The 230,686-nt window shown below is 60.2% G+C and carries 137 protein-coding genes, 78 pseudogenes and 1 other annotated feature; of the genes and pseudogenes, 103 read left to right on the forward strand and 112 right to left on the reverse strand.

The genetic code is table 11. From position 1 onward, the window contains the following. Positions 1-1,274: 1,274 nt before the first annotated feature. The 3 genes and pseudogenes from HAP47_RS34085 (at position 1,275) to HAP47_RS34095 (ending at position 3,609) form a co-directional block, all read left to right on the forward strand. Complete coding sequence (locus HAP47_RS34085) at positions 1,275-2,030, forward strand: hypothetical protein (protein ID WP_173640836.1); 756 nt, start codon at positions 1,275-1,277, stop codon at positions 2,028-2,030. Positions 2,031-2,559: 529 nt separating this feature from the next. After that, a complete protein-coding gene (locus HAP47_RS34090; RefSeq protein ID WP_166103990.1) occupies positions 2,560-2,916 on the forward strand; it encodes an oleate hydratase in 357 nt (118 codons plus the stop codon). Between the two features lie 7 nt (positions 2,917-2,923). Continuing rightward, a pseudogene (locus HAP47_RS34095) lies at positions 2,924-3,609 on the forward strand (oleate hydratase). On the opposite strand, the pseudogene HAP47_RS34100 reads toward HAP47_RS34095, so the two are convergent. The 6 genes and pseudogenes from HAP47_RS34100 to HAP47_RS34125 form a co-directional block, all read right to left on the reverse strand. Next, a pseudogene (locus HAP47_RS34100) lies at positions 3,588-4,580 on the reverse strand (IS110 family transposase); the annotation flags it as partial. The pseudogenes HAP47_RS34095 and HAP47_RS34100 overlap by 22 nt on opposite strands. Before the next feature lie 602 nt (positions 4,581-5,182). After that, positions 5,183-6,313, reverse strand: a pseudogene (locus HAP47_RS34105) (IS3 family transposase). Positions 6,314-6,367: 54 nt separating this feature from the next. Then, positions 6,368-6,586, reverse strand: coding sequence for an IS66 family insertion sequence element accessory protein TnpB (gene tnpB, locus HAP47_RS34110; RefSeq protein ID WP_173640834.1), 219 nt, complete (start codon positions 6,584-6,586; stop codon positions 6,368-6,370). Then, positions 6,583-7,005 (reverse strand): transposase, encoded by a 423-nt coding sequence (locus HAP47_RS34115; RefSeq protein WP_173640833.1) that lies wholly within the window; start codon positions 7,003-7,005, stop codon positions 6,583-6,585. The genes tnpB (HAP47_RS34110) and HAP47_RS34115 overlap by 4 nt, the downstream gene beginning before the upstream one ends. Before the next feature lie 38 nt (positions 7,006-7,043). Then, entirely contained in the window at positions 7,044-7,292 is a 249-nt protein-coding gene (locus tag HAP47_RS34120; RefSeq protein WP_173640762.1) for a hypothetical protein, read from the reverse strand. Positions 7,293-7,388: 96 nt separating this feature from the next. Then, positions 7,389-7,580 (reverse strand): hypothetical protein, encoded by a 192-nt coding sequence (locus HAP47_RS34125; RefSeq protein WP_166104006.1) that lies wholly within the window; start codon positions 7,578-7,580, stop codon positions 7,389-7,391. 854 nt (positions 7,581-8,434) lie between these two features. Between HAP47_RS34125 and HAP47_RS34130 the strand changes: the two are divergent. Both HAP47_RS34130 and tnpC (HAP47_RS34135) read left to right on the forward strand, forming a co-directional pair. Then, positions 8,435-8,988, forward strand: a pseudogene (locus HAP47_RS34130) (transposase); the annotation flags it as partial. An 809-nt stretch (positions 8,989-9,797) separates the two neighbouring features. Further along, a pseudogene (tnpC, locus tag HAP47_RS34135) lies at positions 9,798-10,622 on the forward strand (IS66 family transposase); the annotation flags it as partial. Here tnpC (HAP47_RS34135) and HAP47_RS34140 read toward each other — a convergent pair. Next, positions 10,604-11,196 (reverse strand): annotated as a pseudogene (locus HAP47_RS34140) (IS5/IS1182 family transposase); the annotation flags it as partial. The pseudogenes tnpC (HAP47_RS34135) and HAP47_RS34140 overlap by 19 nt on opposite strands. Before the next feature lie 173 nt (positions 11,197-11,369). Continuing rightward, positions 11,370-11,510 (reverse strand): annotated as a pseudogene (locus tag HAP47_RS34145) (IS5/IS1182 family transposase); the annotation flags it as partial. A 792-nt stretch (positions 11,511-12,302) separates the two neighbouring features. Here HAP47_RS34145 and nopM point away from each other — a divergent pair. After that, positions 12,303-14,030, forward strand: a complete 1,728-nt coding sequence (nopM, locus tag HAP47_RS34150; protein WP_173640832.1) for a T3SS effector NEL-type E3 ubiquitin ligase NopM — start codon at positions 12,303-12,305, stop codon at positions 14,028-14,030. Positions 14,031-14,854: 824 nt separating this feature from the next. After that, complete coding sequence (locus HAP47_RS34155) at positions 14,855-14,989, forward strand: DUF2628 domain-containing protein (RefSeq protein ID WP_371821700.1); 135 nt, start codon at positions 14,855-14,857, stop codon at positions 14,987-14,989. A gap of 328 nt (positions 14,990-15,317) precedes the next feature. Here HAP47_RS34155 and HAP47_RS34160 read toward each other — a convergent pair. The 6 genes and pseudogenes from HAP47_RS34160 to solA form a co-directional block, all read right to left on the reverse strand. After that, a pseudogene (locus tag HAP47_RS34160) lies at positions 15,318-15,620 on the reverse strand (class I SAM-dependent methyltransferase); the annotation flags it as partial. Positions 15,621-15,651: 31 nt separating this feature from the next. After that, positions 15,652-17,007, reverse strand: a complete 1,356-nt coding sequence (locus HAP47_RS34165) for a DEAD/DEAH box helicase (RefSeq protein WP_231168560.1) — start codon at positions 17,005-17,007, stop codon at positions 15,652-15,654. 153 nt (positions 17,008-17,160) lie between these two features. Next, the gene (locus tag HAP47_RS34170; protein ID WP_231168562.1) at positions 17,161-17,412 is read right to left on the reverse strand and encodes a zincin-like metallopeptidase domain-containing protein; all 252 of its coding nucleotides are present in this window, start codon (positions 17,410-17,412) and stop codon (positions 17,161-17,163) included. 517 nt (positions 17,413-17,929) lie between these two features. Further along, positions 17,930-18,118 carry a WGR domain-containing protein gene (locus HAP47_RS34175; protein ID WP_371821701.1) on the reverse strand — a complete coding sequence of 63 codons (189 nt, stop codon included), beginning with the start codon at positions 18,116-18,118 and terminating at the stop codon, positions 17,930-17,932. A 227-nt stretch (positions 18,119-18,345) separates the two neighbouring features. Continuing rightward, complete coding sequence (locus tag HAP47_RS34180; RefSeq protein WP_166104020.1) at positions 18,346-18,891, reverse strand: nucleotidyl transferase AbiEii/AbiGii toxin family protein; 546 nt, start codon at positions 18,889-18,891, stop codon at positions 18,346-18,348. Between the two features lie 545 nt (positions 18,892-19,436). Further along, the gene (gene solA / locus HAP47_RS34185) at positions 19,437-20,585 is read right to left on the reverse strand and encodes an N-methyl-L-tryptophan oxidase (protein WP_173640831.1); all 1,149 of its coding nucleotides are present in this window, start codon (positions 20,583-20,585) and stop codon (positions 19,437-19,439) included. Positions 20,586-21,479: 894 nt separating this feature from the next. Here solA and HAP47_RS34190 point away from each other — a divergent pair. Together HAP47_RS34190 and HAP47_RS34195 are read left to right on the forward strand one after the other, a co-directional pair. After that, positions 21,480-21,722, forward strand: coding sequence for a hypothetical protein (locus HAP47_RS34190; protein ID WP_173640830.1), 243 nt, complete (start codon positions 21,480-21,482; stop codon positions 21,720-21,722). A 20-nt stretch (positions 21,723-21,742) separates the two neighbouring features. Further along, positions 21,743-22,026 (forward strand): annotated as a pseudogene (locus HAP47_RS34195) (transposase); the annotation flags it as partial. Here the strand turns inward: HAP47_RS34195 and HAP47_RS34200 are convergent. Next, positions 22,018-22,573: pseudogene (locus tag HAP47_RS34200) on the reverse strand (helix-turn-helix domain-containing protein); the annotation flags it as partial. The pseudogenes HAP47_RS34195 and HAP47_RS34200 overlap by 9 nt on opposite strands. Positions 22,574-22,728: 155 nt before the next feature. Next, positions 22,729-23,502 (reverse strand): annotated as a pseudogene (locus HAP47_RS34205) (outer membrane protein). Between the two features lie 107 nt (positions 23,503-23,609). On the opposite strand from HAP47_RS34205, the gene HAP47_RS34210 reads away from it, so the two are divergent. Beyond that, positions 23,610-24,326 (forward strand): ParA family protein, encoded by a 717-nt coding sequence (locus HAP47_RS34210; protein WP_231168563.1) that lies wholly within the window; start codon positions 23,610-23,612, stop codon positions 24,324-24,326. Beyond that, complete coding sequence (locus HAP47_RS34215; protein ID WP_210285313.1) at positions 24,295-25,257, forward strand: hypothetical protein; 963 nt, start codon at positions 24,295-24,297, stop codon at positions 25,255-25,257. Before HAP47_RS34210 ends, HAP47_RS34215 begins: the two co-directional genes overlap by 32 nt. 419 nt (positions 25,258-25,676) lie before the next feature. Here HAP47_RS34215 and HAP47_RS41695 read toward each other — a convergent pair. Next, positions 25,677-26,749, reverse strand: a pseudogene (locus tag HAP47_RS41695) (IS110 family transposase). Positions 26,750-26,818: 69 nt separating this feature from the next. Here HAP47_RS41695 and HAP47_RS34225 point away from each other — a divergent pair. Further along, positions 26,819-27,131, forward strand: a pseudogene (locus HAP47_RS34225) (integrase core domain-containing protein); the annotation flags it as partial. Positions 27,132-28,181: 1,050 nt separating this feature from the next. Here the strand turns inward: HAP47_RS34225 and HAP47_RS34230 are convergent. Beyond that, a pseudogene (locus HAP47_RS34230) lies at positions 28,182-29,062 on the reverse strand (transposase). A gap of 1,643 nt (positions 29,063-30,705) precedes the next feature. On the opposite strand from HAP47_RS34230, the pseudogene HAP47_RS34235 reads away from it, so the two are divergent. Together HAP47_RS34235 and HAP47_RS34240 are read left to right on the forward strand one after the other, a co-directional pair. Continuing rightward, a pseudogene (locus HAP47_RS34235) lies at positions 30,706-31,972 on the forward strand (IS256 family transposase). A 95-nt stretch (positions 31,973-32,067) separates the two neighbouring features. After that, positions 32,068-32,313, forward strand: a pseudogene (locus tag HAP47_RS34240) (transposase domain-containing protein); the annotation flags it as partial. Between the two features lie 114 nt (positions 32,314-32,427). Here HAP47_RS34240 and HAP47_RS34245 read toward each other — a convergent pair. Both HAP47_RS34245 and HAP47_RS34250 read right to left on the reverse strand, forming a co-directional pair. Then, entirely contained in the window at positions 32,428-36,327 is a 3,900-nt protein-coding gene (locus tag HAP47_RS34245) for a Ulp1 family isopeptidase (RefSeq protein ID WP_231168565.1), read from the reverse strand. Positions 36,328-36,591: 264 nt separating this feature from the next. Beyond that, positions 36,592-38,796, reverse strand: a complete 2,205-nt coding sequence (locus HAP47_RS34250; RefSeq protein ID WP_173640829.1) for a hypothetical protein — start codon at positions 38,794-38,796, stop codon at positions 36,592-36,594. Positions 38,797-39,014: 218 nt separating this feature from the next. On the opposite strand from HAP47_RS34250, the pseudogene HAP47_RS41700 reads away from it, so the two are divergent. Next, positions 39,015-39,089 (forward strand): annotated as a pseudogene (locus HAP47_RS41700) (transposase domain-containing protein); the annotation flags it as partial. Positions 39,090-39,124: 35 nt separating this feature from the next. Here HAP47_RS41700 and HAP47_RS34255 read toward each other — a convergent pair. Continuing rightward, positions 39,125-39,814 (reverse strand): annotated as a pseudogene (locus tag HAP47_RS34255) (IS256 family transposase); the annotation flags it as partial. Positions 39,815-39,897: 83 nt separating this feature from the next. On the opposite strand from HAP47_RS34255, the gene tnpA (HAP47_RS34260) reads away from it, so the two are divergent. Genes tnpA (HAP47_RS34260) through tnpC (HAP47_RS34270) form a run of 3 tightly spaced genes read left to right on the forward strand, consistent with a single transcriptional unit; the run spans position 39,898 to position 42,326 of the window. Continuing rightward, on the forward strand, positions 39,898-40,356 hold the full coding sequence (gene tnpA / locus HAP47_RS34260) for an IS66-like element accessory protein TnpA (RefSeq protein ID WP_166073826.1): 459 nt from the start codon (positions 39,898-39,900) through the stop codon (positions 40,354-40,356). Beyond that, positions 40,349-40,702: an IS66 family insertion sequence element accessory protein TnpB gene (gene tnpB, locus HAP47_RS34265; protein WP_166073804.1), complete on the forward strand. Its 354-nt coding sequence runs from the start codon at positions 40,349-40,351 to the stop codon at positions 40,700-40,702. Before tnpA (HAP47_RS34260) ends, tnpB (HAP47_RS34265) begins: the two co-directional genes overlap by 8 nt. 52 nt (positions 40,703-40,754) lie before the next feature. Continuing rightward, positions 40,755-42,326 carry an IS66 family transposase gene (gene tnpC / locus HAP47_RS34270; RefSeq protein WP_166213725.1) on the forward strand — a complete coding sequence of 524 codons (1,572 nt, stop codon included), beginning with the start codon at positions 40,755-40,757 and terminating at the stop codon, positions 42,324-42,326. Between the two features lie 71 nt (positions 42,327-42,397). On the opposite strand, the pseudogene HAP47_RS34275 reads toward tnpC (HAP47_RS34270), so the two are convergent. From HAP47_RS34275 to HAP47_RS34290, 4 genes and pseudogenes are all read right to left on the reverse strand, one after another. Then, a pseudogene (locus HAP47_RS34275) lies at positions 42,398-42,996 on the reverse strand (transposase); the annotation flags it as partial. A gap of 111 nt (positions 42,997-43,107) precedes the next feature. Next, positions 43,108-43,404, reverse strand: coding sequence for a transposase DNA-binding-containing protein (locus HAP47_RS34280; protein WP_231168567.1), 297 nt, complete (start codon positions 43,402-43,404; stop codon positions 43,108-43,110). A 280-nt stretch (positions 43,405-43,684) separates the two neighbouring features. Next, complete coding sequence (locus tag HAP47_RS34285; protein ID WP_231168569.1) at positions 43,685-48,250, reverse strand: Ulp1 family isopeptidase; 4,566 nt, start codon at positions 48,248-48,250, stop codon at positions 43,685-43,687. A gap of 250 nt (positions 48,251-48,500) precedes the next feature. Continuing rightward, positions 48,501-48,725: pseudogene (locus HAP47_RS34290) on the reverse strand (transposase); the annotation flags it as partial. A gap of 269 nt (positions 48,726-48,994) precedes the next feature. Here HAP47_RS34290 and HAP47_RS41705 point away from each other — a divergent pair. After that, the gene (locus HAP47_RS41705) at positions 48,995-49,132 is read left to right on the forward strand and encodes a DUF2628 domain-containing protein (protein WP_371821702.1); all 138 of its coding nucleotides are present in this window, start codon (positions 48,995-48,997) and stop codon (positions 49,130-49,132) included. A 328-nt stretch (positions 49,133-49,460) separates the two neighbouring features. Here HAP47_RS41705 and HAP47_RS34300 read toward each other — a convergent pair whose 3' ends face one another. Further along, the gene (locus HAP47_RS34300; protein ID WP_173642977.1) at positions 49,461-50,393 is read right to left on the reverse strand and encodes a class I SAM-dependent methyltransferase; all 933 of its coding nucleotides are present in this window, start codon (positions 50,391-50,393) and stop codon (positions 49,461-49,463) included. Positions 50,394-50,410: 17 nt separating this feature from the next. Beyond that, positions 50,411-50,782 carry a hypothetical protein gene (locus HAP47_RS34305; RefSeq protein WP_173640828.1) on the reverse strand — a complete coding sequence of 124 codons (372 nt, stop codon included), beginning with the start codon at positions 50,780-50,782 and terminating at the stop codon, positions 50,411-50,413. 192 nt (positions 50,783-50,974) lie between these two features. Between HAP47_RS34305 and tnpC (HAP47_RS34310) the strand changes: the two are divergent. The 3 genes and pseudogenes from tnpC (HAP47_RS34310) to HAP47_RS34320 form a co-directional block, all read left to right on the forward strand. Then, a pseudogene (tnpC, locus tag HAP47_RS34310) lies at positions 50,975-51,819 on the forward strand (IS66 family transposase); the annotation flags it as partial. A gap of 190 nt (positions 51,820-52,009) precedes the next feature. Then, positions 52,010-53,368 carry an IS701 family transposase gene (locus tag HAP47_RS34315; protein ID WP_173637460.1) on the forward strand — a complete coding sequence of 453 codons (1,359 nt, stop codon included), beginning with the start codon at positions 52,010-52,012 and terminating at the stop codon, positions 53,366-53,368. 1,081 nt (positions 53,369-54,449) lie between these two features. After that, positions 54,450-55,504, forward strand: a pseudogene (locus HAP47_RS34320) (IS1380 family transposase); the annotation flags it as partial. 466 nt (positions 55,505-55,970) lie between these two features. Here the strand turns inward: HAP47_RS34320 and HAP47_RS34325 are convergent. The 3 genes and pseudogenes from HAP47_RS34325 to HAP47_RS34335 all read right to left on the reverse strand — a co-directional run bounded on the left by HAP47_RS34325 (position 55,971) and on the right by HAP47_RS34335 (position 59,693). Next, positions 55,971-57,401 carry a hypothetical protein gene (locus HAP47_RS34325; protein WP_231168570.1) on the reverse strand — a complete coding sequence of 477 codons (1,431 nt, stop codon included), beginning with the start codon at positions 57,399-57,401 and terminating at the stop codon, positions 55,971-55,973. Between the two features lie 632 nt (positions 57,402-58,033). Further along, a pseudogene (locus HAP47_RS34330) lies at positions 58,034-58,192 on the reverse strand (IS256 family transposase); the annotation flags it as partial. A gap of 157 nt (positions 58,193-58,349) precedes the next feature. Beyond that, entirely contained in the window at positions 58,350-59,693 is a 1,344-nt protein-coding gene (locus tag HAP47_RS34335; protein WP_173640827.1) for an IS1380 family transposase, read from the reverse strand. A gap of 289 nt (positions 59,694-59,982) precedes the next feature. Here HAP47_RS34335 and HAP47_RS34340 point away from each other — a divergent pair, with 289 nt between their 5' ends. Together HAP47_RS34340 and HAP47_RS34345 are read left to right on the forward strand one after the other, a co-directional pair. Beyond that, positions 59,983-60,228 carry a hypothetical protein gene (locus tag HAP47_RS34340; protein ID WP_173640826.1) on the forward strand — a complete coding sequence of 82 codons (246 nt, stop codon included), beginning with the start codon at positions 59,983-59,985 and terminating at the stop codon, positions 60,226-60,228. Positions 60,229-61,076: 848 nt separating this feature from the next. Next, the gene (locus HAP47_RS34345; protein WP_173640825.1) at positions 61,077-61,343 is read left to right on the forward strand and encodes a DUF3892 domain-containing protein; all 267 of its coding nucleotides are present in this window, start codon (positions 61,077-61,079) and stop codon (positions 61,341-61,343) included. A gap of 116 nt (positions 61,344-61,459) precedes the next feature. Here HAP47_RS34345 and HAP47_RS34350 read toward each other — a convergent pair whose 3' ends face one another. Then, complete coding sequence (locus tag HAP47_RS34350) at positions 61,460-61,753, reverse strand: hypothetical protein (protein ID WP_173640824.1); 294 nt, start codon at positions 61,751-61,753, stop codon at positions 61,460-61,462. A 229-nt stretch (positions 61,754-61,982) separates the two neighbouring features. On the opposite strand from HAP47_RS34350, the pseudogene HAP47_RS34355 reads away from it, so the two are divergent. The 3 genes and pseudogenes from HAP47_RS34355 to HAP47_RS34360 form a co-directional block, all read left to right on the forward strand. Beyond that, positions 61,983-62,571: pseudogene (locus tag HAP47_RS34355) on the forward strand (transposase); the annotation flags it as partial. A gap of 418 nt (positions 62,572-62,989) precedes the next feature. Beyond that, complete coding sequence (locus HAP47_RS41710; protein WP_173640823.1) at positions 62,990-63,292, forward strand: Arm DNA-binding domain-containing protein; 303 nt, start codon at positions 62,990-62,992, stop codon at positions 63,290-63,292. 53 nt (positions 63,293-63,345) lie between these two features. Then, positions 63,346-63,606, forward strand: a pseudogene (locus HAP47_RS34360) (transposase); the annotation flags it as partial. 36 nt (positions 63,607-63,642) lie between these two features. On the opposite strand, the pseudogene HAP47_RS34365 reads toward HAP47_RS34360, so the two are convergent. Beyond that, positions 63,643-64,491: pseudogene (locus tag HAP47_RS34365) on the reverse strand (transposase); the annotation flags it as partial. Between the two features lie 281 nt (positions 64,492-64,772). Between HAP47_RS34365 and HAP47_RS34370 the strand changes: the two are divergent. The 3 genes and pseudogenes from HAP47_RS34370 to HAP47_RS41715 all read left to right on the forward strand — a co-directional run. Further along, positions 64,773-65,630, forward strand: a pseudogene (locus HAP47_RS34370) (IS3 family transposase); the annotation flags it as partial. A 736-nt stretch (positions 65,631-66,366) separates the two neighbouring features. Continuing rightward, positions 66,367-67,623, forward strand: a pseudogene (locus HAP47_RS34375) (IS256 family transposase). Between the two features lie 571 nt (positions 67,624-68,194). Beyond that, positions 68,195-68,479, forward strand: a complete 285-nt coding sequence (locus HAP47_RS41715) for a PAN domain-containing protein (protein WP_173640822.1) — start codon at positions 68,195-68,197, stop codon at positions 68,477-68,479. A gap of 232 nt (positions 68,480-68,711) precedes the next feature. On the opposite strand, the gene HAP47_RS34380 is transcribed toward HAP47_RS41715, so the two are convergent. Both HAP47_RS34380 and HAP47_RS34385 read right to left on the reverse strand, forming a co-directional pair. Next, the gene (locus HAP47_RS34380) at positions 68,712-68,960 is read right to left on the reverse strand and encodes a hypothetical protein (protein WP_173640821.1); all 249 of its coding nucleotides are present in this window, start codon (positions 68,958-68,960) and stop codon (positions 68,712-68,714) included. Positions 68,961-69,161: 201 nt separating this feature from the next. Continuing rightward, positions 69,162-70,292, reverse strand: a pseudogene (locus HAP47_RS34385) (IS3 family transposase). A 1,039-nt stretch (positions 70,293-71,331) separates the two neighbouring features. Here HAP47_RS34385 and HAP47_RS34390 point away from each other — a divergent pair. The 4 genes and pseudogenes from HAP47_RS34390 (at position 71,332) to HAP47_RS34405 (ending at position 75,676) form a co-directional block, all read left to right on the forward strand. Continuing rightward, entirely contained in the window at positions 71,332-72,045 is a 714-nt protein-coding gene (locus HAP47_RS34390) for a thermonuclease family protein (protein WP_231168571.1), read from the forward strand. Between the two features lie 34 nt (positions 72,046-72,079). Continuing rightward, positions 72,080-72,793, forward strand: coding sequence for a carbonic anhydrase (locus HAP47_RS34395; protein ID WP_231168572.1), 714 nt, complete (start codon positions 72,080-72,082; stop codon positions 72,791-72,793). 1,100 nt (positions 72,794-73,893) lie between these two features. Then, positions 73,894-74,948, forward strand: a pseudogene (locus HAP47_RS34400) (IS701 family transposase); the annotation flags it as partial. Positions 74,949-75,493: 545 nt separating this feature from the next. Continuing rightward, positions 75,494-75,676, forward strand: coding sequence for a hypothetical protein (locus HAP47_RS34405; protein WP_166072233.1), 183 nt, complete (start codon positions 75,494-75,496; stop codon positions 75,674-75,676). Positions 75,677-75,868: 192 nt separating this feature from the next. Here HAP47_RS34405 and HAP47_RS34410 read toward each other — a convergent pair whose 3' ends face one another. Next, positions 75,869-76,516 carry an FkbM family methyltransferase gene (locus HAP47_RS34410; protein ID WP_173642976.1) on the reverse strand — a complete coding sequence of 216 codons (648 nt, stop codon included), beginning with the start codon at positions 76,514-76,516 and terminating at the stop codon, positions 75,869-75,871. 430 nt (positions 76,517-76,946) lie between these two features. Next, positions 76,947-77,441, reverse strand: a complete 495-nt coding sequence (locus HAP47_RS34415) for an Lrp/AsnC ligand binding domain-containing protein (RefSeq protein WP_231168573.1) — start codon at positions 77,439-77,441, stop codon at positions 76,947-76,949. Between HAP47_RS34415 and HAP47_RS34420 the strand changes: the two are divergent. Beyond that, a pseudogene (locus HAP47_RS34420) lies at positions 77,388-78,677 on the forward strand (IS256 family transposase). The gene HAP47_RS34415 and the pseudogene HAP47_RS34420 sit on opposite strands and share 54 nt — an antisense overlap. Here the strand turns inward: HAP47_RS34420 and HAP47_RS34425 are convergent. Continuing rightward, a complete protein-coding gene (locus HAP47_RS34425) occupies positions 78,631-78,924 on the reverse strand; it encodes an AsnC family transcriptional regulator (protein ID WP_173640817.1) in 294 nt (97 codons plus the stop codon). The pseudogene HAP47_RS34420 and the gene HAP47_RS34425 sit on opposite strands and share 47 nt — an antisense overlap. A 315-nt stretch (positions 78,925-79,239) precedes the next feature. On the opposite strand from HAP47_RS34425, the pseudogene HAP47_RS34430 reads away from it, so the two are divergent. The 4 genes and pseudogenes from HAP47_RS34430 to HAP47_RS34445 all read left to right on the forward strand — a co-directional run. Continuing rightward, positions 79,240-80,291 (forward strand): annotated as a pseudogene (locus tag HAP47_RS34430) (IS3 family transposase); the annotation flags it as partial. A gap of 595 nt (positions 80,292-80,886) precedes the next feature. Then, positions 80,887-81,201 carry a co-chaperone GroES gene (locus HAP47_RS34435; RefSeq protein ID WP_166072319.1) on the forward strand — a complete coding sequence of 105 codons (315 nt, stop codon included), beginning with the start codon at positions 80,887-80,889 and terminating at the stop codon, positions 81,199-81,201. Positions 81,202-81,279: 78 nt separating this feature from the next. Next, entirely contained in the window at positions 81,280-82,920 is a 1,641-nt protein-coding gene (gene groL / locus HAP47_RS34440; RefSeq protein ID WP_166072356.1) for a chaperonin GroEL, read from the forward strand. Between the two features lie 162 nt (positions 82,921-83,082). Continuing rightward, positions 83,083-84,218, forward strand: a pseudogene (locus HAP47_RS34445) (IS1380 family transposase); the annotation flags it as partial. Positions 84,219-84,402: 184 nt separating this feature from the next. On the opposite strand, the pseudogene HAP47_RS34450 reads toward HAP47_RS34445, so the two are convergent. Both HAP47_RS34450 and HAP47_RS34455 read right to left on the reverse strand, forming a co-directional pair. Then, a pseudogene (locus HAP47_RS34450) lies at positions 84,403-85,097 on the reverse strand (IS5 family transposase). Between the two features lie 502 nt (positions 85,098-85,599). Then, the gene (locus HAP47_RS34455; protein WP_176396268.1) at positions 85,600-86,271 is read right to left on the reverse strand and encodes a 2OG-Fe(II) oxygenase; all 672 of its coding nucleotides are present in this window, start codon (positions 86,269-86,271) and stop codon (positions 85,600-85,602) included. Positions 86,272-86,670: 399 nt separating this feature from the next. Between HAP47_RS34455 and HAP47_RS34460 the strand changes: the two genes are divergently transcribed. After that, entirely contained in the window at positions 86,671-86,931 is a 261-nt protein-coding gene (locus tag HAP47_RS34460) for a hypothetical protein (protein ID WP_173640816.1), read from the forward strand. A 792-nt stretch (positions 86,932-87,723) separates the two neighbouring features. Here HAP47_RS34460 and HAP47_RS34465 read toward each other — a convergent pair. The 4 genes and pseudogenes from HAP47_RS34465 to HAP47_RS34480 all read right to left on the reverse strand — a co-directional run bounded on the left by HAP47_RS34465 (position 87,724) and on the right by HAP47_RS34480 (position 92,790). After that, positions 87,724-88,566: an electron transfer flavoprotein subunit beta/FixA family protein gene (locus tag HAP47_RS34465; RefSeq protein WP_173640815.1), complete on the reverse strand. Its 843-nt coding sequence runs from the start codon at positions 88,564-88,566 to the stop codon at positions 87,724-87,726. A gap of 581 nt (positions 88,567-89,147) precedes the next feature. Then, positions 89,148-90,896, reverse strand: a complete 1,749-nt coding sequence (gene nifA / locus HAP47_RS34470; RefSeq protein WP_173640814.1) for a nif-specific transcriptional activator NifA — start codon at positions 90,894-90,896, stop codon at positions 89,148-89,150. A 252-nt stretch (positions 90,897-91,148) separates the two neighbouring features. Further along, positions 91,149-91,984 (reverse strand): annotated as a pseudogene (locus HAP47_RS34475) (SDR family NAD(P)-dependent oxidoreductase). A 383-nt stretch (positions 91,985-92,367) separates the two neighbouring features. Further along, positions 92,368-92,790 (reverse strand): annotated as a pseudogene (locus HAP47_RS34480) (transposase). A gap of 502 nt (positions 92,791-93,292) precedes the next feature. On the opposite strand from HAP47_RS34480, the gene HAP47_RS34485 reads away from it, so the two are divergent. Then, on the forward strand, positions 93,293-93,748 hold the full coding sequence (locus HAP47_RS34485; RefSeq protein WP_231168574.1) for a hypothetical protein: 456 nt from the start codon (positions 93,293-93,295) through the stop codon (positions 93,746-93,748). Between the two features lie 22 nt (positions 93,749-93,770). Here the strand turns inward: HAP47_RS34485 and HAP47_RS41720 are convergent. From HAP47_RS41720 to HAP47_RS34545, 12 genes and pseudogenes are all read right to left on the reverse strand, one after another. Continuing rightward, a pseudogene (locus HAP47_RS41720) lies at positions 93,771-93,827 on the reverse strand (hypothetical protein); the annotation flags it as partial. Between the two features lie 102 nt (positions 93,828-93,929). After that, positions 93,930-94,367: pseudogene (locus HAP47_RS34495) on the reverse strand (IS630 family transposase); the annotation flags it as partial. Between the two features lie 125 nt (positions 94,368-94,492). After that, positions 94,493-95,510, reverse strand: a pseudogene (gene fni / locus HAP47_RS34500) (type 2 isopentenyl-diphosphate Delta-isomerase). Positions 95,511-95,596: 86 nt separating this feature from the next. Beyond that, positions 95,597-96,499 carry a terpene synthase family protein gene (locus HAP47_RS34505; protein WP_173640813.1) on the reverse strand — a complete coding sequence of 301 codons (903 nt, stop codon included), beginning with the start codon at positions 96,497-96,499 and terminating at the stop codon, positions 95,597-95,599. Then, positions 96,496-98,043 (reverse strand): hypothetical protein, encoded by a 1,548-nt coding sequence (locus tag HAP47_RS34510; RefSeq protein WP_173640812.1) that lies wholly within the window; start codon positions 98,041-98,043, stop codon positions 96,496-96,498. Before HAP47_RS34510 ends, HAP47_RS34505 begins: the two co-directional genes overlap by 4 nt. Next, positions 98,040-98,291 (reverse strand): hypothetical protein, encoded by a 252-nt coding sequence (locus HAP47_RS34515; RefSeq protein ID WP_173640811.1) that lies wholly within the window; start codon positions 98,289-98,291, stop codon positions 98,040-98,042. Before HAP47_RS34515 ends, HAP47_RS34510 begins: the two co-directional genes overlap by 4 nt. Positions 98,292-98,319: 28 nt before the next feature. Then, entirely contained in the window at positions 98,320-99,309 is a 990-nt protein-coding gene (locus tag HAP47_RS34520) for a polyprenyl synthetase family protein (protein ID WP_166104103.1), read from the reverse strand. A 137-nt stretch (positions 99,310-99,446) separates the two neighbouring features. Next, positions 99,447-100,790 carry a cytochrome P450 gene (locus HAP47_RS34525; RefSeq protein WP_166104107.1) on the reverse strand — a complete coding sequence of 448 codons (1,344 nt, stop codon included), beginning with the start codon at positions 100,788-100,790 and terminating at the stop codon, positions 99,447-99,449. Positions 100,791-100,853: 63 nt separating this feature from the next. Continuing rightward, positions 100,854-101,162 (reverse strand): ferredoxin, encoded by a 309-nt coding sequence (locus HAP47_RS34530; protein WP_173640810.1) that lies wholly within the window; start codon positions 101,160-101,162, stop codon positions 100,854-100,856. A gap of 1 nt (position 101,163) precedes the next feature. Continuing rightward, entirely contained in the window at positions 101,164-102,453 is a 1,290-nt protein-coding gene (locus HAP47_RS34535) for a cytochrome P450 (protein ID WP_173640809.1), read from the reverse strand. Between the two features lie 92 nt (positions 102,454-102,545). Beyond that, a complete protein-coding gene (locus HAP47_RS34540) occupies positions 102,546-103,748 on the reverse strand; it encodes a cytochrome P450 (RefSeq protein ID WP_173640808.1) in 1,203 nt (400 codons plus the stop codon). A 16-nt stretch (positions 103,749-103,764) separates the two neighbouring features. Next, positions 103,765-103,920, reverse strand: coding sequence for a cytochrome P450 (locus HAP47_RS34545; protein ID WP_224924231.1), 156 nt, complete (start codon positions 103,918-103,920; stop codon positions 103,765-103,767). Positions 103,921-104,437: 517 nt separating this feature from the next. Here HAP47_RS34545 and HAP47_RS34550 point away from each other — a divergent pair. Then, positions 104,438-104,728, forward strand: coding sequence for a phospholipase effector Tle1 domain-containing protein (locus HAP47_RS34550; protein WP_231168575.1), 291 nt, complete (start codon positions 104,438-104,440; stop codon positions 104,726-104,728). Positions 104,729-105,209: 481 nt separating this feature from the next. After that, positions 105,210-105,956: a hypothetical protein gene (locus tag HAP47_RS41725; protein WP_371821703.1), complete on the forward strand. Its 747-nt coding sequence runs from the start codon at positions 105,210-105,212 to the stop codon at positions 105,954-105,956. Here HAP47_RS41725 and HAP47_RS34560 read toward each other — a convergent pair. Beyond that, positions 105,934-106,752 (reverse strand): YopT-type cysteine protease domain-containing protein, encoded by an 819-nt coding sequence (locus HAP47_RS34560; protein ID WP_166104119.1) that lies wholly within the window; start codon positions 106,750-106,752, stop codon positions 105,934-105,936. The two genes, HAP47_RS41725 and HAP47_RS34560, sit on opposite strands and share 23 nt — an antisense overlap. A gap of 806 nt (positions 106,753-107,558) precedes the next feature. Between HAP47_RS34560 and HAP47_RS34565 the strand changes: the two genes are divergently transcribed. Further along, on the forward strand, positions 107,559-107,960 hold the full coding sequence (locus HAP47_RS34565; protein ID WP_173640807.1) for a hypothetical protein: 402 nt from the start codon (positions 107,559-107,561) through the stop codon (positions 107,958-107,960). 385 nt (positions 107,961-108,345) lie between these two features. Here the strand turns inward: HAP47_RS34565 and HAP47_RS41730 are convergent, their stop codons facing one another. Further along, positions 108,346-108,591 carry a hypothetical protein gene (locus HAP47_RS41730; protein ID WP_321576392.1) on the reverse strand — a complete coding sequence of 82 codons (246 nt, stop codon included), beginning with the start codon at positions 108,589-108,591 and terminating at the stop codon, positions 108,346-108,348. 243 nt (positions 108,592-108,834) lie between these two features. Between HAP47_RS41730 and HAP47_RS34575 the strand changes: the two genes are divergently transcribed. Together HAP47_RS34575 and HAP47_RS34580 are read left to right on the forward strand one after the other, a co-directional pair. Continuing rightward, positions 108,835-108,978, forward strand: a complete 144-nt coding sequence (locus HAP47_RS34575) for a hypothetical protein (RefSeq protein ID WP_231168576.1) — start codon at positions 108,835-108,837, stop codon at positions 108,976-108,978. Between the two features lie 363 nt (positions 108,979-109,341). Beyond that, positions 109,342-110,500, forward strand: a pseudogene (locus tag HAP47_RS34580) (IS3 family transposase). A 904-nt stretch (positions 110,501-111,404) separates the two neighbouring features. On the opposite strand, the pseudogene HAP47_RS41735 reads toward HAP47_RS34580, so the two are convergent. The 6 genes and pseudogenes from HAP47_RS41735 to HAP47_RS34605 all read right to left on the reverse strand — a co-directional run bounded on the left by HAP47_RS41735 (position 111,405) and on the right by HAP47_RS34605 (position 114,486). Further along, positions 111,405-112,110 (reverse strand): annotated as a pseudogene (locus HAP47_RS41735) (plasmid pRiA4b ORF-3 family protein). Further along, positions 112,107-112,352 (reverse strand): transposase domain-containing protein, encoded by a 246-nt coding sequence (locus tag HAP47_RS41740; protein ID WP_371821832.1) that lies wholly within the window; start codon positions 112,350-112,352, stop codon positions 112,107-112,109. The pseudogene HAP47_RS41735 and the gene HAP47_RS41740 overlap by 4 nt, the downstream one beginning before the upstream one ends. Beyond that, a pseudogene (gene tnpC / locus HAP47_RS34595) lies at positions 112,350-113,384 on the reverse strand (IS66 family transposase); the annotation flags it as partial. The gene HAP47_RS41740 and the pseudogene tnpC (HAP47_RS34595), both read right to left, overlap by 3 nt. Then, positions 113,360-113,671: a transposase gene (locus HAP47_RS41745; RefSeq protein ID WP_371821704.1), complete on the reverse strand. Its 312-nt coding sequence runs from the start codon at positions 113,669-113,671 to the stop codon at positions 113,360-113,362. The gene HAP47_RS41745 and the pseudogene tnpC (HAP47_RS34595), both read right to left, overlap by 25 nt. Positions 113,672-113,775: 104 nt before the next feature. Beyond that, positions 113,776-114,072: an IS66 family insertion sequence element accessory protein TnpB gene (gene tnpB, locus HAP47_RS34600; RefSeq protein ID WP_173640806.1), complete on the reverse strand. Its 297-nt coding sequence runs from the start codon at positions 114,070-114,072 to the stop codon at positions 113,776-113,778. Positions 114,073-114,297: 225 nt separating this feature from the next. Beyond that, positions 114,298-114,486: a transposase gene (locus tag HAP47_RS34605; protein ID WP_231168581.1), complete on the reverse strand. Its 189-nt coding sequence runs from the start codon at positions 114,484-114,486 to the stop codon at positions 114,298-114,300. 20 nt (positions 114,487-114,506) lie between these two features. Between HAP47_RS34605 and HAP47_RS34610 the strand changes: the two are divergent. From HAP47_RS34610 to HAP47_RS34620, 3 pseudogenes are all read left to right on the forward strand, one after another. Then, positions 114,507-114,993, forward strand: a pseudogene (locus tag HAP47_RS34610) (IS66 family transposase); the annotation flags it as partial. Between the two features lie 104 nt (positions 114,994-115,097). Then, positions 115,098-116,380 (forward strand): annotated as a pseudogene (locus HAP47_RS34615) (IS256 family transposase). 38 nt (positions 116,381-116,418) lie between these two features. Next, a pseudogene (locus HAP47_RS34620) lies at positions 116,419-116,535 on the forward strand (IS66 family transposase); the annotation flags it as partial. A 56-nt stretch (positions 116,536-116,591) separates the two neighbouring features. Here the strand turns inward: HAP47_RS34620 and HAP47_RS34625 are convergent. The 17 genes and pseudogenes from HAP47_RS34625 to HAP47_RS34700 form a co-directional block, all read right to left on the reverse strand. Next, entirely contained in the window at positions 116,592-117,443 is an 852-nt protein-coding gene (locus tag HAP47_RS34625; protein WP_173640805.1) for a nodulate formation efficiency C protein, read from the reverse strand. 602 nt (positions 117,444-118,045) lie between these two features. Beyond that, positions 118,046-119,346, reverse strand: a pseudogene (locus HAP47_RS34630) (IS1380 family transposase). Positions 119,347-119,485: 139 nt separating this feature from the next. Beyond that, positions 119,486-120,179 (reverse strand): annotated as a pseudogene (locus tag HAP47_RS34635) (IS5 family transposase). A gap of 185 nt (positions 120,180-120,364) precedes the next feature. Beyond that, positions 120,365-120,859, reverse strand: a pseudogene (locus tag HAP47_RS34640) (IS630 family transposase); the annotation flags it as partial. Positions 120,860-120,938: 79 nt separating this feature from the next. After that, on the reverse strand, positions 120,939-121,388 hold the full coding sequence (locus HAP47_RS34645) for a group II intron maturase-specific domain-containing protein (protein WP_371821833.1): 450 nt from the start codon (positions 121,386-121,388) through the stop codon (positions 120,939-120,941). After that, positions 121,386-122,198: pseudogene (locus tag HAP47_RS34650) on the reverse strand (reverse transcriptase domain-containing protein); the annotation flags it as partial. The pseudogene HAP47_RS34650 and the gene HAP47_RS34645, both read right to left, overlap by 3 nt. 527 nt (positions 122,199-122,725) lie before the next feature. After that, positions 122,726-123,190 (reverse strand): annotated as a pseudogene (locus HAP47_RS34655) (IS630 family transposase); the annotation flags it as partial. Between the two features lie 542 nt (positions 123,191-123,732). Beyond that, the gene (locus HAP47_RS34660) at positions 123,733-124,845 is read right to left on the reverse strand and encodes a nodulation protein NodZ (protein ID WP_173640804.1); all 1,113 of its coding nucleotides are present in this window, start codon (positions 124,843-124,845) and stop codon (positions 123,733-123,735) included. A gap of 106 nt (positions 124,846-124,951) precedes the next feature. Beyond that, on the reverse strand, positions 124,952-127,030 hold the full coding sequence (locus HAP47_RS34665) for a carbamoyltransferase family protein (protein ID WP_173642975.1): 2,079 nt from the start codon (positions 127,028-127,030) through the stop codon (positions 124,952-124,954). A gap of 314 nt (positions 127,031-127,344) precedes the next feature. Beyond that, a complete protein-coding gene (locus tag HAP47_RS34670; protein ID WP_166104829.1) occupies positions 127,345-128,133 on the reverse strand; it encodes an ABC transporter permease in 789 nt (262 codons plus the stop codon). Positions 128,134-128,136: 3 nt separating this feature from the next. After that, positions 128,137-129,057 carry a nodulation factor ABC transporter ATP-binding protein NodI gene (nodI, locus tag HAP47_RS34675; RefSeq protein ID WP_224580964.1) on the reverse strand — a complete coding sequence of 307 codons (921 nt, stop codon included), beginning with the start codon at positions 129,055-129,057 and terminating at the stop codon, positions 128,137-128,139. Between the two features lies 1 nt (position 129,058). Next, the gene (nodU, locus tag HAP47_RS34680; RefSeq protein ID WP_173642974.1) at positions 129,059-130,768 is read right to left on the reverse strand and encodes a nodulation protein NodU; all 1,710 of its coding nucleotides are present in this window, start codon (positions 130,766-130,768) and stop codon (positions 129,059-129,061) included. Next, positions 130,744-131,004 (reverse strand): SAM-dependent methyltransferase, encoded by a 261-nt coding sequence (locus tag HAP47_RS41750; protein ID WP_321576393.1) that lies wholly within the window; start codon positions 131,002-131,004, stop codon positions 130,744-130,746. The genes nodU and HAP47_RS41750 overlap by 25 nt, the downstream gene beginning before the upstream one ends. A gap of 30 nt (positions 131,005-131,034) precedes the next feature. Next, the gene (locus HAP47_RS41755; protein WP_321576394.1) at positions 131,035-131,271 is read right to left on the reverse strand and encodes an SAM-dependent methyltransferase; all 237 of its coding nucleotides are present in this window, start codon (positions 131,269-131,271) and stop codon (positions 131,035-131,037) included. A 30-nt stretch (positions 131,272-131,301) separates the two neighbouring features. Next, positions 131,302-132,657: a chitooligosaccharide synthase NodC gene (gene nodC / locus HAP47_RS34690; protein ID WP_173640803.1), complete on the reverse strand. Its 1,356-nt coding sequence runs from the start codon at positions 132,655-132,657 to the stop codon at positions 131,302-131,304. Between the two features lie 17 nt (positions 132,658-132,674). Next, positions 132,675-133,334, reverse strand: coding sequence for a chitooligosaccharide deacetylase NodB (gene nodB, locus HAP47_RS34695; RefSeq protein WP_166104841.1), 660 nt, complete (start codon positions 133,332-133,334; stop codon positions 132,675-132,677). Continuing rightward, positions 133,331-133,963 (reverse strand): NodA family N-acyltransferase, encoded by a 633-nt coding sequence (locus HAP47_RS34700; protein ID WP_173640802.1) that lies wholly within the window; start codon positions 133,961-133,963, stop codon positions 133,331-133,333. Before HAP47_RS34700 ends, nodB begins: the two co-directional genes overlap by 4 nt. Before the next feature lie 837 nt (positions 133,964-134,800). Here HAP47_RS34700 and nodD1 point away from each other — a divergent pair. The 9 genes and pseudogenes from nodD1 (at position 134,801) to HAP47_RS34745 (ending at position 144,736) form a co-directional block, all read left to right on the forward strand. Then, on the forward strand, positions 134,801-135,745 hold the full coding sequence (nodD1, locus tag HAP47_RS34705; protein ID WP_029084501.1) for a transcriptional regulator NodD1: 945 nt from the start codon (positions 134,801-134,803) through the stop codon (positions 135,743-135,745). Between the two features lie 680 nt (positions 135,746-136,425). After that, a protein-coding gene (locus HAP47_RS34710) for an IS3 family transposase (RefSeq protein ID WP_173642973.1) occupies positions 136,426-137,579 on the forward strand; the annotation gives its coding sequence in 2 pieces (ribosomal slippage) (positions 136,426-136,675 and positions 136,675-137,579; 1,155 coding nt in all). A 32-nt stretch (positions 137,580-137,611) separates the two neighbouring features. Then, positions 137,612-138,607, forward strand: a pseudogene (locus tag HAP47_RS34715) (LysR family transcriptional regulator). Between the two features lie 611 nt (positions 138,608-139,218). Next, complete coding sequence (locus HAP47_RS34720; RefSeq protein ID WP_176533550.1) at positions 139,219-139,428, forward strand: hypothetical protein; 210 nt, start codon at positions 139,219-139,221, stop codon at positions 139,426-139,428. A 122-nt stretch (positions 139,429-139,550) separates the two neighbouring features. Next, positions 139,551-140,264: a MerR family transcriptional regulator gene (locus HAP47_RS34725; RefSeq protein WP_173640800.1), complete on the forward strand. Its 714-nt coding sequence runs from the start codon at positions 139,551-139,553 to the stop codon at positions 140,262-140,264. 494 nt (positions 140,265-140,758) lie between these two features. Beyond that, a complete protein-coding gene (locus tag HAP47_RS34730; protein WP_224924228.1) occupies positions 140,759-141,052 on the forward strand; it encodes an ABC transporter substrate-binding protein in 294 nt (97 codons plus the stop codon). Positions 141,053-142,072: 1,020 nt separating this feature from the next. Further along, positions 142,073-142,330: pseudogene (locus HAP47_RS34735) on the forward strand (transposase); the annotation flags it as partial. 84 nt (positions 142,331-142,414) lie between these two features. Then, positions 142,415-142,944 (forward strand): annotated as a pseudogene (locus tag HAP47_RS34740) (LLM class flavin-dependent oxidoreductase); the annotation flags it as partial. Positions 142,945-144,361: 1,417 nt separating this feature from the next. Continuing rightward, positions 144,362-144,736: a NolY gene (locus HAP47_RS34745; RefSeq protein WP_173640799.1), complete on the forward strand. Its 375-nt coding sequence runs from the start codon at positions 144,362-144,364 to the stop codon at positions 144,734-144,736. A 666-nt stretch (positions 144,737-145,402) separates the two neighbouring features. Here HAP47_RS34745 and HAP47_RS34750 read toward each other — a convergent pair. Then, positions 145,403-145,837, reverse strand: coding sequence for a hypothetical protein (locus HAP47_RS34750; RefSeq protein ID WP_231168583.1), 435 nt, complete (start codon positions 145,835-145,837; stop codon positions 145,403-145,405). 110 nt (positions 145,838-145,947) lie between these two features. Next, positions 145,948-146,187: a reverse transcriptase domain-containing protein gene (locus tag HAP47_RS34755; protein WP_224924226.1), complete on the reverse strand. Its 240-nt coding sequence runs from the start codon at positions 146,185-146,187 to the stop codon at positions 145,948-145,950. Between the two features lie 376 nt (positions 146,188-146,563). On the opposite strand from HAP47_RS34755, the gene HAP47_RS34760 reads away from it, so the two are divergent. Further along, a complete protein-coding gene (locus HAP47_RS34760) occupies positions 146,564-148,798 on the forward strand; it encodes a hypothetical protein (protein WP_173640798.1) in 2,235 nt (744 codons plus the stop codon). 425 nt (positions 148,799-149,223) lie between these two features. Then, positions 149,224-149,631: pseudogene (locus tag HAP47_RS34765) on the forward strand (IS5/IS1182 family transposase); the annotation flags it as partial. A gap of 94 nt (positions 149,632-149,725) precedes the next feature. Here the strand turns inward: HAP47_RS34765 and HAP47_RS34770 are convergent. The 3 genes and pseudogenes from HAP47_RS34770 to HAP47_RS34780 all read right to left on the reverse strand — a co-directional run. Next, positions 149,726-150,538, reverse strand: coding sequence for a TIM barrel protein (locus tag HAP47_RS34770; protein ID WP_173642972.1), 813 nt, complete (start codon positions 150,536-150,538; stop codon positions 149,726-149,728). Positions 150,539-150,600: 62 nt separating this feature from the next. Continuing rightward, complete coding sequence (gene iolG / locus HAP47_RS34775; RefSeq protein ID WP_173640797.1) at positions 150,601-151,596, reverse strand: inositol 2-dehydrogenase; 996 nt, start codon at positions 151,594-151,596, stop codon at positions 150,601-150,603. A gap of 50 nt (positions 151,597-151,646) precedes the next feature. Beyond that, positions 151,647-152,425 (reverse strand): annotated as a pseudogene (locus HAP47_RS34780) (ABC transporter permease); the annotation flags it as partial. Positions 152,426-152,639: 214 nt separating this feature from the next. Here HAP47_RS34780 and HAP47_RS41760 point away from each other — a divergent pair. The 5 genes and pseudogenes from HAP47_RS41760 to HAP47_RS41765 form a co-directional block, all read left to right on the forward strand. Beyond that, positions 152,640-152,813, forward strand: coding sequence for a hypothetical protein (locus tag HAP47_RS41760; protein ID WP_338025826.1), 174 nt, complete (start codon positions 152,640-152,642; stop codon positions 152,811-152,813). Between the two features lie 637 nt (positions 152,814-153,450). Next, positions 153,451-155,357: pseudogene (locus tag HAP47_RS34790) on the forward strand (bifunctional 5-dehydro-2-deoxygluconokinase/5-dehydro-2-deoxyphosphogluconate aldolase). Positions 155,358-155,377: 20 nt separating this feature from the next. Beyond that, on the forward strand, positions 155,378-157,228 hold the full coding sequence (iolD, locus tag HAP47_RS34795; protein WP_173640796.1) for a 3D-(3,5/4)-trihydroxycyclohexane-1,2-dione acylhydrolase (decyclizing): 1,851 nt from the start codon (positions 155,378-155,380) through the stop codon (positions 157,226-157,228). A gap of 181 nt (positions 157,229-157,409) precedes the next feature. Further along, on the forward strand, positions 157,410-158,327 hold the full coding sequence (gene iolE, locus HAP47_RS34800) for a myo-inosose-2 dehydratase (RefSeq protein WP_173640795.1): 918 nt from the start codon (positions 157,410-157,412) through the stop codon (positions 158,325-158,327). Positions 158,328-158,434: 107 nt separating this feature from the next. Continuing rightward, positions 158,435-158,790, forward strand: a pseudogene (locus HAP47_RS41765) (transposase); the annotation flags it as partial. 36 nt (positions 158,791-158,826) lie between these two features. Here the strand turns inward: HAP47_RS41765 and HAP47_RS34810 are convergent. Next, positions 158,827-159,087, reverse strand: a pseudogene (locus HAP47_RS34810) (transposase); the annotation flags it as partial. A gap of 914 nt (positions 159,088-160,001) precedes the next feature. Here HAP47_RS34810 and HAP47_RS34815 point away from each other — a divergent pair. Next, positions 160,002-160,886, forward strand: coding sequence for a type III secretion protein (locus HAP47_RS34815; RefSeq protein ID WP_173640794.1), 885 nt, complete (start codon positions 160,002-160,004; stop codon positions 160,884-160,886). A 101-nt stretch (positions 160,887-160,987) separates the two neighbouring features. On the opposite strand, the pseudogene HAP47_RS34820 reads toward HAP47_RS34815, so the two are convergent. Together HAP47_RS34820 and HAP47_RS34825 are read right to left on the reverse strand one after the other, a co-directional pair. Beyond that, a pseudogene (locus HAP47_RS34820) lies at positions 160,988-161,867 on the reverse strand (IS630 family transposase); the annotation flags it as partial. Next, positions 161,853-162,600: pseudogene (locus HAP47_RS34825) on the reverse strand (transposase); the annotation flags it as partial. The pseudogenes HAP47_RS34820 and HAP47_RS34825, both read right to left, overlap by 15 nt. A gap of 144 nt (positions 162,601-162,744) precedes the next feature. Here HAP47_RS34825 and HAP47_RS34830 point away from each other — a divergent pair. From HAP47_RS34830 to HAP47_RS34845, 4 genes and pseudogenes are all read left to right on the forward strand, one after another. Beyond that, positions 162,745-164,334, forward strand: a complete 1,590-nt coding sequence (locus tag HAP47_RS34830) for an acyl-CoA dehydrogenase family protein (protein WP_176396267.1) — start codon at positions 162,745-162,747, stop codon at positions 164,332-164,334. A gap of 395 nt (positions 164,335-164,729) precedes the next feature. Continuing rightward, positions 164,730-165,236 (forward strand): hypothetical protein, encoded by a 507-nt coding sequence (locus HAP47_RS34835; protein ID WP_210285310.1) that lies wholly within the window; start codon positions 164,730-164,732, stop codon positions 165,234-165,236. Between the two features lies 1 nt (position 165,237). Further along, entirely contained in the window at positions 165,238-166,122 is an 885-nt protein-coding gene (locus HAP47_RS34840) for a hypothetical protein (protein ID WP_173640790.1), read from the forward strand. A gap of 125 nt (positions 166,123-166,247) precedes the next feature. Further along, a pseudogene (locus HAP47_RS34845) lies at positions 166,248-166,663 on the forward strand (IS110 family transposase); the annotation flags it as partial. Here HAP47_RS34845 and HAP47_RS34850 read toward each other — a convergent pair. Further along, positions 166,646-167,549, reverse strand: a pseudogene (locus HAP47_RS34850) (IS3 family transposase); the annotation flags it as partial. The pseudogenes HAP47_RS34845 and HAP47_RS34850 overlap by 18 nt on opposite strands. Beyond that, positions 167,149-167,266 (reverse strand) — a sequence feature (AL1L pseudoknot). It overlaps the preceding pseudogene by 118 nt. Before the next feature lie 332 nt (positions 167,550-167,881). Between HAP47_RS34850 and HAP47_RS34855 the strand changes: the two are divergent. Then, on the forward strand, positions 167,882-172,111 hold the full coding sequence (locus HAP47_RS34855; RefSeq protein ID WP_176396265.1) for a Ulp1 family isopeptidase: 4,230 nt from the start codon (positions 167,882-167,884) through the stop codon (positions 172,109-172,111). A 59-nt stretch (positions 172,112-172,170) separates the two neighbouring features. Here HAP47_RS34855 and HAP47_RS34860 read toward each other — a convergent pair whose 3' ends face one another. From HAP47_RS34860 to HAP47_RS34875, 4 genes and pseudogenes are all read right to left on the reverse strand, one after another. Beyond that, entirely contained in the window at positions 172,171-172,473 is a 303-nt protein-coding gene (locus HAP47_RS34860) for a hypothetical protein (RefSeq protein WP_173640789.1), read from the reverse strand. A gap of 380 nt (positions 172,474-172,853) precedes the next feature. Then, positions 172,854-173,618, reverse strand: a pseudogene (locus tag HAP47_RS34865) (IS5 family transposase). A gap of 184 nt (positions 173,619-173,802) precedes the next feature. Further along, a complete protein-coding gene (locus HAP47_RS34870) occupies positions 173,803-174,066 on the reverse strand; it encodes a glycosyl hydrolase family 28 protein (RefSeq protein ID WP_231168586.1) in 264 nt (87 codons plus the stop codon). 1,118 nt (positions 174,067-175,184) lie between these two features. Then, positions 175,185-175,412, reverse strand: coding sequence for an aspartate/glutamate racemase family protein (locus tag HAP47_RS34875; RefSeq protein ID WP_173640788.1), 228 nt, complete (start codon positions 175,410-175,412; stop codon positions 175,185-175,187). A 988-nt stretch (positions 175,413-176,400) separates the two neighbouring features. Between HAP47_RS34875 and HAP47_RS34880 the strand changes: the two genes are divergently transcribed. From HAP47_RS34880 to tnpB (HAP47_RS34890), 3 genes are read left to right on the forward strand one after another with little or no spacing between them, the layout of a single operon-like run. Continuing rightward, positions 176,401-177,234 carry a radical SAM protein gene (locus HAP47_RS34880; protein WP_173640786.1) on the forward strand — a complete coding sequence of 278 codons (834 nt, stop codon included), beginning with the start codon at positions 176,401-176,403 and terminating at the stop codon, positions 177,232-177,234. 56 nt (positions 177,235-177,290) lie between these two features. Continuing rightward, complete coding sequence (tnpA, locus tag HAP47_RS34885; RefSeq protein WP_173637247.1) at positions 177,291-177,686, forward strand: IS66-like element accessory protein TnpA; 396 nt, start codon at positions 177,291-177,293, stop codon at positions 177,684-177,686. Between the two features lie 50 nt (positions 177,687-177,736). After that, entirely contained in the window at positions 177,737-177,982 is a 246-nt protein-coding gene (gene tnpB, locus HAP47_RS34890) for a transposase (RefSeq protein ID WP_231168979.1), read from the forward strand. Positions 177,983-178,050: 68 nt separating this feature from the next. Here tnpB (HAP47_RS34890) and HAP47_RS34895 read toward each other — a convergent pair whose 3' ends face one another. Beyond that, positions 178,051-178,341 (reverse strand): hypothetical protein, encoded by a 291-nt coding sequence (locus HAP47_RS34895; RefSeq protein WP_173637249.1) that lies wholly within the window; start codon positions 178,339-178,341, stop codon positions 178,051-178,053. Here HAP47_RS34895 and HAP47_RS34900 point away from each other — a divergent pair. The 3 genes from HAP47_RS34900 (at position 178,325) to tnpC (HAP47_RS34910) (ending at position 182,271) form a co-directional block, all read left to right on the forward strand. Further along, positions 178,325-180,415, forward strand: coding sequence for a recombinase family protein (locus tag HAP47_RS34900; RefSeq protein WP_173637250.1), 2,091 nt, complete (start codon positions 178,325-178,327; stop codon positions 180,413-180,415). The genes HAP47_RS34895 and HAP47_RS34900 overlap by 17 nt on opposite strands. A gap of 88 nt (positions 180,416-180,503) precedes the next feature. Further along, positions 180,504-180,641 carry a transposase gene (tnpB, locus tag HAP47_RS34905; RefSeq protein WP_231168978.1) on the forward strand — a complete coding sequence of 46 codons (138 nt, stop codon included), beginning with the start codon at positions 180,504-180,506 and terminating at the stop codon, positions 180,639-180,641. A gap of 94 nt (positions 180,642-180,735) precedes the next feature. Beyond that, positions 180,736-182,271, forward strand: coding sequence for an IS66 family transposase (tnpC, locus tag HAP47_RS34910; RefSeq protein ID WP_173640457.1), 1,536 nt, complete (start codon positions 180,736-180,738; stop codon positions 182,269-182,271). A gap of 469 nt (positions 182,272-182,740) precedes the next feature. Here the strand turns inward: tnpC (HAP47_RS34910) and tnpC (HAP47_RS34915) are convergent. Next, positions 182,741-183,505, reverse strand: a pseudogene (gene tnpC / locus HAP47_RS34915) (IS66 family transposase); the annotation flags it as partial. 60 nt (positions 183,506-183,565) lie between these two features. Here tnpC (HAP47_RS34915) and HAP47_RS34920 point away from each other — a divergent pair. Next, positions 183,566-184,570 (forward strand): IS110 family transposase, encoded by a 1,005-nt coding sequence (locus HAP47_RS34920; RefSeq protein WP_173640785.1) that lies wholly within the window; start codon positions 183,566-183,568, stop codon positions 184,568-184,570. A 365-nt stretch (positions 184,571-184,935) separates the two neighbouring features. Here HAP47_RS34920 and ltrA (HAP47_RS34925) read toward each other — a convergent pair whose 3' ends face one another. The 4 genes and pseudogenes from ltrA (HAP47_RS34925) to HAP47_RS34940 all read right to left on the reverse strand — a co-directional run bounded on the left by ltrA (HAP47_RS34925) (position 184,936) and on the right by HAP47_RS34940 (position 189,874). Further along, positions 184,936-186,186, reverse strand: coding sequence for a group II intron reverse transcriptase/maturase (ltrA, locus tag HAP47_RS34925; protein WP_173640784.1), 1,251 nt, complete (start codon positions 186,184-186,186; stop codon positions 184,936-184,938). A gap of 551 nt (positions 186,187-186,737) precedes the next feature. Then, positions 186,738-187,514 (reverse strand): annotated as a pseudogene (locus tag HAP47_RS34930) (IS66 family transposase); the annotation flags it as partial. Between the two features lie 43 nt (positions 187,515-187,557). Beyond that, positions 187,558-187,749, reverse strand: a complete 192-nt coding sequence (gene tnpB, locus HAP47_RS34935; protein ID WP_173640456.1) for an IS66 family insertion sequence element accessory protein TnpB — start codon at positions 187,747-187,749, stop codon at positions 187,558-187,560. A 34-nt stretch (positions 187,750-187,783) separates the two neighbouring features. Then, a complete protein-coding gene (locus tag HAP47_RS34940) occupies positions 187,784-189,874 on the reverse strand; it encodes a recombinase family protein (RefSeq protein WP_173637250.1) in 2,091 nt (696 codons plus the stop codon). On the opposite strand from HAP47_RS34940, the gene HAP47_RS34945 reads away from it, so the two are divergent. Continuing rightward, positions 189,858-190,148 (forward strand): hypothetical protein, encoded by a 291-nt coding sequence (locus HAP47_RS34945; protein ID WP_173637249.1) that lies wholly within the window; start codon positions 189,858-189,860, stop codon positions 190,146-190,148. The genes HAP47_RS34940 and HAP47_RS34945 overlap by 17 nt on opposite strands. A 68-nt stretch (positions 190,149-190,216) precedes the next feature. Here the strand turns inward: HAP47_RS34945 and tnpB (HAP47_RS41770) are convergent, their stop codons facing one another. Together tnpB (HAP47_RS41770) and HAP47_RS34950 are read right to left on the reverse strand one after the other, a co-directional pair. Then, positions 190,217-190,516, reverse strand: coding sequence for an IS66 family insertion sequence element accessory protein TnpB (gene tnpB / locus HAP47_RS41770; protein WP_173640783.1), 300 nt, complete (start codon positions 190,514-190,516; stop codon positions 190,217-190,219). Between the two features lie 75 nt (positions 190,517-190,591). Further along, a complete protein-coding gene (locus tag HAP47_RS34950; protein WP_215907628.1) occupies positions 190,592-191,206 on the reverse strand; it encodes an IS4/Tn5 family transposase DNA-binding protein in 615 nt (204 codons plus the stop codon). Positions 191,207-191,228: 22 nt separating this feature from the next. On the opposite strand from HAP47_RS34950, the gene HAP47_RS34955 reads away from it, so the two are divergent. Together HAP47_RS34955 and HAP47_RS34960 are read left to right on the forward strand one after the other, a co-directional pair. Next, positions 191,229-191,525 (forward strand): hypothetical protein, encoded by a 297-nt coding sequence (locus HAP47_RS34955; RefSeq protein WP_173640782.1) that lies wholly within the window; start codon positions 191,229-191,231, stop codon positions 191,523-191,525. An 8-nt stretch (positions 191,526-191,533) separates the two neighbouring features. Next, positions 191,534-192,487, forward strand: a complete 954-nt coding sequence (locus HAP47_RS34960) for a class I SAM-dependent methyltransferase (RefSeq protein ID WP_173640781.1) — start codon at positions 191,534-191,536, stop codon at positions 192,485-192,487. Positions 192,488-192,600: 113 nt separating this feature from the next. Here the strand turns inward: HAP47_RS34960 and HAP47_RS34965 are convergent. Continuing rightward, positions 192,601-193,098, reverse strand: a pseudogene (locus HAP47_RS34965) (transposase); the annotation flags it as partial. On the opposite strand from HAP47_RS34965, the gene HAP47_RS34970 reads away from it, so the two are divergent. After that, entirely contained in the window at positions 193,058-193,204 is a 147-nt protein-coding gene (locus tag HAP47_RS34970) for a transposase (RefSeq protein WP_231169059.1), read from the forward strand. The pseudogene HAP47_RS34965 and the gene HAP47_RS34970 overlap by 41 nt on opposite strands. Positions 193,205-193,561: 357 nt before the next feature. Here the strand turns inward: HAP47_RS34970 and HAP47_RS34975 are convergent, their stop codons facing one another. Then, on the reverse strand, positions 193,562-194,011 hold the full coding sequence (locus HAP47_RS34975; RefSeq protein WP_166072413.1) for an RICIN domain-containing protein: 450 nt from the start codon (positions 194,009-194,011) through the stop codon (positions 193,562-193,564). A gap of 925 nt (positions 194,012-194,936) precedes the next feature. On the opposite strand from HAP47_RS34975, the pseudogene HAP47_RS34980 reads away from it, so the two are divergent. Then, a pseudogene (locus HAP47_RS34980) lies at positions 194,937-196,248 on the forward strand (IS1380 family transposase). Between the two features lie 610 nt (positions 196,249-196,858). On the opposite strand, the gene HAP47_RS41960 reads toward HAP47_RS34980, so the two are convergent. Next, the gene (locus tag HAP47_RS41960; RefSeq protein ID WP_420840919.1) at positions 196,859-197,077 is read right to left on the reverse strand and encodes a DUF7694 domain-containing protein; all 219 of its coding nucleotides are present in this window, start codon (positions 197,075-197,077) and stop codon (positions 196,859-196,861) included. 2,469 nt (positions 197,078-199,546) lie between these two features. Between HAP47_RS41960 and HAP47_RS34985 the strand changes: the two are divergent. After that, positions 199,547-200,659: pseudogene (locus HAP47_RS34985) on the forward strand (IS3 family transposase). Continuing rightward, positions 200,635-200,769: a hypothetical protein gene (locus HAP47_RS41410; RefSeq protein ID WP_256459561.1), complete on the forward strand. Its 135-nt coding sequence runs from the start codon at positions 200,635-200,637 to the stop codon at positions 200,767-200,769. The pseudogene HAP47_RS34985 and the gene HAP47_RS41410 overlap by 25 nt, the downstream one beginning before the upstream one ends. 1,332 nt (positions 200,770-202,101) lie before the next feature. Here the strand turns inward: HAP47_RS41410 and HAP47_RS34990 are convergent. Continuing rightward, positions 202,102-203,391, reverse strand: a pseudogene (locus HAP47_RS34990) (IS256 family transposase). Positions 203,392-203,537: 146 nt separating this feature from the next. Here HAP47_RS34990 and tnpA (HAP47_RS34995) point away from each other — a divergent pair. Continuing rightward, a complete protein-coding gene (gene tnpA / locus HAP47_RS34995; RefSeq protein ID WP_224944042.1) occupies positions 203,538-203,963 on the forward strand; it encodes an IS66-like element accessory protein TnpA in 426 nt (141 codons plus the stop codon). Then, positions 203,960-204,109, forward strand: a pseudogene (gene tnpB / locus HAP47_RS41775) (IS66 family insertion sequence element accessory protein TnpB); the annotation flags it as partial. The gene tnpA (HAP47_RS34995) and the pseudogene tnpB (HAP47_RS41775), both read left to right, overlap by 4 nt. Before the next feature lie 30 nt (positions 204,110-204,139). Here tnpB (HAP47_RS41775) and HAP47_RS35000 read toward each other — a convergent pair. Then, entirely contained in the window at positions 204,140-206,230 is a 2,091-nt protein-coding gene (locus tag HAP47_RS35000) for a recombinase family protein (RefSeq protein ID WP_173637250.1), read from the reverse strand. Between HAP47_RS35000 and HAP47_RS35005 the strand changes: the two genes are divergently transcribed. The 3 genes and pseudogenes from HAP47_RS35005 to tnpC (HAP47_RS35015) all read left to right on the forward strand — a co-directional run. Continuing rightward, the gene (locus HAP47_RS35005; protein ID WP_173637249.1) at positions 206,214-206,504 is read left to right on the forward strand and encodes a hypothetical protein; all 291 of its coding nucleotides are present in this window, start codon (positions 206,214-206,216) and stop codon (positions 206,502-206,504) included. The two genes, HAP47_RS35000 and HAP47_RS35005, sit on opposite strands and share 17 nt — an antisense overlap. 126 nt (positions 206,505-206,630) lie before the next feature. Then, on the forward strand, positions 206,631-206,999 hold the full coding sequence (gene tnpB, locus HAP47_RS35010) for an IS66 family insertion sequence element accessory protein TnpB (protein ID WP_173640778.1): 369 nt from the start codon (positions 206,631-206,633) through the stop codon (positions 206,997-206,999). Position 207,000: 1 nt separating this feature from the next. Then, positions 207,001-207,962, forward strand: a pseudogene (gene tnpC, locus HAP47_RS35015) (IS66 family transposase); the annotation flags it as partial. A gap of 88 nt (positions 207,963-208,050) precedes the next feature. Here the strand turns inward: tnpC (HAP47_RS35015) and ltrA (HAP47_RS35020) are convergent. After that, positions 208,051-209,109 (reverse strand): group II intron reverse transcriptase/maturase, encoded by a 1,059-nt coding sequence (ltrA, locus tag HAP47_RS35020; RefSeq protein WP_231168591.1) that lies wholly within the window; start codon positions 209,107-209,109, stop codon positions 208,051-208,053. Positions 209,110-209,973: 864 nt separating this feature from the next. Between ltrA (HAP47_RS35020) and tnpC (HAP47_RS35025) the strand changes: the two are divergent. Next, positions 209,974-210,519: pseudogene (gene tnpC, locus HAP47_RS35025) on the forward strand (IS66 family transposase); the annotation flags it as partial. Positions 210,520-210,930: 411 nt separating this feature from the next. Here tnpC (HAP47_RS35025) and HAP47_RS35030 read toward each other — a convergent pair. Further along, positions 210,931-211,095, reverse strand: coding sequence for a hypothetical protein (locus HAP47_RS35030; protein ID WP_173640777.1), 165 nt, complete (start codon positions 211,093-211,095; stop codon positions 210,931-210,933). A 499-nt stretch (positions 211,096-211,594) separates the two neighbouring features. On the opposite strand from HAP47_RS35030, the gene trpD reads away from it, so the two are divergent. The 3 genes and pseudogenes from trpD to HAP47_RS35045 all read left to right on the forward strand — a co-directional run. Beyond that, positions 211,595-212,605, forward strand: a complete 1,011-nt coding sequence (gene trpD, locus HAP47_RS35035; RefSeq protein ID WP_166072521.1) for an anthranilate phosphoribosyltransferase — start codon at positions 211,595-211,597, stop codon at positions 212,603-212,605. 240 nt (positions 212,606-212,845) lie between these two features. Then, the gene (locus tag HAP47_RS35040; RefSeq protein ID WP_173640776.1) at positions 212,846-213,031 is read left to right on the forward strand and encodes a hypothetical protein; all 186 of its coding nucleotides are present in this window, start codon (positions 212,846-212,848) and stop codon (positions 213,029-213,031) included. Positions 213,032-214,962: 1,931 nt separating this feature from the next. Continuing rightward, positions 214,963-216,008 (forward strand): annotated as a pseudogene (locus HAP47_RS35045) (M20 family metallopeptidase); the annotation flags it as partial. Between the two features lie 942 nt (positions 216,009-216,950). Here HAP47_RS35045 and HAP47_RS35050 read toward each other — a convergent pair. The 3 genes and pseudogenes from HAP47_RS35050 to HAP47_RS35060 all read right to left on the reverse strand — a co-directional run. After that, complete coding sequence (locus HAP47_RS35050) at positions 216,951-217,904, reverse strand: IS481 family transposase (protein WP_173640775.1); 954 nt, start codon at positions 217,902-217,904, stop codon at positions 216,951-216,953. A gap of 142 nt (positions 217,905-218,046) precedes the next feature. Continuing rightward, positions 218,047-219,011: pseudogene (locus HAP47_RS35055) on the reverse strand (IS481 family transposase). A 1,213-nt stretch (positions 219,012-220,224) separates the two neighbouring features. Next, positions 220,225-220,945: pseudogene (locus HAP47_RS35060) on the reverse strand (IS256 family transposase); the annotation flags it as partial. A gap of 83 nt (positions 220,946-221,028) precedes the next feature. On the opposite strand from HAP47_RS35060, the gene tnpA (HAP47_RS35065) reads away from it, so the two are divergent. From tnpA (HAP47_RS35065) to tnpC (HAP47_RS35075), 3 genes are read left to right on the forward strand one after another with little or no spacing between them, the layout of a single operon-like run. Beyond that, a complete protein-coding gene (gene tnpA / locus HAP47_RS35065) occupies positions 221,029-221,487 on the forward strand; it encodes an IS66-like element accessory protein TnpA (protein WP_166073826.1) in 459 nt (152 codons plus the stop codon). Beyond that, the gene (gene tnpB, locus HAP47_RS35070) at positions 221,480-221,833 is read left to right on the forward strand and encodes an IS66 family insertion sequence element accessory protein TnpB (protein WP_166073804.1); all 354 of its coding nucleotides are present in this window, start codon (positions 221,480-221,482) and stop codon (positions 221,831-221,833) included. The genes tnpA (HAP47_RS35065) and tnpB (HAP47_RS35070) overlap by 8 nt, the downstream gene beginning before the upstream one ends. Positions 221,834-221,885: 52 nt before the next feature. Next, positions 221,886-223,457 (forward strand): IS66 family transposase, encoded by a 1,572-nt coding sequence (tnpC, locus tag HAP47_RS35075; protein ID WP_166213725.1) that lies wholly within the window; start codon positions 221,886-221,888, stop codon positions 223,455-223,457. Between the two features lie 68 nt (positions 223,458-223,525). Here the strand turns inward: tnpC (HAP47_RS35075) and HAP47_RS35080 are convergent. Next, a pseudogene (locus HAP47_RS35080) lies at positions 223,526-224,097 on the reverse strand (transposase); the annotation flags it as partial. A gap of 210 nt (positions 224,098-224,307) precedes the next feature. Between HAP47_RS35080 and HAP47_RS35085 the strand changes: the two are divergent. The 6 genes and pseudogenes from HAP47_RS35085 (at position 224,308) to HAP47_RS35105 (ending at position 229,360) form a co-directional block, all read left to right on the forward strand. Beyond that, positions 224,308-224,607, forward strand: a complete 300-nt coding sequence (locus HAP47_RS35085; protein ID WP_166072566.1) for a hypothetical protein — start codon at positions 224,308-224,310, stop codon at positions 224,605-224,607. Then, the gene (gene tnpB / locus HAP47_RS41780; RefSeq protein WP_166072579.1) at positions 224,604-224,831 is read left to right on the forward strand and encodes an IS66 family insertion sequence element accessory protein TnpB; all 228 of its coding nucleotides are present in this window, start codon (positions 224,604-224,606) and stop codon (positions 224,829-224,831) included. The genes HAP47_RS35085 and tnpB (HAP47_RS41780) overlap by 4 nt, the downstream gene beginning before the upstream one ends. Before the next feature lie 460 nt (positions 224,832-225,291). Further along, positions 225,292-226,098, forward strand: coding sequence for a glycoside hydrolase family 12 protein (locus HAP47_RS35090; protein WP_173640774.1), 807 nt, complete (start codon positions 225,292-225,294; stop codon positions 226,096-226,098). A gap of 354 nt (positions 226,099-226,452) precedes the next feature. Then, positions 226,453-227,764, forward strand: a pseudogene (locus HAP47_RS35095) (IS1380 family transposase). Positions 227,765-228,250: 486 nt separating this feature from the next. Next, a complete protein-coding gene (locus HAP47_RS41785; protein ID WP_173640773.1) occupies positions 228,251-228,472 on the forward strand; it encodes a hypothetical protein in 222 nt (73 codons plus the stop codon). A gap of 185 nt (positions 228,473-228,657) precedes the next feature. After that, positions 228,658-229,360: pseudogene (locus HAP47_RS35105) on the forward strand (IS5 family transposase). Positions 229,361-230,686 lie beyond the last annotated feature (1,326 nt).

Raw genomic sequence — 230,686 nt, forward strand, 5'->3', positions numbered from 1 at the left:
TCTCGGGAGTCGCGCAGCCGGTCGAGGAAGAGTCGAAGAAGAATCATGACGTCGGCCGCAATCGCCCATTCATCAATTGCGTGATCCTGCGCCTGGACAGCGCGTTCTATCGATCCTCGGGCAGATGCTGGCGGGCAAGGTGGGTGATCGCGACCGCAGCGGTGTCGACAACCGTCTGTTCGTGAACGGGGTTGTGGGTTCCGCGGTCCGGCGCCTACTGGCAGCACCTGCACCTGCCGGAGCGCTATGGCAAGTGGAACAGCGTGCCTGCGCGGTTTCCCGCTGGCCAAAGCGGCGTGTGGGAGAAAGTGTTTGCCGAACTGATCCGGGATCGCGACAATAAATACCTGATGCTCGACACCACTCTGGTTCGCGTCCACCAGCAGGCCGCGAGCGGAGAAGGGGGCCAAAACTCAAGAACTCGGGCGCTCCGGAGGCTGTTTGACGACCAAGATCCAGATGCTCTGCAACGGCCTCGGTCGTCTCATGGCCGGTCAACGACACGGCAATCTCACTACGAAAGCCCTGCTCGAAGGCTTTGAGGCCGAGGCCGTGCTAGCCGACAGGGCCTATGACTACAACGACATCTGCGCAAAACCATCGCAGACAGGAACTCCCAAGCAGAATTCCTCAGCCGCTCTCGCAAGGTCCCGATCCCCCACGACGAAACGATCTACAAGCTGAGAAACCGCATCGAGCGCTGCTCAACAAGCTCAAAACACTTCCGCCGCTTCGCTACGCGATTCGACCGACGGGCCGAACTTCCTCGCGTTTGTCCATCTCGCCGCAATCTGCTTTTGGCTTCAATGAATGTGGAGTCGTCCTAGCTATACGCCCAACCAACGCGCTCCTGAGGCGGCGCTGTATCATAGCAACCGAATTCGGCATGGCGTTCAGTTCTGAGCGGGACAGCAGCGAGGTCTTTGCACGGAATCGTCCCCTTCGTGCGGCGATGCGTGAATAGCTTACCTCACCGCAGAGGGGGGCTGTGTTTTGCGACGATCCAGCATCTTCGATCCCTCGCGGAACGACCTCGACCAGGATTTCTTGGCAAAGTCCAAGTGGCACTTCTTAGCCTGAAAGTGGATTGTCCTTTTCGCCGTCAGTGACTTCTCCGAAAATCAATAAGAGCGCGACGGCCCAGCCAGCCCACTTCCATTGGCTTTGCATACGTCCACGCCGTACCGAATGAGGTGGGTATGACAAGTTGGAGATTGTGGTACCTTCTGAAGGTTGATGATCGGAACTGAGCAGCGAACCAAGCACGTCGGCAAATGAACGCGGAGAACAACTTCGCGGCGCGGCTCATTGACGCCGGTCGCCTCGCAGCAATAGCACGTACATGCGGTCTGAAAGCTGACGTCTCATATTACGTCAATGAGGCGCTCAAAGAGCTTTGGCGAAGCAGGTCGCCCGACGAGGCAAAGAGGATCGCTGAGCGTTGGGTCTTGTGGGACGCAGAAGGGAGGCCGTGGCCGCGCCTGCCATCGCTGAAAAACGTGGTTCCGTTCTATCGCGCCGGCGCGGCACAGGTATCGATTGTGAATCGGCCGGTGACGCCACTGCATGCAGTCCGGAACTGGTTCGAAGGCCAGAATGAGGAGGTACGATGCGAGATCGCTGGCATGGCAGCGCTTCTGGTCTTGGAAGGTGGTGGTCTTCTCGAATGCAGCAGCAAAGGGTGGTGTGACCATCTTCGGAGGTGGCTGAGCGAGGCGGGATTGCCAGCCCATACGATCATCGGCCGCGCTTTGAGGTTCCGGACCTGTTTTGAGTATTTCGCGGAGAGCAGGTTCACCGAGTCGGGCTGGAGACGGTCCGAAGCGGCCGCTCTCAAAATTCTCGAAGATGCCAAGCGCGACCCGAACTCGGAAGCTGTGCGGTTTGTACCAATTGCCCGAAAACTGCTTGATACCTTGCCCGCTCGAAAAATCCGTTGGATGGAAGTACGGAAGTCCTGGAGAGAACTGGCGAACGCCAGCCTCACAGCCCGGGCTCTCAGGGTATGGAGCGCCTCACAGATGAGATAGGAGGTAGCACGGACCCTGATTCAGAAGTGCGGCGCCATCCCGAAAGACTTTCGCGATGCGCAAAGGACCGGGTACGTGCTTGCGCTCGAACTCAACCCGGCCGCTGGCCAAGCACCTTGTAAGGTCGCCTTGGGCATCTTCGTACTGACGTATGGTCGACTTCGGCAAAGGCGACAACTGGCACCGTCTCAATTTCCGTCTTGTCCGGTTGCTTTCTGTCTTGTCTGGTTGAAGACGGAGATGGTTGTAAGCCCGACATGACGGCGCTCCTATTCCGTCTTCGAGCAAAGCCCGCAATCAGCTTTTGCGCGCCGCGCAGCCGCTGCTGGTATGGCTTGATCCAATTCGATGATCGCGGCGCCGTTGCTGCTTATGGTCAGGCGCTCGACGGCGACTGCATGTGGCTGTGCACCCCGAAGGGCTTCTGGCGCTTGTTGATTATGATGCAGTCCGGGAGCTGTGCTTCGCGATCATATTGTTTTGCACGGCGCCATCGGCGCGCCGATTGCATAGACATTCCAACCGCTAGATGCTGGCGAACTTTATGTCCTCTGCTTCTCTCGTTTCTCGCCTTAATCCACCGAAGCAGGCGGCTCCTCGCAAGGCCTATTTGGTCGGAACAGGCATCGCCGCCCTGGCCGCAGCGGCTTACCTCGTCAAGGAGGGCGGGCTATCCGGCCCGAATGTCGTCCTGTTCGAGCAAATGGAGCAGTTCGGCGGAAGCCTCGACGCACATGGCGATCCGAAGGACGGATATGTCATGCGCGGCGGGCGCATGTTCGAGGAAAAGTTCAACTGTACCTACGACTTGTTATCCTTCATTCCCTCGATTGCCGACGAGACCAAATCGGCGAAGGACGAACTGAGAAAGATCGGCTCGACCTGATCGCGCCTTGCGCGGCTCCAGAATCGGTGCTCGACGCCAGGACGATCCAGAACTGGTTCGAACCCCACTTTTCCGCAGCAAGTTCTGGCTCATCTGGTCTACAACCTTTGCATTTGCGCCATGGCACAGTGCCGTCGAGTTCAAGCGATACTGTCTGCGCTTCCTGCATCTGTTCTCGACGATCGACACTTTCGCGGGGATCTACCGCACCCAGCTCAACCAGTTCGACGCCATGGTCCGTCCGACCGTCGCATGGTTGACGGCGCGGGGCGTGCGGCTGGAGATGGGGACGGAAGTGACCGATGTTGACATTGTCGCCGAAGGCGGGACGAAGACCGCGACGCGCTTGCGCTATCGGCATTGCGGCGAAGATCGCGCCATCGATCTGGCCGAACGGGATCTTGTGTTCGTGACCAACGGGTCAATGACATCCGATACGAGCTACGGTTCGATGGACACGGTTCCCGTGCGGAATACGGAGCGAACTGGAGGACGTGGAAACTTTGGGAGCGCCTGGCTGCCAAGAGTCCGGATTTCGGCTACCCCGCCGCCTTCGCTTCCAAGATCGGTCAGTCCAAATGGGAATCGTTCACAGTCACCGCGGACGACTCGAGCTTCTTCGACCGGCTAGAAGCCTTCTCCGGCAGTAAGGCCGTCAAAGGCGAGAATCCGCCGTCGACCCAGATACAGTGAAGAACGATGGCGATTTTGCGCGCGATGGCGACCTTTGCCTTTCGCATGCCAATCCGATTGGCGAGCTTCATGCCCCAAGCCTTGAGAGAGGACCATTTCTTCGTTCGATAAAGCAGGACGGTCGCCGCCCCGTACAGGTACGTTCGGAGAAGACGGTCGCCCCATCGTGATATCTTGCCGTTGATGTCAGTTTCACCAGACTGGTTTCGTCGGGGCGTAAGACCCAGATAGGCGCCGACGCTTGATGCCGATCGGAAGCGCGATGGGTCGTCGATCGTATGGCGGAAGGCCAAGGCGGTCACGACGCCGACACCAGGAACCGTCATCAGGCGGCGCGTCGTCTCATCCGACTTCGCCAACTGGCGGACTTCGTCGTCGAACTTGCTTTGCTGCTTGCAGATCTGCTCATGGATCGACAGAAGCGGCGCGATCACACCGAGGAGTTGATGATCTTCGCCCAATAGCTCGCAGACCTGATTGCGAAACTTCAGTCCGATCGCGCGTGGGAAGAGCAAGCCCTATTCTTTGATTAGACTGCGGACCTGGTTCTCGATATCTCGACGAATGGCCACGAGCCGAGATCTCGCGATGAGTATCGCGCGGATCTTCTGACTTTCCTCACTCTTGACTTTGACTTCTCGATACCAGCCAACCCGCACCAATTCGGCCAGACCTCGAGCATCATTCCGATCGCTCTTGTTCATGCGTACGGACAAAGCCGCGTGGGCATGCCGCGCGTCGATGCAGACCACCGGAAGATCAACCCTACGAAGTTCATGCCATAGCCAACTCGCCATCGCCCCGGTCTCAAATCCGATGCGCTCCGCCTGTGGCGCCCGCTTGCGAAGCAGTGCCGTGAGCGCCCCCGGGTCGGACTTGGCCTTTCCCTCGAACAAGACCTGACCCACTTCGTCGACCACACATACTGACGTTTCTCTTTGCGAGACATCCAGCCCAACATATTGCTTCATAGCCCCCTCCGATTCGCGAGATTGCGGGAAGGCTTGAAGATAGCGGACCTTTCGAGCCGCGGGCGCCGACCGCAATTACGTCATCGTTTGCAAATTTGACCCCCGCATTGCCTCACCCAGAATGTTACTGGACAACTTTTCGCCGATGATTGGGGCGGTGCCATCGAATTGGTTCGGTGGCGTCTATGCGGGAAAGATCAGCATGCGCGCGCGGCGCGAGGTGGTGTCGGCGGTAACGGAGCGTTACCGGTCGGCCACACGAGCGGAGAAGGGACGGATCCTCGACGAGCGATGCGTGGTGGCAATGATGCGTGGTGGAAATAACGCAGTCGTCTTGAGCCTCCGCGCCCCTATCCCCGATACTGCGCAAGTCAGTCGTACGGTCGCCGCTCTGAAGGTTGGAGGTTGACCACAGTTCCCCTTTCTATTTGAACCCAAAGCAGGCCTGAGAGAACAGAGCTGGTCCCGGTTGTTTGGACAGGGCCCCGCGAAAATTAAGTGGATTCCTGCCGGGTTATGCTGAACGCGGGGCTTTACGATTTTGCTGTGGCGTCGGGAGGGCGCAAGCCCGACCAGAGCCGCAGCAAAATCGTTGGCGACGATCATGCGGCCGTCACCATCGTTTGCGCGCCGAAGTAAGCCTCGTCGGGCGTGCGTTCGTCAAGGCTCGAGTGAGGACGTCCTCGATTGTAGAACGCCAGATATTTGGAAATCGATGCTCGCGCCTCGAGCACGCTGTCGTAAGCACGCAGATAGACTTCCTCGTATTTGACAGTGCGCCACAGCCGCTCGACGAACACGTTGTCGCGCCAGGCACCCTTGCCGTCCATGCTGATGGCGATGTTCGCGTCCAGCAGCACGCCGGTGAAGTCGAGGCTGGTGAACTGGCTACCCTGATCCGTGTTGAAGAAGATCTCGGGCCTGCCGTGCTTCGCCAACGCCTCCTGGAGCGCTTCGACGCAGAATATCGTCTCCATCGTGATCGATACGCGATGGACCAATACCCTTCAGCTGAACACATCGACGACCGCGGCGAGGTAAACGAATCCACGTCGCATCGGAATGTAGCTGATGTCCATTGCCCAGACCTGGTTCGGCCGCTCGATCTTCAATCCGCGCAATAGGTACGGGTAGATCTTCTGGCCCGGTGCGGGCTTGCTCGTGTTCGGACGGCGATAGATCGCCTCGATCCCCATGCGCTTCATCAGCGTCGCGACGTGGCGGCGGCCAACCTGCATGCCCTCACGCTGCAACAGCGATCGCAGCATGCGCCCCCCTGCGAAGGGATAATCGAGGTGCAGCTCATCGAGCCGGCGCATCAAGACAAGTCCTCGGCCGAAACCGGCCGAGGTTCATAGTAAACCGTACTGCGGGCAAGGTTCAGGACCTTCGCCTGGCGCACGACAGACAGATCATGGTCGCGGTCGATCATCGCTTTGCGCTCAGCAGGGCCGCCTTGGTGAGCGCGCCGGACAAAAAATCGTTCTCCAACGCAAGCTCGCCGATCTTGCCATGTAACGCTTCAAATCGACCGGCGCCTCGGCCGGTCCGTTGTCCTGCCCAAACACTCCGGCGGCGCCTTCCAGGAGTTGGGACTTCCAGGTCGTGATCTGGTTCGGATGGACATCAAACAGTTGCGCCAGCTCGGCCAATGTCTTCTCCCCCTTCACGGCCGCCAAAGCCACCTTTGCCTTGAATGCCGGAGAATGCGTCCGGCGACTCCTCTTCGTCATCTTCGCTCCTGTTTCGCGGCAAGAATCCTCGCCGCTCTCAGGCAGAAAATCCACTCAAGCTACTGTCTGAATTTGCGGAGCCAGCTCTTCTGACAAAGGGACGTACAATGAAACGAGCTGTGCTCGTTTCGATCGGAACACGAAGGCTGCGCCGCTGAACGGGTCGAGACGAAGCATCTCCTGCACCTTCGCCGCAAGCCCATCGTGGCCACAGCGGAAGTCGATCGGCCGCGTCGCGATGTAAATCTTCAGATCGGCACCGGCCGCGATCATCGTGACGCTCGGACTGCGCGGATCACCCGGGACAGCTGCTCGCCATCTATGGCTGTGTCCGTCCGCAGCACAACATCGCCGATCGCGATCTCAAGCTTGATCGCCGGAACCTGACGCTCCTCCAACGCGCTTTCCACGACCAGCGCTGCGAATGTCGACTGCGATGCCTCGCACGGCGCCAACATGCCTCGCTGTCGAAAGCGGCGTCGCCAATCGTAAATATGCCAGCGCGTCGCTCCGTGCTTGCGCGCCACCTCGGACACCTGGGCACCAGGTAGCAGACTCTCGGCGACGATCCGGGCTCTCTCAGCCTCCGAACACACACGGCGCCCCGACGGTCCTTCGAGGACCTCCAGCCGGCTCACCAGCCCTACCGGTGAGCCGCCCAAATGGACGTCCTTTTTGCTGTCCAATCCCATCCAAACCTCCGTTCCAAGCCGGAGGCTTCTTCGCACATTCATTCTAACTCTGAAGCCAGGGTATCGGCTTCGCGCTTACGCTTGTTGCCTTCGCCGCCAACTCCGATTGCGGCGACCAGCACGAGATCGTCGCCGAGATGCAGCCCGTCGATTTGGACCACCAGATGGTCGAGCGCGGACAGATCGGCAGCCATGAAGTCAGCCAGCCGCGCCGCCCGGCTGCCCGCAATTGTCGGTTCTGCGTGCGGCCCACAAGCTCGCCACGATCGCATGACGATCAAGCCCATTGCCCACGTCTCGAGGCCCGCGTAACATTCACTCCCGTCGGCCCGACGTAGTTCAACACCGATCGGGACATCCCCACGGTCATCAGCGCAGCCTCCTCAATAGCCGAGCTGCAGGCGACGCAGAATCTTCCGCTTTCGGCGCGCCCGACGCTCTGGGGTGATATGGATTATCTGGGCCGGGCCCGCGATGGCAGGGCGCACCGACCGCGTCAGCGGCCTCACCATCTCGTCGCAAAACGAGGCCATGAACTGCAGAGGCGCGAGGGCGAGATCGACAAAGAACAGCATGTGGCTACTCCTTTCTTTAAGCCGTAGTTGTTTCGCACCAGATCGAGTAGGTCGCACTCTGTCTGGCGGCGCTCGAACTCCTCACCTACCAACAGATCATCGACAGTTCGCACGCGCCCGAATTGCGCGCGGTATCCCGTGTCGTGCTCCAGACCGTCCCCCACAGCGAAACCGTACCCACAGCGAGAGCAACCAGATCACCCTGGTCGGCAGACGGCAACAGAAGCGGAGAGCGCCAGACGGCTGCAAGCTTTGCTCCTTCATCGGCCGTGCGCTCGGTGATCCCGAGGGATCGGTCCTATCAGTGGATGAGTTCACCGCGCGCCGGTGGGCAAGGTGCCCAAGCTATCCGAGCAGCATTTCCATACTAGAGAAGACTGCTCACCGATTGTTCATTTCGCGGGCCGGCTTGTGTTCCCGATCGCAACATTCTTAAACCCGGCGCCGTTCATTTCCGCGGCAACGGCCTCTGCTTCCTCAATCGTCCGGCACGGCTGAATGACCGACCGCTCCGACGTCCGCTTGCGAAGATCACTACGGTTCTCCCTCCAATTCCAGAGGAAACATGCTGCTCTATTGGCGGCTTGGCAATGCGGGATCCTACGGGGTTGCGGTATTTTTGAGCTGCCCCAAGCCCCCAGGGTCCTGCGGGAGAGACGCCTATTCTTGGCGACGACGTTGCCGGACGACATACACCAAGGCTCACCCGCAGAACGGATTGCCCCTTAAATGGCGTGAGCCGTCCTTCGGTTGTCATCCCGCCCCGGCGCGATCGAGTCCTGCTTGTCCCTCTGACTTGAAGGATGGAGGAGTATGCGCCTGGTGCCGACCGCGATCCGGACGGCCGGCGCCCCCTAGCGAGCTATTTCGGGCTGAACCCGCGGGTGCGGCAGTCGGGACTGGGAGCCGCCCATCACGTCGCATCAGCGAGATCGGGCGCAGTCACGCGCGCGCCATGCTGGTCGAGGCGGCCTGGGCAGCGGCCAAGGCGCCCGGTCCACTGCGTGCTTTTTTCGTGCGCATCCGCACCCGGCGCGGCCATCAGATCGCCGCGGTCGCCGTGGCTCGCAAGCTTACTGTGCTCTGCTGGCATTTGCTGACGAAGAGCGAGGATTACCTGTGGGCGCACCCGGCGCTGGTCGCCAACAAGACCCGCGCGATGCAACTTCAAGCCGGACATCCCCAACAGAAAGGTAACCGCCGTGGACCAGCCTATGCCTGCAACATCAAGGCGCTGCGCGACTGCGAGATGTTGATTGCCGCCCAGGCCGATCAAAGCTACGATTCGTGTCGCAATGGCAGCCGCGTCGGGCAAAAACCGGCGCGCGGGCGCCTCAGCTGGGCAAGACAAAATAGGAAGTCTGGTGACCCAAGCGGTGGCAAATTGGAATTTGGTTGCAGACTGTGATCAAGCACCTTTTTCGACGCTCAAGAATTCGCGCGCCTGCAACACACACGACCGATCTGGTGGAAATCTGAAGTGGACCACGTGGATAGGACTACTTGATCCGGTTTCGATCCGACCGCTCTGGGACCCTTATCATGTTGCCAACCGGCAGAGGTGCTGGACAAGTTGCTGTCATGAGTGAGAACAGGTGTTCCGACGGAGTTCGCCCTGGGCGCCGCGATCGGAATGATGGATCAATCTGGCCAAACTCCTGAATAGGATAGCAGATACCCCCGCGATGGCCCAATCGATCCTACGATTGCTGTCGACCAGTTGCAGTCCCTGGATGAGAAGATCGCCCATTTAGAACAAGAACTGGGGATGTCCCGGGTTCTGTTGAATTTCTGAAGAGGTCGGCGTTGCCCACCTTGAGCCGGTAGGCTCGGGGTGCTGATTCCACAAAGAAGAGCAACGCCATGACAAGAGATATCACACCGGCTGGTTGGCCGGCGACCGGGGCGGTGGACGAAGCGTTTGCAGAAGTGCGGGCGAGCTTCGATCGGTTCTGCCTTGCGGCAGGGATCGAGGCGCTCGGCACGATGATGGAGGCGGATGTTGTGGCGGGCCGCGCCACGATCGCGAGGCGGCGCGGCGGACGCACCTTGGGCCGAACGCGGGGACGGATCGGCTTCCACGGCGGCAAGATCGAGGTCGAGCGCCCGCGGGTCCGGGGCGTGGATGGCGGCGAGGTCACGATCCCGAGCTGGGAAACGGCGGCGCAGGAGGATTGGCTCGGTCGCGGGGCGATGAACCTGATGCTGATCAATGTGCGCATCTACGACGTACTGAAACTGCGGCTCAGGTGCCAGGCCCTCATCCACGGCGACGAAACAACGGTTCAGGTATTGAAGGAAAAGGACAAGGAAGCCTCCAGCACCTCGTACATGTGGGCCTATTGCAGCGGCGAGGACAGTGAGCAGCCGATTGTGCTGTTCGATTATCAGCCTGGTCGTGGGCAGGAACACCCGCAGACCTTCCTTGGCGACTACCGCGGCATCTTGATGAGTGACGGTTACTCGGCCTGGCGCACGTTGAAAGGCGCCACGCATATCGGATGCGTGGCCCACGCCAGGCGGCGCTTTGTCGACGCCCTCAAAGCGAGGAAGAAACCCGGCGGGCTGCCGGCGCAAGCCCTCAAGTTCTTCGACCAACTCTACCGGATTGAAAGACAGGTGCGTGAAGAAAAACCGGATGACGGCGAAACGCGGGCCAATTACAGGCGCCGCTTCCGCCAGCAACACAGCATTCCTGTCCTGAACACTCTCAAGGCATGGCTCGAAGCAATCGCCGCAAAGGTCGTGCCCGACACCAAGCTCGGCGATGCTGTCTCCTATACGCTCAATCAGTGGGAATATCTGACGCGCTACAACGAGGACGGCGAGATGCCGATCCACAACAACCTTCTTGAGCGCGACATCAGAATCTTCGCCTGTGGCAGGAAAAATTGGCTCTTCAGCGATACCGTTGATGGAGCCAGCGCCAGTGCCGTTGTCTATAGCCTGGTGCTGACCTGTCGCGCCTGTAGCGTTGAGCCCTTCGCATGGTTGCGACATGTCCTCACCGAATTGCCCCAGCGGGCGCGGCCTTTGAGGTAGCAGCGGCCGAGGCGTCCTTCAGCCTTCAAATGGCCGATCACGGGCTCGATAGCGGAACGGCGCCGCAGCTAGCGCTTGATAGTGCCGAAGACGCCGCGCTTCTGGCCGGAGATGAAGACGCGGCGCGGGTTCTGTGCGTCATGGCCGCGGTATCCCTTGTCGACAAAGGCGCGCTCGATCGCGCACCCGGTGAGTGTCTCGGTTCGGTCGATGACGTCCCGCAGGGTGTGACCGTCGTAAGGGTTATCGGGCAGCGCTTGGCGTGCAGCACGAACTGGCCGCCGGGAGCAGGCCGGTTGTTGGTGACTATGGAAGCCTTCACGCCGAACTCGTAAGGCGCGCTGGCCTTACCCTTGCCGATGCACTCCACCTCGGGGGCATGGAAGGAATACAGCTTCCAGCCGCGCTGGCGCTGCTGCTGCGAGCGGATCTGCGTGGCCCGGCTCAACGGGAGTGCGAACGCCTCTTCGAGCGCATCCTGGCCTTCGATCTTGCGGCGGATGTCGCGGATGATCCGGCCCAGGCGGCTGCGCACGATGCGCAACTGCCGCTGGTGCCGCTTGAACGTAAGCGCGACTTTCTCGTCACATTGAATCTCGCATAGAATCAGTCGGCCCCTACGAGAGCCAGTGGATTCGCTGCTGGATGAGAGATTATGTTATATCAGGCCGGGTTTTCGGCGCTGCGGCTTTTGGGGAAGTTGAGAGGGAGTAGATCTTCAGTATCGTCGTCGTCGCGGCGCGTCGGTTAAGAAGCCGATTTGAGTGGCGTGCGGTGGCTGGTGACTGAGAAGAAGGCAGCCAGGAAGAGGTACCAAAGAGCCCTTAGCCAGGCGAGGACGCGGCGGAAATTGTAACCGACGGCGGAGAGGATGACGTTGGCGGCATCGTCGACGAGCTATCCGCCCACGGCGACATCAGCCCCTGAGTCGGTTCTGCAGTGCCTGCCGATTGACAACGAGGTTGCTGAGGTTCAGCAGGACGATGAGGGGATTCACGAACCGCGTCCGGGCGGCGAGATTTGGATGGTACCTCTGCAAATCCTGCTCCTGGAGCCGGTGATCCCTGTCGATATGCTCGTCGCCCAGCCATTCCGTCCTCGAGCACCAGCCCGCGGCCGTGGGACGAGGCTGTCGGACCTAAAGCCCCGATCTGAGCATCAGCGGAGGTGCTCGGAAACGGCCGTACAGAATTAGCATCGTCGCGTGATTCAGACGGCGTGGGCGCAGTCAGATCAACCAATGGAAAACCGCCGTAGGTGTCTGAGCGAGCCCTGGCAGCGGGCGCCGGCGCTGCTTCCATTGCGGAGGACCTCCTCAAGCCCCGAAATAAGGCGAGCATCCTCGGAATAAAGAGGCGGGCTTACTTCTGTCACCGCTGGCAACCGAGCGACCCGGGGTTCTGCAGCGACACTCGTCAGCTGATCGACAGGTAGGCCTGCTAAGGGCAGAACGCTGCCACGTTGACGGTCCTCCGGGACTTAATCTGGTCAACGAAATGGCAGGAAGCCTCGCAGCAGTAGCGATCCATTTGCCGCATTTGGGCTCATGTGAACCTGTACCGGCTCGAGTCGCGCGGGAGCCGCAGCGCACGTGCGCTGGCTCTCGAATGATCATGACAACCAGCCTGTTTCGCGACCTTGAGAAGCGGGGGCATTCTTGTTCTGACGATGGAGAAATTGATGAACACAGGACAGGCACAGCGGAGTGCAGGTTCTTCCTCGGACGCTTCTGAAGAGGGGGAGCAGGAAAGTTACCTCAGCGGCTTCAGCCGAGCCGTGGCGGATTTGGTCGAAGCCATGACAGGATATCGGACCCCGGCCTCCGCGCGCGCGCAGATCCTGGACAACTGGGTTGCCGAAGAGGGGCAGGGCGAAGCCGAGAATCGGCGACAGGGGCGCACACGAATTAGGGTTTCGGACAACGCGGGCTCGCACTTGCTGGATTTGTCCTCCCTCTCCCTGACCGCTTTGCCCGCCGCCCTGCCGCCAAGATTGCTTGAACTGCGCGCCAGGCACAACGAGCTAAGCAGCCTGCCCGCTAGCTTCCCACCCGGTCTTCAGCATCTTCTCATTAGCCATAACCGGTTGATCAGTTTGCCGGACGCTCTTCCGGCGACCCTCTCTCGGCTGGAGGTGGCCGATAACAGCTTGACCAGTCTGCCGGCCAACCTTCCGGCTCGGCTCGAGATCCTGAACGCAAGCGACAACCGACTAACTAGCCTGCCGGACGCTCTCCCGAGCAGGCTCACCTCGCTCGCGGTTAGTGGCAATCAGCTGACCGACCTCCCCGACTCCCTCCCATCGGGGCTCATTGAACTCGATGTCAGCAGCAATCAATTGGCCAACCTCCCCGCCCCTCTTCCGAGCACGCTCCAATCGCTCAATCTCAGCGGTAACCGGCTGACCAGCCTACCTGAGGGTCTTTTATCGAGTTTTAGCTATCCGCATTTGGAGAACCTCGAGTTCGGGGATAACCCGCTGCCGGACGACGTCCTCGCTAATCTGGCGGCGGCTGAAGCGCCACCTCAGCTTGCGCAGCAATCTCTGTATGAGGCTGCCGCGCACTGGCTGGGAGACGCCCCCTCGGCACTGGCCGAATGGCAGCACTTTGCGGATGAGCCCGGCGCGCAGGACTACGCACGGTTCCTAGAGAGGCTACGAGAGACCGTTAATTATGGCAATCACGAGTTTCGGCAGAGAGTGGCTGATGATCTGCGGCAGGCGGCGGCCAATCCGAGATTGCGCGAGCAGTTTTTTGCACAGGCTTCCGAGGCCAACGCGAGCTGCGAGGATCGAGTTACCTTGCACTGGAACGGTATGCAGACCGCGCGCCTCAACGCTGATGTCGAGGGCGGCGTCTATGACGATCGTCTTGGCGAACTGATCCAGCGCGGCCGTGTTGCGTTCCGCTTGGAGGCGCTTGACGAGATCGCGCGCGACAGGGTCAACTCGCTCCTCAGCCTCGACCCAGACATAGACGACGTGGAAGTCTACTTGGCCTATCAACATCGGCTGCGCGAGCCGCTGGAGCTCAGTCACGTCGCCCCTGACATGCGCTTCCTGGCGGTCTCTCGCGTAAGCGAGGATGATGCGACGGAGGCGCTGGACCTGGTCCGGGAGCGGGAAGCGAACCAATTCACCGACTATATGGCCACCCGCTGGCAACCTTGGGAGACGGTGCTGAGGCGCATCGCACCGGACGAACATGCAGCGATGCAGGACCGGCTTGTCGAAGCCATGGGCGAAGAGTTTCAAAGCCGTCTGGATCTGCGACTGGCCGAACATGGTCTGGTAGGCGACGTCGATGCCGAGCGGGTGCTCGGAGCCCAAGTCCGAAACCAAATCGCAGCCGAGATAAAAGGCGAGGTCATGCACCGGCTGCTCGCAGAGCGTGGCCTAGAACAATGAGACTCAAGAGTCCCGCAGGGATATTTTCATTGCTCTATGGGGCTGCTTCAAGATGGATTCCCGCAATCGGCATCATCCTTGAGCTGACGATTGGCGCTCGAGCCAGAGGCTGAGGCGCGGCCCGTTGAGGGCCGCACGCATCTACCGCCGTGAAGATCGCCCGATGTGCGGCAGCGTGAAATGGTCGGCGTGCAGCCGGTTCGAAACTGCTCAGAAGACTTCGCCGACGAAGGATCCCTCCAATGACGGATTCTTCGGCTTGGCGACCCAACAAAAAGCAGAGTGGTAGTACTCTTCCTGCCGCATCTTGAATGGGGATCGCAAGGCGCTCGAACGGCGCCGCGCACCTACTCGAGAAAAATACATAAATACGTGAAGATCCTTGAGCGCTTATTCGAACCTTCTCCTCTCAGGATTTGCAGCAGCAATCCGGGGAGATGCAGCGGGCTGCCGTATCCGGCCGCGTCGCAATCATGAACCACGGCAAACCAGATCGATTATGATGTCGGTCGATGAATTTCGTCGGCTCAAACCGAAGGCCGGTGAAGAGGTGCCGACAGAATCGGAGCGCCCCCCTCCTGTCGTCAGGCGGGTCCGATGCGAGGCCCGCTCGGGTATGCGACCTCAGACCTCAAGACGGCGTCTTCCTGCAGGCTCGCATGGAAGACCACAGCGAATGCATACTGGCGTCTCAACCAAGGGGCAGCTCGGCGGCTGATCTCCGGGTGCATGATCCGGAAAAGGTCGTGCCGGTTTTCCGGAAGATCATGCTGTAAGTAAGAGTCCATCCTCGGCGGAGCGTTCGAAGCCGGTCTATACAGTGCATGCCCCCGCGGCCAACGGCGCGGCTCTTGCGGCGGCCGACAAATTCGTCTTCGTACGCGACCGGCTTCCATTTCTGGGCCGCGATTGCGGGCGTGATCTGGCTGGCCTGGAACAGGCTCTGGCTGGCGCGCTAATCGGCTGGCTCGTGCTGACCTTTGCTATCGATTTCGCCCTGGCCTTGGCGTCGGCCGCAGTGCGACCTTCTTCGCTTGCCGCACTTCGAACGATACGTTGGAAGCGGCAATACGCCGCACTCGATCGTAGAAATCTGACGCAGCGGCGACCTCGATCATACGGCACGGCAACACATGGATTCGCAATCGGCGAAGTAGTCATAACCAAGGCTTCTCTGTAAGACTACCGACCTAATAGAAAGTAATCATTCAGGAAGTCAGGGTATGATCCACTTCGGTGTACAGTTCCTTGGGGGATACCCACAACTATCCTCGGAAAAGGAACCCGTCACGGCTCCAACGCAACCTGCAAGCCCGCGTTGCCTCCAATATGCACATAACGGGGCCCGATAGGCCGACCCCTGCCGCTGGCGACGGTGACAATGTTTTCGAGACGGGTGGCGCGCGCATCCATCTCAGGGCGGGACAAGAGCAAATCGGCGTGAAACAGCCCTTCCGACTCAAGACCGGTAGTATCGACGCCAAGAGCCGCCAAGGTGGCCAAACAACTTTCAAACTCTTCAGCATCGCGAAAGCAACGCTGGATAAATGTCGCGCCGGTAAGACGTTCCGTTACAAGGCCACGCTTCGCGGCCATGACGCACAGAACCCGCGCCGCGTCTTCATCTGCCGGCCAGAAGCGCGGCGTCTTCGGTTGAGACGATGGCGCGTATTTCGGGCGGGTCGGCACGAAACCGCGCGATGGTCTCTTGGTTCCGCTGGCCCGATGAGCCGTTGATAATGCCAACCTTGAGCCCGAGTTCTAATGCCTGAATTGTGGTCTGCGTTTCGCGCCGCCCGGTGAAGACGACCATTCGCCAGCCGGTCGGAGTTTGCTGCTTGAGCATCGAAACGAGTTGACGAAGCCCTTCGAGCTTCGCGCTCGTTCTCATGGGCGTGACGATCGCTTTGACGGTTTCCGCTAGTTCGCGTGGCACCATCTCGTTACGGGCCATCGTCTGGAGTTGCGCCATGAGCGCGTGTAGACTGCTCGTCAACGCTTGCAGAATGCTGATCTGGGCGAGCCGATTGAGCTTTTGGATCGGTTTGGCTATGGCATTGATGAGCGCAAGCTCCTCCTCCGATGGGGTGACTTTGTGCAACTGGATCTTCCGTTCGGGAAAATCCAGATTGGCGTCGCCCCGTCTAACGCGCGACATATAGCCATAGACGATCTTACGAAACTCCTCTCGCGCCTCTGGCTTGAGGACGCGCGCATTTTCGCGCTTATCGTCCATGAAGCGGCGGGCAAAGACGCCTTCGTTGCCGAATAGATTTTCGTGTCCGCGCGCAACCGTGAGGAGTTCGACCAAGGAATAAAGATCCCATAGCCGATTTTGGATTGGTGTCGCGGTCAGCATCAGCACGTAGCGGAAGCGGCGTCGCTGCAGCGCCCTGTGAAATACCTTCGCGACCTGCGGCGTGGGATCAACGCCATAGAGGTTACGAAGCTTGTGAGCTTCGTCGAGCACAAGCATGTCGAAACGGTCATCGGGAATCTTGTCGAGATGGACGCGCGCGGAATGATAGGTCGTAATGACCGCGCCCATTTCATCAGGGTCGGCTGAAACAAGTTTGCTTCCGGTAACGACCTCGCCCGGGATATCGAACTTTGTCCCGAGCTCGTCCTTCCATTGTGGGCCAAGCAGTTTGGGCGCAACGATCAGAATCTTCGCCACCCGATTTCGGGCCATGAGCTCGCTTGCCACAAGCCCAGCGGATATCGTTTTGCCGAGACCGACATCGTCTGCGAGTAGGGTCACCGGCAAACGTCGGCAAAATGTGATGAGGTTTTGTACCTGGTGGTGGAAGGGCTCAAGTCGGCCCTTCCAACGGAACTCGGATTTGAAATCGTCGCGGCTTTCGATCACGATTGGATCGGTCAGCCCCCACTCAAGCGCGGCCCGATAGACGGTATAATGCTGGTACGATTTCGCTCGCCGCAAGATCTTGGTCTGTAGCCCCTGCGCCGCCGCCATGGCACCCGCCCCCTTTGAAAATAGAGTGGCGCTAGGTTTGGGGGACCGCAAGCCCTTCTTTTGCCAGATCACCCAAAGGTTTAGTCCTTATGGACGCACGACCGCGCCTGCCGATCGCCAGTGGGCGCACCAGATCGAAGCTGGCGGCGGGATTTACCCGACCAGTTGCAGACCCCGGTCCTGCGGTGAAGCCGCAGGCGCCTCGCCGCAGATGGGCTGCAAGCTGCGCAGATATTCGGCTGCCTTTTGGGCGTACGAGCAAGTGGTGAAGAGGCCCCTTTTAACGTTCTTCGAGGTCTTAATCCACGATCCGATATAGGCGGCGTGCACTTCCCTCACCTCTGGTGTGAGGTTGAAATCGGCCGAAAGGAAGGCCCCGCCAAGTTCGGCGACGAGTTTTTCCATGTCCTCGCACAAGCTGGCCCATGGCGCAGCGCAAATCCGAAACGTCGAACTGGATCGCGTCAACTTCAGCCGCGAATTGCTTTTGCCGCTCCGTCTCGTAGGCGCGGAGCGCGTACAATACGGCGCGTTTTCATCTGGATCGGACATAGCAGTTATTTCGGGTACGGCAGTGGCTTCTGAAAGGCGGACGCTCCTCATAGAGGACCATGAGACTCTGTCGCGGAGTGGTTTGGCGTGATCGTCGATTGCCCACAAGACGGTTTCACAGAACGAGATGTCGGCCCCGGGGTGGATAGCTACACTCTCCAAAATCGCCGCAGTAGCGCGCACTTGCCGCCCTGGGTCGCGGCAAGAATTGAGAATTCCACCGCGACTTCATCGGGGACGCGAAGCGCGATCAAAGGCATGCGGGCCAATCAGCCAGCTTGCGGTATGTCGCACGCTGGCTCCAAACGCGGAAATTCTCGCTGGAGATAACCACGGCGGGTCTTGCGCCTGAGCCAAGACTCGAGGGCCTTTACAGCTGCACGCGCCCCTTGAACAGATCGAGCCGCCGTCGCCCGCGCCCACCGAGAGGACCCCATTCACGCACCAATGCCGTATCGCCAAACAGCCTCGGTTCGATCGTGAGCACATAGAACCGCGCCATGTTGCGGGCCGGATCGCGACGCTCGAGCACGAGATATTGCACCATGAGTTCGGACATGCGCCAGAATCGCAATTACCGAATCGACCGTCCAATTAAATAAATGAATCAATCCGGGCCAGCGATTCAGAACTTTCATGCGGGCAATGAGACCGTCGCAGTCAGGCTCGCGCCGGCTGAGCTGAAGCCGCAATCTCCAGTCCTGCTGGGCGGCGGAGTGCTCCCTGGACATGTCGTCTGAACGAGTTGCCACGCGCGTGCTCGACGGAGATCCCCCTCCTCCGACCTCAGGCATTACGCAAGACTTCCTCGAGTTGCGCGACGAGCTTCGCCCAGTGCTCGGCAGGAAGCTTGTCCAGATTGATCTGCTTCCAGCACACCGCCGGCAGCTCCGCCGCGCCAGGGACGCCCAGCAGGCTCCAATCCGGCTCGCCGCGCTTAAACCCTATGAGGAAATCCTTATGAGCTTGCGGCATTTTTCCCGCGATCTCGGCGATCAGCGTTTCTCGGGCTTCGAGCAACTCGTCCAGACTTACTTCATCGGCGCTCATGCCCTCGAAGCCGTGCGTGAACTCGTGCTCGATATCCTTGCGACGAGGAACCACGACCTCGGAAATCGGCCTGTCATGGCTGATGAGGTAGATGATGAATGCCTCGCGGAGATCGTCCGTGATGCCTTCGTTGGCGAGCAGATCGCGGACATCGAACAGGTCGCGCGGATGCTGCCGGTCGAGCGCCGCGAGATACGGGTGTTGAAGATCCTTCTCGAGTCGGAACGGAACGCCCGCCGCGAGGAAGAGGCCAGGCACACTCGCACGATCGAGGCGCTTCAACGCGAGATCGAGATCGCCAGCCGCGGTTTGACCGACCGGGGCGCCGAAGGCGTCCGGCCATCGCGGACGGTCGGCGCGCCGGAACCGCGCTCAAGGACCAGATCCTGAGGGCCACCGACGACCGGTTCGGACCATTGGCGCGAAGATTGCTGCGGCCCGGCTCCAGATGGCTTGCAACGGAACGAAGGATTGGCGCTCGTACTTCGAATCCTTGAAACAGGTCCGCCCCGGCCTGACACCGGCACGTTATCAATCGGCGGGATCGATCGCGCTGGCGGCATCTCCAAGCGCGGCAACCACCAGGTTCGGACCTATCTGTTCGAGGCCGCGAACGTCCTGCGAACGGACGTCTTACGCCGAGCAAAGAGTTGCGCTGGACTGTAAGCAACCTGCATCATCTCGTGCTGCTCTCAAAATCAACCGCTAGAATCGGCCAGCAAGAGCTGCGGGCGACTCGGTTGTTTGCGGGAGCTCCATTGGTTCCCGAGCCCACGACCGCAATTACGCCATTGTCTGCAATACCAGAATTGGACGCCATTGACCTGTCAGGAGCTTGGCGGCTCGACGCCGCTGAACCGGTCTAATTGGAATGCCTTCGGCGCTATCAGCTTCGCATCGAGCGCCAAATCCGCGAGCATCGTACCGATCGCGCTGGCGAACTTGGCACCGTGACCGGAGCAAGGCGAGGCGACGATGATGCGGGGATCGGCCGGAAGTCGGTCAATGATGAATTCGTTGCCCTCGTCCGGTCGCAGGTCTGCTCGGAGCGTGTTCGTGTAGAGGCAGATATCGCGCTCGGCGATTGGGCCCGCCGCTCCGGGGACCAATTCGGCGAGCGTCAATCCAACAGTCTCCAGTTCTGCGTCGGTCGGCTGCGGGTGCCAGGCGTCTGCCCCCACGACCGGCCCATGGTCATGCTGTGCAGCCTTCACGCCTCGTCCCTCAAAATCGGGAAAGCCGTATACCACTCCTTTCTCCCCTTCGACAATGAACGCCGGAAACTCACCGTAACGCACCAATTCCGGTTTGGCCGGCTTGAACCAACCGACCGTTTGTCGGGTGATCTTTAAGTGTCGTGCAAGTCCCGGGACTAGCCCGGCAATCCACGGTCCAGCCGCGATGATGGCCCTCTCGGCCAAGATTACCTCTTGGGGCATTGAAATACGGATGCCGGCGGCCACCGGCCGTATTCGGGCCGGAGCCAGAATGATGCGGTGCTCGGCTCCTTCGCGAAATGCGCGGATCGCAGCTTCGGCCAATAGGATCCCGCCGCTTTCCTGGACGACCACATCCCAGTGTTCGGGAAGCCGGAAGGCGGGAAATGCGGCGTTTGCTTCCGCTCCCGTGGCTGGACCGGGGACGGCGTCCTTCAGCGCGGCAGCGCGGGAGTCGGCCACCATCTTCGATCCGGGAGGTCCTGCTTCGAGTACACGAGTCGGCATCAGGATTGTCCGTCCACTGGCGGCCTCCAGCATCCGCCATCCCTTGAAGGCAGCATCGCTTAGCTCCGTGTAGGCCGCGCTCTCGAAATTGAAGCGTCGGTACACTCGGCATGAGCCATGCGACGAGCCGCGAGCCTCGCCCAAGACAAGAGGGTCGAAGCCGAGCACGTCGGTCCCACGACGCAGCAGCGAATGGAACGCAGAGCTTCCTATCAGCCCGAGGCCGACAACGGCGACTTCGCAAACACGCATTCCTCACCCCGTCTTCCGCTGTCCAACGCGCGCTATTAATCTGCCGCGCCACCGCACATTTAAGCTCCGCCCTTTGTGGACACGCTGCAGCCGCAGCAGGAGCACAAGAATCATCCGCCGTGCCGCAGCCATCGATAAGGGAGCGCCGCGCCATCGACCAGAGTCGTTACCATAGTCGGAGAGTGAGCGGCGCTCGACCCGCCTGCGCCGAACGGCGAAATGCCGCCTCGCTCCCGCAATCGCGGGCGAGCACCGCCGCCATCGCAGTGCCATAGAGCGCCAACGGTGCTTCCGCGAAGAGCACGCCGCGAATAACTGCTCGAGCAGCAGAAAGGTCGCGAGCGCGTGGGGCTGTGAGAAGCGCTGCGGCGAAGAACGGTACGAAGACCGGAAGCAGCAGGCGGCAGTCGCGCACTATCGCAGCACAGCATTCTCCGCATCGTCCTCTCGTCGCGGTGTGATGGTGTTCTGAGCAAAGCAAGCGACGTGCCGAACTGAAAGTCCTTCTGCAAGCACTACATTCTCTGTTGGACAGAGCGGCGCTTGTTGATGTTGGGTCAAAGCTGACAACATTCGTGAGGACCCAAACATCTCCTCATTTTGAGCACCACCGCAGCCAGAAAGGGCTGCCAGCGTTACCCGCGCCCCTCTTCAGGCCAAGTTTTGAGTCGGATCGCCGTTTAGACATCGAACCGGTGGAGGAGGAATGGCACGGCTGTCTCGGTATACAGTTCGTTCTCCGCTTGCAATTGAGACGCAGGCGCCCGAACATGTTAGGTAAGCGGTCGGAGAATGATCCGGATTTCAAAGCGAACGGCGCCCACCTCGAACAGACGAACGAGCAAATGCAAACGCATAACAGTATTGGGGAGCTGCAGCGACAAGGTTTCGAGCTTGGAAGGCATTAAGCCTGTTTGCGGCAAACGCGATAGCTATGCTCATTCGACAGGGGAAAACGAGTTCATCAAGATCAATACATTCGGGCGCTTCGAGACCATCGCCTACAAGTTGCCACTGGCCGCTGTCCGGCGCCTGGCATGGACGCTGCCCGAGCCGGTCAAGAGGCTCGCTGAAGGAGCAACGCCAAACGGCTGCCAGGATCGAGGTCAATATACAAAAGTAACCATGTTGACCTGAATCGCGACCAAGCGGCATGAATCGGGCCCATCACAGCGACGGTCGCTCGTTGGCCCTGGCGCCGACGACTCGGGCAAATAGGAGAGGACGCGACTTTGCGGCCTGGCTGGGGCTCACCCCGCTGCAGCGCTCCACGGGCGGAAAGCAGAAGCTCGGCGAGACATCCCGCATGGGCGAACGAACTCTGCGCCGACTATTAATCATCGGTGCGAGCGCAGCCGTGCGCTGGGCAATGCGTAAAGGCTCGACCGCAAATCCTTGGCTTGCGCGCTTGCTTGCCCGCAAGCCGTCCATGCTCGTGATCGAGTGCCTGAATGTGGCTTTTCTCATCGATGCTGAGGACAAGGGCTCGGTTTGGGATAGGTAAAGGCCGATGATATTGCCCACCTTGACGACGAACAGCGGATCGCTCGACAGCTTGAATGTCTGGCTACGGTGCGGCAAGCCGAACGCCGCCCACATGCGGCGGATCGTGGTGTGGAAAAAGCCAGTTTCCGCCGCCATCGAGCGGATCGACTGGGCCTCGCGTCGGCTGGCGTCAGCCGCAACGTTCGTTCGATCACCGCGGCAACCTGATCGGCGTTGATGGTGCGAGGTCAGCCATGGCGCGCCTCTTCAAGCAGACCATCACAGCGATCCTTCAAAACGCGATGGCGCCATTTGGCAACGGTGTGTTCATGGAGGCCGAGTTGGCAGCCACGGACTTGCTAAGGCAAGCCGTCCGCACACCACAGGATCGCGCGGTACCGCTCAGATAGCGAGCGGGCAACGTGGTGACGACGAACGTGCCTCTCCAAGTACGTCCGCTCCTGCTGACTTAGCACCAACGGCGCGATCGGCCGGCCTCTCACACCTGCATTTGCGACAAGCGCTCTGCTTCAGAGGTCCCAGCGCCGATTTATGTGGCGAACTTGCGTTCCAGATGACTACCTTGAGAGAGGAGCAACGCGCGTCAAGGATTGTCTCTAGCGCTCCGTGTGATCGAACGCTTCCGTTCCGGCGAAGATCAATATGTCGTGGCGAGCGCGCCACCCCAGCGGTAATTCAGGCGGACCAGACCGATATCGACGTCCTGACTGATACGGGCAGTCCCCGCGAAAGCGGCCGCCGGACCACCCACGAGTCCAGGTGAAAAAAGAAGTCCACGTCCCGATGACCCATGAACAGGTGGTCGTACTCAACGCCGATGGACCAGTTCGGAGCGAAGCCAAATTCAAGGCGCGCCCCTACCGTGCCGCCCCAACAAGTTTCGCTGCCGTTGTCGATAGTCAGCCCAGTCGCAAAATCGAAGACCCGGTATTTGTCGCGGACAACCGCAGCGCCACCCTTCACATAGAGCAGCATGTTATTCCAGGCATAGCCGACTTGGCCCATGAACAGGCCGAATGCATCAAGCTTGGATTCATCCTGGACGCCTGCAAAAGCGAGGTTGGCGTTGGAGCCCTTGAAATCGGCCCAGTCGCCCTACGCCTCCAGGCCAAACAGCGAGTTGGCTATTTGCCAGCGATAGTCGATTTGACCGCCGACCGTGCCTCCCGTCGCATTATGGCAACCCTATGCCGACGGGCGGAGCGACAATCGCGCCTCCGGCGTTGACCACGTCCCAGCATTGATGCGCGGAGCCGCCGCCGCCATTTATGCCGACGTAGAAGCCGCTCCAATCATAGATTGGAATGACCGCTGGGAGCGCTTTGACGTAGGGCCCCGCGGCCAGATCAGCGGCAGAGGAAGGGGCAACCAACGCGATCAGGGCTACCGTGCCCAGCAGGACCTTTTTCATTCTCTAAACCCAGCTTCGTATCGACCGTCCCTGACGGGTATAGGACGAAGATTGCCATGTGCCCGTCCTCTCCATCAATTCCCAAGGTTGGTAGTTGACTGACGCCCATGCAGCCGACGACTCATGCGTCTCATCTCGTTGTCATCCGGGAAGCGCAGGATATGCATGTCCTTGTTCTGGTCACCCAAAAAGGCGGAAGCGGCAAAAGCACGCTGGCGGTTGGCATTGCGGTCGCGGCGATGGGGAACGGGGAGCGCGTCGCAATTGTCGAGGCGGATCCACAAGGCACGATTTCAAAATGGAAAGAGCGGCGTTGCCATCCCTATCCGCGGGTCGTTCGGATCTCCGATCCCGCCGAACTAGAAGTGGCTCTCGTCAGCCTTGAAGCTGAGGGAATCTGGCTTACGGTCATCGATACCGCCGCCACGAACAATGCACTGGCCGTGCTCGCCATCGCGAGGGGCGATCTTTGCCTGATCCCAGTGCGTCCGAGTCTGGCCGACATCGAAGCTGCGATACCGACACTGATTGCTATTCGTAGGCTCAACCGCCGATTCGCTTTCGTCCTCAATCAGACGCCACCGCGGGGCTGCCGCTTGAGTGAAGCTGCAACGTCCCTCAATTCGCTCGGGGTGCTTGCGCATCCCTATGTCGGACAGCGCAATGTCCACCAGGACGCGCTTGGGGCCGGATTAGGCGTAACCGAGTTTGCACAAGAGGGAAGAGCCTCGGAGGAAGTTCGTGAGCTTTGGCGCTGGGTCTTGAAAATGCTTGTCGAGGGGTCGTTAGATCATGAGCCACACGAAAAAAAGGCGTCGTGCTAGCCATACGCGCTGTGCGCGACGCTCGCTGGTGGAGCTTACCGCGGCGGCGAGCCGAGCCGTTGACGATGGCCTGTTTGTGTTGTCCAGCGGGATTGCCGCTTCCAATCCGCGATCGGAGCACACAGGAGAGAAGACGCCTGATCAAACAATGCTTGCGAGGCAAGCGACGGCTCCGGGTGCCGTTGCGGTGCTTGAATCTCGGAATGCGGCGGCGCCGCGCAAGGACGAACTTCTAGATTCCGACGCTACGACTGAGATGATGGTGAAGATTGCCAATCTCGTAGAGACACGGGTGGGGAGGGAAGCGGCACCGAAAGACATCGGCCGCTCCGGTCTTGAAGGCGACTTTTTGACCGCTCTCAAAGAAGCCGCAACAGAGTTCCGCGCGGATGCGGCCGAGTTGATCGTGCAGAAGGAACCTGCCGACGGCGCGGGGCAGCCGCAACTGCGATACATGCGGCGGCTCACTGACGAGGCGGTCAGATTGCTGGACGATCTTCAGAGCGGCAAGCTGGAGAATCAGGCGAACTTCATCCTGAGCGAATGCTTCAGAGAAGCCGCTAGCGCGTTCTCTATGATCAATCAGCAGCTCAAGCGCGACGGCTATGCTGCGAGCATTGATCCATCAATCTTCATTTGGCTTGCCAATCTCATCGAACCGGAGACGCGCGACACCGGGACCATGCGGCTTGAGATCGTACCCAACCACCGAGCTCGTCCGAGCACGTATGCGCGCCAGGTCGGTCAATTCATCTGGCACCTTGTCGAGAGGCAAGGCTGCGGGCGACAGGCCGCATATCGGGCTGCGCTCACGAAGTTCAGCATAAGCGCGAGTTTCGCCGAGACGGCCTATGCCTTTTGGGAGCCGATCTTCAAGCGGGCGGGACCGCACGTGAAGATGCTGACCCGCATTTCAGATCCAGAAATGTAAAGCAAAGCAGCGTGGGCATTTGGCGTCCGATTTAACTGAGGCCCCCTGAGAGGACTGCCCGGCAACTTCGTCCGAGCTCTGGACGAAGAAGACGCTGACCTTGGGGCCGCTCCTGCATGGCCCATAATTGCGCTGATAAGGGCCCGGAGCGAAGCCGGCTGATCGTGCTGGGCGCCGTGACAATTGCGCCTGTGAAATCGAAGCCAGTACCGCATCTTGATTGTGCTCGTACTGCTCCAAGATTGCATCCCATAGGACTTTCCACTCCTTCGAGCCCCATTCGTAAGAACGTTGAAATAGAGGCGCCAACATCTGTTCGATGCCTTTGAAGAGTTCAATTATTGGATGGGACGAGCTTCCATCGAAAGTCTCTATTGGCGAAGGTTGCGCAGCGGACGTGCTTCTATTAACAAGGGAATCTAATTCATGCATGTTGTCGGTCTCAGATCAAGATCGGTCGAATGTTGTGCAATCAAGTTCGCTGCCTGCCACTGATTATTTCCTCCAGAGAGAGTCATCGCCCAGACGATCCGGGCCAGACTTGTTGGCGATGGCGACGACGACCATGTCCGACGCCGTTCAAGCAGGACTTTGATCCAGCCGCCTCCAACCCGGGAGCGTGCCTTTGGGCACCGAACGACGTTACGTGCTCCGATGACAAGCAAGTGCCTGAGATAGGAATCGCCCTGTTCGTAATCCGGCCGAGCCGATCCTTCCCGCCGGTGAAATTCTGCTTAGGCGTCAGGCCAAGCCAGGCCGCGAACTCGCGCCCGGAGCGGAACATTGTCGCATCCGGCACGGTCGCGGCGAGAGCCGTGGCCGTTATGTGACCGATCCCTGGAATCGAGGACAGCAACTTCGCCATCGGATTTATTCGCTGGATCTGAGCTAGCTCGCGCTCGATGGCCTCGACCTGCCGGTCCAATTCCTTCAGTTGGTTCACAAGGACGGCTAGTGCAATTCGGGCGTGGGCCGGTAGCATCAGTTCCTCGTCATCCAACAAGCCCACCAGACTGTCCGCCCGTTGCCGGCCTTGCCCGGCAATGATTCCGAACTCAGCAAAATGAGCCCGAGTGGCGCAGGCTGTCGTGGCCCGTTGGCGGACCAACAAAGCCTCTTGCACGATGAAGCATCAAGAAGCCATGGTTCTCGACGCTCTTGATTGGAACGAACCGCATATTGGGACGGGTGACCCCTTCGCAGATTGCAGCCGCGTCAACGGCGTCATGCTTGGCTCCTCTTCGTAGGTAGGGTTTAACATAGGCTGGCGGGATCAATCTCACATCGTGTCCAACTGGCGAATCTCCCGCGCCCGGTTGTGAGCAGTCGCGCAGGCCTCAATGCCGACTAGGCAAGGTACGAGCGAGGAGAAGAACGACACGATCTCGCCTGGCCGGAGGCGTTGGCGACAGGCCACTTGGCCTTGGCCATCAACGGCATGGATGTGAAATACGTGCTCCGAAACGTCCAACCCAATTGTCGCGACTTCCATTGGTGAACTGCTGGCTGTTAGCGGGTTCGTCCATCGCCAGCATATCGCCGGCGCCGAGGGAGCGGGGCCGTCTTCCCCATCAATGGCCGGATGCGCGATGAGCTGCTCAACGAGACCCTGTTCTTCGATCTTGGCGGCGCCCGCGCCAAGATCGCCAACTGGGTCGACGATGACAATCTCCGGCAGCCTCACTCGTCGCTGTAGTATGTCATCCCCCGCGGCCTATGCAGCCCACCTCACCGCAACGGACGATCGGCTACGCAACCCCGACCAGCTTCGCCGATCGTTCGTTGCTCCAACCGCGCCACTTGGCGTCCAAGATCCCGACACTCTAATGCCGCTGGATGAAAGTTCAGTGGCAGGTCCATTCGTGAATCCATGATCGCTCCTCCAGATTGGTTAGAAGCCGACATTGTGGTTCGATAGATGCACAACTTAAATTCCGATTCGAGTTTTGCAGTGTGTCAGGGTTGCAGTCGCGCGTAAGCGCGCAATCAATCTGCAACGAGCAGGCCTACGTGCGAGTGAATTTGCGTGATGCGAAGCACTGAAGCTTCCTGCCTGTGCGCTTGCGACGCGAGACGCGACGCCGACCCTCGAGGCAACGCCCTGAACTGCGACGTTTGTTTGTAGAAAGCACAACGCCGCCCGCTCAAAATGCATGCGGGCGGCGTTGGCTCTAGCCCCAGGAAGGAAATGCAAAATCCTAGCTTGCATAGAATATGGAGGAGGGCGCACGCCGTCGCTATCCGTAGGACTCCGGTATCCTCCAATGAATAGGGGAACTGTGCGGCGCGGGGTCTCGGATCAAGAAACTCAGTTGCTCGCCCAAAGCCAACTTTCAAGCTCAGCAATTTGGATCGAGAATGATCGGGGAATTTGGCCTCCTGAGTATGTTGCTGCGGTGGCTACAAATGACGCGGGCGCTGCCTTGGAGAAACCGCCCAAGCGCAAGTCTGGGCTGAGCAGATTTGGCCATCTCATGGGGTCGCGAGTGTGAATGTTTGAGAAGCCAAGCCCGCACGTTTCTCAGCAACTCGCGTACCAAACGGGCACGACGAAAAGAGAGAGGGAAGAACAGGACGCGCGCGGTTGACTAGTCGCGCCCTCGGAAAAGCGTGCGAGCGGCTGCTGACGACCGCCCGCACGAGTTGCGGTATGAAGAGAAGAAGCAAGAAGCCGTACTTTTAAAGCAGCAGACGAGCCAGAGCCGCGCTGGCGCTGGGATTGTCAGAACTTTTGTGTCAGGGGTTTCTGTGAAGGGTGAATTTGTCTCCCGGCATCAAGAACAAGGCATCAGCGGCATGGTGGATGAGTTTGCTTGGCCGCACCGAGCGTTCAAGTCCCGAAGCCGCGGAGCGGCGCGCCGCAGGCGAGGAACTTGACGAAGGGGCGTGCCGAGCCATCATGACCGTTGCCGTGATGCCGTTCGTCATCGCGTCGTTCCCGGAAAGCGCTCGCCGAACCGGATGGCAAACTGGCCCATCGCGGAGGTCCATTCGACCGGGCGTCGCCAGCGCAGGCCGGCATTCTTGATTGCGAGATAGAGCAGCTTCGACGCCGCGTCATCGTTTGGAAAGCTGCCGCGCGTTTTGATGATCTTGCGCAACGAGCGATGCAGCGCCTCCACAGCGTTGGTGGTGTAGATCATCTTGCGGGTGCCCGGTGCGAAGGCGAAGAATGGCACGACGTAATCCCAGGCGCTCCGCTAGGCCGCTCCGATCGCTGGATAGCGCTTGCCCCACTCGGCCTCGAACTCCTCGAGGCGGACAAGCGCAATATCGGCGTGCTCGGCCCGGTAGATCGCCTTGATCGCGGGCAGGATCGCCTTGCGGTCCTTCCGGGACACGAAGGCCATTTTGCCACTCCCGCACCTCATCGAGGACGGCATCGGTGACCCGGCTGATGAGATCGGGTGAGACCTCGGCCAGGTGGCCCTGGATCTCGCGCACCGTCATGCCGCGGGCATACAGGCCCAGAATCTTGTCGTCGAAGCCATCGAACCGCGTCCTGGCCCTTGGCGACGAGCTGCGGTTCGAAACTGCCGGCGCGGTCGCGCGGTATGGCAATCTCGATCTCGCCGTCCTCGGTCAGGATCGTCTTGCTGCTGGTGCCATTGCGGCTGTTGCCCGTCCCTCGACCGCCCGGATCGCCCTTCTCATAGCCGAGATGTTCGCTCAACTCGGCGGCGAGCGCGCGCTCGATCAACGCCTTCTTCAGCTGCTTGAACAGCCCGTTGTCTCCGGTCAGGTCCTCGGGCTTCTCATAGTTAGCAAGCAGTTGATCAAGCAGTTCAGGTGTTATCGTCGTCATGTGAGTCTCCTCGGTAGGGTAAACTCACAGAAACCTGCTTACACATTCCTTATGACACCCTCCTTCGCTGCCGCCGGCTGCGTCGCATCCTGGTGGGCACATTTCAGCTTGAGGACATCAGCAGGCGTGGCCTGAACCTGTTCAGGCTTCCGCGGCGCGAGGCGTGGTCAAGTCTGCCGGTGTAACCTGATCTTCTTGCCGACCTTCTGCGCTGGGTGGATCCGACGACCTGCCAAATAGTCAAGCCCCTTCATCGACGACAATTGCCGCAAACGATCAACTACCAATACTCGCAATTGACTGCTGATGGAGGTATGACCACCATCATCGGCCGATGAGCACGAAAAGGATATGGCTACAACACACTTGGTATGTTTCCTTCAACCAGTCGAAGGGGCCAAATCGATACCCCATTCGAGAAACCAGAACCTTTCCAAGCGAGGCTGACGCGAAGAGATTCGCAGACGAACTGCTGAACAGTCCATCCGCGAATTCGACTACCATGCTGGCTGGCACGATAAACCCACATTATCCAAGGCGCGTAATTGGATCGAGCGACATAATACTTTGGATACGTGGCCGCAACTGACATAATTGACAACCGCGCACGAAAACGGTGTGTTCGCGTCATTCAGTCGATAGCAATCAGAAAATTGTCTCGGGCGCTTCAGATTTCTGTGGGACGCCGATCGTGAGACTACCATCCACGACCATCTCTGAACCGGTAATGCAATGTAAGACGACTCGTCGCTAAGTCGGAACACCACTGCCTCAACGGCGTCTGCTCGGCCGTTAACGACGGGACGAACGATTTCCGATGCCTCCAATCTTTGGCGCCTCGAATACTTCGTACCGCGCCGGAACCGAGCACGGCGGAAGCGCGCGGATAGGCTTCGACTAGAGCTCGCCGACCCGGCACCCCCAAGGAATTAAGCGCGGATCTGATCAGCAGCATCCCCGCGATCGTCGCATTTACCGGAGAAGCGCGCCACGCTCGATATCCTCATAAAGCCGCCAGCTCCACTGCAGCTTTGCACAGGTCATGATCGGGTCTTGAGTTGATTTCTGGCTCTCGGCAGCCCAACGCCTCGCCCTAGGCATTTTGCCGGTGTCGAAGCTTCTTTTCTAGGTACAACTGGAGGCCGCCTGGGAATTGGCAGCACAACGGTTCATCGTTCGTCAGGGCACCAAAGGTTGGATGGTTTACGATCGAGAACGCAAGGGGCCGGCTCTTTTAAGAAACGGGGACAGGGCCGAGAAACTGTCGAGGGAAGAGGCCGAACGAATAAAGGGGCAGTTTGCGAACCAGGTCTCCTGACCGGCCGCTACCATCACTGAACGCCTCTGCCCTCAATTCAGGGCTCACCTCAAAATTGTCCTCCATTCTAAGTCGCTTCTTGCGCAAGCTGGTCGGTTCTACATCGCTTCCAGGATGTCACGGGCACCGAACAACTCGCATACGCAGACATCCACTCCCGTAATATCGGACGATGCTGTGGGCCTACGTGCCGATCCGCACAAAGCTCTGCGCGGGGAGAGTTCGGGGGGATGTCCCGGGTTCTGTTGAATTTCTGAAGAGGTCGGCGTTGCCCACCTTGAGCCGGTAGGCTCGGGGTGCTGATTCCATAAAGGAGAGCAACGCCATGACGAGAGATATCAAACCGGCTGGTTCGTCGGCGACCGCGGCGGTGGACGAAGCGTTTGCAGAAGTGCGGGCGAGCTTCGATCGGTTCTGCCTTGCGGCAGGGATGGAGGCGCTCGGCACGACGATGGAGGCGGATGTTGTGGCGGCCTGCGGGCCGCGCCACGGTCGCGACGCGGCGCGGCGGGCGCACCGTTGGGGTCGAACGCGGGGACGGATTGGTTTCCACGGCGGCAAGATCGAGGTCGAGCGTCCGCGGGTCCGGGGCGTGGATGGCGGCGAGGTCACGATCCCGAACTGGGAAACGGCGGCGCAGGAGGGTCTGGCTGGGTCGCTGGGCGATGAACCTGATGCTGATCAATGTGTCGACGCTCCGGTTCGGCCGTGCTGCCCGAGGGTGACGTGCCGGCACCGCCCGGATCGGGGTTTCGAAGTCGGCGGCCTCGCGGAGGTTCGTAGCGCTGTCGGCGGCGCGGCTGGCTGACTTCATGGCCGCCGATCTGTCCACGCTCGACCTTCTGGTGGTCCAAATCGACGGGCTGCATCTCGGCGACGATCTCGTGCTGGTCGCCGCGATCGGAGTTGACGGCGAAGGCAACAAGCATCCGCTGGCGCTGGTGGAAGGGGCGACCGAGAATGCCGTAACGGTTCAGGCCCTGCTGGACAACCTGGTCTCGCGCGGGCTCGACCCGACGGTGCCAGGACTGTTCATCGCCGACCGCACGAAAGGCGTTGTCGAAGGCGATCCGCCGCACCCTCGATTCGGCCGCTGCGATCCAGCGCTACCAGATCCACAAGGCGCGCAACATCATGGAACGCCTGCCGAAAGAGCATCATGCGGCCACCCGTCGGTGCTGCGCCAGGCCTGGGAGCTCAATGACGCCGACAAGGCTGAAAAATTGATCCGCAATCTCGCGCGTCGACTCGACCAGCAATGGCCCGGTGTAGCGGCGAGCATCCTCGAAGGCCTCGACGAAATCCTGACTGTCGTCCGGCTGAAGCTGCCGAAGGAGCTTCGTCGATCGCTCGCCTGTACCAACATCGCCGAGAACATGATGGGCACCATTCGCGGCGTCACGCGCAACATCAAACGCTGGCGCGATGCCGGTATGGCCTTGCGATGGGTCGCGGCCGGCATGATCGAGGCCAACAAGGGCTTCCGACGATTGAAGGCGCATAAGCAATTGTCGGTTCTGCGTGCGGCCCTTCAAGCTCACCGCGATCGCATGACGACCAAGCCCGTTGCCCGCGTCACGAGGGCAGCGTAACATTCATTCCGGCAACGTCGGCCCGACGTAGTTCAACACCGATCGGGACATCCCCCTCTACCCTCGACGCAGAGCCCTGTTTGGGCCGAATGACAGGCAGGATCTGCTTGACCAACAATTGTGCTGAGCGTGCATTGAGAGGCATCGCCTTGGGAAGGCGCAACTGGACCTTCGCCGGCAGCCAGCGTGGCGCCGACCGTGCCGCCATCATGCTGACGATCATCACGACCTGTCGCCTCAACAAAGTCGATCCCAAGGCCTGACTCGCCGACGTCCTCGCCCGTATCGCCGATCTTCCCGCATCGCATCTGCACGAACTGCTGCCCTGGGAATGGAAGCTCCTGCGCCGAGCCCGCCGGTCAGCAAGCCGCCTGACCTTCACGCAAACCATCATAGAGTTCGTCGTGCCCGCGCGCACGCTTCAATCAGGCGGTCTTCGTCGTATGCGTACGACATCAGCCCCTGAGTCGGTTCTGCAGCGCCTGCCGATTGGCAACGAGGCTGCTGAGGTTCAGCAGGTGTGGTGCTCGTCCTTGCTCCAATTGCCTAACCAGCGCCCGCGTGCCGTCCACCACGAAGACGCCGCAATCATAAGTGTTCAGCTGCTGGGTCATGCCGCGTGACTCCAGGCGGGCGCCCAGCCTTGCTGCGAGCTCTGCTGCGGGCGTGTTGTTGTATTCCCCCATGGAGTCGTAGCGATAGGCAACCGGCCTTTCGCGGTCGCGGCGATCAACAAACAGCAACGACCAATGGGTGCCGGGGAGATTCGTAGCACGGGCATTGTTCACTGGCAGGAACAGGAAGTCGGCTGTGTCGTCACCATTCTGATCATGGACGATGCGCTGGAATGCGCGTAGCATTTCGCTCTCGGTGCCCAAGCGCAGGCTAACAAGGGTTATGAGAGGATCCACGAACCGCGTCCGGGCGGCGAGATTCGGATTGTTCCCCCCCAACTCTTGCGCCAGGAGCTGGTAATCTCTCAGGACATGCTCGTCGCCCAGCCATTCCGTGTCCTCGAGCACCAGCCCGCGGCCGTGAGGCGAGGCTGTCGGACCTAAAGCCCCGATCTGAGCATCGTAGGAGGTGCTCGGAAACGCCGGCACAGAATTAACATCGTCGCGTGATTCAGACGGCGTGGCCGCAGTCAGATCAACCAATGGAGGACCGCCGTAGGTGCTTGAGCGAGCCCCGGCAGCCTGCGCTGGCTCAAAGTGAGCATCGTCGCGCAACTCGGACGGTGTCGGCGCATTCAGAGCAAGAAATGGCTCAAGACCAGCGTAGATGTCTGAGGGAGCCCTGGTAGAGTGCGCTGGCGCAAAGTGAGCGTCGTCGCCCAACTCGGACGGTGTCGGCGCATTCAGAGCAAGAAATGGCTCAAGACCGCCGTAGGTGCTTGAGCGAGCCCTGGCAGCCTGCGCTGGCGCAGAGTGAGCGTCGTCGCGCAACTCGGACGGTGTCGGCGCATTCAGAGCAAGAAATGGCTCAAGACCAGCGTAGATGTCTGAGGGAGCCCTGGTAGAGTGCGCTGGCGCAAAGTGAGCGTCGTCGCGCAACTCGGACGGTGTCGGCGCATTCAGAGCAAGAAATGGCTCAAGACCAGCGTAGGTGCTTGAACGAGCCCTGGCAGCCTGCGCTGGCTCAAGGTGAGCATCGTCGCGCAACTCGGACGGCGTCGGCGCATTCAGATCAACAGATGGCTCAAGCCTGCCCTTAGCATGTGACGGGGGCCTGGATGGTGATGCTGATTCTTGCAGCTGTTCACCCAACCAAGCCCAAGCTCCCGCGCTGGCTGGCGTTGAGGGAAGATCCTGCGCCGAGCCGGAATGCCGATCGCACTGCACGGCCGGCGAGCTCGGCTGCTCAGGGCCTGGCAACCCCAGCCCTCGGTTCGCCTCGATGAGTTTTAAGTAGCTGCGAAGATGCGACAAATCGGGACCGTGTATTCTGCTTCCAGTCCGCTGGAACGCTAGCACATCGTTGTCCAGCGTTAACTGCTCCTTGCTAGAGCCGTTAAGTCGCCCAGTTATGCTCCCCCTGCCGTTTTCTTTAAGCCACGCACTCAGCGCACGAAGACGTGTAGCCCGCTTCTGCGCAGACTGCCTCTGCGCCGCAATCGTGGTTCTAAGATCGTTCAAGGCTTGGCCGAGCGCTCCCTCGATGAAGGTGGCGTCTTCGGGATGAGGAACCACGCGACGGGGGCGACCAAGGACTCGGGGTTCGGGGGCTTCGGCTTCTTCACTCCCACGCAAGAGCCGCCGGAGAACATTCAGATTCGATTTGATGCTGTTCTGACGGTCCCGCCCCAAGCTCCTGTACGCCGCAATTTCCTCATCCAGCGATGAACCGCCTCGCAGCCGAGAAGCTACGGGCCCCCTATGACTTGCGTTGACCCAGCGAACAAATATCCCAAGCCCGGAAACACTGTTCTTGATGGCTCCTGGGGTGAGCTTGCGCCGCTCGGCGTCTACACGAAACTTCGCCAAGAGCTCCTCGTCTTCGCCCGGGAGCTGCTCGCCGATTAGTCCGTCCGACGACCGCAGGCTTTCGGGCGCAAACGTGTTCAGTGTGTTCCGAAAGGTAGCATCATCACGCAACTGGTACGATCTGGATGGAAGCTGAGCTGGGACAGGCAAGGATGACGCAGTTTCCGAGCTCGGCCACATGCTCCAATCAAAGTCGAGCGGCATCTGCGGTGACCAAGTTGAGGTGGACCCGGCGGGTTCCTGCGGTCCGGCTTGTTCTGCCCCCTGGAGCCGCTCAGGCGGGACCAAGACGGACCATGATGGGCCGCCTTCCACCATCACCGAAAGCTGATTCCTGACGGCGTCACGCGATGCGTCGTGCCGCCTAGCGGTGTCTCGGACATGCCTCGCTACTGAATGTGCCGCTGGGGCGTATTCGTGCGCACGCGACGGCATCGGCGCTTGCCTCTGCGATGGTGACGCCGCCAGTTGATGGGATGGGGTCTGCACCAGGTGCCGCTCAACGGCGACGCCCTGGGGGTTGCTTAGCGTCTTCTGCCTCTTCGCTGATCTCAACTCCCCTGTATCATGCTCATCGCTGATGAGAACCTGCTCGCCTGGCACGAGGGTGTTCCTGTGACGTTCATCCGACAGTTCGTGATCATGGTGGCGCCAGTTCAAGGGGCGAAGGGATTCTGCAGGATCCAATGCCAGGCTATGCCGCGGTGGAACCCCATGGTCGTCGCGGGGCAAGTTCAAGTCACGAAAAGACCCTCCTGCATCCGCTGCTTGTTGATGGTGCGCGATTGTCTCGAGAGGCGGCGAGGAGCTGGGTCCGTCCATCGTCTCCAAAAGCAGATCCTGCTGGTTCGCAGGCAGAGTCTCCGGCCAGCTGATAGCTCCATTCGAGCCGCTGTGCTGTGCAGTCGCGGCCCGGGTCCGCCTCGGCTCGGCGCGAACCGCGTCTTCGAGATCAGGAACGGGGCGAATATGAGGCCGGAGCTCGATCGCTCTAGCACCCGCCGGCGACCTCAGGAGATGAGCCAGTGCGGCCCCGGCTTTTCTGCGGCCACGGGGGTCCGCCTCCTTATACTGGCTGACATCATTATCCAGCGAGCCGTCGCCAAGTCGAGCAGCAATGCCGGGCTTATCGTTTTCACGGAGGTAATCACTGAAATCGATAAGAAGAGCTGCATAGGTCCTGACGGTGTTGGCGGTGCCTGACGCTGCATCTTCCTTGTACCTTTTGATGAGATCCGCATCTTGGGGATAGGGATTCAGCTCAACCCGGCTTGCAATCGGCGCGATGCCGCCCGGCGATTGGGCGGCTCGAAGATGATCCAGTGGCGTAGCGATGGCCTGCCCCTCCTGCTTGCCGAACTCCTGGGCATCCTTGTCCAGCGACTCTTCGGAAAGCCGGGCAGCAATGCCCGGCTTTCCGTTCTTTACGAGCCAATGCCCCAATCCGAGAAGACAACGTACATTGCGCCTGACGGTGCGCTCGGAGGCCCCAGCCTTGAAGAGTGCCGGCCCGAGCCCCTCAATAAGAGACGCATCTTCGGAATAAACAGGATCCATGCTGCTACCTGCGAAGGCCAAATTTGCATGGCCGAGCGGCAGCGCCGACGCATTCAGCATCGCTCCACCGTATTCACCGTGCGTAGCCGGCGTATATGGTTGCCCGCTCGCCCGCATGATGGGCCGCGCCTCAGATCGCGATGTATCCGCTTGATGGGCGCGGACCTGCATGAGCACGGGAGAGGACGGGACAGCGACCTCGCTCAGCTGCCGGTGAAAGGCCGCCGCCTCTGCCGACGAGTCGGCCGGAGAGGCATCTTGCGCGTCCACGCTATCCGTTTGTTGACGCACGCGATTCATTAAGACGAAGTTCATCTGTACTCACTTTCGAAGATGAAGGGCCAGGAGCGCTGATCGTATGCGTCTGGACTTGAGCGCCGGCATTTGACGGTTCAGCCGCCAAGCGAAAGGAAGTCCGTGGTCACGACGCTCCCGATCGAATTTCAATCGGACCCCGCTGTCGATCTGTTCGAGGAGTTCGTGCCGACTTCGAGCTCATCGAGGATTTCCTCTCGGTGATAACGGCCACTTGATCGTGTCACCACAGCGGCGCTCCGGCGCGAGACAAACCACCTGTAGCTACATCCCCAGGCGCGCCATCTGGGTCGACATGTGCTCCGTCTCGGGAAGGGGATACCACGGATGGCCACCAACTGCGGTGCTCATCAAGGACCTACAGAACGCCGGCGTGAGCTTCCCGCGGTGGATCACGACGTTCTCGCGCCCCGTCGCAGCTCGAGCGCTCTGCCAGTCCTGATTGTAGCCGCGTTGGTCATTGGACTTCACGTGGCAAGCGGCGAACTCGGCATCGCTCAGCGTTGCCAACTGCCAGGCATGTACCGGCCGCTTGGTATGGATGTGCACCCACATTGGGCTTGGCATCGCGCCATTGCGCAGGGCCTTGGGCTGCAGCTTGATCTCGAACAGTGTCCCCGGATCATCCTTCAAGGCGCGCGGTGGATTCACAGACGCCAGCTCCCCGGCCGCCCGCAACTGTTCAAGATACTTCTGGGACGGAAACGCGTAGGTCTTCATGCAATCGATCGTGATCGCCACCTTTCGCGCCTTCAAAGAGCTCGCCTGTCCCTGCACCTCGGACAACATCGCCTTGAGCCGGGTTATTTTGTCATGCACTTCCGGCACTTGCGCAGGCGTGAGTAGGACACGTCGGCGAGGCTCCTCCAGCGCGACTACACTGGCCTCAATCTCGGAGGCCTGCGTCTGCAGTCGCTTAACGACGAGATCCACGACGTGATCGGCGTCCTCGGGCTTCATCTGGCGCGCTTGCGAGACGGTGCTTTGCTGAGCGGGCAGATCGAACTGCAAAAGTTCGTCCAATCGCTCGATTAATCCGGTCAGTGCTTTCCTGGAGGGCGGAGCCTGCAATATCTCCAGGTGCCCAGTCGCCGACGATGACACCCTCGCGTCTGCCTCCTCCGCGCTCGCGAGTTTCTTTGTACCCAAATCCGAGAGTACGATCACCTTGCCTGTTGGGGCCGTGGCAGCGTCGGGCGTGGCGAGCTGCGGCTCGCGCAGCCCGGCCGCCGAACTTCGCTCGCCTGCGGCCGGGGCGCGCTTGCCTTTCCCCTTCCTCCGCGCCGCGCCCCCTTCAACCACTACGGCAGTCCGGGCCAGCGGCTCAATCATGGCGGGCGTCTTTGGCTGCACGACCAAAAGACGCGTGACGTCGTCCGCGGTGACCCATGCACCTTCCGCGATCTGGCCCAACAGTTCCAACGGAAGGTCGGCATCCGTTCCGGCGCCCCTTAGTCGGGTAACGATGCCGTGCACCCCTGAGGCAAATTCCGAAAGCCGTTCCATGACTCCTTCCAGAACGGTGCAGTGGTCTGCGTCGAGCGCCGCTCCCTCCAGAACGGCGTGGGAAGTCGAGTTGAATGCCGGAAAAAAATCCGCGATAAAGGTCCCAAGCAGTCGCACCCGCCCATCCTCACCCATGAGGGCGTCGTTCACGGCTGGGCCGAACGTGGCCGCCTTCGACTCGATCAAGAGTCGCGCGAGAGCGATGCGCGATTCCAGGTACATGCACTTCGTATACAGTGCCCAGCCGGTATGCTGGCGTAGCGCGGCCTCTTCTTCCTCCCGCATCTTGGACGTGGTGCTGGGCAAGTTGGCGGTGTCCGTATAAACGGACCGCATCCGCTCCGAGCGCAACACCTTCTTTCCCCACCAATCCAAGCAGGCTTCGTAATGCTTCGCCACGCTGGATACCGCCCGGCCCAGCTGGTCGGACGGAGCGCCGGCATCTCGCATCCGACCGAGCACGGCTGCTGCTTTGCTCCTGTTCGCCTCCAGGTTGTTGACAATCCAGGTGGCCGCGATGTTGCATTCGTCTCCCGCAGCGATAGTTTCGGCGCGGACTTGACGAGCCTGACTGTCGGAAAGAAGCCTGCGCGCCATGTCCGAGGGGAGGCTCGCGTAATACTCCAGAACTTCCGAGCCCGCCTTGACGATTTGATCGATCAGCTCTTGCGTCTCCGACGGATTCCGGGCTTGTGTGGCTGCATTTCGAGAACTATCAAGGCCCTCAAGCAGGCTGCGCATTTTTTGCTTCGCTGCCTTGATTCCGTCGACACTCGAGGGCATCCGGACTGCCACACCGGACGCGGGTGGCTCACTCATGAGCGCGGTTCCTCCGGAGCGCATCCGCTCCAATTCCCTGTCGAAAGATTGCCCGCCTTCCCCAGGGGCGGGACTGGGCTCCGGGCTCGAACTGCTCGATCCCCATGCGCTGTCGGCTCCTGAAGGCCCAATAATGCCCGCCATCTTCCACCTCCAATCAGGTCCATAATGCGCAGCCTGTTTGGATAGACAGCTCGGCTGACGAGAAGCTGACCAAGAGCGTTTTCCCCGGATGCACAGGAAAACCCAGCTCACCATGGGTTGCAATTCTATGGCGTCTGGGGTGCTGCTGGAGGTAGCGGGGCATCGTCAACTTAATCGACCGGGAGCCGAAGGAGCGCTTCTCAAAGGTTTGAGATTAGTTAGCTTCGTTGATCGAGACCTGTAAGCTCAATAGCGTCAGCGCCGAGCACTGGCTCTCCGACGTCCTCGCGAAGGAGCTATCGCCAAATTTTGGTGACGGCGCGGCCGGTCAGGCGGCGGCGGTTATGGGCTGACGGTCAGTCGGTTTGGCGATGAGCTCGATCCCGTCGTTGAATGTCACACCGAGAACGAGTTTTGGCAACTGGTTGCGGCCATCGAGACGACGCCGGCTTTTCTGCGCGGCCTCAAGCAGTTTGAAGACCATCGCGAGCGCCGTTCTGTTGGACAGGCAGCCCTTCGATCGGATCGTGCGGTGGCGCACGGTAGCGAAGGTGCTTTCAATGGGATTGGTGGTCCGCAGGTGTTTCCAGTGTTCGGCCGGGAAGTCGTAGAACGCCAGTAGCGTGTCCCGATCCTTGCTCAGGCAGTCGGCCGCCTTCTCGTATTTGGGCGTATAGCTCTCGATGAAGGCGTCGAACGCCAGCTCGGCGGCGGCCTTGGTTTCGGCCATCCAGCTCTCCTGCAACGCGCGTTTGGCTTTAGGCTGCTGGCTCTTCGGCAACTTGGCGATCACGTTGGCGGTCTTGTGTACCCAGCAGCGCTGCTCGTGCGTTTTCGGCCAGACCTCGCCGGCGGCCTTCCAGAACCCGAGCGCGCCGTCGGCGATGGTGAGCCGCGGCGGCACGCCGAGCCCGCGCCGCTTCAGGTCGAGCAGCAGATCGCGCCAGTCCTGCGCGCTCTCGCGGGCGCCATCGGTGAAGCCGACCAGTTCCTTGCGGCCTTCCGGCGTCGCGCCGATCGTAAGCGCGAATTTCTCCGCACCTTTTGCTTTTGAGAGTCCTGATGCATGAGGTGTCCACCAAAATAGGTGGACACCTTGTGATGAGCGACGATGATCAGAAACTGCGGGTCAGGCTTGTCGGCCGGAACGGTCGCCGGCGCTACGAGGCGGCATCGAAAGAGCGTCTTGTCGCGGCCTGCCTTGAGCCTGGGGTTTCGGTATCGAGGCTTGCACTCGAACATGGGGTCAACGCGAACCTCCTTCGGAAGTGGATCAAGAAGCACAGCGCGACCAGGTCGCTGCCGCCGTCCTCACGCCCGGCGTTCATCCCGGTTCAGCTTGAGGGGAAGTCCGAGCGGGACCTGTCGCGAAAAGACAGCGTGGCGACGGTTGATTTGCCGGCTTACGATGAAGTGCGTGGTTCGGAACCCAAAGGGACTCCAGCTTTTTGTTCTCCGGCCAAAGTGAGCGTGTCGCTGCCGAATGGCGTGAAGCTCGCGCTGGAATGCGGCGATGTGGATGCATTGACGGCGATCATCGGAGCGCTGGGCGATGTTTAGACTGGGCGATGACCTGCAGGTCTATCTGCACCGTGAGCCGATCGACTTCCGGGCTGGCATCAACAGCCTTGCGGTCCTGGTCCAGGAGACGATGGCGCTCGATCCATTCACTCCGGCGGTTTTTGCGTTCTGCAATCGCCGTTGCGACCGGATGAAGCTTCTGTTCTTCGATCGGTCCGGCTTTGTACTGGTCCTGAAGCGGCTGACCGAAGACAGGTTCCGATGGCCGCGCCGCCAGGAGGCGATCGTCACGCTGACGACGGAGCAATTGCACTGGATCCTTGACGGCATCGATATCGATGCGATGGTCCGCCATCCGGTGCGGCAATATCAGGTTGCCGGCTGAGCTCTCGAGTTGAGCGGTTGACGCGTCGGTACGGTTCAGATTCAAGAATTCGATGAATCGAACCGGCGATCCGAGTGTTGAAGTGCTGTTGGCACGCATTGCTGCGCTGCAGGCGGAGAACCATCAACTCGCCGACCGCGTCGCCAAGCTCGAGGAAGAACTGGCGCTGGCACGCCTGCATCGTTTTGCGCCGCGCAGCGAAAAGCATGTTGATCGTCTCTTCAATGAAGCCGAGCAGGCCTCCGATGAGGAGGACGCCGGCAGTGAAACGAACAATATCGCCGAACTTCCGGACACGGGCTTGCCACCCGTCGAAAACACAATGGGAAAGAAGCGCGGCCGCAAGCCGCTGCCGGGGAACCTACCTCGTGAGCGCGTCGAGTATGACCTGTCCGACGATCAGAAGGCGTGTCCTTGCTGCCGTGGCCAGATGCATCGCATGGGCGAGGCTGTCACCGAGCAACTTCATATCGAGGTGAAGGCGAAGGTTTTACAGAATGTGCGCTTCAAATATGCGTGCCGCCATTGCGATCGCACCGGGATCCACGCCCCTGTCGTGACCGCGCCGATGCCGCCGCAACCATTGCCGGGCAGCGTTGCCACGCCCTCGACGCTGGCGTTCGCGCTGGTTCACAAATATGTCGATGGCACGCCGCTCTACCGCCTGGCGCAGGCCTTCGAACGTGCAGGTGTTCCTGTCAGCCGCGGCGCTTTGGGCCACTGGGTGATTGGCTCGAGCGAGAAGCATCTGCATCGCATCTACGACGCCCTGAAGCTGCGGCTCAGATCACAACCTCTCATCCATGGCGACGAGACAACGGTTCAGGTCCTCAAGGAGAAGGACAAACGGGCCACCAGCACATCGTACATGTGGGCTTATCGCAGCGGCAAGGGCAGCCACGAGCCGATCGTTCTTCTGGATTATCAGCCGGGCCGCGGCCAAATCCACCCGCAAGCCTTCCTCGGCGATTACCGTGGCATTGTAATGAGTGACGGCTATACCGCATGGCGCACGCTGGAAGGGGCCACCCACATTGGATGCATGGCCCACTCCCGGCGGCGCTTTGTCGATGCCCTCAAAGCCAGGAAGAAGGGCGGCGGTCCGCCCGAGCAAGCGCTGCGGTTCTTTGAACAGCTCTACCGGGTTGAAAGGCGGGCGTGGGACGGAATACCGGAGAAGGGTGAAACACAGGCCTACTGCATTCGCCGCTTCCGCCAGCAACATAGTGTCCCCATCCTCAATGCTCTCAAAGTATGGCTCGATGACATGGCCCCGAAGGTCTTGCCTGACAGCAAGCTCGGCGACGCCGTATCCTACACCCGAAACCAATGGGAATATCTGACGCGCTACACCGGGGACGGCAGCATGCCGATTGACAACAATCTTCTGGAGCGCGACATCAGGGTTTTTGCAACTGGCAGGAAGAGTTGGTTGTTCAGCGATACCGTGGACGGAGCCAAGGCCAGTGCCGTCGTCTATAGCCTGATGCTGACCTGCCGCGCCTCACGTGTCGAGCCGTTAGCGTGGTTGCGCCACGTCCTCACCGAATTGCCTCAGCGCGCCGGCGACGCCGATATTACAGACCTGCTGCCCTTCAACTTCCACAAAGCCGCCACTGCCTGAACGGCTCGGTATCGCCCGATACCAGGGCAATCCATCAAAACCGCCGGCGTGCGAAGAAAATCGCGCTTACCGCCGATCAGCACCAGGATGCACTGCTTTTCGTCTTCGAGGCGTGCTTGGAGATGGATGCCATCGGCCCAGATGTAGACGTAGCGCTTCGCCGACAGATCGCGCCTCTGCCACGCGGTGTGTTCGTCAAGCCAACCGTCCTTCAGACGGCCGATGGCGGATGCCGACAACCCGGCAGCATCCTTGCCGAGCAGCGCCGCCAGAGCCTCGGAGAAGTCGCCGGTGGAGATACCCTTCAGGTAAAGGATCGGCAGCAGCGTCTCGATCGATTTCGAGCGGCGCATGTAGGGCGGCAGGATCGACGGAGAGAACCGGATGCGGTCGGGATCGGTAGCCTCCGCCTCGCGATCGCGTACACGCGGCTGGCGGACGCCGACCGGACCGATACCGGTCATCACCTCGCGTTCCGGCAGGTGACCGTGGCGCACGAGCGCTGGTGGCCGTCCGCAGTCCTCAAATCGGCATGCTTGCCGAGAAAGTCCGCGACCTCGGCCTCGACCGCCTGGGCCAACAGAGCACGCGCCCCATTGCGCAAGATTTCGGTGAGTTGATCGTCGACGTTTCCTGGCTGAATCAACTTGATGATGTTATCTTTGGACACGGCATATCGCTCCTTCGGTGGAGAAGTGGAGGCGTCAAGCACCCCCACGATATGCCGCCTTCCCGATTCCCGCCGTCGCCAACTTTCAGCGATAGCTCCTCGCGAAGCTCGTCAACGCTCTCGGCGAGAAGCTTCGTAAGCGGAATTTGACGCAATTCCCGCCTTATCCCGTCCACTGTTTATGCTCTTGGTGATGCCGATCACTTCTGACTTCTCGCGTTGATAGCTGAACTCGGTTGTACCGTGCAGCACAAGAACCAAACCTTCAGCGGCGACGACACGATCACGTGTCGATTGGAAATGGCCGGTCAGAATGTCCGCTTCGCTGACCCGGTCATTGGAGAAGAAGCGGTAGGCTGCCTTGGTATTCGCCCAATCCTGGCAGACGAGCTGGATGCTTTGTCCCATGGCGCTTCCAATCTGCGTGAGCAGTTTGCGGAATCTGTCGCCGAGCCCGCGTCCCTAAACTCGCATCCACTACTCTCTCGATCAATCCAACATTCGCCTTTCCAGGACCGCAAACAGCCTTTTGCGGATTGATCCCTTAATGTCAGCCCCATAGAGCGCCCCCTCGCGAATCAAGTGCTCCCAAGGAATCACAAGTGATACTTTCGATTCAAGATTTCGCGGATCAGCGCGAGTCGGCGAAATTATGGGTAATTGAAAGCTTCGTCGTATGCGTACGACATCAGCCCCTGAGTCGGTTCTGCAGCGCCTGCCGATTGGCAACGAGGCTGCTGAGGTTCAGCAGGTGTGGTGCTCGTCCTTGCTCCAATTGCCTAACCAGCGCCCGCGTGCCGTCCACCACGAAGACGCCGCAATCATAAGTGTTCAGCTGCTGGGTCATGCCGCGTGACTCCAGGCGGGCGCCCAGCCTTGCTGCGAGCTCTGCTGCGGGCGTGTTGTTGTATTCCCCCATGGAGTCGTAGCGATAGGCAACCGGCCTTTCGCGGTCGCGGCGATCAACAAACAGCAACGACCAATGGGTGCCGGGGAGATTCGTAGCACGGGCATTGTTCACTGGCAGGAACAGGAAGTCGGCTGTGTCGTCACCATTCTGATCATGGACGATGCGCTGGAATGCGCGTAGCATTTCGCTCTCGGTGCCCAAGCGCAGGCTAACAAGGGTTATGAGAGGATCCACGAACCGCGTCCGGGCGGCGAGATTCGGATTGTTCCCCCCCAACTCTTGCGCCAGGAGCTGGTAATCTCTCAGGACATGCTCGTCGCCCAGCCATTCCGTGTCCTCGAGCACCAGCCCGCGGCCGTGAGGCGAGGCTGTCGGACCTAAAGCCCCGATCTGAGCATCGTAGGAGGTGCTCGGAAACGCCGGCACAGAATTAACATCGTCGCGTGATTCAGACGGCGTGGCCGCAGTCAGATCAACCAATGGAGGACCGCCGTAGGTGCTTGAGCGAGCCCCGGCAGCCTGCGCTGGCTCAAAGTGAGCATCGTCGCGCAACTCGGACGGTGTCGGCGCATTCAGAGCAAGAAATGGCTCAAGACCAGCGTAGATGTCTGAGGGAGCCCTGGTAGAGTGCGCTGGCGCAAAGTGAGCGTCGTCGCCCAACTCGGACGGTGTCGGCGCATTCAGAGCAAGAAATGGCTCAAGACCGCCGTAGGTGCTTGAGCGAGCCCTGGCAGCCTGCGCTGGCGATGCTTCCAGCATCGGCCACATACTCCAATCAAAGTTGAGCGGCATCTGCGGCGACCAGGTTGAGGCGGACCAGGCAGGTTCCTGCTGTCCAGCTTGGACTATGTCCTGCGCCTGCTCCGGGGGAACCCCGGGCCACGGTGGGCCGTCTTCCACCATCAAACGCAGATCCTGATTATAACCTTCCGGGAGGACCAATGGCCGACTGACAGCTCGCTGCAGCGCCGTGGCATCTTGGTACCCACTCCCCTGCATCGTCGGCTGCGCCTGCCATGGCGATGCACCCAGTTGATGGGTGGGGGCCGACGTCAGCAGGCGACCGCCTGAAGCGACGATCTCGCTCAGTTGCCGCTCAATGGCAACGCCGTGCAGATTGTCTAGGGTCCTCGGCCTCTTCGCTGGCCTCAATTCAGCTGTGTCATGCTCATCGTTGATGAGGACCTCCTTGCTTGGCAGGAGGTTGCTCTTGGCAAGTGCACCGATCGGCTCGTCCGGGAACTGCTGGCGGTCGGAGCCCCAATTCAAGGGACGAATGGACTCTCCGGGATCCGATGACTGGTCATGGCGCGCGGCTGGCTCAAGAAGAGATGACGACGGGCCGGGTTCGTCCATCAGCTCCCAAAGCAAATCCTGATCGTAGCCTTCTACAGGAAGCAGCTCCTTTGGCCAACTGCCCGCGTCCTGCGACGCGCTGTGCTGCGCAGCGGCGCCGCCGGCGGGCATCGGCTCCATCAGTACCGCGTTTTCGGGATCAGGACCGGGGGAAATATGGCGCTCGCGCTCCATCGCTTTAGCGCCAGCCTGCGATTTTCGGAGATCAGCCAGTGCGGCACCGATATTCCGATTACCCCCGGCGTCCTTCCTATAGCTCTCGACATCTCCATCCAACGCCTTGCCGGAAAGCCGAGCAGCAATGCCCTTCTTGTTATTTTCACGCAGGTAGTCACTGAAACTGTTAAGAACAACTGCATAGGTACGTACGGTACCTGTCGCAGCTTTGTTTTTGTACTCTTTGATGAGAGCCACGTCCTGGGGATAAGGATTCAGCTTAGCGCGGCCTGCGATCGGCACGATCCCGCCCGTCGACTGCGAGGTCCGGAGATGATCTATTGCTAGAAGGAGTCGTCTCCTGTTAAGACCCTTTTTGATGGCCTCGCGCGCATCATTGGTTAGCGACTGGTCGTCGAGCCGAGCAGCGATCGGATCTTTGTTATTTGCGAAGAGCCAGCGGCCAAGGCTGAGAAGAGAACCTGCATAATCCCTGGCGGTGTGGTTGGCGGCGTTGCCGTTGCGGAGGGCCTCCTCAAGCCCCGAAATAAGGCGAGCATCCTCGGAATAAAGAGGCTGCTTCCTGTGCCCTTTCAAAACCCCAGCTGACTGAGCCGGCTGCAGCGCCGAGGCGGTCGGCATTGCTCCACCACCTCCACCTGAATTGGCGATCTCGCTCAGCTGCCGCTCAATGGCAAGGCCGTGCAAATTGTCTAGGGTCCTCGGCCTTTTCGCGGGCCTCAACTCAGCTGTGTCATGCTCATCGTTGATGACGACCTCCTCGCTTGGCAGGAGGTTGCTCCTGGCAAGTGCACCGATCGACTCGTCCGGGAACTGCTGGCGGTCGTAGTCCCAGTTCAAGGGACGAAGCACCTCCTTTGGCCAACTGCCCGCGTCCTGCGACGCATGCTGCGCAGCGGCGCCGCCGCCGGGCATCGGCTCCAATTGTACCGCGTTTTCGGGATCAGGACCGGGGAGAATATGGCGCTCGAGCTCCATCGCTTTAGCGCCGGCCTGCGATTTTCGGAGATCAGCCAGCGCGGCACCGATATTCTTACCCCCGGCGTCTTTCCTATAGCTCTCGACATCTCCATCCAGGAACTTGCCGGAAAGCCGAGCAGCAATGCTCGGCTTGTTGTTTTCACGCAGATAGTCACTGAAACTGCGAAGAACAGCTGCATACCCCCTGCCGGTCCCTGTCGCTGCTTCGTTTTTGTACTCTTTGATCAGAGCCACGTCCTGGGGATGAGGATTTAGCTCAGCGCGGCCTGTGATCGGCACGACTCCGCCCGTCGACTGGAAGGTCCGGAGATGGTCTATTGCCGGACGGAGTCTCCTGTGATGACCCTTTTCGATGGCCTCGCGCGCATCATCGGTTAGCGACTGGTCGTCGAGCCGAGCAGCGATCGGATCTTTGTTATTTGCGAAGAGCCAGCGGCCAAGGCTGAGAAGAGAACCTGCATAATCCCTGGCGGTGTGGTTGGCGGCGTTGCCATTGCGGAGGGCCTCCTCAAGCCCCGAAATAAGACGAGCGTCCTCGGAATAAAGAGGCTGCTTGCTCCGCCCTATCAAAACCCCAGCTGACTGAGCAGGCTGCAGCGCCGAGACGGCCGGCATTGCTCCACCACGCTCGCTCAGTTGCCGCTCAATGGCAACGCCGTGCAGATTGTCTAGGGTCCTCGGCCTCTTCGCTGGCCTCAATTCAGCTGTGTCATGCTCATCGTTGATGAGGACCTCCTTGCTTGGCAGGAGGTTGCTCTTGGCAAGTGCACCGATCGGCTCGTCCGGGAACTGCTGGCGGTCGGAGCCCCAATTCAAGGGACGAATGGACTCTCCGGGATCCGATGACTGGTCATGGCGCGCGGCTGGCTCAAGAAGAGATGACGACGGGCCGGGTTCGTCCATCAGCTCCCAAAGCAAATCCTGATCGTAGCCTTCTACAGGAAGCAGCTCCTTTGGCCAACTGCCCGCGTCCTGCGACGCGCTGTGCTGCGCAGCGGCGCCGCCGACGGGCATCGGCTCCATCAGTGCTGCGTCTTCGGGATCAGGAACGGGGGAAATATGGCGCTCGCGCTCCATCGCTTTAGCGCCAGCCTGCGATTTTCGGAGATCAGCCAGTGCGGCACCGATATTCCGATTACCCCCGGCGTCTTTCCTATAGCTCTCGACATCTCCATCCAACGCCTTGCCGGAAAGCCGAGCAGCAATGCCCTTCTTGTTGTTTTCACGCAGGTAGTCACTGAAACTGCGAAGAACAGTTGCATACCCTCTGCCGGTCCCTGTCGCTGCTTCGTTTTTGTACTCTTTGATGAGAGCTACGTCCTGAGGGTGAGGATTTAGCTCAGCCCGGCCTGTGATCGGCACGACGCCCGTCGACTGGAAGGTCCGGAGATGGTCTATTGCCAGAAGGAGTCGTCTCCTGTTAGGACCCTTTTTGATGGCCTCGCGCGCATCATCGGTTAGCGACTGGTCGTCGAGCCGAGCAGCGATCGGATCTTTGTTATTTGCGAAGAGCCAGCGGCCAAGGCTGAGAAGAGAACCTGCATAATCCCTGGCGGTGTGGTTGGCGGCGTTGCCGTTGCGGAGGGCCTCCTCAAGCCCCGAAATAAGGCGAGCATCCTCGGAATAAAGAGGCTGCTTCCTGTGCCCTTTCAAAACCCCAGCTGACTGAGCCGGCTGCAGCGCCGAGGCGGCCGGCATTGCTCCACCACCTCCACCTGAATTGGCGATCTCGCTCAGCTGCCGCTCAAAGGTCGCCGTATCTGCGGACGGCGCCGCGGGTGAACTCTCTTGCGGGCCCGTGCTCACCCACTTCGTCGAGGGGAAATCCATCCGTTCTCACTTTCAAAATATAGGCCTTCGAAGCCGGGCTCGAATTTGACACGCTGGGAATCAGCAACAAACTACCCTTTAGCCCGTCCTATTCGTGAGAGTGCGTTTTTTTTGGTCCCATTGATGTGGCCGCACATCTGCTCTGACGAGGCGCGCGGGATTGCCTTCGGCCTTTCACCGCCTGACGACCGGTACTTTGCAACGCGCTTGAGGTGTAGGTTGGGCGAACGGGGGGCGGACGCCCCGCCGGTCAAGGACCGAGCGGCAGCAGCGCGCCTGGCAAGCCGCGGATCAGGTCGGCTTCGGGACATGCCGCGGCAAACGCAAGGCTAATGCGGCTCGTGGTCTCGACGACACGGGCAGCGAGTTTCAAGAGACGAAGACGCAGCGTCGCGAACTCGGCTGTGGCCAATTCCCGGGCTTTGGGAATCGCGTCGCGCACGGTCAGCATCAGCCAATATGCGGCGGTGTCGAGTGCCGACAGAATCGGAGCGCCCCCCTCCTGTCGTCAGGCGGGTCCGATGCGAGACCCGCTCGGGTATTCGACCTCAGACCTCAAGACGGCGTCTTCCTGCAGGCTCGCATGGAAGACCACAGCGAATGCATGCTGGCGTCTCAACCAAGGGGCAGCTCGGCGGCTGATCTCCGGGTGCATGATCCGGAAAAGGTCGTGCCGGTTTTCCGGGAGATCATGCTGTAAGTAAGAGTCCATCCTCGGCGGAGCGTTCGAAGCCGGTCTATACAGTGCATGCCCCGCGGCCAACGGCGCGGCTCTTGCGGCGGCCGACAAATTCGTCTTCGTACGCGACCGGCTTCCATTTCTGGGCCGCGATTGCGGGCGTGATCTGGCTGGCCTGGAACAGGCTCTGGCTGGCGCGCTAATCGGCTGGCTCGTGCTGACCTTTGCTATCGATTTCGCCCTGGCCTTGGCGTCGGCCGCAGTGCGACCTTCTTCGCTTGCCGCACTTCGAACGATACGTTGGAAACGGCAATACGCCGCACTCGATCGTAGAAATCTGACGCAGCGGCGACCTCGATCATACGGCACGGCAACACATGGATTCGCAATCGGCGAAGTAGTCATAACCAAGGCTTCTCTGTAAGACTACCGACCTGATAGAAAGTAATCATTCAGGAAGTCAGGGTATGATCCACTTCGGTGTACAGTTCCTTGGGGCATACCCACAACTATCCTCGGAAAAGGAACCCGTCACGGCTCCAACGCAACCTGCAAGCCCGCGTTGCCTCCAATATGCACATAACGGGGCCCGATAGGCCGACCCCTGCCGCTGGCGACGGTGACAATGTTTTCGAGAGGGGTGGCGCGCGCATCCATCTCAGGGCGGGACAAGAGCAAATCGGCGTGAAACAGCCCTTCCGACTCAAGACCGGTAGTATCGACGCCAAGAGCCGCCAAGGTGGCCAAACAACTTTCAAACTCTTCAGCATCGCGAAAGCGACGCTGGATAAATGTCGCGCCGGTAAGACGTTCCGTTACAAGGCCACGCTTCGCGAGCGTTGCAGCCAGAGAATCAAATGGGAACATTCGTAGCACGAATGAGATAATCCATGGACGCTTCTCTGTCGCATCGAGAATTTTGCTGAACGTCTTCTCGGTAACGTAGCCGATGCACCCCGTCGACATGATAACGTCAGTGGGGCGGATGATGTGCGCGCTGTCCGTCGATAGCGGATCCTTTTCAAGATCAGCGACAATACCCTGCTCAAGGAGACCGACACCTGTTGCATAGCTGATCGCCGGTGCCGATACATCGAGACCGATAAATCGTGCCAGTCCGACATCCGGCCAAGACGCATAGAAACTGCGATCAAGACGCACCAGTGTATCAGAGCTGATTGCCCTCATCTCGCGCCGAGCGTAGCGATGACGCAAGCCCCCGAACGTCAGTGGAAACCGATGCACAGCAGCGTTGATGCCGTATGAACAGCCAATGTCAAGCACGGTCGGCTTAACGCCAGTTGCCGATGCGTTCGCCGCGAGAATCTGGCGCACAACCGGCTCAGCCACGTCCGGGATCATATAATCCAGGTCTCCCAGCACGGTGAAATATGCCCTGGGATCATCCGAAGCATAAATATCATCGAAGACAGCCTTAGACCGATTGATGCGCGGAAAATCTATTAGCAACCCGATGCCTCCTATTCATTTTGCAAACCAGCCGACGGCTGTGCCTTCAGGCGACTCGGTGCCTTGTCGCAGAGATTGGCCGACGCATAAACCCCATCGTTCGTCTTTTTCAATCGCGCTTCATGAAGTAGAGGGGCTGATAGTACGTATGAGACGATGGAGCAAACGCTGTCGATCGACAGCGATCGCGATGACCACACGTTGATGGCACGATGATGGCCGGAGTGAGCACAGAGCGATGCGCTCCGTCGTTCGATCCTGTCGATTGCCATCGTCTCGATCGTTGGGTATAGGCAAGCGCCGAATAAGGTGAGAATGGCGCACATTTCGTATAGCGTGTTCCAAGCGCCGTGCTCATTGTCAGCCCGATAGGCGGCAGCCATCACATCGTAATCGATCGCTTCACTACCGTTTCCTTGGACGGCGATTTAAAATGCGAGGACTTTAGCTTCCTCATTCGCGTACCTTTTATGTTGAGAGAGCTGATGCACGAGGTGGCCACCAAATGTGAGGTGGACACTACGTGATGGAAGAAGGACAGAAGCTGCGGGTGACGGTTGTGCACCCGAGCGTGCCAGGCCCTCATCCACGGCGACGAAACAACGGTTCAGGTATTAAGGAAAAGGACAAGGAAGCCTCCAGCACCTCGTACATGTGGGCCTATTGCAGCGGCGAGGACAGTGAGCTGCCGATTGTGCTGTTCGATTATCAGCCTGGTCGTGGGCAGGAACACCCGCAGACCTTCCTTGGGGACTACCGCGGCATCTTGATGAGTGACGGTTACTCGGCCTGGCGCACGTTGAAAGGCGCCACGCATATCGGATGCGTGGCCCACGCCAGGCGGCGCTTTGTCGACGCCCTCAAAGCGAGGAAGAAACCCGGCGGGCTGCCGGCGCAAGCCCTCAAGTTCTTCGACCAACTCTACCGGATTGAAAGACAGGTGCGTGAAGAAAAACCGGATGACGGCGAAACGCGGGCCAATTACAGGCGCCGCTTCCGCCAGCAACACAGCATTCCTGTCCTGAACACTCTCAAGGCATGGCTCGAAGCAATCGCCGCAAAGGTCGTGCCCGACACCAAGCTCGGCGATGCTGTCTCCTATACGCTCAATCAGTGGGAATATCTGACGCGCTACAACGAGGACGGCGAGATGCCGATCCACAACAACCTTCTTGAGCGCGACATCAGAATCTTCGCCTGTGGCAGGAAAAATTGGCTCTTCAGCGATACCGTTGATGGAGCCAGCGCCAGTGCCGTTGTCTATAGCCTGGTGCTGACCTGTCGCGCCTGTAGCGTTGAGCCCTTCGCATGGTTGCGACATGTCCTCACCGAATTGCCCCAGCGCCGCGACGACGACGATATTGAAGATCTACTCCCTCTCAACTTCCCCAAAAGCCGCAGCGCCGAAAACCCGGCCTGATATAACATAATCTCTCGTCCAGCAGCGAATCCACTGGCTCTCGTAGGGGCCGACTGATTCTATGCGAGATTCAATGTGACGAGAAAGTCGCGCTTACGCCGCAACCACCTAGTCTTACTGAGTCAGAAAGTCGCGGACGTTTTTGACGACGAATCGGCTACCCGAGGGACTCACGCGAGGGGGAGCTGGAATGGGTAGCCGAAGCGGTAACCAGGGTGAATCGCGATTTACGGCCTATGTCGAGGGTTTGGCGAGCGTGATCGGGCACGCGGATCGGACGAGACCGCTGAGGGACTACTGTGTTGGCCTGATGCTGCCCGGGGATCGCAAAAGCGTCGAGCCGATGGCGGCGATAACAGCCCCGGAGCGAACGGCGGCCCAGCATCAATCATTATTGCATTTCGTCGGCGCGGGCGGATGGTCGGACGAGAAGGTCTTGAGCAAGGTGCGAGAGATGGTCCAGCCCAAGATCGAGCGACACGGTCCGATCGAGGCCTGGATCATCGATGATACTGGCTTTCCCAAGAAAGGGCGGCATTCGGTTGGCGTGGCACGGCAATACTGCGGTCAGCTTGGTAAGCAGGACAATTGCCAAGTGGCGGTCTCGCTATCGATTGCCAATCATCATGCGAGTTTGCCGATCGCCTACCGTTTGTACCTGCCGGAAAGTTGGGCCGAGGATGAGGATCGCCGAGAGAAGGCGGGCGTACCAAAGGATGTCACCTTCAAGACCAAGCCTGAGATCGCGCTGGAGCAGATCCGGTCGGCGTGTGCAGCGGGCATTGCACGCGGTGTTGTGCTGATGGATGCGGGATATGGGGCCGATACCGCGCTGCGCGGGGAAGTGACGGCACTGGGGTTGCGCTATGTTGCCGGTATCTTGCCGCACACCTCTGTCTGGCCACCAGGCACGAGACCGCTGCCACCAAAGCGATGGTCTGGGAATGGGCGGCCGCCAAAGCTGATCCGGCGCGACGACAAAAATAAGCCCTGCTCAGTCAAGGCGCTCGCGCTGCCGAGAACGGCCTGGCGCAATGTCAGATGGCGCGAAGGCAGTGCTGATTGGCTGACCTCGCGCTTTGCACGCGTTCGGGTCCGTCCCGCTAATCGCGATTACTGGCTGAGCGAGCCCCGTGCGGAGGAATGGCTGTTGATCGAATGGCCTGACGGCGAGGCGGAGCCGACCAAATACTGGTTCTCGACACTGCCTGAAAACATCTCCTTCCGCGCCCTGGTCAACTTCGCCAAGCTCAGATGGCGCATCGAACGCGACTACCAAGAGCTCAAGCAGGAGGTCGGCCTGGGGCATTATGAAGGGCGTGGTTGGCGCGGCTTCCATCACCACGCCACGTTATGCATCGCCGCCTACGGCTTCCTGATCTCCGAAAGGGAGACGATTCCCCCCTCACGACCTCGTCGGCCCGCGTTCGTCAAAGAATTTGCGCTTCCCAAAAATCAAAAGCCGCGGGGCGCTACCGCTCAGAACCGAGCGTCATATTCCGAATTCGATCGCTACCATGCGGCGGCGCCTTACCAGCGCATTGGTTAGCCGGCTACGTAGATGTCCGTGCTGCGCAGTCCAAATCCAGGTCGATGCGCCGTCATGATTTGTGACGCAGTAAGACTAGCCGGGCAATTCCGCATTGTGCTGCGCCACCGCCTTCTTATCAGGGCTACAGTTTTCGCTATCCTCGCCCCGAATGCAACCTGTTCCCCGTAAGCGGCAAGTGCCAGGCGAACGGATCGCCATAAACCTTCGTATCGTTCCGAGCCTTCCTTGAGTTGCCTAACGCTTACCAAGGTCCAATTGAAGCGCTGATGGCGATCCTCTTAGCTGCATATGTCGCTGGCCGTGGCGGACATCTCATTCGACTTCGCCGGCGACGTCAACGATAGTCAGTCAGGAGGTCGCGGATTCTGTTTTTCGTCGGAATGGCAGCCTTTGCCGAGGCGTGGGTAGAGACACTGATGGAACCTTTCGAGCTTGCATGGTGCGAATTTGAATACCAACGGGCTCTCAGATGCCTCGAAGAGAGGGAGAACAGGGCAGGCTAAAGGCTCGTCCGGTTGGCGTTGTCGAGGCCGTATGGTTTCGCTGGACATCGCAGGGGGCTCCGCGACGGCGCCGGGAGGCTTTCTCCCAGCCTTCAACCCGTCACGAAAAGGCCCATCCGCGCCCACACTCTCGGAGCGTTGTGGGATGCCCCCGCAGAAGGGGCGTGCCGGTGACTGGAGCGCCGGTCAAGGGAAAGGCCTACCCCTCGATCGCCTACCTCAAAGGCGCTGCCGACATGGTTCCAATTATCATGCCATGAATCCAAATATCATGAGGCATAGTTCCAATTTTCTGGGCCTCGGAATCGGCATGTACCAGCGGTTGGTACATCAAAGAATCACTAGCGATTCTGGCGACTCAAGTTTTCGGCTCAGTGCACCGCAAAAGATGTGGGTAATCGTAAAACGACGAAGGCCGCCTGATCAACGCATGCGCGCGGGCACGGCGAGCTCTATGATAGCGTGTGAAGGTCAGGCAGCCTGCTGATCGCCGGGCTTGTCGGCTTGGTGCTGGAGCTTCCATTCCTAGGGCAGCAGTTCGTGCAGACGCGATGCGGAAGGTCGGCGATGTGGGCGAGGACGCCGACGACCTCGATCATCCGCGGTCCGATCCCGCATTCAAGCTGGCCTGCGGACGGCTGCCGGACACGGGTCGCGATCTGTGTTCCCAACCGACGCTGTCGCAGCTGGAGAATGCTCCGCGCCTTCGACGCATGGATGGATAGCTACCCGCGCGAGCCGGCATCCGTCACGCCCGACATCGATGATACCTGCGATGTCGTCCACGGCCATCAGCAGCTCTCGCTGTTCAACGCTCATTATGACGAACGCTGCTTCCTGCCGATCCACGTCTACGACACGGAGAAGAGCCGGCCCGTGGCGGTCGTGCTGCGGCCCGGCAAGACGCCGGGCGGCGTCGAGGTGCGTGCCCATCTGCGCCGCCTGATACGGCATATCCGGACGCGGTGGCACAACACGCGAATTACGTTCCGTGGCGACGGGCGCTATGCCCGGCCGGAGGCAATGGCGTGGTGCGAGACCAACGGCATCGACTACATCTTCGGTCTGTCCGGCACCAAGCCGCTCGCCAGAAAAGTCGACGAGGCCGCCGACGGCATCCGCACGCGACGCGCCATCGAGAACCTGCCGGTTCTGCGTGGCTATACCGAGACGCGCCACAAGGCAAAGTCCTGGGATCGCGAACGACGTACCGTCGCCCGTATTGAGGCGACGATGCTCGGCCTCGACATCCGTTTCGTCGTCACCAGCCTCGATGTCGGCTCGGCCGAGTGGATCTACGACAGCCTGTATTGCGCGCGCGGCCAAGCCGAGAATCTGATCAAGCTGCATAAGACGCAGCTCGCCTCCGATCGCACCAGCTGCCGTTCGGCGCTCGCCAATCAAGTCCGCCTCGTTCTCGACACCGCCGCTTATTGGCTGATGCTGACCGTGCGCGACGCGATTCCCAAAGCCCGGGAATTGGCCACAGCCGAGTTCGCGACGCTGCGTCTTCGTCTCTTGAAACTCGCTGCCCGTGTCGTCGAGACCACGAGCCGCGTTTGCCGCGGCATGTCCCGAAGCCGACCTGATCCGCGGCTTGCCAGGCGCGCTGCTGCCGCTCGGTCCTTGACCGGCGAGGCGTCCGCCCCCGTTCGCCCAACCTACACCTCAAGCGCGTTGCAAAGTACCGGTCGTCAGGCGATGAAAAGCCGAAGGCAATCCCGCGCGCCTCGTCAGAGTAGATGTGCGGCCACATCAATCGGACCAAAAAAAACGCACTCTCACGAATAGGACGGGCTAAGCACCACACCGCGCAAGGCGGCCTACGCTGGAGCGATACCACGCTCGCGTCGGATTTGACGGCGCGCCGACTGGAAGTGATCCCGAAACGGGACGCCGCCTTTGGTTCCCCGGGGACGATGCGACCGGGAAGCCGCTTTGAGAGGACGGAGACTGGCGAGGGGGATGGTCATCCAGATGATCCAGCACTTGCCCTAGCTCCCTCCTGAGAGCTCTGCTCTGCATCGAATGCGACATCCCCCTGGACCAAAGCGGACGGGGCGAGGTGATCATCTCACCCTTCCTGCTCTGCGGATTCATCGTCGCCAAAGCTCCCCTGAAGAGAATAGCTCTGGATTGAAAGTAAACTCTTCTGGATCAATTGAGAACGAAGGCGCGGGGTGGTTGTCCCGTCGTCCGTGAAGCTCCTCATGGAGGTCCTTTTCCAGTCGCTGAAGCTCCTCTGGAGCGACGGAGACTGGCGAAGGAATGGGTTGATCATCCAGATGATCCAGCACTCGCCGAAGCTGCTCCGGAGTAAGCTGCTCTGGATCGAGCGCGACCTGCCTCTGGACGAAAACCGACGGGTGAGCCGATTGATCATCACGCCCTCCCTCAAGCTCCGAGGCGGATTCATCACCAAGCAGTCGCCAAAGCTCCCCTGGGGCGAACAGCTCTGGATTGAAAGTGAACTCTTCAGGATCAACTGAGAACGAAGGCGCGGGATGGTTGTCCCGTCGTCCGTGAAGCTCCTCGTGGAGGTCCTTTTCCAGTCGCTGAAGCTCCTCTGGAACGACGGAGAGTGGCGAAGGAATGCGTTTATCATCCAGATGATCCAGCACTCGCCGAAGCTGCTCCTGAGGAAGCTGCTCTGGATCAAATGCGGCGAGCTCTTGGCCGAAAACCGACGGCGCGGGTTGATCATCCTGTTGTTCCTGCAGCTCTTCTAGCCGACTATCAGCTTCGTGCGGCGCGTTGCGCTGCGCGGCGGCATCGTCGAGGCGCCTCGGACCAACCAGTGCCGTGCTTTCGGGATTAGTGAGGACCACGTTCGGGGGAGGAGGATTGTGGTTGGCGCGAGCGCGCCCTGGGCGTACGATCGGCGCACCAGTTGACCGAAGGGTGCGGAGATGCCCTAATGCTGCAAGGAGTTTCTTCCTCGTACCCTCTCCGGCGAACTCGTGTATGTCACCGCCGTCGCTCAGCGACTTGCTGTCCATCCGAGCAACGATGCTCGGTCTGTTTTTTGCGAACAGCCAACGGCTAAAGCCAAGAAGACAGCTTACATATTGCTTCGCCGCGGCGGAGGTCATCCCGCCTTCGATGAGGGCGTCCTTAAGCCTCAAGATATCTGGAGCATCCTCCGGATAAAGAGGCTGCTCGTCCCTCTGCCCGACAATTCCCGTTGACTCAGCCGGCTGCAGCGCCGAGGCCGCTGGCATTGCTCCACCCCCCTCTCCTGAAGTCGCGATCTCGGTCGGCTGCCGCTCAATTACAACCGTTTGCGAGTTATTTAGCTTCCTCGGCCTCTTCGCTGCTCTCGACTGAGCTGCCTCCTGCTCAAAGTTGATGAGGACCTCCTCGCTTGGCAGGACGTTGCTCCTGGCGAGTGCAACCATCGGCTCGTCCCAGAACGGCTGGCCTTCGCTAGACGCGTCTTTCGCTGAGGGGATCGTGCGCGGCCGCCCGCGAGAAACGATATGGCCGGAATCGTGATACGCGCGAAGGACGCCCACCCCTGTCTTCATGTTTACGTCTCTCGGAAAGTAGCTATTTACGTGATCGAGCAGGGACCGGTGGTCCCTTAGATCAGTCGTTTGGCCACGAGCGCGGAGATCATTCCCCAATCGACGAAGTGCCTGAGTATAAAACTTAATCGTGCTCGGTTGTGGATTTTTCTGAGTCGCATACTGAGTAATCGCCCTATCGATAATGTCCCGGTCTTCTTCAGACAGATGGGGGTAAAACTGGTTGTCTCGTCCCTCACTGGCGACGGGAGCAGAATCGGTCTGGTTTGCCTCGGCCAAGTGTTGCTCAAAGCCGTCTTGCCCGGCCTGGTCCGTCTGGGGCTCTTCCGAGACAGCGTGCTCCACCTGTAACCAAGCCGGTAGATTAAATGGGTCAAAATTTTGACGGTCCACGCTAACCTCATGTCTGATCACCTTGAGCAGGCCTCCTACTCGAGCAAGCTTTCGAGAACCTGACATGGCCAAAGGGCCGTAGCCGAGCCGGACAATGCAGTTATCTGCCGCGTGCGCGTCGTTGGTGAGGAAACATCTCACCGCAGCCTTGATGTTCAGTAACTTCTGAGGGTTTCGGGCGCCACGCTAGCAGAAGCCCGCAATGAGCTATCGCCAATTTTTGGAGACGACCGGGCCGGTCAGGCGGCGGCGGTTGCGGGCTGACGGTCGGTCGGCTTGGCGATGACCTCGATCTCGTCGTTGAATGTCACACCGAGAACGAGTTTTGGCAACTGGTTGTGTCCGTCGAGCCGTCGCCAGCTTTTCTGTGCGCCCTCAAGCAATTTGAAGAAGCTAGCCCGTCTTATTCATGATTGCCGGGCGGGGCAGCTGGAACATTTCCGGTCGGGGTGAAGGCGCGCGCGAACGCTTCGGCTTTTTCGCCGCTTTTCGACCCGACTTCGTGAACGCGTTGGAGGACGGCAGCGGGGTGACCGGGGGCTCATGCCCCGCGCGTCAGGGTGCTTGCGGGACCAGAGCGTTTGCCAAGTCGCGGAACAGGTCGGCGTCGGGGCACGCCGCAGCGAAGGCGAGACGGACGCGGGTGGCGGTCTCGATGACGCGGGCTGCGATCTTGAGAAGCCTGAGCCTGATCGTGTTGAACTCGGCCGTTGCCAGATCGCGCGGCTTTGGGATGGCATCGCGCACGGCGAGGATGAGCCAATAGGCGGCGGTGTGGAAGACGAGGCGGACCTCGTTGGCGAGCGCCGAGCGGCAACTGGTGCGATCGGAGGCGAGCTGGGTCTTGTGCAGCTTGATCAGGTTCTCGGCCTGTCCGCGAGCGCAATAGAGGCTGTCATAGATCCACTCAGCCGAGCTGATATCCAGGCTGGTGACGACGTAGCGGACGTCGAGCCCTTGTTGGGTTGCCTCGATGCGGGCGACGACACGGCGCTCACGATGCCAGGAGCCGGCCGCGTGGCGGGTCTCGGTGTAGCCGCGAACCACGATCTTGTTCTCGATCGCACGTTCGGTTCGAAATGCATCACAGACCTCGTCGACCTTTCTGGCGAGCGGCTTCGTGCCGGCTGGCGCGAAGATGTAATCGACGCCGTTTTGCTCGCAAAAAGTCATCGCCTCGGGGCCGGCGTAATGGCTGTCGCCGCGGAAGGTGATACGCGTATCGGGCCAGCGCCGGCGAATGCGCCGAACCAGGCGGCGCAGGTGTGCCCGCACCTCGCGGCCGCTCGGCGTCTTGCCGGGGCGCAGGATGACCGCAACAGGCCGGCTGTGCTCGGTGTCGTAGACGTGGATCGGCAGGAAGCAGTGTTCATCATAATGGGCGTTGAACAGCGAGAGTTGCTGACGGCCATGCACCACGTCGACCGTGTCGTCGATGTCGAGCGTGATTGCGCTCGGCGCTCGCGCGTAGCTGTCCATCCATAGGTCAACCAGCACAGAGCTCAGCCGGATCACCTCGCGCAGGTGTGGTGCATTCTCCAGGCGCGATAGGGTCGGCTGCGAACACAGATCCCGGCCAGTGTCCGGCAGTCGGCCGCAAGCCAGCTTGAACGCCGGATCGCCGCGTAAACGATCGAGATCATTGCCATCCTCGTAACCACACGCGATGGCGAAGATGCGGGCGCGGATCATATCCGCAAGGCTGTGCACGATGCGTCCCGGATCGCGCCGCTCGGGGAATACGCAGGACAACTTCACGGCCAAGCCGAGGCGCCGGTCCGCCATGGCCAGAAGCATGACGCCGCCATCCGACGTCAGCTTGCCGCCGTCGAACGAGGCTGTGATCTTCTTGCGGGAAACGGCTGGAAATGAGAACGGCAGACTCGTATCATCGGTCATGGCGAGTGTGGCGGCCCGGATGCGCGGAGGGTGGGTGTCAGCAACCGAATCCTACGCCATCTCAGCGGCTTACGCCACGCTCGCCAGCCTCTCAACAAGCCGCTGATGAATAAGACGGGCTAAATGATCGAGCCCCGCCCGCCGCAGACTGTGCGAAGTGATCAATTTCGCCAAAGGCGCGTCTCCGGCTGACTGCCGAACGTCGGCTCGTCCGAAGCTTCGAGTAGCCCTTGCTGCGTTTGCTCACCGGCGCTAACGCTGGTCTTGGGATTTGCGGAGAGGATGCACGATGAGCAAGGCGCGCGAGTTTGTCGATTTCTGGATCGAGAATAGCGTTCACGCTATCGAACAGTATCGGACTGTCGGCGCGTCGCAGGATGTCACCGAACTGACCCGCCGCCTCATCGATGCTGCTAAGGAACAAGGTATCCCGGAAGCGGACTTGCAGGCTGAGATCGGCGATATCTCCGACTACATCGCAGGCCAGCTCAAGGCGGCAAATAGGGCTGAGAGCGAACGGCGTAAGCTTACCTAGGCGCCTTGCGGCAAGGCCAAGGCCGTCGCCTGAGGCGGCCCACTCCACGCTTACGACGCCTTCCGCTTCCGCGCCGATTGACGGAAGCTACGTGAGAGCCTTGGCGACGACGTTGCCGGACGACATCACCAAGGCTCACCACACAACGGATTGCCCCTTGAATAGCGTGAGCCGTCGCGTCGGTTGTCGTCCTGCCCTCTGCCTGGCTGCCCCCTAAAGTAGGTAGGAGCCCGATCCAATGTTGATGCAGTAACGTCAGCCGCCGTTAGCCTTTCGGGCTGGGCTCCCGTGGAGCATCAGGAATCTGTCGATGTCTGGAAAAACTACTACTCACTTGCGCGCCGCAGTTAAGAGGCGCATTGCCCAGATCGAAGGTATGACACTAGTCGAGATTCAACGGGTCATGATGGACTGTATGTCCGAGCGATCTGCTGGCAGGATGACGGCGTGTGAGGGCAATGCGTTGCGCCACGCGCTGAACAAACGGGTCGGTATTCTCGGACGAGACCTTGCCGAGACGCGGGAGAGCTAAGCGCAGTGAGAGGCCGCGATCCCGAAGCAGCGACGCCCAAAGAAAGAACTCGCCGGCATGGAGACACAAATACAGGAGCGGTACCCCGCTCGCGTCAAGGACAAGAGGTGCGCGGCATGTTCGAACAACCACACTTCTCGTTCTTATTCAACCCCGACTCGCGTTTGTATTGGCCTTGCGGTCTTAAGCGCCGTCCTGCTGGTCGGGATAATAGTGACGCACGTTGGGCCGTAAGGCTGCTCCCCGTATCCTCACTTGGTTGATTCGGGATTTGCTGTGATGCCGTTCTGCCGCTGGAGACGAATAGGAGTGAGCCATGACTCGCCGGATTACCTGCATTATCAAGCTGCCTACCCATCAAGACCGCCATCGGCGTATTCAAGCAGTCGGTGGTTCAGGATGGCAAGACTCGGAAGAAAGAGCCATTGCAAACGTCAAACGCGACAAAAGCGCTTATGAGGTCACTGAGCAGGGCAAGACGGTCAATGTGATCGTCGAAGAACACGATGGTCGCGAGTACCTCAAGACCGAGAACGATCGTTTTCTTCCCGACAATCTTCTGAGTCTTCAGGATTGCTCGTGACCCGGCGTGTCGTAATGTGACTTGAAGTCGTGGTCACACGGGGGCGGTCCGGACCGTTGGCAAGCCTTGAAGTGGAGTCACAGAACCGACAGCGGTCGCGCTGTGTACGTCCGCCACTACAATCTTTTTGCCGCGCTCAATGAAGCCCCGCGCGCGACGCCAGCGAAGGCGCCTGGCGTGGCAAATGCACCCTGGAGACCAGATTTCTCCAGCAGTGGCGCAACGGCTTCCTTCAGGCCACCGCCGCCCGCTTTCGGCCGCCTTGCCGAATGTCTTACCGGCATCGCCAATTTTTTTTGGATGTCGCCGAGCGATTTCTTGCCGGCGTCGCCGATGGCCTCGAGCTTGGCCTTGACCTCCGCGTCGCCCTCAAGCGCGATACTGAGGAGTATCTCGTTCTTCTTAGCCATGGCGTTTGTCCCTCACGGATACGATGCCGGCCGCTAGCGGGTCCGTGTACCCATAACTCTGCCCGCCGAACGACGTCAGCATTACCGTCAGAAGCGGACAAAAGAGGCGCGTTTGGTCATGTCGGCTAAGGGCCTGGCAGCCGGGTCCGAACGGTGTGTGTATCAATTGGCACCTAGCCCGTCTTATTCGTCAGAGGGCGCCTGAGAGGCTGGCGAGCGTGGTGTAACCAACGGCATCGACTACATCTTCGGTCTGTCCGGCACCAAGCCGCTCGCCAGAAAAGTCGACGAGGCCGCCAACGGCATCCGCACGCGACGCGCCATCGAGAACCTGCCGGTTCTGCGTGGCTATACCGAGACGCGCCACAAGGCAAAGTCCTGGGATCGCGAACGACGTACCGTCGCCCGTATTGAGGCGACGATGCTCGGCCTCGACATCCGTTTCGTCGTCACCAGCCTCGATGTCGGCTCGGCCGAGTGGATCTACGACAGCCTGTATTGCGCGCGCGGCCAAGCCGAGAATCTGATCAAGCTGCATAAGACGCAGCTCGCCTCCGATCGCACCAGCTGCCGTTCGGCGCTCGCCAATCAAGTCCGCCTCGTTCTCAACACCGCCGCTTATTGGCTGATGCTGACCGTGCGCGACGCGATTCCCAAAGCCCGGGAATTGGCCACAGCCGAGTTCGCGACGCTGCGTCTTCGTCTCTTGAAACTCGCTGCCCGTGTCGTCGAGACCACGAGCCGCGTTTGCCGCGGCATGTCCCGAAGCCGACCTGATCCGCGGCTTGCCAGGCGCGCTGCTGCCGCTCGGTCCTTGACCGGCGGGGCGTCCGCCCCCCGTTCGCCCAACCTACACCTCAAGCGCGTTGCAAAGTACCGGTCGTCAGGCGGTGAAAGGCCGAAGGCAATCCCGCGCGCCTCGTCAGAGCAGATGTGCGGCCACATCAATCGGACCAAAAAAACGCACTCTCACGAATAGGACGGGCTAGCGCGGTCGTGTTGGACAGGCAGCCCTTCGATCGGATCGTGTGGTGGCGCACGGTGGCGAAGGTGCTTTCAATGGGATTGGTCCCCCGACCCCAGGATTATGATTCCTAATTTTCGCATCTACATCCTAAAACATACTGCGCCATAGCGACCGCTACCTTTTTTAATTCTATTGAAGAATTACCGCCTTGGTGCATCATAGATTGCCGCTCCATTCCCCTCGTTGGTAATAGCTAGCCGATGGCTAAGATGGCGTTTTCTGATGTTGGCCTCCGGAGCATATCGCCGCCTCCCAAGGGCCAGATTTGCTATTGGGACGATAAGCTTCCGACCTTTGGCTTTCGTGTGTCGCAGGGCGGCTCCAAGACATTCGTCCTCAACCGCAAGAACTCGCTCATTACGATCGGCCGTTTCCCCACGATTTCCCTCTCCCAAGCTCGGACGGAAGCCAAGCGGCTGCTTGCAGAGTTCACGCTTGGGAAGGTGCGCCCGCAGTCGATCACGTACTCAGAGTCAACGGAGCCGGCCCCGGAATTCTGCACAGGGCGATAAGTGGAGTTTCGGCCTGACAGCGGGCACGCTGTGCCTGCGAATCAGGAGCGACAATGAGCAGAAGAACACGCCGGAACCACACACCGGCCTTCAAGGCGAAGGTGGCGCTCGCCGCCGTGAAGGGCGATCGAACGCTGGCTCAGCTTGCCGAGCAGTTCGACGTCCACCCCAATCAGATCACGGCGTGGAAGGCTCAGCTTGAAAGCAAGGCCGCCGATGCGTTCGGTCCCGGCGGCGGCTCCGGAGCGGAACAAGCAGCCATCGATGTGAAGTCGCTGCACGCCAAGATCGGCGAACTGACGCTGGAGAACGATTCCTAAGAAACGGCAGCATCTACTTTTCGGCTCCAAGGGATGGAGAACAAAGCCGAATGGCTTGGCACGCCGATGCAAATTGTTGACCACTCGCGTCCGGTAACGCGTCTCGTAGGACGAGGCCTTGGGATCGACATAGTCCATGCCGTATCGCACAGCATTGTAGAACAGAACTGCGATCTTCCGGGCCGTGGCGGTCACGGCCTTGGCCCTGCCGATGCGCACTGAGAGCTGTCTATAAAAGGCGCCGAGCGCAGTGTCTGTACGCCCCACGGTCACGGCAGCAAGGCGCAGAAGTGCCGCCGCTCGGCCGCCGGATCGGCGCGTTCGGGACGAGAGCATTTTGCCGCCGGCGCCAGTCCCAGCCAGGAGGTAAAATGCTTTGCACTTGGCCACGAGGAGAGGTCGTCGCCGCATTCAGCGATCAGCTTCAGCGAGAGGTAAAGGACCGAGGCCGTCGATCGCGGTGAGGTCCTTTCCGAGCAACGCGAACAGCGCCTCGCGGACGTCGAAAGCTGGAGCGTTCGCCTGATCGATTCGATTCCGACGCCGCGAGACCTGCGGCGCTGATCCGTGGCCATGACCGCGATGGAAGCTCAGTTCCTTCAACACGGCTTCAATTCGGGCGTCGCAGGCAGATGCCTTCTCGTGGTAGGCGTCGTAAAGCGCAAGTGCCTGCTCGAGCGCAAACAGATGCTCGGCGCGGTAGCTTCCGGTGAGCACCTTCGCGATCGTCTCGGCGCTGGAGCGGCAACTATAATGGCGCAAGCACGCCAGCGCCTCAGGATCGCGCTCGCCGGCAAGGATCGCTCGTATGATACGCAGGCCGGTCACGCCGGTGATGTCGGTGACGACGTGGTGCAGCTGAAGATTCATCTCCATCAAACCGGCAGCAGCTCAGTTCCTCGACTTCGATCTTTTGGGGTTCATCTCTAATCCTCCTGCTGACGGCGGCGGAAGGCTGGGCTGCGCTATCCGTCAGATTCCTAAACGGGATCGCCGGATGGCGTCACCACTCTCAAGTGCGCGACAACCCATGGACCAGGTTTTTTAACGGGGTCACGTGCCACCAAAATCGTATCGGCCGCTCCCTCCCGGTCGGCAATCTAGCGCCGGTCCGTTTCTATCCCACAGGGGGAGCGCAGCGCCGCGCATAGTTTTTTAGAAGGAGCGGCGGGATTGCTGAGCGCAAAGCGATGATCGACCGTGAGCACGAGCTGTCGATCACCAGGCAAGCGGAGGCTTTGAACATCGGCCGCGGCAGCGTGTACTACCTGCCGCGGCCGGTGCCGGACGCCGACCTTGCGATCATGCAGCGCCTCGACCGGCTGCATCTGGAGTTCCCTTTTGCCGGCTCTCGCATGTTGCGAGGGCTGCTGGCTGCCGATGGGTGCAAGATCGGCCGTCGGCATGTGAAGACGTTGATGCGGCGGATGGGGATAGAAGCGCTCTATCGCCGTCCACGCACGACAAAGCCCGAGCCGGGCCACAAGATCTAGCCGTACCTGCTGCGCGGAATGGAGATCACGCGGCCGAACCAGGTGTGGGCGATGGACATCACCTACATCCCGATGGCCCGCGGCTTCGTTTATCTGGCGGTTGTGCTCGACTGGTTCAGCTGCCGCGTGCTGTCGTGGCGCGTATCGATCACCATGGAGGCGACGTCCTGTGTCGAGACGCTTCAGGATGCCCTGGCTCGTCACGGCAAGCCGGACGTCTTCAATACGGATCAGGGCTCGCAGTTCACCGGACAGGCCTTTACCGGCGTGCTCGCCGACAACGGCATTGCGATCAGCATGGACGGCAAGGGAGCCTGGCGAGACAACGTGTTTGTCGAACGGCTATGGCGCAGCGTCAAATACGAGGAGGTGTATCTGCGGGCCTATGACAGCGTCAGCGAGGCCCTCGCGTCGATCGGCCGATACCTCGACTTCTACAACGGTCGGCGCCCGCATTCGAGCCTTGACGGCGTCACCCCCGATCAAGCCTACTTCAACCCGCTGCCACTCCGCTTGGCAGCCTAACCATGGCAGAGGCTCCACTTATCGACGCGGAAAATCTGTTCAGACAACCGGAGCCAGCTCAGGCTCTGACGTATTTCCACACGGTTACGCAAAGGAGACTCGCGCTTGTACTGCCAAAGGCGATTGCGGCTCGTGCGGACATAATTTCATCACAGCTTGCTTCTTGCGCCTTGGCCGACTTCGGCTTGGTTTCGCAAAAGGCTGTCAGGGCGCTCTTGAACAGGGTGATCACAACACATGAATTGTCCGCAACAAGCACCTTGGCTCGCCTTTTATGGGCGGAACGTTCCGTTCGACAACTCTGTTGATTGCGCCATCATAAACGATCACGCGTCAGAACACCTGCTACAGTGGAGAAGGGTTGCAATTGGGCATTTTCGCTCGTCGCCGCTCGATTTCTGAACACGCGCGATTGTGCGCAACGCGAAAGGGACGCTAATGCCCCACGTTATCCGCTTCAGTGATCCGGCCGGCGCGGTTTCGCTTTGGCCGAAAGGTTTCGGCCTCAGTTCCCACGCGCACGCGCCGACGATGGACGGCGCCGAGCACTTCGCGGACGCCGGGCGCGCTCAACGTTCCCTTAACGGCTACGTTAACCCGCCGGCATTCTGGAATTAACGGCTTTCGGGTCGTTCCGGGGGATGTCCCGGGTTCTGTTGAATTTCTGAAGAGGTCGGCGTTGCCCACCTTGAGCCGGTAGGCTCGGGGTGCTGATTCCACAAAGAAGAGCAACGCCATGACAAGAGATATCACACCGGCTGGTTGGCCGGCGACCGGGGCGGTGGACGAAGCGTTTGCAGAAGTGCGGGCGAGCTTCGATCGGTTCTGCCTTGCGGCAGGGATCGAGGCGCTCGGCACGATGATGGAGGCGGATGTTGTGGCGGGCCGCGCCAGGCGGCGCGGCGGACGCACCTTGGGCCGAACGCGGGGACGGATCGGCTTCCACGGCGGCAAGATCGAGGTTAGCGCCCGCGGGTCCGGGGCGTGGATGGCGGCGAGGTCACGATCCCGAGCTGGGAAACGGTGGCGCAGGAGGATTGGCTCGGTCGCGGGGCGATGAACCTGATGCTGATCAATGTGTCGACGCGCCGGTTCGGCCGCGCCGTCCGGCTGCCCGAGGGTGACGTGCCGGCACCGCCCGGATCGGGGTTTCGAAGTCGGCGGCCTCGCGGAGGTTCGTAGCGCTGTCGGCGGCGCGGCTGGCTGACTTCATGGCCGCCGATCTGTCCACGCTCGACCTTCTGGTGGTCCAAATCGACGGGCTGCATCTCGGCGACGATCTCGTGCTGGTCGCCGCGATCGGAGTTGACGGCGAAGGCAGCAAGCATCCGCTGGCGCTGGTGGAAGGGGCGACCGAGAATGCCGTAACGGTTCAGGCCCTGCTGGACAACCTGGTCTCGCGCGGGCTCGACCCGACGGTGCCAGGACTGTTCATCGCCGACCGCACGAAAGGCGTTGTCGAAGGCGATCCGCCGCACCCTCGATTCGGCCACTGCGATCCAGCGCTGCCAGATCCACAAGGCACGCAACATCATGGAACGCCTGCCGAAAGAGCATCATGCGGCCACCCGTCGGGTGCTGCGCCAGGCCCGGCAGCTCGATGACGCCGACAAGGCTGAAAAATTGATCCGCAATCTCGCGCGTCGACTCGACCAGCAATGGCCCGGTGTAGCGGCGAGCATCCTCGAAGGCCTCGACGAAATCCTGACTGTCGTCCGGTTGAAGCTGCCGAAGGAGCTTGGTCGCTCGCTCGCCTGGACCAAGATCGCCGAGAACATGATGGGCACCATTCGCCGCGTCACGCGCAACATCAAACGCTGGCGCGATGCCGGTATGGCCTTTGCGATGGGTCGCGGCCGGCATGATCGAGGCCAACAAGGGCTTCCGACGATTGAAGGCGCATAAGCAATTGTCGGTTCTGCGTGCGGCCCTTCAAGCTCACCGCGATCGCATGACGACCAAGCCCGTTGCCCGCGTCACGAGGGCAGCGTAACATTCATTCTGGCAACGTCGGCCCGACGTAGTTCAACACCGATCGGGACATCCCCTCGTTCCGTACGGTTGGCCTTTCTCCCGAATAAAGCGATGCCAATTTTTAAAGAGCAGCCAACACTCATGACAGTAAAGCTGGTCACTGAAGTTAACTGCGCGTGATAGGGACAGCGGCGGTTCGCATGTTTCCCAGCGCCGAGTCGCGTCCGCGCAGCTGCCCGATCGCGCCGGTCGCGTTCGGCCTGCGAGGGCTAGCTGCTTTGCGGCCAAGGCTGAGGCGACTGATCCACGCGACGTTGGTCCAGGGTCCATGAAGCCAACCAGTCTTGGTAGGTGCGGGCGTGAGACCTTTCGAGATATAATTCTCCATTATCTCGGGCTTTCCGGAGCCAACCGGTCAGTTTTGCTTGCAGGACATTAAGACCGACCGCTGAAGTTAGCGGCGCGTGGCAGGGACTGAACCGCCACAATGGCCAGATCCAAGATATCCCGGACTATGAGGGAGAGTGAGCATATGCGGCTACCGATTGCTTATGTCGCCATCATGGCGATCTGCTAGGAGGATTAATGAGATGAAAGCTCCCCTCGTCGCTTTGGCGCTAGCTCTCCTTAGCGCTACGGCCCTCGCCCAGTCCATCGAGTATGGGAAGGACCGGTTAGGCTCCGATATCAGCAGCTTCTCTCTGCCGCCGAACAGCGTTCCTGAGAACTGCCAGGGTGCGTGCTGGGCCAATTCGGGCTGCGCGGCGTGGACCTTCGCCCGCAGTGGCTGGCAAGGTGAAACTCCGCGCTGTTGGTTGAAGAACGCGGCGCCGGCACCAACGGACAATTTCTGCTGCGTGTCCGGCCACAGGTAAGCGCCGTAGCAGCTTGCATGAATTGGCGAGCGGAACATTGCAAGGTTGAGATGGCTGGTCTGTCGCCTTATCAAGCACAATCTTCTCGGTGGCGCCGACCGAGCTGGACTTGGCCAGCAATATCTCGTTCACCCGGTCGAACAGGGCGTTGCGCACGGTAATAAAAGCCGAAAGGATTGCCTGCGGGTCACCGTCCTCGAGGAGCGTTGAGCCCAGCGCTGAAAGAACACCCTCAATGTAGACAAGGGAGCTTGGTGCTATGGTTCGCTCCGATGCCATCAAACGCACAATGTTGGAAATGAATTCGAGTCGCAGTTTTTTTCAACCGACCGCTGAAATTTGCGCATTCTACTTCGATCGCGCGCACGAGATCGAATACCCGCGTGGGACGCGCGCCACTTACTAGGCAGACCTGTTCGAGCGTGATGGTATCGCCGAATTCACATTGATCAAGATCGGCATCCAGAAACGCCGAGTTCATGATCGTCACGCCATTCAGGAAGACATGGGACAGGGATTTCGAATCGTGGAGGTTAGAGCTGGTCTCGGTTGTTTGGACAGGGCCCCGCGAAAATTAAGTGGATTCCTGCCGGGTTATGCTGAACGCGGGGCTTTACGATTTTGCTGTGGCGTCGGGAGGGCGCAAGCCCGACCAGAGCCGCAGCAAAATCGTTGGCGACGATCATGCGGCCGTCACCATCGTTTGCGCGCCGAAGTAAGCCTCGTCGGGCGTGCGTTCGTCAAGGCTCGAGTGAGGACGTCCTCGATTGTAGAACGCCAGATATTTGGAAATCGATGCTCGCGCCTCGAGCACGCTGTCGTAAGCACGCAGATAGACTTCCTCGTATTTGACAGTGCGCCACAGCCGCTCGACGAACACGTTGTCGCGCCAGGCACCCTTGCCGTCCATGCTGATGGCGATGTTCGCGTCCAGCAGCACGCCGGTGAAGTCGAGGCTGGTGAACTGGCTACCCTGATCCGTGTTGAAGAAGATCTCGGGCCTGCCGTGCTTCGCCAACGCCTCCTGGAGCGCTTCGACGCAGAATATCGTCTCCATCGTGATCGATACGCGATGGACCAATACCCTTCGGCTGAACACATCGACGACCGCGGCGAGGTAAACGAATCCACGTCGCATCGGAATGTAGCTGATGTCCATTGCCCAGACCTGGTTCGGCCGCTCGATCTTCAATCCGCGCAATAGGTACGGGTAGATCTTGTGGCCCGGTGCGGGCTTGCTCGTGTTCGGACGGCGATAGATCGCCTCGATCCCCATGCGCTTCATCAGCGTCGCGACGTGGCGGCGGCCAACCTGCATGCCCTCACGCTGCAACAGCGATCGCAGCATGCGCCCCCCTGCGAAGGGATAATCGAGGTACAGCTCATCGAGCCGGCGCATCAAGACGAGTCCTCGGCCGAAACCGGCCGAGGTTCGTAGTAAACCGTACTGCGGGCAAGGTTCAGGGCCTTCGCCTGGCGCACGACAGACAGATCATGGTCGCGGTCGATCATCGCTTTGCGCTCAGCAGGGCCGCCTTGGTGAGCGCGCCGGACAAAAAATCGTTCTCCAACGCAAGCTCGCCGATCTTGCCATGTAACGCTTCAAATCGACCGGCGCCTCGGCCGGTCCGTTGTCCTGCCCAAACACTCCGGCGGCGCCTTCCAGGAGTTGGGACTTGCAGGTCGTGATCTGGTTCGGATGGACATCAAACAGTTGCGCCAGCTCGGCCAATGTCTTCTCCCCCTTCACGGCCGCCAAAGCCACCTTTGCCTTGAATGCCGGAGAATGCGTCCGGCGACTCCTCTTCGTCATCTTCGCTCCTGTTTCGCGGCAAGAAGCCTCGCCGCTCTCAGGCAGAAAATCCACTCAAGCTACTGTCCGAATTTGTGGAGCCAGCTCTAACCGCCCGCCAGGGTCTCATGCTTCGAAAACGTTGCTTCCCCGGCCACCACGGCCTGTGCGTGTCAAGTCGCTGTCCTTTTTGGTCCGCATCGCCAATAGCGACCGCGTACGCCGACGCTGAAATCATCCGTGACAAAGTAGGACAACACGCCGGACCTGCCGTGATGAGTAGCCGATGTGGCAAACCGCCGCGAACACAGGGATATGCCGGCGTCGCCGGATCGACGGACTATAGGAATTGTTTCAGCATGTCCGCAGCAATTACCGCCGACGTGTTCGCCAATGCACCCTCCAGACCAGCACCGCTGCACCGCCGGCTCAAGTTCTGCCGAATCGTCTTACCAATTGGGACAAGCGCAACTGCCGTGGCTCCCAAAAAACGAACTCCAGATCGCATTAATACTCCAGGGCGCTTTCCTGACTCCCAACCGAGCGCCTTTGGCTCGCATCGATAACGGCGCTCGAATGAACCAGGCAGCGCGCCGCTCGAACTGGAGGTTATCCAGTGGCCTCCCAACGCGCTGGTCAAATCGGGACTAAGTCGCAGACCCCGCAATGGCGCTATTCGCGATCGGCAGTATGCCGCACGGCAGGAAGCCGCTGTTCCCGCTGCAATTTTGGCAGCTCATCTGATCGGCCTGAGCAGAGGCTGGATCAGCTGTTGAATATCCAACGAGACGTTTGAAGCCCGAGCATCACCGTTGCGGCCGAGGCTTGACGGGGTGAGCCAGGTCACGAGCAGCAACGCCCACACCAGACGAAATTGCTTGAACCTCACGTTGCGTCAGGACGTAGGGTGAGAATCACGAACGACAAAGCAAACCTCGGACGATGCACAGGCCAGATGGCAAAGATGTGTGATCAAGCGGTCGAATGTAGCGGTGACCGATTGTACGTGTGTCTGGGCCCATGGACCAAGAACGAAAGGTTGTCAGATATGAAACAACGCATGATGATGGCCGCATTGCTCGCTATCATCGCATCTCCGGTTTGCGCGGCGACACTCAGCGGCGCTCCCCGCATTCTCGACGGCAACACGATCGAAATCGAGCAGACCAAAATCCGGCTCTCGGGCATCGAGGCGCCAGAGACTGATCAGATCTGCCTCGACGCCCATGGCCAGAAATGGGCTTGTGGCATAGCTGCTCGCGATGAGCTCATCAAGCATTCGAACGGGCGAACCTGGGATTGCCATACCACAGGGGTAGATGTGTACAGGAGGTCGCTTGGCAACTGCTTCATCGCAGGCGAGGATGTGAACGCGTGGATGGTACGCTCGGGATGGGCGCTATTATCGGCACGCTCCGCAGCAAGCTATGCCATCTATGAGGTTGTTGCGAGCAATGCCTATGCGGGCATCTGGTCCGGGGCGTTCATTGCACCTTGGGATTGGCGCCATCGCAACCAGTCGACGATCATTATTGGCGCAAGCTCGGTGCCCTCAGACGTTCAAGAACTCCTGCTCGGATCCGCTTTGCTGACCGACCCGCCCTCACAGGAGTGTCTGATAAAGGGCACCGTGGGCCGTAAGGGCGAGCGCATTTACCACTTGCCCGGGCAAAACAGTTACGAACAAATCGATATGACGAAGAACTTAGGTGAACGTTGGCTTTGCAGCGAATCGGAAGCGACCGCCCTGGGATGGCGTAAAGCCGCGCGATAGGGTGCCACCACACATGCAAGCAGATTCTTCGAGCATGAGCCATTCGATCGAACCTTCGCGCCGTTCTCTGTTGCTGTTCACTATGTCGGCTGTCGGCATGCTGCTTGCCGACCATATCGTCGAGGCGAAGGAATCAAAACTGCGGCCGAAGCCGGATAATCTGCTCTCTCCAGGTGCTGCGCTGAAGCGGCTAATGGAAGGTAATGATCGCTACGTCCAGGGCGCTTCCCAAGGCCACGATTTCAAACGCGAGCGCCGGGTTTTGGTCGGTGGGCAAAATCCATATGCCGCGGTTCTGGGCTGCGCTGATTCTCGTATTGCGCCAGAACTGGCCTTCGACAGCGGACTTGGTGATCTGTTCGTCTGCCGACTCGCAGGAAATTTCGTCAACGAGGACACGCTCGCCAGCATGGAGTATGCCGTGGCCGTGCTGAACACGCCATTAATTGTGGTACTTGGTCACGATCATTGCGGCGCAGTAGACGCCACGATCAAGGCGCTCAACGACGACAAGCCGCCGCTGGGACATATTCCATCGCTCGTCGCCGCACTTGCACCTGTGGTTAAGGAATCTCGGCAGCAAGGCGGCGACACGTTCGCCAATGCGACCCGGCAAAATGTAATCGATAACGTCAATAAATTCAGATTGGCGGGACCGGTTCTAAACCGGGCAGTTGAGCAGAACAGACTGATGGTTGTCGGGGGCCTTTACAGGCTTGATACGGGCAGAGTCGATCTGCTGAGCTAATGGATGGCGGCCGCCATGCGCGGCGGCCTCGTCCTAACTGGCTCAACAGCGACCTCGGACGACATTCGCTCATTCATCCGCCGCCGCAAGTGCCCTGGATATCGTCAACAATTCTCGTACAGCTTCGGATAGCTCAGGTATGCGCGGGCTCTTAATTCTCGTTGTAATCCTTGTACTTATTCTGGCGACACGCGGCCAGCAACAAGAGAGATTCTTGGCCCGGCCGACAACCTGGATGTCTCGTTAGTTCGTCCTGGCTCACAGAGTTGGCTCGAGCGGAAGATCGCGCTGGGATTTGAGCTCAGCCTCCGCACCAGCGAGCCCAGCAGAATTTTCTCGACGCTGGCGATCCGCTATGCCATCGATACAAATTCTCCGTTGATCGTGCTTAAGCGGCCTGAGCGATGCTTTGAGGCTGCCACTCCCAAGCCAGCAGTTCGTCTATGCGCTTGGCAGAGTGATCCCGTTGTTCGAGCAGATCGCCGGAAGTGAGCTGGTCCGCCTCCGCTATTTACCGCTTGCAAGCCCGTCTGGCGACGCGTGAGTCGCCGGAACTGTTCCGCCGCGATTGGCGGGTTGCCGCGCAGCTATCTTGCGCTGCTGGTCGGCCAGACCATTTCGCTGCTGGGCTCCAACGTCACCATGTGTCGCCATCCGGAACTGCCCCCTTTGCGTCATAAAGAACTGCCCCCACCATCGGGATTATGATCTCGGTTGAAGGTTGGCTCCGCCGCTGACGGGACGGAGGGAGGCGGAGCCGACCGGAGGGCCGTCAGCGGCGGGCGACTTGATGAGGCCGCTCTTGCGCTTGGCTCGGAGCCGGTGGCGGCAACACTGGCGACGATTCCGTTGCCGACGCGGTCCGCTGGGCGCTCAACAGCCGCCTCGTGCGCGGTACTCTGCCAAGTGGCTGAGGGGCTGGCGGGCGTGTTCGGCAATCCGATCTTGAGGGCGGTCACTTTAGCCACCGCCACGTTCATCTTTTGCCATAGCGCTTATTCTGCAGCCTTTCTGTTGCATCTGACCAAGGATCTCGAGTTCGACAGCCGGATCGTCAGCGTCGTGCTCGGAATCGGCGCGCTTGGTGGTGTGGTCGGCGCGGTAGGGATGCGGTGCTGGTTATTGATGACACCTCACTGCCAAAAAGGGGGGGCGATCTGTCGGTGTTGCGGCTCAATACGCGTCGGCTCTCGGTAAAACTGCAAATTGCCAAACACTGGTGTCTTTAACGCTTGCGCGCGGCGAAGTGCCAGTGATGGTCGCGTTACGTCTCTTTCTGCCTGACAGCTGGACAAGCGACATATCTCGTTTGAAGCGCGCTCGCGTGCCAGTCGAATACCGAACGCCACGGTCCAAGCCGGAGATCGCTTTGGCCGAGATTGACCGCGCGATGGCAGCCAACATACGCTTTGGATGTGTGCTGGCGGATGCAGGATACGGCCTCAGCGCACCGTTTCGACAAGGGCTAACAGAGCGCGGGCTGGCCTGGGCGGTCGGTATCCCTCGGCACCAGAAAGTGTATCCGGTCGATGTAAAGCTCATTTGGCCGATCACCAAAGCCCGTGGCAAACCACGAAAGCACCACGTGCCCGATATCTTATCTATTGCGGCAGAACAAATGCTGGCCAGCGCCAAATGGAAAACCGTGAGTTGGCGTAGCGGGACGAAAGGTCGGCTCAAAGCCCGATTTGCTGCTCTTCGTGTCCGCACCGCCGACGGCCCTCCGCAGCGGATATGGGATAAAGGTCAGCAGCATCTCCCAGGCGACGAAGCCTGGCTCATTGGCGAGCAACGTGCCTCCGGGGAGAAGAAATACTATCTTGCCAATCTTCCGGCGACGACGGATCTGCGCACGCTGGCCGCCACCATCAAGGCACGGTGGATTTGTGAGCAGGCGCATCAACAGTTGAAGGAGGAGCTTGGACTTGATCACTTCGAAGGGCGATCATGGCAAGGTCTTCATCGCCACGCCCTTATGACAATGATTGCCTACGCCTTCCTGCAACATCGTCGCCTCGCAAACGCGGGGCGGAAAAAAAAGAATCAACGGGCTTCCCCCTCAACCAACTATGCCCGCCGTACGTCACGCTATCGTCGATCTCATCCTTCGGCCGCCGCCCCAGCAGTGCCCATATTGCCGAAAGCAAATCCTTGAAAAACAGCGGCGAAAATACTTTCTGCCAAAGTAGTGCTAGAGCAGCTGTAAGCGAGCTTTCCGGCGCCAAGGACCACAGCGCGTATTGCACGCGTCGCAACACAACGCTCAGAGCCAAAGCCGGTGCTTGGAATCCATTGATGCTGTATGGACACTGACAGGCCGGGCGCCGAGGCGATGTCGGATCCGCAACAACCACGAACCTAGTATTCTCAGATCCGTAGGCTAGATCGAGCTGATGGCACGGTCGTTGCAAAACCCTCACGCAACATTTGCCTCTGTACAGAAGACTGAATGGTTCCCGCCAGGATCATGAGCGAGACGGCAGGACTGAAAAACCGCGAGAAAGAAACTAACCAACGGAGACGATCGTGCGACCAACTGCATCCGGCGGGGAAAAACGACCCTTTTTACCGATCTCACGTCTTCCTATCTGCGGTGTTGATCGGATCGAACGCCGATGCTTCAGCCCGTCTTCGCGTTGGAGCAATTAGAGCAAGGTTGACCGGGTGACAAAACTGGCGAGGCTCAAGGAACTACGCGACATGATGCAGCTGCTTTGGCAGTTGTTCGAATCAGTGCAGCAGCTTCCTAGAGGCCCAGAGCATGCAGCAACCGTTCAGACGCTTAAACAGTATGAGCGCCGGCTGATGGAGCTGATTCAAGCATCTGAAACGGCTCGCGCGGCTATCCGGGACGTCACTCACCGCGCCGATATATCAAAATAGCAATTATCACGGGAGTCTTATGCATCTCCCGTCCCTAAGCCCGTGCAACGGCAACAACCGAGAACGTCAAAGGACATGCCGCGAGCGAGGCAACGAGCCCGCTTGCCCGATCGATCGCTGTTACACAACAATGTGCTACATAAATCTGGGGCAAGCTCTTTCACCGACGAACGGGGCTGCCGGATATGGCAGCTAGAATTGCGTATTTTTCAGCAATACGTCACCCTCCACTTCGCGGGGATAATGAGCCGCCACTTCGAATGATGGTAATAGGTCGAGAATGGCTTGCAGGGACAGCTGCCCCTCGTAGAGCTCGCGATCGCTATATTCCGTGTAGATGAAGCGCGTGTTGCTTAACGTCTGCACGCCACCGGCGATGACATCGGCCTCGGCACCTTGAACGTCCATCCAGATGAAATCGACCGTGTTCAGTCCAGCTTCGCTGCACCAATCGTCGAGCCGTCGAGTTTCAACCGAGACGGGACCGTCGAAGCGAACCCAATCATACTCGGTAAGATGGTTCTTCGGGCGGCGTATTGAGCCAGAGAGGTCCCATTCCTTTGCATCTCCATCTGCATTGCTTGGATGGAAGTCGATCGTCCCGTTTCGTTCGCTGATCGCAATTTCAAGCAGCTTCACCTTATCGAGATTTGGACCGAGCTTCTTCTTGAAACGCGCGATCGCTCGGGGATCCGGCTCAAAGCAGTAAAGCTGAGCTTGTGGGCACAGGGTAAGAAAATGTGCCGTATCGGTTCCGTCATTGCAGCCGATATCCAAGATCACTGGATTGGACATCCCAAGAAGTGACAGAATATGCTGATGTACGTCCACAGAAGACACGGGTTGTTTTTCCATTGGAACTCCGTTGACACTTTGTCCTAGACGCGCAATCACACGTCCGACATCCCAGCACAACGTATATCAACGTATATAATTCATATGCCGGCGCGCGAGCGGTCGCGGATGGCGCTCTCTTTCGCTCGAGCGTGGCGAGGGATGATGCTGCCGCCACTGCCGGCTTGTCTTGCGAAGCGGGCCGCGGCGTGCTCTCGAGGGCGCCATCTGGAATGCGATCTTCGCGGTAACATAGGTGATTTGCGAGTGGCCCTTTGACCACTGCATCGCGATCTGGCTTCGCAAGGCGATAAAGACCCGCGCCGAACGGATTGTGGTCTGATTGTCACCAGTCTTGGTACCACCTTCGGGCACCAGGTACCGGGAGCGGCCACGGGCGACTGCGCCCGCTCCAGGAAAGGCTACTGATCGACGTTCACTCCGCATAGATGATAATTGTGATGAACTGAACGAGCGCCGGCCTCCGTTCGAACGGTATCGGGCGATCACCAGCATGCGATCGAAAAATTGGCAAGGTAAAGCCTGCCTTGACCCTATCCATAACCACCATGGTTTCGAAGCGCTCTATGTCCGGATCTTCATGAGAGAGGCGGCGGGTAAATTTCTCGTACTCCTCCAGATTATCTGCGGTAACGAGCAGGACGAAGTGGGGCTGACCGGTGACATAGAATCCGCTCATCACCTCAGTCATTTTGCAGATTGTGCGCTTGAAGCGATCAACGATGTCGGCTCGATTCCGGTGAAGTGAGACGAGAACCGAGCTATCGCTGAAAGTTGGTGACGGCGGGAATCGGGAAGGCGGCATATCGTGGGGGTGCTTGACGCCTCCACTTCTCCACCGAAGGAGCGATATGCCGTGTCCAAAGATAACATCATCAAGTTGATTCAGCCAGGAAACGTCGACGATCAACTCACCGAAATCTTGCGCAATGGGGCGCGTGCTCTGTTGGCCCAGGCGGTCGAGGCCGAGGTCGCGGACTTTCTCGGCAAGCATGCCGATTTGAGGACTGCGGACGGCCACCAGCGCTCGTGCGCCACGGTCACCTGCCGGAACGCGAGGTGATGACCGGTATCGGTCCGGTCGGCGTCCGCCAGCCGCGTGTACGCGATCGCGAGGCGGAGGCTACCGATCCCGACCGCATCCGGTTCTCTCCGTCGATCCTGCCGCCCTACATGCGCCGCTCGAAATCGATCGAGACGCTGCTGCCGATCCTTTACCTGAAGGGTATCTCCACCGGCGACTTCTCCGAGGCTCTGGCGGCGCTGCTCGGCAAGGATGCTGCCGGGTTGTCGGCATCCGCCATCGGCCGTCTGAAGGACGGTTGGCTTGACGAACACACCGCGTGGCAGAGGCGCGATCTGTCGGCGAAGCGCTACGTCTACATCTGGGCCGATGGCATCCATCTCCAAGCACGCCTCGAAGACGAAAAGCAGTGCATCGTGGTGCTGATCGGCGCGACGCCGGAAGGCCGCAAGGAACTGGTCGGCTTCACCGATGGCGCCCGCGAGAGCGCGCAGGACTGGCGCGATCTGCTGCTCGACCTGAAGCGGCGCGGGCTCGGCGTGCCGCCGCGGCTCACCATCGCCGACCGCCGACGGCGCGCTCGGGTTCTGGAAGGCCGCCGGCGAGGTCTGGCCGAAAACGCGCGAGCAGCGCTGCTGGGTACACAAGACCGCCAACGTGATCGCCAAGTTGCCGAAGAGCCAGCAGCCTAAAGCCAAACGCGCGTTGCAGGAGAGCTGGATGGCCGAAACCAAGGCCGCCGCCGAGCTGGCGTTCGACGCCTTCATCGAGAGCTATACGCCCAAATACGAGAAGGCGGCCGACTGCCTGAGCAAGGATCGGGACACGCTACTGGCGTTCTACGACTTCCCGGCCGAACACTGGAAACACCTGCGGACCACCAATCCCATTGAAAGCACCTTCGCTACCGTGCGCCACCGCACGATCCGATCGAAGGGCTGCCTGTCCAACAGAACGGCGCTCGCGATGGTCTTCAAACTGCTTGAGGCCGCGCAGAAAAGCCGGCGTCGTCTCGATGGCCACAACCAGTTGCCAAAACTCGTTCTCGGTGTGACATTCAACGACGGGATCGAGCTCATCGCCAAACCGACTGACCGTCAGCCCATAACCGCCGCCGCCTGACCGGCCGCGCCGTCACCAAAATTTGGCGATAGCTCACGAGAACCAGCAGGGTCACGTTTCGTCCGATTGCTTTCGGAGAAATGATTGAGACGTCCGCTTCGATTCCGCGCAGTGCTCGCAGGCGCTTCAGTCGGCGCTGAACGCCAGAGGCCGACAACCCGACCTTCGCGCCGAGTATTTCACTGCTCAGACGGTTGTTTCTTTGCAGTAAGTCAAGAAGGCGGGCATCCGTTCTGTCAAGTTTCATGGTTCTGGCGGGATCAACGGGCGAGCAGGTTTTTCCACGACCAAACCCGGCCCCTCGCTTGAGCCCTGCCCTTCCAATACGTAATCAGATCGTTCAAGCGGGGAGCGGTAGGGCGTCAGACCAGCTCGGCTCGCACGCCCGATCGCTTTGTTGATTCTCGAGCGACGAGCTTGCTCAGCCAGCTACGGTCGGCTTGCCGGCGGGCGCGCAGGCGATCGAGGCACTTCCTTGGACAAAGAGAGGTCCGCTGACCTGCTCCCCTGAAACGCCCCCGGTTTTGAGTTAGGGTTCTGTTCTCCACCGAGGAGACAGACGATGCGTAAAGGCAGGTTCACGGAAGAGCAGATCATCAAGGTCTTGAAGGAACACGCTGCCGGAATGTCGGCGAGCGATCTGTGCCGCAAGCACGGCATCAGCGATGCGACCTTCTACAAGTGGCGGTCGCGCTATGGCGGGATGGAGATCTCCGACGGCCGCAAGCTGAAGGCCCTGGAAGAGGAGAACCGCAAGCTCAAGAAGCTGCTGGCGGAGTCGATGCTAGACGCATCGACACTGAAGGAGATGCTCGGAAAAAACTTCTGACGCCCAGCTTGCGGAGACGCGCTGTGACCTGGGCGATCGATGAGAAGGGCTACTCGCAGCGGCGGGCCTGCGGGCTGGTTGGCCTGCAACCGAAGACCTATCGCTATGCCCCGACGAGACCGGACGATGGTCCGTTGCGAGCCCGGCTGAAGGAATTGGCGTCGCAACGTCGCCGCTTCGGCTACCGTCGCCTGGGGCTGCTATTGGCTCGGCAAGGGGTCCGGATCAATCGGAAGAAGCTGTACCGGCTCTACAAGGAGGAGCGGCTGAGCGTGCGCAAGCGTGGTGGCCGCAAACGGGCACTGGGCACCCGGGCGCCGATGACGATCCCGCAGGATCAGAACCTGCGCTGGTCGCTCGACTTCGTGATGGACACGCTGGTCAGTGGCCGGCGCTTCCGTGTCCTGACCCTGGTCGACGACTTCACCCGGGAATGCCCGGGTCTGGTCGTCGACACCTCGCTCACCGCCCTGCGTGTGGTGCGTGAGCTTGGCCACATCATTGAAAGCCGGGGCTGCCCACGCATGATCGTGAGCGACAACGGCACCGAGTTCACTTCAAATGCGATCCTGGCCTGGCAGGAAGAACTCGGGATCGAGTGGCACTACATTGCGCCCGGCAAGCCGATGCAGAACGGCTTTGTCGAAAGCTTCAACGGCCGCCTGCGCGACGAGTGCCTGAGCGAGCACCTGTTTGCCAATCTCAACGAGGCTCGCCGGATCATCGAAGAGTGGAGGATCGACTACAACACCAACCGACCGCACACGAGCCTCAACGGGCTCACCGACCGAGTTTGCAACCCGCCCCAACAGGGGCCAAACCCAGAACAGACTCTCCTTATAAACGAGGGCAAATCGGGGAGCAGGTCACAGGTCGTAAAGGCTGTCGTCAGAACGGCAATGACCTTCGGACGGTCGGCAGGGCCGACGATCTTGATAGACCCGTTCTCTTTTGACGCGGACTGCATGATTGCTCCTTCCAAATCCGTCCAAGCGGTTTCGATGCCAAAGCCCAACAGCGCAGAGCCGCGGAGAAGCCGCGGATCACGAGGGTTGGCACTCGAGTGCACTGCCAATCGTGAGCCCGCATGCATCGGACTCCTCTGACCAGCCTGACTTGCCGCGACCCAAGCCTGCATGATTTAGGCCAAGGCGTGACGATCGATGCTGGTGCTTTGACGAGATGCAATGTCACTTTCACGACAGCTTGACGGGCTGAGTACGCCAGCGCGTTTGCTTCCGGACGAACATACGCGCAAGTGTACGATTTAGCAGAACTGCAGGCAGGATCAATCAGCTCATCTTTGGCCTGCCTCTTGCTATAACGGCGCTGTTCGCAATGTGCCTATCTCCAACCCGTTCAAATGCTCAGGAGGCCTGCATGAATTTCCGTCCGCTTCACGATCGCGTCGTGGTCAAACGCATCGACGCAGAAGAGAAGACCGCTGGCGGTATCATCATTCCCGACACAGCCAAGGAAAAGCCCTCGCAAGGCGAAGTTATCGCCGTTGGCCCGGGTGGCCGTGACGAGACCGGCAAGCTGATCCCGATCGACGTGCAGGTCGGCGACCGCGTGCTGTTCGGCAAGTGGTCGGGCACCGAGGTCAAGATCGACAGCCAAGAGCTATTGATCATGAAGGAAAGCGATGTCATGGGCGTTCTTACCGACGTGTTCTCAAGAAAGAAGGCCGCCTAGTTCGTCGTTCACACTGCTTATCCCCGAAGAGTGCCGGCCGGGCGCCCCGAAGGTCGAAATACAACTGAAGGAATCATTATGTCAGCCAAAGAGGTCAAATTCGGCGTAGAAGCGCGCGATCGCATGCTTCGGGGTATCGATATCCTCGCGAACGCCGTTCAGGTCACGCTCGGTCCGAAGGGCCGCAACGTGGTGCTCGACAAATCGTTCGGCGCTCCGCGCATCACCAAGGATGGGGTCGCGGTCGTCAAGGAGGTGGAGCTGGAGGAAAAGTTCGAGAATATGGGCGCCCAGATGGTGCGCGAGGTCGCCGCCAAAGCCGCTGACGCGGCCGGAGATGGCACCACGACCGCGACCGTGCTTGCGGCTGCCATCGTGCGAGAAGGCGCCAAGTCGGTTGCGGCCGGCATGAACCCGATGGACCTGAAGCGCGGTATCGACCTCGCGGTCGAAGCCGTCGTTGCGGACCTCCAGAAGAACTCGAAGAAGGTCACCTCGAACGAGGAGATCGCCCAGGTCGGCACCATTTCGGCCAACGGCGATGCCGAGATCGGCAAGTTCCTCGCCGACGCCATGAAGAAGGTCGGCAACGAGGGCGTGATCACGGTCGAGGAAGCCAAGTCGCTCGAGACCGAGCTCGACGTCGTCGAGGGCATGCAGTTTGATCGCGGCTACATCTCGCCCTACTTCGTCACCAACGCCGACAAGATGCGCGTTGAGATGGACGACGCCTACATCCTCATCAACGAGAAGAAGCTCTCCTCGCTGAACGAGCTGCTGCCGCTGCTCGAGGCCGTGGTGCAGACCGGCAAGCCGCTGGTGATCGTCGCTGAAGACGTCGAAGGCGAAGCCCTCGCCACCCTCGTCGTCAACCGCCTGCGTGGCGGCCTGAAGGTCGCGGCCGTCAAGGCTCCGGGCTTCGGCGATCGCCGCAAGGCCATGCTGCAGGACATCGCGATCCTGACCGGCGGCCAGGCCATCTCGGAAGACCTCGGCATCAAGCTCGAGAACGTCACGCTGCAGATGCTCGGTCGCGCCAAGAAGATGATGATCGACAAGGAAAACACCACGATCGTCAACGGCGCCGGCAAGAAGGCCGACATCGACGCCCGCGTTGCCCAGATCAAGGCGCAGATCGAGGAGACCACCTCGGACTACGACCGTGAGAAGCTGCAGGAGCGTCTCGCCAAGCTCGCAGGCGGCGTCGCGGTGATCCGCGTCGGCGGCGCGACCGAGGTCGAGGTGAAGGAGCGCAAGGATCGCGTTGATGACGCGATGCATGCGACCCGTGCGGCCGTCGAGGAAGGTATTTTGCCTGGCGGGGGCGTCGCCCTGCTCCGAGCGTCCGGGCAACTCAAGGGCCTGAGCACCAAGAACGACGACCAGAAGACCGGCGTCGAGATCGTGCGCAAGGCGCTGTCCTGGCCTGCCCGCCAGATCGCGATCAATGCTGGCGAAGACGGCTCGGTCGTGGTCGGCAAAGTGCTTGAGAAGGATCAATATTCTTTCGGCTTCGATGCGCAGACCGGCGAATACAGCAATCTTGTCTCCAAGGGCATCATCGACCCGACCAAGGTCGTGCGCATCGCAGTTCAGAACGCCGCCTCGGTTGCTGCACTCCTGATTACCACGGAAGCGATGGTCGCCGAGCTGCCGAAGAAGGCTGCGGCCGGGCCCGCAATGCCCCCGGGCGGGGGCATGGGCGGCATGGACTTCTGATCCAGCCTCTCTCGGCAGCCATGACTGGCAGAACCCTGGCAGCAATGCCGGGGTTCTTGCGCCTTCGGTCGGGCTTGCAATGATCCTCAGCCCTTGCGAGGCTTCGAACTGGATCGGCAGCTTGCGCCGAGATACTCAAGATCAATTGGGGACGCTTTTGAGTCGCTGCGCGATCCGACGCGGGTCGTGCACAGCCTTGTCGATATGTTCCGCGCGCGCATGTTCGCGATCTGCTGCGGCTACGAGGACGCCGACGGCCTCGATCATCTGCGGTCCGATCCCGCATTCAAGCTGGCCTGCGGACGGCTGCCGGACACGGGTCGCGATCTGTGTTCCCAACCGACGCTGTCGCAGCTGGAGAATGCTCCGCGCCTTCGACGCATGGATGGATAGCTACCCGCGCGAGCCGGCATCCGTCACGCCCGACATCGATGATACCTGCGATGTCGTCCACGGCCATCAGCAGCTCTCGCTGTTCAACGCTCATTATGACGAACGCTGCTTCCTGCCGATCCACGTCTACGACACGGAGAAGAGCCGGCCCGTGGCGGTCGTGCTGCGGCCCGGCAAGACGCCGGGCGGCGTCGAGGTGCGTGCCCATCTGCGCCGCCTGATACGGCATATCCGGACGCGGTGGCACAACACGCGAATTACGTTCCGTGGCGACGGGCGCTATGCCCGGCCGGAGGCAATGGCGTGGTGCGAGACCAACGGCATCGACTACATCTTCGGTCTGTCCGGCACCAAGCCGCTCGCCAGAAAAGTCGACGAGGCCGCCGACGGCATCCGCACGCGACGCGCCATCGAGAACCTGCCGGTTCTGCGTGGCTATACCGAGACGCGCCACAAGGCAAAGTCCTGGGATCGCGAACGACGTACCGTCGCCCGTATTGAGGCGACGATGCTCGGCCTCGACATCCGTTTCGTCGTCACCAGCCTCGATGTCGGCTCGGCCGAGTGGATCTACGACAGCCTGTATTGCGCGCGCGGCCAAGCCGAGAATCTGATCAAGCTGCATAAGACGCAGCTCGCCTCCGATCGCACCAGCTGCCGTTCGGCGCTCGCCAATCAAGTCCGCCTCGTTCTCGACACCGCCGCTTATTGGCTGATGCTGACCGTGCGCGACGCGATTCCCAAAGCCCGGGAATTGGCCACAGCCGAGTTCGCGACGCTGCGTCTTCGTCTCTTGAAACTCGCTGCCCGTGTCGTCGAGACCACGAGCCGCGTTTGCCGCGGCATGTCCCGAAGCCGACCTGATCCGCGGCTTGCCAGGCGCGCTGCTGCCGCTCGGTCCTTGACCGGCGAGGCGTCCGCCCCCGTTCGCCCAACCTACACCTCAAGCGCGTTGCAAAGTACCGGTCGTCAGGCGATGAAAAGCCGAAGGCAATCCCGCGCGCCTCGTCAGAGCAGATGTGCGGCCACATCAATCGGACCAAAAAAAACGCACTCTCACGAATAGGACGGGTTAGGTCGTGTGGACACTTACCGCATCCAAAGAACGATGGCTGCGAGAGTGACGACGGCTAGGTAATTTCGGGCGGTCTTTTCGAAGCGGGTTGCGACGCGGCGGAACTGCTTGAGCTTTGAGAAGCAGCATTCGAAGAGGTGCTTGTCCAGCGGGTATTTGAGTGCGCGTGACGGGTTGTTGGGGATGACGGCGAGCGCGCCCTTGGCGGCGATGGCTTGGCGCAAATGATCGGCGTCATAGGCCGTGTCGGCCATGACGACCTCGGCAGGTAGTCCCTCGATCAATGCGGCAGCTTGCGGTGCATCGCCCTTCTGGCCTGCGGTCAGCGCGAACCGTACGGGACATCCCAAGCCACGAACGGCCATATGTATCTTGGTGCTCAGCCCCCCCGCGCGAGCGGCCGATCGCCTGATCTTCAGACCCCCTTTTTTGGCCCCGGCGGCGTGCTGATGCGCCCGGACGATGGTTGAATCGACGATCAGCCCTTGATGCTCCATCGACTGAAGCGCCGGAACACGCTGTTCCAATCCCCGAACGCCTCCGGGAGATCACGCCAGGGAGAGCCCGTGCGAACAATCCAAAGTACACCTTCCACGAACATCCGATTGTCGCGCCAAGTGGAGCCCTTCTGGTCGGGGCGACCTATAATCAGCGGCGCCATTCGCTCCCAAGCCGCGTCGCTCAATACCAAGCGGTCCATCACACCCAAGACTGCCTCCCCAAAAGCAGCCTAGAATCTGATTTGCGCCTAAAAGGAAATCCCTAGAGTCCAAACCACCTAGCTAGGTCTTCAGGACGCCCCACGAGGTGATACAGCTCTTTAAGACGCGCGGCTTCTGGTGGGAGATTGGTTGTGAAGACCATATTCGCGGATCCAAGCGGAGAATGTCATCGGCGCTATCGGCTTTCCAGCCTACCGCACGGGGCGCCGCTGTGAGCGAGGACCGTTCCATTGAGCTCGTCCCGAACCACGATTGCCTTGAGCCTGATTTAGGCCGACCGGCGATTGGACGATTCTCAGTCCACGCGTATCGACTCGCGAACGGCGCCAACGTCATGGTTTCCGGCTCCATCTGGCCACTGCCACTGTAGCGCACAGCAATGACGAGCTCACGGACATCTGCCCGAAGAGATGCTCTGCCGATCTCGTCCGGCAAGCTGCCCGTTACTTAATGCATCCACAGATCCCTCCAGCTACCTCTTGTCATCGGCTAACTAGTAGAGCTCTCGATGATCCGGCGGTTCGCGCCGCTGCGTTTTGAACAGAAATAAACCAGTGAACGACGCTCCCCAGCGTGCACAGGCTTCACCTCATGCCGGTTCCTGCATGTAGTAACAAGTACGCTTCCAAATGGTGGTTGAAACACGTATTGTTCGTACGCACTAGGATATATCACAAACTCACCCCCCTCAAATTCTCTAGTGAGTTGAACAATCACGGCGTACTCGAAATCAGGGTCGCTCTCAGCATCCAAATGGATGCCAACAAAGGATCCGGTCGGCATACGATGTATTTGGCAGCGGCGAATCACATAATCAGACCATCCACCTAAGATCTTTTTCAACGTGAGGCGACGGTGTTTCCTTTCGAGTAACTCGATGATTTGAGCTGGAGCTGTACCATGCGCATTGCTAGGAGGGCGGCCGGGCAGATCTACCCTGACGCGTTTCACAAAGACACTGTGTGAATCGCCGGCATCCCCTTCCCGCACCTCCTCTTCGGGAATCTCGGTCTGCAGCTGATCGACCCTTGCCAAGTCATCATCGGTGAACAAGGTCTGGGGGGCGATCAAGACCGTCCCCTTAACCAACAGCTCTATGCGGTATTTTGTGAGAGCCTCTTCTGCAAGCAGACGGGATTTATCATTTACTGCGCGTGCCATTCGCGTTTACTCCAAGTTCGGACTTAAGGATCCTTCGCTATCGCCTTGCATCGAGTGGATGGCCTGCTCCCAACGCTCGCCATCAAAATCCTTTATTCATACGCTTTCGATCGTTCGTTTATCCAAGCATACAATATTTACGCTGAATCCTGAAGGACTGGATCGAGGCCTGTAGAATGGCTTTACGCCGCAGATCCGGCAAAACGTGTGCCGAGCGACGTTCTTATTAAACTGGTACGAAGTGAGAAATTCTTAGCCGCACTCAATGCCCACTTTGTCGCCAGGCACGAGCAAATGTAAAAATTTCGACATTTGGCAAGTTGAGCAGTTGCATCGCACTGCGGAAAGCACTCGCGGCGCTCGAACGCAGAATTTCACAGAACCACAATGACAGCGGCCATGGTGGCGGATCTCGGCACCATCGCCTTCGAGGGAAAACCCTGCGAGCAGATCCCGGCACCACTCCAAGCTGTGCCGATAGGCTCGATCAAACTCATCGAAAAAACGGCTACTGCTGTCAGCCGGGACAATTTCGCCAATGAGGCGGCTTGTCATCTCCGCGTGATATTTTTCCGCTGGATCCTCGCCGCCGACATGGACCCGAAAGTACTCAAGATCGTCTGCCTCCACATCAAAGGTCTCGACCACAGTGGCCGATAGCAGGGGGTCATCTCCGCAGCATGCAGTTCGAATGCGACCATGTAGGCGCAACGCACCACGGGTCTTTCGATGACAGCCCGGCATACAGAGAATGCAGATATCGCTTTGTTGTGGAGCTATAGTTTGGTTTTACTGCCCCACCGAGTAGTCGCGATTCATCTTTTCTAAATAGGTTCGAGTGGAACTGTTCGGTGGCCAGAATATCGGGTAACGCCGCGTTGCCGGCCCGGAGAACTCGGCTATGACCACCCGTCTCATCCCAACAGATGAAATTTGCGACCACGCTGGTCAGTTCAACATGCCTCGGAAGGTCGCGATTGGTATGCATCGCAGCGAATACAAGGTCCTTTTGGGACCCTGCCCGCAGATATGGGAATGCCTGTGACATCGCCAAGTATTCAGGAATCAGGCTGACAATCTGGTCCTTTGACATCGCCGCAGCGAACGGATGGGGGCCGAACACGCCCGCGCTTTCTGTGTCAAATACTCATGGACCGAGATCTGAGGAGGCTGATCCAGTGCAAATTCAGATGCGCGAAAAGACGTCATTTGATCTCTAGCTATTAAGGTGACGCAACTGATCAACGATTTCGTTGGGAAGGCGGTCTATGATGGCGTTGACCATGCATGTGAAACTCCCCTGGGCCGGCACCTTCACGGCAACAGACTGCGGCATGACGAGCTCGGTCCTATTGATGATCGCATCGATGGAAACATGTCCATTTGATGATGGCGGCGACGATGCGCCCGGCAGACTCGACGCGTCACTCGAAGGCAGTAACGCAGTTGAGATCAAGCATTGCGGGCTAACGCCGCGAGTTCGGCTTCTAGCTTCGGTTGATGCTTGAAGATGGCGTCGATCAGCGCTTGCGCTGGTTGCTCGGCCGCTTCAACCAGTGCCGCCTTCTCAACGCGGGCGGACGGAGCGAACACCCGCTTGACGACAGTCGGCGAGCCCCTAAGACCGCATTTTGAGATGTCCTCGACGCCGACATCCTGGGCGCTCCATTTCACGATCGGGGCGCGCGCAGCGCGCAAGGCATCCGCCATGGCGCCACGACGAATCTGGTTGGTCGCCTCCAGCATGGTGATCAGGCACGGCAGCCTGGTGTGCAGAACCTGGACCCCACCTTCGGAGCGCCGCTCTGCCTCAATTGTGCGTGCGGCGAGATCAAGCGACCTGACCTTGGCGACGTAGGTTAGTTGAAGCACGCCTAGCCGCTTTGCGATGCCGGGCCCGACCTGCGCAGTATCGCCGTCGATGGTTTGCTTGCCGGTAAAGATAAGATCTGGCCGGCCATATTCCTTGTCGATCTGTCGAATGGCTGTTGCCAGTGCGTACGTTGTGGCCAGGGTATCGGAGCCCGCAAAGCAACGATCGGTTAGCAGTACCGCGCGATCGGCGCCAAAGGTCAGCGCTTTTCGGAGCGAGTCTTCCGCCGACGGCGGCCCCATTGTAAGCACGGTTATTTTGCCGCCGAACCGATCGCGCAGCTCCAGTGCGGCCTCGAGCGCGAAAAGGTCATATGGGTTGATGATCGTCGGCACGCCCTGGCGCATGATCGTATTGGTGACCGGGTGCACGCGGATCTGTGCAGAATCGGGAACTTGTTTAATGCAGACGACATTGTGCACAGTTCAGTTCCATAAATTGCCAAGCTGCGAAGAAGAACAGCAAGTGTTGTACCAGCGCGCATGATTTCGGAATCAGCTCAACAATACAAAAGCTTAGGCGAGCCAGGCGATATCGCCCGACGCTCCCGACGAAGCAATGTCGACACTCGTCGCGAATGCGACAGGGCTGTTCGAGCGACGTGATCGGCAATTGAGCCGGCCCGGGAGAGTTCCTCCTCAACGAGGTGGGTTTTGCTCCAGACGATCAAGATACGGATACAGTTCGTCCGAGCCGGCGTTGGCTTGATATCTCGGTTGAACTATGGATCAACCAAGCCGCTCGCCACGACGACCGAACGTATCGACGCTCGGTGGTGTTCTGCACGTCGAGCGCAAGCCGACCTCTATCCCGGTCGAGCGAGCTCATGCTCACAGCTCTCCAGTCCGGTCCGGGTCTCTATCCATGATGAAAACCTGCCGTGGATAGGACCGTCCTCAGAGGAGGGGTAGACCAGCCCCCCCCCCCCGAAACCATCGACGATTAACCTGCCACGGCTATTTGCCTCAATGTGATGATCGCAGCTCCCGCTCCTGTGTCCTTCTCAAAATCGCTTGATCTCGATTCCGTATTTCCTCAACGCGTAGCCGATCTGGCGCGGAGTAAGTCCGAGCAAGCGCGCTGCCTTTGCTTGAACCCAACCGGATTTTTCCATGGCGGCAATGACTCGTTCGCGATCGGCAATCTTCGCGCCGCTCACGAGGACTGTGCCGGGAGGTCCCAGTGAGGCCAACTCGCTGCCAACAGGCGGCAGCGGCGCGTCCGCCTTAGTCACGGGTGTGACAGGACTCGCCGGCATTGGCATGGTTGGTGCAGGCTGGACTGTCATCTCATCCGATGTACTTTTCCAGAGCATCGCGGAAAGGCACTGGCCATGGCAACATGCAAAGTCATTTCTCATGATCGAGGGCCCGGCGGCCAGGGTCGCTGTTCGCTGGATGCAATTTTCGAGTTCGCGGACATTTCCTGGAAATCCGCAGTTCATCAGCACATCGATCGCACTCGCCTCAAAGCTCAGCGTACGGCGGTTCTCGCTGTTGAAATTTTTCAGAAACTCGCTGGCAAGCAACGGAATATCACTTCGCCTTTCGCGCAGTGCTGGCAGCATCAAGGGAACTACGCTGATGCGATAATACAGGTCTGCGCGGAACTCGCTCCTCGCCACAGCCTCTTCAAGATTCCTATTGGTCGCAGCTATGACACGAACATCCACCTTGATGGTCTGGTTACTGCCGACGCGCTCGAACTCCTGCTCTTGCAGAACGCGCAGCAACTTCGCCTGGAACGGGGCCGAAATTTCACCGATCTCGTCAAGAAACAGCGTGCCCTTGTCGGCAAGCTCGAAGCGCCCTTTGCGCGCGCTGAACGCGCCGGTAAAGGCACCCTTCTCGTGACCGAACAATTCGGACTCCAGAACTGTCTCAGGGAGCGCCGCGCAATTCAGCTTGATGAAGGGCCGCTTGGCACGCAACGACAACTCGTGAATGGCCTTGGCTACGAGTTCCTTCCCAGTACCGGATTCACCGCGAAGCAAAACGGTGCTGTTCGATTTAGCGACGACCGCGATCTTCTCGAGCAGCCCGCGCAGCGCCGGGCTGTCGCCGATGATCCCGTGGATCGGCACCTTCTTGCGCTCCCTTGCGGGCTGCTCTGACAGTTGCTTATGCAGCCGGTCTTTCTCCACCATCAGTCGTTTGCGGTCACAGGCGAACAGGCGATGCAGCTTAACTGTCTGCCCGACCAGGTTGGCGATCATGCCGAGCAGCCGCGCGTCGTAGTCAAGTTGTTGGCTCGACCTGTCGTCCCGAATACGATCAACCGTCAGCGTACCCACGACTTTCGGATCAATACGAATTGGAACCCCGATGAATGACACCAGCATACTGTCTGTGGCGCCGAGCACCTGCAGGTCCGCAGCGCTGAACGCCGGCTCGACTGCCACATTCTCGGCGATCAGGGGTGTGTCCGTCGCGACGATCTGATCGATCGCCTTCCGCGGCAAGTGCATCCGGTAGCGCTCGTCACTACCCTCGCTCCAGCCGGCCCCCACGGCGATGTCCGGCATCCCTTCATCGTCGAAGAGTGAAACGATGCCGTGTCGCATCTGCACAAACGATTGCAGAAGATCGACCACTTTGGCCAACGTCACTTCGAGCCGGCAAGGTGCAGTGAGCGCCCTTGATATTTCGAAGATGCCTGTCAGGGCGCTCTCGCACAGCGGTTCGACCGAGACCTCGCGCTCCGTCTCTGACTGTGAGTTAGGTCTTTCGCGTGTGGATGCGATATGCAGCATAACGAGGTCTCCGTTGTTCTGATCGGCCTCCCCTGGCACCTTGTTCGGGTTTGCGAGCGTTTCTTTGCATGTCATGCTCGATCTAGCGCCAAGTGTTGACGAGATGACATAGAAGGGTAACACCTTTTCATGGCACGAGGGTAACTCACAGGGCCTCGATCTCAGCTTTTGCGGAATGGGTGCGTAACGTCGGCGTGAACGCAAGTTCCACTACTTCGGTTCAAATCAGCTACCTTGCTGGGCCTCGCCGTTTCAAAGATGTTGCCCACCATTGATCGGCACCTCGGCGCCGGTGACATAACTTGCAGCATCCGAACATAGGAAAAAGATGACCTTGGCCACTTCATCGGGTGTTCCCACTCTGCGCAGCGGAATGCTGGCACGAGACGCGCTTCCGTGTCGAGCGACAACATACTCGTCTGTATTTCGCCGGGTGCGATCGCATTCACGCGAATGCCATGCGGCGCATAATCGTGGGCCATTTCTCATGTCAGAGTTGCAAGCGCAGCTTTCGACGTCGCATACGCACTACCGGCAAATGGGTGCACACGCGAGCCCGCGATGGACGTCACGTTGACGATCGATCCTGACGCAGCTCTCAGCTCCTCAAACAACCCTTGCACCAGCATTATCGGAGCCACCAGATTGAGATGGAACACCCTCATCCAGGTTTCGGATGAGGTCGTCAACGACGTCAGCCGGCCACCATTGGAGGATTTCGGCGAGACGCCGGCATTGTTTACCAGCGCGTGCAACGGTGCGCCCGCCAACCGTTTCTTGACCTCGGTGATCACGCGCGGCAGCATTCGATGATTGCCAAGATCGACTTGGACATGATCCTCGTTCCCTGACTCCCACGGGCACCGCTCGCGATCGAACGGTTGGCGCGCGCAAGAAATGATCCGCCAGCCCGCCTGCGAAAACAGCTTGGCAGTGGCGTGACCGATCCCGCGTGAGGCGCCGGTCAGCAACATCGCCTTCTTTTCTCCCCGGTGGACGCCGGCGTGGCAGGCATGCACGGGACAACCCGACTGTGTTGCAGACAACAGACCTCCGACCATATCGTCATTTGGCAGATCGAGACCCACGCCAGCCTCCCATCCTGTAGCACCGTTGGCGGACACGTAGCAGGATTTGGGCCATCGCTATGCACGCAAACGCGCCCCGCTTTTGCGTCCTAATGTCGCGCTCGCGTAACAGCTGGAGGCTTAGCGACAAGGCGCGTATGCATTGCGACAGCGACGGCTTATCAACTACAAAATGCCGCGCGCACTCGCCCGCGCTACGCGATCAGGGCGTAAAGCACGCCCCGCCTTGCTGGCTCGTAGCCTGACCAGCGAGTGGATGGACAGCGTCTCTCGTCCGAGCAACTATCGGTCAGGATCGCTTTTGCAATGTACGGCCGCATCAACTTGTACAGAACATGACGTAACCAGCTTCATACGTCAGGTTCGCCCGTCACTAGAGCGTTTCACATTTTGACTGAAGCATAACCGGCGTTTGCGAAGTAGTTTGCGCATTCGCGAGGCTGGATGTCCTGAACGAGGTGACCGATGTGGCGCCAAGTGTCTTCGACGGTGCGCCTCTGAGCCTGCCGCATCCAGTGTTTGATCTTGGAGAAGGCCTATTCGATCGGGTTGAGGTCGGGCGAGTATCGCGGCAGGCACCAGAGCCTGGCGCCAGCAGCCTGGGTCATCTGCCTGACAGCTTTCGACTTGTGACTTCCGAGGTTGTCGAGAATGACGATGTCGCCTTCGCGCAGGGTTGGCAGGAGAAGGTGCTTCACATAAGCGCGGGAGACGAAGGACCCCCGGCCGGACTCTGGATCTGTCCCAGAAAAAATGAGGCGAGGATCAGCCGTGAGAGCCTGGGCGACGACGTTGGCGGACGACATCGCCAAGGCTCAAACCACGCAACAGATTGCTCCTCGAACGGCGTGAGCCGTCGCGTCGGTTGTCATCCTGCTCGGCGCGATAGAGCCCTCGCCTGTCCCTCTGACTTGATCCGGTCGCGCCCAGAATAGGTAGGAGCCCGATCCAATGTTGATGTTGTACCGTCAAATGTCGCTAGCCTTTCGGGCTGGACTCCGTGCAGCATCAAGATCTGACGATGTCTAAAAAGACTGCCAACTTGCGAGCGGTTGATCTGGTTGCATCGGGTGGCCGCTCGATCAGATCGGTGGCCAAGGAACTTGGTCCCGGGAGGCCAACAGTGGACGGCTGAAAGAAAATTGAAGGTTAGAGCTGGCTCCGCAAAACGCCACAGCAAGATCGTAAAGCCCCGCCTTCAGCATAACCCGGCAGGAATCCACTTAATTTTCGCGAGGCGCTATCCAAACAACCGGGACCAGCTCTGTTGCCGTCGAATTCGATTCTGCAACGATTAGGGCCAGATAAATGTACCAAGTGCCAGTTGATGAATTACGCGCAACGTCCGCGGCGGCTGTCGGAGCAACTCTCAAGGACGCAGCTTACATCCTCGAGGAAACGCAACATCGCCCTCTGTCCCCTAGGGAAGTTGGCGAGTTCATTGGGACGATCAACACGCCTGATTTTGAGAAGATTAAGGCGATGGTCCTTGACTGTTCCTCCAAAATTAGAGTGCGGAAATATGGTCGCTCCGTTGTCACGATTTCCCCCGTGGAGGTTACTAACCGATGTGCGTCTAACTGTGATTTTTGCGGATGGCGCGCCGACAACACGCAGATGGGGCGCGTAACTATCGATGAAGAACTCGCCGATATTCAAACTCAATATTTGCTTGAGAAAGGTGTTCAGGATTCCGAGCCAGCTTTCGCAAGAACAGCGAAGCACCGGTTTTGTGGAGCCGGAAGCGCTTGTACTTTCGCATGATCCACGCCTTCAGCTTCTGATTGACGTAGTCGACCAGAGAGAACAGCGCTGAACGGCTGAACCGACCATAATAACCTATCCACCCCGGAGGAGCGGATTGATCTGTTGGGGAAGCTCAGCCAGCGTCCCCGGCGTTTGCCGGGGAATGTGCAAGCTTCGGATCGTTGCTCGCATGGCCTTCCAGCCGGCCCGGATCAAGTCCGGCCTGCCAGGATTGCCAACGCTGGCGCCTACGAGAGACGTCGGCGCGCGCTTGTTCGAGGGCGAACAGTGTTTTTTTGAACCGCAGTCCTTCCCGGCGCAGGAACAGCCAGACCGCGTTGTGTGAGACCTTGCCCCCCCCCCGAGCTGCCAGTTCCGCCTTCAGACCATGCAGCGTCAGGTGCGGCGTCTGAGTGATCCGCTCGACAATGAAGGCACGATGCGGATCAAGCACGGGCTTGCGGTGACCGCCCATCTTGCCAGGCGCAACCGAGCCGGTCGCCCGCTGCCGCTGTGACCACTTCACAACCGACGAGACCGCAACACCAAACCGTTCCGCCACAGATCGGCAGCTCTCGCCCGCTAAAACCGACGCCACCACACGCTCGCGAAGATCCAGGGAAAGAGGTCGGGTCATGCGATGCTGGCCTCCAATCCAGTCAGCACCTTGAATCATAAACCGCCAAAACCGGAATCCCCTCCGATTCAGTTAAGCAATGAAATGCTCTAGGCGCCCGCCGCCACGTGCGGGCGACGCCGGCATCAACCGGCGGGCAGATGCACCGCGGGCAACAAGCGCGCCTGACGCAACGCGCCAGATCAGCCGGCCGGTGCAGAAGCAGGCGACGGCCAACTGGCGGATGACGATCTCGAAATGCGCGACAACCGCCTCAGTGGAAACCGTTAGCCGCGCGCAGCACGCCGGCCGCCTGCCCGGCGATGTCCGCGCAGGCGGATGGCCTTGGCCACGTCGACGCCGCCGCGGATCCCGCCCGCGATCAGCTTCACCGTTGGCCCGACGTACCGCCTGCACGCTGGCCGGGGTCGGAATCCCCCAATCGGCGAACGCCATCGCCACCGTCGGCGGCATCGCGGGCGCGCTGGCCCTCCACCACGGCCCAACTGGTGCCGCCGGCGCCGGCGACATCGATCACCGCCACGCCCGCCTCGACGAGCGCACAGGCCACCGAGGCGGAGAGGCCCGACCCCACTTCCTTGGCCACGATCGGCACGCCCACGCTGCGCGAGCGATCTGCGCCAGGACGCCGCGCCTGTCGCGGTCGCCCTCCGGCTGTACGGCTTCCTGCAGCGGATTGAGATGGACGATGAGTCCATCGGCATCCACCGCCCGGCGCGCCAGGTCCAGGCTGTCGGCCTCGCGCAGTTGCGCGGCGCCGATATTGGCCAGCAAGGGGAACGTCTGGGGCCAGGCGGCGCAGCGCGCGCGTCAGCCCCTGGGAGTTGCGGGATTGCAGGCTCACGCGCTGCGAACCGACGCACATGGCGATCCCCAAGGCTTGCGCTGTCTCGCTCAGATGCCGGTTGATGGCCTCGACGCGTGGCATGCCGCCGGTCATGGAGCTGATCAGCAGCGGCGCGCGCATGGTCTTGCCCAGTAGCGAGGCGCGCAGGTCGATCTGCGTAAGGTCCAACCCGGGCAATGCGCAGGTTCGAAACGGATGTAGTCCCAGCCGGCGGCGACCGTGGCCGGCGCCGTTCGCCGATCCAGCACGATGTCCACATGGTCGTCCTTGCGCTGGCTCAGGGCGGCGTCGCTCATGCTCGCTCCATCCGTCGCATCGGGCGACGGCGTTGCGTCGGATCGGACCGACGGCAGCGCGCGCACGCCGCCGCCCTCCCGCGCGTTCAGGCCGACGCACGCTGGCCTCCCCCCGCAGCGTCGCTGCGGTAGCGGCTGGTCGAGGTCTGGTAGTACTGCGCGCGGATGGCCGCCATGGTCTCGATCAACGGTCCCCACGGCGCGGGAAAGCGTTCTTCCGCCATCACCCGATGCAGCATGCGCGTATGGCCGGTCAGCTCGTCGTTGAGGAACTCCACCACAGGCATAGCCGGATAGCGCTGCAGCAGCAGGATTACCGCGTTGTCGGCCTCGCCGGCCGACCTGTCCTTGTCGCGTCCATGCAGATCGTTCTGCAGGCGCCCTATCGCGGAGATGAGCCGCAGGACCTGGCGAAACGCCGGACGCGCACGCAAGGTCGCCATGTCCAGCCCCCACAGCAACGACAGGCAACAGAATACGTTCGTGTAGGCGATTGAATTGATGCCGTTGTGCAGGTACTCGGCGTAGGACCAGCGTTCCGCCCCTGCCGCCTGCGCGTGTCCGGCGCGCAGCGCCGCGCAGTAGCACCGGGTATCGTCGAGAAGCTGAGCATAGTCGCGGCGATCGTAGGCGAGCGCGGCCAGCGAAGCGCGCAGCACAGCGCAGCCCTCGAATCCGGGGAGCGCGCAGGGCTCGCCCTGCCCCAGCGCCTGCTCCACCGCGGCGAGCTGTTCCGGCGCGATCAGGCCAAGGTCGTTGCAATCGTCGAGCCAGAACAGCAGCGCCAGTTCGCGATAGAACGCCACGATCAGCGTTTCGTCCTGCGGATCGCGGCCGATGCGGGCGCTGGTGTCGCGCAGGCTCGTGTGGATGCGCTGCAGGATGTACTGGCCGCCCCTGACCGCTTCCACGGCATGCTCGTCGGCGAACCCGGTCAGGGAATGCCCCCACTCCAGCACCTGCTGCAGCGCGCGTTCGGTCTGGATCATGGCGCCGCTCCTGCTCCCTCGGCCAGGACGCGCCGCCCCCAACGGAGCGCCAGCCACAACCCGGCGAGTTCGGCCACGCGCACGACCCGGGTGGGGCAATACAGTTCCTTGCCGATCCACAGCGGCGTCTGCGGCAATGCATGCGCATGGCGGGCGAGCATCCACTTCAGCGCATGCGCCACCGCCTGCGCGATGCGCCTGCGCGCTGTCGGCTCTTCGCTCCCGTCCATCACGTACAACGCGAACAGCGCATAGGCGGTTTCCTCGAATGTAGACGCGCGACCGGCGCCCCAGCCACCGTCGTCGCGCTGCGCCTGCAGCAGCGCCGCCAGCGCGCGGTCGTCGCGCCACTGGGGCTTGCCTTGCGCCAGCGCAGCGACCGCATGCGCGGTGGGATACAGCCACGAAACGTGCCATTTTTCGTTGTCCCATAAACCGTGCGCGTTGCGATTGGCCTCGACGTAGGCGCTGGTGCCGGTGGCGGGCTTTCCCAACAGTCGCAACGCATGCAGGGCGTGGATGTTGGTCGACACCGAGGCATTGCGCTCGTCGGGGAAGGTGACGAACAGCTCGCCGATTTCGAAATGGCGCAACGCATCGACCGCCGGGTCGCGGCCTGCAAGGCGCAGGACGCACAACGCAACGGCGGTGTCGTCCGCATCTGCCGCGAAGTGCAAGGCCGGGCCTAGACCGCGCACGCCCAGGCGAGCGTCGAGCTGCGCGACGATCACGCGCACCGCCTCGGCGAGCGCGGGATGCGCGAACAGTCCAGCCAGATGCAGGGTGTACAGCGACCAGCATAGCTCGAACACATTGATCGGCCAGACGTTGGGAACGACACCTTCGATGCCGCTGCGCGTCGCCCGCGATGCCGCCTGCAGATACGCGTCGGCACGCCCGACCTGCGGCGTGCTCCCCTGTGTCACGGCGTGCGCACGCCACGCGGCGGTGGCCGCCGGACTGATGCCGATGCTGCCGTCATCATCCGGGCATGCGGTGGTCGGCGACGTCCCCCAGGCTTCCCAAGAGTGCAGCAACGGATGGCCGCTCGGGAACGTCGCCACCGCCCTCAGCTTGACCAGGCACGCTTGCCGCAACGGCAAGAGCGCCGGGTGGCGCGGAAACGCCACGCCGCCCAGCAAGGATGCGGCCTCGCCGCACAACTGCGGCAGGATCAACTCCGCGCCGATCGGCGCGTCTTCCGGCACCGCATGCGCGTAGGGATCGGGCTGGCGCTCGAGGAACCGGATTGCAGCCTGGACTGCGTCGGCAGCGCCGGGAAGAGGATCGGCACGCTGCAATGCCAGCAACGCCGCCCACGTGGGCGCATGGCGGAACAGCGGGAAGTCCGCGCTTCCCCATCCGCCATCGGCCTGTTGCTGTGCGATAAGCCACGCGTATGCGTCCTGCCGACCAGCGGCGTTGCCGTGGAACTGCAGAGCTCGCGCCGTGTCGTAAACGGACGGACCGACGCTGCCGCCGTCGCTCATCTCGCTCAGCAGGTGGCGCAATTCGGAAAGGATCTGTTCGGACAGCGAGTTCACGCGGGATGTTCCTTCTGCAGACGGTTGACGAGAACCAGGATCGGGCAGACGCCGCGCACGTCACCGCAGGCCCGGCGCATGGGCAGCGCCGGACGGCCGCCCTGCTCCGGCGTGGCGACGCGCCCCGATGTCGGTCCGCCGCATAGGCTTGCGCGCAGCGCGCCACGGCGTGCTGGGCAACCGCTGCGATCGGCGCCGCGGACTCGGACACAGTGCAGCATGCAGCCGCCGGCCGATCGCAGCGGCACAGGCGCGACTCCATGCGGACGGGCGCGCTCACGCGCATGGCGCGTGCTTGAACAGATACGCGTTGGCCCGCTGCAGCATCTGCGCCAACCGTTCCGCACGCGGCCCCAACGGGGCGATGGCCTCCCCGGCGTCGCGCAACAAATCCAGCGCGAAGTGTCGAGCTGCCTGCAGCCCCATGATCGACGCGCAGGTCGGCTTCTGCGCCGCCGCGTCCTTGCCGGGGGTCTTGCCCAGCGTCGCGGTATCTGCTGTCGCGTCGAGAATGTCGTCGACCACCTGCAACGCCAGGCCGAAACAGGCGGTGTAGCGATCGAGCGCACAGTACAGCGCAGCGTGCGCGGCATCCTCCGCGATGGCGCATAGCGCGCCCATGCGAACGGACGCGCGCACTAGCGCTCCGCTCTTCATCCGGTGCATCGCCACGATCCTGTCCAGCTCGACGTGCTTTCCGACCAGCGACAGATCCATGGCCTGGCCGCCTGCGGCACCCTCGGCGGACACCGCCTGCGCCAGTTCGCGTACGAGCGCGATACGGTTGTCGCCCGGCGCATCCAGGCTCGCCAGGGTCAGGAAGGCGTGCGCCTGCAGCGCATCGCCGACCAGGATCGCAGTGGCTTCGCCGAACTTGACGTGCACGGTCGGAAGGTCGCGGCGAAGCACGTCGTCGTCCATCGCGGGCAGGTCGTCGTGGACCAGGGTACAGGCGTGCATCATTTCGATGGCGGCGCCGACGTCGTCGAGCATGTGCACCGGCGTATCGGCCAGTGCGCCGGCAGCCAGACAGAGCAAGGCGCGGGTGCGCTTCCCGCCATGCAAGGTGGCGTAGCGCATCGCCGCCATCAGCTCGGTCTCACCGTCGTGTTCGGCGCAGAGAAGACGCGCCATCGCCTGTTCGACCCGCTTTGCGCCGTCCTGCATCCAGATCTCCGGCAGCAGCCTGCCGGGTGCATGCGCGCCCAATCCGCCGAGCGCGGAAACGCCAGTTCGGTCGTCGTGTAGCGTGGAACCAGTCTGCATGTTGTTCATCTCCTTGGTACCTGAAACGGCCACGGCGAGCCCCGAGCCGCCGCGGTGTTGCCGGCGTCGCACCGAGTGCAGCAATGCCGCGCGTCGCCGGCGCCGCTGCCTCGCCACACGGGGCATGCGATCCCAGCTCATGAGAATCCGATGCGGATTGTCATGGACGGATGTGCGGTCGGGTAATAGCGCCGGCCTTTTTCGACGCCGCTCAGCAACCGCGGCCGCACCCCGGCCTTGTGCATGGTCAGCGCCAAGGCGATGCAGCACTGCACCAGTTCCAGCCATACCAAGTGATAGCCGATGCAGACGTGTGGGCCGGTACCGAACTGCAGCATGTCCACCGGCCGGATCGGCTCCGTGCGTTGCAGCCACCGCGCCAGGCGGAACTGATCAGGCGCCTCGTGCAGCAGCGCCGATGTCGAGAAATGCAGCAGCGGGATGCACAGATGGGTGCCCGCGGGAATGCGCCGTTGGCCGAGTTGCAATTCCTGCAGCGCGCGACGCGGCAGGAGCGTGGTCGCCGGATGCACGCGCAGCGTCTCGCGGAACAGCGCCTCGGCGACCGGACACTGCGCCAGGTCCGCGTGCCGGGTCGGCACCGCGCCCACGCGTTTCGCCTCCTCGACCAGGGCATCCCACAGCACAGGCTGCCGCGCCAACTCGATCACCATCCAGGCCATCGTCGAGGCGGTGGTGTCGTGACCGCCAAGCAGCAGCAAGCGGATATTGGCGACCAGCACGTCATCGGAGAGCGCATCGTCGCTGCGATCGAAGGCGCTCACCATGTCGTTGATCAACCCGGTGCGCGCGGTATCCGCGCGGGCGTCGCGGACGAACTGGCGCAGCTGCGCGTCGATCCAGTCGCGGGCGGCGCGGCCGCGCCGCAAGGGCAGTCCGGGCAGGTCGACCCGGGGCGCGACGATCAACTGCAGCAGTTGCCGGTACTTGCGATGCCATCCCGGCAGGTCCTGCGCGGGGATTCCCATGAGTCTGAAGATGAGCCTGAGTGACAGGTCGCTGGTTTCGCGCAGGATGGTTACGTCGCCGCGGTCGCGCCACGCCTGCACCCGCGCCCGGATGACGGGCGCGAATAGGTCGCCGATGCCGGCCTCGGTCAGCCCCTTGGGCAGGAACGCCGCTTTGATCGCATCGCGCGCCTGCCGGTGCGCGCCGCCGTCCTGGGCGACCAACGTTCCGCCAAGCAATTCGGGCGCGATCTCTTCGATCAGCGCCGAGGACACGTCCTTGTGCCGGAGCAATGCGAACGCATCCGGATCCACGCAGGTCATCTGGTGTCCGGCAGGGCCGAAATCCAGCCAGAAGCAGCTGCCCAGCGTCCGTTCCGCGCGCAGCAGCAGGCGCGGCAAGTCGCAGACGATGGCGGGAAGATGCCCGACCAAGGGGAAAGCGCCCGGCACGACCGGGATATCGTACCGCAGCCGGTGCCGACGGTCCAGCGGGTTGAGCAGCATGTCCATCAGCAGCGCGGCGCCGCTTCGGCGGCAGGTACCACCACTCTGCCGCCCACGGCCACCTTGCCTTCAAACCGCCCCATCGTGTCCTCCTGGATTGCGTTGGTCTTTCGCGGCATGCCGCTCGGCCTCCGCCGGAGAAGGCGCAGGGTCGGCGCAGGGTCGCTGGTCATCGCCAGCGTCGCTTTCGATGACCCGAATGGCGGCGACCGGGCACTGGCTGGCCGCGCGCCGCACGGCGGCGTGCAGCGCCTGCGGGACCGTCGCTACGCACACTTCGGCCACGCCGTCCGGATCGCGCTGGCGAAAGGTGCCCGGCAGCGTCAGCACGCACTGCCCGGTGGTTCCGCACAGATCCTGGTCGACCACGACGCGCATCTCAGCCCCCCCGCGCTTGCAGCCGCACCGACAGCGCGCGGAACGTCCTAAGGAACGCGGACGGCTCCCGGGTCGGCTGCTCGGCCAATGCCAGTGTGGGGAAGCGCGCCTGGATCCGCGGCAGGCTCTCGGCCAACTGCACCCGGGCCAGTTGCGCACCGAGGCAGAAGTGGATGCCGTGGCCGAAGCTCAGCATGATCTTCCCGTCGGTCGACATGCCAGGACTCGTGCCGTAGAACCGCGCGGGATCGAAGCGGTCGGGATCGGCGAAGGCGTCCGGGTCGCGATTGCCGGCCGCGACCAGCACGCGCACGTCCGCGTTCTTCGGGATCACCGCGCCGCCCAGTTCGATGTCGCGCTGGGCGATACGCGGAATGGAGCTGAACATAACGGGCGCGTCGCAGCGCAGGACTTCTTCGACGAATGCTTTCACCCCCACGGCGTCTCCCTGCAGCCAGTGCCGCTGTTTGGGATACGCCAGCATCGCCAGGACCGCATGGTCGATGGCCGCAGCAGTGGTGGCGAAGCCGCCCAGCAGCATGCCCCACAACATGCTGATCAACTCCGCATCCGATAGCGTGTCGGCATCGGCGTCTTGTGCGCCGACCAGCATCGACACGATGTCGTGGCGGGGATCGGCGCGCTTGCGCGGTATGAGGTCGCCGAAGTAGGCCAGCACCCTGGCGCTGGCCGCGTCCGCCGCGGCGAGCTGGGGATCGCTGGCGTGCGGGCGCAGGCCTTCCAGAATGGCGCCGATGCCGGCGGCGAGCCCGAACATGTCGTCCGGGGGCATGCCGAACAGTTCAGCGGAGACCAACACGGGCAAGGCCAGCGCGAATTCCCGATGCAGGTCCACCGCCTCCCCGCGCTCCAGCGCGGGCGCCATGCCGTCCAGGCGCGCAGCGACGATGCGTGCGATGCTCGGCCGCAGGTTGTCGATCTGGCGCATGGTGAAATCGCGCGAGATCAGCCGGCGCAGACGCGTATGCGTCGGTGGATCCTTCATCGCTAGCGTGGACGCCAGCAGATTGAGCGATAGGCTGGTCGCCACACGCGGGAAATAGCGCGCCAGTTCGCCCGGCGCCGGCGCCCGAAACGCATCGCCCGTGGCCTTGAACGCCCAATAGATGTCGGCGTGGCGGCTCAACAGAAAGAGCCCCGACGCCGCGCGATGCACCGGATCGTGCTCGCGCAACCACCGCATGAACGGATACGGGTCGTGGGTGCACGCCGCCGACGCTAGTTCGGCGAAGGCGTCCCGGCATGCTGCCGTGGTTTCTTGCATGTCCATCTTGGCTACCTGTTGGCTACCTGATCTAACCGGCGCGCGAGGCGCGCCGGCAAATTGCGGAGAAGATCGCGATCCCCGGCGGCGTCCGCGCATCACCAGAACACCGGGAACTCCTCGAACCCGCCAGTGATGATCTCCTTGCGCAACTTCAGTTCTTCCGGCGCCACGGCCAGGCGCAGCGCGGGAAAGCGCTGGAAGATCGAACCGAACACCACCTTGAGTTCCAGCCTGGCCAGCGCCACGCCAATGCAGTAGTGCGGCCCGAAGGAGAACGCCATGTGCGGCTTTCCGTCGCGCCCGACGTCGAAGATTTCCGGTTCGTCGAAATGGCGCGGATCGAACGACGTCGCCGGCAGGCCGACCAACACCTTGCTCTCCGCGGGAATATGAACGCCCGCGATGGTCACGTCGGTCCTCGGATAGCGCATGATGCCGTCCCACCCCGCGCCCGGCGGGTACATGCGCAGGATTTCCTCCACCGCCTTGTCCACCAGGGATGGATCGCCGACCAGGCGTTCGCGCTGCTGCGGGTGGCGGAGCATGGCCAGCAGGCCGAATTCGATTTGCGCGACGGTGCTCTCGTGCCCGGCCACCAGCATGCCCGCCGCCAGGCCCATCGCCTCTTCCTCGGTCGCCTTGCCCAGGTCGACCGCCGCAAGCAGATCCGTCAGCAGGTTGTCGCCCGGATCCTGGCGCTTGTCCCGCATCTTGCCGCGAATGTAGGCGCGCAGCTCTTCCCAGGCCAGGCGCGACGCGGTGCGCGGGCCGCTTTCATGCTGGTGCGTCATCACCTCGTCGGACAGCTCGGCGAAAAAGGCGTGATCCTCGTAGAGCACACCCATCAGCGCGCTGATGACCATAGCCGGAAGCGGAAAGGAGAGATGGCGCCGCAGGTCAGCGGGCTGGGGCTGGGCCGCCAGCGTCTCGAACAACTGCGCGGCGATCGCCTCTACCCGCTGCGCGAGCAGCTTCACCCTGTGGTCGCTGAACGCCGGCGCCACGATCGTGCGTAACCGGGCATGTTCGGCCCCCTCGTGCGAGACCAGCCACCCCGGCGAACCGAGAATCACCGAATCCGGGGTGAATGCCGCCGGCGGCATTCCCGCAGGCCGGAACGCCGTGTCGGACAACACCGCCTTGGCTTCGTCGTAGCCCGTCACCCACCAGCCTTCGTGCCCGGACGGGAAGCGCACGCGGTGGATCGGACCGTTGGCGCGTAGCGCCAACATCTCGGGCGAGGGCTCGATGTGATCGACGCGCCACATCGGTAGCGTCGGCAAGGGGTGTTCGGACATGGTGGCACTTCACTCTCTAAGCGATGGAAGGGCGGAAGGTGACCGGCAGGCGCTGCGGGCAGCGAATGACGTAAGATGGCACGTCGACGACCTCCTCCGCGGCGACGGTCAGCGGCAGATCCCCCAGCCGCACGAACAACCCGGGGAAGGCGCATCGCAATTCCAGGTGCACCAGCGCAGCACCCAGGCAGAAATGCCCCCCCCCGGGCCGACAGGCGCGGGTTGTCCCGCCGGGTGACATCGAACCTGTCCGCATCGCCAAAGATCGACTGACCGCAGGGATTGGTGAAGGAGGCTCGACCGCACCCGCCACCGACGTGTCCGCCAACATAGCCTCCGGCCCAGTTCGACACCGCCGACGGCAAGCTTGACTCCTGGCTCAAGGTCTGCCGCTTCTCGCGACGAGCGCAATTGTTGTGGCTCCCAAAAGAAGAACTCTAGATCGCATCCAACATTCCCCTTTCCTGCATTTTCTCGGTCCGCAATCGAACGCCAAGTCATTGCCACAGCAAACCGTCGGAACGAACCAGACGCGAACAGCGACGCGCGCCGTGTCCGCCCCGAAGACCATCGCACTGCAATTGGTGATGATGCCGCGAACAGAGCAAATCGCGTGCCGAACTGAATTCGCAGGCTCAACAGGCACTTCGTAGCGGCGCGTAGTGTCAGGTTGTCGGCATTGAGTCTCAATGCCGACAACCGGCGCGGCAAGTGCCCGACAAAGGCCTGCTCTCGCGCTGAATGTGCGGGGCAGCCCTTGCGCGATATTTAAGCATTCGAATTGGCTGCAGCAGGTGTGGTTCGCCGGAAGCCACTCCGATGTCGGCGGTAGCTATCCGGAAAACGAAGCCCGCCTCTCCCTCGCTGGGTTGAATGGCGCATGCGGCCGAGACCTTCCCGACGGCAAGACGCCCGACGGCTCCGGCATCAAGGTAGACGATAGAGTCCTGAAGCTGAATCCGGATCCGCTTGGTCCGTAGCACGACGAGCGCGAACCCGGGTCACTTGCGGGGGCAAGTCAAGTGGACCGAAGGGTTACGTCAAGTGCAGAGCTAGGCAGTCCTTCATCCGGCGGTGCTTGAGCGCTTCGCCGCGCTAAGGCTGGCTTCGAGATTAAGTCTCAGCCGCGACTAAGCTCTGTCGTCGCTTCGAAGCGCCTCACCATCAGCAGCGTTGCTTGCTAAGCGAGTTCGCCGACCTGACCGGTGGATTGGCGTTGCTCTGCTTCTATAGCCGGCGATCTGCTGCCCGTAGTGGCGGGTGCTCGAGGCATCCGGAGCCACGTCGCTCTTCCAATCGACGACCGCGTCGATGCCGCCGGCGTCAGGAGGAGCCAAGCAAAGGATTCTAGCGCTCGCCCAGCCCCCTCGGTGCAAGACAATTGGTCCCTATACGCGCAATAAGGGGAACCGCGCTGTGACAGTCTCTCTTGACGGCGAAATTCGAGACGGACGGCGGTACATGCAGGTGCGAGTCTACTTTAAGATATCGACGCCCTGCCAGATTGTTTATCATACGAATTTTCTCCGTTTCATAGAGCGCGGCAGAACGAATTACTTGCGCCCGCTCGGCACCAATCAGCAAGGGCGGCTCGAGGAAACGCGGAACGATGCGCCGGGCTTCGCCTTCGTTGTCCGTTCGACGACAATCGATTCTCTAAAACCGGCGTTCTTGGACGGCCTTCATGACATTGTCACGGTCCCGCAAGAGGTGAGAGGCACTTCGGTTGGCTTGCCGCAGGAGTGCAGGCGCGGGGACGATCTCTTGGTCTCGGCGCGGGGACGGGTCTCGTTTATCTCAGGCGGAAAAGCGCAGCGCATCCCAAGGTCTGAGGCTTGCTATGGAAGAGCACAGATAAATCTGCCTTTCGATCACGCCTTAATGCTCCAGCGCCCCGATGAAATCAATGCATTGGCCTTCTGCTGCGACATCGTCAAGTCAGAGTTCGCCGGAGCGACACGTTGCTCAAGGTTCACAATCCAACTGGGTGACTGTTCTCGTCGTGGCGCTCTTATACGCGACGATCATTGCCATTGCGGCCTCATTCACCGCTGCCAAGCTCTTGGAAGGAAATTCCTCCATCTGCCGCAGAGCTGGCTCCCGACGCCGCGGCCGACGCAAGCGCTGGCCGACGCATCCGCGCCTTCACAGAAGGCGTCAATCACCACCGGCCTGCAGGCCCAACTCACTGCATCCTTTGCGTCGTGATTGTCGACAAATGTTGCCCGTTGGGATTCCTGTAACGATCGGCGAGGCTTTGTAACAATGAAGCCATCTGGTTCGGATCTGATCGAACAGTAAATTCTCCAAAGTTAGGGTCGAAAAGCGTGGTCGTTCCATTGGAGGCCGACGTCGCCACTGTGTGTGCGCCGCCTTCGGCGAAATACAAGCTGAGCAAATGGTTCGATCGGTCTTTGTTGATTTCGTTCACCATGCGCTCGACGTTCGAAGACTTGCCGAATGCGAATCTCTTCTCCTCTCCAGCCGGTTCCAAGCCAGCTTCCTCCAAAATGGCATTCTGTGCCCGAAGGTCGGCGTGAGAAGAGTCTGCTCCCCTGCTTCGCAACTGATCCTTGAGATTTTGATATTGCTGCTGCCGTTCAGCCGCTGAGGCGTGCGTTTGCGACCCAGGTGTGAGCGCACGCATTCGGGTTGGTGGGCTGTTGTTAAGATTGCGGAACCACTCCGCAGTCAGCCCAACGCAGATGCCGTCCACATTCGCATCACGCAGATCGGCCGTTCTGTAATCAAACAAGGAGGTGGCCGGACTCTCTGGAGCGGATGTACTGGGGTCGGAGGCACTGGAAGTTCGAACGTCGTTTTCATCCGAGGTATGTGGCTTGCTGCAGCAGGCCCCCCTCTTGTCGGGCAACTCCCCCGGTTGTGAGTTCCACTGAGGCGAGAGATGTGCTAGTGTTTCCGTAAAGCTGCCGCTATCCACCGACTGACTCAGTTCGTCAGCTTGGCTAGTGCGTGTCGATGAGCTACTGATTCGATCGTACATGACGATTCACCTTTCTGTGCTGCGCTAGTTTCCACGGATCGATTCGGGATGCTTAGGCCCTGCTGCGAGGATACCCAGCCAAGCTGACGGGCAGCTGTTGTCCAGCTTAGAATCGTTCCTTTGGCGAAGTTCTGACAATGTCTGATACGGTGCGGCGTAGCGCTGTGTTAGATCCTCCCGCGCATATCCGGTAGGTGGCCTTGAGCAGCGCTATCGTGGGGACGGACAATTCCTCCGCAACGCTGTTTGCCAGGATAGTAGCGGTGAGGCTGGCGCCGAATTCCTGAGTGCGCTCACCGGAATCATTCGCGGCGGTGAGCGGGCAATACCGCCAACGCTTCAACTACCGACCTTTAACCGATCGGGTTCGGCTGTCCGTCAGTGAGGGCCTCACAGTGAGCTGCGAAGCGGGCGACCATCGGTATTCCCTGTTTCGTGACGGCCTGGCGCTGCTCGGCAATCTGTTCCGCGATCGCCTCCGCGAGGTTGTTATCTGGTCGCCAAACGACGTGCTATCTTTGCGCTGGGCGGCGTCATTCCAGGACGACATTGAAGGAAGGAACGGTCGTCGGAAAGCAAGAAGGTGGGGCAAGTGGGATTGCCGCAGCCGCAGGGCCTGATTTCTCCGGAGGACAGCAGCGCAATCGGCGGCGAAGCTGATCCAATTCACGGCCGTCAGCTCCAGAGCGCTGCGGATGCTCGCATCGCGGATGTGGCGTAACGAGGGAAGTCGGTGGATTTCGACACCTTCTCGCGTTGCGAGATATGCCTGTGCTGAGCACTCTGATAGTGTCGTCGATGGCCCGTTGGAACGCGTGGAGATTGCTCTCCTGCTGAAATGGCGTCCGAAGCGCTGGGCCATCGAATGCCCGGGCGAACATTGCAACGGCCTGCCCCTCATCAACGTCCTGAAACGTATCGACGAAATTGCGCAGGTCGACTTCACTGTCGGGGAACGGAACTCTGTCGACGAGGCGCCGCAGCAGAAATTCGGCCCGAAGCCGGAGATGCTCCTCGAACCCGCGCCGGACCAGATCACCACGGTAGGGACGCCCCGTTTCACGGCGGCCGATCGAACCTGGTCGCGACGTTGGGCCGAGACACTGCCGCGGCATACGAACTTGAAGGCGTCAGGTTTGCCGATCACCGCGTTCCCCGCCGCGGCCAGATCCCTTCTCCGTCTTCGCTTGCCACGATTGACGCATTGAATGACGGTGCGCTCGTCCAGCTCGTCGTCGATCGGACGTGTGCCGATGACGAGACGCCCGTCTTCCAAGAGGAGCGATCACAACAAAATTATTGCTGCGACGACGCTCGACCCTGCCTCGCCACCACGTCGGTACCCGAGGCAAGCCATGGATTTTCAAATCCGCGCCTCGTCAATCTGGTCCGACTGCTGGCGCGACAGGCCGCACGGGACTTCGTTCGAGCCGAAACAGATAGGGGGATACGAGACTGCCTTGCGATGTAAGGAGTCGCCTCCTGAAGGTCGCGCCTGCGCCCGCTACTCATCAGACAATCAGCGAGACGCTTCAATCGAGGATCAGTTGCGGCTCTGCACGCCGAGAAACAAGGCTGGACAGTCGTCGACAGCTATACCGATCGCGCAATCTCCGGTGCGTCGCTGTTGCGTCGCGGCATCAGGAACTGATCGGCGATGCGACGCGCGGCAAATTCGTCGCCGTGCTCGCAGAGGCGATGGATCGCCTGAGCCGCGATCAGGATGATATCGCTGGACTGTTCAAGCATATGGCTTTCGGCGGTGTGCGTGTCGTCACGCTGTCGGGGGGTGACGTGACGCATCTGAACAAGGTTCTCGACCGCATCATCGATGAGCACGGCTGATCGTGAGCGGCTGGTCCGCCGATTGGGACCCCGCGTTGAGAGCGGCACTCACGCGGGCCCCGACGCGGGGATATCCAGTGTACTGGGCGGCGCGAGGTGAACCTTCCAAGATCGCCACGGACCTGATTAGACAGCGGGCCGGCAGGAACATTCGCATTGATAGCGCGGACACGAAAGCTTGGAACGCTTGGTGAGCAGCCAGGCTGACATCAAAAGGCAAAACCCACAGAGCGTTGGTTGATGGTGGCCAGCGACAAGCGCTTTTTGGCAAAGCCTGAATTCCGCATTCAGCTGGGTGATCTTATTAGTGAAGAAGCGCGAAAGCTGGAAAGGACGCTAAACGGCCCGGATTTCGCACTGATCGGCGCCTTTCTCCAATGACCTGATCATGCAGAAGGTGGCGCGAGCAGAGAGTGCAACGGAGTCGGTCGCGCGCATTGTGGGTGTTCTCCGGCGTTGGGGCACCGGATCAGAGTTTCGCTAAGTGCTCGACTTGCGGATCGAATTCGGCGTCAGGGAAAGTATCGGCTGGTTGGGCACCTTGATCTGCGCACCTACCCGGCCGTTCTCCTCCTTTACGCGTATGGCCTCGCATTGCTTGCTGCCCGGCGATATACTGATCTTCTCAAATTCCTCAGCGTTACCATCGTGACCGAGCGCGACAACACTACTGAAATGGACCCCGATTTTGGGACCAGAGGTTAGTTGGAAAAGGGCCGCTCCGTTTGATAGACGGAGGGCATGATGACGACGAAGACGAGACGCAAGATCGACGCGGCACTGAAGGCAAAGATTGCGCTGGAAGCCGTGCGGGAGCAGGCGACGGTGGCCGATCTGGCCCAGCGCTATGAGGTTCACCCGAACCAGATCTATGCCTGGAAGAAGCAACTGCTGGACCATGCGGCGCGGGCCTTTGATGCGGGTGTCGGGCGCGAGAGCGAGGAAACGCGCGAACGCGAGATCGAGAAGCTGCACGCCAAGATTGGACAACTGACGGTCGAGCGCGATTTTTTAGCGCGGAGGTCCGGAAGATGAGCACGCCGGACCGTCGAGGAATGCTCGATCGCGCCGACAAGGCGCTGTCGATCCCGTCGGCAATGCCTGTTGCTTGGCATCGCGCGCTCCGGGGTCTACCGGCCGGCCAACGACAACGACCTTGCCCTGATGCGGCGGATCGACGAGCTGTTCATCGCCTGGCCGTTCCTGGGCTCGCGGCGAATGACCGCAATGCTGAAGGCTGAGGGGCTTCAGGTCAATCGCAAGCGCGTGCAGCGGTTGATGCGCAAGATGGGCATCGCGGCGCTGGGACCGAAGCCGAACACGACGAAGCCGGCGCCGGGCCACAAGATCTATCCTTATCTGTTGCGCAACATGACGATCGACCGACCGAACCAGGTGTGGGCCGCCGACATCACGTATCTGCCCATCGGCCGTGGCTTTTCTTTATCTCGTCGCCATCATCGACTGGGCGAGCCGTGCGGTTCTGGCGTGGCGATTATCGAACACGATCGACGTCTCGTTCTGCGTGGCGGCTCCGGAAGGGGCGCAGGCGAAGTACGGCAGGCCGGAGATTTTCAATACCGACCAAGGCAGCCAGTTCACCAGCGCGGCCTTCACCGGCGCGTTGGCGGGCGCAGGGATCAAGATCTCCATGGATAGCCGCGGTCGTTGGATGGACAACGTCTTCATCGAGCGGCTGTGGCGGTCGCTCAAGCATAAGGACATCTATCTCAAGGGCTATGCCGACGGCCGCGAGGCCAAGGCAGGGATCGCGAGCTGGATCGCCTTCTACAACGATCGTCGCCTTCATCAGGCGCTCGGCTATCGCACGCCGATGGCGGTCTGGCGCAAACGGTTGCAGGCCGCGAAGGCTGTGGAATGGTGGACAACGCTGACGCGTTGACCACATGCCCACAGCAACAGCAGCAGACAGTGTCTCTGGCAGCGTGATAGGAAGTAATCAGGAGCGGTCAGTTTCCAACTAACAAACCGGCTCAAGCGGCCCCGCTCCGCGGGTCCATTTCACTACAACCGTGGTGAGTCACTTATTTCTCACGTCATGTGCGGGTGGCGAAAACAACGCCTGGCAATTCTTGCCGGGGCTTGAAAAGCGCAAGACGCCCCTCAGCGATCATCTGCACGATGTCTTCCAATCCTGGACCGGCGACTATCTGTTTTCGCCGAATGGTTACACCACTCTTTTCGAAGATTGCGAGCTGCTCTGCTCCCTGGCGTATATCTCGATCGGAACCAGCAGAGGACCTGCAGCAAGCAACCAGCGGCGCCACAGGCAGAAGCTTTGCCTGGTGTCCGATGGGACGGGTCTCATGGGACGGGCAGACGCGCAGGCGCATCATGGAAGGATGGGCGCGTCCGTAAGCGGCCGATGAACTGACGAAGGCCGACTTCGCGAGAGGACAGCCAGAGTATCTGAAACTTGCCACGAGCCGCCTCAACAATCTCGCGGGCGCCTCGAATGGTAGTGTTCGGACATCGAGTGCCTTTTTCCGGCGTGGCAGCCTAACGATGACGGTCGTACCAACCTCGGATTGGAATCTCACCAACCTTAACGACACGGACCGGCGCATACGCGTGCTCGAAGAGGTTCCTGCAGATGACTTGATTTCTGGGCTTACCACCGCGGCCAAGAAAGCTGCGGGTGAGGCCAAGCTGACTTTGAGTGGCAGCGAGCCGCCCACACAGAAGCTCTGCCTGTCATTCGGCCCTTTAATGGCGGTTTGTTGTCAAGCTTTACATTTCTGAATTCGCCCATGGCACGGTGGTAGTGCTCGCGCCGTCGGAGTTGGTCAGGGTTGCGGAGACAACGCGAGCGCGGCTGATACGTACTTTGCCGGCCAGGCATTGGATCGTAACCCTAGCTCTTCGGCCCTTTTGATTGGCTCTTGACGCCCTATTTTGATCGTAGCTTTTGCCGACGTGGCTTCCAAATTCCGGACAATGCGTTGACGGCGGCCTCGAGGGCCTTCCGGTCGATCTCGTTGGGATTGAACCGCTCCGGGGCCCCAGCGGCGCATATGTTCGTGCTCCGGATGGGTGGAGTCACCGATGGCATCGAGGTATTCGGCATAGCCTGGCGCACCGCCGACGTCTTCCGGAGGACAACGACCGGCGGCCTCGAGCAGGAAGGGCATGCCCTCCGTCGGTGTTGTCGAACCACTTTTCGAGCTTGATCACGTGATCCCAGCTGTCGCCGAAGTCATGGAGATAGTGGATCGTCTTGGCGCCGGTCTCTCGAACGATATCGCAAAGCCGCGCTTTACGGGCATCAATGGGCTGGTGGCCGTAATCATTGTCGGGGTCGGGAATCCCCCAATGTGCCTCACCAGCGAAGAACTCGAAGAGGTGACTGTTCGTCCAGCCGAATGCCTCCTGAAGCGTCAGATGCAACCGATCAAGGCGCAGGGTAACGGGTACGACAAGGCGACGCATCACCTCCGGCTTCACATCCTTGAGAGTTACCTTGATCCGGACCGCGGTCGTGTTCAGGCTCATGCCGCCAGCCTCGGATCGTGTGCATGCATCGTATATGTCGACGCCCAGGGAAGCAGCTCGTCCAGTCGCGCCGCTGGCCAGCCATTGACGAGCTTCGCGAGAACGTCAGCGAGCCAGTGCTCGGCACTGACGCCATTGAGCTTACAGGTCTCGATAAACGAAGCGAGAACTGCCCAATTCTCGGCGCCCTCGTCGCAACCGGCAAAAAGGGAGTTCTTGGCGTTGAGCTTGATCGGCCGCATCGCACGCTCGACAGCATTCGTGTCCATCTCGATGCACCCGTCATAAAGATGGAGCGTCAAGCCGTCCCAATGACGCAGCGCGTAACGCAGGGCCTTCGCCGTGTCGCTCTTCTGTGCAAGGTGATCAAGCTTGGCCTCAAACCACTGCTTCAAGGCTGTCGCCAGAGGTCAGGCATGCGCCTGCCTGCCAGCACGGCGCTCGACATCTGATCGGCCGCGGAGCGCTTTTTCGACTGCGTAAAGTTGGGCGATGCACTCAAGAGCCTCGCGGGCAACCGGAGCTGGCGCCGGAGCGGCCTCGCGCTCGATCTTCACAAACTGGCGCCTCACATGCGACCAGCGGAAGGCAAGCGTCCCGGACAAGGCGTCCGCACGCGTCTCTCGGGTCATAGTCTTGTAAGCCTGATAGCCGTCGCAGTGGATGATGCCGCGAAAGCCCTCAGGCAGCTGCAAGCCATGAACGGCCCCACGGCCCGGTGCATAGGCGTAAACCACGCCAGGTGGGTCAGGTCCGGCCCGGAGCCTGTCATCGCGTGACAGCGCCCAGAAGTAGCCGGTTTTGGTCCTGCCGCGCCCCGGATCCAACACCGGTGCGGGGGTCTCGTCGACACAGAGCTTCGAAGAGCCGAGCAGAAGCTGGCGCAGACGATGCCACAAGGGCTTCAATTCCTGGGCGGCATAGCCGACCCAGAAGGCGAGCGCAGAACGGTCGATGGCGATACCGTGCGTCGTCAGCATCTGCGCCTGGCGGTAGAGCGGCAAATGCCAATGATACTTGGCGTCGATCACATGCGCGACCAGCCGCTCGGTCGGCAGTCCTCCCCTGATCAATCGCTCGGGAGCAGCATGCTGGAGGACGACGCCGTGACAGACGCGGCAGGCCAGTTTGGGGCTGCGGGTGACGATGACGCGATACTGCGCCGGTACGACGTCCAGCATCTGGCTCTCATCGTGACCGATCTCAAAAAGGTCGCCTGCGCAGCACGGGCAGCAGGTTGCAGCGGGCATCAGGGTCTCGACGATGCGTGGCAAATGCTCCGGCAGCTTGCCACGATTGGCCCCGCGCTTGGAAGTTCTCTTCTCGCAGGTTCTTGGATTGGCGTGATTCTCGGCTGCTTCGAGAGCCGCGACGGCCTCTTCGATGTCCTCCAAACAAGCTGTAGCTGATCAGCGTCCAGCTTTTCCGACGATCGACCGAACTGCGCATCTTTTGCAAGCTTGAGCAACCGCTCGAGCCTGGCGCAGCGATCCAGCAGAGCCGCGGCAAAGACACGCAAGTCGCCTGGATCGCTCGGCAGCACATCAGGTAAATCACTCATTGGCCCGAGTCTGCCATGCTTCGCGCCACGATGCAGCGAAGATTTTATGTCCTACGCAAAGCGCTTTCGGCTGCGGGATTCGAGGCGCATGCATGCGTGTCCACTCAATGCCGGCCAGAAGCGCGGACAGCTGCGTGGCATTCACCCGCATGACGCCGGCCACGATGGGAGGACATGAAGCGGCCGCCATCGAGCCGTTTCCGGTACATCACAAGGCCGCTGCCATCCCAGACGACAATCTTCACCCGATCAGCGCGCTTCGCACGGAAGACCACCACACCCTTCATCGGATCGTGGCCCAGCGTCTCCTTCGCCAACAGCGCCAGGCCATCCGCGCCCTTCCTGAAGTCTACAGGTCGGGTCGCAACGTAAATCATGAGGCCAGCGGGAGCCGTCAGCATGAACGTGTCCGGCGCAACGCAACAAACACATCACTCAACACGGCAAGGCCAGGCGTCCCCCGCACCTCAACTCGTACCCCATGGAGCTCAACCGTCACAACGGCTGCTTCCGGCGACCCGGAGGGAGCTGCAGCCGCCGATGGCGACGATTCCGACACCAACGGCACAAACGACAGTGCACCCGCCACTGGCAGCACCAGATTGACCTGAACGCGCCCGGCGCCGTCAGTCATGCACCTGCTGGGGCCGGCAGCCATGGCGACGTGCGACATCTGTTACGATCGCGCCCGGCTCGAGACTGTCCGCGACAATCTGCGCCTTCAAATCATCTGGCCACTGTTTCCGGCCGCCGCCGGCGTACACTTCCATGCGCGGTAACAACGGTCGTCTTATGTCGTCCGAATGGTCGTCCATTGTGAGCACCCTTGCAGAAGATGACTCTTCTAACGGCGCTCACAGGTCTACGCACAAACAATCTGATGGGCCTCGCAGCCCCGTTTACGATCAGGGCGCGCAACGCCTATGCCGATGCGCGTATCGAGCGGCTGACGCAGATCCTGAAGGTCCCTCGACCGCGCCCGGTTCGGCCGACGAACCGGAAAAGCTCGGCTCTGCGAACGGTGACGATGAACAGCAGACCTTTGTCTTCGAGGAAATCGAGACCGGCATCGGTGCGATCAAGGCCCAGGTCAACGAGGGCCGTGAGCAAGCGGATGACAAGCGTACCGCGTCGGCGCCAGGGCTTTGCGCCCTATCTGGAACGGATCGAAACGGTCATTGAGCCGGAAGAGCTGGCTGAGCATGCCGTCAAGCAGAAGGTGCTGATCGGCGAGAACGTGTCAGAGCGTCTGGATGTGGTGCCGGTGAAGTTCCGTGTGATCGCTACGTGCCTTCAAGAAGGAGGACGGCGTGATCCAGGCCCGGCCCGAGCTATCGCTGAAAGTTGGTGACGGCGGGAATCGGGAAGGCGGCATATCGTGGGGGTGCTTGACGCCTCCACTTCTCCACCGAAGGAGCGATATGCCGTGTCCAAAGATAACATCATCAAGTTGATTCAGCCAGGAAACGTCGACGATCAACTCACCGAAATCTTGCGCAATGGGGCGCGTGCTCTGTTGGCCCAGGCGGTCGAGGCCGAGGTCGCGGACTTTCTCGGCAAGCATGCCGATTTGAGGACTGCGGACGGCCACCAGCGCTCGTGCGCCACGGTCACCTGCCGGAACGCGAGGTGATGACCGGTATCGGTCCGGTCGGCGTCCGCCAGCCGCGTGTACGCGATCGCGAGGCGGAGGCTACCGATCCCGACCGCATCCGGTTCTCTCCGTCGATCCTGCCGCCCTACATGCGCCGCTCGAAATCGATCGAGACGCTGCTGCCGATCCTTTACCTGAAGGGTATCTCCACCGGCGACTTCTCCGAGGCTCTGGCGGCGCTGCTCGGCAAGGATGCTGCCGGGTTGTCGGCATCCGCCATCGGCCGTCTGAAGGACGGTTGGCTTGACGAACACACCGCGTGGCAGAGGCGCGATCTGTCGGCGAAGCGCTACGTCTACATCTGGGCCGATGGCATCCATCTCCAAGCACGCCTCGAAGACGAAAAGCAGTGCATCCTGGTGCTGATCGGCGCGACGCCGGAAGGCCGCAAGGAACTGGTCGGCTTCACCGATGGCGCCCGCGAGAGCGCGCAGGACTGGCGCGATCTGCTGCTCGACCTGAAGCGGCGCGGGCTCGGCGTGCCGCCGCGGCTCACCATCGCCGACGGCGCGCTCGGGTTCTGGAAGGCCGCCGGCGAGGTCTGGCCGAAAACGCACGAGCAGCGCTGCTGGGTACACAAGACCGCCAACGTGATCGCCAAGTTGCCGAAGAGCCAGCAGCCTAAAGCCAAACGCGCGTTGCAGGAGAGCTGGATGGCCGAAACCAAGGCCGCCGCCGAGCTGGCGTTCGACGCCTTCATCGAGAGCTATACGCCCAAATACGAGAAGGCGGCCGACTGCCTGAGCAAGGATCGGGACACGCTACTGGCGTTCTACGACTTCCCGGCCGAACACTGGAAACACCTGCGGACCACCAATCCCATTGAAAGCACCTTCGCTACCGTGCGCCACCGCACGATCCGATCGAAGGGCTGCCTGTCCAACAGAACGGCGCTCGCGATGGTCTTCAAACTGCTTGAGGCCGCGCAGAAAAGCCGGCGTCGTCTCGATGGCCACAACCAGTTGCCAAAACTCGTTCTCGGTGTGACATTCAACGACGGGATCGAGCTCATCGCCAAACCGACTGACCGTCAGCCCATAACCGCCGCCGCCTGACCGGCCGCGCCGTCACCAAAATTTGGCGATAGCTCCCGGCCCCGGTCCATATCATTGAAGGAGGCATTCCGACCGAAGCGCTTTTAGCCCAGATCGCCGTCGCCAAATATGCCGATGGCCAACCGCTCTACCGGCAGGAGGCCATCTACGTCCGCGTGAGTAACAGAATGTGCTAAGTGCAGACCGCATGGCTGCTCCGTGACGCTCAGTATCAAGGAGTTATGCTGGGATCATGATTTGTGGGGCCATTTGCCGAGGCCTTTCGCGCCTTCTCCAATGCGTCATGTTCATCTGGCTCTATGCGATCGAACCAAGAGCCCGGAGGGAATGCCGCGATGCGCTTGGCAAAGAAGGATTGCGGCTCCCAATCTCGTCGCGCCCGCTTCTCGAAGGTGATGACCCCGTTGCGGGTAAAATAGCGCGGCCCTGGAATGTTACAGTTCACCAAAAGCAGGACACGCCACATGTCACCCTTATCGGTCGCATTCTCATTCGGCTTCGGCACGTAATCCACTACAACGGGTTCTATGATGCTGCAGCGGCCGCGCCGCAGAAGATTGCCCAGCTTGCCTTGCGCCGTCGTCACGAAGTTGAAGTTGGCCGGATCATGCAGAAAGTGAAGATTAGCGGTCCTTTCGCCATCTGCGATTTCACCCGCGATCAGCGAGAGCGCAAAGGCGTGCCAGCCCAGTTCAATGGGCTTTGCATATGTCGACGCCACTTCAATGCCTCCGTCAGATGCGACCTTCCAGGTGATAACGTACACTTCGTCTGATGCACGCTCGTGGTGCCTTGTCCACGACAGATACACGTATTCAGTTCGGTCAACTCCTTCAGCGACCCCCCACGTTTGAGTGACGAACTGCGCCACCTTCGAGACTTTGGAGGTAATTTGTTCTATGGTCTCGCCGTCCTGCGCTCGCCATGTTGACCTGACCCGTTCGACAAGGGCGTTGTCGTTGGCGCGAACACTGTTGCTCGTCGTGGCCAGCTCGGCGTGGCAGATCAGCGATCGAATGAGCCAGAACCAAAGCACATGTCTTCCAACCGTTTTACGCTTCATAGTTGTCGGCTCGTCTGGCTTTCATCCACACACATCAATTCCGAGGCGGGTAACTTCAACGCGCTATGTGCGATCGCATGAAGTTAGCGGCGACGTGACGGGGGCGCCCGCTGGTGTCCCGCGCGAGCAGGCGTAGTCCCCTTTGTGTCACGCGCCGCTAACTTCGGTGGCTAGCCACAGCCTCAACTTGCAATGCTGAACCTACCCAGGAGGAGAAGCCTGGGCTACCGAGTGCCTGCATTCTTCGTGCCAGCTAATAGGCGGCCGTTTGCACTATAATTGTGTCGCCTTTGTCGACTTTCCGACCTGCGTACGTTGCAATGCGTCCCTTCAGTCCGCCTCGACCTGCAGAATTCATGGCACGCGCTTGATCACGCGCTTAATCTCCGATGGCGCAGGTGATCGACTTGCGGCGAGGTATCTGACGACAGTCTAGCCCGTCCTATTCGTGAGAGTGCGTTTTTTTGGTCCGATTGATGTGGCCGCACATCTGCTCTGACGAGGCGCGCGGGATTGCCTTCGGCTTTTCATCGCCTGACGACCGGTACTTTGCAACGCGCTTGAGGTGTAGGTTGGGCGAACGGGGGCGGACGCCTCGCCGGTCAAGGACCGAGCGGCAGCAGCGCGCCTGGCAAGCCGCGGATCAGGTCGGCTTCGGGACATGCCGCGGCAAACGCGGCTCGTGGTCTCGACGACACGGGCAGCGAGTTTCAAGAGACGAAGACGCAGCGTCGCGAACTCGGCTGTGGCCAATTCCCGGGCTTTGGGAATCGCGTCGCGCACGGTCAGCATCAGCCAATAAGCGGCGGTGTCGAGAACGAGGCGGACTTGATTGGCGAGCGCCGAACGGCAGCTGGTGCGATCGGAGGCGAGCTGCGTCTTATGCAGCTTGATCAGATTCTCGGCTTGGCCGCGCGCGCAATACAGGCTGTCGTAGATCCACTCGGCCGAGCCGACATCGAGGCTGGTGACGACGAAACGGATGTCGAGGCCGAGCATCGTCGCCTCAATACGGGCGACGGTACGTCGTTCGCGATCCCAGGACTTTGCCTTGTGGCGCGTCTCGGTATAGCCACGCAGAACCGGCAGGTTCTCGATGGCGCGTCGCGTGCGAATGCCGTCGGCGGCCTCGTCGACTTTTCTGGCGAGCGGCTTGGTGCCGGACAGACCGAAGATGTAGTCGATGCCGTTGGTCTCGCACCACGCCATTGCCTCCGGCCGGGCATAGCGCCCGTCGCCACGGAACGTAATTCGCGTGTTGTGCCACCGCGTCCGGATATGCCGTATCAGGCGGCGCAGATGGGCACGCACCTCGACGCCGCCCGGCGTCTTGCCGGGCCGCAGCACGACCGCCACGGGCCGGCTCTTCTCCGTGTCGTAGACGTGGATCGGCAGGAAGCAGCGTTCGTCATAATGAGCGTTGAACAGCGAGAGCTGCTGATGGCCGTGGACGACATCGCAGGTATCATCGATGTCGAGCGTGACGGATGCCGGCTCGCGCGGGTAGCTATCCATCCATGCGTCGAAGGCGCGGAGCATTCTCCAGCCGCGACAGCGTCGGTTGGGAACACAGATCGCGACCCGTGTCCGGCAGCCGTCCGCAGGCCAGCTTGAATGCGGGATCGGACCGCAGATGATCGAGGTCGTCGGCGTCCTCGTAGCCGCAGCAGATCGCGAACATGCGCGCGCGGAACATATCGACAAGGCTGTGCACGACCCGCGTCGGATCGCGCCGATCCGGGAACACGCGGGCCAAATTGTCGGCCAAGCCGAGGCGCCGCTCGGCCATCGCCAGAAGCATCACGCCCCCGTTCGAGGTCAGCCGACCGCCATCGAAGGCAGCTGTGACTTTCTTGGCGTGAACGGCTGGAAACGAGAAGGGCAGGATCGTATCATCGGTCATGGCGGCCGTGCTGTTCGCGGCTGAAGGTGATGGGGTTGGCTTTGCAACCGAATCCTACGCCGCTTCAGCGCTTTACACCACGCTCGCCAGCCTCTCAGGCGCCCTCTGACGAATAAGACGGGTTAGGTCGTGTGGACACTTACCGCATCCAAAGAACGATGGCTGCGAGAGTGACGACGGCTAGGTAATTTCGGGCGGTCTTTTCGAAGCGGGTTGCGACGCGGCGGAACTGCTTGAGCTTTGAGAAGCAGCATTCGAAGAGGTGCTTGTCCAGCGGGTATTTGAGTGCGCGTGACGGGTTGTTGGGGATGACGGCGAGCGCGCCCTTGGCGGCGATGGCTTGGCGCAAATGATCGGCGTCATAGGCCGTGTCGGCCATGACGACCTCGGCAGGTAGTCCCTCGATCAATGCGGCAGCTTGCGGTGCATCGCCCTTCTGGCCTGCGGTCAGCGCGAACCGTACGGGACATCCCAAGCCACGAACGGCCATATGTATCTTGGTGCTCAGCCCCCCGCGCGAGCGGCCGATCGCCTGATCTTCAGACCCCCTTTTTTGGCCCCGGCGGCGTGCTGATGCGCCCGGACGATGGTTGAATCGACGATCAGCCCTTGATGCTCCATCGACTGAAGCGCCGGAACACGCTGTTCCAATCCCCGAACGCCTCCGGGAGATCACGCCAGGGAGAGCCCGTGCGAACAATCCAAAGTACACCTTCCACGAACATCCGATTGTCGCGCCAAGTGGAGCCCTTCTGGTCGGGGCGACCTATAATCAGCGGCGCCATTCGCTCCCAAGCCGCGTCGCTCAATACCAAGCGGTCCATCACACCCAAGACTGCCTCCCCAAAAGCAGCCTAGAATCTGATTTGCGCCTAAAAGGAAATCCCTAGAGTCCAAACCACCTAGAGCAGATTGTCTACCATCGAACCCGTCGTTCAGTTTTGAACGTCGTGGCTCCATCCACACGCGATTGGCACTCCTTCGCGACTATGCGACAGTCCTGAAGTGCTAGAGCGTTTCACATTTTGACTGAAGCATAACCGGCGTTTGCGAAGTAGTTTGCGCATTCGCGAGGCTGGATGTCCTGAACGAGGTGACCGATTTGGCGCCAAGTGTCTTCGACGGTGCGCCTCTGAGCCTGCCGCATCCAGTGTTTGATCTTGGAGAAGGCCTGTTCGATCGGGTTGAGGTCGGGCGAGTATCGCGGCAGGTACCAGGGCCTGGCGCCAGCAGCCTGGATCATCTGCCCGACAGCTTTCGACTTGTGGCTTCCGAGGTTGTCGAGAATGACGATGTCGCCTTCGCGCAGGGTTGGCAGGAGAAGGTGCTTCACATAAGCGCAGAAGCATTCGCCGTTGACGGGGCCGCCGAAGACGCAGGGTGCCGTGAGTTGGTCATGGCGGAGCGCGTCGAGGAATGTGAGGGTACGCCAGTGACCGTGCGGGGCGAAGCCGCGCAGGCGTGCGCCCTTGCGGCGCCAGCCCCGCAAAGGGGCCATGTTGGTCTTGATCCAAGGGTGAGTAGGCCGGGGGATTTTCACCCCCGGCCTCTCGCAGAACGGTGCGTGAACCTCTCGGTTCACACCGCTCCCGTCAGGTGAACGTGGTCGTTCCGAAGAACTGCCAGTGCACGAACAGCTCCGCGTTATTCCGAGCCAGCCTTCGCAAGAACAGCGAAGCACCGGTTTTGTGGAGCCGGAAGCGCTTGTACTTTCGCATGATCCACGCCTTCAGCTTCTGATTGACGTAGTCGACCAGAGAGAACAGCGCTGAACGGCTGAACCGACCATAATAACCTATCCACCCCCGGAGGAGTGGATTGATCTGTTGGGCAATCTCAGCCAGCGTCCCCGGCGTTTGCCGGGGAATGTGCACGCTTCGGATCGTTGCTCGCATGGCCTTCAAAGCTGTCGGACTGACCGCCGGGGTGTATCCACAAAAGAATTCCTTCCGCTGTGACGTTGCCACCTGCCGCGGCCTGAACTGATATCCGAGAAAGTCAAACTTGACCCTCTGATACGTTCGCCGACGCCTGTTGTCCATGCAATAGACGATCTGCGTCTTTGTCGGGTGCATCTGAAGTCCGCACACCTCCAACCTCGCTTGAAGCTCCGCCCTAATGGCCTCTGCTTCTTGCTCGGTCCGGCAGTGCACCAGTCCGTCGTCGGCATACCGACACCAAGGGAGGTCGGGATGTGTCCGCGCCATCCATAGATCGAACGTATAATGCAGGAACAGATTGGCCAGTATTGGGCTGATCACGCCCCCTTGCGGGGTTCCGCGGCTCCGCTCAACAAGCTTCCCGTCCTTTTCCATCGACGCCGTCAGCCATCTTTCGATTAGAGCAGCGCCCATTTGCATTGCACGTGTCTCCGGACCGCCGTCAGCAGAAGATCATGCGGAAGATTGTCAAACAATCCTTTGATGTCGAACTCCAGGACCCCAATCATACTTCCAGCACCGCTGACGCGTGACGCCCACGGCGTCCAGAGCCGATTTTCCCGGCCTGTATCCGTAAGAGTCCTGCAGGAAGATGGATTCCAGTTCCGGCTCAATCATCTGTTTGACCACCATCTGCGCGATCCGATCGCTGATAGTGGGCACACCTAAAATCCTTTCGCCGCCCGTCTTCTTTGGAATGGAGACGGCGCGCACTGGAGGTGGAAAGTAGGTCCCTGACGACATCCGATTCCAGATCTTGTAGAGATTCCCTGCCAGATCTGTCTCGAACATCTCCAAGGTCTGTCCGTCCACTCCGGCCGCACCGCGATTGGATTTGACCGCCTTGTACGCTTCGTACACTCGCCGCTTCTCGATCGAGAACGGCTTATTTATCGCACCGTTCGAAGTCATCCTGTTTCCAGCTGGTTCAAGAGTACGACTACCTGACCCGATCCCTTTGCTCCGGCCCCATTACAGGGCCCTCAACGCTCCTACGGGTCGGTCCGCCCCAGTCTCTTGCATCGGTACTCTCGCCTCACGGTTGGCTCCGCTTGCGCTTCTCCCTTGGCATCAAGAGCCTGGTTCCTGCAGTTCCGCGCGAAAGCCTGTGTCCGACTCACGCCCCCTCTACGCCGGTCGCCGTCCGCCCGGTCATCAGGCATCTGGCGGACTTGTCCAGGATGACGAAACGATCCTGGTTTTGACGACGCTTGGATTCATAACGACGCGTCCTCGAAGGGTTCACTTTCATTCGTCTTTCGGACACTCACCTGCTCGGTTTGATCCGAACTTTTGATCCGACACTCGCCACCACGGCTATTTACCGCAGCAGCTCGGACTGGTTTGAGACCCGCTCCTGAAAGCCGATCTCGGAGGGCCAGCCCCCATCTTTCCCGCAGCTTCACAATCGGTTTTAGTTCATGTTGAACTCCTTCCGCTGTCTGCAGCACACTCTCATCGATAAACACCAGCCGGCCCGGATCAAGTCCGGCCTGCCAGGATTGCCAACGCTGGCGCCTACGAGAGACGTCGGCGCGCGCTTGTTCGAGGGCGAACAGTGTTTTTTTGAACCGCAGTCCTTCCCGGCGCAGGAACAGCCAGACCGCGTTGTGTGAGACCTTGCCCCCCCGAGCTGCCAGTTCCGCCTTCAGACCATGCAGCGTCAGGTGCGGCGTCTGAGTGATCCGCTCGACAATGAAGGCACGATGCGGATCAAGCACGGGCTTGCGGTGACCGCCCATCTTGCCAGGTGCAACCGAGCCGGTCGCCCGCTGCCGCTGTGACCACTTCACAACCGACGAGACCGCAACACCAAACCGTTCCGCCACAGATCGGCAGCTCTCGTCCGCTAAAACCGACGCCACCACACGCTCGCGAAGATCCAGGGAAAGAGGTCGGGTCATGCGATGCTGGCCTCCAATCCAGTCAGCATCTTGAATCATAAACCGCCAAAAACCGGAATCCCCTCCGATTCAGTTAAGCAATGAAATGCTCTAGCGCTGATTTGATCACCATCCTGTACAGCAGCAGCGCGTCAATTGATGTCGGGACCGCGAGCCGGGGACTGAACGCCTAGCGAGACGTTCCACATAATCGACTCTGAGTGCGCCAGCGCGCTCGAGCGAGAGGACGACCGCCGCGGCGAACGCGCCGCTCGACAGACAGCTTGACCTGCGATCGGGCAGCAGCGACAGCTTCCACTCTACGGGTGCGAGACGAAGACACCGGCGTGTTCCACCTGTAGGCACGGTGGCAGCACTACAAGCGCTCTCTCATCCAAGTTGCGCTTCACCGGATGGTGGCGAGCCAGCGCTTTTCTTCTCCTCTTCAATGAAAAGTCGCGTCGGATCCTCAGGTTGGGCTATGAATTGCCGTCTGGAGAAATAGTGCCAGTACTGCCGGATGCAAAACGCGGCCATCTGGTCGATGAGACGGGCTATGATTTTCACAAACCCACGAGCTCTTGCGAGGTTTCATCGGTTAAGATCAATCGGCCCGGATCGTTCAGGTCGAACTCTATCACACGTGGCACAAAGAGACGCGCATAGCGCGTGAAGGCGCTCGTCGGGGGAAAGCGAATTACAGTGTCGCAGCGCGCAAGGAGATACATCTCGATAAGGGCTGAAAACCCGCCCTCGGCTCCGAGCGCGGCGCTGTGCAGAGGCCCAGCCTGAAGGGCCTGGAAACGTTTTGGAATCGTGAAAACATCAGGAAATAAGGCCGAAACCTTCTCAAGAACGAGCGCACTGTCCGTACACAGGAACACCCTCGCAGGCTTGGCGTACGGCAACCCCCTGGCCCTTTCGATGGCACGACAGACCTGCCGCAGGGCGCGCTCCGGATCGGCCCAATAGGGAGCATGCCCCATAATATCCTCGCCGTTGCCGTGTCGAACATGAACGCCGATGATGCTGTACGGCTCAAACTGCTTGCGGTAAATGGCCTCAATCCGTGCCAGAATTTCAGATCGCGGTTTAATGTTGCGAAAGATCTCTCGTTCGGCCTCCTGATCGCAGCGCCACATCAGACAGGCGTCACACACAACCGTGTTAGCGTCACTATCTTCCTCATTTTGGAACAGTTGATCGAGCTCGTCGCGCTCGCGGAAAATTTGCTGATCCGGCCGATAGACGCAGTCGATGGATGGCTTGTTCCACCATCCCGGGAAGAACGGCCCCGGGAATGAGCGGTGGTTGATCTGGTCGTCGCAGATGATCGGTACCCCAGCAATATCGTGAACTGGTTCGAAAAAGACTGGGAAGGCATTGGTGAATGGCTGATCGAGATAACAGGATCCGCGCCAATCGATTGCCAGCGTCCGATCGGTCCGCTGTGCAAAGCGCCAAGCTGCCGCCAGCGACCACAGGCAGTCGCCGAACCCGGTCCTTCGCCTGGAAACAACGAACCGACCGCTCTTTAAACCGCTAACCATACGCATTGCCTCGTTCCGGGCTCCTGGGTGGACATAAGACGTCATTATAGATGCATCTCGTGTGATCGCATCCGTTGTCATCGGAGGCACTCGTGATGCCGGCGAGCTGCGTCGGTAGAATTTCATGGCGGCGTGCCTCTGATGGAAGATGTTCTCTGAATGCTTTCCGATTGCACTTCCATTCAGAGACGCTGCGCCGACGTACCCGATTTCGGTCCGATACCGTTTCGCCCTATCCCGGTCCCGCCACGCATGCATTGCCAGGGTCATTCGTGAGCTCAGCCTGCGCTTCACTTTTCCTTTTATTGCAGTCGCAGGCCGCACGCGGTGGACGCAGCCGAACACAGCGCTGCTCCCACGCGAGCCGCAGTTCCTTCACGATATCTTCACGCTTGTCGTGATCGGCCATGGTCGTGTCTAGAAGCCAGCCAAGCGGCGCCTCGCCCTCGATCCGCATCAGCAGCTCGAATAACTCATGTGAAATGCGTATGCTGTCGCGGCCCGAAGGTCCCGTACGGATCTCGCAGACCGTTTCCTGGCGATCTGCCGCGGTGTAGGAGCGAACGCGATGAAGGGACGCATAAGGCGGCAATGAAACGCTTAGCGCACCCCAATCCTGCAGCCTTGCCGCTCGCTTCTTGACGAGGAACGGCCCCGCAACAAGTCCGTCTAGGTCGGTCGTCAAAAATGTCGTGATAGCGTCTGCAACCGAATCCACGATCGGCTCGGCATTGTTGTTGAATGACGTATTCAGAAGCACTGGGATGCCAGTACGCTTTTTAAACGCATTGATAACATCCCAATAGGCGGGGTTTGTCTTGCGCGATACTGTTTGCAGCCGAGCGGTACCATCGACGTGCGTGATTGCGCCGAGCACCTTACGCTGGGCTTCGCGCACCCGGACCACGAAATTCATGAAGGGAAAGTCCTGCTTGCCGTCAGGGAGCTCGAAGAACTCGTTCGCATTCTCCTCCAGCACAGATGGCGCAAACGGACGATAGCCCTCGCGTTTTTTGACCATTGCGTTGATCCGGTCCTTGTTTTCCGGCGGCCGCGGGTCCGCAAGAATGCTCCGGTTGCCGAGCGCACGCGGCCCGAACTCAGAGCGGCCCTGAACCCAGCCGATCACGGCGCCATCTGCCATCCAGTCGGCCGCACTTGCTGCTATGTCGTCACATCGTTGAATGTCGAGATGACCGGACCATGCATTGAGCTCCTGTTCCACGGCTTGCTCGTTTCCGAGGCCGGGCCCCCAATATACGTCTGACAGCCGCTCGCGCGGCGTTGGCCTGCCCAGCTCGCTCGACATCATCAATGCGGCGCCAAGCGCGCATCCGGCGTCGTGGGCCGCGGGTTGGACGAAGATGTCTTCGAAAAGGCCGGAATAGAGTAGCTTACCGTTGACGGTGCAGTTATGGGCTACCCCTCCAGCTAGGCACAAACGCGTGATGCCTGTCGTTTCGCGATAGTGTAGCAGGACGTGAAACACGATCCGCTCCAGAGCTTCCTGCAGCGATGCGCTGACATCCCGATGCTGCTGGGTAAACGGCATTCCCTTTCGTCGGACCTGGATGTTTCGGAGCAGCGCCGGACCGATGCGGTCAAGGTGGACGCGATAGTCTCCATTGTCCAATAACTCGTAGAGCTGTCCGAACAGCTCGCGATAAGGAGTGGGGTCCCCGTAGGGAGCAAGCCCCATCACCTTGTACTCGTCGAACAACCCGTAGCCGAGGTAACGGATCGTTTCGAGATAGAACAATCCCAGAGAGTTGCTTTCTGGGAAGCGTGCAAGTTGTGTCATTCCGGTGCCCGACCCTACCGCCAATAGGCCCGAGAGAAAATCGCCACCGCCGTCAACCGAAAAAATGAGGCTTTGCTCGAATCCAGACATGGCAAACGCGCTGACCGCATGCGCTTCATGGTGATTTACGAATGAAACCCGCGACGCATCGACCTCGGTACCGAACTCCCGTGCCAGTAGCTGTCGCAGCAACAGTTTGGCGTCCAGCGGAAGCGGCTGAGAAACAGCTAGGCGCTCGAGCATAGTGTTGCAGTACGCCTCAGTCGCGTAGAACGCAATGCGATCGATCTGGTGAAGCTCGACTCCCGCAGCCGAAAGACAGTATCGCATCGCGTTGCTTGGGAACTTGTTGGAGTGCTTAACTCGATTGAGGCGCTCCTCTTCGACGGCAGCGATCACGCGGCCATCCTGTACAAGAACCGCAGCGCCATCGTGCAAGAAGGTATTCGGCAGCTCGGGCGAGCTTTCATGAATTCTGTCCAGACCGCCACATATTCCCAGACACAACATCTCGTTCTCCATTTGATCATGACGGGACGACCAATGGCCGTTCCAGCTGCTTCGTATTATCGCGCTCCGTCGGCCGCGCGGGGCCGTAGCACAACCCAAGGTTCTCCCAGCGCCGCCCAGACACGGCGCTCAGCCCGTTGAAGTGCCGGAGCCCCGCATCGATCAACTGAACAGGCTGATGTGGACCTGGCTTGATCGCGTCCTCTTACAGGCATTGCAACTGCTGCCATCGCAGGTCGGGCCTTGTCCGACTCATCAGAGAGCACGGTGCGACTGCATCAGCTGGATTCTCCCGGTTATCTTAGTTCTTTCCCTCAACGCAGCAGCCGGCGCCGCAACAGTGCGGTCGATACGAAGAAGGGCAACACCGCGTATATGCAAAGCGCACCTACATGAAACAAAGCGCCGCCAGCCTCGCGCTCTAGCATCGCCGGGCGAATGAGGTCGACCGAATGCGCTAGCGGCAACAAGTCGGCGAAGTGCTGAAATGAGCCAGGCAGTTGGCTCATCGGAAACACCGCGCCACACAGAAACACCATAGGGGTAAGGACAAGCGTCTGGTAAAACACGAAGTAGTCGTAACTTGGCGCAAGAGATATGACGACCATTGCCAGGCTGGCGAATACAAGCCCAGTAAGCGCGACGGTCGGCATCGCATAGAAAATGGAAAGCCAAGACGCATAGCCAAGCGTGGCAGCGACAAGCCCGATTGCCGTCCCGGCAAGAACGGATTTGCTGGCCGCCCAAACCAATTCGCCTAAAACGATATCGCCAAGCGTAAGCTGTGTGGACAGGATTGCTTCCCAGGTACGATTGGCATCCATGCGAGCAAAGGTTGCATACATGGTTTCAAACGTTGCGGCAGTCATGGCGCTGGTCGCAACCATGCCCGCAGCCAAAAATGCGATGTAGGAAGTTCCCTCAACGGGCCCGACGATGAGACCGAGGCCGAAGCCAAGGCCAAAAAGATGGGTTATAGGATCTGCGAGGTTGCCGAGAACCGACGCAAGCGCAACTTTCCTCCATGCCAGGCAATTTCGACGCCATACCGCGACCCAGTTGTAGGCGTTAGCGGGCAGGACCCCCGCATAACCTTCACTCATCACTCATTTCTCCATCTCGCGTCCGGTCAGGCGCATGAACACGTCCTCGAGATTTGCCGGACGCTGCAGAATGCGCAGACCCGCTCGCCCGCGCAGCTGGATGCGCACCTGCTCGGGATATTGCGCATAGCAAAACAGCGTCTCTCCGCTCACTTCCAGGTGACGTACATAGGGCTTCAGTATCTCGCGCAGCTCTTGCGGATGACCGCCATAGATCTCAATCACGTTGCATCCGACCTTTTCGTCGATCAACGCTTGCGGTTTGCCTTCGGCGATCTTGCGTCCATCCTCCAGCACACACAGCCGATCGCATAGACGTTCGGCCTCTTCCATGAAGTGAGTGGTCAGTAGGATCGTCTTGCCACGGGCCAACAAAACTCGCAGACGTTCCCAGATCAAGTGGCGCGCGTGCGGATCCAGACCCGTCGTCGGCTCGTCCATTACCAGCAGATGCGGGTCATTGATCAATGCACGCGCCAGCGTCAGCCGCCGCTTCATGCCACCTGACAGCTCGGCGACGCGCACATCCACCTTGCTTTCGAGCCGCGCAAACTCTAGCAACGACGGCAGGAGCGCCTCGATCTTTCGAGCGCTCATGCCGAAGTATCTGCCAAATACCACCAGGTTTTCTCGTACGGTAAACCCGAGTTCAAGGTTGTCGAACTGCGGCACCACGCCGATGCGCACACGTGCCACTCGAGCGCGTGCAGGCACGGGCTCATCAAGGACGGTAACCTTGCCTTCATCCGGCGCAATCATGCCGAGAAGCATACGCGCAATGGTGCTCTTGCCAGCTCCATTAGGCCCGAGCAGGCCAAAGCACTCTCCGCGTGCAACCGAGAACGACAGTTCATTGACGATGATCTTGCCGCCAAAGGACTTTTTTACGCCGGCAATGTCGATGGCTACGGTGGACATGTTCACCTTAGGTTGGCAGAAGTCGTTGAGCCGACGATGGCGTCTCTACGACCGTCTTGGTCCAGAGCAGGCCGTCACACCACACATGTTCAACGCGTCCCCATTGGCAAGCCGCGGCAACATCCGGGAAGACGCCACGGCCGTGAACATTGGCGCTCGTATTGCAGAGCAGCGGAATGCCGGTGAGTTTCTCAAATTCGACGAGGAGCTCGGCAATCTTGTGTGAAGAGTTGCGGGAGATTGTCTGCAGTCGCGCAGAGCCGTCCAAATGGACGACGGCGGCGACCTTGTCGCGCCATTCCGCCCTAGTCTGGTGATCGAACAGCATGTACGGATCCGGCGTACCAGGGTTGAATATCTCTGGCGCCCGATCCTCTAGGCAAATCGGCGCCACCGGTCGGAAGTATTCGCGGCGCTTGATGTCGTTGAGACGATCCTTCATTGCCGGCGAGGTCGCGGCCGCAAGAATGCTTCTGCCGCCCAACGCCCGCGGCCCAAGCTCCGCGCACCCGGAAAGGAAGATCACCGGCTCGTTGTCGGCGAGAATGGCCGCAAGATCGCGCAGACTGCACGGCGCGGCCTCCCATTCTGGCGGAACCTCGCTGGCTTGCAGGGCAGGACCACTGTAGACTGACCATTCCAGTGGCACGAACCCATCTTGCGCCGCCAGCGCACTGCAAGCTGCACCGATTGCCGAGCCGCTGTCATTCGGAAATGGCGGCACCCAGACGTCATCGAACAGTCCCGTCGCGCGAAGCGCACTATTCCACTTGATGTTAAGACCGCAGCCGCCGGCTATACATAGATTCCGCGCTCCCGGAAGCGACGAATGCCGCAGCAACACCATTGCGATTTCCCGGATAAGGAGACGTTCCAGGAACACATGAAACGACGCAAGGACGTCCTCCGCTCGCTCGGCCATGAGGCGCAGTCTGCTCGCCTCGAAAAAGTCGTGCATAGCTGCGAGTGACGCTTCGGCATTGTTGATGTCCGCGCGATAGCGACGAGCCTGCTGCGTGTCCGCCGCGAAGCGCCTGTCGTAGAGCTCCTGAAACACCGCCACAATGCTTTCGTTGGCAGAACCAAGCGCGACGTAGGCCATCAATTTGCCGGCGATGCCCAAGTCCGAATTGGTGCGATTCGGCCGCCTGTAAGGCCCGAAGTGAAGGCCGGCGACAGCATAGGCGTGGCCAATCATCGGAAACAGGCATCCAACGAGCCGCCCCCCCTGTGGTTCAACATAGTAAAGACGTGGAGAGATCCAGCCGTCCCATACCAGACAGAACGCGGGTCTACCCGAGACGGCAAAGGGGCTGGTGCTATATGCTGAGGCAACGTGGCCGGTGACGTGCGGGTAACTCTTGTAGGGAAACACCTTGCTGGCAAGGATCAAGCCAAAACCGTCGACACAATCAAGAAGGCCCTCAGCACGGCGCTCGACATATGGCGCCCCTTTCAGCGCGATCGGCACGGCCCCACTGAGGACCAGGAATTGCGACTCGCGCTCGCCATCCCCGCCGTCGATGACGAACTGATCAATATCACGCGGATCCAGGCCATGCTCCGCCAATGCAAGTACAACTGCATCGAGATTATCGATGGATTGATAGCGAGGATTATTGCCGCGCTTCTCTTGCTCGGTGCAAAAGACAAGCCGCCTATCCTCGACGACAGCAATTGCCCCGTCATGTGTCAACTTGATGCCGCAGATGCGCATACGCCCCTCGGCCCAACGACCGCAATTTGATTGTTTCGACGAGCTATTCGACTTCCGGAACAGAACGAGCAGGCAATCTTGGTCGACCGAACCAGTCTGGCAGTGCTGACGCTCGATTCGGATAAACTCTCATTCAAGAGAGCAATCGCCGTCTCAGCAGCATGGCCCCAGCGTCGACAAGCATCACGCGCGAATCCGAAGACCAGAGCGCCATTTGGCGCAAGCATGCTCACCATGACCGCCTCTCCGTTCTTTGCCGTGCGCGCTTAATCCTGCGGCATGACATCCTGCACGGTAATTCGCTGGCAGTGGGGTCCCAGCATTTCCGTGAATGCGAAGGCTGCACCTCCGACTTCAAGGGCACGCGTAACATCCCCATTGGAACGCGACATCCGAAACATTTGCGCGTAACGCTCCTGTTCCAACGGGTTACTGTCGAGGCGCCACTGATCACCAACAGCAAGATCACGCTCGAACAGATGATAGTTCTTGTCCAGTCTCATGGGTCGATTAACCTGTTGTTATTGGCTCGATCAATCGCCACCGCACATATTGTCAGTCGCCGGCTCGCCCGAGGAACCGCGCGACCTCCGCTTGCGAATTGCTTCAACAATTTCTGCAGTAGCTGCAGCGCTCGATCCGGTGTTAGTAGCCGGGATAGTGGCCTTCTTGTCCCCTGCGCTTGGCACATTGACGAGCTTACGCGACAACCAATCGCTATTGCTCAATGTACAAAGCGCATAAGCCTTCAAAGGAAGCAGGATAAATATATTGATGGGCGTATGGAGCGAGAAGCCGATAAAGCGCAATTCGCGGGCACGAAACGCCGCGACACTGCACCGGATTATTGTCATTGCAGCAATTGTCAATCCCGTCCACCAGGGCACCGAACCGCCGATTGCGAGCTGTGCAAGCGCAGCCAGTGATGACAATACGAGGAGTAAAGGGCCGAGATTTTGTCCGACAACGTCTAGCGTGAGATAGCCATCGAGTTCGGGCAGCAGGCGCAATGCAAGAAACGTGTCCCGAAAGGTACTCCGTGCCCAACGGAGTTGCTGACGCAGATACGGCCCAAGGCTGTCGGGTACGACTGTTGCCGCGATGGCATCCGGGACATACTCGGTTCGAAATCCCGCTTTGAGCATGAGGATAGTTAGGTGGCGATCCTCGCCAAAATCGCTCGGCTTTCCGCGAAAGAATTGCGTTTCGTATTGATCAAGCAGCAAAGCGAGGGCGGAGCGACGATACATCGCGCAGGGGCCGCAGCAGCACATGACTGCACCGAAGCGAGCCTGTGCCGCGCGCTCTTCGTTGCACGCTAGCCAGTATTCCATATCGATTAGCTTGGTTAGCCAGGTTTGGCTGCGGTTGCTCGCTATCAACTGGCCCATGGCGGCGCCGACTTCCGGCTCCTGCATCTTCAATGCAAGCTTCTTGACCACGTCAGCGGCTAGTATCGTATCCGAGTCGACGTTGAGCACCAGGTTCCCGGACGAGCTACGTATAGCGGCGATCTGCGCCTTGCGCTTTCCAACGTTCTTGGCCAGCAGGATGATGCTGAATCTCGGATCGTTCGCATAGAGGTCGTGTACAGGCCCCACGACATCGCGATTTGCAGATCCGTCGTCGACCACATAGACTTGCAGTCTTCCACCGTAGTCTTGACCTGCAATCGACTCGAGACATTTGGAGAGCGTGTTCGGGTCCTCGTTGAAGCAAGGCACGATGACGTCCACGCTGGGCAGAGCTACCTCGGATTGGCCCAGATCGGTCTGCAGCGACGAGGTATTCGCCGGCTGAGCATAGAGCGCTTGCGCGCTCTTGTAGACAGTTGAGAGCAGCGCATAAGACGAAACGGCGACAGCGCTGGTTGTAGCGAGCAGGTCCATTTTGGGGCCAGTTTTGTTTAGTGAAGTTGAGGAAGCGGACGGATTGCAAACCCGCGCTGTTGCAGAACCGGTATCAGATGTGACAGCGCCATCACCGTCTGATCACGCAGAGTGGCATCGCTGCAGAGTCTTTCCTCACCAGGAGGATACCCGTCGTGCAGAAGTACAATTGCGCCTGGACGAACGGCCGCCAGCACTGAATTCACAATCCTATCGACGCCTGGGCGCGACCAATCTCTCGGATCGACCGACCAGTGCAGAGCTGTGAGGCCAGCGCTCGCTGTCGTAGCGAGCACCGCTTGGGTCCATAAGCCGTAGGGTGCTCGCATGTGCCTGGGCGAAGCCTGCGGGCATGCCGAACGGATCGCCTTGCTCGTCGTTAGCACTTCATCGTGAACCACCGCTGGTTCACATCTGGAGAGATCCGGATGCGTCATCGTGTGGTTTGCAACCTCGTGTCCTTGCGCAATCATTCGTCGAATGAGTTCAGGCTGATCGGTCACGTACGTGCCGATAACGAAGAACGTCGCCGGCACCCGATGTTGCGTCAGCACATCGAGCACGTCGGGCGTGCAAAATGGATTTGGCCCATCATCAAAGGTCAAATAGACACAGCGACTTGCGCTGACGTCGGCGTAGTCGCGACGCACCGCAGACAGGGGGACGAGCCCTTTCACAGCTCAGGCCCGTTCCGGTCGATGATCGTCCCGGCCGGCCACTCGCTGATCGGGCGTCCGAGCGGGAACACCACCACGAGAACGTCCTCGATCCGGACCGGCGGCAAATTGGGATACACATCTGCGTGGGTGGACCGGACGCGAATGCCGGACATGAGGGTTGCCAGCCCCTGCCTTCCAATCAGTCTGGTAAGGTGCTTCTCAAGCGCGGGCCGAACCGTACCAAAGCCGAACGGAACCCCGAGCTCCTGCAGCGCAGGATACATCACGCGCATTGAGTGGCTGATTCCAAGCCCCTCGAGATCCGGACGCACCGCATATAGTCCCAGTTCGGCCACGAGTAGATCGCCCCCGTCAATCTTGATGAAGCGGCGTAGGGCGCCGATGTGAGCAGCTACGCCGTGCGCGTCGTAACCAATTACGCGGACCTCCGGCCTTGCACCGGCCCAACTTCGACTCCCCTCAAATGGCTGCGCATTAAAAGCACCGGTCGGCCCATAGCTTTCGCGGAAAAACTCAGCGAGCTCGGTATGGTCGCCCAGCCGCAGCTCGCTTTCCCAATGCAGGCTCCACTGCACTTGAGGGCGCGCGGAACGACTTTCCGCCGACCGAGATCCGGGAATATTCATGACGGGCTTCCCTGCACCAGTGACGTTAAGAGCGGAGGTGGTCACGTGAACAACTCGCTATCGGCTGAATCGCTGATCAATACTCGAATGCACTGACGTGGGGCGCCGGCGCCCGGCTCAGTTCGCCAGCGGCGCGGCAGAACGGCCCCCTTGGAGTGGCGCCTTGGCCAGAGAAGAGGCGATCGTGCAGTCGGCGCTGGTCATCCCAGTCAATGTCATGTCCGAGATCTGCCAGACATGCCGACGTGGCGCGTGGATTGTCCGGCACCTACCCGCATTATCAAGAGGTTCGGTCCGGTCCAGGATTGCTATCGATGCTGTGCGGTCTGATGGCGCCCCATCGATGAACGAGATCTCACCGCAAGCGCTCCCGATCGGCCCCAGATCAACTTGGGTCATATGCATCTTCGACACGCTCTGAATGTGATGGACAAGCAACTATTTGGCTGGTCGCGGGTGACGTTTGGCATCCGCAATGTGCGCCTGCCTCTCGGTTCCGACACTAGGGTGAGGCGTAAGCCATCTCTAGTGTACGCGGGTAAACCACAAATATGGAAAGGGATGGAAGACACATACGAACGTTTATCGGCAGTACGAGCGAGCGCCGTGTCAGGCCGCTCGTCGCACCGAGAAGAACAGACGTTGCTCGGATAGCGCGCCGACACCCGCCCCTAAACGGATTCGGCAGGTGCCCGCACACCCTAGCAGTCCGTTTCGGAACTCGCGTAATGGCAAGCAGCCATCGTGGTACGCCTAATCAGTTTCCAAACTGATGTTTGCTATCCAACATTCCGTTGTTTCGATAGAACTCATCAACACGATGGATAGACTCACAACATGCGGTTCAAGGGACTTGATCTAAACCTTCTGGTTGCGCTCGATGCTCTGATGACCGAGCGAAACCTCACTGCGGCGGCACGGAAAATCAATCTGAGCCAGCCCGCGATGAGTGCTGCGATCGCGCGGCTGCGCATCTATTTTCGCGATGAATTGTTCACGATGAGAGGTCGCGAGCTCGTCCCAACGCCCGGCGCGGAGGCGCTTGCGAGCCCTGTCCGCGAGGCCCTGCTGCATATTCAACTCTCGATCATCTCAAGGGACGCGTTTGACCCAAGTCAGTCGAACCGACGGTTCAGGATCATTCTCTCCGACTTCATGACAATCGTCTTTTTTCGGCGGATTGTGGATCGTATCGCACAGGAAGCTCCGGCAGTACGCTTCGAATTGCTACCATATTCCGATGAGCCCGATGAGCTACTCCGCCGCGGCGAGGTCGATTTTCTCATTCTGCCGGAATTGTTCATGTCGAGCGCGCATCCGAAGGCGACGTTATTTGAAGAGACTCTCGTATGCGTGGGATGCCGCTCGAACAGGCAGCTGTCAGGGCAGCTTACGTTTGATAAATACAATTCGATGGGACATGTTGCGGCCAAGTTCGGGCGGGCGCTAAGGCCCAACCTCGAGGAATGGTTTTTGCTTGAGCACGGCCTTAAGAGACGCATTGAGGTCGTTGTGCAGGGCTTCAGCCTCATTCCGCCTATACTGTTCGACACGAGCCGCATAGGGACAATGCCCTTACGGCTCGCCAGACACTTCGAAAAGCGGACGCCTCTGCGGATCGTCGAGCCACCGCTGCCGCTGCCCCAGTTCACCGAGGCCGTTCAGTGGCCAGCCTTCCACAACACGGACCCGGCAAGCATTTGGATGCGGCGGATACTGTTGGAGGAGGGATCCCACATGACGTCTGCGAATCAGAAGAGCCCAGCTCGCAGGCGCTGCTAGGTCGGGGCCACGAGCCGCTCTCCGCACGCTGCAAATACCGTGTTCGGCCTTTGGTCGTATTCGGCCGCTTTCTCATTTCGCCGTGTCGGGCGGCGCCCTCCTTAAGAGGCCACTCAGCCGTCGGTCAGTCGCAAACGCCTGGCAGGCGCTGACCGTAGATGCCGCAAAATGTGACTCGGTGAGCTTGCGTGAAAGCACAGCGCTCACCATCGCGGCAACTTCTCAATAATGTTTGATTCGTCCAATCAATGTCTTGAACCCCACGCTGCGTCAGGTTGTAGGCACGCTGCTGGGACGCGTTGCGCGGCCATCGACAGGGGCATCGGCGAACTTACGGCTCTGGCCATAGCACCAGGGCCAGCGCCAGCCGTAAATTGACCAGGTCGTGTTGCGGGGTTGCCGGAGTGTCGAAATCGATCAGCTCCGCGGCTCCCGATACACTCCAGTCGCCGGTCGTTCGCCGACCGCCCTCCGCGCCCTCCTTACGATGGCTTCCGCGAGCTTCTTTCGCGATCGCAGGATGGGAACGGATTCGTTTCAGGCGATCCGATGAGAGCGCTTCAGAGCCGCTTTCGCTACTCTAATGTACCGCAACGACACTCGCGCAGGATAAGACGATATGAGCTGCTGCCGGTTTGATGGACACCGAGATTAGGTGTTTCATGAAGCCGGAGGTGGCGATGAAAAGACGGAAGTTCAGCCGCGAGTTCAAGGTCGAGGCGGTCAAGCTGGTGCGGGACCGTGGGGTGTCGGTGGCGCAAGCCGGCCGTGACCTGGATGTTCATGAGAATGTTCTCCGCAAATGGGTGAAGGAGTTGGGCTCCGACCCGGCGCAAGCCTTTCCCGGCCACGGGCAGATGAAGCCGGAGCAGCAGGAGATCGAGCGGCTGCGCCGTGAGGTCGCCAAGCTGAAGGCCGAGCGGGATATCCTAAAAAAGGCCGCAGCCTACTTCGCGAAGGAAGCGACATGAAGTTCGCCTTCGTCGCGAAGCACCGGACGATCTGGCCGGTGGCATGGCTATGCGATGCGCTGGGAGTGTCGCGGTCGGGCTTCCATGCCTGGCTGAATCGCTCTCCCAGCACCAGATCCCGCAGCGACGAGGAGCTCGGCGGCAAGGTCAAGGCCAGCTTCGCCGCCAGCGACCGCACCTATGGCGCACGCCGGGTGTGGCGTGACCTGCTCGCCGACGGGGCGGATTGCGGCCTGCACCGGATTGAGCGGCTGATGCGCCTGCAAGGCTTGCGGGCGCGGCCGCGACGTCGGCGCTTGCCGAAGGACAGCGGCGATCGACAGCTCGAGACCGTACCGGCGAACCTCCTTGACCGGCAGTTCGCCGCCGAGCGGCCGAACCAGAAGTGGATCGCCGACTTCACCTATCTCTGGACGGCCGAAGGCTGGCTCTATGTCGCAGCGGTGATCGACCTGTTCTCACGCCGCGTGGTGGGCTGGTCGATGAGTGCCGCCATGACGGCACAGCTCGTGACGGACGCATTGTTGATGGCCGTCTGGCGGCGCGGCAAGCCGGATGCACTGTTGCATCACTCCGACCAGGGCAGCCAGTACACCAGCGAGCAGTTCCAGCGCCTGATGGCCGACCACGGCATCGTTTGCAGCATGAGCCGCTCCGGCAACGTCTGGGACAACGCGGCGATGGAGAGCTTCTTCTCCTCGCTCAAGACCGAGCGTACGGCCAACAAGATTTATCGAACCAGAGATGAGGCACGCGCCGATGTGTTCGACTACATCGAACGATTTTACAACACGACCCGCAGGCACTCGACCATCGGCTATCTCAGCCCGGTTGAGTTCGAGCGCAAGGTGGGATTAGCTTAACCGGGTGTCCATCAAACCGGCAGCAGCTCAATATGCGCTTCAAGGGCTTGGATCTAAATCTTCTCGTCGCGCTTGACGCTCTGATGACTGAGCGCAACCTCACTGCAGCAGCACGCAGGATCAACCTTAGTCAGCCAGCCATGAGCGCGGCCATTGCCCGGCTGCGCTCCTATTTCCACGATGATCTGTTTGCAATGAGAGGCCGGGAACTTGTCCCGACCTCACGCGCCGAAGCGCTGGCAGCTCCCGTTCGCGAGGCGCTGACGCACATTCAGCTCTCCATTATCGCTCGGAACGTGTTCGATCCCGCTCAATCAAAGCGCCGATTCAGGATCGGCCTTTCCGATTTCATAACAGTCGCATTCTTCCGAAACGTCGTAGAGCGCGTTGCGCGAGAAGCTCCCGCCGTCAGCTTCGAACTGGCGGCGCTTGCTGATGATCACGATGAGATTCTCCGGCGCGGTGAGGCCGATTTCATCATCTTGCCGGAACTATTCATGTCGTGAGCGCATCCTAAGATGAGCCTGTTTGAGGAGAGACTCGTTTGCGTAGGCTGCGGCGCGAACAGCCAGTTGCTCCGACGGCTAACATTTGATCGATATATGTCCATGGGGCACGTTGCGGTGAAACTCGGAGGTGCGCGCAAGACCCCCACCGAGGAATACTTTTTACTCGACCTTGGCCTCAACCGGCGCATCGACATTCTCGTGCAGAGCTTCAGCATGATTCCGCCCCTGCTGGCAGGCACGACTCGCATAGGGACCATGCCATCAAGGCTCGTTAAGCATTTCCAAAGATTGATACCCCTTCGGATTGCCGAACTCCCGCAGCCATTCCCCACATTTACCGAGGCGGTCCAATGGACTGTCCGTCACAACAGCGATCCGGAAAGCGTCTGGATGCGAGAAATACTGCTGCAGGAGGCGGCCCGCATGGCATCTACACGTGAAGAGCGCTTCATCATCAACGCTTCGGACCAAGCGGACACTGGCGCAGACTTCGCAGAGTCTAGCTCGCCGTTGTCGTAAGGACGTCCGCAGTGCGTAACCTCTATCCGAACGCATGTCTCGACGCGGCCAATTCACGCTTGTTCCAATGACACCGGTTATTGGCAGATAAACTTCGTCAGTTTCGGCCGATGGCTATCAGCCGCTGTGCCGCTCGCATTCTATCATCCGACCGGCGCGCGAACTGCGACGCAATGCGGTCGATTGCGTTGTTTGCAACTTAACCCTCAAAGACGAAGCACGACGCGCCCGCCGCCGCTCCAGCTGGGGTCTTACGCTGCACCCGGCCTCTCTCTTTGGCGCACCAGGCTCGATGCACAACTTGGAATCAGCTTCGGACCACGCGCCGTCCACTCTCAGAATCAGTAGCTCCCAGGCAAGAGCTCGATTCGGATTAGCCGGCGTCACATCATCACCCACAGTGAGCGCTGTGCTGATCGATTGTGCAGATGAGGTACATCCCCGCAATTTCGACGCAGCATCGCGCAGCCGTGTTGCCGTATCGCATCACCTTCAAGCGCATCGCATCTTCGTCGCTCCGCGCCGCCGGTCCGACTTCTTTTGGCCCTACCGCGGCCAAACGTCTCGACGACGTGCGCGACCCTAGCGCGATGAAAAACAGGAGCTGAGCGTTGGAGCAATACAGCGGCGTATTTGATCCGGAAGAACTTTCCGGCTTGGGAAGTCTTTTTGATAGTGCAATCACCGCGTCGCCGCCATCGATGCGAACTCCCGATAATCGAACGGCGATCGCAAAACTCATTTTGGAGCGGACAGCAGCGAGCGAGGCTCGACTGGCATACCTGATGAACTTACTGGTTACCATTTCCCCTCAGGGTTGATTGCCCGCCATTCTAAGGATAGTCACCATCTCTTGCGCTGGAATGGAAGACGATCCAGCTAGAGCTTTGAAATAGCTTGAATCATACGTGACGTCAGGTTGTAGGCTTTGAAATTGAACAACATGAGCAAAGCTACACCACGAAGGCGTCGATGGCGCATTGGCGAACTTGCAGAGGCGACCGGAGTGACGGTACGCACGCTGCATCACTATGAACACACGGGGCTCTTAGCTGCCTCCGAACGCACCGACGGCGGCCACAGGATGTACGACCGCGAAAGCGTTCAACGGGTTCATCAGATTCGAGCGCTGCGTGAGCTTGGTTTCTCCCTTTTCGAGATCGGTAAGGCTATGGAGCGTACGACTTCACTTACGGACCTCATGCGCAAGCATTTGGAGCAGATAGAGCTTCAAGTCGCTCGTGCAACCCTGTTGCGAGATCGCTTACGCAACATGACGACGGACAGTGAAATCCAGGTAAGTGTTGATGAGCTACCCGCCACCTTGGATGCCATGTCGCGGGTCGAGACGCGTAGGCAGCCCTCCCGATGCACTTGCAAGTTGGCTGCAGATCACGAGGAGCGGTGGCGGCGGATCCGCGATGAGCTGCGCGAATGCATGGATAGGGCTGAGCATCCCTGCGGCGAGCGGGCAAAGGCCGTCGCGATCGCAGCACGCTCGCTGATCGGCGAAATAGCCGGCGCCGATTCGCGCGTTTCGACGATCCTGAAGGTGCTTGCACGGTTAAGCGCACCTCGCACTCTGGCCGGTTGGGATCCCCACCTCATGCAGTATCTCGATCTCGCCCTTGCTGGATTGGAAGATCAGCCGTACTGATTGCGGCGCCAACGGGCGGATTGTCGGACGGCCCGGTCAACATCAAAGCGCGTTAAAGCGCCGGTTGATCTGCTGGTTCTGATTCGTGCCTGCCGTTCTGCGGCCTCACTGGGCCTGTCTGCGTAGCGCGTCTTTGGCGATCCGCCCGCCTAACGCACGGCCACTTGCTGCAACTGGCGGCATGAACCCCGAATGGGGCTTGAACCGCACGTAACGTCAAATTGTAGGCTCTAGCGAGATTGAGGTCTGGCGAACTGCCGCGCATGGATTCGCTTGCCGGAAGCAACCGCATCGAGCTGCAGCTGGCTGACCGCGGCGCTGGCCGTTCACTTCATTTGAGATTGGGAGTTCTACAATGCTAAATGGGCGCTACGCTTCGGCTGCAAGAGCAGCGCTCGTCTTCTGCGCCATCGCCTCGACTGCGCAAGCTTCCGACGTCAATATTGCCGTGGCTGGCCCGATGAGCGGGAACAGCGCTGCGTTTTTGCGCGCCAATGCGCGATGGTGCGGTGGCCTCCGTCGAGGCATTGAACGCCTCGGGCCCAATACCAGATACCAAAGTGATGTTGAGCGTCGCAGACGACGCCAGCGATCCGAAGCAAGCGGCCGCAGTTGCCAATAGGCTCACAATGGACCGAGTCCAGTCAGTCGTCGGCCACTTTTGTTCCCTCTCGTCGATCCCAGGCTCCGAAGTCCACGCCGAAGCGGACAGGCGGTGGGGCGGGCCGGTTCCTTCAACGCCTCGCGAGTTGTCGTGGCACTTCGTTCAGGGGCGACCGATAACCTGATCGGGCCGCTCCGGTTCGATGGCAACAACGCGGCTCCCGCCCTTCTGGTCTATCGCTACGCGACGGGTGTGTTGAAGCCGTCGAGCAGAACTGACCGGCGCGAACGCATCGTTTCCCTAAACAGCGAATGACATGAGACCTTCTCAAGACCTGGCAGCTGCAATAGTTGCGTCCGCCCTTGTACTGGCGGCTCTCGGAACACTTCTTGCGTTTGCTGCAGCGCTCGCAGAGCTCCCCGATGTCGACACGCTCGATAACGAGCTACGTCCGATGATAGACAAGTAGTACCGTGCCAACCCTCATTGTTTGCGAGTCTTTTAAGCAACGGCCTGATCGCTTAATGGTTGGCTACCCTGATCGATGGGCTTGTTGGCCATATGAGCCCTCCATTCACCCTGCAGCATTTGATTGGCGCTGTCGGGAGGTGCTGGCCGTTATCCTTTCAATCGCCGAAGCCGCGAAAATCGATTTTCGGCAACATTCCAGCCTATGGAGTTCCCGTGCTGACAAGTGCCCCTGCCCTGCACAGCTTCCAGGGCGCCAGACGCTGCGTCGTTTACGTCCTCTCGCGCTAATTCGAGCTGCGCAAGTTTCTCGTTATGCCCTTCCGCCAGACAGTTTTCTGCGCGAATTACAACTTCGACGTCAATGGAAACCCCTTCTCGCTGCCGAGCGCCGCAACGCACAACTCACCCAGCGCTGCGCTCAAATCGCAAGGCACACATACAGATCAAGACTTCACCATGTGGCACGCACTCATCAAGCCGAGCATGTTGACGCGCCAATCGAGTGCTTTGGCAAGATCCGGGATACCTTCAACGTCGGCGACGGGATCCTGACGCATCCTTCAGCTATCGACGACAAGGGTTCGCCTAACGGGCCTCTAGGGCAGATCGATGAAGCCCATTTGGCCCCAGTCGGATCGTCTGCGGCCCCCTCCAACCCGCGCTCGGCAGATGGCCAATCATTCCGCGCTTCCTCCGGCTGGAATGCAAGCTCCCCCCTAACAGGGGCTGTCAAATGAAGCGGCCACGATTCACGGAAGAGCAGATCGTCGCGATCTTGAGGGAGCATCAGGCTGGGGCGAAGGCAACTGACCTGGCTCGCAAACACGGGACCTCAGAAGCGGCCATCCAGAATTGGAACGCCAGGTTTGGCGGCATGGACGTTCCTGCGGCCAAGCGATTGAAGGTCTTGGAGCAGGAGAACGCGATGCTAAAGATGCTTCTGGTCAAGCACATGCTCGATGTCGCGGAGCTTCGCGAACTGCTTTCAAAGTAGCGAAGCGACCATCTCCCGGCCGCTTGGTGTCAGGCGCCTCGCGCGCCAGAGAGGCAAATTCAAAAGAGACACTGTGAACAGAGGCCTCATCAGCGCCCACATCAGCCGACCTGGATCGCGAGCAATCGCCCGGAGCCAGCGGCGTGGGCTGCTGCAAACGGCGCCGATCTGGCGTGCGCAGGCCACTCCTCTGCTGTCCGAAACATGACAGATGCGTTCCGCTCTCATCTGGCGCATAAGACCGCCGCGGACGATCGGATGCCATTTCTCGGCTTGCTGCGCATGGTCGTAGTTGCGCAGTCTGACAAAGATGCCCGCGCGGCCGCGGAAGCCGCTTATCAACGATGGCTAAGGAGCTTTAGATTCCCTCACGAATTGAGTGCCACTCCGACGCCGCCTAACTTGCAGCTGACCTTCGATGCAGCGCTTGAAGCGAACTGTGCGTTGTCGGAACGCCAGCTTCCATCCGACAGCTCCTCCTTAACCAGAGCGAGGAGGCGGGCGCCAACTAATATCTACTATGCCAGCTTGCATTCGGGAACCTTCCGTTGGAGGTTTCGCTGTACACAGCAACCACAATCCAATCCGAGATCATGCCTGGCTTTGGCTGAAACGTTCGATCCGATTTTGCTACCTGCGTTCAGCGCCGCAACGCTGTGTGCCATGATCGGCCGCCCTGCCGACAACGCCGATATCCGCCTGCCATCACGCTCGCTGCCTTGCCCCGGACCAATAGAGCATGCTCGAGCACCTGGAGCAGCACCGGGTCAGCCCCGCGGCCCGTCTCATCGGCTCGTGGACCGCGCGAGAATCCAGCGCCATCCAGAAAGGTCAATGACTCCTCGCCCGGGCTATCCGCGAACTGGATGGATCCCATCAAAACTTTCGATTTTACCGGATTTAGCCAAATACCCCATAAGTCGATCGCGATTTCCGGAAAGCACCTTTCACGAATGTCGTGTGGCCATGGACCCCTTTTGCCTTCAGCACAGTCGCAGGTCAGTTCAAGCCACCCCGACCTGGATCCACAAAGATACGTTCGATTCGTCCAAATCGACGCACGTGCGGACCATTTTTAGTCTGTCCCCTGATCGCCGCGTCCGGCGCGTAGTCATCAACCGCGTCCTCGCTTATACCATGGCCATTCCCCCAAAGGCGTTTCAGACGATCGGCGTTAGCGCACTTCCAGTGGCCTCGGTAAATGCGTACGTCGTTTAGGATTCGGCCAGGTGAACCGTCCTCCTCGCCGGAGCTTGGACTTTTCGCCCTGACCAGGTCGGCAGCGCCGTCAATCTGGCGGCTGCAAGCGAGGCCGTGCTGGCAGGTCTGTACCTGCCCCGATTGCAAGATACGTGTCCGACGGCCCGGACGAGGACCCGATCTGCGACGACATGGACAGATCAACTTCGCCAACTTGCCGTCCACTCTGCAACGTCGTGTGACCGTAAATCCTCACTGCGCTCGCTTGCTGAGCCCAGCTCGGTCGGCGAAGGCCAGATCTACGCTCTACAAACCTGCACGATGCTCATCCGGCTTTATCCGCTGTTGTCGATCAACTTTCGACGGGGGCGAGCGCTCTTTGAGTTTCCGGCAAGCATCACACCATCATCTAAGCAATTGGCGCAGCTGGGCGAGCTGCCGAGCTCCCATCTGTTCGCGGGCTCCTTTTCCCCGCCTGGCCGCACGCTCACTGTGCCGAGCATTTAACGATCTGAGCGTGGCAGCCCAGACGATTGTGGCGGAAGATCGCTCTGCAATCCCCGATGAGCCCCAATTGGCTCTCGGCGGCTATGCCGGGCGGCGTCTCACGCACATCCGCGGGCTGCTCGGCTTCAGTCGTCAGTCGCAGTCATGGCCCGCAGGCCCTGCCATTGTACGGCGTCGAGCGAGCGCGACGATCGCCTCAATGGACACGCAGCTGGGACGGAGACATTCCTTGTCGCGCCGCACCTGCCGGCTCTCGCGGACCGCGAAACGCAACACAAACCATCAGGTACTTTACATTCACTTCACCACCAGGAGCACATCGTGGAACTTGCCCCCTCCAATTCCCGCGTACAGAATCTTAAGGATCGGATCGACCTGCAACTGACCATCCTCGCCACTCTCGTAGGCGAGGATGGTGACGCGCTTGACGCGATCCGACTGCTCAACGCACTCACAAATGAAATGATCACGGCGGAGCTGGAGCTCGGCCAGCTCGGCGAGACAAGAACAAGCAATCATGACGGCGGCGCTCGCACCACGCACATGTCCGGGGACCGCGGCGCTTATTACCCGGAAGACCTTCTCGTTTTGGGACGCCTGTTCGATCAAGCCGTCGATGCCTTGCCGGCAAACCTGCGAACTCCGGCCAACCGGATGAAGATCGCGAAACTCATTTTCTCGCGTGCCACGGAGTGAGATTTCGTTGACGGTTTGATGTGGAGAGCGCTTTTCCTGGCCGAACAACGCCGGCTGCGATGGTACGAACAGAGTATCATAGCGAAGCGCAGCATCCAACGAGCTAACCTGGCATGCGGGCGCCGCCTCCATTACGCCGTCTGCGACTGATTCATTAGCTATCGCGGTCGGGTCGGGTACGTCGGACAATCACGCATTTGCACTGCAACAACCCAGTTTGATTTCGCCCCTTAGTTCAACTTTTGCTCTTGCTTCGGGACCTCATGGCTCTGCTACCGCCGTGCGGAAGCCGGATAACGAGAAAGCACAGGCCGCCCGGGTGCGAGACACTCACAATGACTGCCAACTCGGCCTAACCTTCGTTTCGTGTATAGTGGTTAGGCCGTTGTTGCGGCAATATCCCCTTATTTGCTGACGACGAACTTCACTCGAACCCTTCTGGGGGCGGCGGCGCACGGTCGTGGTCGAGTAGCTCGGCCATTTGGCTTTGCCCTCGCAGATCCGGGCAGGCGGCTTTCCCGCACCCGGCTCTTCTCGAGGGTAACCCGCGTCATATCCGCGCCTGTGCCCAAGTGCGAGTGATGCGTGGAACGGGCAGACGGAAGCGTGCCGTCAGGGTCTCGAACTCGGACCAACCCATGCGCCGACTTTTCTGGCTGCGCCGTCTCAGACAGCGCATCCAAATCCGACGCACTTCGCGGTAGAAGCCGTTGAGCGCTGGATAATTGTGCGGCCTGCCGTAGTAGCCGTAGTGTCCACGCAGCACAGCGGCGAACCACTCGTGCTGCGAGGCAGTGGCGCGTGCATGAGCCGCCAGGCCTCGTGGCGCAACGCCGTCAGCTTGCGCGTCAGGCGTTTCCCTTCCGTCTTGTGCTTCACGATAAACCCGCCGTCCCTGGTCCGCCCGCAGTAGTGGGTGAAGCCGAGGAAGGCGAAGGTTTCTGGCCGCCGCTCGCCGCGCCGCTGACGCGAGAGGGCCGCGAACCGGCCAAACTCGATCAGCCGCGTCTTGTCCTCATGGAGCGTTAGGCTGAAGCCGGTCAGCCGCGTCTTGAGGGCAAAGAGCATTTCCTGCGCATCTGCCTTGTTCTCGAAGCCCATGAGTCGTCCGCATAACGCACAGTCACGACGCGACCGCGTGCATGGCGACGACGCCATTGGTGGACCAGAGATCGAGGATGTAGTGCAGGAAGATGTTGGCAAGGAGCGGGCTAATGCCCGCCGCCTTGCGGCGTACCCCTGTCTGTATCTTGCTTCTCGCCGCTCTCAAGAACGCCAGTTCGCAGCCACAGCTCGATGAGCCGTAAGATGCGAGGATCGGTGATCCTGTGCGCCACCATCCGCAACAGCCACTCGTGGTCGACCGAGTCGAAGAAGCTGCGTATGTCGGCATCGAGCACCCAGTTGACGCGCTGGCTCATGATCGCCGTGTGCAAGGCGTCAAGCGCCATATGAGGATTCCGCCCCGGCCGACAGCCGTAGAGAACCCGAGGAAGTCGGCCTCGTAGACGGCGCTCAGCACCTCGGCTACCGCGCTTTGGACAATCTTGTCCTCTAGCGCCGGCACACCGAGAGGCCGCTTACCGCCGTCGGCTTTGGGGATGTAGACTCGTCGCACCGGCTGTGGCCGATAACGACCAGTGTGGACTCGTGCGCAGAGGTCGCGGAGGTTACCCGCTGCCTCCAGCAGCACGCCAGCTTCCGGGAATTGATGCCCGCGGCGATCCGGGCGTTACCGTGCACCTCGGAAAAACGCCCTGCGTCAGCTACTCGTCAGCCAGCTGGTCTACCGGACAGGCTGCGCATTCTCGACTTGATGGGGGAGATATGACGGGCATTGGCCGAACTGGCAATTCGCACATTGGGCCTGCGGAAGCCCGCAGCACATGGGGATCGAGCAGTTCGAGCCCGGAGCCCGGGGCCGCCCTCGGCGAAGGCAGGCAAGCTTTCGACTCCGTCGTGGTGGGGATGCGCCTCGGGCCTCAGGATGGAACGGCGCCGCTCGCAGGCCTACCACCAGCTTCGGGTGCGCCAATCCCGAGTTCCTCAAGTGGCGACGGAAAATCAGCGCAGAAAAAAATGCGCAGTCTGCTTGGGAACTTTATTGCTGCCCAAGCTGCGGTTATGCAAGCTCGGAGCCTATCGGAGACGCAAGACCTGATTGATCAAGGCGTCAAGGCAGGCTCGGAAGTTCTGGAGTATTACGCGAGCCTCCCCTCGGACATGGCGCGCAGGCTTCTTTCCGACAGTCAGGTTCGTCAACTCCGCGACGAGACTCTCGCCTCGGGGAACAACGGCAACGCTGTGGCCATCCAGATTGGCGACAAGCTGGATAAGAACAGGAGCAAAGCAGCAGCCGTGTTCGAGCGGATGCGAGATGCCGGCGCTCCGTCCGACCAGCTGGGCCGGGCGGTATCCAGCGTGGCGAAGCATTACGAAGCCTGCTTGGATTGGTGGGGAAAGAAGGTGTTGCGCTCGGAGCGGATGCGGTCCGTCTATACGGACACCGCCAGCTTGCCCAGCACCACGTCCAAGATGCGGGAGGAGGAAGAGGCCGCGCTACGCCAGCATACCGGCTGGGCACTGTATACGAAGTGCATGTACCTGGAATCGCGCATCGCTCTCGCGCGACTCTTGATCGAGTCGAAGGCGGCCACGTTCGGCCCAGCCGTGAACGACGCCCTCATGGGTGAGGATGGGCGGGTGCGACTGCTTGGGACCTTTATCGCGGATTTTTTTCCGGCATTCAACTCGACTTCCCACGCCGTTCTGGAGGGAGCGGCGCTCGACGCAGACCACTGCACCGTTCTGGAAGGAGTCATGGAACGGCTTTCGGAATTTGCCTCAGGGGTGCACGGCATCGTTACCCGACTAAGGGGCGCCGGAACGGATGCCGACCTTCCGTTGGAACTGTTGGGGCAGATCGCGGAAGGTGCATGGGTCACCGCGGACGACGTCACGCGTCTTTTGGTCGTGCAGCCAAAGACGCCCGCCATGATTGAGCCGCTGGCCCGGACTGCCGTAGTGGTTGAAGGGGGCGCGGCGCGGAGGAAGGGGAAAGGCAAGCGCGCCCCGGCCGCAGGCGAGCGAAGTTCGGCGGCCGGGCTGCGCGAGCCGCAGCTCGCCACGCCCGACGCTGCCACGGCCCCAACAGGCAAGGTGATCGTACTCTCGGATTTGGGTACAAAGAAACTCGCGAGCGCGGAGGAGGCAGACGCGAGGGTGTCATCGTCGGCGACTGGGCACCTGGAGATATTGCAGGCTCCGCCCTCCAGGAAAGCACTGACCGGATTAATCGAGCGATTGGACGAACTTTTGCAGTTCGATCTGCCCGCTCAGCAAAGCACCGTCTCGCAAGCGCGCCAGATGAAGCCCGAGGACGCCGATCACGTCGTGGATCTCGTCGTTAAGCGACTGCAGACGCAGGCCTCCGAGATTGAGGCCAGTGTAGTCGCGCTGGAGGAGCCTCGCCGACGTGTCCTACTCACGCCTGCGCAAGTGCCGGAAGTGCATGACAAAATAACCCGGCTCAAGGCGATGTTGTCCGAGGTGCAGGGACAGGCGAACTCTTTGAAGGCGCGAAAGGCGGCGATCACGATCGATTGCATGAAGACCTACGCGTTTCCGTCCCAGAAGTATCTTGAACAGTTGCGGGCGGCCGGGGAGCTGGCGTCTGTGAATCCACCGCGCGCCTTGAAGGATGATCCGGGGACACTGTTCGAGATCAAGCTGCAGCCCAAGGCCCTGCGCAATGGCGCGATGCCGAGCCCGATGTGGGTGCACATCCATACCAATCGGCCGGTACATGCCAGGCAGTTGGCAACGCTGAGCGATGCCGAGTTCGCCGCTTGCCACGTGAAGTCCAATGACCAACGCGGCTACAATCAGGACTGGCAGAGCGCTCGAGCTGCGACGGGGCGCGAGAACGTCGTGATCCACCGCGGGAAGCTCACGCCGGCGTTCTGTAGGTCCTTGATGAGCACCGCAGTTGGTGGCCATCCGTGGTATCCCCTTCCCGAGACGGAGCACATGTCGACCCAGATGGCGCGCCTGGGGATGTAGACAGGTGGTTTGTCTCGCGCCGGAGCGCCGCTGTGGTGACACGATCAAGTGGCCGTTATCACCGAGAGGAAATCCTCGATGAGCTCGAAGCCGGCACGAACTCCTCGAACAGATCGACAGCGGGGTCCGATTGAAATTCGATCGGGAGCGTCGTGACCACGACTTCCTTTCGCTTGGCGGCTGAACCGTCAAATGCCGGCGCTCAAGTCCAGACGCATACGATCAGCGCTCCTGGCCCTTCATCTTCGAAAGTGAGTACAGATGAACTTCGTCTCAATGAATCGCGTGCGTCAACAAACGGATAGCGTGGACGCGCAAGATGCCTCTCCGGCCGACTCGTCGGCAGAGGCGGCGGCCTTTCACAGGCAGCTGAGCGAGGTCGCTGTCCCGTCCTCTCCCGTGCTCATGCAGGTCCGCGCCCATCAAGCGGATACGACGGTCACACCCTGCGGGACGTCATCGACCGAACCGAGACACTCACCGGCTGCGCGATCGAGCGCGCCTTTGTCGACAAGGGATACCGCGGCCATGACGCACAGAACCCGCGCCGCGTCTTCATCTCCGGCCAGAAGCGCGGCGTCTTCGGCACTATCAAGCGCCAGCTGCGGCGCCGCTCCGCTATCGAGCCCGTGATCGGCCATTTGAAGGCTGAAGGACACCTCGGCCGCTGCTACCTCAAAGGCCGCGCCGACGATGCCGCCAACGTCATCCTCTCCGCCGTCGGTTACAACTTCCGCCGCATCCTCGCTTGGCTAAGGGCTCTTTGGTACCTCTTCCTGGCTGCCTTCTTCTCAGTCACCAGCCACCACTCACCACTCAAATCGGCTTCTTAACCGACGACTACATCACTGGTCTTAGGAACGCTACTGATGGGATTTTCCGGGAGGCGAACCATCTCACCGCGAAAGGCAGACATATGGCTCTCATTTAAAGGCTCGATCGAACAAATGCAATGCTGGTAGACAGCGGCCCTGCCGGATCGGCGAGCGTCTGAACCTCCGGAGAAAACGGCTCGAACGAAAGCGGCATGTCAAGCCCAACGGCCAGCAATGTGCGCAATTGCGCCATGTTCCCGAGCCGATCGTCCGCATCCACCAACACGCGATGCTCATCGCGCATGCCGGAGATCGCGAGTTTCGGATCCGTAACCCCAGAAACATGGACGATCCCGGTCACTTCGGGAAAGAGCTTCGTTTCGCCGGCGAGATGGTGATGGAAGGTGTCGTGAACTAAACGGAATGTGTCAACCCCATCGATTTCGCGGACCGCATCAACCGCCTCGCTCTTCAGGCGCAGAGAGCATATCTCGAAGCCGAGCGGTTCGAGATAGCCGCGAAGGCCCCGATCGGCGAGGATCGGCCTGAGAGCCCTGAGCGCGGCGACAAGATTGCGCTGGCGTACCCCGCCTTCCCGACCGCTGCCGTCGTTGAGCGGCACCAGCGCGATGGCTCCTGCACCGACCGCCTGCGCATAGTCGGCAAGCTCTATCGCTTCGGCTTCCCGGGCCGCATTCCACTGGTTGAAGCGCTGCAAGCTATTGATGGTGAGGATGCGGATACCCGCTGCTTCGGCCGCAGCTTTCACCTCCTCAGCCGGCGTTCCGTCCAGAATCGCGTTCCCGTCGAGGTCGTTGCGGATTTCAGCTCCGGACGCGCCAACTCTGCGGCACAGCTCAAAAAAGGCATCCTGCCGCAGCGATGGCGCCAGAATATGATTGATGGCAAAAGATGGCTCAATCATCGCGTTCTCCGACGTCATGGGGCAGCGGCGCGCCGCCATGCTGTTGTTCATGCGCCAAACAATTACGTCTCGAGCCGTACGACCCGGCCGGTCTCTGCCGATTTGAGCGCAGCGCCGGCCAGCCGAAGCGCCGCGAGACCATCGGCGCCACTCGGCGACATAGCGCGATTTTCGACTATGGCGGCGATGAAGGCGGAGATCTCGTTGGCATAGGCGTCGACATAGCGATTCATGAAGAAGTCGTGCAGCGGCGGGCGGGTGTAGCCGGAGCCGCTCGCAAGTTCGATCGATACCGGCCTCTGGTTTTCGGCCGCCACCATCCCTCTTGATCCCAACACCTCGATACGCTGGTCGTAGCCATAGGTGGCACGACGCGAATTTGAGATAGTACAGTGCTTGCCGGAGGCGGTTTTCAGGATAACGCTCACTGAATCGTAATCACCGGCTTCTCCGATCATTTTGTCGACGAGCACGGACGCTTCGGCGCTAACGCTGACCGGCTCTTCGCCGAGCAGGAAGCGCGCCATGTCGAAATCATGGATAGTCATATCGCGGAAGATTCCGCCCGAACGCTTGATATAGCTAAGCGGCGGCGGGCCGGGATCGCGCGACACGATCGTGACCATCTCGACATCACCAATGGCCCCTTCGTCGATCGCCTTCCGTACCGCAACGAAGTGCGGGTCGAAGCGGCGATTGAAACCCAGCATCAGTGCCTGGCCGGTTTTCTCGACTAAGGCGAGACATCGTTCGACGCGCTCGATACTGAGATCAATCGGCTTCTCGCAGAAGATCGCCTTACCGGCCATCGCGAACCGTTCGATCAAAACGGCATGCGTGTCGGTCGGTGTACAGATGATGACAGCGTCGATGTCGTGCGAGATTTCGATCTCCTCAACGCTCCGGACCTCGGCGCCATAGGCAGACGAAATATCTTGCGCGGCATTTTGGTACGAGTCAGCCACAGCCACTAGTTTAGCTTTGCGGGTTGCAGCGACCCCTTGGGCATGAACTCTCCCAATGCGCCCTGCACCAAGCAACCCGAAGCGAACTGTCATTCCTTCCTCTTTCAAGCTGAAGGGTGGACGCGTCCCCGACACGTCCACCCTTACTTGTGCCGGAAATGGTCGCTAAAGTGTCGGCGCTTCCTGTTGCGCTGATGGTACGTGTCGGTCACGACACGCGGCGACGATGATAACGCCTTTGATGATCGCCTGGCAATATGTTGACATACAGGAACGTGGAGCCAGACATCATCGTGCCGAGGATGATCGTTCCGGCGATCCTTCCGGAGCCGCCTGTGAGCTAGGGTGCCGCCGATAACTGCTGCCGGGATCGCGTCCAGTTCGTTCATCGTGCCCATGCCTGCCTGTGCCGTCTGGGCGCGGGCTGCGGTCACGATACCCGCCAGACCGGCCAACGTGCCGGCGATGGCGTACACCTTGATCAAATGACGCTCGATGTTGATGCCGGACACACGGGCCGCCTGCGCATTCGCGTCTATGGCGTAGGTGAACTTGCCAGCCCAATAGCGAAGACAACCTGGAAGATCACCGCGATCACCAGGAAGATGATAACTGGTGCTATGCCACTACCAAAGAAGGTGAAGCCATCAGACCCGAAATCGGCTGCCCCTTAGTATACCACTTCGCCAATCCGCGGGCAGACACCATAATACCAAGCGTGGCAATGAACGGCGGGATCTTGGTGTAGACAATGAGCGCGCCGTTGATGGCACCGGCAAACAGCCCATACCGATCAGGACCGGGACGACCGCCGGCAGGTGCGTGAGGTCGGGATAAACGACTTTGCCCCACGTCGAGGCTGAGCTAAGCTCGCGGCCACCATCGCCGAGAAGCCGACGACCGAGCCGGACGACCAATCGACGCTAACATGGTGGACAACGCTGACGCGTTGACCACATGCCCATGGCACTGGTGCCGTGTTACAGCCGAAATGGAATATCTGGTGTGTAGGTGAACGTGAATTTGACAGACGAAACCCGCCGTGGGCCGCCAGCGGGTTTTGAAGAGCTGCGGCAGCGTATCCTCGACCAACGCACAAGAATGCCAAATGGATCAGGCAGGTCGCCGCATATTCGTTGGACAATCCAAACGACGTCGCCCTCGGTACCGCCGCCAGCATTGCCGCTTCAGCCGGCGTTCAGGCATCGACCTTGGTTCGTTTCGCGAAACACTTTGGATTTGAGGGAGTCACCAAGCTTCAATCGGTATACCGCGAACGGCTTCGCGACCGTAACATCTCCTGTGATTAGCGCCTTACCTCGCTGAAAATGATTGGAGCAGAAGGTGAAGGCGTCCACGTCCTGAAAGGCCTGATGCATGCATCGATACAATCGATAGATACGCTTGCCGATTCGATTGAGAGAGACCGCTTTGACCAGGCAACAAAAATTCTATCTGGTGCTAATGTAATATATGTACTTGCCAAACGATGATCGTTCCCCGTCGCAAGCTATCTTGCCTACATATTGGGGAAGCTACTAAAGGCCAGGAATGTTCTGATCGATTCATCGTCGGGACTTGATCCCGAGACCATTTCTTTCGCAACGCCGCACGCCGCCGCCATAGCCATAAGTTTTTCACCCCCAGGAGACCATCCTACGCCGCCACTCTTGCAGTTCGGGGAGTCCCCACAGTCGGGATCAGCGACAGTGCATTCTCACCGCTTTCGGACCTTTCGAATGTGCGGTTCGAGGTGGCGGAGTCAGATTTTGGAGGATTGCCCTCCCTGGCTGCCAGCACGTCCCTGGTGGCCGCGCTGGCTATTCGCGTCGCGGAGATCCGTCATCAAAAGTAGGGCCCGACATTTATGCTATAAACATTTCATCTTGACCAAAAAAGACCAGTGTTTCAAATACGAAAGGGCCATTTCATAGCTAGGAGGTCGCTTTGGTTGAGATCGCCAGAGCTAGGCAGCTCGATGTTGTCACCATCGGTCGGGCTTCTGTGGACCTTTACGGCCTGCAGATTGGCTCGCGGCTCGAAGACGTCGCCTCCTTTGCCAAATCGGTTGGCGGGTGTCCGGCTAACATAGCGGTCGGCACGGCGCAGCTCGGCCTGCCTTCGGCGCTGCTGAGCCGCGTCGGCGGCGAGCAAATGGGATCCTTCATCCGCGAGCAACTGATACGTCAGGGTGTGAATGTCGAGGCGCTGAAGAGCGATCCGGACCGACTGAGTGCGCTGGTCCTGCTCGCCGTCGAGGACGAAGGCGTTTCGCCGATGATTTTCGTCCGCCCGGATCGCGCCGACATGGCGCTCTCGCCTGAGGACGTCGATCGGAGCTTCATTGCCTCCGCGCGATCAATCGTGGTGACCGGTACGCACTTCTCCGCTCCGGAAGCCGCCCAGCTCAAGGCGATCAAGGCGTCGGGTGGCAAGGTGGTGTTTGACATCGATTGCCGGCCGAACCTGTGGGGCCTTGCCGGGTATGCGGCCGAACGCTATGTGAAATCGGATGCCGTTTCCAACAAGCTTCGTGCCGTGCTCGCCGACTGCGACCTAATCGTTGGGACCGAGGAGGAAATTCGAATAGCCACCGGAGAGGATGACGTTGTTGGCTCTTTGAAGGCGATACGGGCGCTTTCCGATGCGACCATCGTGCTGAAGCGGGGCGCCATGGGCTGTGTCGTCTATGATGGCAACATCAGCGACAATCTCGAGGATGGCATTTTCGGCGAGGGCTTCCCTATCGAAGTCTTCAGCGTGCTCGGCTCCGGCGACGCCTTCATGTCGGGCTTCCTGCGCGGCTGGCTGGGCGGTGAAAGCCTCGCCACGGCAGCGACCTGGCGAATGCCTGCGGCGCATTTGCCGTGTCGCGGCTGCTATGCGCGCCCGAGTATCCAACGTTCGAGGAGCTACGATATTTCCTCGAGCACGGCAGCCCGTTCACCGCGCTGCGCAAGGACGAGACGATCAACCACATCCATTGGGCCACGACGCGACGGCGCGAGATCCCCTCGGTCATGGCGCTGGCGTGCGATCACCGCAGCCAGCTCGAGGAGGTCGCCGTGAGGGTGGACGCAGAGCCCTCGCGCATCAATGCCTTCAAGGTGTTGGCGGTAAAGGCAGCAGTCCGAGTGGCTGCCGGACGCGACGACTACGGTATGCTGATCGACGAGCGCTTCGGCCGCGAAGCGTTGTTCGAATTCGCGCGCCATCCGTTCTCCTGGCTCGGCCGGCCGGTCGAGCTGCCAGGTTCGCGGCCGCTGCGTTTCGAGTTCTCACAGGACATCGGATCTCAGTTGATCGGCTGGCCGCTCGATCACTGCATCAAGTGCTTGTGCTTCTGTCATGCCGACGATCCCGCGCCACTGAAGAAGGAACAGCAGGAAAAGCTTCGCGCGCTCTTCGACGCATCGCACAAGGTCGGCCGCGAGTTCCTCATCGAGATTATCGCCGGCAAGCACGGCACGCTGCAGGACGACACGATCCCGCGCGCACTCGACGAACTCTACGCGCTGGGCATCAAGCCGGAGTGGTGGAAGCTTGAACCGCAGGTTTCCGCCACCGCCTGGGTACGGATCGAAGCGACCATCGTCAAGCACGCCTCTTGGTGCAGGGGCGTTATGCTGCTCGGACTGGAAGCACCGCAGGACCAGCTCGAGGCAGCGTTTGTGGCGACGGCGCACGTTCCGATCATCAAGGGCTTCGCCGTCGGGCGCACGATCATCGCCCATGCCGCCGAAGAGTGGTTGGCGGGCAAGATGTCAGATGAGGAGGCGATCGCCAACATGGCCGCTCGTTTCGAGCGACTGAGCCAAGCATGGCTAGCCTCCCGCGAGCGCAAGGCGGCATAAACTTCTGCTGGAGCAATTTCATGCCCAAGACGACCCGCTTGACGATGGCACAAGCCCTCATACGTTTCATGACGTGCCAGCGGACCAAAATTGATGGCAGGGTGGTACCGATCTTCGGCGGCGTCTGGGCGATCTTCGGTCACGGCAACGTCGCCGGTCTGGGCGAAGCACTTTATGCCGTGCGTTACAAACAGCCGACTTTCCGTGCTCACAATGAACAAGCGATGGCGCATGCGGCGATCGCCTACGGCAAGGCGAATTTCCGCCGCCGTTTCATGGCAGTGACGACCTCGATCGGACCAGGCGCACTCAATCTGTTGACCGCCGCAGGCATGGCATACGTCAACCGCTTGCCTGTCCTGCTGTTGCCCGGCGACGCCTTCGCTAACCGCATCCCGGACCCGGTTTTGCAGCAAGCCGAGAATTTCACCGACGGCACGGCGACCGTGAACGACTGCTTCAGGCCGGTGTCTCGCTATTTTGACCGTATCGTTCGACCTGAACAGATCATTCCGGCGTTGAACCGGGCTATGCAGGTGTTGACCGACCCGGCCGAATGCGGGCCGGTGACGCTGGCATTGTGCCAGGACGTGCAGGCGGAAGCCTACGACTACCCCGAGAGCTTTTTCGAGGAGCGGATGTGGATGCCAAGACGTCCGCGCGCCGATTTGGGCGAGCTCACAGTAGCAGCCGAGGCGCTGATGGCTGCGGAGAAGCCGTTGATCATCGCCGGCGGGGGCGTGCTCTATTCCGAGGCGTCCGCCGCGCTGACAAACTTCGCCGAGGCAACGGGAATTCCTGTCTGCGAAACCCAAGCCGGCAAGTCGTCGTTGCCGGATGACCATCCCTTGAACATGGGCGCCATCGGCGTCACCGGTACATCGGCGTCCAACCGCCTTGCCGAGGAGGCCGACCTGATCCTGGCGGTCGGTACGCGCCTGCAGGATTTCACCACGGGGTCGTGGGCATTGTTCAAGAACGACGGGAAAACCATCGTCGGCCTCAACGTACAACCGTTCGACGCCCACAAGCATCGCGCGCTGCCACTCGTGACGGATGCGCGCGGAGGACTGGACGAGCTTCTGGCCGCGTTGAAGGGCTACAAAGCACCCGTGCGCTGGACCGGCAAGGCGGAGAAGGGCAAGACCACTTGGCAGGTGGAAGCAGACACCGCGCGAGCCAGCACGAATGCACAGTTTCCGTCTGACGCACAGGTCATTGGCGCACTCGATCGCGTTTTTGGATCGTACGTCGTGCTGGTGCAGGCTGCAGGCAGTCTCCCCGGCGAGTTGCACAAATTGTGGAAGGCGAGCCGTCCCGGCTCCTATCACGTCGATTATGGCTTCTCGACTATGGGTTATGAGATCGCGGCGGGCCTTGGCGTCAAGCTGGCGCGGCCCAACGAGCAGATCGTAATCCCGGTCGGCGACGGTTCGTATCTGATGCTGAATTCTGAGATCGCCACCTCCGTCATGCTGGGCCTGAAGCTCACCATCGTCGTACTCGACAACGGCGGGTTCAGCTGCATCAACCGGCTCCAGATGGCAACCGGCGGCGCTAACTTTAATAATCTGTTGAAGGACAGCCAGCACGATACGCTGCCGAAGATTGACTTTGCTGCACATGCCGCGAGCATGGGCGCATTCTCGGAACATGTAGCATCGATCGCCGAGCTGGAAGCAGCTCTGGAGAAATCGAAAGTGAACGACCGCACCACCGTCATCGTGATCGATACGGATCCTCTCGTCACGACCGAGGCTGGCGGACACTGGTGGGATGTCGTGGTTCCGGAAGTCAGCTCGCGCGAGCAGGTGCAGGAAGCGCGCAAGGCCTATGAGCAAGCAGTGAAGCAACAACGCGTCGGGAATTAGAAGTGGCAATGCACCTTTGCGCGAATTCCCATCCATCCATCGCTCGACGATGTCGCGGGTTGCAGAAGCATCGCCGCTGGTCCGCCGGACAGTCCCGCCCTTCGGCAAGCCGAGAACCAGCGAACTGCGACGCAGAGATGAGAATTGGCTCAGGGCTCTCCTAGGCTGATAGGAGTATCACGTGAAGGCCAAACTGGGCATATCCCCCATCGCGTGGTGGAATGACGATCTTCCCGAATTGAGCGACGATGTTTCGCTTGAAGAATGTTTACGCCAATCTCGCTCGGCCGGCTTCACCGGCATCGAGAAGGGCCGCCGCTTCCCCGACGATCCGACGGTCATGTCGTCGATTCTAAAGATGGTTAACGTTGCGCTGTGCGGCGGCTGGTTCTCTGGCACGCTCGTCAACGAAGACATCGCGACCAACAAGCATCGCATCCAGCCAATGATTGATCTGTTCAAGGCCGTGAACGCACCCTGCATCGTCTATGGTGAAGTTGGCCATTCGATCCAGAGCGATCGCTCAAGGCCTCTAGCGACCAAGCCAGTGCTGAGCGACGCCGACATGAAGGCCTATGCCAGGAGGATGACCGAGTTTGGTGAATGGTGCGCTGGGCAGGGCATGCCGCTCTCCTACCATCATCACATGGCCGCGGTTGTGCAGTTCGAGCACGAACTTGATACCTTTATGAAGTGTTCGGGAGAAGGCATCCCGTTGCTGTTCGACGCTGGCCACTTGGCCTTCGCGGGCGGCGACGTGCTGCGCGTCATCGACAACCACCACAAGCGCATCAACCACGTGCATGTGAAGGATATCCGCGGCCCCGTCATCAAAGCGCTCGATTGGAGGACGCAATCTTTCCTCGACGCCGTCGCGCTGGGCGCCTTCACTGTTCCCGGCGACGGCTCGCTGGATTTCGGCGCAATCGTGCAGAAGCTCGCTGGCTATGGCTATGAGGGCTGGTTCGTTGTTGAGGCCGAGCAGGATCCGAGGAAGAATCCGCCGCTCAGAATGGCCGAAATGGGCTATGCCGAACTCATGCGGGTGACGACCAAGGCGGGCTATGTTGTGGAAGCCCCGACCTTTCCCTGGCGCTGACTGGCAATTGGGATGCTTTTCCGTTGCCGGCAGCTTTCGTGTACGAATGGCTCAGTTGCCCACATCGACGTACCGGGATGATGTGATGGATAACAGCGAACATCCCTTTTACCTCCTGGCTGGGACTGGCGCCGAGCAACAAGGTCTCCGGCGGCAAAATGCTCTCGTCCCGAACGCGCCGATCCGGCGGCCGAGCGGCGGCACTTCTGCGCCTTGCTGCCGTGACCGTGGGGCGTACAGACACTGCGCTCGGCGCCTTTTATAGACGGCTCTCAGTGCGCATCGGCAAGGCCAAGGCCGTGACCGCCACGGCCCGGAAGATCGCAGTTCTGTTCTACAATGCTGTGCGATAAGGAATGGACTATGTCGATCCCAAAGCCTCGTCCTACGAGACGCGTTACCGGACGCGAGTGGTCAACAATTTGCATCGGCGTCCAAGCCATTCGGCTTTGTTCTCCATCCCTTGGAGCCGAAAAGTAGATGCTGCCGTTTCTTAGGAATCGTTCTCCAGCGTCAGTTCGCCGATCTTGGCGTGCAGCGACTTCACATCGATGGCTGCTTGTTCCGCTCCGGAGCCGCCGCCGGGACCGAACGCATCGGCGGCCTTGCTTTCAAGCTGAGCCTTCCACGCCGTGATCTGATTGGGGTGGACGTCGAACTGCTCGGCAAGCTGAGCCAGCGTTCGATCGCCCTTCACGGCGGCGAGCGCCACCTTCGCCTTGAAGGCCGGTGTGTGGTTCCGGCGTGTTCTTCTGCTCATTGTCGCTCCTGATTCGCAGGCACAGCGTGCCCGCTGTCAGGCAGAAACTCCACTTATCGCCCTGTGCAGAATTCCGGGGCCGGCTCTGCACTCTTCTGTGCGTCAGCTTGTTGTCAGATTGCTCGCTTACCCTGCTAGCAAGTCCTAAGAAGACCGATATTGACTACAGCGCAGATCAGTCGATAAGAGCGAATCGCGTGGATAGCAGAATCACATGTTCATCCAGCCAACCCACAACGATGCGGCGAAGCCCCGTCTGGAGCAGATGGGCTTTGTTGACGTGGGGTAGAACCAGTTCGTGCTTGACCCTCGACGGTCCGATAAGTGGACGATGAACAACCAGGGTGAATGGCAGCGGGCAGACAAGCCCCGGCTGTATCTTCAAGCCGAGAGCGAGGATCCCGCTGAACGAAGTAGCGACGAAGACGAAGGATGTGTCGAGTCAGAGTCGTCCGACGATGATCTTTCTTGGTACGTGGCGCGGGCGCTCAATTTCCGCGGAGGACCGGCGGAATGAGAGTCTAGATAGACTAACGGGAATGTGCATGAAGGCTATCATGTTCCGTTTTCCGCGTGCCGGGCGCGAAGGGGATATCCCAGCCGCTCCAATCCGTTGGCTTAACGGTGCCGCCTGAGCTCCTCTGTAGGAGCATTGGTGCAGTGAAATTTCATCAGCATAAAGGAGATTGCTTGTGGGAATTTGTTGTTCAAAGCCTTCAGTAGTGGCCTCGCCTTATGATAGTTCGAGCGCCGACGGCGCATCGCACTCAACGGCCCGCAGCGCCAGCGATCGCCAATGGTCCGCGCTAATTTCGACGGCATCGGGACCGGCCCCGATGGCTCCCCGAGTCGCTCTGGGAACGTCGCCGAACACGTTGCAACAACGACGCGGTGTGGCACTACAGCGACATGAGATGCAGCAACTCGCCTACCTCATTGCGGCCATGATGACTGGCGATCCGGTCAGAAGCCCCGCTCGGATCACCGCGGCCGGTCAGACAGTGCACGACGTTCGCCTGCTGCTCAGGCACGGACGCGGCAACGTTCATGCGGATGGCGAGCCGTCCCACGGGCACAACGTCGTAGCCTCACGTCTGGCCTACCGCGGACTCGATCGCAACAACCAGATGGCATTGGCGGGCGCGCTGGGCGCAGGCTTTTGCGATCAATTCGCGCGCCTCGCTGCAGTCTCGCACGCGCCGCATTTGCGCGATGGTGAATCGGTCGTGAATGCAGGCGGCGAGGTGGAAATTATGGAACTGAACGCCGATCACACCATCTCGGCCACGCGAACTGGACACGCATGGAACGAGCTACGCCGCGGCAACGAACGCGATGGAGAGACGACCATCGTGCAGGACGGCTGGTCGAACGGCCCGGCGGTGCGGCTGAAAGACAGCGCGTGGGCGCACGTCCAGGTGGAGAGAGAGGACCTGAGTACCGACAAGGACGGCGCCCTGTGGTTGAAAGATCGCGTCGAACAACTGATACCTCTCGTCCACCCGGACGAAGACGAACACACAGCGAATTGGCTGGAGCATTTGCGCCGAAATCCCACCCAACATGATCGCTTTTTGGAAACTCAGGTAGTGTCGGCCGAGTTCGCCGCAAAAGCGAGGGAAGCCCTAGAGCAGATTCCGCGGGAACAGCAGGAGCAGTTTGTCTCGATGGCGGCGCAGGAATTCTATGGGCTGTCTCCCCATGAGGCGGGCGCCCCGCATTTTATTCACTCGGTGCTGGAACAGGTTGGGCTCCTAGACCATCAGGATCGTCCGCCGGTGGTGCCGCCGGAATATTGACGACGACTCCGTGTCGTCTCGATGGGCACTGCGTGTTGCGGCACGCGCTGCGCTTGGCGTGGGCCCGCGTGAGATCTGCGTCTAGTACCTCGTCACAGTGATTATGACTCTTTGGAAGTGGCGGGATAGGCGCCTGCCATTTTGGCGCGAGCCTTGTCTGTTGTGAACACCCATTTGATGCGGGAGCGGGCGGCATTTCGTTGTCGTTCCCAGGCGGTGATTTCGCGGCGCAGTCGCTTGGGGTCGTCAATCCTGCGATCCAGGCACTGGCCTCGCAGGACGCCGATTTCGATCTCGACCATGTTGAGCCAACTTGCGTGCTTTGGGGTGTAGTGGAACTCGAGCCGTCGCAAAATCCGCCTGGCTTCGGCGGGCGGGAACGCCTGATAGAGGGCGCCGGCGGAGTGGGTCGATAAATTGTCCTGGACGACCCGGATGATCTCGGCGTCGGGATAATGGATGTCGACGAGATCACGCATGCATTGGGCGTAATCTCGTGCCGCTCGGTGACCTTGACCTTGCGCCAGGGGCGATGCACGTCGAAGAGAACGAAGAGATTGACCGTGCCATTGCGACGATACTCATAATCGTAACGTTCGAGGTGGCCGGGCTTGGCCGGAATGGGCTGACGCACCTCGCCGATGAGTTGCACCGGGCTTTCGTCGAAGCACACCACTGGCCGTCTGGAGTCGGGCACCTCGGCATAGAGGTCGAGCACATCCTCCATGCGGGCGACGTATTCGCCGCCGACCTGCGGAATGCACCACATGTCTTTGCGCCAGGGCTTGAGGCCATTCTCGGCCAGGCGCCGCCGAACCGTCTCGTGCGACAGGCTCTTGTGTTCGGTGAGCTTGACCATCGCAGCCGCCAGCAGCTTTAGCGTCCAGCGGGCACGGCCCTTTGGGGGACTGGCGCAGGCTGTCGCCACCAGCAAGGCTTCTTCCTTGCCGTGAGTTTGCATTCCGCCCCGGGACGCGGCTCGATCAGGTGCAGCGCGGCCACCCGTTCGGCATGCCCGTCGGCCCGCGTCAGGCAGGCGTCGACCAGCAGGCCGTGGCGGTTCTCCATCAGCCCATGCCCGATGAAGCACAGCTTCGTTTCGTTGCCCTTTCCCTTGCGGTAAAGCCAGGCATCCCGATCGGTGGTCGAAGCATGGGTGCCGTTCGAGCGCTTCTGGCCATGGAAGTCCGCTTCGGCGTTGCGCCCGCCGCCTTGCGCCGGCGGCGCGCCAGAGCCATCCTTCGGCTTCACGCTCTTCATCGAGGCCCAGGCCTCGATCAGCGTGCCATCGACCGAGAAGTGATCGCTCGACAGCAGCTTCTTCACCTTGGGCTGCGCCAGCACCGCCGCGAGGAACTTGGCCGCGATGTCGCCTTCCGGCAACCGGTCGCGGTTTTTCGAGAACACCGAATGGTCCCAGGCTCCGTCGTCGACGCCAATTCCGACGAACCAGCGGAACAGCAGGTCGTATTCCAGCCGTTCGATCAAAAGCCGCTCCGAGCGGATCGCTTGCAACAGCATCGCCCGCAGCAACTTCTCCGGCTGGATCGACGGCCGCCAAATCGGCGAAGAGAGCGCGGCAAACTCGCGCTCCAGCGTCGACAGCGCCTCGTTCGCGATCGTCCGGATCGCTCGCAGCGGATGGTCACGCCGCACCCGCCTCCAGATCAACGTAGCTGAACAGCTCGCCCGTTCGATTGTCGCCGCCGCGCACGCACCATCTCCGAATCTCGTCGGAGCCAATGAATCACGGTCGCTGGTCGGCGGCGAGCACCTTTTTCAACAGCCTGCTAGAGCAGCCTGCTCATGCTACGCTCCCACCCACATATACCATTGTGTGATCGAGCTAGCCCCGGGGATGATTGTCACGAAGCGCGGGCTCATCCATTATGCACTAATGGCTATGTACTCTCAAGTTTACTCTCCATTCGGGGAGGCGCAGGAACGCACAGCTGAAGGTGCTGTACCTACCCTATATACCAGTTTGATCGATGACCTGAGTCAGCTGAATTTCGCTGATGCGGATGACCGTCGGGCATTTCCTCCGACCCTACACAGCATATTAGCAAGGCACGGACTGTTCGGGCTCACTACACGAACAGAGCACGGCGGACTAGCTCTTCCCTTGCAAGAGGCCATCGACCTCATCTCTGCCACTGCATCCTTCGATATCTCGGCCGCCTCTACCCTCGTTATCCATAACTTTCTGGCCTTGCCCTGCATCGAAGCAGCACCGCGCATCCCTGAACAAAGGCATGTCATGTGGGGTGCAACACGCGGAGACCTTTGCGCTTTCGCTTTGACAGAGCCTGGGGCTGGCTCTGCCCCGCGGCACATAGAGACTTCGGCTTTCATGCACGAGGATAGAGTTCGCATCTCTGGCCGCAAAATTTGGATTGGCCTCGCTGACTGGGCTCGCTGGATCGTTTGCTTTGCACGAGCCTCTGGTCCCGACGTGAAAGGTCGGCTCGTTGGTGTACTAGTTGATAGGCAGGCTCCGGGCTTAATGGTCACACACGAGCATCGCACACTCGGTCTACGTGGCATTATCCAGAATACTTTGGAGTTCAAGGATGTCGAGGTGCCGAGCGCTTACGTTCTTTCTCGCGATCAAGACGGCTGGGGAACAGCAGCATCCAGTATGAACCGCGGGCGCATCGGTGTGGCTGCGATGGGCCTTGGAGCCCTTGAGCGCGCTATCCAGGTCGCAGCCTCATATGCAAGACATCGTCGACTAGGTAAGCTGCGCATGATTGAGAACAGCTATATCGAGCAGCTATTCGGGCAAATGGTGCTCCGGCGGGAAGTAGTGAAGGCAATGCTAGCTGCATCCTGCCGACTTATCTCAGCGAAGGGCGCGCCCAATGTCCACCTTGCGTCGGCAACGAAGGTTTTGTCGTCGGAGTGGTGCGGCCTCGTCGCTGATCAATGCCTCCAGCTGTTGGGGGGCCGTGGTTACGATGAGGGAACGCCTGTAGCTAAAATCTATCGAGACGCTCGCATTCTCCGCATCTTCGAAGGTCCGACAGAGACGCTCCTATCACATCTCGGCCGCTGCCTTCTCTCTAGGGCCACGCGTGATGAGATAGCCGATCTTTTTCTGTCTCTTGGTGCGGCGCCGGTCCATGCTGCTGCAATTGAGGAACTCTCTGGGCTCAATGAGACAGATGGTACCGTGCTCATCTATGCCGGTTGGCTCACCACATTAGGACTTGCACAAGCAGTCATGTCTGCTGGTTGCTTCTCCGCCTCAGATTGCGCCGCTGCCGCGGCTGACCTTGTTGGTTCCGAACTAGCAACTCTCCGTACTCGCGCACCGGCACGGCTATCTTTCGAAGGCCGCGTTCGCGCTAGTCGGACACTGGATACCTTCCTTCAAGACGCAGCTTCTTCTATCCGCTCACCTGTCCTCACGAGCGATTACCTCAAGCTGGAGCAGTATGTCTGATCCCGTAGCTAACAAGGGGAGCGAGGAGGCCCGTCTTATAACTGCTGGCATTGTGAACGTCCCGATTCACGCTCGCTCTCCTCAGCGAACGCTTGGCGTCCGAAAGCCCGCTCGAAGAAAACGCTGAGCGCCTCAGCTTGCGTCCCGGCGGGGAGAGGACGGCGCCACGGTAGCCTCACTCATGGTACTTAAGGCTTCTCGTTGAAAACACATTGTGCGCGACGACGGGCTGGCATCGCAAGTATGAGGTGCGGGCGCTCCGGCGACGCGAGACGGTTGGACCGGGCCAGGTCGAGGCAACAAGAAAGCGAAGACGCAGATATGGCGCGACGATCAAGGACGCGCTGACGGCGCTGTGGGAGGCGTCGGATCGGGTGTGCGGCAAGCGGCTCAAAGTGATGATCCCGACCTTGCTGCCGGCCCTCGAGCAACATGGTCGATTGCAGCTTGGCCAGGCGGATCGTGACTGTGTTCTCTCGATCAGCCCCGCAACCATCGATCGCCTGGTCGTCGATGTGAAGATCGCGGCGAGCCGCGGCAGGCGGCGCCGTGCCGGATTCTATTCGGCAATCCGGCGCGAAGTCCTGATCCGCACGTTCAATGACTGGAACAGCCCGGTGCCCGGCTTCTGCGAGGTTGACATGGTCGCCCATGGCGGCACGTCGGTGGCAGGTTCGTTCATCCAAACTCTCACGATGGTCGATGTCGCCACCGGCTGGACAGAGTGCCTGCCGTTGCTGACGCGGGAAGGTTCACTCGTCGTCGAGGCGATCAACCGCGCACAGAGCCTGTTCCCCTGGCTGTTGCGCGGCGTGGACTTCGACAACGACAGCGCCTTCATGAACGATGTCGTCGTGCCATGGTGTCGCGAAGCTCGAAGTCACTCGCTCGCGCGCCTATAAGATGAACGATCAGGCGTTTGTCGAGCAGACGAATGGTGCCGTCGTCCGCCGCCTCATGGGCTATGGCCGCTTCGATGGCGTCGAGACGGCGCGTATGATGGGCCGCCTCTATGCGGCGGCACGGCTCTACGTCAACTTCTTCCAGCCGTCGTTCAAGCTGAAGAAGAAGCGTCGCGAAGGGGCTAAAGTGATTAAGCGCTATCATCTCCCATCGACGCCCTATGAGCGTGCCTTGGCGCATCCCAAGGTGACCGCGGCCGTGAAGAAACGGCTACGCGATCAGTATCGCTCGCTCGATCCGGTCGCGCTGTTGGCGGAGATTCGCGCAACCCAAGAGGAATTAGGCATTCGTGTCGATCGTCGTGCCGGACAGGCGCGCGGCTTGCAACCCGCTCACACTAGCATCCTGCCGGCGACCGCGGCGACGTTCGCGAAGACGCTCGGCAAGACCGCGACGGTCGACGAGCCGCGTGCCAGGCACCGGCGAACTCGTCGGCCCTATAAGACCAGAGTTCGAATGCCGTCCAAGCTAGACCCGCATATTGCCGCGATCGAAGCGTGGCTCGCAGAGCAGCCGCAGCCGACGGCGCTCGCAATTGTCGGCCAGCTGCGCGAGAAATACCCTGAGGAGTTCGGAAAGAGACAGCATTCGATTGTGCAACGTCTGCTGAGGGCGCTCAGACGGAGGGCTGCCGAACGGTTGGTCGCCCAGGGCCCGCTCGACGACGCCACAACCGCTGCCCCATTGCCCGGGGTTCTGGACGGCTCGGGCTATGTAGGGCCCGACCCGCCCACAGCCCCTCTCGTCGAGCAAACCGGGAAAGCCATCTGGCGCGACCGATTAATCGACATCGGATCGTCATCGGCAATGGCGCCATCAGGGTAACATTCGCAGATGCGGCAATACGGGGACCAATATTGCAGACGATGACGTAATTGCGGTCAGCGCTCGTGACACGAAAGCTCCATTAGAATCGAGCTCTCGCAATCAACCGATTCGGAGAAGCTGTCATGAAGCAATATGTCGGACTCGATGTCTCGCAAAAAGAAACTTCAGTATGCGTGGTCAATGAAGCGGGCGAGGTCTTGTTCGAGGGGAAAGCCAAGCCCGACCCGGGGGCGCTCACGGCACTGCTTCGCAAGCGGGCGCCACAGGCGGAGCGCATCGGCTTTGAGACCGGCGCAATGGCGAGTTGGCTGTGGCATGGACTTCGCAGGGTCGATCTTCCGGTGGTTTGCATCGACGCTCGGCATGCCCACGCGGCTTTGTCGGTACGCATGAACAAGAGCGATCAGAATGATGCTCGAGGTCTGGCCGAGCTGGTGCGGGTTGGCTGGTATCGAGAGGTCAAAGTCAAGAGCGAGGAAAGTCAGAGGATCCGCGCGATACTGTCGCGAGATCCCGGCTCGTGGCTAAGGTTCGAGATTCGGCGATAGCGCTTGTCGTGGAGATCTCGTGCCAGTAGAGCATGTATCAGCCGCGCCCGCGCCGTCTCCGCAACCACAATCCTGCGGGCATAGGCGTCGATGACAAAGGCGACGTAGACAAAACCCGTCCAGGTCGCGACATACGTGAAGTCGGAGAGCCAGAGAACGTTCGGCCTTGGCGCCTTGAACGGGCGATTGACGTGATCCAGCAGGCATGGCGCAGCCTTGTCGCTGATCGTGGTCTTGATGGGTTTGCCGTGGATCACCCTTGCAAACCCATGTTCCGCATAAGTCGCGACACCGTGCAACGGGCAACATCGAAGCCTTCGCGCTTGAGCTGGCACCAGACCTTGCGCACGCCGTAGAGGGAAAAGTTTTGATCGAAGGCGCGCCGAACCTCGATCTTCAGTGCGGCGTCCGGCTTGGCGCACGTCGACAGCCTGGCGGGATCGCGCCGTTTGGCCCCATGGGCGTGGTAGGTCGAGGGGGCGATCAGGCAACACCCGACAGATCGGCTCGACCCCATGCGCCCCACGATGATCGTCAATGAAGGCGATCATGGCTTGGACCGGCGGTCGAGCTCCGCCATCGCAAAATAAGCGCTCGCCTTGCGCAGGATCTCGTTGGCCTGTCGAAGCTCACGGTTCTCCCGTTCCAGGGCCTTCAGCTTCTCGGCCATCTCCGTCGGAACGCCGTCCGCTGTCCGCTGTCGATCTCGACCTTCTTGACCCAGTCATGTAGCGTCTGCGGTGTGCAGCCAATCTTGGCGGCAATCGATCTCACCGCCGCCCACCGCGAAGGGTGCTCGCTGGCGTGATCCGGAACCATCCGAACCGCACGGGCCCGAACCTCGGGTGAAAACTTGTTCGTCGTCTTGCTCGTCATGGCTCCATCCTCTCGGGAGTTGGAGCCTCCGGCAAACCCGGGGCGGTTCAGACTGCAACAAAAGTGAGTCAGAGCCAATTTTTACGTCGCCCGACAGCGCTCGTCAGGTACTCGACAGCTTCCTCTCATAGCAAAAATTGTGGGGAAGAACATCCGAGTGGCCGACTGCCTGCGGCGCGGACGGTTCGGACCCACGGTGGTTTGTTGCTGGATCCAACGTTGAGAGCTCATTCTGTGCCGCGGATTTGGTCGCCGCGCTGCCGTCTCGATTGCCCCGCGCATGAGATCCAAACCGAGCTCTGATTCGCCTACATCTTCGAAAGTGAGAACGGATGGATTTCACCTCAACTAGCCGACTGCAGCAACAATCGAACAGCGCCGCCCAGCAAGAGACTGCACCGGTGTCCCCGTCGACAGACGCGGCGGCCTTTGAGCGGCAGCTAAGCGAGATCACCCGTCCAGGTGATGGTGTGCTGATGCAGGCCCCCCCCCATCAAGTCGCCGCATCGCCATCGGAGGCGCAGCCCATCATGCAGGCGAGCGGGCACGAATGCCCTCCAGCGTCGCAGGATGGAGGCGGCGGGCCAATGCCAGGCGCCTCGGCGCTGCAGCCTGGCCAGTCAGCAGAGGTTTACGGTACCCGCAGGCGTCCTCTTTATTCCCAAGATGCTGACCTTATTTTGGGGCTTGAGGAGGCCCTCATCAAAGGGGGGGCTGTCAAACGCACTGCCAAGGAGAATGTAGGTCATCTTCTCAGATTGGGCCGCTGGCTCTTTGAAAACAAAAAGCAGGCCATTGCTGCTCGGCTCGACGACGAGTCGTTGACCGTTGATGCGTGCGAGTTCTTCGGAAAGGGTAATCCCACGAGACTCCTTACGGCAATAGGTCATCTCCGGACCTCGCAGTCGACGGGCGGAATCGTGCCGATCGCAGACCGCGCTAAGCTGAATCCTTATCCCCAGGACGCGGCTCTCATCGAAGAGTACAAAAACGAAGCAACGACAGGTACCGTCAGTACCTATGCATTTACCCTTAGCAGTTTCAGTGACTACCTGCGTAAAAACAACAAGAAGGGCATTGCTGCTCGGCTTTCCGGCAAGGCGTTGGATGGAGATGTCGGAGACTATAAGAAGGACGTCGGTGGTAATAGGCGGATCGGTGCCGCACTGGCTCATCTCCGAAAATCGCGGGCCGGCGCTAAAGCGATGGAGCTCGAGCGCCATATTTCTCCCGGTCCTGATCCCGAACGCGCGGCCCTGATGGAGCCGAGGCGGGTCAGCGACGCCGCTGCGGAGCACCGCGCGTCGCAGGAAGCTGGCAGTTGGCCAGAGAAGCTTCCTGCAGAAGGCTACGATCAGGATTTGGTTTTGGGGCTGATGGACGAACCCGGTCCGTCGCACTCGGCGCTGCAGCCGGCTCAGTCAACTGGAGTTTTGAGAAGGCAGAGGAAGCAGCCACTTTATTCCGAGGATGGTCCCCTTATTTCGGGGCTTGAGAAGGCCCTCATCAAGAGCGGGGCCACCGAAATCAGCGCCAAGGCCAATGTATATTCTCTTCGCAGCTTTGGCCGCTGGCTTGTCGCAAATAACAAAGAGTCCATTGCTGCTCGGCTCGACGACGAGTCGTTGACCATTGATGCGCGCGAGTTCTTCGGAAAGGGTAATCCCACGAGACTCCTTAAGGCAATAGATCATCTCCGGACCTCGCAGTCGACGGGCGGAATCGTGCCGATCGCAGACCGCGCTAAGCTGAATCCGTATCCCAAGGACGCGGCTCTCATCAAAGAGTACAAAAACGAAGCAACGACAGGTACCGCCAGTACCTATGCAGTTGTTCTTAACAGTTTCAGTGACTACCTGCGTGAAAACAACAAGAAGGGCATTGCTGCTCGGCTTTCCGGCAAGGCGTTGGATGGAGATGTCGAGAGCTATAGGAAAGACGCCGCCGGGGGTAATCGGAATATCGGTGCCGCACTGACCCATCTCCGAAAATCGTCGGCCGGCGCTAAGGCGATGGAGCTCGAGCGCCATATTTCCCCCTTTCCTGATCCCGAAGACGCGGCCCTGACGGAGCCGAGGCGGGTCGGCGACGCCGCTGCGGAGCACCGCGCGTCGCAGGAAGCTGGCAGTTGGCCAGAGGAGCTGCTTCCTGCGGAAGCCCACGATCAGGATTTGCTTTGGGGGCTGATGGACGAACCCGGCCCGCCGTCCTCGGCGCTGCAGCCGGCTCGATCAACTGGGGTTCGCAGGAAGCAGCCTCTTTATTCCGAGGACGCTCCCCTTATTTCGGAGCTTGAGGAGGCCCTCATCAAGGGCGGGGCCGCTGAAGCCACCACCAAGGATTATGCAGGTTCTCTTCGCAGGTTTGGCCGCTGGCTCTTCGAAAATGACAAAAAGGGCATTGCTGCTCGGCTCGACGACGAGTCGTTGACCATTGATGCGCGCGAGTTCATCGGAAAGGGTGATCCCGCGAAACTCCTTGCGGCAATAGATCATCTCCGGACCTCGCAGTCGACGGGCGGGATCGTGCCGATCGCAGGCCGCGCTAAGCTGAATCCTTATCCCCAGGACGTGGCTCTCATCAAAGAGTACAAAAACAAAGCTGCGACAGGTACCGTACGTACCTATGCAGTTGTTCTTAACAGTTTCAGTGACTACCTGCGTGAAAACAACAAGAAGGGCATTGCGGCTCGGCTTTCCGGCAAGGCGTTGGATGGAGATGTCGAGAGCTATAGGAAGGACGCCGGGGGTAATCGGAATATCGGTGCCGCACTGGCTGATCTCCGAAAATCGCAGGCTGGCGCTAAAGCGATGGAGCGCGAGCGCCATATTTCCCCCGTTCCTGATCCCGAAGACGCGGCACTGATGGAGCCGATGCCCGTCGGCGGCGCCGCTGCGCAGCACAGCGCGTCGCAGGACGCGGGCAGTTGGCCAAAGGAGCTGCTTCCTGTAGAAGGCTACGATCAGGATTTGCTTTGGGAGCTGATGGACGAACCCGGCCCGTCGTCATCTCTTCTTGAGCCAGCCGCGCGCCATGACCAGTCATCGGATCCCGGAGAGTCCATTCGTCCCTTGAATTGGGGCTCCGACCGCCAGCAGTTCCCGGACGAGCCGATCGGTGCACTTGCCAAGAGCAACCTCCTGCCAAGCGAGGAGGTCGTCATCAACGATGAGCATGACACAGCTGAATTGAGGCCAGCGAAGAGGCCGAGGACCCTAGACAATCTGCACGGCGTTGCCATTGAGCGGCAACTGAGCGAGATCGTCGCTTCAGGCGGTCGCCTGCTGACGTCGGCCCCCACCCATCAACTGGGTGCATCGCCATGGCAGGCGCAGCCGACGATGCAGGGGAGTGGGTACCAAGATGCCACGGCGCTGCAGCGAGCTGTCAGTCGGCCATTGGTCCTCCCGGAAGGTTATAATCAGGATCTGCGTTTGATGGTGGAAGACGGCCCACCGTGGCCCGGGGTTCCCCCGGAGCAGGCGCAGGACATAGTCCAAGCTGGACAGCAGGAACCTGCCTGGTCCGCCTCAACCTGGTCGCCGCAGATGCCGCTCAACTTTGATTGGAGTATGTGGCCGATGCTGGAAGCATCGCCAGCGCAGGCTGCCAGGGCTCGTTCAAGCACCTACGCTGGTCTTGAGCCATTTCTTGCTCTGAATGCGCCGACACCGTCCGAGTTGGGCGACGACGCTCACTTTGCGCCAGCGCACTCTACCAGGGCTCCCTCAGACATCTACGCTGGTCTTGAGCCATTTCTTGCTCTGAATGCGCCGACACCGTCCGAGTTGCGCGACGATGCTCACTTTGAGCCAGCGCAGGCTGCCGGGGCTCGCTCAAGCACCTACGGCGGTCCTCCATTGGTTGATCTGACTGCGGCCACGCCGTCTGAATCACGCGGCGATGTTAATTCTGTGCCGGCGTTTCCGAGCACCTCCTACGATGCTCAGATCGGGGCTTTAGGTCCGACAGCCTCGCCTCACGGCCGCGGGCTGGTGCTCGAGGACACGGAATGGCTGGGCGACGAGCATGTCCTGAGAGATTACCAGCTCCTGGCGCAAGAGTTGGGGGGGGACAATCCGAATCTCGCCGCCCGGACGCGGTTCGTGGATCCTCTCATAACCCTTGTTAGCCTGCGCTTGGGCACCGAGAGCGAAATGCTACGCGCATTCCAGCGCATCGTCCATGATCAGAATGGTGACGACACAGCCGACTTCCTGTTCCTGCCAGTGAACAATGCCCGTGCTACGAATCTCCCCGGCACCCATTGGTCGTTGCTGTTTGTTGATCGCCGCGACCGCGAAAGGCCGGTTGCCTATCGCTACGACTCCATGGGGGAATACAACAACACGCCCGCAGCAGAGCTCGCAGCAAGGCTGGGCGCCCGCCTGGAGTCACGCGGCATGACCCAGCAGCTGAACACTTACGATTGCGGCGTCTTCGTGGTCGACGGCACGCGGGCGCTGGTTAGGCAATTGGAGCAAGGACGAGCACCACACCTGCTGAACCTCAGCAGCCTCGTTGCCAATCGGCAGGCGCTGCAGAACCGACTCGGGGGCTGATGTCGCTCAATCCGCCATCGCAACCGGTAGAGGGCAATGACGTCAGCAGCCGTGAAGTCCTAGCCCTTGAGCGAGGTCGCCAGGATTACCCAATCAGCGGCCTCAAGCGTTTGCCTGGAGAGTTGATGGCCTCCCTTCTGGGCTGTCTTGCGTGCCTTGCGTCGCGCCTCCGCGGCCGCATGCGCCGGCTTTTTGACCGCGACCAAGCGCACAGCAAGCGGTTGCGCGCCGGACTTGCGCTCTATCCAGATCGGTCGATCGATCATGCCGCCTGCCAAGGCCTTGCGCAGCTCTGCGATGAGACCGACAAGGTTGCCGTTGCGATCCAGCCAACGCGCGCTCTTCCAGCCCGCGCGGATCACGAAGTCCGCGCCGGCATCGACGCACTGTGGATACGCCACACTGCGTTGTTTTGCCCGCCCTCGGTCCCGCTTTGGGGACCGTCGTGGCATCAACGATGCGGATCAGCCGACCGCGGCTTGCCTTCGGCGCACCACTCGCAAGTGCCTGACCTATCAGTTGCGCCAGCCAATCTCCGGACTGACGCAAGCGATACAACAAAGCCACGTTGGAGATGCCGACAAGGCCCACCGACGTCGCCCACGCCGCCGTCAGCCGCAGACCCCGCGTGCCCAGACAATACGCAAGTATCAGCCGCAGCAAATCAACCCCATTGGTGATCTCGCGCGGACGAACAAACGCCTTCGTCTCGCGCGCGCCAACCTCTAGGTCGTGTGGACACTTACCGCATCCAAAGAACGATGGCTGCGAGAGTGACGACGGCTAGGTAATTTCGGGCGGTCTTTTCGAAGCGGGTTGCGACGCGGCGGAACTGCTTGAGCTTTGAGAAGCAGCATTCGACGAGGTGACGCTGGGCATAGAGGTGCTTGTCCAGCGGGTATTTGAGTGCGCGTGACGGGTTGTTGGGGATGACGGCGAGCGCGCCCTTGGCGGCGATGGCTTGGCGCAAATGATCGGCGTCATAGGCCGTATCGGCCATGACGACCTCGGCAGGTAGTCCCTCGATCAATGCGGCAGCTTGCGGTGCATCGCCCTTCTGGCCTGCGGTCAGCGCGAACCGTACGGGACATCCCAAGCCACGAACGGCCATATGTATCTTGGTGCTCAGCCCCCCGCGCGAGCGGCCGATCGCCTGATCTTCAGCCCCCCTTTTTTGGCGCCGGCGGCGTGCTGATGCGCCCGGACGATGGTCGAATCGACGATCAGATATTCGAAGTCCGGATCATCGGACATCGCCTCGAAGATCCGCCACCAGACGCCCTTGATGCTCCATCGACTGAAGCGCCGGAACACGCTGTTCCAATCCCCCGAACGCCTCCGGGAGATCACGCCAGGGAGAGCCCGTGCGAACAATCCAAAGTACACCTTCCACGAACATCCGATTGTCGCGCCCAGTGGAGCCCTTCTGGTCGGGGCGACCTATAATCAGCGGTGCCATCCGCTCCCAAGCCGCGTCGCTCAATACCAAACGGTCCATCACACCCAAGACTGCCTCCCCAAAAGCAGTCTTGAATCTGATTTGCGCCTAAAAGGAAATCCCTAGAGTCCAAACCACCTAGAGCCTCAGCCCCACCAAGCCGAGCAACAACACGCGCAAAGTCTTCGTTCACAAGCGATTCGTGTCTCATCCCTTCTTGGAATCACATACAAATTCAACACGCAATCCTATTTTAGCGCCTATGGGCCTGCGCCAGGGTCGATGCCGTCGGTGTTGCGGGCCTCGGCCGGCGCACCGATCGTGAGCCCCCCCAAAAGGTGGCACCTCCGACCCTGTTCATCCCGACGTGGAAATTGGGCGCATTGCGTAGCGTGACACCATAGAACGTGATGTTCTGCGCCTGATCGATCTGGATCAAACGCGGGGCGTTCTGATTGCCGCTCTCAGTCTGAGCGCGGCGGCGCGAGGCGTGAACCTTGCAACCCGGCGACAGCACCTTGCTTGTGAGCGAACAAAGATGAGCCGGTCAAAACGGCTGATCCCAACACTTGTCACGCGCGTGAGCGTTCGTGGCTTGGCTTCTCGCCACTTGCACTTGTGCGCGAATTCTTGCGCTCTACACCGCTCAGCCATTGCACCAAGCCAAGCCCCTGTTGCGAAGACCCGGTTGGCAGCCTACTTCCAGCTGTCGCTCGGTCGGACGCTGCCCCCAGCATCCGCTCGCAGGTTAGCGGGATCCAAGACAGGCTCCAATTGACGTGGTCGCACGTTATGCTCTCCGACCTCCTGCGCACGTGCGCTGAAGTGTCCCAGAGCAGATCGATGAGCCGTCTTCACGCTTCGGCGTTTGCTCGAGCTCTGTCAATTCTGCTTGGTACCTGGCCACATCCGATCGCGCGCGAAGGAGCTTGACTTTGATCTCGTCTCGTCGCCTCGATTCCTCTTCAAGCCGCCAATTATCCTCGATCGGCTCAATGGTCATTTACGTACGGTCTCCGATCTGCAGATGACTACAATCCTCAAAGCCTCGGACTGTCGATCTCCGGCGCAGGTGGACCTTTGCCAGAACGACTTGAGGCACTGTTCACAGCAAGTTGCTCGAATTGTGCGTAGCACGTTTAGGATCACCATTCGTCGATACCGTACAGAGCAATCTCATCCTCGGCGCAGGACCGAAGCCGCACCGGAAGATAGAGAGCTTGCCAGGCGAGGCTGCGTCTCCGATGCAGCTCGCTGACCGCTTGAAATGAACGAGCAAGTTTCATCTGACTCACAGATCAGGTGCCGCGAGATCGCAATAGTCGCCGCAGCGGATGCTCGGCACATCGAGCAACCGACGTGCCAGTGACGCCGACCGCCGTTTTTGACGAATCGCGGCACCTCTCGGCGCGCTGTCTGGATACCGACGTCGGGCTTCGGACAACCGACGTCTTCGATCACTGGGCTGAAATGGCTCATACTGCAAGTGGTCTGGGCGGACTTACCAAGCACACACCATCGAGTGCGCAGATCTCGGATCAATGCTATTCTACCTCGGCGCAACTTTGCAAATGAGAGCTGAGCGAATATCGTGGCGCTCGATCAGCTGTCATCGTGGGACAGCCTCTGTGCGGCTCAACTGAAAACGGCGCCGGCAGGCGGCTTGCCGTCGGCGAAGTCAGCTGCCGCCTTGGCGTGCAGCTTGGCCGAATCGAACAGCGACAGCTGTGTATGCTCCGGCCCGATCAGCAGGCCGATCTCGGTGCAGCCGAGGATGACCGCATCGGCGCCTCTTGCGCGACCGCGCGCGATGATTTCAATAAAGTCCTGCTGATCCGAAATGACAACCGCCGCAAAGTTCATTGAAAACAACATTGTGGATCCGGCTCCGATCCTTCTCGTCGGGCACGATCGGCGAAAGATCGAACCGCTCACGCAGTCGGTCACAATGGAACGGCTGCTCCATTGTGTAGAGCGTGGCCAGCAACAGCGCCCGCTTGATGCTCGCAGTGACGAGAGCTGCTCCGGTCACATCGATGATGTGGATGAGCGGCACGCATAGGTTCACCGTGACGAACGTGTCTCCATGGCGGCAAGAACATCTCTTGGAGAGGATCACATGGTAGCTGGCATCGAGAAGTTCCGGGGTTTTTCGCGGGACATGAGGACCACTACATGATCATCGGCGTCACAGCATGCGGCCTGCTGTTCGACGCCGTTGGTCTTCCAACGCCCCCACCGCTTCCGGTTGCAGCTCTCCCGACGTGACTTGCGCTGCTTTCAGTTGCTCGGCTATCGCGTCTGCGACACATGATGCTCGACCGACGGGGTGCTGCGCTCGCAGTCAAGTTGTTGAATAGAATGAACGACGGCTTTTCGGGGTCTCTTCCCCCACAGTTGGCACGACTCTTGAGTGTCTCTCGTTGCCCGGCGGCACGAGTTGCCGACGGCCATCACTGATTCTTCCTCTCATTGAGAAGGGAAGCAACAATGAAGATCGATATGTCAGCTTAAGGTGTGACCAAAATTAACTGCTGAAGAAGCATCTGCAACTTCAGGAGGCCGGTTTTGGCTCCTCATAGGAGCAGTGGGCGGAATTCTCGGGGTGCAGCCGGTGTAGTTATATCTGCGGGCGTCTGGTTTCCTAAATATAAGCCGTACGGCTAGACTGGTCTCTTACACGTAAGCCGCACGGCTAGACCCGATGAACACAAGTGACGAAAACGCCGTACGGACTACAGATTAGCAGCTTCCATGGAAGCTGCTAATCACCACAAGCCATGAACTTGTGGGCTTCGGCGAACGACGGCGTTCAGGCATTCACCGGGTTTGGCAATCAATAGGTTAGGTCATGAATTGTCTGGACTTTCTTCGGACGAGCATAGCGAAAAAGGAGCTGCCGACCTACGTCTATGGCTATCCTTCCAAGCGAGCTTATCGGGTTTTTCCGCAGCCACTTCGCATAACTGATGTCGTTGAGCAGGCTAGCCGTTCTAAGCACATCAACATCTATATCCATATACCGTTCTGCCGCTACCGGTGCACCTACTGCACGCTCTTCCTGACAACGCGTCAAAACCCGGCGACGGGGGAGTCTTATGTTGCTCGATTGGCGGAGCACATCGCGCGATATGGAGAATACTTCGGAGATCGAGAGGTTGTAAGTATCTATTTCGGCAGCGGCACGCCAACTCTGCTGACTCAGCATCAATTCCGCGAGCTTTTCGCCGCCCTTGAGGCTGCATTTCCAAAACGAAGCCGGAAACGTGAGATTACGGTCGAGAGCGCGCCAGACACTTTCGACAACAACCTTCTGGATTGCCTGAAGGCCTTTGGCGTCAACCGAATGAGCATGGGCATCCAGACCATGGTACCCGGCGAGCTTGCGCACTCAGGTAGACCATATTCGGTCGAGACTGCAGAAGCGGGAATCAAAGCGCTGACGGAACGGTTTTCCCACGTCAATCTTGATCTGATCTACGGCCTGCGTGGTCAAACTCGCGACTCCTGGAACTTTTCGCTTGGCCGCGCGCTCGACTACGAGTCGCAGACACTCTCCCTTTACCCCGTTGTTGTTCGTCCGATGACAAACATCATGACCTCAAAGGCGCACGCCCCCGAATTATTCTTCTCTGATGCGGATAAGTATGAGGTGTACGCATCCGGCGGGCGCCGTCTTGTCTGACACGCTGTAATTCGCCAAGCGTGTGACCTTAAGTCTAGCTTTAAGGTCATCAGGCGATGCGGGTCGAGGTTTTGGGCGGGCTGGAGCGTCGGCGGCGTTGGTCGCAGGATGACAAGGCACGGATTGTCGAGGAGACGTTGGCGCCGGGCGCAAAGGTGACAGCGGTTGCACGTCGCAACGGAGTAGCGGCCAGCCTGGTGTTCACCTGGCGTCGTCAAGCGCGGACATCCGAGCAGGTCGCACCGTCTTTTGCGCCGGTGCAGATCGCCGCCACGGAGGCAGAGGAAACTCCGAAGCTCTTACCTGCGGGTGATAGCCGAGGGCGGTCTGTAGTGGCCGCGCGTATTGGATTGATCGAGATCGACCTCGGTAACCGGCGACGGATCCGAGTGGATTCGCACGTCGATCCAGAAGCGCTGGCGCGGGTCCTCGAGGTACTTGAGCGCCGATGATTGCCATACCGGGTAATGTGCGGGTGTGGCTTGCGACCGGCCACACCGATATGCGCCGCGGCTTCCCGAGCCTCGCGCGTCTGGTCCAGGAGAGTTTGAAGCGTGATCCGCATGCCGGTGATCTCTATGTTTTTAGAGGCCGCCGCGCCCAACACTCGACATTCTGCATACAGTCTTCGAAGCGCGAAGATTGCGTATCCGTGGCATCCGCTTTTTGGGCGGACGCTTCAGGTGGCACCGTTCCGACGCGGCAAGGAGCTGAAATGCATCTACACAGAGGAGCGGCGTGGGTTTAGCCGCGAAGTTCCCAATTGGATGCTCGACGAAAGCTACTGCGCCGGCATGGCGCTAGGACCGCCGCAGGTCAGTATTGAGGGGCTGAACGAATTTGCTGCTGTTCTGAAGCTTCTGGGCGCGACTCAGGCGTCGGGCGCACAATCCCGTCCTTCTTTGAAGAGGGAGAAAGGACGTGCGGAGAAAAAGCCAATATCGCGAGCCGATGCAACTGGGTCTGGATCTGCGTCTTCGGATTCCCCAGAACCCGCTGGGCGCCAATCCCAAAGGTCTGATCGAGGCGCTCGCCGATCTGTTGCTGGAAGCGGCTGGCGTCGAACCCGCTCAGATGTCGGGAGGTGACCATGAGTGTCAAGATCACACGTGATCACCTCGACCGCGCCGCCGTCGTCTATGTTCGCCAATCGACAATGTCCCAAGTTATGGGGAATCTCGAAAGCCAGCGGCGGCAATATGACCTGGCGCAGGCCGCGGAAACCGCCGGATTTAAGTCGGTGGCGGTAATTGACGATGATCTTGGCCGCTCAGGCTCTGGCAGCACTCAACGGCCCGGATTTGAGCGGCTTGTGGCGATGGTTTGTTCGGGTAACGTCGGTGCCGTTTATTGCATTGAGGCGTCGCGGCTGGCGCGCAATGGACGCGACTGGCATCACTTGATCGACCTATGCGCCCTCGCGGGCGCGTTGGTCATTGATCCCGACGGCGCCTATGATCCGCGGCTTGTCAACGACCGCCTGCTTCTCGGACTGAAGGGAACGATGTCGGAGTATGAGCTGAGCCTGCTTCGCCAACGTGGAATCGCCGCTCGGGACTCTAAGGCCAAGCGCGGCGAGTACCGCTTCATGCTTCCACCTGGATTTTGTTGGAGTGAACTCGGCAAGATCGAAATGGATCCCGACGAACATGTGGCGGGATTGGTTCGACTCGTCTTCACGAAGTTCCGCGAGCTCGGTAGCGCCCGGCAGGTCTTTCTTTGGCTGCGTGCTGCCGACATCAAAATGCCTGTGGTTCTAAAAAACGTTCAAATCTACAAGCTCAGCTGGAAGGCGCCGGCCTATCACACGGTGATGCAGATCCTGCACAATCCGCTCTATGCTGGCGCCTATGCGTTTGGCCGAATCGCCCAGAAGACACGGATCGTGGACGGTCGCGCCCGCAAGGTCAGCGGGTTCAAAAAGCCGCGGGAGGAATGGAATGTTCTCCTGCGCGACAATCATCCCGGCTATGTCAGCTGGCAGGAGTATGAGGACAATCAGAGGCTGCTGCTGGAAAACGCCCACATGAAGAAGAACTGCTCGCGAAAATCGGCGCGCGGGGGACGCGCACTTCTGACCGGATTGATGCGGTGCGGCCATTGCGGGCGGATGATGCGTGTGTTCTACGGCCAGGCCAAGGGGAATGCCCATCGTTATCAATGCCGCGGCGATGACGCCCATGTCGGCGCTGGCCTATGTATCGGCATCGGCGGGGTGCGGGTCGATCGTGCGGTCGCGCTGCAAATCCTTGAGGCCGTCTCCGATCGGGCTGTTGAAGCAGCGATATTGGCGTCCGACCAGGTTGAGCGCTCAAGACAAGAGATCATCACGGCCGTCGAACGGGAGCTTGAAGTCGTACGCTACGAAGCGTCTCTTGCTGCACGCCGATACGAGCTTGTGGATCCGGCCAAGCGCCACGTTGCCCGCGAACTCGAGGCGCGCTGGAATGGCGCATTGGAGCGGGTTGCCGAGCTTGAAGGTCGTGTAAAGGAGCTGCGCACCGCATCGGCGGAAAGTCCCAAGATCGACCGCGCCCTGCTTCTGCAACTTGCGCATGATCTTCCGCGGGTTTGGAATGCACCGTCCACGGACACGCGCACCAAGCAGCGGCTGGTTCACATTGTGGTCCGAGAGATTGTTTGCGATCTCGATAGGAACACCAATGAGGCGGTTCTGCTCATCCACTGGACCGGCGGCCGGCACACGGAGGTTCGCGTTGCTCGCGTTAAGACGGGCCGATATCCGGGCGACATGGCACCGACTGCCGTTGACGCACTTCGTAAACTCGCTGGTCATTGGCCTGATCGAGAGCTCGCCGTGTCGCTCAATCGGATGCGCTGCAAGACCGGCGACGGCGAGACCTGGACGACTGTTCGCGTGCGGGAAATGCGCGAACGCCTGGGCTTGCCGGAATACGACCCCGCATCGTCCGACGGCAAAATGATCAGCCTTGCGAAGGCTGCGGCACACTTTGGAATTTGCGTCGGATCAGCAAAGAGCTTGGTGCTGAAGGACATCTTGCCGGCCACACAAGCAATCAAGGGCTCGCAATGGTTGGTTCCTGTCGACGCGCTGAGCTCGGAAACAGTACGTATAGCGGTGCAGCGCGTGATCGAGCGTCGGCCGAGAAACTACATTGATTATCAATATGATAGAATGATCCGCCTACCCGGTATCTGACAAAGGGACGTACAATGAAACGAGCTGTGCCGACCTGATCAAGATCATCTGGCATGATGGCCAAGGCGCGTGTCTGTTCACGAAGCGGCTGGAGCGAGGCCGCTTTTTGTGGCCATCAATGGCGGACGGCGTTGTGACGATCAGCGTTGCGCAGCTATCCTATCTCCTCTCCGGAATTGATTGGCGGATGCCGCAGGCAACCTGGCGTCCACAGGCTTCCGGTTAAATCGAGCGGGATTTTTTGCGACGAATATGGTTGATTCGTCCTCGTGACGACGCCCGCCGATCCGCTTCCCACCGACCTTGCCGCAGCACACGCGATGATCATTGCGCAGCGCGAGCAGCTGACGCTGGCGAAGAGCGAGGTGACCGTCGGCCGGTTGGAGATCGAGCGGCTGAAGCTGATGCTGGCCAAGGCACGGCGAGAACAGTTCGGGCAATCTTCTGAGCGCGGCAAGCTGCTGGTCGAGCAGCTCGAACTCGCCATCGAGGATCTTGAAGAGACCCAGGCTGAGCAGGAAACCAAGGCCGAGCTCGCAGCGCCGGAAGCCGCCAAACAGCAGCGCGTGCAAAATCCACGGCCGCCGCGACGTCCGTTGCCGGACAATCTGCCGATCGAACGCATCGTCGAACCCGCTCCTTGCGTATGTGGCAAGTGCGGCAGCGAGCGACTGCACAAGCTCGGCGAGGTGGTATCGAAGACCCTGGAATGTGAGCCGCGGCGCTGGAAGATTATCGAGCATGTCCGCGAAAAGTTCTCCTGCCGGGATTGTGAGGCAATCACCGAGGCGCCGGCGCCCTCCCATCCGATCCCGCGAGGCTTTGCCGGGCCGAGCCTGCTGGCGATGGTGCTGGTCAACAAGTTCCTGCTGCACCAGCCGTTGAACCGACAGAGCAAGACCTATGCCCGCGAAGGGATCGAGATCGACGTCTCGACCCTGGCGGATCGGATCGGCGCCTGCGTGGTGGCACTCGATCCCATCATTGAGGCGATCCGGATCCACGTCATGAGCGCGGAACGCATCCACGCCGACGATACGACGGTGCCGGTGCTGGCCAAGCTCAAGACGGTTACCGGCCGGATCTGGACCTATGTTCGCGATGACCGGCCGTTTGGCGGCACGGATCCGCCGGCGGCCCTGTTCTACTACTCACGCAACCGGGCTGGAGAACACCCGCAAAGCCATCTTGCCGGCTATGTCGGCCTCATGCAGGCCGATGCCTTCGATGGGTATAACCAGCTCTACAAGGCCCAAAGGAAGCCAGCTCCGATCCTTGAAGCGGCCTGTTGGAGCCACGGCCGCAGAAAGTTCTTCGACCTGGCGAAATCTGGAGAGGCGCCGATTGCCAGCGAGGCCGTGCGACGCATCGATATCCTGTTCGAGATCGAGCGCACCATCAACGGCAAAACGCCGGAACAGCGGCTTGCGGTACGTCGTGATAAGTCGAGGCCGATCGTCGCCGATCTCGAAATCTGGATGCGTCAGCAGCGAACCTTGCTCTCATCAGGCAACGATACTGCAAAGGCGATCAACTACCTGCTCAACCGTTGGGCGGCGTTCACCCGCTTCCTGGACGATGGTCGCGTCTGCCTCTCGAACAACGCTGCCGAACGAGCGTTACGCGGTGTGGCTGTCGGAAGACGAAATTGGACCTTCGCCGGTTCAGATGCCGGCGGCCATCGCGCCGCCGCCATCTATACCCTGATCGAAACCTGCAAGATGAACGACGTTGATCCGCAAGCCTGGCTCGCGGATGTGTTGGCCAGGCTTCCAGATCACCCCGTCAACAAAGTCGCCGACCTGCTCCCGTGGAATTGGAAGGCAACCCAACAGTCCAGAGCGGCTGCCGCCTGAGCGCCACGGCTGACCGGCGCGCCTGCCCGGGGTGCTGACCGGATGCGTACTATGAGGTCTACGACCAGAATGTTGCTCTGATGGCGTCCAAGGGTTACCGCTAGGAATCCTTTACGCGTTTCACCAAGATCGCTGGCGATCGAGCCTACCGGCAGGAGAACTCGGATTTCGAGGGAACGCCCCTGCTAGGATTAGGAGCTGGCGCCAGAAGCTATTTCGGGCAATATCACTACGGCTCGGACTATGCCGTCGATTCGAGTGCGGCTTCGTCAATCATCCACGCTTTCTCGGCCCGCTCCTTCGTTCCTGAGGCGATAGCATCGCACGGGATCACACTGACGCCGAACGATCTTGCGCGTCGCTACGTCCTGCTTGGCCTCACGTTGTCAGCCCTGAGCAGAAGGAGCTACGCTTCAGTAGTACGCATCCGGTCAGCACCCCGGGCAGGCGCGCCAGTCAGCCGTGGCGGTCAGGCGGCAGCCGCTCTGGACTGTTGGGTCGCCTTCCAATTCCACGGGAGCAGGTCGGCGACTTTGTTGACGGGGTGATCTGGAAGCCTGGCCAACACATCCGCGAGCCAAGCTTGCGGATCAACGTCGTTCATCTTGCAGGTTTCGATCAGGGTATAGACGGCGGCGGCGCGATGGCCGCCGGCATCAGAACCGGCGAAGGTCCAATTTCGTCTTCCGACAGCCACACCGCGTAAGGCTCGTTCGGCAGCGTTGTTCGAGAGGCAGACGCGACCATCGTCCAGGAAGCGGGTGAACGCCGCCCAACGGTTGAGCAGGTAGTTGATCGCCTTTGCAGTATCGTTGCCTGATGAGAGCAAGGTTCGCTGCTGACGCATCCAGATTTCGAGATCGGCGACGATCGGCCTCGACTTATCACGACGTACCGCAAGCCGCTGTTCCGGCGTTTTGCCGTTGATGGTGCGCTCGATCTCGAACAGGATATCGATGCGTCGCACGGCCTCGCTGGCAATCGGCGCCTCTCCAGATTTCGCCAGGTCGAAGAACTTTCTGCGGCCGTGGCTCCAACAGGCCGCTTCAAGGATCGGAGCTGGCTTCCTTTGGGCCTTGTAGAGCTGGTTATACCCATCGAAGGCATCGGCCTGCATGAGGCCGACATAGCCGGCAAGATGGCTTTGCGGGTGTTCTCCAGCCCGGTTGCGTGAGTAGTAGAACAGGGCCGCCGGCGGATCCGTGCCGCCAAACGGCCGGTCATCGCGAACGTAATGAGATGGACGGTCCCCGCCCTGATAAGCTCGAAAGAGCACCCAGAAGGAGGACAAGCTATGGCTATGATGACAATTGGGCTCGATATCTCGAAGAGCTGGTTTCAAATCCATTGGATTACGGCGGATGGAGAAATCGTCCGCAAGAAGCTCGCCCGCGGGAAGGTTCTCGATTTCTTTTCACGGCTTCCAAGTTGTCTCGTTGGTCTTGAGGCTTGCGGCAGCGCACATCATTGGGCTCGTGAACTGATGAAGCTTGGACACAAAGCACGTCTTATGCCGGCCCGCTACGTACGAGCCTACGTGAAGACAAACAAGCATGATGCTGCTGATGCGGAGGCGTGCTGGGAGGCCGTCCAACGACCTGGCATGCGCTTTGTCCCTGTAAAAACCGTCGAGCAGCATGGAATTTTAATGCTACATCGCACGCGCGATTTGCTTATTCGACAACGCACAGGCGCGATAAATGCTCTGCGCGGTCATTTGGGCGAGTTAGGGATCGTGACCGGAAAGGGAAAAGCAAACGCGAGAGAGCTCATGGCACTCGTGGACGTTGACGAGCGTATTCCACAGAGCGCGCGTAGCGCCCTTTCAATCCTTGTCGATCAGATCGAAGACCTTGAGCTACACATTGAAAGCTACGAAAAGATGATCCTTGCAACTGCCAAAGACAATGAAGTCTGTCGGCGTCTCATGAAGGTGGCGGGCATCGGCCCATTTGCCGCCACTGCCCTAGCGGCGTCTGTCGACCATCCACAACAGTTCGCGTCGGCAAGGCATTTCGCTGCCTGGCTTGGACTAGTACCAAAGCAGCATTCGACCGGGGGAAAAGAGCGGTTGGGTGGTATCAGCAAGCGCGGCGACGGCTACATTCGTAAGTTGCTGATACATGGCGCCCGAGCGGCCGTTCATCGCGTCCGTATCCATCAGGTCCCCAATACTTGGATAAGAGAGCTGCTCGACAGGCGTCCCTTCAATGTCGTGACGGTAGCGCTTGCTCACAAAACTGCACGGATCGCTTGGGCCATCATGGCCAATGGTGAAGAGTACCGCCCGCAAGTATAAATCGGGCGTGGTTCCGTTTGCGAGGGCAAAAGCAGAGTGATGGCAACCGGTCGGACCGGGGTCGGCTAAGCCCGTTGGACCTATCGAGCTTCAGAGCTCGCCAACGTAATTGGGCGCCGATCCGCGGATCTCATCAAGGCTCGTGGCATTGCCATAAAGCCGGATAGATAGCTGCAAACGATCGTTAGCCGAAACAAAGCAAATGGCCTTGCAAGGCGGGGACCGTCCATAGATAGGTCCAGATCCGGCCGGTAACCGTCTTGAGCTTGGCCAGCACCGGCACCGTCGGGTGAGTAGGCCGGAGGGATTTCACCTCCAGCCTCTCGCAGAACCGGGCGTGAGACTCTCGCCTCACCCGGCTCCCATCAGGCAAGCTTGCCGCCATCGCCGAGTTGCCAATGCACAAAGAGCCTGCGGTTCTCACGCGCGATCTTCTCCAGGAAGAGACGCGCGCGTCCTAAACGGTGATGGAAGCGCTTGTACTTTCGCTTCAACCAAATACCTAACGTCTGGTTGATGTAGCGCGCCAGCGGATAAAGCGCTGAGCGGGTGTATTGCCCATAATAAGCGATCCACCCCCTAACTATCGGGTTCAGCTCGCGAGCAATATCGTCCAGCGTCACCTCGGTTCGCCTGCGAAGTTTCAAGCCTCGGACCGTCGCCCTCATGGCGTTCAGCGCTGGTTTGCTGACCGCCGGGGTGAACCCACAGAACATCTTCTGCGAATGCGGCCCCAGGACCGATCGTGGCCGGAAGCAATAACCGAGAAAGTCAAACATGACCGTCTCGCTTTTACCTCGGCGCCGATCATCCTTGCAGTAGACGATCCTCGTCTTCATAGGATGCAATTCCAGGTGGCACTCCGCCAGCCGAGCCTGGAGCGCTTCGCGTACGCTTTGCGCCTCCATCTCATTCCGACAATGTACCAACCCGTCATCCGCATACCGACACCACCTGAGATCGGGGAACGTCCGCGCCATCCAGAGATCAAATGCATAGTGCATGAAGAGGTTGGCGAGGATCGGGCTCACCACGCCCCCTTGCGGGGTGCCGCGGCTTCGCTCGATTATCGTTCCATCCTCTTGCACCATCGGCGCCGTCAGCCATCGTTCGATGTAGAGCAGCGCCCATGCGCACGTTACATGTTTCCGGATCGCCCGTAGCAAGAGCTCGTGGTCGATATTGTCGAACAATCCTTTGATGTCGAACTCTAGAACCCAATCATACTTCCAGCACCGCTGTCGCGTGACGCCTACGGCATCGAGAGCCGATTTTCCGGGTCTGTAGCCATAGGAATCCGCCAGAAAGATTGCGTCAAGAGCCGGCTCAATCAGATGTTTAACAACTGTCTGTGCCACGCGGTCTGCCACGGTGGGCACCCCGAGGATCCTTTGGCCTCCACTCTTCTTTGGAATGGAGACGGCCCGAACAGGTGGCGAGTAAGCGCCTGAGCTCATCCGATTCCAAATCTTGTAGAGATTTCCCTTCAAGTCGGACTCGAATCGCTCAATCGTCACTCCGTCGACACCAGCTGCGCCACCATTGGATCGCACCTGCAGATATGCTTCGTACACCTCTCTCTTGTCGATGTTGAACGGCTTGCTCGGCTGGTTCATCGACGTCCTCCTGTTGCCAGTTGCGACGATGGCCAACCCACCTGATCCGATCCCTTTGCTCCGGCCCCATTACGAGCCTTCGTCGCTAATACGGACCGGTCCGTCCCAGTGCTCCGCGTCGGTAATCTCGCCTCACGGTCTTCTCCGCTTGTGCTTCTCCCTTTCCATCGGAGCGACTGGTTCCTGCAGTTCCACGACAGCGCCTGCATCCGATTCACGCCCCCTCAACGCCGGTCGCCACCCGCCCGGTCATCAGGCTTCCGGCGGGCTCATCCCAGAGGGACGACACACCTCTGGTTTTGACGACGATTTCCACGTTACGACGGTTCATCGGTGGGTTCATTTTCATTCGTCTCTCGGACGCGTATCCGTTCGGGTCTCCCCCGACCGTTAACTTCAACGCTCACGACCGCGCCTCTTAAGCGAAGCCGCTTGAAGTGATTTGAGACCTACTCCTGAAAGTCGATCCCGAGGGGCCTACCCTCATCGCTGCCACAGCTTGTGCGCACAGATTTTCAGATCATTTCGATCATCCTTTCTGTGTGCTTCTGCAGCACACTATCGTCGGCGTGGATGCGTTCCGCGCTCATGACGTGGATCCGGATCGCCTCAATGATGGGATCGAGTGCGACCACGCAGGCGCCGATCCGATCCGCCAGGGTCGAGACTTCGATCTCGATCCCTTCGCGGGCATAGGTCTTGCTCTGTCGGTTCAACGGCTGGTGCAGCAGGAACTTGTTGACCAGCACCATCGCCAGCAGGCTCGGCCCGGCAAAGCCTCGCGGGATCGGATGGGAGGGCGCCGGCGCCTCGGTGATTGCCTCACAATCCCGGCAGGAGAACTTTTCGCGGACATGCTCGATAATCTTCCAGCGCCGCGGCTCACATTCCAGGGTCTTCGATACCACCTCGCCGAGCTTGTGCAGTCGCTCGCTGCCGCACTTGCCACATACGCAAGGAGCGGGTTCGACGATGCGTTCGATCGGCAGATTGTCCGGCAACGGACGTCGCGGCGGCCGTGGATTTTGCACGCGCTGCTGTTTGGCGGCTTCCGGCGCTGCGAGCTCGGCCTTGGTTTCCTGCTCAGCCTGGGTCTCTTCAAGATCCTCGATGGCGAGTTCGAGCTGCTCGACCAGCAGCTTGCCGCGCTCAGAAGATTGCCCGAACTGTTCTCGCCGTGCCTTGGCCAGCATCAGCTTCAGCCGCTCGATCTCCAGCCGGCCGACGGTCACCTCGCTCTTCGCCAGCGTCAGCTGCTCGCGCTGCGCAATGATCATCGCGTGTGCTGCGGCAAGGTCGGTGGGAAGCGGATCGGCGGGCGTCGTCACGAGGACGAATCAACCATATTCGTCGCAAAAAATCCCGCTCGATTTAACCGGAAGCCTGTGGACGCCAGGTTGCCTGCGGCATCCGCCAATCAATTCCGGAGAGGAGATAGGATAGCTGCGCAACGCTGATCGTCACAACGCCGTCCGCCATTGATGGCCACAAAAAGCGGCCTCGCTCCAGCCGCTTCGTGAACAGACACGCGCCTTGGCCATCATGCCAGATGATCTTGATCAGGTCGGCACAGCTCGTTTCATTGTACGTCCCTTTGTCAGATACCGGGTAGGCGGATCATTCTATCATATTGATAATCAATGTAGTTTCTCGGCCGACGCTCGATCACGCGCTGCACCGCTATACGTACTGTTTCCGAGCTCAGCGCGTCGACAGGAACCAACCATTGCGAGCCCTTGATTGCTTGTGTGGCCGGCAAGATGTCCTTCAGCACCAAGCTCTTTGCTGATCCGACGCAAATTCCAAAGTGTGCCGCAGCCTTCGCAAGGCTGATCATTTTGCCGTCGGACGATGCGGGGTCGTATTCCGGCAAGCCCAGGCGTTCGCGCATTTCCCGCACGCGAACAGTCGTCCAGGTCTCGCCGTCGCCGGTCTTGCAGCGCATCCGATTGAGCGACACGGCGAGCTCTCGATCAGGCCAATGACCAGCGAGTTTACGAAGTGCGTCAACGGCAGTCGGTGCCATGTCGCCCGGATATCGGCCCGTCTTAACGCGAGCAACGCGAACCTCCGTGTGCCGGCCGCCGGTCCAGTGGATGAGCAGAACCGCCTCATTGGTGTTCCTATCGAGATCGCAAACAATCTCTCGGACCACAATGTGAACCAGCCGCTGCTTGGTGCGCGTGTCCGTGGACGGTGCATTCCAAACCCGCGGAAGATCATGCGCAAGTTGCAGAAGCAGGGCGCGGTCGATCTTGGGACTTTCCGCCGATGCGGTGCGCAGCTCCTTTACACGACCTTCAAGCTCGGCAACCCGCTCCAATGCGCCATTCCAGCGCGCCTCGAGTTCGCGGGCAACGTGGCGCTTGGCCGGATCCACAAGCTCGTATCGGCGTGCAGCAAGAGACGCTTCGTAGCGTACGACTTCAAGCTCCCGTTCGACGGCCGTGATGATCTCTTGTCTTGAGCGCTCAACCTGGTCGGACGCCAATATCGCTGCTTCAACAGCCCGATCGGAGACGGCCTCAAGGATTTGCAGCGCGACCGCACGATCGACCCGCACCCCGCCGATGCCGATACATAGGCCAGCGCCGACATGGGCGTCATCGCCGCGGCATTGATAACGATGGGCATTCCCCTTGGCCTGGCCGTAGAACACACGCATCATCCGCCCGCAATGGCCGCACCGCATCAATCCGGTCAGAAGTGCGCGTCCCCCGCGCGCCGATTTTCGCGAGCAGTTCTTCTTCATGTGGGCGTTTTCCAGCAGCAGCCTCTGATTGTCCTCATACTCCTGCCAGCTGACATAGCCGGGATGATTGTCGCGCAGGAGAACATTCCATTCCTCCCGCGGCTTTTTGAACCCGCTGACCTTGCGGGCGCGACCGTCCACGATCCGTGTCTTCTGGGCGATTCGGCCAAACGCATAGGCGCCAGCATAGAGCGGATTGTGCAGGATCTGCATCACCGTGTGATAGGCCGGCGCCTTCCAGCTGAGCTTGTAGATTTGAACGTTTTTTAGAACCACAGGCATTTTGATGTCGGCAGCACGCAGCCAAAGAAAGACCTGCCGGGCGCTACCGAGCTCGCGGAACTTCGTGAAGACGAGTCGAACCAATCCCGCCACATGTTCGTCGGGATCCATTTCGATCTTGCCGAGTTCACTCCAACAAAATCCAGGTGGAAGCATGAAGCGGTACTCGCCGCGCTTGGCCTTAGAGTCCCGAGCGGCGATTCCACGTTGGCGAAGCAGGCTCAGCTCATACTCCGACATCGTTCCCTTCAGTCCGAGAAGCAGGCGGTCGTTGACAAGCCGCGGATCATAGGCGCCGTCGGGATCAATGACCAACGCGCCCGCGAGGGCGCATAGGTCGATCAAGTGATGCCAGTCGCGTCCATTGCGCGCCAGCCGCGACGCCTCAATGCAATAAACGGCACCGACGTTACCCGAACAAACCATCGCCACAAGCCGCTCAAATCCGGGCCGTTGAGTGCTGCCAGAGCCTGAGCGGCCAAGATCATCGTCAATTACCGCCACCGACTTAAATCCGGCGGTTTCCGCGGCCTGCGCCAGGTCATATTGCCGCCGCTGGCTTTCGAGATTCCCCATAACTTGGGACATTGTCGATTGGCGAACATAGACGACGGCGGCGCGGTCGAGGTGATCACGTGTGATCTTGACACTCATGGTCACCTCCCGACATCTGAGCGGGTTCGACGCCAGCCGCTTCCAGCAACAGATCGGCGAGCGCCTCGATCAGACCTTTGGGATTGGCGCCCAGCGGGTTCTGGGGAATCCGAAGACGCAGATCCAGACCCAGTTGCATCGGCTCGCGATATTGGCTTTTTCTCCGCACGTCCTTTCTCCCTCTTCAAAGAAGGACGGGATTGTGCGCCCGACGCCTGAGTCGCGCCCAGAAGCTTCAGAACAGCAGCAAATTCGTTCAGCCCCTCAATACTGACCTGCGGCGGTCCTAGCGCCATGCCGGCGCAGTAGCTTTCGTCGAGCATCCAATTGGGAACTTCGCGGCTAAACCCACGCCGCTCCTCTGTGTAGATGCATTTCAGCTCCTTGCCGCGTCGGAACGGTGCCACCTGAAGCGTCCGCCCAAAAAGCGGATGCCACGGATACGCAATCTTCGCGCTTCGAAGACTGTATGCAGAATGTCGAGTGTTGGCCGCGGCGGCCTCTAACAACATAGAGATCACCGGCATGCGGATCACGCTTCAAACTCTCCTGGACCAGACGCGCGAGGCTCGGGAAGCCGCGGCGCATATCGGTGTGGCCGGTCGCAAGCCACACCCGCACATTACCCGGTATGGCAATCATCGGCGCTCAAGTACCTCGAGGACCCGCGCCAGCGCTTCTGGATCGACGTGCGAATCCACTCGGATCCGTCGCCGGTTACCGAGGTCGATCTCGATCAATCCAATACGCGCGGCCAATGGGGATCCGTGTCAGGTTGACCTCGCGCCTGAGCGCAGCGACCCCTCTGAATTTCTTTCTGGTCCAGAACTTCACAGCGCTGAGCCCCAGTGGAAGCCCCTCGAGGGTCACCGCAAGGCTCGAATGCATCAATATTCCGCATGTCGTGTACGTTTGGGGTTTCCCGTCCAATCTTCGAGAGTTGCTTTTGGGGATGCGCTTAATCATCCCGATCAGATCCGGGCGCTCCCTTTGATAGGTGAATTCGGTCGTATCATGCAGGACAAGAACAGGCCCCTTCGCAGCCGCGATACGTTCCCGCGTCGCTTTAAAATGACCAGACAGGATATCGGCCTCGCCTACTCGTTCATTGGAGAAGAAACGATAGGCCGCCTTGGTATTCGCCCAGTCTTGGCAAACCATCGGGATGCTCTGTCCGATGTCTCCACCAATCTGCTTCAGCAGCATACGAAATCTCTCGCCAAGTCGAGCGTCCTGGAATTCGCAAAGCGCAGCTTCACGGTCAAACCAAGTCACAACGTCAGACGCCAACCGATGCGCCTTCTCATCCCGGGCGCGTGAAGTGTGTCCCATAGAGCACCTCTTCTCGAATCAGGTGCCCATCAAAGAATCACAAGCGATTCTGGCGACTCAAGTTTTTCGGCTCAGCGCACCTCAAAAGATGTGGGTAATCGTAAGGCCCGCCGGATGCGTACCTTCAGTATTCGGTCGCGAACTGACGGTCGATTTCAGCGAAGAGCTCAAAGCGCTCGAATGTCTGCAACTCGTCGACTTGGCCGACGGTGATACTTATCAACTGACTCACGCGGGATTCAAATATTCTAGCATCGTGGCGAGAGCGTTTTACTCGGACACGATCGTGGCTCTCGAAGAGCAATATAAGGTAGCGTGAGGTGCAGTATGCAAGAGGTCGCGAAGCATTCACCATTCTGGTGGAACTCTGGCTACGCCGAAGCCAACGTATCGTGTATGGGTGGTCCCAGTCCCGAAATCTTCGAGATAGCACCAGCTCTCCGCACGAAGAGCGTGGTTGTGGAGCTGGGTTGCGGGGAAGGCCGCAATGCCCTCTATTTGGCCCATTTTGATCATCAGGTGATCGCGACCGACATCTCCGAAACCGCTATCTCCAAGCTGAACCGGCTCGCAGGTGATCTTGGCGTGAACATAGCGAGTGGGGTCGCTCGCGTTGAAGACTTCCGGCCGCCTGCTTGCCTGGACGTCTTTATAGCGCATTGCGTATTGCATTTCACGGAACGGGGAGTCTGGAAGCCGCTCGTCACGGCCTTAATGAATCGAACGCGGCCTGGTGGATTTCATTGCTTCACAAACACGCTCGATCAACCAGACCATCCTATTTCGAAGGAGGCTTTGGCATCTGGTCACAAAAACTCGTTCCAGCGCGGCGAGCTCGAGGCCATCTATACAGAAGCGGGCTGGGCGATCTTGCGCTCCGATCATTACATCAAATGGGACTCGCACCCTGGCATTCCAATCCATTCACACTGCCTCGAGAAAGTTGTGGTTCGTAAGCCAATTGGATCTGAAGATCTCCCGCGAATGAGAGCCGAGCCCATCAAGGTAGCCGGGATGATTCCTGTCAAACAATTTGATACCTTGAAATTGGGCACACCACGCGATGCCATAGTTGAAATGCTCGGCTCGCCGCCAGCCAGCCATGGGTTGAAGACTACCCGGAAGACAGTTGGCGGCAACAATCAAGTGGCCATAGCGGACGGCTACGTGCGTGAGGATATGATCTATGGCGATCACGGCCTCCAGTTCGTCAATGGAACGCTTACCGGCAAATATCGATACCTCACGCCCCCGAAGCGCTTGCTCATTCAAAATAAGTGATGCTCGAACGGTTTCTCATTGGCCGCCTTGGCCCGTCGAAAAGGTCTTGGGTCACGTCCGGGATGTCCCGATCAGTGTTGAACTACGTCGGGCCGACGTTGCCGGAATGAATGTTACGCGGCCCTCGAGACGTGGGCAACGGGCTTGATCGTCATGCGATCGTGGCGAGCTTGAAGGGCCGCACGCAGAACCGACAATTGCTTATGCGCCTTCAATCGTCGGAAGCCCTTGTTGGCCTCGATCATGCCGGCCGCGACCCATCGCAAGGCCATACCGGCATCGCGCCAGCGTTTGATGTTGCGCGTGACGCCGCGAATGGTGCCCATCATGTTCTCGGCGATGTTGGTACAGGCGAGCGATCGACGAAGCTCCTTCGGCAGCTTCAGCCGGACGACAGTCAGGATTTCGTCGAGGCCTTCGAGGATGCTCGCCGCTACACCGGGCCATTGCTGGTCGAGTCGACGGGCGAGATTGCGGATCAATTTTTCAGCCTTGTCGGCGTCATTGAGCTCCCAGGCCTGGCGCAGCACCCGACGGGTGGCCGCATGATGCTCTTTCGGCAGGCGTTCCATGATGTTGCGTGCCTTGTGGATCTGGCAACGTACCGTCGCCCATATTGAGGCGACGATGCTCGGCCTCGACATCCGTTTCGTCGTCACCAGCCTCGATGTCGGCTCGGGGAACTGGTCAGTGCAAGCCTCACACCCCGGGCTTTGAGGGTTTGGAGCGCCTCGCAGATGGAAAGAGCTCGGGGACATTAGTCCAATCGAGAGGTGTGGTGTGCCACCAAACCACTGAACGCGCCGCCGATGGCAGCACAAGAAGCCAACTTTATCCAGAAGCCTCGTCAGTCAAGGGACTCCGACCTGAGCCCGGGCGGAGAATAGGTCAATGAGTTGGTGAGCGCAGACCGACACAATTGGTGACCAAGCGAACGGCCGACCTTACGGTTGAGTTGCACGGCTGCGCAACGTCCGGTTCTGTGGCGGCGAATATTCACAACCGGAATGCTCGCCGCCGCATTGTCGCGTACCGCTACCCGTCGCCATTGAGGAGCCGAGCGGCCGAACGGCGTCAGGCCGCATTCTCCGCAACTTCCAAGGCCCGCAGGTTCATCAAGGGAACGAAGTTCCATTGCTGCGCGGGCGAGCCGTTGAACTTGAACAGCCAAACCGGGTTGCCGTCACTCGTGCCACGAGTCTTATTATCGATACACAGACTGTTATCCGGGAGGCTAAGGATGAAGCCGGGGCTCTTGAGAAATTCCCACCGCTGACTTTGGATGGCTGGGTTATACACTTTGAGCGAGAGGAGAGCCTCCGGCGCGACGCGATCGGTGCCGACCGCGAGATTGCCCCCGCTCGAGTTCAGTGTAATCGCTCCAGTATCGAAGTTGAGGTCCCAGAGAACGTAACGGAGAGGCGTATCTTTCTTCCGCAGCACGACCGCCGCACCGTCTTGCTGATCCTTCACGCCGAGCACGAAGTTTCGGTCTTGTTTGTACTCGATAAGGTAAAGACCCATATTTTCCTCCTGTTGGTTTGCTAAGCTTGCGAAGGCGAGTCCTATCCAGCACGCAGAGGGGGCTGGGCGTTTGAGCCTTCGTTGTGATCTAAGCAAATGACATGCCACGGCTGCGTTGTGCTCTGGGAAGAGGCTACTCGAGCAACGCTTGCGCTGTTCTCGATCACGGCATTCAAGACCACGTACTTTGGCTATCCTCAAAATAAAGATGGACGTCGCGAGTTCAGGTTCAATGGAATAGCTCTTCGACAACCGCACGCACGAGCGCGCCATCACGGCTGCATCTCGCCCTTGTACGCACGCAGGCAATAGAGAGCGGAATGCTATGAAAGGCCTTTCTGTTTTGGTGGCTTTGGGGGCTCGGGTGGCGGAACAGTCTTGTGAAGCTCTACAATCGCGTCGAGCACGTCGCTAATCGAGATATTCCCCTCCGACCATTCTTTAAGCGCCGCTATCGCCTTTGTCAGAGCCTCTTCGCGGGTCACGGCATGATCCCCTGTGATGGATGGCTGAGACCGATCAACAGTAAAGACGCACGGACGGTGGGGTGGATCGCCGCCCGTGCGAGTTGGCGCTACGAAAGGGGCTTGATTGTCTCGTAAGCGTCACTAACGTAGAAGCACCCAAGCCGTCGATATCTCAGCAACTTGCGTGCCAGACGGTCATTGGATGTTCGCGGGAAAACGATGTGCTTTCACAGCGCCCGGAGGCTTCTCGCGGTCAATCAGTATCAGCTTTCGGACATGCCCGTCATCACGTGCAAGCAAATGAACGAAGTGGGGCAAAGAAACAAACGCGCTTAGCCCGTCTTATCCGTCAGAGGGCGCCTGAGAGGCTGGCGAGCGTGGTGTAAAGCGCTGATGCGGCGTAGGATTCGGTTGCAAAGCCAACCCCATCACCTTCAGCCGCGAACACCACGCCCGCCATGACCGATGATACGATTCTGCCCTTCTCGTTTCCAGCCGTTCACGCCAAGAAAGTCACAGCTGCCTTCGATGGCGGTCGGCTGACCTCGAACGGGGGCGTGATGCTTCTGGCGATGGCCGAGCGGCGTCTCGGCTTGGCCGACAATTTGGCCCGCGTGTTCCCGGATCGGCGCGATCCGACGCGGGTCGTGCACAGCCTTGTCGATATGTTCCGCGCGCGCATGTTCGCGATCTGCTGCGGCTACGAGGACGCCGACGACCTCGATCATCTGCGGTCCGATCCCGCATTCAAGCTGGCCTGCGGACGGCTGCCGGACACGGGTCGCGATCTGTGTTCCCAACCGACGCTGTCGCGGCTGGAGAATGCTCCGCGCCTTCGACGCATGGATGGATAGCTACCCGCGCGAGCCGGCATCCGTCACGCTCGACATCGATGATACCTGCGATGTCGTCCACGGCCATCAGCAGCTCTCGCTGTTCAACGCTCATTATGACGAACGCTGCTTCCTGCCGATCCACGTCTACGACACGGAGAAGAGCCGGCCCGTGGCGGTCGTGCTGCGGCCCGGCAAGACGCCGGGCGGCGTCGAGGTGCGTGCCCATCTGCGCCGCCTGATACGGCATATCCGGACGCGGTGGCACAACACGCGAATTACGTTCCGTGGCGACGGGCGCTATGCCCGGCCGGAGGCAATGGCGTGGTGCGAGACCAACGGCATCGACTACATCTTCGGTCTGTCCGGCACCAAGCCGCTCGCCAGAAAAGTCGACGAGGCCGCCGACGGCATCCGCACGCGACGCGCCATCGAGAACCTGCCGGTTCTGCGTGGCTATACCGAGACGCGCCACAAGGCAAAGTCCTGGGATCGCGAACGACGTACCGTCGCCCGTATTGAGGCAACGATGCTCGGCCTCGACATCCGTTTCGTCGTCACCAGCCTCGATGTCGGCTCGGCCGAGTGGATCTACGACAGCCTGTATTGCGCGCGCGGCCAAGCCGAGAATCTGAACAAGCTGCATAAGACGCAGCTCGCCTCCGATCGCACCAGCTGCCGTTCGGCGCTCGCCAATCAAGTCCGCCTCGTTCTCCACACCGCCGCTTATTGGCTGATGCTGACCGTGCGCGACGCGATTCCCAAAGCCCGGGAATTGGCCACAGCCGAGTTCGCGACGCTGCGTCTTCGTCTCTTGAAACTCGCTGCCCGTGTCGTCGAGACCACGAGCCGCATTCGCCTTGCGTTTGCCGCGGCATGTCCCGAAGCCGACCTGATCCGCGGCTTGCCAGGCGCGCTGCTGCCGCTCGGTCCTTGACCGGCGAGTCGTCCGCCCCCGTTCGCCCAACCTACACCTCAAGCGCGTTGCAAAGTACCGGTCGTCAGGCGGTGAAAAGCCGAAGGCAATCCCGCGCGCCTCGTCAGAGCAGATGTGTGGCCACATCAAGCGGACTAAAAAAGCACTCTCACGAATAGGACGGGTTAGCCAAAGCTCCGCTCTCAGCTTCCGCTTGGGAAGCTGAAGTCGGCTGCCGCGGGCACAGAATCGGTCTCAAAGTGCTGAACCAAGGGCTGAAGCACTAATGCGGCCGCTCGCCGCGCGATATCGTTTGCGAATAGATCATGATGCGCTTGCCCCGCGAAGCGGGTGGTCAGGCTGACTACGAGAGATGCGCAATGACCGACTTGCGGACCTGATAATCACTCCGACGGCGCGAATTATCGCCAAGAAGTCGTCGAAGCTCCCCCTGAGGCCAGCCGCGTGAGACATCCTCTCCACTGCCGCCTCTCGCTTGGCGGCAGTGATCCCGGGTTGACCTCCCGTCCGTCGCACACAGAAGAACACTTGCGACGTGAGCTGGTTGCACGGCCTTCCGGCGACGCCGAACCGATCTTTCTGCACCCGCTCTGCCTCGTCCTCTAAACCATCATACCGTCGCGCGAATCTTAGCAGACAACATTGCCGCTTCGGATGGTCCTAGCCCAACAATACCTACAAAGCTCGGCGGCGGCCTTGGGATGTGCCGATCAGTGGGTCTCCAGAGGTGAAGGCAGTACCGGCTGTTATTGACATACTGCGAATGCGGCGGATGCAATTGCATGACGCATTCCTCCTCATCCCAGAACAAGTCTTTGACAAAGCACATCTCTTGCCAGTTCGGACAACGCCGCGGCGTCGAAACGGCGACCTGCTCCCAGCCCGGACGGACAAAGCCACTGATTTTCAGTTCACTCCCGCAAGGGCCCTGCACCAAGAACAGCCCACCGGGGCCTGATCCTGGTACGCTGGCGAACTTGCCGGATCGTACGCGGCCGGCTTCCAGCTTCTCTATGATCTGCGCTCGCACGCACCCTCCTTTGCTTTACGGTTCGCTTTGAAGTCGACGCAGATGACGTTGTTTGGCAACTCATGAGCCGGCGCAAGCTCCGTCAGCAGCGTAGCGGTCGAGCACCACTCTCCAGCGAACCATCTGCTGAGAAAGCCGCAGATGTCCATCATCACTTGTTCTCCCATTACTTAGTTCTCGGCAGCTCACATCCTCTTCAAGCACCCGACGAACGCCTTCACTGCACTCCCCGATTGCATGAAAGGCCGGCGATGCACGAAGTGCTCGATCCGATTCATCCGCGGAATTGACCTCCACACTCACGAACACCCGATGGGGTAACCAGCCCCGCCAGACAACTCGGTCACGAAGCGCGCTTTTGGCGACACATCTTACTTACCCATGCCCGCGGGCGCTGATCACCCGGCGCCGGACAGAGTGCGCTTCAGCAAGGTAAGATCCGCGCTCGATTTCCCGCACTTGCAAAACGAGTGTTCATTAGCCTTTCCGTTCAAGTCTCGAGGATGCATCTCGGCAATATGAAATTTGTCAATCGACGCGTATCACTTCATCCCTCCTGTTCTGATGTCGCATCCGATATCCGTTTGTGCACTCGATTATGGCTCGCCGAAACGACGTCACGCCGCACGGACTGACGCGACGCAAAAGCAATATCGGCTTTGGCCCGATGCGGCCTTGTGACGTGGCAGCACTTGAATCATTCGCAGCTCTCGCCGCTAGCGGAGCCTGAAACAATGCCAATACGTCATCTATGTGACCATGAAGAACTTGTCGGACCAAAAATTCGAACGGGCGCGTCTAGCTCGTGAATGTTTGGCACAATGTGTTTCGGATCGAGTTGATAGCATCCTACGGCTCCTCGCGAGGATGATCCGACATGACGAGTTAGTCCTTTGGACAGACCATCACTGCGACCATCCGCGGATCTTCAGGCGCGTCGATACAATGCAACAGCTGGCACATCGTTGCAGGTATGACGTCAGCAAACATTCACGCTTGCCTCACATTGCTGGCGTCGGCTTTCGGACATCGATGGTCGCGGCTCCAACAATCGTCGATTGGTCCACAGCGCCGCACTCTAGAGGCACGCATCTAACCCTTGTCGAGCGGTGCGGGCACTTCTCGATTACTGGCATACTGATTGCTGTAGTGTCGAAACAGGAAGGACACGCTATCCCGACATCAATTTGCATTGGACTCGTTGTTTGGTGTTTGGTTTTGACTTATGCATTGCCAAAGCACGTTTCGGACTTGCACGGCATCTCCCTGATCGATAATACGCGACCAAGTCGACAGGCCGCATACCTCACGTGCAACAAGCCGAATTCTGACACTCCGAGCTTTGGAAGACCAACTGATGGATAACACGAGGCGTCCGGACGCTAACCTTTTTCCCTGGACCAGTGGAGCATGCGAGGAATGACGCACTGGCGCGCACCAAAGCAGTCCATGGTGAAGCATTACGCTGCTGACCGCCGCTCTTGGCAGACGCAGAGGAGATGGAACCTGTCGCCGCTGGCCGGGCTTCTCTTTCATGCGCTGCTTTGGGCCAGTATATGTTGGATCATCGCAGCGTCCTTATGAGCGAAACGATGAGCCAGAGGAGATCTCAGTGGATGGGTGCTGGTATAGGAGGGCTTTTCGATGCCGTCGTATACCGCGGCCGCGGTCTTGCAATTGTTGAGTGGCTAGATATGGAAACCTCCGAGGTCAGACAGGCAGGTGAAGAAGTGTTGGATATCGCGGATTATCGGACTTATATGCCTGCAAGCTTGACTTGACCTGACGGCAGCTATTTTCCCATCCGGTATTCGGCACTACGCCCGACAAGTGCTTTACGTTTCTCGCGCAAGAACGGGACTAAGATCGGCGCGCCGGCTCGATAGTAGGCGGATTAGCTTTCGAGAAGCTGACGAAAAGAGCACTCTTGCGCCTATACAATCCCTTGTAGGTCGTTAAAGCGGCTCGCTGCGCTGAGGCGGCATGCTGACTGGGATTCGATTGGAACGATTTGTGCGAGAGAGGACCGTCTGGAGATTCTCGGCACGGCAGCCTCTGCAATGAATCGCCCACCCGAGTACCGAGCCAGATTGTTGCTCGCCGTTGGCATTCGTGGCGATCTGCCGATGGAGGTTCCATCGACATGCGAGACGCTACGACTCTTGGCCGGACCAAGTGCCCCGCTCGTTCTTGTGAAAATGGACCCCGATTTTGGGACCAGAGGTTAAGTTGGAAAAGGGCCGCTCCGTTTGATAGACGGAGGGCATGATGACGACGAAGACGAGACGCAAGATCGACGCGGCACTGAAGGCAAAGATTGCGCTGGAAGCCGTGCGGGAGCAGGCGACGGTGGCCGATCTGGCCCAGCGCTATGAGGTTCACCCGAACCAGATCTATGCCTGGAAGAAGCAACTGCTGGACCAGGCGGCGCGGGCCTTTGATGCGGGTGTCGGGCGCGAGAGCGAGGAAACGCGCGAACGCGAGATCGAGAAGCTGCACGCCAAGATTGGACAACTGACGGCCGAGCGCGATTTTTTAGCGCGGAGGTCCGGAAGATGAGCACGCCGGACCGTCGAGGAATGCTCGATCGCGCCGACAAGGCGCTGTCGATCCCGTCGGCAATGCCTGTTGCTTGGCATCGCGCGCTCCGGGGTCTACCGGCCGCCCCGGCCGGCCAACGACAACGACCTTGCCCTGATGCGGCGGATCGACGAGCTGTTCATCGCCTGGCCGTTCGCAAGCGCGTGCAGCGGTTGATGCGCAAGATGGGCATCGCGGCGCTGGGACCGAAGCCGAACACGACGAAGCCGGCGCCGGGCCACAAGATCTATCCTTATCTGCTGCGCAACATGACGATCGACCGGCCGAACCAGGTGTGGGCCGCCGACATCACGTATCTGCCCATCGGCCGTGGCTTTTCTTTATCTCGTCGCCATCGTCGACTGGGCGAGCCGTGCGGTTCTGGCGTGGCGGTTATCGAACACGATCGACGTCTCGTTCTGCGTGGCGGCTCTGGAAGAGGCGCTGGCGAAGTACGGCAGGCCGGAGATTTTCAATACCGACCAAGGCAGCCAGTTCACCAGCGCGGCCTTCACCGGCGCGTTGGCGGGCGCAGGGATCAAGATCTCCATGGATGGCCGCGGTCGTTGGATGGACAACGTCTTCATCGAGCGGCTGTGGCGGTCGCTCAAGCATGAGGACATCTATCTCAAGGGCTATGCCGACGGCCGCGAGGCCAAGGCAGGGATCGCGAGCTGGATCGCCTTCTATAACGATCGTCGCCTTCATCAGGCGCTCGGCTATCGCACGCCGATGGCGGTCTGGCGCGAACGGATGCAGGCCGCGAAGGCTGTGGAATGGTGGACAACGCTGACGCGTTGACCACATGCCCACAGCAACAACAGCAACAGCAGCAACAGCAGCAGCAGCAGCAGCAACAGCAACAGCAACAGCAGCAGCAGCAGCAGCAGACAGTGTCTCTGGCAGCGTGATAGGAAGTAATCAGGAGCGGTCAGTTTCCAACTAACAAACCGGCTCAAGCGGCCCCGCTCCGCGGGTCCATTTCACTTGTGCGTCTGCCACTCTAGGGCGCGCCGAGCGAGCTCGTCGTATTCCTTGGCTATCTTGAGAAGCCTATCTCTGGCTTTGCCGTACGCCAGCGCTTCCGCTTTCTCTCGCGTTGCTTCCGCACGGCCGCGCCAAAGGTCGGGATCGTAGAGTTTACTCTTCGGATTCATAGCGATGAACATGCAATTTGCAGATCAAACAAATGTGACAGTGGCGCTCCGTACGATTACGTAGCAGTGACGCTTGTGGCCCTGGGTTATCAGCGAGTAGACACCAACGGTGCGCGCAAACTCACACTTGCCCTGAGCGTGGTCATAGAGACGCCGCGGTTTACAAACACTCAGCGCGAGGTTTCGCCGGAGCACACTCGTCCTTCTGACGGACCCTGTAGATCCCAAGACGTATTCAGACGACAGGGCTTGAATCGCACGTGGCGTCAGATTGCACGATCCTAGACGAGTGAAGACTGTTTCGAACAATCCGGGCGTTTCCCGCCAAATCCCCAGAACTGCGAATGTTTCAAACACCCCAAGCTCAACCCGCGAGATTCAAAGCACACTTGTCTGCACCTTATTGGTGGCTGGTCCAATGAGAGGTAGAAACAATTGCGCTCTTCGAGACATGGACGGCCCCTTTCGATCATGGCATGCGCAGGGGAACGGACGCCCGGTACTGACGCCAACTCGATTGCCCCCGCTCTTGCGTCAAATGAAGTGGCACGCACGTTGCGGGACCGCGCCGCGCGTGACAGGGACACGCGCGATGACAGCTTTGCCTGCGCAGTCGAGTGCATCATTTGTCAATGGATTGAGCAGCCCTGCCTTGGGCGCTCCTCGCCGCCTTTCCTGGCCCGCGGTCACAAGTCCTGTTCGATCCCTGCGTCGGGACTACGATGGCCTCCTCCGTCGGTTGACTCGTCATTAGGCTGCGGCCGCACTTTAGACTCATGCAAAAGCCTCCCAATGCCTCACGAGATCGGGGCATGACCGCGGCCACCGCACGATCACCGAAAGCTTAACCGTGATCAAATTGTTCGGTCAGTGCAGCTCGGCGCCGGCAACGACAGATGCTGACAAGTCGCCGCGAAAATACCGACTCCCGGCCCGGATGGTTTCGCAAGAGAAAAAAACGGTCTCGCAGGCGCCCACCGTAAGCGCCGTTCAGCGGCCACCTTCCGGACCACGGGCGATCTGCGAGTCTGCGGTTTGTTTGAACCGTTAGGAGCTATCGCCAAATTTTGGTGACGGCGCGGCCGGTCAGGCGGCGGCGGTTATGGGCTGACGGTCAGTCGGTTTGGCGATGACCTCGATCCCGTCGTTGAATGTCACACCGAGAACGAGTTTTGGCAACTGGTTGTGGCCATCGAGACGACGCCGGCTTTTCTGCGCGGCCTCAAGCAGTTTGAAGACCATCGCGAGCGCCGTTCTGTTGGACAGGCAGCCCTTCGATCGGATCGTGCGGTGGCGCACGGTAGCGAAGGTGCTTTCAATGGGATTGGTGGTCCGCAGGTGTTTCCAGTGTTCGGCCGGGAAGTCGTAGAACGCCAGTAGCGTGTCCCGATCCTTGCTCAGGCAGTCGGCCGCCTTCTCGTATTTGGGCGTATAGCTCTCGATGAAGGCGTCGAACGCCAGCTCGGCGGCGGCCTTGGTTTCGGCCATCCAGCTCTCCTGCAACGCGCGTTTGGCTTTAGGCTGCTGGCTCTTCGGCAACTTGGCGATCACGTTGGCGGTCTTGTGTACCCAGCAGCGCTGCTCGCGCGTTTTCGGCCAGACCTCGCCGGCGGCCTTCCAGAACCCGAGCGCGCCGTCGGCGGTCGGCGATGGTGAGCCGCGGCGGCACGCCGAGCCCGCGCCGCTTCAGGTCGAGCAGCAGATCGCGCCAGTCCTGCGCGCTCTCGCGGGCGCCATCGGTGAAGCCGACCAGTTCCTTGCGGCCTTCCGGCGTCGCGCCGATCAGCACCACGATGCACTGCTTTTCGTCTTCGAGGCGTGCTTGGAGATGGATGCCATCGGCCCAGATGTAGACGTAGCGCTTCGCCGACAGATCGCGCCTCTGCCACGCGGTGTGTTCGTCAAGCCAACCGTCCTTCAGACGGCCGATGGCGGATGCCGACAACCCGGCAGCATCCTTGCCGAGCAGCGCCGCCAGAGCCTCGGAGAAGTCGCCGGTGGAGATACCCTTCAGGTAAAGGATCGGCAGCAGCGTCTCGATCGATTTCGAGCGGCGCATGTAGGGCGGCAGGATCGACGGAGAGAACCGGATGCGGTCGGGATCGGTAGCCTCCGCCTCGCGATCGCGTACACGCGGCTGGCGGACGCCGACCGGACCGATACCGGTCATCACCTCGCGTTCCGGCAGGTGACCGTGGCGCACGAGCGCTGGTGGCCGTCCGCAGTCCTCAAATCGGCATGCTTGCCGAGAAAGTCCGCGACCTCGGCCTCGACCGCCTGGGCCAACAGAGCACGCGCCCCATTGCGCAAGATTTCGGTGAGTTGATCGTCGACGTTTCCTGGCTGAATCAACTTGATGATGTTATCTTTGGACACGGCATATCGCTCCTTCGGTGGAGAAGTGGAGGCGTCAAGCACCCCCACGATATGCCGCCTTCCCGATTCCCGCCGTCACCAACTTTCAGCGATAGCTCACCGTTAGGCTTAGAATGGACACAGAGCATAGTGCTATCACGGAGCCGGTGCGGCGGCTTGAGGTCTTCACCGGAGCCGGCCGCCGGCGGAAGTGGAGCGATGAGGACAAGGTGCGGATCGTTGCGGAGATCGTGGCGAGCGGCGGCTCGGTCTGTTCGGTAGCGCGACGGCATGGATTGTCGCCGCAGCAGTTGTTTGGCTGGCGCCGTCAGTTGCGAGAAGCTGCGGGCGGTCATTCCGAAGTGGAAGAAGTACAGTTTGTGCCGGCGGTGGTGGATGCCGCGGTGCCGGCGTCCGCTGTTGATCGGGAGCGCAAAGCGGTGCGCTGCAAGGCCAAGGCGGATACCCGGGCTCGCCGTTGCGATGCCGGGATCATCGAGATCGAAGTCGACGGCATCACAATCCGGGCCGGTCGTGGTGCGGATACGACGATGATTGCGTCGATTGTCCAGGCACTGAAGGCGAGCCGGTGATCGGCCCGTCGGGTGCGGTCCGGGTGATGGTGGCGACCAAACCGGTGGACTTCCGCAAGGGGATGGAAGGGCTCGCGATCCTGGTGCGCGAGAGCATGCGGGCAGACCCATTCTCGGGAGCTGTCTATGTGTTTCGGGCCAAGCGGGCACAGCTCGTTTCATTGTACGTCCCTTTGTCAGATACCGGGTAGGCGGATCATTCTATCATATTGATAATCAATGTAGTTTCTCGGCCGACGCTCGATCACGCGCTGCACCGCTATACGTACTGTTTCCGAGCTCAGCGCGTCGACAGGAACCAACCATTGCGAGCCCTTGATTGCTTGTGTGGCCGGCAAGATGTCCTTCAGCACCAAGCTCTTTGCTGATCCGACGCAAATTCCAAAGTGTGCCGCAGCCTTCGCAAGGCTGATCATTTTGCCGTCGGACGATGCGGGGTCGTATTCCGGCAAGCCCAGGCGTTCGCGCATTTCCCGCACGCGAACAGTCGTCCAGGTCTCGCCGTCGCCGGTCTTGCAGCGCATCCGATTGAGCGACACGGCGAGCTCTCGATCAGGCCAATGACCAGCGAGTTTACGAAGTGCGTCAACGGCAGTCGGTGCCATGTCGCCCGGATATCGGCCCGTCTTAACGCGAGCAACGCGAACCTCCGTGTGCCGGCCGCCGGTCCAGTGGATGAGCAGAACCGCCTCATTGGTGTTCCTATCGAGATCGCAAACAATCTCTCGGACCACAATGTGAACCAGCCGCTGCTTGGTGCGCGTGTCCGTGGACGGTGCATTCCAAACCCGCGGAAGATCATGCGCAAGTTGCAGAAGCAGGGCGCGGTCGATCTTGGGACTTTCCGCCGATGCGGTGCGCAGCTCCTTTACACGACCTTCAAGCTCGGCAACCCGCTCCAATGCGCCATTCCAGCGCGCCTCGAGTTCGCGGGCAACGTGGCGCTTGGCCGGATCCACAAGCTCGTATCGGCGTGCAGCAAGAGACGCTTCGTAGCGTACGACTTCAAGCTCCCGTTCGACGGCCGTGATGATCTCTTGTCTTGAGCGCTCAACCTGGTCGGACGCCAATATCGCTGCTTCAACAGCCCGATCGGAGACGGCCTCAAGGATTTGCAGCGCGACCGCACGATCGACCCGCACCCCGCCGATGCCGATACATAGGCCAGCGCCGACATGGGCGTCATCGCCGCGGCATTGATAACGATGGGCATTCCCCTTGGCCTGGCCGTAGAACACACGCATCATCCGCCCGCAATGGCCGCACCGCATCAATCCGGTCAGAAGTGCGCGTCCCCCGCGCGCCGATTTTCGCGAGCAGTTCTTCTTCATGTGGGCGTTTTCCAGCAGCAGCCTCTGATTGTCCTCATACTCCTGCCAGCTGACATAGCCGGGATGATTGTCGCGCAGGAGAACATTCCATTCCTCCCGCGGCTTTTTGAACCCGCTGACCTTGCGGGCGCGACCGTCCACGATCCGTGTCTTCTGGGCGATTCGGCCAAACGCATAGGCGCCAGCATAGAGCGGATTGTGCAGGATCTGCATCACCGTGTGATAGGCCGGCGCCTTCCAGCTGAGCTTGTAGATTTGAACGTTTTTTAGAACCACAGGCATTTTGATGTCGGCAGCACGCAGCCAAAGAAAGACCTGCCGGGCGCTACCGAGCTCGCGGAACTTCGTGAAGACGAGTCGAACCAATCCCGCCACATGTTCGTCGGGATCCATTTCGATCTTGCCGAGTTCACTCCAACAAAATCCAGGTGGAAGCATGAAGCGGTACTCGCCGCGCTTGGCCTTAGAGTCCCGAGCGGCGATTCCACGTTGGCGAAGCAGGCTCAGCTCATACTCCGACATCGTTCCCTTCAGTCCGAGAAGCAGGCGGTCGTTGACAAGCCGCGGATCATAGGCGCCGTCGGGATCAATGACCAACGCGCCCGCGAGGGCGCATAGGTCGATCAAGTGATGCCAGTCGCGTCCATTGCGCGCCAGCCGCGACGCCTCAATGCAATAAACGGCACCGACGTTACCCGAACAAACCATCGCCACAAGCCGCTCAAATCCGGGCCGTTGAGTGCTGCCAGAGCCTGAGCGGCCAAGATCATCGTCAATTACCGCCACCGACTTAAATCCGGCGGTTTCCGCGGCCTGCGCCAGGTCATATTGCCGCCGCTGGCTTTCGAGATTCCCCATAACTTGGGACATTGTCGATTGGCGAACATAGACGACGGCGGCGCGGTCGAGGTGATCACGTGTGATCTTGACACTCATGGTCACCTCCCGACATCTGAGCGGGTTCGACGCCAGCCGCTTCCAGCAACAGATCGGCGAGCGCCTCGATCAGACCTTTGGGATTGGCGCCCAGCGGGTTCTGGGGAATCCGAAGACGCAGATCCAGACCCAGTTGCATCGGCTCGCGATATTGGCTTTTTCTCCGCACGTCCTTTCTCCCTCTTCAAAGAAGGACGGGATTGTGCGCCCGACGCCTGAGTCGCGCCCAGAAGCTTCAGAACAGCAGCAAATTCGTTCAGCCCCTCAATACTGACCTGCGGCGGTCCTAGCGCCATGCCGGCGCAGTAGCTTTCGTCGAGCATCCAATTGGGAACTTCGCGGCTAAACCCACGCCGCTCCTCTGTGTAGATGCATTTCAGCTCCTTGCCGCGTCGGAACGGTGCCACCTGAAGCGTCCGCCCAAAAAGCGGATGCCACGGATACGCAATCTTCGCGCTTCGAAGACTGTATGCAGAATGTCGAGTGTTGGGCGGATCGGATCAAGCTGGTGTTCTGGGACGGAACGGGTCTGTGCCTGTTCGCCAAGAGGCTCGAGGATGGGATCTTCCGCTGGCCGACGATCGAGGACGGCGTGATGCGCCTGTCGGCGGCGCAATTGTCGGCGCTGCTGGAGGGGCTCGGCTGGCGGCTTGTGCATGAGGCGCGAGAGACGCCGGCGCCAACGCAAGCCGGATATTGTTGGCAGCGCTGCGGCGAAGTGAATCAGGAGCGTCGAACGCGTCGTCAGACGGCGGCGAATATGCTCTGAATTGGGTGTGAGCGACGCCCTGCCTGACGATCCCGAGACGCTGAAAGCGATTCTGCTTGCCGAGCGATGCGAGAGCGAACGGCTGCGTCAGATCATCAAGGAATTGCAGCGACATCGGTTTGGCCGGCGGGCAGAGACGCTGCCTGAAGATCAGATGCTGCTGGGCCTGGAAGACGTCGAGCAGGTCGCCGCATACAACGAGACGGCGCAGGACGTGAGCGCACCTGAAGGCCGTGAGGTGCAAGCCGGTAGGCGCCGCGTCAACCGTGGCGCCTTGCCGGCGCACCTGCCGCGGATCGAAGTCGTCGTCGACATCGAGGACAAGACCTGTCCCTGCTGCCAGGGCGAGTTACATCGGATCGGCGAGGATAGAAGCGAGCGGCTGGACCTGGTCCCGGCGCAGTTCCGGATCCTCGTGACCCGGCGTCCCAAATACGCCTGCCGCGCTTGCGAGGACGGTGTCATGCAGGCGCCGGCCCCGGCCCGGTTGATCGAGGGCGGACTGCCGACCGAAGCAACCGTCGCCCAGGTTCTGGTGTCCAAATATGCCGATCACCTGCCGCTCTATCGGCAGGCTCAGATTTACGCCCGCCAGGGCATTGAGCTCGATCGTTCGACGCTGGCGGACTGGGTGGGACAAGCAGCCTTCCACCTGCGTCCGTTGCATGAGCGCCTCCTCGGCAAGCTCAGGCGACGGCCAAAGCTGTTCGCCGACGAGACGACGATGCCGGTGCTCGATCCCGGCCGCGGGCGCACCAAGACCGGTCAGCTCTGGGCCTATGCAGCGGACGACCAGCCATGGGGCGGCGCCGATCCGCCGGGCGTTGCCATGGCTGTGCCCCCGATCGCAAAGCCGATCGGCTAATCGCCTATCTCGCAGGCTTCGAAGGGATCCTGCAGGTCGATGGCTATGCCGGCTATGGCAAGCTCGCCGAGCGTGGCGATGTCCAACTTGCATTCTGCCGAGTAGGCGGGGGTGTTGCCATCCCCGCCCCTCACAGACCCGGACGAGCGGATTACCCGCATCCGGTTCTTCACGCGCAAGCTTCGCTCACGAGACGGCATATTGGTGGACGATCTTGGCTGTTGGCAGTGGGTATCGCGCGAGCATGGCCCGGAAGCGCGTCCACGGCAGATTGCTGTGGCGGCCACGCCGTGCGAGCCATTTCCTCCATATCCGCGTGACTTGGTGGTGGTACCACCTGATGCGTCGGCCGTTTCCGGAGATGCCGTAGTAGGCGCAGTGCCCCCGGATTACCCGTGACAGATGGGTGTGCTGCTCCCTGAACGAACAGTGCAGGTTTTGCCGACACCATTCCATCACAGAAGCCAGCGCGCGTGCGTAACGGTCTTTTGCCGTTATCTGACGGACGACATTCTTGCCTCGCCTCGACAGACCCCACACGTGGGTGAAGCCAAGGAAGTTGAACGTGGTCCCCGCCGTCGCAGGATGACGCCCGCCTGGGCGTTTGAACCGGAAGTCTACGAAGCGAGTCTTGGTCGGATGGAGTTGAAGCCCATACCGATCAAGCCGCTTGGCCAACACGTTCAGCAATCGCTTGCCGGACAGGTGGTCCTCAAAGGCAGCCACCGCATCATCAGCGTATCGAACCAGTTTGCACCGCCCCTTGAGCCGCGGTCGCGCCACCTGCTCGAACCATTCGTCCAGCACATAATGCAGGTAGATGTTTGCAAGCAGTGGCGAGATCACGCCGCCTTGGGGCGTTCCACCAGTCGTGCGGCGCAGGATGCCCTTTTCGAGCACCCCCGCCTTCAGCCATTTATCAATCATCCTCCGGACGACACCGTCCGTGACTCGCTGGTCGAGGAATCGGCGCAAGTGTGCGTGGTCGATGGTGTCGAAGTATTTCGAGATATCGACGTCCACCACCCAGCGCAGCCCTTGTTCCATGAACCCGGTACGTAGAGCGTGCAGGGCGTCATGGGCCGATCGTCCCGATCGGAACCCGTACGAGCACGGCAAGAAGTCCGTCTCGTAGATCGGCTCCAGCAGCAGGAGAATCGCCCGCTGCACCACCTTGTCTTCCAGTGTCGGGATGCCCAGCGGCCGTCCCGTGCCATCCGCCTTGGGGATGTAGTGCCGTCGCACCGGCGGCGCGATGTAACGGCCGGATTTGATGCGCCCAGGAGATCATCAAGATTGACCTCCAAGTTCGCCTCATAGTCCGTCGCCATCATGCCGTCGACGCCGGGCGCGCCATCCTTGCGCGTCAGACGATAAGCCTCGAGCATCCATTCACGGTCGATCAGGTGATGCAGCGCGGTCAGCACCCGCTCGGGATGTTGCCTCGCCAGATCGGCTATCCATTGTCGTTTCGTGGACAGGTTTGCGGGACTCAGGGTTCCCTCCCGTGTTTCTCGTCAATGGGTCTTAACGCGTGACGGCTCCCTTCCCTCCAGCGGGTCCCGGTGAGCCCAGTTCCCCGCCTTCCTCGGTACTACGAAGCCGCTACGACTTCCCGCCGCGCATGTCCGTCAGCTTATGTCTTCGCCTCGGGATTCCACATGCCTTGGTGTTTCGTGTTCGCGTCTGCGCTCCCGATGTTCGCCAAGTCGGTCATCGGGCCCGGAGCATTGTTCAGGCCGGTGCTCCTGTCCGGCCGATTCATGTGGACACAAACGGGACATCTCAGGTTTCCTGGTGGCCCATCCCGTACCTTTGCCCTGCTCTGAGACCCCGGCCGAACCGGTAAGCCTGACCATAGCGGCTTTCCCAGTGCTGCCCCCGGATCCAAAACGGCGAAGGCTTCAGCACGACCATGATTTCGAGGCTGCCACAGGGCTTCAGTACCCGCTGTCTACGCTTCACGAATGACGTTGCCGTCACCCATGCAAGACTCGCTTCCGGCTGGCGGGCTCCGCCTTTGCCGCGAGGGCGTCGAACCCTCTGGGTCGCGTTGAAAGGTTTCAGGTCACATTCTTCCTCCTTTCCAGGACTTATCCTGACGCAAGCTGGTCGCACATGCGACGTAACTTCTACGAACTTGCCACACCCGGTCCTGCGCCCATTGCGAGCGAGGCGCTCAAGCATATCGCCGAGTTCTATGCCATCGAGAAGGACATCCGTGGCTGCAGCGCCGAGGAGCGCCGTCTCGTTCGGCAACAGAAAGGCCAGCCGCTGGCGGAAGCCTTCGAGCGGTGGCTCCGCGCAAAGCTCGCGTTGATCAGTCAAAAGGGCAAGTTAGCCGACGCCATCCGCTATGCGCTCTCACGCTGGGAGGGCCTGACGCGCTTCATCAATGATGGCCGTATCGAGCTGGACAACAACGCCGTCGAGCGCTTGATCCGTCCGATCACGCTGAACCGGAAAAATGCGCTGTTCGCAGGCTCCGACGGCGGTGCCCAGCACTGGGCCGTCATCGCCTCCTTGATCGAAACCTGTAAGCTGAATCGCATTGACCCGCTGGCCTATATCACCGATGTCCTCACCAGAATCGTCAACGGTCACCCGAACCGCCAGCTCGACAGTTTGTTGCCATGGAACTACGGAAACGGCTAGAATCCGGCCTGGGCGAAGAAAATCGACGAACCAACATTCTTGAGGCGCGCCGGTGAGCGACAAGAACATCTTGTGGCAACAGGACGGGTCGATCCCGGTTGGTTTACGGCCGAACACATCGGATCGATCAGGAGCAGCACGAGTTACCGCCCGGGCGGTTGGTAGTTCTTGCCTGCTTGGCTACCGGACACGCAAGAACACGACGTTGGTCCATTTAAAACCAAGACTGCAGCACTAGCTGAGGCGGAGCGGCTGGCAGCCCTCCACAAACGAAAAACATAGAGGTCAGCTCACGTCTCGAACCCGTGTGTTCGGAACAGCGCTTACCGCCACCTAACAATCCGGCATGTCTTCGGTCGGAAGGCCTGAAGAACATGCCGCAAACCAACCGACGCGAAGGAACACCATGATTCAAAACCAGCGGCTTCGTTTGGCTTCGCCCCTGAAGGCTGCCATCCCCTTGCTTTTGCAATGACCGCCCTCATCCCAGAGCGAGTAGACGCGCGCGATCACGCGCCGACCGTAGAGGAGAAAGAAGCCTGCATGGAGGACGTGTTCCGCCTGTGCAGCAGCCATATTCCTGATCGCGTCGCCATCATCGCTTGTCTCATATCCAAGCAATGAGGCTCAGTCGTCTGAAATGTCGCTACATGATTTCCGCTGGTGACGCTGGCAAGAAGAGTAACGAACCGAAATGAGGGGATGGCGAACCAGGTGGCTGCTCCTTCGCCTCAGGCTCAGAGATTGCCGACCGTGACCAGCAGGCCGTCACGCGATGGCGGGACAACAGGCACGGGCAATCGAGAGCGACGTCGATAACTTAGAACTGACGGACACGGTCGCCGATTACTTCTATCGGGCAGCTCAGCCTGGGGCGCTTGACCCTCACGTAGCGTCAGGTTGTAGCCTGACGAAGGAATCGCATTTAAGCGGCAGATACGCAAGCATCGAGGACGGTCTGCCGCGAGCGGGTGCTCGCACAACAATATCAATGCAATTGACGCCACGCCTCGTCGACGAAAAGTCCCCTATTGAACGAGGAGCCCGAGGATAGACTGGTAACGTGTGAAGTTCGATGGAAGCGCTTAGATCGATCATTGGCAAAGTTGCCAGCGGCACCACTCTGACATGTGAGGAAAGTGAGTTCGCCTTCGACAGCATGATGTCGGGTCAAGCGAGCCCTTCACAGATCGGTGGCTTGTTGCTGGGAATGCGGGTCCGCGGCGAGACCGTCGAAGAGGTCACCGGCGCGGCCTCCGCGATCCGCAATAGAATGCCACGGGTCGATGCGCCATGCGATCCCATCGGTATTGCTAGCACGAATGATACCCCGTTTTGCTCAGTCAACGTGGAGACGTGCGCCTCCTTTATCGTCGCCGGGGCCGGCGTTCCTGTCGCCAAGCACACCGACCGCGCAGCGTCATCAAGCTCGAGCACCGCGAACATTTTGGCGCGCCTAGGCGTGAAGACCGATCTCACGCCTGAAGCCGTTGCTCGTTGTCTACAGGAAGCCGGCATCGGCTTTCTGTTTGCGTCGGCCCAGTATCCGGCCATGCAGCGTATTCGCCAGATCCGAACTGCACTTGGGACTCGCACGATTTTTAATCTAATCACACTTCTGTCCAACCCCGTGGGGGTTAAGCGGCAGATGGTCGGAGTGTTCTCTCGTGAATGGGTGCAGCCACTGGCCCTAGTGTTGAAGAACCTTGGCGCCGAATCGGTGTGGGTGGTGCACGGCTCGGACGGGCTCGATAAGATAACCCTTGCCGGCCCGACTTTTGTTGCCGCGCTCGAGGCGGGTGCAGTCCGCACCTTCGAGGTGACGCCAGAAGATGCTGGGCTCCCCCGCCACACCGAGGCGCTGGAGAGCGGCGATGTGGACGGCAATGCCGTCGCGCTGCAAAGCGTGCTCGGTGGCGCAGCAAGTCGATATCGCGATGCCGCCCTTTTGAACGCGGCGGCGGCATTGATCGTGGCCGGCCGGGCCTCCACGCTACAGGAAGGCGTCGCACTTGGCCAGGAAGCGCTTGATCGCGGCGCCGCAGCCACCCGACTGGAGCGCCTGATCGCGGCTTCCAACGAATGACAACTGAGTCGGGCCCTGTTCAGTTGTGACCGCCAAGGCCAACGTTCACAAGCGCGAATGCTCGCTGCTCCTGCGAGGCTTGCGAGCTTGCGCCGCTTGCCCATGCATCAACGCAGTTGGCATCGAATAGGTGGCAAGAGCCGACCTTCGTCGTCGGCGAGAGCCTGTTGCGGCGCACCGTTGCCGAGGTTTCAGAGCCCGCTACGTGGTGCTAACGCTGCCGGCCAAAGGAGATGATCGATGACGTTCGCACAAAAAACGGAAGCACTCGGATCCATCGCAACGATAGAACACATCATTCGCAAGTTTAGGGAATTGATTGATACGGACAGCTCGATCCCCCCGGAGCTGCGGGGCGCGCTGCACGCAATACTCGATGAGCATCTTATCGATGCAAAAAAGCGTGTTCTCTCACGGGGACATTAAGCGCGCCAATGCCCTGCATAAGGAGAAACAATTTGCCCTGGCCAGCGCCCGCCAATACTGCAATCGGCATGATCCTGTCCGCACGGCCAGTCGGCGACGTTCCCGCCATGCACCGATCGCGCCGACGGAATCCATCAGCATGGCCGCCCCTTTCTGCCTAGCGGGGATAGGGTTGAGCTCGACAAGATCAAGCAATTGCTCATTGGTCTACAGAGAAAGCCAAGCACATTATATCCATCGAGATGGTCCAGCTTCAGGCCCGTTCTCGCGCACGGCCGTCGGCCAAACCGTCGGCGATTGCCTTAGGCTGACTGCCGCGTTCGGCCTGCCGGTGAGCCATGCCGAGATTGCCACTTTCGGCAGAACCACGGCGCTGGTGATCGAGCGCCTTGCGGTGGACCCAGGATGGCCGCTTGTTCCGGCTACCGCAGGAGGACTGCTGTCAGGCGCTGTCTGCTTGCCGCTACGCAAGTATCCGGGCGCGGCGGCCGGCAGGGTGGAGCTTCTTGATCTGCCAAAAAGACAGCGATGTCCCTTCCGAGGACCAGGCGATTCTGCTGAGGGCGCAGATTCTCTTTTGGCCGATCGGCGCAACGCATGCAGATGAAGCTTGTGACGTCGGTAGGGACATACAACTCCTACAGGATTGCCGGCGTACAGGGGCGGCATTTCGTGCAGACCCGCGAAACAGCGGGCGTAGCGAAAAGGCTCGTTCGGGATTCTATGGAAGCTATGGCAACTACCGCCAAAGCTGCTCTCGACAAGATCGAAAGCAAGCTGCACACGGGATTTCTCGGATCGATTCATACGTCGGTAAAAGCTGCCCGTCATGCAGCGCCTGGGTTCATTGAGAGTGCAATACCGGACAACCACGGTTGCTGCCGCCGGCCGACTAGGGGATGCCGCCGATGCCTTGTCACCTGCGCATTGCGGATCATGCGTTCCATGACGCACCGGCTCCCTCGTTCGGAAGTGAATTGCCGTCACGCATTGCCGGACATCTCCTACACTGCTTGGTCTTTGCCATATCGCTGCGAATTGACGAAGCCGGCACGCCCGACATCACCAACACGGCCGTCGACCGAACGCTGCTGCAAACAAGAGCTGTCAACAGACAAAAAGCGAACCCGCGCATTTTCGGGACATGTGCCTTCACAAAGCCCGATGTGCCGAACCGAGCAGCCGGGGAACAGCGAGGCCTCCGGCAAACCCTCCTGGCCGAGCAGGAGGGTGCCTCCACCTCTTCGATGCGCGCGGCCATACGCAGGAATGCGTGCGGCCAGACACCAAAGCGCGTGCATCTACCTCGTGGAACGAGCAAGGATCGACAAGATTGTCTCTCAGGGTGTTGTAGAGCGCTGCGCTATCACGGCACGCGCGCGTGCGAGCCGGCACTCACGGCTTCTCCGATCACCGGCAAGCACATCCTCCCGGAATAAGACCACGAGCAGCGCATCGAATACGTGCACTTGAACGAGGAAGGCGGGCGGCCGGCTCCACAGGTGCATTCTGCGCTCCCGCCGAAGCCAAGCCGTGCCAGGGAGCGGCACGGCACGTTCTTGGATTGATGTCGTGGTTTTGCGCAACAGAAGGCAGGTCAGCAATGCGAGGACGGCCCATACCAGGGCGCGCTCCTGAGCTTCTACAATTGCGCCGACACCTACCAGCCCTGGTAGCTCAGTTACTATCGATAGCCGCGTAGCATCATTGCCGCGGCAAGACCGGCTTCACAAGACCAGGCTTCAGAAGGCACAGGTGCCCCACAACAATTGCGCATCTTAAGACCTTCGCGCGAGATCATGATAGAATTACCGTGGGTCTTATCCTGATCTTGTATGAGCGATGAGAGGCGAGTTCACAGGCGTCAGGCGACGTCCAGCGATCCGTTTCGAGCAACGGCAATCCTCGAGGGTATCTGACGTTGGGTTGAGATCGAGTCTCCAACGGAGCGGCCGGATCAGGTCAACAAGCTCGTCGACCTCGTCGCCGCAGGCTATGGCGACTTGCCGGCAACTGTGGAACGTGTCGCGGGACGCGACGGCCGAGGGGATCACCTGATCGCACGCTCGTCCTGGGGCCAGGAGGCACCGGGTGTTCTGGCGCTGAGCCATCTCGATACCGTACACCCGATGGGCTTCATCGAGCGCCTGCCGTTCCGGATCGACGGCGACAGCGCGTTCGGTCCCGGCATCTACGACATGAAGGGCGGCGCGTATCTTGCGTATGATGCCTTCCGGCGGATCTGCGCCGATGATGCGCGCTCGCCGCTCGGCATCACCCCTCTCTACTCATCGGACGAGGAGATCGGCAGCCCGACCTCGCGGGCGCTGATCGAGGCCGAGGGCCGCAAGGTGTGCTGGTGAACGAGCCGGCGCGCGACGGCGGCAAGATCGTCACCGGACGCAAGGGCGTCGCGCGCTTCGACTTGCATATCAAGGGCGCACCGGCGCATGCCAGCACGCGCCCCGAGCACGGCCGCGGCGCGATCCGGGAACTCGGCCATGTGATCCTGGCGCTGGAGGCGATGAACGATCTCAAGCGCGGCATCACCGTCAATGTCGGCGTCGTCCGCGGCGGCACCAAGCCGAACGTGATCGCCGAGGAGGCCTATGCGGAAGTCGATCTGCGCGTGCCGACCATCGCCGACGCCGACGAGCTGGTGCCGAAGATGCTCGGAATCACCGCGCGCACCGAGGGCGTCACCGTGAAGGTGACCGGCGAACTGAACCGTCCGCCCTACGAGAAGAGCAACGCCGGCGCAGCACTTTACGAACACGCCGGGGAGCTTGCCGCCGAACTCGGCTTCGAGCTGCTCGATGTATTCACCGGCGGCGGCTCCGACGGCAATTTCACAGCGCCGCATACCGCGACCCTCGACGGCGTCGACGGCAAGGGCGCGCATACCCATTACCAACTCTACATCTCCTCGATTGAGCCGCGCGCCCGACTCCTCTATCGCCTTATCAGCCACTGCAATAATTTCGACCAGCCGCCGGCCGCGACCGCGGCGTACGCCGGATCGGGGACACGCTCCGATATTCGCGCGGCACGCCTCGAATGGCGCAATGGGTCACATAAATCCCTTCCTGTCAGGCCGACCTGATCGAACACCATCCGGATCTCGCATTGGGCACTGAGGCTTCGGTGCCCATCCGACTGATTTCATGACTACCGCACGGCCGGATGTCCGGCCGCGAAATTGACTGCGACTAGAGCGGGTAGCTGCCGCGCAGGCACGAACCTTTCCGGCCGGAGCTCGTCCGCCCGAACCTTGTTGTCAACTGGGGTGGCATTGTGACGCACATCGAGACACAGAATGATTCAGCAACAACACTGTACGCGGCGTTTTGCGAGCAGACCTTGGCGCTTAGGCACGTGCATACAGGCTGCCAAGAGAACTTGAACCGGACGTAGCGTTAAATTGTACAATCTTAGGAAGGCACGGGTCTTCATCTGCCGTCCGGACTGTGAAGGATTTCGAATGTCTCACATGGGCATAGCCACGCCGCAATGCTTGGGCGAGATCCTGGTCCGCGACAGCCGACCGCTCGAGATGTCTATGCGTTGCGTGTTGATCGCGGCGCCGCGGCTAGCAGGCGGTTGTGAAGGGGCTGCCATCCCACAGCGATACCGTTCAGCTGTCCTAAGCCGCATCACCGCAGAGTGGCCGAGATCAGAGAAGATCAACTTAGACCTCGCTTCAAAGACAATCAAAGCGGCGAGCCAGCTTCTCGCACCGCCTACAGCGCTTTTGGGCGGTCCCAGCGCGCAAGCGTGCGACAGTGCGCGCGACTACGGCGACCTGCAAAGCTCTTGCGTTGCAACGCCTCGCTCGGTGTAACCGGCGCGACATCAGAAGAGATAGCCTGGCATTCAGGAGCAGCAAGTTGAACGAGCCCGATGACGTCAAAAGGTTCTGTTAGTTGTGGAATCTCAACAGGTCGTCCATCGGAAGGCCGAGGCGGCTGATGGGCGGTTTGGCTTGCAGACTACCGTGGGGGCGATGCCAGTTGTAGTGATGAAGCCAGATTGGCAGGTTTTTGGCCCGCAGGTCTGAGGTGTCGTAGGCGCGAACGTAGGCCCACTCGCGGAGCGCGGTCTGGATGAAGCGTTCAGCCTTGCCGTTGGTTTGCGGTCTGTAGGGTCTGGTGAAGATGTGCTTGAGGCCGAGCTTCCTGCACGCTCTGGCGAAGGCCTTGGCGCGGTAGCAGGAGCCGTTGTCGGTCATGATGCCGGTGACCTTCATGCCGAGGCTGCGGTAGTAGGTGACAGCCTCCTTGAGGAAGGCGATGGCACTCTCCTTTTTCTGATCCCGCCGGATCTGGGAGAAGGCCAAGCGCGATGTATCGTCGATCGCTACGTGGACGAACTCGTGGCCGGCGCCGCGGCTTTCGCCCTTCTGGCGATCGTGGGTGATGCGGTGGCCTGGTCTTACGAACCTGCCGAGCTTCTTAATGTCGATATGGATGAGCTCGCCGGGCTGCTCGCGCTCATACCGGCGCACCGGCTCCGCAGGCTCCAGATCGCGTAGCCGGCTTAATCCCAAGCGACGAAGGATGCGGCTGACAGTGGCCGGCGACACCGCGACCTCGGCTGCGATCTGCTTGCCGGTGTGGCGCCGCCGGCGCAACGTCTCGACGGCGGCGCGCGTGGCAGGCGGGGTTTGGCTTGGCGATGAATGAGGTCGCGACGAGCGGTCGCGCAAACCATCGACACCTTCTGCGCGGAACCGCTTGACCCACTTGGCCACCGTTTTCGGTGTCGTGTTAAACTGATCCACCGCGGCGGCCTGGCTCAACCCGCCCTCGACCACGCCCCGCACCATCGCCTCTCGACCTTTGGGCGTCAAAGGCGCATTCTTGTGGACGTTCATCCGGTCTCTCCTTGAAACGCTGAAGCTTCGCAACCTCAGCTTCCTCGGTTCAGACCAGATGGACAACCTCCTGAGACACCAAAGCTAGTCGACCACATTGAAGGCCAATGCCGGGCCTTTATCGGCTTCAAAGATGAAGACCCTAGGTGTTTAGTCCCGGCATTTGCTGGAGCGGATTGAGGGTGAATCGTTCGGGCTCTTTTGTCCAGGCTTTGCAGATATATTCGTAGGGCGTGAGGCCCTTCAGGGTCTTCAGCCGCCGAGCCTAGTTGTAGGCGGTGATGAAGTCGGTAAGGTGAGCTTCGAGCTGATCGTGTCGATCGTAATGATAGCGTTGGACGGTCGCTTCCTTGATCGTGCGGTTCATGCGCTCGACCTGCCCATTGGTCCAGGGATGCTTGATCTTGGTCAGCCGATGTTCGATGCCATTCTCTTGGCAGCGCATATCGAACATATGTGTCACGTATCTTGCCGTCGGGCCGTCCGCGTAGCGCGGCAAGAAGGTGAACTGGATCCCATTGTCGGTGAGAACCGTATGGATCTTGTAGGGGACAGCCGCGATCAGAGCTTCGAGGAAGGCCGAGGCGGAGGTCCTTCCCGTCTTCCTAGCCAGTTGTACGAAGGCGAACTTGCTGGTGCGACCGATTGCGACGTAGAGGTAGAGCTTGCCTTCGGCGGTCTGGAGCTCAGCGATGTCGATGTGGAAATAGCCGATCGGATAAGCCTTGAACTTTTTCTTCGAAGGCTTGCCGCCTTCAACCTACGGCAATCGGCTGATGCCGTGGCGTTGGAGGCAGCGATGCAGGGACGACCGCGTCAGATGCGGGATGGTCGGCTGCAGGGCATAGAGGCAACCGTCGAGCGGCAGCAGTGTATGCCGCCGGAAAGCGACGATGACCGCCTCCTCCTCGATGGAAAGGACTGTCGAGTTGGCTTCCTTGGGGCCTGTCGAACGATCGGCGACGTCTCGCGCTGCTTCCACTTCGCGACAGTCTTCTGGTTGATCCCGTAGCGCTTGGCGAGTGCTCTCAGGCTCTCTTGACTATTTTGTATTGCTCGACGGACTGCCTCCGTCGTGGTGGCGCAGCCGTGTAAAACTTGTCCCATAGCGCATCCTTCGAATCGTGCGACAAGAATGCACCATCAAAGCTTGGGACTAAACACCTAGAGCGGCCTTTATGTGCGGCGAGCCCGTATACCAAAGACCGGGCAGGAAACCGTCATCGTGGTGCGCCTATCACCACCGCCAGATGCACGCAAGCGCTGTCGAGCAGAACCGAGCAGGTGATCGCGTGCCTGAGATCTCTCAGGCAATATCCATTGTTCCCACTCCATGACAACCATCGAGAATAGCGTTGTCCTGCTGAGTCCGCATGATCATACCCGCAAAGGCCACGCGAAGCATGTCATCGAGGGTTAGACGTTTCCGACCTCCCACTGAACTGCATCGGGACACGCGCATGCGCCGACCGAACCACACGGAGATGCACCTCGTCTGCAAAATAATGAGCCTATCAATAAGCGACGTGCGTGGCTCTATCCAGTTGTTTGATCGCACCGGTGACATTAGACGCCGCGAGGCAGATTAGATGATTTTTAAGTCCATGACCGCAAGAAGAACTGACCCATCTCCGGCCGGAAGAACGTTGGTGCCTCGGATCCTAATCATGAATGCTGGGACGGCTCAAATGTCGGGCGCTGATCTGACAGCAGCTCAACTTTCGCTCGCCGCCAACCCGGCTTGCCGTTCAGCGTGGTTTGCTCAGGAGGGAGACCTCTAGTTTCCCCGGTAGCTATCCCAGCCGATCTGCTATCCTTCATCGGCGCGACGCTCAATATCGACGCCTCGAGCCTGTCGCAGCTTGTGCCTGGAGGCGCTCGCAAAGCACCGGTCCTTGATGATTGCACTCTGCTGTCCGAAGCGCTCGTAAAGCGAATTAGCAACTCCGCATTCGTCAGAAATCCTCTTGGAGAATCTATCCCTGCTACTTCAGTGAAGGTTTGCACGCTTGGCGGATGTGCTATGTGTCGCGCAGCCGGGAGACGACTTCGCTCTGCAGCGCGGTCCTGATCTATTGAATCGCAAGAGCCACTTCCGACAATTGGCGACGTGTGTTGGCCTTCTGTTGCCCAACGGACGCGTCACGACGAACCCAGACGAACTATTCAGAGCGGTCACCTCCCTGAGCTCTGAGACCGGCAGCGTAATTGTTAAGTTGGACAATGGAACCGGTGGGTTTAGAAATGTCATCTTGACCGGCGAGGAGAGCAGTCCACTACCTAGGGAGCTATCGCCAAATTTTGGTGACGGCGCGGCCGGTCAGGCGGCGGCGGTTATGGGCTGACGGTCAGTCGGTTTGGCGATGACCTCGATCCCGTCGTTGAATGTCACACCGAGAACGAGTTTTGGCAACTGGTTGTGGCCATCGAGACGACGCCGGCTTTTCTGCGCGGCCTCAAGCAGTTTGAAGACCATCGCGAGCGCCGTTCTGTTGGAGAGGCAGCCCTTCGATCGGATCGTGCGGTGGCGCACGGTAGCGAAGGTGCTTTCAATGGGATTGGTGGTCCGCAGGTGTTTCCAGTGTTCGGCCGGGAAGTCGTAGAACGCCAGTAGCGTGTCCCGATCCTTGCTCAGGCAGTCGGCCGCCTTCTCGTATTTGGGCGTATAGCTCTCGATGAAGGCGTCGAACGCCAGCTCGGCGGCGGCCTTGGTTTCGGCCATCCAGCTCTCCTGCAACGCGCGTTTGGCTTTAGGCTGCTGGCTCTTCGGCAACTTGGCGATCACGTTGGCGGTCTTGTGTACCCAGCAGCGCTGCTCGCGCGTTTTCGGCCAGACCTCGCCGGCGGCCTTCCAGAACCCGAGCGCGCCGTCGGCGGTCGGCGATGGTGAGCCGCGGCGGCACGCCGAGCCCGCGCCGCTTCAGGTCGAGCAGCAGATCGCGCCAGTCCTGCGCGCTCTCGCGGGCGCCATCGGTGAAGCCGACCAGTTCCTTGCAGCCTTCCGGCGTCGCGCCGATCAGCACCACGATGCACTGCTTTTCGGTAAGCGCGAATTTCTCCGCACCTTTTGCTTTTGAGAGTCCTGATGCATGAGGTGTCCACCAAAATAGGTGGACACCTTGTGATGAGCGACGATGATCAGAAACTGCGGGTCAGGCTTGTCGGCCGGAACGGTCGCCGGCGCTACGAGGCGGCATCGAAAGAGCGTCTTGTCGCGGCCTGCCTTGAGCCTGGGGTTTCGGTATCGAGGCTTGCACTCGAACATGGGGTCAACGCGAACCTCCTTCGGAAGTGGATCAAGAAGCACAGCGCGACCAGGTCGCTGCCGCCGTCCTCACGCCCGGCGTTCATCCCGGTTCAGCTTGAGGGGAAGTCCGAGCGGGACCTGTCGCGAAAAGACAGCGTGGCGACGGTTGATTTGCCGGCTTACGATGAAGTGCGTGGTTCGGAACCCAAAGGGACTCCAGCTTTTTGTTCTCCGGCCAAAGTGAGCGTGTCGCTGCCGAATGGCGTGAAGCTCGCGCTGGAATGCGGCGATGTGGATGCATTGACGGCGATCATCGGAGCGCTGGGCGATGTTTAGACTGGGCGATGACCTGCAGGTCTATCTGCACCGTGAGCCGATCGACTTCCGGGCTGGCATCAACAGCCTTGCGGTCCTGGTCCAGGAGACGATGGCGCTCGATCCATTCACTCCGGCGGTTTTTGCGTTCTGCAATCGCCGTTGCGACCGGATGAAGCTTCTGTTCTTCGATCGGTCCGGCTTTGTACTGGTCCTGAAGCGGCTGACCGAAGACAGGTTCCGATGGCCGCGCCGCCAGGAGGCGATCGTCACGCTGACGACGGAGCAATTGCACTGGATCCTTGACGGCATCGATATCGATGCGATGGTCCGCCATCCGGTGCGGCAATATCAGGTTGCCGGCTGAGCTCTCGAGTTGAGCGGTTGACGCGTCGGTACGGTTCAGATTCAAGAATTCGATGAATCGAACCGGCGATCCGAGTGTTGAAGTGCTGTTGGCACGCATTGCTGCGCTGCAGGCGGAGAACCATCAACTCGCCGACCGCGTCGCCAAGCTCGAGGAAGAACTGGCGCTGGCACGCCTGCATCGTTTTGCGCCGCGCAGCGAAAAGCATGTTGATCGTCTCTTCAATGAAGCCGAGCAGGCCTCCGATGAGGAGGACGCCGGCAGTGAAACGAACAATATCGCCGAACTTCCGGACACGGGCTTGCCACCCGTCGAAAACACAATGGGAAAGAAGCGCGGCCGCAAGCCGCTGCCGGGGAACCTACCTCGTGAGCGCGTCGAGTATGACCTGTCCGACGATCAGAAGGCGTGTCCTTGCTGCCGTGGCCAGATGCATCGCATGGGCGAGGCTGTCACCGAGCAACTTCATATCGAGGTGAAGGCGAAGGTTTTACAGAATGTGCGCTTCAAATATGCGTGCCGCCATTGCGATCGCACCGGGATCCACGCCCCTGTCGTGACCGCGCCGATGCCGCCGCAACCATTGCCGGGCAGCGTTGCCACGCCCTCGACGCTGGCGTTCGCGCTGGTTCACAAATATGTCGATGGCACGCCGCTCTACCGCCTGGCGCAGGCCTTCGAACGTGCAGGTGTTCCTGTCAGCCGCGGCGCTTTGGGCCACTGGGTGATTGGCTCGAGCGAGAAGCATCTGCATCGCATCTACGACGCCCTGAAGCTGCGGCTCAGATCACAACCTCTCATCCATGGCGACGAGACAACGGTTCAGGTCCTCAAGGAGAAGGACAAACGGGCCACCAGCACATCGTACATGTGGGCTTATCGCAGCGGCAAGGGCAGCCACGAGCCGATCGTTCTTCTGGATTATCAGCCGGGCCGCGGCCAAATCCACCCGCAAGCCTTCCTCGGCGATTACCGTGGCATTGTAATGAGTGACGGCTATACCGCATGGCGCACGCTGGAAGGGGCCACCCACATTGGATGCATGGCCCACTCCCGGCGGCGCTTTGTCGATGCCCTCAAAGCCAGGAAGAAGGGCGGCGGTCCGCCCGAGCAAGCGCTGCGGTTCTTTGAACAGCTCTACCGGGTTGAAAGGCGGGCGTGGGACGGAATACCGGAGAAGGGTGAAACACAGGCCTACTGCATTCGCCGCTTCCGCCAGCAACATAGTGTCCCCATCCTCAATGCTCTCAAAGTATGGCTCGATGACATGGCCCCGAAGGTCTTGCCTGACAGCAAGCTCGGCGACGCCGTATCCTACACCCGAAACCAATGGGAATATCTGACGCGCTACACCGGGGACGGCAGCATGCCGATTGACAACAATCTTCTGGAGCGCGACATCAGGGTTTTTGCAACTGGCAGGAAGAGTTGGTTGTTCAGCGATACCGTGGACGGAGCCAAGGCCAGTGCCGTCGTCTATAGCCTGATGCTGACCTGCCGCGCCTCACGTGTCGAGCCGTTAGCGTGGTTGCGCCACGTCCTCACCGAATTGCCTCAGCGCGCCGGCGACGCCGATATTACAGACCTGCTGCCCTTCAACTTCCACAAAGCCGCCACTGCCTGAACGGCTCGGTATCGCCCGATACCAGGGCAATCCATCAAAACCGCCGGCGTGCGAAGAAAATCGCGCTTACGCTTTTCGTCTTCGAGGCGTGCTTGGAGATGGATGCCATCGGCCCAGATGTAGACGTAGCGCTTCGCCGACAGATCGCGCCTCTGCCACGCGGTGTGTTCGTCAAGCCAACCGTCCTTCAGACGGCCGATGCCGACAACCCGGCAGCATCCTTGCCGAGCAGCGCCGCCAGAGCCTCGGAGAAGTCGCCGGTGGAGATACCCTTCAGGTAAAGGATCGGCAGCAGCGTCTCGATCGATTTCGAGCGGCGCATGTAGGGCGGCAGGATCGACGGAGAGAACCGGATGCGGTCAGGATCGGTAGCCTCCGCCTCGCGATCGCGTACACGCGGCTGGCGGACGCCGACCGGACCGATACCATCCATCACCTCGCGTTCCGGCAGGTGACCGTGGCGCACGACGCGCTGGTGGCCGTCCGCAGTCCTCAAATCGGCATGCTTGCCGAGAAAGTCCGCGACCTCGGCCTCGACCGCCTGGGCCAACAGAGCACGCGCCCCATTGCGCAAGATTTCGGTGAGTTGATCGTCGACGTTTCCTGGCTGAATCAACTTGATGATGTTATCTTTGGACACGGCATATCGCTCCTTCGGTGGAGAAGTGGAGGCGTCAAGCACCCCCACGATATGCCGCCTTCCCGATTCCCGCCGTCACCAACTTTCAGCGATAGCTCCTACCTAGGGCAAGAGATACGCAGTAAGCGGGGCTGCGAGGCCCCATCAGATTGTTTGTGCGTAGACCTGTGAGCGCCGTTAGAAGAGTCATCTTCTGCAAGGGTGCTCACAATGGACGACCATTCGGACGACATAAGACGACCGTTGTCACCGCGCATAGAAGTGTACGCCGGCGGCGGCCGGAAACAGTGGCCAGATGATTTGAAGGCGCAGATTGTCGCGGACACCTGGCGCGTTGACGCTCGGGCCGAGCGGCATTATCGCTCGCGGCACTCGAGTTGCGAGGTTGTGGTGGCGTCTGTGGAAGGCGCAGTGATCGAGATTGCCAAAGGCGAGGTAGTCGTGCGTGCCGGCGTGGATATCGACGAAGCGTACTTGCAGCGGGTGATCCGCGCGGCCCGTTCGGCATGATCCCCTCTGGTGTGAAGGTGTTCCTCGCCAGCCATCCAGTCGACTTCCGCAAGGGTATCAATGGCCTTGTTGCGCTTGTGCGCGATGCCGGCTCAGATCCGTTCGACCGTGCGCTTGCCAAACGGCTGGCCGAGCAGCGAAATCGATGCGCTTATGCCATGGAACGCGGCCGCCTGACGGCCTCACCTTGCCGCGTACTTTCGGTCAGTTCGCATTCAGGGTAGAGGCAGCGTAGACGAAAGCCGTCGCCCGCCACGGACGAACAACTGACTGCGCGCCAGCGCTGGTTAGACCGTCTGGCTATGAGATATAAGAGTCCCCCCATGAACGAACCAGACGAATCCGACCTTTAGAAGGAGTCACGGCATTACCCATAAATTTGCGAACTTCGGTAAGTCGAACGAGAGCACCACACTCTTTGTTGGACGTTCGCTCTAAGTATGTTCGAACTAGGCTCGTCATCCAGTGGATCGTTGCCACTGTCTCAGCAGGCTGTTGTCATCCGAAAGACGGCAAACCCGGGCGTGGCTCCGCCTTTCTCCTTGAGCTCGTCAGCTTCTCGAAAGCCAACCTTCCTAGCATTCGCACCCGGTCTCTAGATGCCAATGCCGCCTATGCTGAACTAGGGTCCCCGCTGGGCGGATCTGCAGGAGACTTTGTTATTATAATCGAAAGGAGAGCTTTATGGATTCCAATCGGATAAGCGGTGGCGGCGCGCAAGGGTCCCCACCGGGGTACGTCCGGACACAGGAGGATCATGATCTATTTAGGCAGGCCGCGAATGAAGCCGGGTCATTATCATCTGCCGCGCTTGTATCGGCGCAGGCTCCGATTTGGAGTTCGAGCGCTCCATACGGAAGCTTTTCACGCGATGGCTACTCTTGGAACAACGACGTATGGGGTCCGCGCCCTGGGCCTCAGACGATTTCGGTGAGTGGCGTCAACCGGTGGAGCGTATGGTCGAACCAGCCTAATACGCCGGGCATCAAGAGCTATCCGCACGAGGCTTTTAGTATCGGGAAACCGCTCAGTTCAATCAACACTCTGAGCTCGAGCTTCAATCAGGAGGTTCCTACTGGCGGCGCCTGGGATGTCGCCTACGATATCTGGGACAGCTCAAACCAGCATGAGGTAATGCTCTGGACAAACTACACCGGAAACTCGGACGGGAGCGGCAACGTTAAGCCCATTTCATATCATTATGCCCCTTCCGGTGCGGCGATTCCGGTCTACAGCAATGTCAATGTAGGCGGAGCGACTTGGAACGTGTTTGAAGGTGAAGGCCCCGACGGTCACAAGGTCATCTCATTGCTGCGCACTTCGAAGACCAACAGCGGGACAGTGGACATCAAGAGTATCCTGCAGTGGATCAAATCGAAGGGGTACTTTGGCGACATAAACGTCGGTAGCGTCCAATACGGCGTCGAGATTACCTCGTCCCCGGGGGGAAAGAACTTCAATTTCAACAACTGGTCTGTGACCTCGAAGTGAAGATCCGTGTGCGGGCGGCAAGGTGAGCTGCGCTTATGCCAATGAGCCACGCTGGCTGACGGCCTAGCTTGCGCTTACCGTCTCGCTCGCGGCCGTAATGGACACATTCCCGCCGCACCAGCCTCTGATGAAATGTCGCGGACGTTCTGTACGCGTTCGGTGATGGCTTCGCTGGAAGGATCACTCGCGTCGACTGCTTGACGGCCGGCCCTCGCGGTCAAGGCCTCTAAAGCCCGTCTTATTCGTCAGAGGGCGCCTGAGAGGCTGGCGAGCGTGGTGTAAAGCGCTGATGCGGCGTAGGATTCGGTTGCAAAGCCAACCCCATCACCTTCAGCCGCGAACACCACGCCCGCCATGACCGATGATACGATTCTGCCCTTCTCGTTTCCAGCCGTTCACGCCAAGAAAGTCACAGCTGCCTTCGATGGCGGTCGGCTGACCTCGAACGGGGGCGTGATGCTTCTGGCGATGGCCGAGCGGCGTCTCGGCTTGGCCGACAATTTGGCCCGCGTGTTCCCGGATCGGCGCGATCCGACGCGGGTCGTGCACAGCCTTGTCGATATGTTCCGCGCGCGCATGTTCGCGATCTGCTGCGGCTACGAGGACGCCGACGACCTCGATCATCTGCGGTCCGATCCCGCATTCAAGCTGGCCTGCGGACGGCTGCCGGACACGGGTCGCGATCTGTGTTCCCAACCGACGCTGTCGCGGCTGGAGAATGCTCCGCGCCTTCGACGCATGGATGGATAGCTACCCGCGCGAGCCGGCATCCGTCACGCTCGACATCGATGATACCTGCGATGTCGTCCACGGCCATCAGCAGCTCTCGCTGTTCAACGCTCATTATGACGAACGCTGCTTCCTGCCGATCCACGTCTACGACACGGAGAAGAGCCGGCCCGTGGCGGTCGTGCTGCGGCCCGGCAAGACGCCGGGCGGCGTCGAGGTGCGTGCCCATCTGCGCCGCCTGATACGGCATATCCGGACGCGGTGGCACAACACGCGAATTACGTTCCGTGGCGACGGGCGCTATGCCCGGCCGGAGGCAATGGCGTGGTGCGAGACCAACGGCATCGACTACATCTTCGGTCTGTCCGGCACCAAGCCGCTCGCCAGAAAAGTCGACGAGGCCGCCGACGGCATCCGCACGCGACGCGCCATCGAGAACCTGCCGGTTCTGCGTGGCTATACCGAGACGCGCCACAAGGCAAAGTCCTGGGATCGCGAACGACGTACCGTCGCCCGTATTGAGGCAACGATGCTCGGCCTCGACATCCGTTTCGTCGTCACCAGCCTCGATGTCGGCTCGGCCGAGTGGATCTACGACAGCCTGTATTGCGCGCGCGGCCAAGCCGAGAATCTGAACAAGCTGCATAAGACGCAGCTCGCCTCCGATCGCACCAGCTGCCGTTCGGCGCTCGCCAATCAAGTCCGCCTCGTTCTCCACACCGCCGCTTATTGGCTGATGCTGACCGTGCGCGACGCGATTCCCAAAGCCCGGGAATTGGCCACAGCCGAGTTCGCGACGCTGCGTCTTCGTCTCTTGAAACTCGCTGCCCGTGTCGTCGAGACCACGAGCCGCATTCGCCTTGCGTTTGCCGCGGCATGTCCCGAAGCCGACCTGATCCGCGGCTTGCCAGGCGCGCTGCTGCCGCTCGGTCCTTGACCGGCGAGTCGTCCGCCCCCGTTCGCCCAACCTACACCTCAAGCGCGTTGCAAAGTACCGGTCGTCAGGCGGTGAAAAGCCGAAGACAATCCCGCGCGCCTCGTCAGAGCAGATGTGCGGCCACATCAATCGGACTAAAAACGCACTCTCACGAATAGGACCGGCTAAACAGCCTAATCGGGCAAACTTTCGAGAAGCTGACGAGGTCTGCGATCCCGGAAGGCGTGGACCTAATTTTCTGCGTCCCATTGCGCTGCCGCCCTCCGCGCTCGGACCCGAGTTCGACCTGGTCGATTCCAAGCGGCACGATCATGTTACCCCCAGCGGTCAACACGCAGCGTTTTCGGTTCAGCCGCTATCTGCGAAGGTGATGCGATGTATCGCCTTCGTCCGATTCGGACCCGAGCCGTCGCGAAGCAGCCGTTGTCTGCGGAGAGCGTAGTCGCAACAGTGTTGATGTCGATAATGCAAATCTGGATAGTGCGAATGCTTGTGGCGAAGCGGCGCGTGGAGATGCCGGTGCGAATGCGGCTCCGCTGCCGCGGCTTCAGCATGCAAATGCTGGTGGTGTTTGCGGCGGGTCAAGCGAAGTCACCCGATCCGGTGATGTCGATCCGGAAAGCCGGCCCCAAGCGTCAGTTCAGCGCCACTCCGGGCTTCCGCGCGGAAGAGTTCATTCCCGATATCTGCAAGGGATACTCTTCCTGAGCGGTGATGGAATTCGATGACAAGCGTCGGAACCGCTAAGACTTCATCGCGCGGAAAGGTGCCGCACGATGTTTTCATCGCGTCTTGTTTTTGAACGTGCAACCCTAGGCGGTGTGGACTCTAGGGATTCCTTTTAAGGAGCAAATCAGATTCAAAGCTGCTTTTGGGAGGCAATCTTTGGTGTGATGCAGTGGTTGGTTTTGAGCGATGCGGCGTGGGAGCGGATGGGCGCCGCTAATCATCGGTCGGCTTGACCAGAAGGGCTCAACGGGACGCGACAACCGGATGTTTGTGGAGGGCGTACTTTGGATCGTGCGCACAGGCTCTCCCTGGCGTGACCTTCCGGAGGCGTTCGGCGACTGGAACAGCGTGTTCCGGCGCTTTAGCCGGTGGAGCATCAAGCGAGTTTGGGCACGGATTTTCGAGGCGATGTCGGACGATCCGGACTTCGAATATCTGATCGTCGACTCCACCATCGTCCGGGCGCATCAGCACGCCGCCGGAGCGAAAAAAGGGGTCTGAAGATCAAGCGCTCGGACGCTCGCGCGGCGGCCTGAGCACCAAGATACTCTGGCCGTCCGAGGCCTGGGATGCCCGGTGCGATTCACGCTGACCGCAGGCCAGAAGGGCGACGCGCCGCAAGCTGCCGAACTGATCGAAGGATTGCCTGCCGAGGTCGTTATAGCTGATACGGCCGCCGATCATTTGCGCCAAGCCATCGCAGCCAAAGGGGCACTCGCCGTCATCCCCAACAACCCGTCGCGGGCACTCTAACATCCGCTCGACAAGCATCTCTATGCCCAGCGCCACCTCGTGGAATGCTGCTTCAGCAAACTCAAGCAGTTCCGTCGCGTCGCAACCCGCTTCGAAAAGACCGCCCGAAATTAGCTTGCCGTCGTCACTCTCGCAGCCATCGTTCTATGGATGCGACAAGTGTCCACGCCACCTAGTCTGAATGTGTCGATGAGCGAGCTGCCGGCCGGCAAGCCAATCTGGGCTTTTGGGAGTGCCGAATAGGAGCTCCTCCTAGAGAGAAGGGCTGAACGTATATCTTTTTAACCACAATGTCCACGCGGTAGCCAGCGGCGGGAATCTGGAAGTGCAACTTGGCGAGGCGAGTTGCCTCTCGCCGCTTATGCTCACCATGCTCGGCATCTCACCTCAAGATGCCCAGCATGCGTTTCGTTCGACGTCTGGCGAGCCATGAACAAGAAGCTGCTTGTGCGACGAAGACCCCAATAGAGAATTGTACAACCCGACGCTACGTCTGATACAAGTTTCTGCGAGCGCGCATGAAAACAATTCGGACTGGAGGTCAAAGCAATCGACGAGCCTCAATTCCGCCACGCTGCTTGTCTCATTGCCACAAGCATCATCACGGATGTACTGATGATGTTGGGGCGGACCCGGCGCACTTCCAACCCCGGCAAAGTGCGTCGGGGCGCCTTGGTTCGACGGCGTCTCGCCCTCGCCGAATTCGGGCAGAATGATCTGTCGAGTCCCTCTATGTTGCGGCGCGAATTGCGAGCTGTCGCCGTGCCCCCGATCACTTTGAACTATCGACAGGATCGATTTCGCCAAACTCGAGCAGATCGATGGCTCTGCATAGGTACAATGAGGACCTTCGAGCCAATCGCGCATGAGTTTCGCGCCCTTCAAGACAAGCGGGTGGTGTTCCTCGCGGATGCTGGATGCGATGGAGGCCGTTCAAGCGTATAATGCGTGAGCAGCAGCGCGAGCAGCTCGCTCCAGCGCAGAGAGCTGCAATTGGGCTGACTGATCTCGATTGATTCGTGCTGCGCCATTGTCGCGTTTCCTCCCGATGTCGCGATCGCTTCAATGTGCCTAAGGCGCGCGAACGCGTCGTCCGTCTTTCAAGCCATTGATTAGACGGATGGTTTCGCGTGGCCGGCAATTGGTCCGACGCTTGCTGTTCAGATGCCACGTCCTCTCCTTTCTGGAGATCTGTATGCAAAGTGTCGTCTGCATCAAGCGAGCCTCGCGCCTCCGCGCATGCAAAGTTGCGCCGCCGTCGCGGCCAACATTTGCGGGCACAACCCCTTCGCGCAGGACCTGCCCGACCTTCCCCGTCCGGCACGGGGCACTGATACTAGGCGGCTACCTTCTGCCTCGGGTAGTACCCCGTAAAGCTCATGGATCACCTCTTCGAGGCCGTCGAAAGGAGAGGACCAGTCACGGGCTAAGGGCGCCAGT

The sequence above is a fragment of the Bradyrhizobium sp. 41S5 genome (assembly GCF_011516665.3).
Classification (GTDB): Bacteria; Pseudomonadota; Alphaproteobacteria; order Rhizobiales; family Xanthobacteraceae; genus Bradyrhizobium; species Bradyrhizobium quebecense.

Coding starts and splice junctions, on each gene's coding strand:
- HAP47_RS34085 (WP_173640836.1), top strand. CDS start 1,275: ATGAACGCGGAGAACAACTTCGCGGCGCGGCTCATTGACGCCGGTCGC.
- HAP47_RS34090 (WP_166103990.1), top strand. CDS start 2,560: ATGCTGGCGAACTTTATGTCCTCTGCTTCTCTCGTTTCTCGCCTTAAT.
- tnpB (WP_173640834.1), bottom strand. CDS start 6,586: ATGATCGCGGCCGGTGCCGATCTGAAGATTTACATCGCGACGCGGCCG.
- HAP47_RS34115 (WP_173640833.1), bottom strand. CDS start 7,005: ATGGGATTGGACAGCAAAAAGGACGTCCATTTGGGCGGCTCACCGGTA.
- HAP47_RS34120 (WP_173640762.1), bottom strand. CDS start 7,292: ATGGGCTTGATCGTCATGCGATCGTGGCGAGCTTGTGGGCCGCACGCA.
- HAP47_RS34125 (WP_166104006.1), bottom strand. CDS start 7,580: ATGCTGTTCTTTGTCGATCTCGCCCTCGCGCCTCTGCAGTTCATGGCC.
- nopM (WP_173640832.1), top strand. CDS start 12,303: ATGAACACAGGACAGGCACAGCGGAGTGCAGGTTCTTCCTCGGACGCT.
- HAP47_RS34155 (WP_371821700.1), top strand. CDS start 14,855: ATGCCCCCGCGGCCAACGGCGCGGCTCTTGCGGCGGCCGACAAATTCG.
- HAP47_RS34165 (WP_231168560.1), bottom strand. CDS start 17,007: ATGGCGGCGGCGCAGGGGCTACAGACCAAGATCTTGCGGCGAGCGAAA.
- HAP47_RS34170 (WP_231168562.1), bottom strand. CDS start 17,412: ATGGAAAAACTCGTCGCCGAACTTGGCGGGGCCTTCCTTTCGGCCGAT.
- HAP47_RS34175 (WP_371821701.1), bottom strand. CDS start 18,118: ATGTCCGAACTCATGGTGCAATATCTCGTGCTCGAGCGTCGCGATCCG.
- solA (WP_173640831.1), bottom strand. CDS start 20,585: ATGCGTGTTTGCGAAGTCGCCGTTGTCGGCCTCGGGCTGATAGGAAGC.
- HAP47_RS34210 (WP_231168563.1), top strand. CDS start 23,610: ATGCAGCCGACGACTCATGCGTCTCATCTCGTTGTCATCCGGGAAGCG.
- HAP47_RS34215 (WP_210285313.1), top strand. CDS start 24,295: ATGAGCCACACGAAAAAAAGGCGTCGTGCTAGCCATACGCGCTGTGCG.
- HAP47_RS34245 (WP_231168565.1), bottom strand. CDS start 36,327: ATGAACTTCGTCTTAATGAATCGCGTGCGTCAACAAACGGATAGCGTG.
- HAP47_RS34250 (WP_173640829.1), bottom strand. CDS start 38,796: ATGGCGGGCATTATTGGGCCTTCAGGAGCCGACAGCGCATGGGGATCG.
- tnpA (WP_166073826.1), top strand. CDS start 39,898: ATGAGCGACGATGATCAGAAACTGCGGGTCAGGCTTGTCGGCCGGAAC.
- tnpB (WP_166073804.1), top strand. CDS start 40,349: ATGTTTAGACTGGGCGATGACCTGCAGGTCTATCTGCACCGTGAGCCG.
- tnpC (WP_166213725.1), top strand. CDS start 40,755: ATGAATCGAACCGGCGATCCGAGTGTTGAAGTGCTGTTGGCACGCATT.
- HAP47_RS34280 (WP_231168567.1), bottom strand. CDS start 43,404: ATGGGACAAAGCATCCAGCTCGTCTGCCAGGATTGGGCGAATACCAAG.
- HAP47_RS34285 (WP_231168569.1), bottom strand. CDS start 48,250: ATGGATTTCCCCTCGACGAAGTGGGTGAGCACGGGCCCGCAAGAGAGT.
- HAP47_RS34305 (WP_173640828.1), bottom strand. CDS start 50,782: ATGGCTGCCGCCTATCGGGCTGACAATGAGCACGGCGCTTGGAACACG.
- HAP47_RS34315 (WP_173637460.1), top strand. CDS start 52,010: ATGGGTAGCCGAAGCGGTAACCAGGGTGAATCGCGATTTACGGCCTAT.
- HAP47_RS34325 (WP_231168570.1), bottom strand. CDS start 57,401: ATGAAGACAGGGGTGGGCGTCCTTCGCGCGTATCACGATTCCGGCCAT.
- HAP47_RS34335 (WP_173640827.1), bottom strand. CDS start 59,693: ATGACCGATGATACGAGTCTGCCGTTCTCATTTCCAGCCGTTTCCCGC.
- HAP47_RS34340 (WP_173640826.1), top strand. CDS start 59,983: ATGAGCAAGGCGCGCGAGTTTGTCGATTTCTGGATCGAGAATAGCGTT.
- HAP47_RS34345 (WP_173640825.1), top strand. CDS start 61,077: ATGACTCGCCGGATTACCTGCATTATCAAGCTGCCTACCCATCAAGAC.
- HAP47_RS34350 (WP_173640824.1), bottom strand. CDS start 61,753: ATGGCTAAGAAGAACGAGATACTCCTCAGTATCGCGCTTGAGGGCGAC.
- HAP47_RS41710 (WP_173640823.1), top strand. CDS start 62,990: ATGGCGTTTTCTGATGTTGGCCTCCGGAGCATATCGCCGCCTCCCAAG.
- HAP47_RS41715 (WP_173640822.1), top strand. CDS start 68,195: ATGAAAGCTCCCCTCGTCGCTTTGGCGCTAGCTCTCCTTAGCGCTACG.
- HAP47_RS34380 (WP_173640821.1), bottom strand. CDS start 68,960: ATGAACTCGGCGTTTCTGGATGCCGATCTTGATCAATGTGAATTCGGC.
- HAP47_RS34390 (WP_231168571.1), top strand. CDS start 71,332: ATGATGATGGCCGCATTGCTCGCTATCATCGCATCTCCGGTTTGCGCG.
- HAP47_RS34395 (WP_231168572.1), top strand. CDS start 72,080: ATGAGCCATTCGATCGAACCTTCGCGCCGTTCTCTGTTGCTGTTCACT.
- HAP47_RS34405 (WP_166072233.1), top strand. CDS start 75,494: ATGATGCAGCTGCTTTGGCAGTTGTTCGAATCAGTGCAGCAGCTTCCT.
- HAP47_RS34425 (WP_173640817.1), bottom strand. CDS start 78,924: ATGAAACTTGACAGAACGGATGCCCGCCTTCTTGACTTACTGCAAAGA.
- HAP47_RS34435 (WP_166072319.1), top strand. CDS start 80,887: ATGAATTTCCGTCCGCTTCACGATCGCGTCGTGGTCAAACGCATCGAC.
- groL (WP_166072356.1), top strand. CDS start 81,280: ATGTCAGCCAAAGAGGTCAAATTCGGCGTAGAAGCGCGCGATCGCATG.
- HAP47_RS34455 (WP_176396268.1), bottom strand. CDS start 86,271: ATGGCACGCGCAGTAAATGATAAATCCCGTCTGCTTGCAGAAGAGGCT.
- HAP47_RS34460 (WP_173640816.1), top strand. CDS start 86,671: ATGGTGGCGGATCTCGGCACCATCGCCTTCGAGGGAAAACCCTGCGAG.
- nifA (WP_173640814.1), bottom strand. CDS start 90,896: ATGCTGCATATCGCATCCACACGCGAAAGACCTAACTCACAGTCAGAG.
- HAP47_RS34485 (WP_231168574.1), top strand. CDS start 93,293: ATGTACCAAGTGCCAGTTGATGAATTACGCGCAACGTCCGCGGCGGCT.
- HAP47_RS34505 (WP_173640813.1), bottom strand. CDS start 96,499: ATGATCCAGACCGAACGCGCGCTGCAGCAGGTGCTGGAGTGGGGGCAT.
- HAP47_RS34520 (WP_166104103.1), bottom strand. CDS start 99,309: ATGCAGACTGGTTCCACGCTACACGACGACCGAACTGGCGTTTCCGCG.
- HAP47_RS34525 (WP_166104107.1), bottom strand. CDS start 100,790: ATGGACATGCTGCTCAACCCGCTGGACCGTCGGCACCGGCTGCGGTAC.
- HAP47_RS34530 (WP_173640810.1), bottom strand. CDS start 101,162: ATGCGCGTCGTGGTCGACCAGGATCTGTGCGGAACCACCGGGCAGTGC.
- HAP47_RS34535 (WP_173640809.1), bottom strand. CDS start 102,453: ATGGACATGCAAGAAACCACGGCAGCATGCCGGGACGCCTTCGCCGAA.
- HAP47_RS34540 (WP_173640808.1), bottom strand. CDS start 103,748: ATGTCCGAACACCCCTTGCCGACGCTACCGATGTGGCGCGTCGATCAC.
- HAP47_RS34550 (WP_231168575.1), top strand. CDS start 104,438: ATGCCGACAACCGGCGCGGCAAGTGCCCGACAAAGGCCTGCTCTCGCG.
- HAP47_RS41725 (WP_371821703.1), top strand. CDS start 105,210: ATGCAGGTGCGAGTCTACTTTAAGATATCGACGCCCTGCCAGATTGTT.
- HAP47_RS34560 (WP_166104119.1), bottom strand. CDS start 106,752: ATGTACGATCGAATCAGTAGCTCATCGACACGCACTAGCCAAGCTGAC.
- HAP47_RS41740 (WP_371821832.1), bottom strand. CDS start 112,352: ATGCGGCCGATCAAGCTCAACGCCAAGAACTCCCTTTTTGCCGGTTGC.
- HAP47_RS41745 (WP_371821704.1), bottom strand. CDS start 113,671: ATGAGTGATTTACCTGATGTGCTGCCGAGCGATCCAGGCGACTTGCGT.
- tnpB (WP_173640806.1), bottom strand. CDS start 114,072: ATGCTGACGGCTCCCGCTGGCCTCATGATTTACGTTGCGACCCGACCT.
- HAP47_RS34605 (WP_231168581.1), bottom strand. CDS start 114,486: ATGGACGACCATTCGGACGACATAAGACGACCGTTGTTACCGCGCATG.
- HAP47_RS34625 (WP_173640805.1), bottom strand. CDS start 117,443: ATGAAGCGTAAAACGGTTGGAAGACATGTGCTTTGGTTCTGGCTCATT.
- HAP47_RS34645 (WP_371821833.1), bottom strand. CDS start 121,388: ATGGACAACAGGCGTCGGCGAACGTATCAGAGGGTCAAGTTTGACTTT.
- HAP47_RS34660 (WP_173640804.1), bottom strand. CDS start 124,845: ATGAAATTCTACCGACGCAGCTCGCCGGCATCACGAGTGCCTCCGATG.
- HAP47_RS34665 (WP_173642975.1), bottom strand. CDS start 127,030: ATGTTGTGTCTGGGAATATGTGGCGGTCTGGACAGAATTCATGAAAGC.
- HAP47_RS34670 (WP_166104829.1), bottom strand. CDS start 128,133: ATGAGTGAAGGTTATGCGGGGGTCCTGCCCGCTAACGCCTACAACTGG.
- nodU (WP_173642974.1), bottom strand. CDS start 130,768: ATGCGCATCTGCGGCATCAAGTTGACACATGACGGGGCAATTGCTGTC.
- HAP47_RS41750 (WP_321576393.1), bottom strand. CDS start 131,004: ATGGTGAGCATGCTTGCGCCAAATGGCGCTCTGGTCTTCGGATTCGCG.
- HAP47_RS41755 (WP_321576394.1), bottom strand. CDS start 131,271: ATGAGACTGGACAAGAACTATCATCTGTTCGAGCGTGATCTTGCTGTT.
- nodC (WP_173640803.1), bottom strand. CDS start 132,657: ATGGACCTGCTCGCTACAACCAGCGCTGTCGCCGTTTCGTCTTATGCG.
- HAP47_RS34700 (WP_173640802.1), bottom strand. CDS start 133,963: ATGAATATTCCCGGATCTCGGTCGGCGGAAAGTCGTTCCGCGCGCCCT.
- nodD1 (WP_029084501.1), top strand. CDS start 134,801: ATGCGGTTCAAGGGACTTGATCTAAACCTTCTGGTTGCGCTCGATGCT.
- HAP47_RS34725 (WP_173640800.1), top strand. CDS start 139,551: ATGAGCAAAGCTACACCACGAAGGCGTCGATGGCGCATTGGCGAACTT.
- HAP47_RS34730 (WP_224924228.1), top strand. CDS start 140,759: ATGCGCGATGGTGCGGTGGCCTCCGTCGAGGCATTGAACGCCTCGGGC.
- HAP47_RS34750 (WP_231168583.1), bottom strand. CDS start 145,837: ATGGGCTTCGAGAACAAGGCAGATGCGCAGGAAATGCTCTTTGCCCTC.
- HAP47_RS34755 (WP_224924226.1), bottom strand. CDS start 146,187: ATGGCGCTTGACGCCTTGCACACGGCGATCATGAGCCAGCGCGTCAAC.
- HAP47_RS34760 (WP_173640798.1), top strand. CDS start 146,564: ATGACGGGCATTGGCCGAACTGGCAATTCGCACATTGGGCCTGCGGAA.
- HAP47_RS34770 (WP_173642972.1), bottom strand. CDS start 150,538: ATGATTGAGCCATCTTTTGCCATCAATCATATTCTGGCGCCATCGCTG.
- iolG (WP_173640797.1), bottom strand. CDS start 151,596: ATGACAGTTCGCTTCGGGTTGCTTGGTGCAGGGCGCATTGGGAGAGTT.
- iolD (WP_173640796.1), top strand. CDS start 155,378: ATGCCCAAGACGACCCGCTTGACGATGGCACAAGCCCTCATACGTTTC.
- HAP47_RS34815 (WP_173640794.1), top strand. CDS start 160,002: ATGCAGCAACTCGCCTACCTCATTGCGGCCATGATGACTGGCGATCCG.
- HAP47_RS34830 (WP_176396267.1), top strand. CDS start 162,745: ATGATTGTCACGAAGCGCGGGCTCATCCATTATGCACTAATGGCTATG.
- HAP47_RS34840 (WP_173640790.1), top strand. CDS start 165,238: ATGAACGATCAGGCGTTTGTCGAGCAGACGAATGGTGCCGTCGTCCGC.
- HAP47_RS34855 (WP_176396265.1), top strand. CDS start 167,882: ATGGATTTCACCTCAACTAGCCGACTGCAGCAACAATCGAACAGCGCC.
- HAP47_RS34875 (WP_173640788.1), bottom strand. CDS start 175,412: ATGAACTTTGCGGCGGTTGTCATTTCGGATCAGCAGGACTTTATTGAA.
- HAP47_RS34880 (WP_173640786.1), top strand. CDS start 176,401: ATGAATTGTCTGGACTTTCTTCGGACGAGCATAGCGAAAAAGGAGCTG.
- tnpA (WP_173637247.1), top strand. CDS start 177,291: ATGCGGGTCGAGGTTTTGGGCGGGCTGGAGCGTCGGCGGCGTTGGTCG.
- tnpB (WP_231168979.1), top strand. CDS start 177,737: ATGCGCCGCGGCTTCCCGAGCCTCGCGCGTCTGGTCCAGGAGAGTTTG.
- HAP47_RS34900 (WP_173637250.1), top strand. CDS start 178,325: ATGAGTGTCAAGATCACACGTGATCACCTCGACCGCGCCGCCGTCGTC.
- tnpC (WP_173640457.1), top strand. CDS start 180,736: ATGATCATTGCGCAGCGCGAGCAGCTGACGCTGGCGAAGAGCGAGGTG.
- HAP47_RS34920 (WP_173640785.1), top strand. CDS start 183,566: ATGGCTATGATGACAATTGGGCTCGATATCTCGAAGAGCTGGTTTCAA.
- ltrA (WP_173640784.1), bottom strand. CDS start 186,186: ATGAACCAGCCGAGCAAGCCGTTCAACATCGACAAGAGAGAGGTGTAC.
- HAP47_RS34940 (WP_173637250.1), bottom strand. CDS start 189,874: ATGAGTGTCAAGATCACACGTGATCACCTCGACCGCGCCGCCGTCGTC.
- tnpB (WP_173640783.1), bottom strand. CDS start 190,516: ATGATTGCCATACCGGGTAATGTGCGGGTGTGGCTTGCGACCGGCCAC.
- HAP47_RS34950 (WP_215907628.1), bottom strand. CDS start 191,206: ATGGGACACACTTCACGCGCCCGGGATGAGAAGGCGCATCGGTTGGCG.
- HAP47_RS34960 (WP_173640781.1), top strand. CDS start 191,534: ATGCAAGAGGTCGCGAAGCATTCACCATTCTGGTGGAACTCTGGCTAC.
- HAP47_RS34970 (WP_231169059.1), top strand. CDS start 193,058: ATGATGTTGCGTGCCTTGTGGATCTGGCAACGTACCGTCGCCCATATT.
- HAP47_RS34975 (WP_166072413.1), bottom strand. CDS start 194,011: ATGGGTCTTTACCTTATCGAGTACAAACAAGACCGAAACTTCGTGCTC.
- HAP47_RS41960 (WP_420840919.1), bottom strand. CDS start 197,077: ATGTGCTTTGTCAAAGACTTGTTCTGGGATGAGGAGGAATGCGTCATG.
- HAP47_RS41410 (WP_256459561.1), top strand. CDS start 200,635: ATGGTGGACAACGCTGACGCGTTGACCACATGCCCACAGCAACAACAG.
- HAP47_RS35000 (WP_173637250.1), bottom strand. CDS start 206,230: ATGAGTGTCAAGATCACACGTGATCACCTCGACCGCGCCGCCGTCGTC.
- HAP47_RS35030 (WP_173640777.1), bottom strand. CDS start 211,095: ATGGCTGCTGCACAGGCGGAACACGTCCTCCATGCAGGCTTCTTTCTC.
- trpD (WP_166072521.1), top strand. CDS start 211,595: ATGGAAGCGCTTAGATCGATCATTGGCAAAGTTGCCAGCGGCACCACT.
- HAP47_RS35040 (WP_173640776.1), top strand. CDS start 212,846: ATGACGTTCGCACAAAAAACGGAAGCACTCGGATCCATCGCAACGATA.
- HAP47_RS35050 (WP_173640775.1), bottom strand. CDS start 217,904: ATGAACGTCCACAAGAATGCGCCTTTGACGCCCAAAGGTCGAGAGGCG.
- tnpA (WP_166073826.1), top strand. CDS start 221,029: ATGAGCGACGATGATCAGAAACTGCGGGTCAGGCTTGTCGGCCGGAAC.
- tnpB (WP_166073804.1), top strand. CDS start 221,480: ATGTTTAGACTGGGCGATGACCTGCAGGTCTATCTGCACCGTGAGCCG.
- tnpC (WP_166213725.1), top strand. CDS start 221,886: ATGAATCGAACCGGCGATCCGAGTGTTGAAGTGCTGTTGGCACGCATT.
- HAP47_RS35085 (WP_166072566.1), top strand. CDS start 224,308: ATGGACGACCATTCGGACGACATAAGACGACCGTTGTCACCGCGCATA.
- tnpB (WP_166072579.1), top strand. CDS start 224,604: ATGATCCCCTCTGGTGTGAAGGTGTTCCTCGCCAGCCATCCAGTCGAC.
- HAP47_RS35090 (WP_173640774.1), top strand. CDS start 225,292: ATGGATTCCAATCGGATAAGCGGTGGCGGCGCGCAAGGGTCCCCACCG.
- HAP47_RS41785 (WP_173640773.1), top strand. CDS start 228,251: ATGCTTGTGGCGAAGCGGCGCGTGGAGATGCCGGTGCGAATGCGGCTC.